This is a genomic window from Ruminiclostridium sufflavum DSM 19573 (genome assembly GCF_003208175.1).
In the GTDB taxonomy this organism is placed as follows: Bacteria; Bacillota; Clostridia; order Acetivibrionales; family DSM-1351; genus Ruminiclostridium; species Ruminiclostridium sufflavum.
Window position 1 is genome coordinate 115,344 of record NZ_QKMR01000003.1, and the last position, 169,196, is coordinate 284,539.

Annotated in this window: 135 protein-coding genes, 1 other RNA gene and 1 pseudogene (1 of these 137 only partly in view); 14 read left to right on the top strand and 123 right to left on the bottom strand. The window is 39.3% G+C overall.

Going from position 1 to position 169,196, the window contains the following annotated elements:
- The 13 genes from LY28_RS03255 to LY28_RS03310 all read right to left on the bottom strand — a co-directional run.
- A protein-coding gene (locus tag LY28_RS03255) for a cation-translocating P-type ATPase (RefSeq protein ID WP_110460741.1) crosses the window boundary here: on the bottom strand, window positions 1-89 show its beginning. Its footprint begins 2,641 nt before the window's first position; only the first 89 of its 2,730 coding nucleotides appear in the window; the start codon lies at window positions 87-89; its stop codon lies off the left edge, out of view.
- Window positions 90-232: 143 nt separating this feature from the next.
- Entirely contained in the window at window positions 233-925 is a 693-nt protein-coding gene (locus LY28_RS03260; RefSeq protein ID WP_110460742.1) for an MgtC/SapB family protein, read from the bottom strand.
- 214 nt (window positions 926-1,139) lie between these two features.
- Window positions 1,140-1,856 (bottom strand): stage II sporulation protein R, encoded by a 717-nt coding sequence (gene spoIIR, locus LY28_RS03265; protein WP_110460743.1) that lies wholly within the window; start codon window positions 1,854-1,856, stop codon window positions 1,140-1,142.
- Between the two features lie 217 nt (window positions 1,857-2,073).
- On the bottom strand, window positions 2,074-3,261 hold the full coding sequence (locus LY28_RS03270) for a pyridoxal phosphate-dependent aminotransferase (RefSeq protein WP_110460744.1): 1,188 nt from the start codon (window positions 3,259-3,261) through the stop codon (window positions 2,074-2,076).
- A gap of 12 nt (window positions 3,262-3,273) precedes the next feature.
- Window positions 3,274-4,605, bottom strand: coding sequence for a phenylacetate--CoA ligase family protein (locus LY28_RS03275; protein ID WP_110460745.1), 1,332 nt, complete (start codon window positions 4,603-4,605; stop codon window positions 3,274-3,276).
- A gap of 12 nt (window positions 4,606-4,617) precedes the next feature.
- Complete coding sequence (locus tag LY28_RS03280) at window positions 4,618-5,511, bottom strand: thiamine pyrophosphate-dependent enzyme (protein ID WP_110460746.1); 894 nt, start codon at window positions 5,509-5,511, stop codon at window positions 4,618-4,620.
- Window positions 5,487-6,674, bottom strand: coding sequence for a pyruvate ferredoxin oxidoreductase (gene porA, locus LY28_RS03285; protein ID WP_110460747.1), 1,188 nt, complete (start codon window positions 6,672-6,674; stop codon window positions 5,487-5,489). Before porA ends, LY28_RS03280 begins: the two co-directional genes overlap by 25 nt.
- Complete coding sequence (locus LY28_RS19030; RefSeq protein ID WP_165835476.1) at window positions 6,674-6,964, bottom strand: 4Fe-4S binding protein; 291 nt, start codon at window positions 6,962-6,964, stop codon at window positions 6,674-6,676. Before LY28_RS19030 ends, porA begins: the two co-directional genes overlap by 1 nt.
- The gene (locus tag LY28_RS03290) at window positions 6,961-7,494 is read right to left on the bottom strand and encodes a 2-oxoacid:acceptor oxidoreductase family protein (RefSeq protein WP_165835477.1); all 534 of its coding nucleotides are present in this window, start codon (window positions 7,492-7,494) and stop codon (window positions 6,961-6,963) included. The genes LY28_RS19030 and LY28_RS03290 overlap by 4 nt, the downstream gene beginning before the upstream one ends.
- A gap of 34 nt (window positions 7,495-7,528) precedes the next feature.
- A complete protein-coding gene (locus LY28_RS03295; RefSeq protein WP_110460873.1) occupies window positions 7,529-8,128 on the bottom strand; it encodes a methionine ABC transporter permease in 600 nt (199 codons plus the stop codon).
- Window positions 8,129-8,171: 43 nt separating this feature from the next.
- The gene (locus LY28_RS03300; RefSeq protein WP_110460748.1) at window positions 8,172-9,188 is read right to left on the bottom strand and encodes a methionine ABC transporter ATP-binding protein; all 1,017 of its coding nucleotides are present in this window, start codon (window positions 9,186-9,188) and stop codon (window positions 8,172-8,174) included.
- 201 nt (window positions 9,189-9,389) lie between these two features.
- The gene (locus tag LY28_RS03305; RefSeq protein WP_110460749.1) at window positions 9,390-10,232 is read right to left on the bottom strand and encodes a MetQ/NlpA family ABC transporter substrate-binding protein; all 843 of its coding nucleotides are present in this window, start codon (window positions 10,230-10,232) and stop codon (window positions 9,390-9,392) included.
- Window positions 10,233-10,555: 323 nt separating this feature from the next.
- Window positions 10,556-11,500 (bottom strand): LysR family transcriptional regulator, encoded by a 945-nt coding sequence (locus LY28_RS03310; protein ID WP_110460750.1) that lies wholly within the window; start codon window positions 11,498-11,500, stop codon window positions 10,556-10,558.
- Between the two features lie 300 nt (window positions 11,501-11,800).
- Here LY28_RS03310 and LY28_RS03315 point away from each other — a divergent pair, with 300 nt between their 5' ends.
- Complete coding sequence (locus LY28_RS03315) at window positions 11,801-12,238, top strand: RrF2 family transcriptional regulator (protein WP_110460751.1); 438 nt, start codon at window positions 11,801-11,803, stop codon at window positions 12,236-12,238.
- Window positions 12,239-12,303: 65 nt separating this feature from the next.
- Here the strand turns inward: LY28_RS03315 and LY28_RS03320 are convergent, their stop codons facing one another.
- The 4 genes from LY28_RS03320 to cysK all read right to left on the bottom strand — a co-directional run bounded on the left by LY28_RS03320 (window position 12,304) and on the right by cysK (window position 16,499).
- Window positions 12,304-13,215: a PLP-dependent cysteine synthase family protein gene (locus LY28_RS03320; protein ID WP_110460752.1), complete on the bottom strand. Its 912-nt coding sequence runs from the start codon at window positions 13,213-13,215 to the stop codon at window positions 12,304-12,306.
- The gene (locus LY28_RS03325; protein WP_110460753.1) at window positions 13,212-14,375 is read right to left on the bottom strand and encodes a trans-sulfuration enzyme family protein; all 1,164 of its coding nucleotides are present in this window, start codon (window positions 14,373-14,375) and stop codon (window positions 13,212-13,214) included. Before LY28_RS03325 ends, LY28_RS03320 begins: the two co-directional genes overlap by 4 nt.
- A 2-nt stretch (window positions 14,376-14,377) precedes the next feature.
- Window positions 14,378-15,277 carry a class I SAM-dependent methyltransferase gene (locus LY28_RS03330; protein ID WP_242981142.1) on the bottom strand — a complete coding sequence of 300 codons (900 nt, stop codon included), beginning with the start codon at window positions 15,275-15,277 and terminating at the stop codon, window positions 14,378-14,380.
- 292 nt (window positions 15,278-15,569) lie between these two features.
- Window positions 15,570-16,499, bottom strand: coding sequence for a cysteine synthase A (gene cysK, locus LY28_RS03335; protein ID WP_110460755.1), 930 nt, complete (start codon window positions 16,497-16,499; stop codon window positions 15,570-15,572).
- A 382-nt stretch (window positions 16,500-16,881) separates the two neighbouring features.
- Here cysK and LY28_RS03340 point away from each other — a divergent pair, with 382 nt between their 5' ends.
- Together LY28_RS03340 and LY28_RS03345 are read left to right on the top strand one after the other, a co-directional pair.
- Window positions 16,882-18,078 (top strand): MalY/PatB family protein, encoded by a 1,197-nt coding sequence (locus tag LY28_RS03340; RefSeq protein WP_242981135.1) that lies wholly within the window; start codon window positions 16,882-16,884, stop codon window positions 18,076-18,078.
- Between the two features lie 167 nt (window positions 18,079-18,245).
- A complete protein-coding gene (locus LY28_RS03345; protein ID WP_110460756.1) occupies window positions 18,246-18,812 on the top strand; it encodes a hydrolase in 567 nt (188 codons plus the stop codon).
- Window positions 18,813-18,976: 164 nt separating this feature from the next.
- Here the strand turns inward: LY28_RS03345 and LY28_RS03350 are convergent, their stop codons facing one another.
- From LY28_RS03350 to LY28_RS03520, 38 genes are all read right to left on the bottom strand, one after another.
- A complete protein-coding gene (locus LY28_RS03350) occupies window positions 18,977-20,584 on the bottom strand; it encodes a CTP synthase (RefSeq protein WP_110460757.1) in 1,608 nt (535 codons plus the stop codon).
- A gap of 165 nt (window positions 20,585-20,749) precedes the next feature.
- On the bottom strand, window positions 20,750-21,250 hold the full coding sequence (locus LY28_RS03355) for a VanZ family protein (protein ID WP_110460758.1): 501 nt from the start codon (window positions 21,248-21,250) through the stop codon (window positions 20,750-20,752).
- 103 nt (window positions 21,251-21,353) lie between these two features.
- A complete protein-coding gene (locus LY28_RS03360; protein WP_165835478.1) occupies window positions 21,354-22,754 on the bottom strand; it encodes an undecaprenyl-phosphate glucose phosphotransferase in 1,401 nt (466 codons plus the stop codon).
- 153 nt (window positions 22,755-22,907) lie between these two features.
- Window positions 22,908-24,326: a lipopolysaccharide biosynthesis protein gene (locus tag LY28_RS03365; RefSeq protein WP_110460760.1), complete on the bottom strand. Its 1,419-nt coding sequence runs from the start codon at window positions 24,324-24,326 to the stop codon at window positions 22,908-22,910.
- Window positions 24,301-26,679, bottom strand: a complete 2,379-nt coding sequence (locus LY28_RS03370; RefSeq protein WP_110460761.1) for a polysaccharide pyruvyl transferase family protein — start codon at window positions 26,677-26,679, stop codon at window positions 24,301-24,303. Before LY28_RS03370 ends, LY28_RS03365 begins: the two co-directional genes overlap by 26 nt.
- A gap of 39 nt (window positions 26,680-26,718) precedes the next feature.
- On the bottom strand, window positions 26,719-27,462 hold the full coding sequence (locus tag LY28_RS03375; RefSeq protein WP_110460762.1) for a glycosyltransferase family 32 protein: 744 nt from the start codon (window positions 27,460-27,462) through the stop codon (window positions 26,719-26,721).
- A 27-nt stretch (window positions 27,463-27,489) separates the two neighbouring features.
- On the bottom strand, window positions 27,490-28,578 hold the full coding sequence (locus tag LY28_RS03380) for an EpsG family protein (RefSeq protein WP_110460763.1): 1,089 nt from the start codon (window positions 28,576-28,578) through the stop codon (window positions 27,490-27,492).
- Window positions 28,579-28,661: 83 nt separating this feature from the next.
- Window positions 28,662-29,636, bottom strand: coding sequence for a glycosyltransferase family 2 protein (locus LY28_RS03385; RefSeq protein ID WP_110460764.1), 975 nt, complete (start codon window positions 29,634-29,636; stop codon window positions 28,662-28,664).
- 72 nt (window positions 29,637-29,708) lie between these two features.
- Window positions 29,709-30,842, bottom strand: coding sequence for a glycosyltransferase family 1 protein (locus LY28_RS03390; protein WP_110460765.1), 1,134 nt, complete (start codon window positions 30,840-30,842; stop codon window positions 29,709-29,711).
- Between the two features lie 44 nt (window positions 30,843-30,886).
- A complete protein-coding gene (locus LY28_RS03395) occupies window positions 30,887-32,359 on the bottom strand; it encodes a GumC domain-containing protein (RefSeq protein WP_110460766.1) in 1,473 nt (490 codons plus the stop codon).
- Between the two features lie 340 nt (window positions 32,360-32,699).
- Window positions 32,700-33,368 (bottom strand): sugar transferase, encoded by a 669-nt coding sequence (locus tag LY28_RS03400; RefSeq protein ID WP_110460767.1) that lies wholly within the window; start codon window positions 33,366-33,368, stop codon window positions 32,700-32,702.
- Window positions 33,365-34,123, bottom strand: coding sequence for a tyrosine-protein phosphatase (locus tag LY28_RS03405; RefSeq protein ID WP_110460768.1), 759 nt, complete (start codon window positions 34,121-34,123; stop codon window positions 33,365-33,367). The genes LY28_RS03400 and LY28_RS03405 overlap by 4 nt, the downstream gene beginning before the upstream one ends.
- 107 nt (window positions 34,124-34,230) lie before the next feature.
- Complete coding sequence (locus LY28_RS03410) at window positions 34,231-35,952, bottom strand: ABC transporter ATP-binding protein (protein WP_110460769.1); 1,722 nt, start codon at window positions 35,950-35,952, stop codon at window positions 34,231-34,233.
- 28 nt (window positions 35,953-35,980) lie between these two features.
- Complete coding sequence (locus tag LY28_RS03415; RefSeq protein WP_110460770.1) at window positions 35,981-36,460, bottom strand: S24/S26 family peptidase; 480 nt, start codon at window positions 36,458-36,460, stop codon at window positions 35,981-35,983.
- Window positions 36,448-37,392 (bottom strand): hypothetical protein, encoded by a 945-nt coding sequence (locus LY28_RS03420; RefSeq protein WP_110460771.1) that lies wholly within the window; start codon window positions 37,390-37,392, stop codon window positions 36,448-36,450. The genes LY28_RS03415 and LY28_RS03420 overlap by 13 nt, the downstream gene beginning before the upstream one ends.
- Before the next feature lie 31 nt (window positions 37,393-37,423).
- Window positions 37,424-37,555 carry a hypothetical protein gene (locus tag LY28_RS19655; RefSeq protein ID WP_278302557.1) on the bottom strand — a complete coding sequence of 44 codons (132 nt, stop codon included), beginning with the start codon at window positions 37,553-37,555 and terminating at the stop codon, window positions 37,424-37,426.
- 41 nt (window positions 37,556-37,596) lie between these two features.
- The gene (locus LY28_RS19035; protein WP_165835479.1) at window positions 37,597-37,743 is read right to left on the bottom strand and encodes a hypothetical protein; all 147 of its coding nucleotides are present in this window, start codon (window positions 37,741-37,743) and stop codon (window positions 37,597-37,599) included.
- Window positions 37,744-37,877: 134 nt separating this feature from the next.
- A complete protein-coding gene (locus LY28_RS03425; RefSeq protein WP_110460772.1) occupies window positions 37,878-39,020 on the bottom strand; it encodes a radical SAM protein in 1,143 nt (380 codons plus the stop codon).
- Window positions 39,021-39,069: 49 nt separating this feature from the next.
- Window positions 39,070-39,339, bottom strand: a complete 270-nt coding sequence (locus tag LY28_RS03430) for a PqqD family protein (RefSeq protein WP_110460773.1) — start codon at window positions 39,337-39,339, stop codon at window positions 39,070-39,072.
- 50 nt (window positions 39,340-39,389) lie between these two features.
- On the bottom strand, window positions 39,390-39,539 hold the full coding sequence (locus LY28_RS19040; protein ID WP_165835480.1) for a hypothetical protein: 150 nt from the start codon (window positions 39,537-39,539) through the stop codon (window positions 39,390-39,392).
- Window positions 39,540-39,594: 55 nt separating this feature from the next.
- A complete protein-coding gene (locus LY28_RS03435) occupies window positions 39,595-40,842 on the bottom strand; it encodes a nucleotidyltransferase domain-containing protein (RefSeq protein WP_110460774.1) in 1,248 nt (415 codons plus the stop codon).
- A complete protein-coding gene (locus LY28_RS03440; RefSeq protein ID WP_110460775.1) occupies window positions 40,814-41,986 on the bottom strand; it encodes a glycosyltransferase family 4 protein in 1,173 nt (390 codons plus the stop codon). Before LY28_RS03440 ends, LY28_RS03435 begins: the two co-directional genes overlap by 29 nt.
- Window positions 41,946-42,995 (bottom strand): radical SAM protein, encoded by a 1,050-nt coding sequence (locus tag LY28_RS03445; protein ID WP_110460776.1) that lies wholly within the window; start codon window positions 42,993-42,995, stop codon window positions 41,946-41,948. Before LY28_RS03445 ends, LY28_RS03440 begins: the two co-directional genes overlap by 41 nt.
- A gap of 49 nt (window positions 42,996-43,044) precedes the next feature.
- The gene (locus LY28_RS03450) at window positions 43,045-44,286 is read right to left on the bottom strand and encodes a glycosyltransferase family 4 protein (RefSeq protein ID WP_165835481.1); all 1,242 of its coding nucleotides are present in this window, start codon (window positions 44,284-44,286) and stop codon (window positions 43,045-43,047) included.
- A gap of 69 nt (window positions 44,287-44,355) precedes the next feature.
- Window positions 44,356-45,516: a polysaccharide pyruvyl transferase family protein gene (locus LY28_RS03455; RefSeq protein WP_165835482.1), complete on the bottom strand. Its 1,161-nt coding sequence runs from the start codon at window positions 45,514-45,516 to the stop codon at window positions 44,356-44,358.
- 149 nt (window positions 45,517-45,665) lie between these two features.
- The gene (locus LY28_RS03460) at window positions 45,666-46,949 is read right to left on the bottom strand and encodes an oligosaccharide flippase family protein (protein ID WP_165835483.1); all 1,284 of its coding nucleotides are present in this window, start codon (window positions 46,947-46,949) and stop codon (window positions 45,666-45,668) included.
- Window positions 46,946-47,959 carry an NAD-dependent epimerase gene (locus LY28_RS03465; RefSeq protein WP_110460780.1) on the bottom strand — a complete coding sequence of 338 codons (1,014 nt, stop codon included), beginning with the start codon at window positions 47,957-47,959 and terminating at the stop codon, window positions 46,946-46,948. Before LY28_RS03465 ends, LY28_RS03460 begins: the two co-directional genes overlap by 4 nt.
- A gap of 13 nt (window positions 47,960-47,972) precedes the next feature.
- Entirely contained in the window at window positions 47,973-49,229 is a 1,257-nt protein-coding gene (locus tag LY28_RS03470; RefSeq protein ID WP_110460781.1) for a glycosyltransferase family 4 protein, read from the bottom strand.
- The gene (locus tag LY28_RS03475; protein ID WP_110460782.1) at window positions 49,226-50,626 is read right to left on the bottom strand and encodes an O-antigen ligase family protein; all 1,401 of its coding nucleotides are present in this window, start codon (window positions 50,624-50,626) and stop codon (window positions 49,226-49,228) included. The genes LY28_RS03470 and LY28_RS03475 overlap by 4 nt, the downstream gene beginning before the upstream one ends.
- Window positions 50,627-50,628: 2 nt before the next feature.
- Window positions 50,629-51,639, bottom strand: coding sequence for an acyltransferase family protein (locus LY28_RS03480; RefSeq protein WP_110460783.1), 1,011 nt, complete (start codon window positions 51,637-51,639; stop codon window positions 50,629-50,631).
- A 120-nt stretch (window positions 51,640-51,759) separates the two neighbouring features.
- Window positions 51,760-53,277, bottom strand: coding sequence for a glycoside hydrolase family protein (locus tag LY28_RS03485; protein ID WP_133250174.1), 1,518 nt, complete (start codon window positions 53,275-53,277; stop codon window positions 51,760-51,762).
- Window positions 53,278-53,390: 113 nt separating this feature from the next.
- Window positions 53,391-54,734, bottom strand: a complete 1,344-nt coding sequence (locus LY28_RS03490) for a UDP-glucose dehydrogenase family protein (protein ID WP_110460785.1) — start codon at window positions 54,732-54,734, stop codon at window positions 53,391-53,393.
- Window positions 54,735-54,818: 84 nt separating this feature from the next.
- Window positions 54,819-55,550 carry a CpsD/CapB family tyrosine-protein kinase gene (locus LY28_RS03495; RefSeq protein ID WP_110460786.1) on the bottom strand — a complete coding sequence of 244 codons (732 nt, stop codon included), beginning with the start codon at window positions 55,548-55,550 and terminating at the stop codon, window positions 54,819-54,821.
- A 12-nt stretch (window positions 55,551-55,562) separates the two neighbouring features.
- Entirely contained in the window at window positions 55,563-56,345 is a 783-nt protein-coding gene (locus LY28_RS03500; RefSeq protein ID WP_110460787.1) for a YveK family protein, read from the bottom strand.
- Between the two features lie 85 nt (window positions 56,346-56,430).
- A complete protein-coding gene (gene loaP / locus LY28_RS03505; protein ID WP_110460788.1) occupies window positions 56,431-56,946 on the bottom strand; it encodes an antiterminator LoaP in 516 nt (171 codons plus the stop codon).
- Between the two features lie 451 nt (window positions 56,947-57,397).
- Window positions 57,398-58,882: a S41 family peptidase gene (locus LY28_RS03510; protein ID WP_110460875.1), complete on the bottom strand. Its 1,485-nt coding sequence runs from the start codon at window positions 58,880-58,882 to the stop codon at window positions 57,398-57,400.
- A 149-nt stretch (window positions 58,883-59,031) separates the two neighbouring features.
- Window positions 59,032-60,615, bottom strand: coding sequence for an S-layer homology domain-containing protein (locus LY28_RS03515; protein WP_242981136.1), 1,584 nt, complete (start codon window positions 60,613-60,615; stop codon window positions 59,032-59,034).
- Window positions 60,616-60,768: 153 nt separating this feature from the next.
- A complete protein-coding gene (locus LY28_RS03520; RefSeq protein WP_110460790.1) occupies window positions 60,769-63,828 on the bottom strand; it encodes an S-layer homology domain-containing protein in 3,060 nt (1,019 codons plus the stop codon).
- A gap of 282 nt (window positions 63,829-64,110) precedes the next feature.
- Between LY28_RS03520 and LY28_RS03525 the strand changes: the two genes are divergently transcribed.
- Window positions 64,111-65,814: a glycosyl hydrolase family 28-related protein gene (locus LY28_RS03525; RefSeq protein WP_110460791.1), complete on the top strand. Its 1,704-nt coding sequence runs from the start codon at window positions 64,111-64,113 to the stop codon at window positions 65,812-65,814.
- Between the two features lie 117 nt (window positions 65,815-65,931).
- On the opposite strand, the gene argS is transcribed toward LY28_RS03525, so the two are convergent.
- The 9 genes from argS to LY28_RS03570 all read right to left on the bottom strand — a co-directional run bounded on the left by argS (window position 65,932) and on the right by LY28_RS03570 (window position 76,536).
- Window positions 65,932-67,629 carry an arginine--tRNA ligase gene (gene argS, locus LY28_RS03530; protein WP_110460792.1) on the bottom strand — a complete coding sequence of 566 codons (1,698 nt, stop codon included), beginning with the start codon at window positions 67,627-67,629 and terminating at the stop codon, window positions 65,932-65,934.
- Window positions 67,592-68,059, bottom strand: coding sequence for a YwiB family protein (locus tag LY28_RS03535; RefSeq protein ID WP_110460793.1), 468 nt, complete (start codon window positions 68,057-68,059; stop codon window positions 67,592-67,594). Before LY28_RS03535 ends, argS begins: the two co-directional genes overlap by 38 nt.
- Window positions 68,060-68,347: 288 nt before the next feature.
- The gene (locus LY28_RS03540; protein ID WP_110460794.1) at window positions 68,348-69,814 is read right to left on the bottom strand and encodes an aspartate ammonia-lyase; all 1,467 of its coding nucleotides are present in this window, start codon (window positions 69,812-69,814) and stop codon (window positions 68,348-68,350) included.
- A gap of 188 nt (window positions 69,815-70,002) precedes the next feature.
- Window positions 70,003-70,776 carry an amino acid ABC transporter ATP-binding protein gene (locus LY28_RS03545; protein ID WP_110460795.1) on the bottom strand — a complete coding sequence of 258 codons (774 nt, stop codon included), beginning with the start codon at window positions 70,774-70,776 and terminating at the stop codon, window positions 70,003-70,005.
- 18 nt (window positions 70,777-70,794) lie between these two features.
- On the bottom strand, window positions 70,795-71,958 hold the full coding sequence (locus LY28_RS03550; RefSeq protein ID WP_110460796.1) for an amino acid ABC transporter permease: 1,164 nt from the start codon (window positions 71,956-71,958) through the stop codon (window positions 70,795-70,797).
- Window positions 71,959-71,979: 21 nt separating this feature from the next.
- On the bottom strand, window positions 71,980-73,149 hold the full coding sequence (locus tag LY28_RS03555; RefSeq protein WP_110460797.1) for an amino acid ABC transporter permease: 1,170 nt from the start codon (window positions 73,147-73,149) through the stop codon (window positions 71,980-71,982).
- A gap of 123 nt (window positions 73,150-73,272) precedes the next feature.
- The gene (locus tag LY28_RS03560) at window positions 73,273-74,364 is read right to left on the bottom strand and encodes an amino acid ABC transporter substrate-binding protein (RefSeq protein ID WP_110460798.1); all 1,092 of its coding nucleotides are present in this window, start codon (window positions 74,362-74,364) and stop codon (window positions 73,273-73,275) included.
- Window positions 74,365-74,432: 68 nt separating this feature from the next.
- A complete protein-coding gene (locus tag LY28_RS03565; protein WP_110460799.1) occupies window positions 74,433-75,587 on the bottom strand; it encodes a pyridoxal phosphate-dependent aminotransferase in 1,155 nt (384 codons plus the stop codon).
- A 55-nt stretch (window positions 75,588-75,642) separates the two neighbouring features.
- Window positions 75,643-76,536 carry a dihydrodipicolinate synthase family protein gene (locus LY28_RS03570; protein ID WP_110460800.1) on the bottom strand — a complete coding sequence of 298 codons (894 nt, stop codon included), beginning with the start codon at window positions 76,534-76,536 and terminating at the stop codon, window positions 75,643-75,645.
- A 567-nt stretch (window positions 76,537-77,103) separates the two neighbouring features.
- Here LY28_RS03570 and LY28_RS03575 point away from each other — a divergent pair.
- Window positions 77,104-78,123: a LacI family DNA-binding transcriptional regulator gene (locus tag LY28_RS03575; protein WP_110460801.1), complete on the top strand. Its 1,020-nt coding sequence runs from the start codon at window positions 77,104-77,106 to the stop codon at window positions 78,121-78,123.
- A gap of 223 nt (window positions 78,124-78,346) precedes the next feature.
- Here LY28_RS03575 and LY28_RS03580 read toward each other — a convergent pair whose 3' ends face one another.
- The 20 genes from LY28_RS03580 to LY28_RS03675 form a co-directional block, all read right to left on the bottom strand.
- Window positions 78,347-79,315 (bottom strand): ribokinase, encoded by a 969-nt coding sequence (locus LY28_RS03580; protein ID WP_110460802.1) that lies wholly within the window; start codon window positions 79,313-79,315, stop codon window positions 78,347-78,349.
- A 251-nt stretch (window positions 79,316-79,566) separates the two neighbouring features.
- On the bottom strand, window positions 79,567-80,688 hold the full coding sequence (locus LY28_RS03585; RefSeq protein ID WP_110460803.1) for a D-alanine--D-alanine ligase family protein: 1,122 nt from the start codon (window positions 80,686-80,688) through the stop codon (window positions 79,567-79,569).
- 174 nt (window positions 80,689-80,862) lie between these two features.
- Window positions 80,863-81,705 carry a M23 family metallopeptidase gene (locus tag LY28_RS03590; protein WP_110460804.1) on the bottom strand — a complete coding sequence of 281 codons (843 nt, stop codon included), beginning with the start codon at window positions 81,703-81,705 and terminating at the stop codon, window positions 80,863-80,865.
- 81 nt (window positions 81,706-81,786) lie between these two features.
- Entirely contained in the window at window positions 81,787-82,785 is a 999-nt protein-coding gene (gene spoIID, locus LY28_RS03595) for a stage II sporulation protein D (protein ID WP_110460805.1), read from the bottom strand.
- A 162-nt stretch (window positions 82,786-82,947) separates the two neighbouring features.
- Entirely contained in the window at window positions 82,948-84,219 is a 1,272-nt protein-coding gene (gene murA / locus LY28_RS03600; protein ID WP_110460806.1) for a UDP-N-acetylglucosamine 1-carboxyvinyltransferase, read from the bottom strand.
- Between the two features lie 35 nt (window positions 84,220-84,254).
- Window positions 84,255-85,007 carry a YwmB family TATA-box binding protein gene (locus LY28_RS03605; protein WP_110460807.1) on the bottom strand — a complete coding sequence of 251 codons (753 nt, stop codon included), beginning with the start codon at window positions 85,005-85,007 and terminating at the stop codon, window positions 84,255-84,257.
- A 293-nt stretch (window positions 85,008-85,300) separates the two neighbouring features.
- Window positions 85,301-86,155: an S-layer homology domain-containing protein gene (locus tag LY28_RS03610; RefSeq protein ID WP_110460808.1), complete on the bottom strand. Its 855-nt coding sequence runs from the start codon at window positions 86,153-86,155 to the stop codon at window positions 85,301-85,303.
- Between the two features lie 26 nt (window positions 86,156-86,181).
- Window positions 86,182-90,153 carry a fibronectin type III domain-containing protein gene (locus tag LY28_RS03615; RefSeq protein WP_110460809.1) on the bottom strand — a complete coding sequence of 1,324 codons (3,972 nt, stop codon included), beginning with the start codon at window positions 90,151-90,153 and terminating at the stop codon, window positions 86,182-86,184.
- A 66-nt stretch (window positions 90,154-90,219) separates the two neighbouring features.
- The gene (locus LY28_RS03620; protein ID WP_110460810.1) at window positions 90,220-95,148 is read right to left on the bottom strand and encodes an S-layer homology domain-containing protein; all 4,929 of its coding nucleotides are present in this window, start codon (window positions 95,146-95,148) and stop codon (window positions 90,220-90,222) included.
- Between the two features lie 424 nt (window positions 95,149-95,572).
- The gene (locus LY28_RS03625) at window positions 95,573-106,417 is read right to left on the bottom strand and encodes a BslA/BslB family hydrophobin (protein WP_110460811.1); all 10,845 of its coding nucleotides are present in this window, start codon (window positions 106,415-106,417) and stop codon (window positions 95,573-95,575) included.
- Between the two features lie 20 nt (window positions 106,418-106,437).
- The gene (locus LY28_RS03630; protein ID WP_110460812.1) at window positions 106,438-108,807 is read right to left on the bottom strand and encodes an S-layer homology domain-containing protein; all 2,370 of its coding nucleotides are present in this window, start codon (window positions 108,805-108,807) and stop codon (window positions 106,438-106,440) included.
- Between the two features lie 262 nt (window positions 108,808-109,069).
- Entirely contained in the window at window positions 109,070-109,471 is a 402-nt protein-coding gene (locus tag LY28_RS03635; RefSeq protein WP_110460813.1) for a F0F1 ATP synthase subunit epsilon, read from the bottom strand.
- Between the two features lie 32 nt (window positions 109,472-109,503).
- The gene (atpD, locus tag LY28_RS03640; protein ID WP_110460814.1) at window positions 109,504-110,901 is read right to left on the bottom strand and encodes a F0F1 ATP synthase subunit beta; all 1,398 of its coding nucleotides are present in this window, start codon (window positions 110,899-110,901) and stop codon (window positions 109,504-109,506) included.
- A gap of 79 nt (window positions 110,902-110,980) precedes the next feature.
- Window positions 110,981-111,865: an ATP synthase F1 subunit gamma gene (atpG, locus tag LY28_RS03645; RefSeq protein ID WP_110460815.1), complete on the bottom strand. Its 885-nt coding sequence runs from the start codon at window positions 111,863-111,865 to the stop codon at window positions 110,981-110,983.
- A gap of 305 nt (window positions 111,866-112,170) precedes the next feature.
- A complete protein-coding gene (atpA, locus tag LY28_RS03650) occupies window positions 112,171-113,679 on the bottom strand; it encodes a F0F1 ATP synthase subunit alpha (protein WP_165835484.1) in 1,509 nt (502 codons plus the stop codon).
- A 30-nt stretch (window positions 113,680-113,709) separates the two neighbouring features.
- Window positions 113,710-114,237: a F0F1 ATP synthase subunit delta gene (locus LY28_RS03655; RefSeq protein WP_110460817.1), complete on the bottom strand. Its 528-nt coding sequence runs from the start codon at window positions 114,235-114,237 to the stop codon at window positions 113,710-113,712.
- Window positions 114,237-114,722 carry a F0F1 ATP synthase subunit B gene (gene atpF / locus LY28_RS03660; protein ID WP_110460818.1) on the bottom strand — a complete coding sequence of 162 codons (486 nt, stop codon included), beginning with the start codon at window positions 114,720-114,722 and terminating at the stop codon, window positions 114,237-114,239. Before atpF ends, LY28_RS03655 begins: the two co-directional genes overlap by 1 nt.
- Window positions 114,723-115,084: 362 nt before the next feature.
- The gene (gene atpE, locus LY28_RS03665; protein ID WP_110460819.1) at window positions 115,085-115,318 is read right to left on the bottom strand and encodes an ATP synthase F0 subunit C; all 234 of its coding nucleotides are present in this window, start codon (window positions 115,316-115,318) and stop codon (window positions 115,085-115,087) included.
- A gap of 12 nt (window positions 115,319-115,330) precedes the next feature.
- A complete protein-coding gene (locus tag LY28_RS03670; RefSeq protein ID WP_110460820.1) occupies window positions 115,331-116,041 on the bottom strand; it encodes a F0F1 ATP synthase subunit A in 711 nt (236 codons plus the stop codon).
- Window positions 116,041-116,322, bottom strand: a complete 282-nt coding sequence (locus LY28_RS03675; RefSeq protein ID WP_242981137.1) for a hypothetical protein — start codon at window positions 116,320-116,322, stop codon at window positions 116,041-116,043. The genes LY28_RS03670 and LY28_RS03675 overlap by 1 nt, the downstream gene beginning before the upstream one ends.
- A 448-nt stretch (window positions 116,323-116,770) precedes the next feature.
- On the opposite strand from LY28_RS03675, the gene LY28_RS03680 reads away from it, so the two are divergent.
- Window positions 116,771-117,583 carry a flagellar motor protein gene (locus LY28_RS03680; RefSeq protein ID WP_110460821.1) on the top strand — a complete coding sequence of 271 codons (813 nt, stop codon included), beginning with the start codon at window positions 116,771-116,773 and terminating at the stop codon, window positions 117,581-117,583.
- 2 nt (window positions 117,584-117,585) lie between these two features.
- The gene (locus LY28_RS03685) at window positions 117,586-118,371 is read left to right on the top strand and encodes an OmpA/MotB family protein (RefSeq protein WP_110460822.1); all 786 of its coding nucleotides are present in this window, start codon (window positions 117,586-117,588) and stop codon (window positions 118,369-118,371) included.
- A gap of 158 nt (window positions 118,372-118,529) precedes the next feature.
- Here the strand turns inward: LY28_RS03685 and LY28_RS03690 are convergent, their stop codons facing one another.
- The 23 genes and pseudogenes from LY28_RS03690 to LY28_RS03795 all read right to left on the bottom strand — a co-directional run bounded on the left by LY28_RS03690 (window position 118,530) and on the right by LY28_RS03795 (window position 144,493).
- Window positions 118,530-120,122 (bottom strand): BtrH N-terminal domain-containing protein, encoded by a 1,593-nt coding sequence (locus tag LY28_RS03690; RefSeq protein ID WP_110460823.1) that lies wholly within the window; start codon window positions 120,120-120,122, stop codon window positions 118,530-118,532.
- A 419-nt stretch (window positions 120,123-120,541) separates the two neighbouring features.
- Complete coding sequence (gene wecB, locus LY28_RS19480; protein ID WP_278302608.1) at window positions 120,542-121,693, bottom strand: non-hydrolyzing UDP-N-acetylglucosamine 2-epimerase; 1,152 nt, start codon at window positions 121,691-121,693, stop codon at window positions 120,542-120,544.
- 408 nt (window positions 121,694-122,101) lie between these two features.
- Window positions 122,102-122,830: pseudogene (locus tag LY28_RS19725) on the bottom strand (glycosyltransferase family 4 protein); the annotation flags it as partial.
- A 174-nt stretch (window positions 122,831-123,004) separates the two neighbouring features.
- Window positions 123,005-123,445, bottom strand: coding sequence for a deoxycytidylate deaminase (locus tag LY28_RS03700; RefSeq protein ID WP_110460825.1), 441 nt, complete (start codon window positions 123,443-123,445; stop codon window positions 123,005-123,007).
- 95 nt (window positions 123,446-123,540) lie between these two features.
- The gene (gene upp, locus LY28_RS03705) at window positions 123,541-124,170 is read right to left on the bottom strand and encodes a uracil phosphoribosyltransferase (protein ID WP_110460826.1); all 630 of its coding nucleotides are present in this window, start codon (window positions 124,168-124,170) and stop codon (window positions 123,541-123,543) included.
- 10 nt (window positions 124,171-124,180) lie between these two features.
- Entirely contained in the window at window positions 124,181-124,630 is a 450-nt protein-coding gene (rpiB, locus tag LY28_RS03710; RefSeq protein ID WP_110460827.1) for a ribose 5-phosphate isomerase B, read from the bottom strand.
- 121 nt (window positions 124,631-124,751) lie between these two features.
- Complete coding sequence (locus LY28_RS03715) at window positions 124,752-125,255, bottom strand: low molecular weight protein arginine phosphatase (protein ID WP_242981138.1); 504 nt, start codon at window positions 125,253-125,255, stop codon at window positions 124,752-124,754.
- 77 nt (window positions 125,256-125,332) lie between these two features.
- Window positions 125,333-126,391, bottom strand: coding sequence for an L-threonylcarbamoyladenylate synthase (locus LY28_RS03720; protein WP_110460828.1), 1,059 nt, complete (start codon window positions 126,389-126,391; stop codon window positions 125,333-125,335).
- A 46-nt stretch (window positions 126,392-126,437) separates the two neighbouring features.
- Window positions 126,438-127,181 (bottom strand): ZIP family metal transporter, encoded by a 744-nt coding sequence (locus LY28_RS03725; protein WP_207658052.1) that lies wholly within the window; start codon window positions 127,179-127,181, stop codon window positions 126,438-126,440.
- 113 nt (window positions 127,182-127,294) lie between these two features.
- Window positions 127,295-128,374, bottom strand: coding sequence for a peptide chain release factor 1 (gene prfA / locus LY28_RS03730; protein ID WP_110460830.1), 1,080 nt, complete (start codon window positions 128,372-128,374; stop codon window positions 127,295-127,297).
- A gap of 392 nt (window positions 128,375-128,766) precedes the next feature.
- Entirely contained in the window at window positions 128,767-129,975 is a 1,209-nt protein-coding gene (locus LY28_RS03735) for a DUF4097 family beta strand repeat-containing protein (protein WP_110460831.1), read from the bottom strand.
- A gap of 43 nt (window positions 129,976-130,018) precedes the next feature.
- A complete protein-coding gene (locus LY28_RS03740; RefSeq protein WP_110460832.1) occupies window positions 130,019-130,384 on the bottom strand; it encodes a DUF2089 domain-containing protein in 366 nt (121 codons plus the stop codon).
- Window positions 130,385-130,871: 487 nt separating this feature from the next.
- Window positions 130,872-131,831: a YitT family protein gene (locus tag LY28_RS03745; RefSeq protein WP_110460833.1), complete on the bottom strand. Its 960-nt coding sequence runs from the start codon at window positions 131,829-131,831 to the stop codon at window positions 130,872-130,874.
- 176 nt (window positions 131,832-132,007) lie between these two features.
- Window positions 132,008-133,318 (bottom strand): hemolysin family protein, encoded by a 1,311-nt coding sequence (locus tag LY28_RS03750; protein ID WP_110460834.1) that lies wholly within the window; start codon window positions 133,316-133,318, stop codon window positions 132,008-132,010.
- Between the two features lie 390 nt (window positions 133,319-133,708).
- Window positions 133,709-135,982, bottom strand: a complete 2,274-nt coding sequence (locus LY28_RS03755) for a CotH kinase family protein (RefSeq protein WP_110460835.1) — start codon at window positions 135,980-135,982, stop codon at window positions 133,709-133,711.
- A gap of 262 nt (window positions 135,983-136,244) precedes the next feature.
- Window positions 136,245-136,916: a DUF4956 domain-containing protein gene (locus LY28_RS03760; RefSeq protein WP_110460836.1), complete on the bottom strand. Its 672-nt coding sequence runs from the start codon at window positions 136,914-136,916 to the stop codon at window positions 136,245-136,247.
- Window positions 136,917-136,991: 75 nt separating this feature from the next.
- Window positions 136,992-137,678 carry a polyphosphate polymerase domain-containing protein gene (locus LY28_RS03765; RefSeq protein WP_110460837.1) on the bottom strand — a complete coding sequence of 229 codons (687 nt, stop codon included), beginning with the start codon at window positions 137,676-137,678 and terminating at the stop codon, window positions 136,992-136,994.
- Between the two features lie 284 nt (window positions 137,679-137,962).
- Window positions 137,963-139,606, bottom strand: a complete 1,644-nt coding sequence (locus tag LY28_RS03770; protein ID WP_110460838.1) for a putative manganese-dependent inorganic diphosphatase — start codon at window positions 139,604-139,606, stop codon at window positions 137,963-137,965.
- A 132-nt stretch (window positions 139,607-139,738) separates the two neighbouring features.
- On the bottom strand, window positions 139,739-141,196 hold the full coding sequence (locus tag LY28_RS03775) for a HAMP domain-containing sensor histidine kinase (RefSeq protein WP_110460839.1): 1,458 nt from the start codon (window positions 141,194-141,196) through the stop codon (window positions 139,739-139,741).
- Complete coding sequence (locus LY28_RS03780) at window positions 141,186-141,863, bottom strand: response regulator transcription factor (RefSeq protein WP_110460840.1); 678 nt, start codon at window positions 141,861-141,863, stop codon at window positions 141,186-141,188. The genes LY28_RS03775 and LY28_RS03780 overlap by 11 nt, the downstream gene beginning before the upstream one ends.
- A 163-nt stretch (window positions 141,864-142,026) precedes the next feature.
- A complete protein-coding gene (locus LY28_RS03785) occupies window positions 142,027-143,220 on the bottom strand; it encodes a GGDEF domain-containing protein (protein ID WP_165835485.1) in 1,194 nt (397 codons plus the stop codon).
- 388 nt (window positions 143,221-143,608) lie between these two features.
- The gene (locus LY28_RS19045) at window positions 143,609-143,752 is read right to left on the bottom strand and encodes a hypothetical protein (protein WP_165835486.1); all 144 of its coding nucleotides are present in this window, start codon (window positions 143,750-143,752) and stop codon (window positions 143,609-143,611) included.
- Window positions 143,753-143,866: 114 nt separating this feature from the next.
- Window positions 143,867-144,493 carry a helix-turn-helix domain-containing protein gene (locus LY28_RS03795; RefSeq protein WP_165835487.1) on the bottom strand — a complete coding sequence of 209 codons (627 nt, stop codon included), beginning with the start codon at window positions 144,491-144,493 and terminating at the stop codon, window positions 143,867-143,869.
- 332 nt (window positions 144,494-144,825) lie between these two features.
- Between LY28_RS03795 and LY28_RS03800 the strand changes: the two genes are divergently transcribed.
- On the top strand, window positions 144,826-145,272 hold the full coding sequence (locus LY28_RS03800; protein ID WP_110460844.1) for a chemotaxis protein CheW: 447 nt from the start codon (window positions 144,826-144,828) through the stop codon (window positions 145,270-145,272).
- A 12-nt stretch (window positions 145,273-145,284) separates the two neighbouring features.
- Complete coding sequence (locus tag LY28_RS03805; RefSeq protein ID WP_110460845.1) at window positions 145,285-146,436, top strand: methyl-accepting chemotaxis protein; 1,152 nt, start codon at window positions 145,285-145,287, stop codon at window positions 146,434-146,436.
- A 111-nt stretch (window positions 146,437-146,547) separates the two neighbouring features.
- On the opposite strand, the gene recR is transcribed toward LY28_RS03805, so the two are convergent.
- The 5 genes from recR to LY28_RS03830 form a co-directional block, all read right to left on the bottom strand.
- Entirely contained in the window at window positions 146,548-147,147 is a 600-nt protein-coding gene (gene recR, locus LY28_RS03810) for a recombination mediator RecR (RefSeq protein WP_110460846.1), read from the bottom strand.
- Between the two features lie 101 nt (window positions 147,148-147,248).
- Window positions 147,249-147,605, bottom strand: coding sequence for a YbaB/EbfC family nucleoid-associated protein (locus LY28_RS03815; RefSeq protein ID WP_110460847.1), 357 nt, complete (start codon window positions 147,603-147,605; stop codon window positions 147,249-147,251).
- 125 nt (window positions 147,606-147,730) lie between these two features.
- Window positions 147,731-149,404 carry a DNA polymerase III subunit gamma/tau gene (dnaX, locus tag LY28_RS03820; protein ID WP_110460848.1) on the bottom strand — a complete coding sequence of 558 codons (1,674 nt, stop codon included), beginning with the start codon at window positions 149,402-149,404 and terminating at the stop codon, window positions 147,731-147,733.
- 124 nt (window positions 149,405-149,528) lie between these two features.
- Window positions 149,529-149,792: signal recognition particle sRNA large type (gene ffs, locus LY28_RS03825), an RNA gene on the bottom strand.
- Window positions 149,793-150,434: 642 nt separating this feature from the next.
- The gene (locus LY28_RS03830; protein WP_110460849.1) at window positions 150,435-151,244 is read right to left on the bottom strand and encodes a sporulation peptidase YabG; all 810 of its coding nucleotides are present in this window, start codon (window positions 151,242-151,244) and stop codon (window positions 150,435-150,437) included.
- A gap of 415 nt (window positions 151,245-151,659) precedes the next feature.
- Here LY28_RS03830 and LY28_RS03835 point away from each other — a divergent pair, with 415 nt between their 5' ends.
- The 3 genes from LY28_RS03835 to LY28_RS03845 all read left to right on the top strand — a co-directional run bounded on the left by LY28_RS03835 (window position 151,660) and on the right by LY28_RS03845 (window position 154,226).
- Window positions 151,660-152,022 (top strand): ArsR/SmtB family transcription factor, encoded by a 363-nt coding sequence (locus LY28_RS03835; protein WP_110460850.1) that lies wholly within the window; start codon window positions 151,660-151,662, stop codon window positions 152,020-152,022.
- Window positions 152,023-152,050: 28 nt separating this feature from the next.
- The gene (locus tag LY28_RS03840; RefSeq protein WP_110460851.1) at window positions 152,051-152,272 is read left to right on the top strand and encodes a heavy-metal-associated domain-containing protein; all 222 of its coding nucleotides are present in this window, start codon (window positions 152,051-152,053) and stop codon (window positions 152,270-152,272) included.
- 103 nt (window positions 152,273-152,375) lie between these two features.
- Window positions 152,376-154,226: a heavy metal translocating P-type ATPase gene (locus LY28_RS03845; protein WP_110460852.1), complete on the top strand. Its 1,851-nt coding sequence runs from the start codon at window positions 152,376-152,378 to the stop codon at window positions 154,224-154,226.
- Window positions 154,227-154,292: 66 nt separating this feature from the next.
- On the opposite strand, the gene nagZ is transcribed toward LY28_RS03845, so the two are convergent.
- From nagZ to LY28_RS03890, 8 genes are all read right to left on the bottom strand, one after another.
- Window positions 154,293-155,627 (bottom strand): beta-N-acetylhexosaminidase, encoded by a 1,335-nt coding sequence (nagZ, locus tag LY28_RS03850; RefSeq protein WP_110460853.1) that lies wholly within the window; start codon window positions 155,625-155,627, stop codon window positions 154,293-154,295.
- A gap of 174 nt (window positions 155,628-155,801) precedes the next feature.
- Window positions 155,802-157,049 carry a preATP grasp domain-containing protein gene (locus tag LY28_RS03855; protein WP_242981139.1) on the bottom strand — a complete coding sequence of 416 codons (1,248 nt, stop codon included), beginning with the start codon at window positions 157,047-157,049 and terminating at the stop codon, window positions 155,802-155,804.
- 236 nt (window positions 157,050-157,285) lie between these two features.
- The gene (locus LY28_RS03860) at window positions 157,286-158,620 is read right to left on the bottom strand and encodes a glycosyltransferase (RefSeq protein WP_110460855.1); all 1,335 of its coding nucleotides are present in this window, start codon (window positions 158,618-158,620) and stop codon (window positions 157,286-157,288) included.
- A gap of 453 nt (window positions 158,621-159,073) precedes the next feature.
- Window positions 159,074-159,802 (bottom strand): dTMP kinase, encoded by a 729-nt coding sequence (locus tag LY28_RS03870; protein WP_165835488.1) that lies wholly within the window; start codon window positions 159,800-159,802, stop codon window positions 159,074-159,076.
- Between the two features lie 41 nt (window positions 159,803-159,843).
- Entirely contained in the window at window positions 159,844-161,418 is a 1,575-nt protein-coding gene (locus LY28_RS03875) for a bifunctional metallophosphatase/5'-nucleotidase (RefSeq protein WP_110460858.1), read from the bottom strand.
- A 105-nt stretch (window positions 161,419-161,523) separates the two neighbouring features.
- On the bottom strand, window positions 161,524-162,354 hold the full coding sequence (locus tag LY28_RS03880; protein ID WP_110460859.1) for an ABC transporter permease: 831 nt from the start codon (window positions 162,352-162,354) through the stop codon (window positions 161,524-161,526).
- A gap of 6 nt (window positions 162,355-162,360) precedes the next feature.
- On the bottom strand, window positions 162,361-163,152 hold the full coding sequence (locus tag LY28_RS03885) for an ABC transporter permease (protein WP_242981140.1): 792 nt from the start codon (window positions 163,150-163,152) through the stop codon (window positions 162,361-162,363).
- The gene (locus tag LY28_RS03890; RefSeq protein ID WP_110460860.1) at window positions 163,088-164,137 is read right to left on the bottom strand and encodes an ABC transporter ATP-binding protein; all 1,050 of its coding nucleotides are present in this window, start codon (window positions 164,135-164,137) and stop codon (window positions 163,088-163,090) included. The genes LY28_RS03885 and LY28_RS03890 overlap by 65 nt, the downstream gene beginning before the upstream one ends.
- A gap of 716 nt (window positions 164,138-164,853) precedes the next feature.
- Here LY28_RS03890 and LY28_RS03895 point away from each other — a divergent pair.
- Complete coding sequence (locus LY28_RS03895; RefSeq protein ID WP_207658053.1) at window positions 164,854-165,621, top strand: helix-turn-helix domain-containing protein; 768 nt, start codon at window positions 164,854-164,856, stop codon at window positions 165,619-165,621.
- A 647-nt stretch (window positions 165,622-166,268) separates the two neighbouring features.
- Here LY28_RS03895 and LY28_RS03905 read toward each other — a convergent pair.
- The gene (locus LY28_RS03905) at window positions 166,269-167,354 is read right to left on the bottom strand and encodes a hypothetical protein (RefSeq protein WP_110460862.1); all 1,086 of its coding nucleotides are present in this window, start codon (window positions 167,352-167,354) and stop codon (window positions 166,269-166,271) included.
- A 34-nt stretch (window positions 167,355-167,388) separates the two neighbouring features.
- Window positions 167,389-167,589, bottom strand: coding sequence for a hypothetical protein (locus LY28_RS03910; protein WP_110460863.1), 201 nt, complete (start codon window positions 167,587-167,589; stop codon window positions 167,389-167,391).
- A 578-nt stretch (window positions 167,590-168,167) separates the two neighbouring features.
- Here LY28_RS03910 and LY28_RS03920 point away from each other — a divergent pair.
- Complete coding sequence (locus tag LY28_RS03920) at window positions 168,168-168,788, top strand: transposase (protein ID WP_165835489.1); 621 nt, start codon at window positions 168,168-168,170, stop codon at window positions 168,786-168,788.
- Between the two features lie 201 nt (window positions 168,789-168,989).
- On the opposite strand, the gene LY28_RS03925 is transcribed toward LY28_RS03920, so the two are convergent.
- Window positions 168,990-169,196 (bottom strand): ATP-binding protein (locus LY28_RS03925; protein ID WP_165835490.1); only part of this gene is annotated, 207 nt, incomplete at its 5' end.

Sequence of the window (169,196 nt, forward strand, 5' to 3'; positions counted from 1 at the left end):
AGCTTTTTTTTCGCCTCATTATCCGTAAGTCCGATAGTCAGCATGTTATCCGGCTTTGCAAAGTTCAATTCAGATTCCGCTATGCTCATCTTGTCACCTTTAAAAATCTTTTTGAAAATGAAAAGATTTTTACCTTTCGTGTGTTCTAAAAGTATTTCTATTCATGAGAACACAGAAATAGTACAAGATAATTGTATTTAAAATAATATGAATATTACCCGTAATTCCTCAATTACTCCTCATACACACGCCTGACAGTATTATGGCAAAGCACTGCCTCAATCAGCTCTATCAGCGGAACTTCGTTCGGCATCTGTATTTTGTAGCGTAAAATGATTTCTCCGTCACGCTCACTGCTTACAAATTCAGTGTCCAGCACTGTTGCTCCGAATTCTTCAATAATGCTTGAAAGCTGTCTCGCTTCTCCTCTTTTTATCAGCGTATGAATGCACAATCTTACATCTCTTTGGGAAGATCTTCTTCTCTGGACTTTTCTTATCACCACCAAAGTTAAAAAGATGATAATTGTTGTTATAAAGGCACCTGAATAAAACCCGATGCCTACTGCTATTCCTATACAGGAGACAGCCCATAGACTGGCTGCTGTTGTTAATCCCTTTACATTTATACCCTCTTTTATTATTGTTCCCGCTCCCAGAAAGCCTATTCCGCTGATAACCTGAGCTCCCAGTCTTGCAGGGTCAACATTAACATTCGGAGAAAATTTTTTATATATAAATTCTGAAGTAATCATGACTAATGCCGAGCCCACGCATACAAGTATATGCGTCCGGAATCCCGCAGGCCTGTGCAGATGCTCTCTTTCAAAGCCTATAATTCCGCCCAGCAGACAAGCTTCAAGCAGTCTGATTATAATTGAGAAATAGAATTCCGCTTGACCCCAAAATGCATTAAACAGCCACATTATAAAAACCTCCACGCCAAATTCAGGCAAAAATTTAAGAGTCTAAAGAACCCCTGTATGTGTTATTTATATTATTATATCAATATTTGCCCGGATATGCTACATTAACGGCAAAGAACCGTATAGTATTATAACCATACAGCTCTTTGCGCGTTTTATAAAAAAGTATTTTTTTATTAATGCTATTGCCTGACAAGCTCCGCAATATTCAGACTTATCCGAACATTCTGCTGATTGCACCTGTGAACTTTATCCTTGAGCCCTGCAGGAATTCAACAACTTTAAATCTTATTTTAATAGGTATATCTTCATCATTGTCCACGGAAGTAATAAGCCTGTATTCTTCAGCAGAAAGCGAATTTTTCAGACTGCCCTTCACAGAGTCCGGTATTGCCCCATGTGTAGCATCAAAGAAGCATAGCGGCGGAAACAACACACACCACCAATTTGCACCTGCTCCCTCTCCTATGACAACTCTTAGAGCCTCATAATTACCTGCCGGTAAAGCCACATCCCCGTATACCTTTGTAGGGAAATCATAATTGCCCATCATAGCCTTAGCGGTATATTTTCTGTTATTCTGTATTATTACTTCGTTTGATATTTTTTCTATATCTTTTAAATTATTATTTATGATAGTCCTTGTTTCGTTTATATCATTTGAAGCTGCAAGCTTACCCTTCATGTACTCAATTATGGCATCACGAACCTTGAGCTTTAATGCCTGATCCTCTTTTGAATCGCTGTTTGCAATTACATGAAGCCTTACAAGATTCTGCGACAATCCTGCATTTACATTCTCTGCATAGCTGCTTGATATCACCCATGCAGCAAGTACCGATAAAATTAATGCGGCAATTAATATCTTCGCTATGTTTTCCCATATTTTACTTGATGTGTCAGTCTTTAAAAATAAAACACCCTTGCTCATAAAATATCCCCTCCAAATTCCCCGCTTTAAAAAATTGACAAATAAGGTTTCACATTTAATTATTGTCAATTATGCAAGCAATTATACAAAACAAGAAAAATTTTTATGAGCCCGAAGTGCATAATATCAGCATAAAGCCGAACACCTGCCTTTATGCATGTTTCAATTAAAAATCCGCTTGAAATGCAGCTTGAGCGGATTTTTAACTGAAATATCTTTATTTATAGAACCGACTGGCTTTGCGTGGCGGAATTTTTTTGCGCAAACCGGATAAACGGTTTAATGCTTCAAATAATGTGTCGTCCCTTTTTGCGAAATGCAGCCGTATCAGATGATTCACATTTTCACGAAAAAAGCTTGAGCCCGGAACAGCTCCAACACCGACATCACGGGCAAGCGTTTCGCAGAATTCCAGATCGCTGTCAAAACCAAATTCCGAAATATCAATCAAAATGTAATATGCTCCTTGCGGTACAGTATAATTAATATTCAAATCCTCCAGCCCTTTGAGGAACAAATCGCGTTTAGCTGTATATTTATCCAGAAGCTGTTCATAATAGCCATCACTGAATTTAAGACCTGTGACAGCCGCCTCCTGCAAAGGAGCAGCTGCGCCGACTGTCAGAAAATCATGCACCTTTTTTGCCGCAGCCGCGATATAAGGCGGCGCAATAATATACCCCAACCGCCAGCCCGTAATGGAATAGGTTTTAGAAAGCGAGCTGCAGGATACAGTACGCTCCCACATACCGGGAAGGGACGCGAAATAAATGTGCTTGTTAGGCTTGTAAACAATATGTTCATAAACCTCGTCAGTGATGACAAAGGTATCATATTTCTCGGCCAGCTCCGCAATTAACCTCAGTTCCTCATAAGAGAAAACCTTACCGCAGGGATTTGACGGATTACAGAGGATTAATGCCTTCGGCTTCTGCTTAAAAGCCTTCTCCAGCTCATCCCGGCTGAATTCAAATTCCGGAGGATAAAGAGGCACATAAATAGGTTCGGCACCGGAAAGTATAGCGTCCGCACCATAATTTTCATAAAACGGCGAAAAAACGATTACCTTGTCTCCCGGGTTAGTTACTGTCAGCATTGCAGCCATCATGGCTTCTGTACTGCCGCAAGTGACCACAATTTCACCGTTAGGGTCAATCTTCCGGCCCATAAGACGTGATTGCTTGACTGCCAATGCCTCACGGAAATTCTGGGAACCCCAGGTTATGGAATACTGATGGTAATCCTCGTTTGATACCTCCGACAAGCGGTCAAGAATCTCCTTCGGAGGCTCAAAATCCGGAAACCCCTGAGAGAGGTTGACCGCACCATATTTTAAGGATACTCTGGTCATACGGCGGATTACCGAATCGGTAAAGGCTTCTGTTCTTTTTGAAAGCTCAGGCATAGTCCCACCTCCTTAAATATTGTAAGTCTGCCCGCGCTCGTCGATAATTCTTCTCGACTTGTGCTCGGAACGGGTATTCAGTCCTCCGTCCGGATGCACTATAACAGCCGAAGGCTTCACACCGATTCTTGCCTTCAGTGCGGCAGATACCTTTGCGGATATTTCCTCATCCGTTTCTGGATTATCATTATTTCTCTCAATTTCCACCGCATATTTGCAGGTATAGTCCTTCTCAAAAATGCGGATGAGGTATTCACCGGTTATTCCTCCCAGCTCGCGAACAACAGCTTCAATATCGCTTGGGAATACATTTACAGCTGATACAATAAACATATCGTCCTTTCTTCCGCTGATATGGATTCTGCCGTGAGTACGTCCGCAGGAGCAGGGAGTATTGTCAATCCAGCCTATATCCCCTGTACGGAAACGGATAAGAGGCCTTGCATGCTTACGCAGGGTTGTAAACACAAGCTCTCCTATCTCTCCCGGCTTCAATATCTCGCCGGTATGAATATCTACTGTTTCTACAAGAATATGGTTTTCAGCAATATGCAAGCCATCCTTTGCCTCGCACATTGCCGCACAGGCACCGAATATATCAGAAAGTCCGTAAAAATCGTATACCTCCGCTCCCCACAGCTCTTCAATTGCCTTGCGGGTAGAATCAATAGAGCCTCCCAGCTCACCGGCCACAATTATTTTTTTTATGGATAAATCCTTTTTCGGATCAATTCCGTTCTTGATTGCAGTTTCTCCCAGATACCATGCATAGGATGGACTGGTCCAGATAATAGTGGGCTGGTAGGTCTTAAGAACAAACAGCAATCTCTCACTTGGAAGTGTACCGCCCCATATGCACAAGGCTCCGAGATTCTGTGCCCCGATTACATCAGGACCGCCTACATACAAAGAAAAATTCAATGCATGGACATATCTATCCTTCGGCCTCATGCCAACTTGCCAGAACCAGCGGCTTTCTGTATCCTGAAACTCATCAAAATCTTTTTTTGTAAAGGGACTCATTGTAGGAACACCGGTAGAGCCGGAGGAGGTAGAAATAAAAATTACATCTTCCTCGGGCACGGCACACAGCTCACCTAAAAACGAACCTACTCCCTGAGTGTCACGCTGGGTTTTTTTATCAATATAAGGAAGCTTCTGAATATCTGAAAGCTCATGAATATCCTCCGGTCTCACTCCGGCTTCATCAAATGACCTCTTATAGTACGGTGCATTCTCATAAGCAAAATTTATAATTTCCTTGAGGTCTTCAAGCTGGCATTTTTCCAGCTCTTCTCTCGGCATGGTTTCAAGTTCTTCGTTCCAATATTTTTTCTCACTCATTATCGTATCCTCCTAAATGATTTTAAAATTCCTATAAATCGCTTCCCACTTTGCATCACGGGAGTACCGGACAGTTTGAATATCTTCCTCTGTCAGATGCTTAAAACGGCTCTGTTTTTTCAGATATGCTGCTACATCAGTAAATTCCTTTGGCCTATAATTTAGTGTGAATCCTCCGTTTTCATATTCTGCCAGATACCACAGTCCGCATTCTACAACTTCCTTTGCAATTTCAACCGTTTCATCTGTGGCAGTGCCCCAACCTGTAGGACACGGCGCGAGGATATGAATGTATTTTGTACCCTTGATTTTTGAAGCCTTCTCCACCTTGCGCATAAAGTCATTCAAATAGCCTATGCTGGCAGTGGCCGCATAGGGAATGCCATGAGCGGCAACAATCTCAAACATGTTTTTTTTAGGCCTGAGATTTCCCCTGATATTTGAGCCGGCAGGTGTTGTCGTTGTCTTTGCTCCGAACGGCGTAAGGGAGCTTTTTTGTATACCGGTATTCATATATGCCTCGTTGTCATAGCATATATATATGATATCGTCGTTACGGTCAATAGCTCCGGAAAGAGCTTGTATCCCTATATCCGCAGTTCCTCCGTCACCGGCGAAGCCTACCGCATGAAAATTATCAATTCCCTGAGCGCGAAGTCCTGCCTCAACACCGGTCAGCATTGAGGCTGTACCTGCAAATGTGGAAATTATTGCATTATTTCCGAAGCATAACTGCGGAAAATTGAAGCCCACCGCCGACATACAGCCTGCGGGAAGTACCGCTACAGAGCGTTCTCCCAAAACCTTCAGGGCAATTCTGACTGCCAAGCTGCCGCCGCAGCCTGCACAAGCCTTATGACCGTAAAAAAATTCTTCCTCGTTTAAAGTCCTTGCGGATAAACCCATTTCTCTGCACCTCCCAACCCTAAAAACTGAATAGTCGTTTTTTCCTCTTTCAGCTCTTCAAAAATTTTCTCAATATCTGCTTCTGAAATATTTTTCCCTCCAAGCCCTCCGATATAATTTGAGGAGGCAATGGATATTCCTGCCTTATGCAAGGCAGAATTTACATTGGTAAAAACCGTACCTTCATTCCCGAAGGAAACATCCTTTTCCAGAACAGCTATAGCCTTTGCGTTTTTTAAAGCCCCTGCAAGCTCTTCATTCGGAAACGGACGTATGTAGCGCAAACGTATAAGCCCTACCCGCTTTCCCTCGGCACGCAGTTTGTCAACCTTTTCTTTTACAAGTCCCGCTATGCTCCCAAGTGTAATGAGAATATAATCTGCATCTTCCGTACGATAGCTTTCGATAAGCCCCGTATACTGTCTGCCGAAAATCCGGGCAAATTTTTCTTCCGCCTCTGCAATTACCTTTTTAGCATTAAGAAGTCCTATATGCTCTTTGTATTTAAAGGCCGTATTATGCTCAGGGCCAGCCGAAAAAGCAAGGTTTCTGGGATGTCCGAAATCCATTTTGTTCTCTGTCACAAACGGAGGCAGAAAGCTGTCCGCCTGTTCCTTTGCCGGAACCTCTACCACCTCATAGGTATGTGTTAAAACAAAGCCGTCCAGATTTGCCATAAAAGGCGCAGACACCTCCCTGTGCTCAGCTACGTAATAACTCATAAGTGCTAAGTCCAGGCTTTCCTGTGCATTTTCCGCATAAGCCTGTATCCAGCCGCAGTCCAGCTGGGACAGAGAATCGCGCTGATCACCGTAAATATTCCACGGCAAGGCAGTAGAACGGTTAGCATTCATCATAACAATGGGAAATCTTCCGCCGGAGGCATAGGTAAGACATTCCGCCATATATAAAAGCCCCTGTGACGAGGTAGCGGTAAATGTCCTCGCACCAACCGCCGAGGCTCCAATCGCACACGAAAGTGCCGAATGCTCCGATTCCACATGAATAAACTCTGCTTTCAAGCTGCCGTCCTCTACCAGCTCAGACAGCTTTTCCACAACAATGGTCTGCGGCGTAATGGGATAAGCGGAAATGACCTGCGGGCGCGCAAGGCATATTCCATAAGCAAAGGCTTCATTACCCGATAAAAAACATTTTCCCATTATTTTTCCGCCTCCATTCTTATTGCCGCGTATTTGCATATCTTTTTACAAATACCGCAGCCCTTGCAAAAGTCATAGTCAACAGCAACCTTTCCCTTATCCTTAAAAATTACGCCATCGGGACAATGGAGATAACACTGCAGACATCCCGTGCATTTATCAAGCTCAATTACCGGCCTTACATTCCGCCATCCTGCATTTTTTGTCACCAGATATCCTGCTTCGTAGGCAGTTGCATCAGGGAGCTCCGACAGTGCTGCCGGTATTTCCTTTCTTAAAAACGGTTTCATAGGGCAGCCTCCGTTCCTAAAGCTTCCGCAGCAGCCTTAACAGCGGCAATATTCTTCTTATGAAGCTTTTCAGGCATATTCCCCCTTATGGCTTCCTCAATGCTGTCAAGCGTGATTCCTCCGTAGACTGCGGCAAAGGCGCCAAGCATAATGGTATTGGTTATGGGCAGCTTCAGAATTTCAGCAGCAATGGCATCTCCGTCCAGAGTTATAATACGTTCATTATTAATCGCCTGCTTAGTGTTAAGCAGAATCTTACCTTCCGGTTTAAGTTCAGAAAATACGGCATCAAAAAATAATGTGTCATCAAGAAATATGCTATAATCCGCTTTTTCACTTTCGCTTCTATCTCCAATAGGCTTGCTGTCCAGCTTTGTAAAAGCCTGAACCGGCGCACCCCGTCTTTCCGGCCCAAAGGAAGGGAAAGCAAGCGCATACCTGTTATCTCCCGAGGAATATGCGGCTCCAAGCAGCCTCGCAGCTGTAAATGCGCCCTGCCCTCCTCTGCCGTGCCATCTTATTATTTTCATTAGCAAAACCCCCATTTTTTTCACCAGCCATCAGCTATCTTTTGTCAGCTCTTCTTGCGGCAGAGTCTCCTGCAAGCTGGATAAGCTGCACAATTACAACAAGTATTATTACACAGGCAAACATGACTTCCGTTTCATAACGCTGATAGCCATATCTGACTGCAAGATCCCCTATTCCGCCTCCTCCGACGATTCCCGCCATTGCAGAATACCCGATAAGAGAGATGGTTGTTACCGTAATCCCATTTATAAGCCCCACTCTCGCTTCCGGCAGTAAAATACCGAAAATAATCTTCAGCGGATGTGCACCGCATGCGCTGGCTGCCTCCAGAACCCCTTTATCAACCTCAGAGAACGCAGCCTGTGAAAGTCTGGCATAAAAGGCCACTGCCGTTACTGACAAAGGTACGACAACTGCTTCCGGACCAATCGTAGTTCCTGCAATCACCTTTGTTACCGGAAGTAATAAAACCAGCAGGATAATAAAGGGAATAGACCTGAGTATGTTAACAACGGCTCCGAAAATCTGATTGACAACCATATTTTTAAAAAACAGCTTTGTTGTAGTCACATATAAAAACAAGCCTATCAGACCTCCAAATAATATGGATATTACCAGTGAATATGAAACCATATACAAGGTTTCTCTAAGTGCTGAAATAAGTGCCTTCTGTATGTCAAAATTCACTTGCTCCCACCTCCGTCCGCAATGTTTTGCTTTTTATATACTCAATCGCATTCCGCACATCCGAGTCTTCGCCCTTGACACTTACAATCAGCGTTCCGACCGGAGTATAATCAATGTAGTCAATTTTACCGTGAAGAATACTTATATCAACATTATTTTCCTTTATTGCATTGGAGAGGATTGGCTCTGTTGCCTCACTTCCCAGATAAGTAATTTTTACAATGCTTTCCTTGCCAAATATATTTATTATTTCTGCAGGCAGCTCAAAATTTTCCGCATAAGAAATAAGCTTTTTTGTAAAATTATTATTCGGCTTAGATATAATATCAATTACATCTCCATATTCCACAACACTGCCTGAATTCATAACAGCCATTTTTGTGCAGATGGCTTTCACAACATCAATTTCATGCGTTATGATAATGATTGTAATGCCATACCGTTTATTGATATCCTCAAGCAATTTTAATATAGATACTGTTGTTTCAGGATCAAGAGCACTGGTGGCCTCGTCACACAGCAATATGCTCGCATTGTTTGCCAAAGCACGTGCTATTCCTACACGCTGTTTCTGCCCGCCGCTCAGCTTTGCAGGATAGGCATCATGCTTATCACTCAGGCCCACAAGCTTTAACAATTCGTCAACCCTTTGTTTAATCTGGGGCTTCGGCATATTAGCCGCCTTTAACGGAAATTCTATATTTTGGCGGACTGTTTTGTTCGCGGCAAGATTAAAATGCTGAAAGATAATGCCTATATTCCGGCGATATTGCCGGAGTGCTTTGCCGCGAAGACCATTTATAAGCTCTCCGTTTACATATACCCTGCCTGCTGTCGGACGTTCAAGAAGGTTGACCGTACGCAGCAGTGTGCTTTTGCCTGCACCGCTGGCCCCTATCAGTCCGTATATCTGACCCTTGCCAATACTTAGGCTTACATTATTTACCGCGTGCAGCTGACCGTTTTTTTGCGGAAAGCTCACACTTACATTTTCAAATCGAATCATAACTAACCTCCACGCCAAGCATCGGCATAAAAATTTGATAAGGCATCTGTGGCGATACGCTTCTTTAAAGCTGTCCTTTCAAATCATGTTATATATAATTTTACTATAACAGCTTATAACGAAGGATACCTTAACAGGAAGCAATGTATCCTTGCCATTCCTGCTACGGTATCCTTGTATCTTTATATTCTTATTTCTTTATTACCAGCCCTTAGGCTTCTGGAATGTATAGAACTGTCCTTCCTTATCCTCAATTACGGACTTAAAGGTGTCATTTGTAGCCGCTTCTTTTATGTCGGCAGCAAATTTGCCATCAATATCCTCTGTTCTCACTGCAATCACATTAACATAGCCCTCGGCCAGAACCTCATTATATAAGGCGTCTGCAAAGTCAAGCCCGGCACTGATTGCAAAATTTCCGTTAATAACGGCAAGATCGGCACTGTCCAATGTACGGGGAAGCTGTGCGGCTTCTGTGGGAACAATTTTCAGATTATGCGGATTCTTGTCAATGTCCTCCGGCGTAGCCTTGGATTTGTCAATATCAGCTTTAAGCGTAATAAGTCCGGCTGCTTCCAGCACACGAAGACCGCGGGCTTGATTTGTCTCATCATTTGGAATAGTAACAGTCGCATTATCCGCTGTCTTGTCAAGGCTGTCAGCTTTATTCGACCATATGCCCATGCCTGCTGTCGGAACCTCTGTCAAAAGGCTTAATTCAAGCTTATGCTCATCGGAAAAATTTTTGAGGTATACTGAATGCTGAAACAAATTAACGTCAATCTCTTTGTTTGCCAAGGCATTATTAGGCTGGACATAATCGCTGAATTCCACATAGTCAAACTTATATCCCTTTTTTTCTAATTGAGGTGCAATGGCTGTTTTCCACATATCACCGTAAGGTCCGGGGCAAAATCCAACTTTCAGTGTTGTTGTGTTTTCTGAACCGGAGGCTTTAGAAGCTGTTTCTATATTCTCAGAGCAAGCAGTAAATGGCAGTATCAATGTTAATGCGAGTAAACCGGCTATAATTTTCTTTTTCATTATAAATCACCATGCGATCTGATTTTTAACCGCAGTTCCTTTCTTCATTTTTAATATTATACAAATACAGAAGCCTTTTTATTTCGGCTTCCAAAGACTGTAGCCTTCAATTCACATTCGGAACATACGGCACCGCATGCTGCAGCTGCCCTTATATCTCATCGCACATGTGCTTTGTTTTTCAATAGCGAAATTTGTCATATCCTTACCCCCTTGAATTTCTTATCAAGAGATTAACATGTGAAAATCGTTTTGTCTAATACCCTATAGGTATTATAGGTTATAGATTTATCCTATAGAGAACCCAAGTCCATATAACACCTTCAGGCATCCTGTCCAATGCTTTCGCTTCCTGGCTGCAGATAATGCTTAATTTCTTCAATATAAAGCCTGCCCATTTCACTGAGCAGCATATTCTTTTTCACAATATATCCGATTTCCATTGTACTGTTTTCATGCTCAACATCCGCCTCAAACGGAATGGTGATGAAATCCGTTCCGTTCAATTCCTCGCAGATTATCCCTGAGCAAAGAGTATAGCCGTTTAATCCAATCATCAGATTAAGCATGGTGGCGCGGTCATTTGCCTTGATTGTCCGCGGATATTCATTCGTGCTGAGTATTTCCTCCGCAAAATAGAAGGAGCTGTTGTCTCCCTGCTCAAAAGACAGGCATGGATAATTTTCCAGCTGGGAAAAACAAATAGACTTATATTCGGCAAGAGGATGCCCTCTCCACAAATAAACATACGCATTGCACTCTATCAGCTTGTGAAATTCAAGATTGTTTGTATTCAGAAGCTTTGTAATAATTTTACGGTTGAAGTCGCTTAAATACAGGATACCAATCTCACTTTTCAAGGTGTTGACATCCTCAATAATTTCCCTCGTTCTCGTCTCTCTGATAGCGAATTCATATTCTGCCGTATTATAGGCCTTTACCATTTCGACAAAGGCTTTAACAACAAAGGAATAGTGCTGCGTGGAAACACCGAATTTCTTTTTTAAGGTACCGGACCTCCCGTATTTCTCCAAAAGCGTCTCATACTGATAATAAAGCTGCTTTGCATGTAAAATAAATTCAGCCCCGTCATTTGTAAGAGATACTCCTTTTCCGCTGCGGTGAAATATAACGATACCTAATTCTTTTTCCAACTCCTTAATTGCACTCGACAGTGACGGTTGTGCGATATATAGTACCTCTGCCGCTTTATTCAGCGAGCCGGTTTCAGATATTATTACTACGTAATATAATTGCTGCAGCGTCATTCCATCGCCTCCTTTTATTATTTTCAGTGTTGTGTGCATTGTTATAGGTAGTTTAGTGAGGTTTCATAAGCTGCAAAAATATTTCAAAAGCCTATCATTCATATGTGTATTATAGATTATAAGGTACTACAAAATTGGGAATATGTCAAATGGCTTTTTATATATTTATAATGCATATGTATAGTCAGAAGTGCCTGAATCAATTCTCCGGCAGTGCAAATGAAGTGCCTTAAAATAGACCTCTCTTGAAAGCCTACTAATTATATGGTATTATAGGACAATGAAATGAGGTGTCTTAAAATGAAAATATCAACCAAAGGACGTTATGCTCTTCGTATGCTTCTTGATTTAGCCCAGCACAACAATACCGGATTTATTTCGCTGAAGGATATTTCTAAGCGTCAAAACATATCTAAGAAATATCTTGAGCAGATTGTTCCTATACTGAATAAATCTGATATTCTTCAAACAAACCGTGGCTTTCAGGGAGGTTACAAGCTTGCGAAAGCACCTGACAAATATACTGTGGGCGAAATACTGCGTATGACTGAAGGCGGCCTGTCTCCGGTTGCCTGTATGGATCAGATGCCGAATCAATGCGAGCGCAGCGGAGAATGCCCTACACTTCCCATATGGCAGGGTCTTTCCAAGGTAATTAATGAATATCTTGACGGTATTACCTTACAGGATATCCTTGATCAGCAGAATGAACGATATACCAATGACTATATAATATAACAGAAGAAAATTTTATATCCGCAGAAAACCGGCTTTACAAGAACCGGCTTTCTGCTTTTCCTTTATCAGATATACAGGTGCTTGCTGAAATAGCGGTCGCCGCGGTCTGGCAAAACAACAACTATGTTCCCCCGCGCTCCCGATTCAATCAGCTTTTTTGCCGCACTGACTGCCGCGCCGGAGGAAGAACCCGCAAAAATACCTTCCCTTTCCGCCAGCTGCCTTGAATATGTAAAGGCTTCATTGTCGGTGACCTTGATAACTCTATCCACTAAAGCCATATCCATGGTATCGGCGACAAAATCATTACCTATTCCCTCGATATCATAGTCACCATGTTCGCCGCCGCCCATGGTTGAACCCTCCGGATCTGCAAGCACACCTACAATATCCGGCTTCTGCTCCTTTAAGTACCGGACAATACCGGTATAAGTGCCTCCGCTTCCTGCACCCGCAACAAGATAATCTATCTGTCCGCCTAAATCCCGGTAAATCTCAGGCCCTGTTGTTTCATAATGCGCCTGCGGATTGCTCTGATTTTTGAACTGCTCCAGAGATATCGCTCCTGGAACGGAGGCACGAAGCTGCTCCGCTTTTTCAGCTGCTCCAAGCATACCCTGTTCTCTCGGTGTATTGATAATTTCCGCTCCAAGTGCACGCATAAGGATTTGCTTTTCCTCAGAAAATTTTGTGGGAACAACAAATATGATTTTGTAGCCCCGGTTCAGTGCTGCAAAGGCTATTCCGAGTCCGGTATTTCCGGCTGTTGCCTCAACGATTGTTCCATTCCGTTTTAAAAGCCCCCTTTTCTCCGCATCGGTAATCATATATTTGCCAATGCGATCCTTTACACTTCCCGAAGGATTATAAAGCTCCAGCTTGGCAAACAGCTGTACACCCTCTGGCAAATCAATATGTATCAGCTTCACCAGAGGCGTTTGCCCAATCAGCTCCTGCATGGATTCATAATAGCTCATAGCTGCACCTCGCTTTTGCTGATAGCCTGCTCTATGTCAAAAATAAGATCCCCTATGTTTTCAATACCTGCTGAAAGACGAATCAAGCTGTCTGTTATTCCGACCTTTTGCCTTGTTTCCTTAGGGATAGAGGCATGTGTCATACTGGCAGGATGGCATACAAGGCTTTCCACACCTCCAAGGCTTTCCGCAAGGGCAATCAGCTTTAAGGATGAGAAAAATTTTGAAATATCGTAATTCTCATGCAGCTCAAAGGATATCATCGCACCGCCGTTCCTGGCCTGATTTTTATTGACATGGTAACCCTGTGCATCAGGTAATCCGGGATAATAAACCTTTTTTACCCCTTTATGCTTCTCCAAATAAGCCGCTGTCTTCTCAGCGTTTTCAACATGGCGATCCATCCGTACTCCCAAGGTTTTAATTCCGCGGATAAGCAGGAAGGAATCAAAAGGAGAAAGCACACTGCCTGTGGCATTTTGGATAAATGCCAGCTTTTCAGCCAGTTTTCCGGAATTCACGACAACAAGACCCGCAATAAGATCACTGTGCCCGCCAAGATACTTTGTGGCACTGTGAATAACAATGTCCGCACCAAGCTCTATAGGTCTCTGAATGTATGGAGTCATAAAAGTATTGTCAACAATTGAAATAATACCATGTTTTTTCGCTATTCCGGCAACAGCGGCAATATCTGTAACTGTCAGCAGAGGATTAGCCGGACTTTCCACAAGAATAGCCCTTACCTGCGGAGTGATTTTTTTATCCAGAGAAGCAATATCCGTTGTATCTTCAATAGAATACCCAATATCAAAATTACTGAAAATTTTATCCAAAACGCGGAAGGTTCCTCCGTATACATTACTTGAAATAATAACGCTGTCTCCTGACTTGAAAAGGCTTAGTACCGCAGTAATCGCCGCCATGCCGGAGGCAAAGGCAAACCCGGCTTCCCCATGCTCAAGTTCTGCTATCAGTGCCTCAAGTGCCGCTCTTGTGGGATTTCCTGTACGGGAGTATTCCCAGCCCTTGTTCTGTCCCAAGCCTTCCTGCTGATAGGTGGATGTCTGATAAATCGGTACATTGACAGCTCCCGTATGCTTATCTCCGTATATTCCGCCATGTACAAGGGCAGACTCTATATTTTTATAGTTTGACATAATTATTTACCTTCTTTCTCTGCTAATATCAGATGTATGTTTTCAAAAGCCCTAAGCCCGTCTTTTCTGTCCTGAAAAAAGACTGTCTGAATCCTTTCGGGAGCAAGATGCTCCTCAACTGAAAAAGAGTTGCGTTCAAGCACCGTTTTTATATCCTCATATAAAAGTCCTTGTTCCATAGGTTCTCCAAGCCTTGCGGTAATTTGCGCCAAAAGGCGGACCCTCTCAGCCGCATCTTCATAAAAGGTCGTTTCATCCGGATAATCAAATACAATTCTATTACCCTCTCCAGACAAATCTGCAATTTTGGTTATGGTTTGCTCAAACACAGGAAGCGTTAGATAATAGGTTACGCCAAGGATTGCAAAAAACGACGGAATATCGGGATTAAAGCCTGCTTCCCTCAAGGTTTCTTCTAAATCCTCCTGTGAAAAATCAATTGAAACATAGCGGACATTTTCAGGAATCGACCACTCAAGCCTTTCAATTCTTTCCAGCTTATAACGCTGAGTATCAGGATGATCCAGCTCAAATATACATATGTCCGGATTGTCATTGCGGAAGGCAAAGGTATCCATGCCCGCACCGCAGATAACATACTGGCAGGCTCCATGCAGCTTTGCAAAGCTTTCAAGCTTCCTTTCCGCATATGCTATACGTGAAAGAGGTATAGGAGCGACATATTGGTCAATAAGCGGAGATAAATCCTTTCCGCAGAAGCCTGTATCCGGGTCTGAACGGTTAATACCCAATTCATTTTGAATCAGCTGTCCTATTTCTTCGTATTCTTCCTTGCCCATCATGTCATAGGCAAGATAATCATCAAATATTTTCTGCTTAGATAAATTGGAATGGAATGCACGGACAAACGAACAAATCTTTGCCGTCATACTTTCTCTCATATCTATCAAATAAATCACCTCATTATCCCTGAAATATAAAAAACTCCGCAATACCCTTCACACTCTCACAGGAGAGTCTCAAAGGCAGGCGGAGTTTTTAAACTTATACCTTTACAGCTTATGCCCGTAATACAGTCCGCCTCCTGAAATGCTACAGCAGACTATACAACAGGACCCTAAATACATCGGGAGGCCGGTTAAAGTTCGAAACATCATTCCGGTTTTCATAACATTTTTAATGTAATTACGCATTCGAATCTTCATCACACATACCTCCGTTTCGGTTTATTTTTTATTCGGAAAACATAGGAGTTGACAGGTAACGTTCTCCCGTATCCGGAAGAATAGCCACAATAATTTTCCCTTTATTTTCAGGACGCTTAGCCAACTCTGTGGCAGCAAACACAGCGGCTCCGGAAGAAATTCCCACAAGCAGGCCTTCTTTCTTTGCAAGCACTCTGCCGGTCTCAAAAGCATCCTCATTTTCAACGGTAATTATTTCATCATAAATTGACGTATTCAATGTATCAGGTACAAAGCCAGCACCTATACCCTGAATCTTATGCGGTCCGGGTGTCCCCTCGGACAGTACCGGAGAACCGGCAGGTTCAACTGCAACCACCTTAATTCCCGGATTCTGCGCTTTCAGATATTCACCTGTTCCTGAAACCGTTCCTCCTGTGCCTACACCCGCAACCAGAATATCAACCTTACCATCTGTATCCTGCCAGATTTCAGGACCTGTTGTATTGCGGTGCACTGTAGGATTAGCCTCATTTGTAAACTGGCTTGGAATAAAGCTGTTCGGATTTTCAGCGGCAAGCTCCTGTGCCTTGGCTATAGCACCCTTCATTCCCTTTGCTCCCTCAGTTAATACAAGCTGGGCACCGTAAGCCTTGAGAAGATTACGGCGTTCAATGCTCATAGTCTCCGGCATTGTCAGAATAATTTTATACCCTCTGGAGGCCGCAACCGCCGCAAGACCAATGCCTGTATTTCCGCTGGTCGGTTCAATAATAATAGAATCAGGCTTTAGTATACCCTTTTCTTCTGCATCGTCAATCATCGCTTTTGCAATTCTATCCTTCACGCTGCCTGCGGGATTAAAATATTCCAGCTTTGCAAATATAGCAGCACCCAAGTCTCTTTGTTTACCATAATTTGTTAATTTCAGTATAGGCGTTCCGCCGATAAGGTCTGTAATCCTGTCAAATACTTTCATGCTCATTCGCTCCTTCTTTATTAAATATAATATTCAGATAGTTAATTATGTTCCGTTGGTTTATAGGTTAAAAGCATCAACATCGTTTAATAAAATATTTTCTTAACATAGTGTTCCTCTTTTCTCAAAACTTAGGCCAAGGTTATTTCCTATATAACCTACATGTTTTATAGGTATTATGATAACACCTTGTTGCCTTCCTGTCAACTACAGTTAAAAAAAACTTTGTATATTTATTTTTCTTGACAAAAGATATCTAGGTTACATACAATAATATCATACTAAACTTATATGTTTTGTGTGCTTTAAAATTTGGTTAAATTTCATTATTTTAATTAAGACTTGCCTTACGGACAAGAAATTATTGAAAGGAAGTCTGCCATTGATTAATTTTAATTTTAAAGAAAACTTTTTTGATACCCTGCACAGCAGGGAAAATACAGGCTCTGTCAAATACAATCTGCGCGGGAAAATCCTTTCGGAGGAATTGATCCCAATGTGGATTGCGGATATGGACTTTCAGTCTCCCCCGGCAGTTATTCATGCTATGACAGCCGTATCAGAGCATGGCATTTTCGGTTATACAGATACCGACGAGAGCTATGATGCAGCATTGTGCAATTGGTATTATCGCCGCATGGGCTGGAAGATAAACCCCTCATGGAACATTAAGACTCCGGGCATAATGTTTGGGATTGCAGCCTCCTTACGGGCATTAACCGAGCAGTCGGACAGTGTGCTGATTTGTCAGCCGGTCTATTATCCTTTTGCAAAAATCATTTTATCAAACAAGCGTCAGCCGGTGGTTTCAGAGCTGCGTTTAATAGACGGCAGGTATGAATTTGACTTCGAGGATATTGAAAGAAAAATCGTTTCAAACTCAATAAAGCTCTTTCTCCTTTGTTCCCCTCATAACCCGGTAGGACGTGTCTGGACAAGGAAGGAGCTTCAGGAAATCGGACGTATATGCGTGAAGCATGGTGTGTACATTGTTTCGGATGAAATTCATTCCGATTTTATATACGATGGTAATAACCATATCCCGATTGCCTCCGTTTCAGATGAAGTTTCCGAGCGTACGATAACCTGTACTTCTCCGACAAAAACCTTCAACTTGGCTGGCTTGCAGGCGGCTAATATTCTTGTGGCAAATGAGGCCCTTCGTAATAAAATACAGGAAGCCTGCCTTGCAACAGGTTACAGCTATCTGAATACCATGGCAATCGCTGCAACAAAAGCCGCATATCAGCACGGAGAGGTATGGCTGAACGAACTGCTTGCCTACCTGCAGGGAAATATCACTATCTTGCGCAACGCGCTTTTAAAGCTTAGCGGTATATCCTTGATTCAACCTGAAGGAACTTATTTGATATGGCTGGACTGCCGGAAATTAGGGCTTACAGCAGCTGAGCTTGAAACTCTGTTTTTGGAAAAAGCGGGAGTTTGGCTGCATAACGGGAGCACCTTTGGCTCAGGCGGCAGCGGATTTATGAGGATGAATATAGCATGTCCAAGCTCCGTATTAATTACGGCAACTCGCAGAATATTTCAAGCATTGAAGTCAATTACTATCGGCTAAAAACCGATTCCATCGGCCTATAGTTTGAGTTTGAGGCTAAAGCCTCCTAAAGTACAACCCCTAAAACCCAAACCGTTGAAACCTTCAAATAAATGCTTGAAAGCATATGTTCGCCTGGAAGGCGAAGGTTTCAACCGTAATTGACTTTATGAAAGGAGCCAATAACAATGAATAAGGAATTATCAAGAGACGATGCATGGAAGCTTCTGAATGATTACAATCAGGAACCCTTTCATATTAAGCATGCCTTGACTGTAGAAGGAGTTATGAGATATTTTTCAGAGAAACTGGGTTATGCTGAGGACGTTGACTTTTGGGGAATTGTCGGTCTTCTTCATGATCTGGATTTTGAGCAATTTCCCGAGCAGCACTGTATAAAGCAGCAGGAAATCATGCGGGAGCTGGGACTGGAGGAACGGTTGATTCATGCTGCGGCCAGCCACGGTTATGCCCTGACAGTGGATATTAAGCCCGAGCATCAGATGGAAAAGGTATTGTATGCGGTGGACGAGCTGACAGGTTTAATAGGTGCTGCCGCATTATTACGTCCGTCAAAAAGCGTTTCCGATTTGGAGCTGAAATCTGTAAAAAAGAAATACAAAAGTGCGAACTTTGCTGCCGGCTGCTCCCGTGAGGTTATCGAACGCGGTGCCGGTATGCTGGAATGGACACTTGACTATTTAATAGAGCAAACTATTCTTGCCATGCGTCAAATAGAAGACAAAATACACTGATATTCAGCAGGAGTGTCCTACAGCCCTTGATACCTGCATTAAGACAGAAGCTGTTATAACGGGTAAGAACCGGATAACCAAAAGCCATGTATTTGAAAATAAATTTCTATACATGGCTTTATTAATGAAAAACTTGTAAATATACATTTTAGAAAGGGTTTAAACTAGCTATTCTGCTTTTTATCAAATGCAGCCCTTATGAAATCCTTAAATAAGGGATGCGGCTTGTTGGGCCTTGATTTAAATTCAGGATGGAACTGAACTCCCACAAACCATGGATGCTCAAGAAGTTCAATAGTTTCAACAAGCTTCCCGCTGGGTGAAAGTCCCGATAAGACCATTCCGTGCCTCATAAAGGTGTCACGATACTCGTTATTGAACTCATACCTGTGTCTGTGCCTCTCATAAATAAGCTCATCGTTGTAAATTTTATATATCTCGGATTCCTCATTAAGCTTGCACGGATAAACCCCTAGTCTCATTGTGCCTCCCAATTCGTCAATATCACGCTGCTCCGGCATCAAGTCTATTACAGGATAAGGAGTCTCCCCAAACTCAGAGCTGTTTGCATCGTGAAGTCCGGCAACATTTCTTGCAAACTCCACAACAGCCATTTGCATACCGAGACATATTCCGAAGAATGGAATTTTATGCTCTCTTGCATAGGTAACCGCATTAATTTTCCCTTCTATTCCCCTGTCACCGAACCCTCCGGGAACAATTATCCCGTCCGCATCCTTAAGATACTCACCGATATCTGTATTCTCAACTTCCTCAGAATTTACCCATTTGATATCCACCTCAACATCATTGCCTATTCCGCCGTGACGCAATGACTCCGCAACACTTAAATATGCATCATGCAGCTCAACATATTTGCCTACCAAGGCAATTGTAACAGAGCTTTTCGGATTTTTCTGCCTTCTTACCATTTCCTCCCATTCGGCTAAATCAGGCTCCTTGCATTCTAAACCCAATCTCTTGCATACAATCTTTGCGAGGCCTTCCTTTTCAAGCATAAGCGGAACCTCATAAAGCACCTCAGCATCAAGATTCTGAATAACCGCTCCCTCAGGTACATTACAGAATAAGCTAAGCTTGTCCTTCATATCCTGAGATATATATTTTTCAGTTCTACAGACAATAACATCAGGCTGGATGCCTATGCTTCTCAGCTCCTTGACACTATGCTGAGTAGGCTTGGTCTTCAGCTCCTCCGACTTTGACAGATATGGAACAAGTGTTACATGAATATACATAACATTTTCCCTCCCCACATCCGTGGATACCTGTCTGATTGCTTCAAGAAAAGGAAGACTTTCTATGTCTCCTACCGTTCCCCCTATTTCTGTTATAACAACATCAGTTCTTTCAGACTTTCCAACCCTGTATACTCTGTCTTTGATCTCATTTGTAATATGAGGAATTACCTGAACGGTACCTCCGAGAAAATCGCCTTTTCTCTCCTTGTTAATAATGGACCAATATACCTTTCCTGTTGTAATATTGCTGTTTTTACTGAGGTTTTCATCAATAAACCTCTCATAGTGGCCTAAATCAAGGTCTGTCTCTGCTCCATCCTCAGTCACATAAACCTCTCCATGCTGGTATGGACTCATAGTACCCGGGTCTACATTTATATATGGATCAAATTTTTGAATAGTTACATGTACTCCTCTTGCTTTTAAAAGCCTTCCCAATGATGCCGCCGTAATTCCCTTTCCCAAACCTGAAACCACACCACCGGTTACGAAGATATACTTTACTGACATTGTTATGCTCCTCTCGACACTTTCCTACTTAAATACGATATATAGAAACGTTTTTTAAAAATTTAAAATTATATGATAACTCTATCCGTTTAACTCATACTTTTAATATTTTATATTTTGCTATGGCAAAGGTCAATATCTTTATCATGAAATAGAAAAGTTTTATTATACTTTTCTGTTTTTTATCTCTTTAACAGCTCTCAATACTAATAAAATAACCAACGCAATGCCTATACCGGAGGCATCCCTGTAAATATCGGCAATTCCCTCGCTTACTACCCCTGAATTCCGGCCTGTAAAGCTCATCTGGTTTATTTCATCAATTACCGCTATACAAATACTTGCAAAAAAGCTAATTACAGCTGATATGTTTTTATTTGCTCCCAGTTCCCACAAGGCGGCAAATATTACGCTTGCAAGCAAAAAATACATAATGACATGTGCCATTTTCCGTGTATCAGGGTCATATTTGCTTATAAGCTCATTTGAGGTGCTCGCTCCCTCCTCTACAATTCCTGCCTTCTCACCAACCGCAAGAAAAGTTCTTGTGATTGTCTTGCTCATTTGTGTGGAATCCGCAGCAGTTTGTGATGACATGAAAAAAATGACTCCCAGCCAAATCCCCGCTAAAGCAATAACAACTATACTTATTTTTCGCTTTTTCATATTCCTTTTCCTTCGTTATGTTTAGACATAAAATTAAAGGCATATATTATTACATGCCTTTATAGAGTCAATTACTATAGGCTAAAGCTGCCTATGGACAGCCTTAATATGCATTTCTCCTGACAAGAGTCTCAATAACTGTCAGAAACATTATCTTTATATCCATCCTCATACTCCAATTGTGGATATAGAAATTATCGCAATTAATTCTTTCCTCTATAGAAGTATCTCCTCTATATCCGTTTACCTGCGCCCATCCCGTAATACCGGTTTTTATATAATGCCTGAGCATATAGTTCGGGACTTCATCCTTGAATTTTTCCACCCAGTAAGGTCTTTCAGGTCTTGGGCCTATTATGCTCATATCTCCTTTTAATACATTGAAAAACTGAGGCAGCTCGTCCAAGCTTGTCTTTCTGATAAACGCGCCAAATTTCGTAACTCTTGTATCATTGGGCGTAGTCCACTTTGTCTTTTCATCATCTTCCTTTTGAATACACATTGAGCGGAACTTCAGCATCATAAAAGGCTTATTGCCCGCACCGACCCGTTCCTGCTTGAAAAGCATGGGGCCGGGAGAAGTCAGCTTAACACCAAGTGCTATCATTACATAGACAGGTGACAATATTATTATTGCCAGAAACGACACAATAATATCAAAGATTCTCTTCAGAATCCTGTTTTCAATGGAGTCAAGAGGAACCTCCCTGACATTTATAATAGGGACACCCGACATATTTTCAACCCTCATATTGACCTTAAGATACTCAATATAAGAGGGTATAATGCTTACCCTCAAGCCTTCCCTGTCACATACCGAAAGTACGTTTTGCAGTTCACCGTACTCCTGCGCGGAAAGGGCAACTACAGCTTCACTGGCATTATAACGTTTTGCTATGCTCCCCAAATCACTTATTGTGCCGATGACCTTTATACCGTTTTCTTCATCGCTGCCGGAAGCCTTCAGAGCTATGAAGCCTATTACATTCAAATCCAGCCTGTTATGCTCCTTTACTCTTTCATAGTATATTTTACCGGTATTCCCGCATCCCACTATCAGGATGTTTTTTTTATGTATATTGTTTTTGGAATAGAAAATTATCAGAGCCTTCAGAATTATTCTTTCTAAAAGTATTGCGAAAACCTCCGTACATCCGAATATCCCTAAAAACAGCCTGCTCAAGGACTGGTCTCCCGCCAGAAACAGAATTGCCGACATGCATATTATGCCTGTAAATACAGACACCACCGTTCTTAAAACTATCATTCTGCATTTATCTTCCAAAATTCTTTCATAGGATTTAAAAATTGACATAAATATCGGAATAATAATTGCCGCCATCACTACTATCCATGTGTACCTACTAAACTGGGATAAAAATCCATAAACCTTTCCGAAGAATACATTTCTAATGAAATAAGCTATAAAAAAAGAATTTACTGTTAGTAAAATATCCACGAATAAAATAGATTTACTGAAAAACTTAAATCTATTACTATTCAAAACCAGCACCGCCTTAAGATAATTATTGAAAGTATGATAAAATAATACAAAACTTATCATACTTTCAAAGTATACAATTATATTTTTGGAAATACAATGGTTTTAAGTGAAAAATTTCAATCAAATATTAATTTTGTGTATTTTACCGAAATATTAAGTGTGTGCGGATATATTTCCTATCTTTTTTTTCAGCAGGCCCATTATCAAGTTCATCTCATTTTTATATTTTACAAGAATAAAAGCAATTATTATCAGCAGAGGTATTGCCTGCAGATAAATATTAAACAAATAATATCCTGCAAAGGTTATCGCAAGAAGGATAATCGCAGGGCATATCTCAAGTAAATTTAACCTGACCGGCATTATCTTTTTAACCGTTGATATCCTGACTGCCAGAAGCACTACGGAAGAGATTAAGTTTGCCATACACACACCGTATATCCCCAGTCCGGGAATCAGCAATACCCCGAAAACCACATTTGCAGCTGCGGATACAAGCGTAGTAGTAAACGCATAAACTGTTTTCATTGACGCGGTGTATATGCTTCCAATCATAGAAGCAAGTGCGCTGAACAGGGAGCTTATATATAATATGGGTATATATGCTGCGGCCGCACTGTAAGCCGGTGATATCGTCAAAGTATTATATACCTTTGTTATAGGCAGAAGCATTGCAACAAGTATTATCTGCAAAATCAAAAACAGCTTGAACCATTTTGAAAAAAACTGATTGCAGCCGGGGGACTTGTATTCCAGTATAAGATTTTCCACAAAAGCCAGAATAATTATCGAATTAACCGCAACTATAAAATTAGGAAATTTATTTGCAAAAGCAAAGACACCTGTATTGCCAGATCCCCAGAAGTACAGAAGAACGTATTTGCAGAACGCACTGTTTGCCCACCAGCATATCTGGTTTGGAATCAAAGGTATTCCGTATCTCAGCTGACTTTTTATTTCTACTTTATTTATCAGCTTAATATCTATGTATCTCCATATCTTTGACTTAAAGACAAGAAAAACAGTAATCGCCAATGAGGCCGCACCTGCCGAAATCAAAAGAGATTCAGCCTGCATTTTAAAGTATACTATTAAGATTATATTTAAGGCAGCCTGAATTATAGTTGTAAGAACTCCTGCAACCGCATATTCCTTATGCTTTTTAACACCTCTCGCAACCTGCTGGAAAAAAATGCCGATGTATGTCAGGACAAAATACATATATAATAGAAATGAATAACTATATTTAACTGTCCTTGCTATCGGAATATATAAAACCGTAAAGGCGGCGATTCCGAAAACAAATATACCTAATGCATTTGTGATGCCTTTTTTTATCTCCGCTTCGTCTTCCTCACCGCAAATAAACCTGAATACGCTTTCTGTTGACTGCAAAGTGAAAACCGGTGCTATTAATGGAAGAGTACTGATTATCAAATCCACCGTACCGAAGGAATCAGTATTTAAATAAGCGGCATACACCGGCAGCAGAAAGAACATCAGCAGCTTTGATGCGAAATTGCCGGCAAAGTATACCGCAGTTGTTTTAATCATTCTTTTTCCGCTGCTCATTTGTATTTTCCCTCCTGTTCTTTAAATTAAAGTACTTGACCTTTGTAAGCCTTTCAGCTATTTTCCCGCACCTGCCGGCTGCCTTATAAATCAGCCGGGCTTGCTCATATTGCCTGCAATATTCGTCAGCCAGTGCTTTTAAAGAATTATTGCCGCTTTTCATATCAGACAGCATACGATAATAAAAAAGTGGTTTTTTTTCATTTTGCGGGTGCTGTATTTCCCAATAGTCGGTTATGCTGTTTTCCTCCAAAGCCACAGCCTTAGCATTATATAAGCTTTCAAGAAGCTTTTCTCCCTTTTGTGTAAGCGCCAGCACCATTGAAGCACCTGTCTTTTCCCTTTTATATTTTTCACCCCAGTAATCACCAAGCCGGATGTCCGCGCAGCCGGATGTCCTGTAATTGCATTCGTAGCAGGACTCCGCAAGGCAATTCCCCGCTTTATAAAACCTATAGAACAAATCCTTGGTATCTTTTTCCGTATAAACCTTTTCTCCGCTTTCAATTCTTATGTACCTCTTTTGCCATCCCATGGGCTTATACCTGAAATCAGCCTTGTGCAGGGTTCCTCTTCCGGACCGGAGATTCAGCTCTTCAAGATATCTTTTCCATAGGATATCCGATGGCACCCCATGACAAATAAGGTCTACAAGCACATAATTATCTCTTATTCCTTTTGAACTCAACAAATTGGCAAGTCCTGCAATCTGGCAGGGTGTACCGAATACTGCCGCTTTTTCCGAGGCTATCGTGTCTTTTATGCTTTGGCCGAAATGGCTCTGCAGGTACTTCGAGCCTTGAAGAGCTTTCAGCCCGGATAACGCTCCGGCTGCAATCCGCATATGCCTTGCAAGTCTTTTGTCATTGTCATAAATACAGCCTGTGACAGCATAGCCGTTTTCGCAGCAAAAGCTTGCTATTTCATGTGCAACACCTCCCGATGAGGATTTGTTCAGTACCTCCGCGGACTTTGAGCGGCCCATAAACAGCTTGTCCCCCTCCTTGCCGATTTGCGGCACAGACTTGCCGTTAAAAGGGCACACAGATATGCAGACCCTGCATTTTATGCAGCTGTCCTTGTCAACCTTAGCCTTTAAAAATCCAAGTCCATCCAGCTCCATAGAAACAGCTGCCTGAGGACAAGCAGCCTCACAAGCCCCGCAGCCGCAGCATGTATTTGTAATCTTGAATTCTGAAGACGTCCGGGCTTTTAAGCTGTCAGCTATCGAGTCCTTCAAAAATTTTATGGATTCTTTACGCTTTTCTTCTATTATTATTTTAACGTTCTTATAGTCTATATCCTTCGCACCCGCAGCAGACTCCCTGTCGTTTCCCGAGTATAGCAGGCCTTCAAGCCCAAGCAGGCGAAGGAGGCTGTATATCCTTGAATTCTGTGATTTCTTGCTTTTATCGGAAAATCTTTTATAAACTACAAACGGCTTTTCATTGATTATCGAAAAAATAGTCCCATGATAGGAATCTGTACACACAAACTCAGCTCCTGAGAAAAGCTCCAAGAACTCCTTCGGACCTGCTCCCTTTATAACTTCAAACCCTCTTTTATAGTCATTCGGATGAACAGGGATGACTACTGCCTCCAAATCCAGCAGCTTTGCTATTCTGCTTACGCTATGCCAATACCTTTCACACCTGCCTAAAAAATAGCATAACAAATATGGCCTTTTAAGGATATTCAAATACTCCTTTGAAGATACCAGCCTATCCCACATGCTTTTATCCCTCAGCAAGGTAGGGTCCAATACAACTCTTGCCTCCTGTCCCGTAAGCTTTTGAATTAAGCTGCTTCCTTCACCCTCACGCACAGATAAGTGCTTAAACCTCTGTATCTCCTTTTTCATGTGCTCCATGACATCATTATTTTCAATTGCAGCCACGCCCATACTTGGAGCATAAGCAATCCTTCCGGAAGTATTGCTTACAAAATCAAGAAAATATTTAGGATTGAAGGTATCGGGAGACCATATCTGGTCACTTCCGCAAATAAATACGTCAAACTGCCTGTTTAGCGCATACAGCTCCGAGGCAGTCTTACAGCTGCTTGTCATAGCGATATGCTCCTTTCGGAAGCATTCAAAGGCTTCATCCCTTTTATTGTCATCAGTCCCATAGACTTTCAGGCTTCTCTTGATTTTCGTTAATAGCTTATTTGTAAAAAGCAGAGGCTCCTCAAATATATTACTTATTGTCCAAATACGCTTGTCGTCAGGTATATAATTTATAACTCCGGGAGTATGCCCTAATTCCTTTAATATTTCATTTAATGCATACACCTGTAATACAGTACCGAAATTATTATAGTGGTACCAGGTCATTACCGCAATCTTATTCAAAATAACCTCCACACCGGATTTTTCCGGCACAAAAACTTATTAAAGTACTCTCTTTATTTTCAAGCAATTCTTGAATCTGGCCACTCGCTCTTGCCCCATCAGTATTTTCAGCTTGCTTGTACAAAAATGCTTTATTTTTTTTCCGGTTGAAAGCCATGATGCATCATAATGATGAATGCAATATGTATTATGAGTAATTTTAATTTCTCCCGTTTCAAAATTCTTAGGTGAGAAGTATTCACTGGGATAAAACACTGTGTTATCCTCTGAAGCCTGCATGGAATTATCCGGCCTGATATTGTAAGCTTCCTTTGCTAAGCTTGTAATTGTGACTACATTTGTTGTTAAATCACAGCTTCCGTCCTCCTTTATAAAGCTCCGGTTTTCATAATAGCCCAGCAGCATTTTTATCCAGCTGTTATTTTCAGACGCGCCCATTACAGCCGTTTGGACAGAATCGTTATTTTCAAAGCCTGAAAATGCATTGCAGCTTAAAAGAGGCTCTAAATTCTTCAGCAGCTCAACATCAGTATCCATATAAATTCCGCCGTACTCATTAAGAGCATGAAGCCTTGCGTAATCTGAAACAAATGCCCACTTTTTTGCCTGATATGCCTCGGAAACATATTGATTGCAATTATAATCAAAGTTTTTATCATTCCACTCAATAATTTTATAATCAGGACAGTATTTTCTCCAGCTGGCAATGCATTTTTCTGCGGAAATTGGCAGCGGGCTGCCTCCGAACCAGCAATAATGAATTATTTTAGGTATATTCGTCACATTATTTTCTCCTGTTTCAACAATTTCTTATCTGCTTAAAAAGGTTTTGTACGGCAAAACATCATACCACCCAAGTACCACCGTACCGTACACCAATATAAAGGTAAACATCGAATATATTACGGCTTTGATAAGGGTTCTTATCAAAAGGTTCTCCTCCGAATGCAGTATTTCAGGAACAAACAATATTTGTACCGTTTCAAAGCACAAAATTATTCTTTCGGCTATTATAATAGAACCTGAAAAAATGGTAAAAACTGCAGCCATTAATTGTATATTCATATATATTCTATAGTTTGAATTTCCTTCATTTTTATTATAGTACACATAGCCAATAATTGTAATTACGGTATTTATCAGGATATGTACATACGGCGTATCCTGAACATCATACAGGCTGCCGAAATAAGATACATATCTGGTCTGTGAAACAACAAATTTAAATATCACACCTGCAAACGGGGCACTGATCATTGACACTGAAATGACTGCAAGCCCGGCCTTAGGAGAAATTTTCAAATTGCAGATGATATACAGAGGTAAAAAAATCAGCGATATAGTATGGAAGGCTGCGGCTACTCCAATCATCAAAACATATTTCACAGGTTTTTTCTCTTTTATAAACTTAACCGAATACAAAAAAATTGCTAATGCAATCCCCTGCCTTATACCATTCAATGCAAAAAAATACAGGCTTGTAAGTACAAGAAGCAATATACTTTGACAGGCATTTTTTGAGCTGTTAAATACAGCCCTGTATACAAAGAAGCAAAAAACAAATGCCGTTCCCGCAAACATCCACTGGCATTCATCGGTAAACAAGGCTATAATCCTTATAAGCAGTGTAAAGCCTCTTTCCCACCTGAGATGATCTCCATTGGCGATTATGTAGTTAAAGCCATATGCATATACATTTATAAAATCGGAGCCCACATCCCATCTTATTGCAGCCGTAATAAACAGCGGAATAAAAGACAGGCCTGTAAAAATTGAATTATATAAATTTTTTTGATATTGCACACTTATCCTTCCATCATAGATGTCGAAGTATTCAGAATCCTTGATTAAGTGAGCAAACCCAACGGACAGCATTGCTGCAATTATGTACACTATCATTTTCAAATCACCCTGTTACACATTAACCTATACGCCCCGTCTGGGCGCAAAATTTCGTTGTACAAACTCTGTTTTCGAGCCTCTCAAGCTATTTTGCCGCTGCAAAATCTGTCCCATCCGAATCTAAGTAATGCCATACCTCCATACGAAAAAATTACTGCAAGCTTATTCTTCCTTCTGGTTTTGCTGTCAAACAAAACAGTTTTTCTGTATTTTTTTATATTGTCAATAATCCTTGCCTTCTCCTCTACAAACAATTTCTTGTCTCTGGGAGTCTGCAAATAAATTTGAAAATTTGCACTTATAAATCTTGATATAGCAGCCCGCCTGATATCAGGGTATTCAGCAGATATAAAATCCAGCATTTGCTGCGATATATCAATCAGCTCCATCCTCTTCTGAGAAAATTGAGAGGTTGTTATGCTGTTTTCCCTTATTAAGTAGTTATATTTTGGCAATGCACCGTAAGCAATTTTTGCACACTTGTCAAACAGCAAATAAGTAGTGGCAAAGTCCTCGTAATATTTGCCCTTAGGATACCTTATTCCGGCAAACAGTTCCGCTTTGTACAGCTTCGCACAGGCTGAAACATCAAACAGCTTTTGGTAAAGCATTTGTTCGAGCGCTTCCTGCGGAGAATACTCAGACTGGATATCTGAAATAATATTTTCCTCCCTAAACCCGCCTTCAAATATTCTGTTAATGTTACATACAGAGATATCGGCAGAATACCTTTCAATGAGATTATACAAATATTCAATATAATCGTATTCCAGAGAATCATCACTGTCCACAAAGGTTATATATTCTCCCCCGGCTCTGTCAATAGCAGTATTCCGGGCATCTGACAGCCCTCCGTTGCTTTTATGTATAACTGTTATTCTGCGGTCTTTTTTTGCATACTCCTCGCAAATTTGTCCGCAGCTGTCCTCAGACCCGTCATCCACCAAAATAATCTCAAGATTTTTATATGTCTGCCCTGCAATGCTTTCAATACATGTTCTTATATACTTTTCCACATTAAACACAGGCACTATTACACTAATCATAGGTTTCATATTTATCACCACTCCATTACACCAGATACACCCTACAGGACTATACAATGTCAATCAGCTTTGAGCCGGACCTTACTGCAATTTAGTATAGTCAGCATAATAATTCAGAAGCTTTCCGGCTTCCCTCCTTATATCATATCCTGCCCTTCCCACCTGTTCCATATAGCCGGAACGTCTGGCATTTCTGCCTGCTTGTAGGATTCTCTCCGCCCAGTATAAGGCTGGCTTTTGTAAGGAGATAAATTCAACCAGGTCTGTTACCTTAACCTTGTCAGTAATTTCAGAAGAATAGAAGCAGCTTACTCCAGATGCCTGCGACTCAAGACCCACAACAGGCAAGCCCTCATAACGCGAAGGAAGTACAAAAGCATCAAAGCCCTGATAAAATCTATAGGAATCCATTCTGTTTCCTAAAAACCTCACCGCATGCTTCAGCCTCATATGCTCAACCTTTTTAACGGCTTCCTCTTTTAAATCACCGTCACCCACCAGAACCAGCACCGCATTATTGTTGAGCTTATACACCTCGCTGAAAATATCTATCAAAAGCTCATGATTTTTCGGATAGACAAATCTCCCAACATGACCTATAACAAATTTATCCTCAATGCCCAGCTCATGTCTGACTTCATTTCTTACGCCCTCATCAAACTTAAAGTTATCCGTATTTATTGCATTATTAATGATAGCTACGTTTCCTTTTTCAACACTCCTGTCTCCGAAGAGCCATCTTCCCGCATACTCCGAGCAGGCAAAATAATGTGTGGCAAATATCCTTGCGAAAGGCTTAAATACGTTTTTCAGTACAGTTTTAGGCTCACCTCTGACAGCGGTGCTGTGATTATGGGCTATCCGAATATCAGCCCCTGCCAGAAATGCAGCAAAAAGCGGAAAAACGCTTACAGTATTTAAATGTGAATGCACTATTTTATATTTGTTTTCTTTGATTATTTTAAATACGCAGAACAGATACCTCAGCATGCTTTTGTAAGGCGGAACAATATATGCCCTTCCGCCCAAGCTTTCTATTTCCTCAACAGGAGGATTCTTTGAGTCACTGTCAATGATAAAATCAAACAAAACCCTGCCTCTGTCAATATTGCGGAAGTAATTCATAACCACTGTTTCTACTCCCGCATTATTCATCTTGCCTACAACCTGCAATACCCTTATCGCCTCATGACCGTTCATATCTCTGCCAACCACTATACTCACTCCGAAAATTAAAATAACATCCTTGAAAATCTCTTCTATTCCGACAGCAGCTCATAATCCCGCCTTTTCCCCGACCTTTTCCAATATTCCTTAAGAAATGCTGCAATTGCTCCAAGCATCAAGCCCGCCAGTATACCTATTGCCAGATATAATTTCATTTTTGATACTGAATTTAAATACTCAGGCGGTGAAATTACAGTCATGGCCCTTTCAAACAGCTCGGAATTGTAATATTCCCGAACGGTATCATTTGAAACGGTTATATAGTCCACGAACTTCTTTCTGATAGCCTCAAGCATAGAAAGCACCTTCTTTTCGGCTTCTTTCTTGCTGGATATGTCAACCGTATCCTTTTTCAATTTATCTATCTGGCTTCTGTAATAAGCAGCATCATGTCCTGCCGTTTTGGCATCTGCCTCGGCTGAAATGGACTTCTCTATCAATTCATCATAATACTTGCTGGTCTCATTTGTCTCTATAGAATTCTCGGAGATTTTACTTCCGTTACCGGGCATAACAATAATATTTTTATCTTTTTGGTACTTGTCTATAGAACTTGAATATATGTTTGCCTCGTCAGTTTTTTTCCTTGAAGTAATCTCACATTCCTGTATCCGGTACTCATAGAGCTTAACAAGAGCATCCTTATCCTTCGTAAGATTATATGAATCTATTAAAGCTCCTATATTCTGCAAGTCAACCTTTTCCAGCACCGTTATTGATTCAATTATATCATTGAAGGTAAATCCATTCTTTTTAGCCCTGAAGCTGCTTGCACCTGCTTCTTTATTTTTTATTTTAAGGAAATTTTGTATTATCGCAAATTGATTTTTAAGTACCTCGACCTGCTGGGGATAATCATAGCTGCTGTAGTCAACAGGGCCTAAATCATCTGTCAGTGCCGCTCCGCTGAAATAGCTGCTGTAGAAATACTTTTTATACTGCTTGAAAAGCTCATCCAGCACTTCTCTGGCCTCAACAGAACTGATAGAAAACGACCGCGGCAAATTTAGTGTTATCAGATATGTATTCGGATAATATGTATAATCCTGACTATCTGCAACATTCTGCATTTTTGCTTCCTCAAGGGACTTAATCTTCTCTGTGATATTCCCCGGAATTATAGGTATGAACTTAAGATTTGTTCTTATTTTATCTTCAGACATGCCATATGAGGATAAGTTCAAATTCTCAACCACCTTGCTTAAAACCTCCGGAGACTTTGCCTTGCTGATATCGAAATCATTTCCGTATGGGTCCAGACCTTTTTCAATGCCGTTAAAATTAAATGTAACTATCATACTTACCGACCCTTTATAGGGCTGTAAATACTGTATATACGTACCAACTGCAACAGCTGAAAGCATACCTATTACAACCGCAGCAACCACAAGCCACTTACCCTTTAATATGATTTCAATAATATCTCTCAGACTTATATCTATGCCCTTGCTGATTCTGTCCTGACTGAGAACCACCTCAACCTTTTTATTCTTTAAAACTTCCATCGAATTTCACCCCATAAACAACACATACAACAACAGTTACTTCTTTTGTACTTCCCCTGAATAATCTTACAGGCATAAATATAATTTTTTAGAATAACTTTCTATAAATATATTAACTATACATTTTTGTTTAAAACACCAACGTAACTTTAACATAAAATAATAGAAACTTCAATTATAATATGGCACATTTAATCTTTTTTGTATTAATTATTAAAAATTTATCATAAAAAGCCTTAACTTTTTTTGACATAAAAAAATGCACCTGCAGAAAATTTTCCTCTGCGGCACACTTTATTTTTGAACTGCTGCCTTGCAGGCCAACTACTGTCGGCTTTAGTCAGGACGCCCTTTTGTCTCCCAAAAGCACCGGAATTGTTTTTATTATTATTTTCATATCATACAGGAAGCCTCTTTCGCGTATATACTTTAAATCCAGCCTGCACATATCCTCAAACCCAAGCTCATTCCTCCCGCTGACTTGCCACAGTCCCGTAATACCAGGCTTCACAGACAACCTCAAATTGTGCCAGGCATCATATTTCCGCACCTCTCTGCCTATGGGCGGTCTAGGTCCCACAATACTCATGTCGCCCTTTATAACATTGAATAGTTGAGGTAATTCGTCAATACTGGTTTTTCTCAATATTTTACCAAAGCCTGTTACTCTGGGGTCATTCCTTATTTTGAACATATTTCCGCTTATCTCATTTTTATCCTCCAGCTCTTTAAACCTATCCTCTGCATCATTAACCATAGACCTGAATTTATACATATTAAAGGCCTTCCCTTTGAATCCGCTCCTTTTCTGATTGAAGAAGGCCGGCCCCGGCGAGTCTGCTTTTATAAGAATAATTACTATCAGAAATAGCGGCAGCAGCAGTATTACAGCTATAAAAGAAGCCGTTACGTCAAAAGCTCTTTTGCAGAATAAGTACAGTAAGGATACATTTCCGAACATTGCCCTCTGCTCAACTATATAATCCGCAGTATATTCTATGTCTTTCATACAAGACGCTCCCATCTTAATATATTCCCATATGCCAAATCATCACTGTTTCCGCTTTCTATAATATTCTTGGCATTGTCATGAAAAAGCACGCTTGCCTCTTCCTTGCCAATCCAGTTCGACACATTTTTAAAGGCCTGTGCATACCAATTTACATAATCATCAGAGCAATGTGCATTTGATGCCACTATATCAACAAACTTCATTTGCAGCAGCTTTTTTGAAAATTCCTTTATTTTAGAGCCGTATATCCCTACTATACTGGCTGCATCAAGCTGTATATAACAGCCTGCCTTTATAAATGCGACATAGTATTCCAATTTGTTAATAAATACCCTGTTTCTTTCTATATGAGCTATAACGGGAATAATTTTCTGCAATCTGAATTTGCATACCATTTCAATACAATTCTGAGGACTGGCATTATACGGAAATTCAAAAAGTATAATTCCTGATTTGCTCATACTTAGCTTTCTGCGGTTTTTAACCAGAGACTGATTCTTAGGGTTAGCAAAAACCTCGTATCCCATGTTTATTTTTACATCATAATCACCGGCGCGGTATAATAACTCATGGTAGTTTTCCTCAACACGCTCCGCATCATAAACTGCCTCCTGATAATGCGGAGAGGCGACTATCAAGCTTATTCCCAATCTCTCAGCCTCTTTAATCATATTCAGTGACTGCGCTATATTTGACGGCCCGTCATCAACTCCGAATATAACATGACTGTGTATGTCAATCATATATACCATATCCTTCCTGCCCGAAACTTTTGAAAACTTGTATTTCGTATCTTGTGCGCCGGCGCCGCATCTCTAAAAGTCAATTGCTGTCGTCTCAATTCTATCGGACGAATTTTTCAACCGTAATTGACCTTACGCTCCCCGTAATCCTCCGTCTCATCAATGCTCTTCTTAATCAGGCATCCATTTTTTAATTCAAAAATTCTGGAGCATATTCTAAGGGCAGTCAGCCTATGCGTAATTATTATACAGGTCCTTGGCGGGCTCAGCTCGTGTATGCTTTTTAAAACCTGCATTTCCGAGTCGGTATCCAAAGCTGAGGTAGCCTCATCCAGAATCAGTACGGGAGCCTTTCTGAGTATGGCTCTCGCAATAGATATTCTTTGAGCCTGCCCCTCGGAAAGGCCTATTCCCCTTTCCCCTATTTTAGACTGTATCCCTTCGGCTAATTCTTCTATAAAGCCCATAGCACATGCAGCTCTTGCCGCCGCTTCTACTTCTTCGCCGGATGCCCCGGGACAGCCTGCTCTTATATTTTCCTCTATAGTTCCGCTGAATAGTGTATTCCCTTGAGGTATATAAGATATCCAATCTCTTGTCCGGGCAGAAGCCGATATTTCTTGTCCGCTCTGTTCAACAAATGATATTTTCCCGTTTTCAGGCTTAACAAGTGCCAATAAAAGCCTGATTAAGGTAGTCTTGCCTTCTCCGGAGGCTCCAATCAGCCCGACTGTTTCCCCCGGCTGTATATATGCCGTTAATTTTCTCAATATTGGTTTATCTCTTTCGTAAGAAAAGGCTATATCATTTAAGCATATTCCTGTTGCTGCTCTGGCAGGCAATTCCTCAGGCAAACATTCTAAAGGAAGAGCTTCCAACTCCATCAGCCTTTCCGATGATGCCATCGCGGAAATCAATTGGGGTATGGTGCTTGCTAATCCCATAAAAGGGGCCTGCACCTGTGAAACAAGCTGTAAAAATGCTGTAAGCGTTCCAAATGTGGTTGCCTGCCTGCTGAGCTTTACAGCTCCCCAGCAAAAGGCCAGCAAATATCCCGTCCAGTATCCGAGGCCTAGCGCCGTACCGGCGATAATCCCTGTAATACTTTTTTTCATCACCCATTTCAGTCTTATGCCATGGAGCTGTGAGATAGCCGTCACATTTTTCTTTTCCAGCTGAAAGGTTTTTACAATAAGCATATTTTCTAAAGCTTCCTGAATAAATGCCCTGTATGCCCCTTCCGATTCCTGTACCTTAACGTTCAATGCTTTAAGCTTTCTTCCCCATATTCTGCTCAATAACACAGTAAAAGGGCCAATTACAAATGCTGATACAGCAAGCATCGGTTCATAGTATAAAAGTGTTCCGAAGGCTGCCGCCAGCTGGACACACAGGCATATAATACCGGGCAGCGTGTTGACAGCACCGGTCGTTACGTTTCCAACATCGCTGGTGAGTCTTGTCAGTATATCTCCGCTGTGGTATTTGGTGACATGAAGCCATTCTGACATGCTGATACGCGAAAACATCCGTTTTCTGATGCTGTTAGACATTAATTCATAGGTCCTTACCGATAAAACCGAGGTTAAAGCCTTAATGCCCAAATTGAGAAGAATAAGTGCTCCGAATATTCCCGCATAAATTACGGCTCTGCTGATATTTCCCTTATCCGCACTGTCAATCAGATTTTTTGAAAGAATTGCAACTGCCACTCCTGCCAATGCGGCAGCAGCATCAAGAAGTATTATTGCTGCAATATTTTTTTTAAAGCCCCGGGCATTTCCAAAAATCCAGCTTGAGTACTCACGCATTCTTTTAAGTTCAGTTACAATTCTCATTTTCCCTCCTGCGAAAAAAACATATCCATTAAGCCGGCTTCACCACAGCTCTCCTAATCCTTGCAGCAAATCTGAGGCCCTTTATAATCACCCGCCTAAGTGGAATAATATTCATCCATACTGCCACCAGCAGCTTCCACAGCTTATTCCGGCATGCAAACCGGCAGTTACTTCTCTTTACAGCAGTCACCGCAGCAATAAGCTGTCCTGCTCTTAACGGTCCTTCAATCCGCCGCTGTGCATCACCAATAATATAAAAGCAGTCCTTTTCCTTTCTTAGAACTCTGTGTAATATGTATTCTCCGGTTACTCTTTGTATGAGAACAATATCACCCCTTTTTATCGTGTCAATTCTTGCCGGTGAGAGCTCGACACAGTCCTCATCCTCACGCAGAAACGGATACATGCTCATACCTGTTACAGTTATCCACACTCTGCCTCCGTCTCCTAAAATTTCTTTAACTGCTGGAAACATCTCGGCAGCTTTTATTTTCTTTACCTCACACATTGATACACCAACTCCATTGCCTCTTTATCAGGTCTGCATTTCAAATGATAAATAGGTATTTTTTTTATTATGTTTTCCAGCACATCATAAGCCTTCCTCATTAATTTTTCATCAAAATACGGTAAAAAGCATCTGGGCATTACCAGCGGAAGCGCTTCAAAGGCATTCAGCCTCAGAATACTGTTGTCTGAAGCCTGACTCAATACAACTATTGCCCTTACAGGCACCTCGGTATTTATAAATTTATCCGAGGAACCGCTCCAGGGTGTACCGCACAGAACAGGCTCTTCCCCTATAAACCTGACAGCGGGAGTATCATCATTGACAACCTTAACAGCCGCACCCATATACCTTTCCCACAGCCTTACATGTGTTGACTTGCCTGTCCCGGAAGGTGCAGTAAACAATATTCCCTTTCCGTTCCATGCTATTGAGGATGCATGCATCACTATCCCGTTTTTATACAGAAGATTATTTCTGAAAACTATTCCCATGAGCATAAAGGTATGCATATCAGGCCATATTTTCACTAACTCCGGAGCCTCATCATCTGTTTCCTGTCTTAAACATTCTATATTTGCATTGCTCCACTCCATATTTGTGTCCATATGAAACAACACCTCCTTTTCCTTTCTGTCAGTGCAGTATATATGAAATCCGTCACTTTCCCTTTCCTTTTTCAGCCATTTTAAGTTTTCCGAAAACAGCAAACGGCCTTTAGGCCTTCTTATATATGAGCGCTGAGCAATTTCTGCCGATATATCCGGATTGTTATGTTTATTACATTCAAAGTCCTTCATTCTGCCGGTCAAATAATTATTGCAGGTTTCAATATGTATATTTGTACCAGCCACATTATAAGCAAACATTTTTTCACTCCCTGCATCAGTCTTATAAAGCCTTATGGCATGTTTGAGGCTGCCGTATGACATCCCTCAACTGCAGCCTCATTTTTGATTTTAATTAAACAGCATTTGTGGTTAATAACTGACCGTTTGCTCCGGGGCAGCACCCCACAACAATACAGCTTCCTGAAATTCTTTCCTCAGCTCTTAAATTAATTATTCTCATATCAGGTTTTACATATGTTCTCATTTTTTCACCTCTCTTATATAATTTATTTTCCTGTTTTTGTATCACTTTGCCGGACCTGCCAAAGCATAATAAGTAATACCATTGTAAACAACATTTTCAGGGCATGCTCCTGTACATATGCTTCCTGCCATTCTTTCCTCAGTCCTCAGATGTACCAATTCAATCCTTGGAGAAACGTATTTTTTCATTCTGTTCACCTCCGGTTAAAAGTCTTGCACTTAATTAATTTATTTTATCAGCAGCAATGCTGCTGTTCGACCCCCTGCTCAGGCAGCTGCCTTCTAAGCCCAGACTATCAGCCCATATTCCCCCTGTTCTTCAGCTAATAGTAACCTGCCCTTGCGATTGCCTGAATATCCTGTCCTTTTAATTCCGCTCTGTACCGAGCTGCCTCACAAAGATATTGTGCCGGCCTTGTAAAGCATCCTGTCTCTGACATCAGCCTTCCGGGACACGCCATACATTCACTGCGGACATCACACTTACTGCAGGCCTTACATTTCGGCACCAGCGTACAGCCTTCTCTCAATTTCTGCCAGGCATTTGAGAACCCAACTTGAAGCGGCACGGCAGCAGGCTCATTCAGAAGTCCGCAAGGCACCATCCTTCCGTCCCAGGTTATCCAAAAAGCAGTTTTACCCGCCTGACAGCTAAAGGCAGAGCCTTCCCCAGCTTTATCTTCCGTATCGGCAAGCCCGGCTTGCTCTTCCATCTCATCCTGTCCTATTTTTAATTCCAGCTTCTTATTAACTGTTCTCATCTTTTGCCCGTATTCACTTATGTACCTTTCATAATTCACTATATCAACAGGAGAAAGCCTGTTTCCCGTTGGATCGGAGCCGCAGCCCTCTCTTCTGGGAGATATATAATTGACAATACCCAGATTATCAGAATATGTATGTGCAATTTTATATATCCCTTCATAGTCCCTGAAGTTTCCTTCAACTACTGTTGTTTTTATTTCAAGACTGATATTTTCGCTTTTTAGATGCTCCAGAGCTCTCATGGTTTTTTTAAAACCGTCTGTGCTTCCCGTAACTCTTTTATAGGTCTCAGGAGACGCTCCATATACTGTCACACTAAGTCTGGAAGGAGGCAGCTTTCCCAGCCAGCGGGCCTTTTCAGGAGTTATAAGGCTTGCATTTGAGTATATGGTCAGGCTTAGGCCCATATTACACAAGGCCTCGTAAATCTCCGGGAAGTCCTGTCTTACAAAAACTTCTCCTCCTGTTAAAATTAAATTAAATAATCCGGCATCACGCGCCTGCTTTCCCAGCTCAATCCATTCACCCGCGGACAGCTCCCGGGATAATGCCCTTTTGTCCCTTGCGGGACATGCCACATAACACATTTTACATTTAAAATTGCACCTTGAAGTCAGCTCAAAGGCTCCCGAAAGGGGAATTCCGTTTGCCCTTGCATTTTCTGATAATTTTTTACTGAAGTCTATCCAATTCAGGCTCATCACAACCTCCACGCCGGGTTTCCGGCATACAATTTATTTACGGAGCTCGTTAGACATTCTCAATAAGACTGCTGTCCAGCATGCTTTGAACAAATTGCTCAACATCATTTCTGGCAGTTTCCCTGTCTATGCTATACTCGGTCAATAATAACTCCACCATTTCCTCCATTGTTGAATTTTTTTCAAGCTCTCTCCACAGCAGTGCACCGCTTTCACTCAATGTCATTATTCCGTTGAACTCCACTACTCTTGCCCCTAACGGTACAACCACAGACTGACCTGCTATTTCACGCAGCATAAAACCACTTTTGATTTTCATACCCTTTCCCTCCGAAAATATTTCTTGTGTATTTTTAAAAAGCACTGCTTTTACTTATACCTGTCGCATAAGAACCAGAAGGATATACGTATGCTTCCCACGTCTATCTCCTCACCGCCGCTATCAGAGCCGAAATGTGCAATACCTTCCTCCGGGCGGAGTCTAATCACTTCCATACTTGGCTTTACATATTCCTTCATGTATACATCCTCCTTAATTTATTTTGTCAGCTCTTGTTTCCGAGGCCTTAAAGCGCTATCTCAGGCCTAACCATTCCAATAAATTGTTTCGCTCCTCTGCCATCAAATTAAGCTCGCTATTCCTGAAAATTTCTTTCTTGTCATGAAAACTGAAATCCTTTCTTTTAACGCCATAAGCTATCCTGTGCATCCACGCTAAGGGCAAAAATAACGGAGTCCTTCTCACGTACATGTACTTTTTCCTTTTTACCAGTTTATTTCTGTCAGGGAAAAGCAAATGCACAGCCTTTGAGAATTTGCTTCTATATTTAAGCTCACCACCTGTGCTTGAATTATTCAAAAGCACATTGGCCGAGGTTCTGTAAATATCCTTTCTGCCCATGTTGCCTCCTGCAAGAATATCCTCTATGAGCTTATCTATTTTCCCATGTTCTCTTATACTCCTGAAAGCTATTTCAGGCGGAACCTCCATTTCAAATATTCTGTTGCAGGCTAAAAATATTGCATATACAAAGTTATCAATGCCATATTTTATTGACCTGTCTCTGACAATATTCCAATTAATCTCATTTCTCTTTGCTTCTGTAACTATGACAAGGTCGCATAATTGTCTGAGTCCGAAGCCTCCGTGTGAAATATGTGAAGCCATATGTATGCATATATGCAAAATCTGCATTTCCCATGACAGAATATTTGCTTTTATTGTTCCAAGATTTACGGACACTCTGTTCTTCCATATTTCATCGTGAAAGCTTTCTTTATACCGCATGAAGTCATAATCAATCAAAAGCCTGTGCAATTCAATGGTTATGGAATTCTTCTTAAAGAATTCTATATGCTTTGTCTTAGTATCCCTCTGTCCAAAGTATCCCAGCCTCTCCAGCACCTCGGCAGCTCTCACCATATCCTCTTCGTGCACCAATATATCCGCATCCCCCATCGTACGAAGTTCCGGATAAGGATAGCATTTGTTTATTGCCATTCCTTTAAGCACTATCGAGTCAATTCCGGCTGCGGCAAGATTTTCAATAACCTCTCCGAGCCATATCTCATCACATATCATTTGAATTCCGCAGGACATTACAGATATATTCCAGACTGCCATCAATTTATCGTCAGGTCCCATTGACGGGTCAACTTGCTTTATCACAGGGTAAATCAACGTATGAACCTGATGAGCACGTGCTTCCTTGTAGATTTCCTCCCAGTTAATTGAATCTGCGACGGATTTATCTATATAGAATTCCTTGCTGTAAATTGCTGTTCTTAATATTTCAGTTAAGAGTCTGTCTTTTGCCGTCATCTTTCATCCTCCATTTTTTACTTGTTTTTTTCCCGGATTCCGCAACAGCTGTGTAAACGTGCTTCGTACTAACAGCTATTTGATCCCAGTTATATTTATTTAATATATATTGCCCGGCAAGTCCTTTCACTTTTAAAACCCTGCTCTTATTTTCAAGCAGCATGCCAAGCTTTTGCTCCAAGTCCCTTACATTTGATTTTTTAAAGCTATAGCCGATACTTCCTATAACATCAGTATTTTCGGTTATGTCACTGACTAAGCAGCAGTTTCCATAGCTCATTGCCTCCAGCAGACTGATCGGAAGTCCCTCGACATCTGATGGAAGAACATAAAAATAAGCGTTGCTGTAAAGCTCCGCCAATTCCAAATCTCTTACAAAACCCGTAAAAATAATATTTTCATTGCTCCCTGCCAGCAGCCTCAATTCATTTTCGTATTTTTCACTATGGCTTGCTCCTCCTGCTATTATCAATTTTTTATCCGTTCTTATTCTTCCGAAAGCATCAATCAGGTAATGTACTCCTTTTTCAGGCACAAGCCTTGCCAGAAACAATATGTAGTCATCCTTATCCAAACCGTATTTTTCCTTTATAAGCATTGGTTTCATCAAATCAGGCCGTTCAACGCCATTTGGAATATACCCTGTTTCTAAGCCATACTTTTCTCTGTAATAATTAACAAGGTTTTTAGAAACATTGATTGTTTTATGAGAAAATCTGGCTGTGGCATATTCTCCGAGCTTAAGATATAATGAAGCAAGCTTGCCCCATTTACCGCGCTGCCAGTCAAGTCCGTGAACCGTACACACTACCCTTTTCCCGAAGAGTCTGGGTATAAAGGCCAGAGTTGAGGGTCCCAGTGCATGATAATGAAATATATCGCAGTGCGAAAGAAGCGCACTTATTGTGGAAGTAAAGGTGTGGGTGATAGTATCAAGATGCTTTGACCTTATATAAGGCGTATACTTAATTATTATTCCTTTATAGCTTTCTCCGTCAAACCTCCTGTCACAGTAATCCCTTCTGCAATACACTTCCACATCGCAGCCCAGAAAGGCAAGCCTTTCCGAAATCTCCCCGACATGTATTTCTATTCCTCCGGCTCTAGACGGAATACCTTTCTGCCCTATCATTGCGATTTTCATAATTGCCATACTCCTTAGTGTCTATAAATTTATTTTCACACAAGCTGTAGCCTCCCTTCAGCTTATGCCTGATAACCCAAAGCATTGGAACCCATATTCTCTGTTTCATGGCAGGTGCCGCACTGCCTATCATCCAGCAATTTTTTGTACAGGATTTCACTTTTTTTCTGACTTCGTCAGCCTTTTTTGACTTCCAGATTTCATCCCAGCTTTTATCCTTTAAATTTCCCATGGACATTTTTGAAGAGCTGCCGTTGCAAGGCAGGACATACCCGTAAGGGTCTACAAAAAAACCGTTGCTTCCCATTTCGCAAGGCAGATATCTCTTATTTCCATATATATAGTTCACCAGTCCATGATTAAAATATGCCCTGAACCACTTCTTGGGGGAGTTTGATTTGAGTAGCTTATTTATAAGCTCTTCAAAGGCTTTTGAAACCTTCAGCCTGTCTTTGATTTTATTTGTGGTTTTCCTGAAATAAAAGGAATTATGCAGAGCCGCAGTTGCAAATTCCATTCCCAGCTCTTCGGAAAGCTTGTATAAAGGAATAAGATCCTCAGTATTCATTTCCTGAACCGTACAGCCGAAGCCTACATCCTTATGCCCGGAGGCCGCCAGCTTCCTCAAGGTGCCATATCCTCTGTCAAAGCCGTTGGGAAGCCCTCTTATCCTGTCATTGGCTGCCTGCAAGCCTTCAATACTTATCCGTATCCCCACCTCAGGGAACTCCTCGCATAACGCAAGTATCCTGTCTGTAAAATAACCGTTTGTTGATATCACAATTCTATTTGTTTTTTTGTACAGTTCTTTTACAATATCTCCTATATCTGTGCGTATAAACGGCTCACCACCTGTTATATTTGTAAAAGCCATCTCCGGAAGCTTTTTAATCAAATCCAAGGACAGCTCCTCCTCAGGCTTGCTTGGATCACGAAAGCAATTGCACATGTTGCACCTCGCATTGCAGCGGTATGTAATAATTACAGAGCCATATAACGTCCTTTTCATACTTATTCTCCTCACCTGTTATTCTCTCTTATAAAAATTTCCGACTGAATTAAAGTAGAATTTGGCTTAGCTTCTCATAATGCAATTCACTGCTGTAATATTTTTCAGCTTTTTCCCTTGCATTTTTACCTAATTTTATAATCAATTCCTTATCTGAATTCAAAAGATTAATCTTATTTGCCAAATCCGAAATATTTTTCGGCTCGAAAAGCAGCCCGTTAACACCATCGTCAACAACCTCCGGCAAGCTGCCGAAATTTGATGCAACGGCGGGCTTCCCATGCGCAAAGGCCTCAAGCAGCACATTCGGTATGTTATCATACCAGATTGACGGAACAACTGTAAATTTTGCCTTGCTGATGAGCTCCTCCAATTCCTCACCCGCCTTAAAGCCAAGCAGCTCGACATTTTTTATGCCGCAGGAAGAAATAATATCTTGTATCTTTCTCATTTCGCCGTCACTTGCATTTCCGGCAATCTTTAAAACAAGGGTTTTATCTTCCGCGTATCCCATAGCCCTTATTGCATACTCAACGCCCTTTTCCTTATTAAGCCTTCCAAAATATAGAATATAGTTATCATGTGTATATTTTGCCTCAATTTTTGATATATCAATAAACGTGGGAATATGAACGACTTTTTTTTCATCAAAGCCGAATTCAATGAGCTTCGAACGTAAAAATGCCGAAGGGGTTACAAAATAGTCTACTGAATCATATATTTTAATTAACCTGTGAAACTTCATCGACATTACTCTGACTATTGAAGCAAATTTGGAATTCTGAACACAATTGTAATGAACGGCATTTATCAGAGAGCCATGCAAGCAGCTTTCGCAGATGCGGCCTTCTCTTAAAAAATCAAACCGGGGACACATAAGGAAAAAATCCGACAGCCGTACTACTGTCTTTTTACCGGAAGCCTTCGCAGCTCTTATTACACTTGGGGACAATTTATTTACATGATGCAAGATATAGACTGCATCCGGCTTCTCAAGCTCAATCTCATGCTCCAAAGCCCTTCTCACCTCAGGAGAATAAAAGCTTCTGCTAATCATTTGAAGTATCACCCTAGGAGTTTTCTTATACTCGTTAAAATAAACCGCCTTCTCCCCGTCAATAGGCTCAACAAAATATTTCTTATATTCCGTTTCGACATTTTTACTGCTCTTGACTGAAAAAGGCACCACCTTGTGCCCTCTTTGTTCAAGCTCCCTTTTAATGCTGAACATATACTTTTCCGGCCCGCCGGAAATAAAATATCTGTAGTTTACCAATAAAATTTTACCCATCAAAGCCTCCATGCTATGCTCCGTATTTTATACAAAAGTACAGGCATGGCTTCTCCCCCCCCTCCTTATTTATATATCCACTGTCAGCTTATTATCAAATAAGCCGTTCAGCTCACTGACAAATTGGTAAAAATACTTTTTTTCAGAAGCTGCAAAGAGCTCCATTCTGTTATCAACAGGTGCTTTTATGCAGTTTTCGATTTGATAAAAAACTCTTTCCCATGTAAAGGATTTGTCCTTAAAATTAAAATATTTTTCAATAAGACCGGCTCTTCTCATCAAATCCTTGATTTTACTCTCATAGAGCACCGAGGAATCTTCCGCGTCAATAGAAATAAAGGGCGTATTATTAATAATTGAAAAAACCGAGCAATGAAAAAAATTTGTAATGCTAAGCTTGATAAAGCTAAATACATGTGCCCATTCGAGCGGACTTAAATCATACAAATATGTGTGGGCGTATTTTACATTTGCATACAGGGAAACTATCTGAAAACGGTTCTTATACTCATCATAAATTCTCCTGCATATGGTATCATTGCTGCACATTATTCCCATAATCGGCTTATTCAGCTCTAACTTATACTTTTTTTTAAGCTTAATTTCAAGAGCAGCCCTGATATTTTTTGTCATTTCCAAATCAAAAAGAAATGCCGGATCACAGTTTCTTTTTATTACTAATTTTTTATCTATTTTCTTTAAATTATTAAGGGTATTTTGATCCCTTACACCAATATAGGAAAAATTTTTTAAAGAATCCTTTATATATTGCTTCTGGACGCAATCCAATTTATCAAAGTGAGTCCTGTTTGCAGATGCGGCATAGCTTAACTTTATACAATTTAATTCTTCCCTCAGCCAGTATATGTTCGGAAAGCCTCTTAATCTGTTAATTTTCCAAACCTCATCGCTGCCGACAATCACTGCGTCATATTTGTTTTTTATAAATTGATTGGCTTTTGAAATTTTATTTGATATTAATTTGTCCTTTGATACAGGCAATTCAGTATACACAGCTCTTCTGAATCTGAAATATCTGACCATTTCATTGACTGCCTGCGTAAACGGTCTTGGTATAATATTTACAAGCTCTACGGTAGTCATATTATAATCTATTATTTCAATCTCAAAATCAGTATGTTTTTTTAAAGTGGCAGCCAAGCTGTAGCTCTGAAGAAAAGACCCGTAATTTATACTCCTGTGAAACGTAAGTATTCCTATTTTAATCATAAAAGCTAACCTCCACATTTAATTTGGACAAAATTTCACAGTGAAGCATTGTGGCGGTACGCAAGGGTTTTCACTTATCCCTTCATAATTTTTTCAAGCTAACCTCCACACTTAATCTGAGCAAAATTTCATGGTGAAGCCTACTTGCTTCAATAATTAAATTCATGTTCATTTTTCCCAAGCCTGACAGCTATTTTGCGTTTAATATTTTTCAAATCCTTTATTGAAGGCAAAATGGTGTCCATCAGCTTTAAGTTATATTTTCTGCAAAAAATTGAAATAAAGAATATTCCGCAGATATTATAGGAAATAACGGACGAAGCTGCCGAGCCCTGTATTCCAAAGGGGGGGATCAAGAGAAAATTAAATATTACATTCGCCGCAGTTGAAGCAGACAGCACCGCAAGGCTTATTCCCTGCCTTCCGGTTGCTATAAACAGAGGATATACCATTTTGTATAAAACCATACCCAGAATTCCTGAAAATAATATAATTGTAACCGGATATGCCTCCGTAAACTCCCTGCCAAACAGTATAAAAAGAACAGGCTTCCCTAAAACAGCTATACCTGCAAACATTAATACGGTTATAACCACATTGATTTTTATGCACATGCAAATATCCTCTATATCGTCCTTCCTTGCATTCTTCGAAAAAAGAACCTCCTTAAAGGCATCCGAAATCAGCCACCCCTGCTCGGCAAGAGCCGCTCCCACACTGTATAGCCCAATCTGCTTATAGTCAGTAAACAGTTTAAGTATTATTACATCCACCCTGTAATTCAGCGTAATCATTAAAAGGGAAAGCATCGAAACAAAGCCTACGCCGATTGACTGAACAAGCAGCTTCAAATCAATCAATCTGAAATTAATTTTTATTTTGAAAAGAATAATTACAAACAGCAGCTGCAATACAGACTTAAGATACATCAGGCTTAATATTATATATATGTTTTGCCATGCGGTACAAAATATAATAAACAGGCACAAGGAATAAATTGCTTCCATATATATGTTTATACGGTTCCTCAGATTTATGTCTTCTACCATTACAATAAAATTAACCTGTTTATTTATAATCATAAACGGAATCAGCGTAAAAATTATAATAAGCTGCCATTTATTTTTGAATATGCCGCAAAGTATACCTGATACTATCAGATACACTATAAGCTGTAAAAAAACATTATTAATATATTTTGTTTGAAGCTCAGGGATATCTCTTCTCTTAAAAAGAGGATATGACTGGTATATTCCAAGATTTAAGAACATGGTGACAAGATTGGCAATGTTTAATATATAGATATATTCTCCTCTTAATGCAGGACCGAGCAGCCGGTTTATAAAAACCATATTTAAAACACCGAGAAATGCCGTCATAAGCTTTGTGAAAACGGAATATAAATACTGATTCCTTAATATTCTCCTTATCATAGCCTCCCGTACTCCCTGAACCATTCGGCAAAGCTCAGCAGCCCTTCCTCTATGGATATTCTTGGCTTAAATCCTATATATCCCGTCAAATCATCCAGCTCGGCATATGTAACCGGAACATCCCCCTGCTGCATAGGCAGATATTCCCTCTCCGCTTTCCTATCCATATACTTTTCAAGCAATAAAATCATATATTCCAGCTCAACCGGTCTGTTATTTCCGATATTGAAAAGCCTGTAGGGAGCATAGCTTGCGGCAGGGTCAGCATCATGCCTGTTCCAGCCTTCATTTGGCTTTGGCGCTCCCTTCCTTATCAGCCTGACTATACCCTCGACTATGTCATCTATATATGTAAAATCCCTTTGCATTTTCCCGAAATTAAATATTTTAATGGGTTTTCCGCTTTTTATTGCATCTGCGAAAAGAAAATATGCCATATCCGGTCTTCCGAAAGGTCCGTATACCGTAAAAAATCTCAAGCCCGTAACAGGCAAGCCATATAGGCTTGAATATGCGTGAGCCATTAACTCATTTGATTTTTTTGTCGCCGCATACAGGCTCATAGGGTGGTCAGCATTATCATGTATACTGAACGGTACTTTCTCATTTGCCCCGTATACCGAGCTTGAGGATGCATAAATCAAGTGCGGAATTTTGTGATGTCTGCAGCCCTCCAGTATGTTGAGAAAGCCTGTAATATTGGAATCTATATATGCTCTGGGATTTTTGATGCTATACCTCACTCCTGCCTGTGCTGCAAGGTTTATAACACAATCAAGCTCATTGTCCTTAAAGACTGAATTTATTGAATTGCAGTCTTCAAGGCTGCAAACAATCTGTGAAAAATTTTTATACGGTTTTAACAGGCTGATTCTTTGTTTTTTCAGGTCTACAGAATAGTAATCGTTTAGATTGTCTATGCCTAGAACATGATAGCCTTCCGTCAGCAATTTCTTTGACAGGTGCATTCCGATGAACCCTGCATTCCCTGTGACAAGTATCTTTTTCATGAGGCTCCCCCTGCTATATAATATTGTATAGCTTGCATTTATCCAGCTTCTTAAAAGTATTTTCATATAAAAGTACAACTTTCTCTTCAAGACTGGAATAAGAATATTCGGCAATCACTCTGATCCTTCCGTTTCTGCCCATACGCCTTCTCTCCTCCGGATTGTCTATCAGGTATTTTAATGCTTCTTTCAGGCTTAAAATATATTGATTATTATTGACTGCATCTATTTTTATGCCGCATTCGGCTGTAACGCTGATTGAAGGGCCCCCATAATTTGTCGTAACCACCGGCAGCTCACATGACATGGCTTCAAGTATTGATGTTCCGCCGTGTTCAATTAAGGTAGGCAGGCAAAAAATATCCGCTGCCTGGAGTATTTCCCTTACAGTGCTGTTTGTTACTCTTCCGGGCATATAAATATAGTTTTCAAGCTTTTCCTCCCGTATAAATTTACATATTTTCCCGTATTGACTGCCATCTCCCAGCATAATTAACCGGCTCTGAGCATACCCTTCCATTAAAAGCAATTTATATGCCTTAATTAGAAGCATACAGCCCTTTGACAGCTCCAAGCGGCCCGAGTATACGATATTCACCGTTTCCAAGCTTTTTTCTGAACAAGGTGCAAACTTATCTGTATCAACAACCGTGTCAAATAACTCAACAGTTTTATAGTGAATAGCCTCCGGTAAATTCTCCAGTAAATATTTGGTTCCGATAAGTATCAAATCGCAGTTGTTATAGTACCTGTTCCATTTTTCATTTTTGCGGATACGGCTATAGTAATTATTTCGTAAAATATATTTTAAGGTTTTGTAATTTTCAAACCCTTCGGGAAGCTTCAAGCCTCCCCCAAGAGGGCCTGCTATTATGGGCTTTCCATAAATATATAAATCATTGCAGGAATAATGGCCTGAAGGCGTGAGACAGTGAATCAAATCAAATTTATCCGCATTATTTTTATCTATTATTTTTTTTACTTTTTTTATAAACAGACTGTACTGTATATTATGTGCATGCAATTTACACAGGATATCACTCAACCTTTCAGGCATATACTTGCAGCACAATAAATCAATCCCATGAATACTGCTTTCCAAGCCCTTTTTGTGTCTTATGTCTGTTATCAAAGTTACCTTGTAGTATTTTGACAATATATTTACCCAGTTAAATGCAAACATTGCTTCAGAGCCCCTTGTTGGATTGCAGTCATAAGCGACTATCAATATTTGATACATACTAACTATTATTCCTTTCGCTGTGCTCAAAGCATAGAACTCGCCTGCTTAGTCACAAAAAATGATGAACTGCCCTTACTGCCGGAAAATGCACTATACTTGCGGTTCATGTCACCGCCCTTTTCTGCTTCATAAAAATAGTCCCTTGCCGAATATATCATCCCTGCCAGAACCCAAAATATCTCAATATAAAAGTTATTATTCGTAAGATTATGTGTAAGAGTTGCTATAAATGCTAAAAAAGCAAAATCATATATTTTTCTTTCTGCTGAAAGAAGCTTAAATATTTTACATCTGAGGCAGCTTATAATAGGACCGAATATAAGCATAAAATTTGCCGCAACCCCAAACAACCCCTGCTCTGCCCATATTTGAAGCAAAAAATTGTGTACATTTACACTGTCTGTTTGAGCAAGCCCGAATCTATAAAATTCATATCTGAAGGCATCATAGCTAAAGGCCATATTACCCAGCCCAATTCCTGTAAAAATATTGGTATAACCTGTCTTTAATGCAATCAGCCAAATTGCGAAATGATACCTTGACGACTGCTCCTGTGTGTTGAAGGTCTCCAGTATTCTTTCCTGCACATTTGAAAATAAGCTAAAAAATATACCGCAGGCTAAAACCGCCGCTATAACTATAGCAATATTCTTAACATGATCACCGCTCATAACAGAAAGCAGATGGACAACAAGCAATACCAGCAGGCCTGCCCTGGAATATGTAAATATCATCGTAAGAAAATTTGCTGAAAGCAATATGTAAAAGAATACCTTCCTCTTGCCGGAGGTTACCCTTATCATATAGTTAACAAATAATGACTGAATTAATACCTGATTTGCAATCGCAGTCGCACCAAGGCCTAGAACTCCATTCAGCCTCAATACCTCTGTTCCCGATTCCATCAGAGTGTTAGTACTGAATAAATTTGTATTTGCATATATCCGTCCATCCGGCAAAAGATAAAAAGACGGAATAATAACCCTTCCCGAAATATAGCTTGCAATACATATAGCTACCAGCAAAATATTTGAAAGTAAAAACATCCTGACTGTCTTTTTGAAAAAAGCAGGCTCTTTTGCCTTATTATATACTGTGTACATTATTAAGAATAAATATATATACTGCAATATCTCCTTTATGGATCGGTTAATATTCACAGAAAACAGGCAGGTAATAAAAATCACCGCTATGTATAGTATAAAAACAGCATGTGCCTGCTTATCAATTCTCAAGCTGCTTTTGGAAAGCAGCAGCTTCTTGTTGCAGGCTGCTTTTATAAATACAGCAATAAATATAAATACCCATAGCAGCTCCACAATTCTGATATCTGCTAAATTATTCATATATGTAAACATATATGAAAAGGGAGACAAAAAAATTGCAAATAAAATTATATTGTCAAAATTTATTGCAGGTCTCATTTTTATCCTCCTAAAAAGATTGTTTTTGTAAATCTGTTTTTTGACAATATCAAGCTGCCTGCTGTCAAAGGTATCAGCATTCCCAGAATAAATGCCGCGGCTATTGAGGCAATTGCGTTTACTCCCGCAGCTTCCGTCAAAAAGGTTACCGTAACAAGCACTATATAAGGATTATGCAAGTAGTAAATAAATACCGTCCTTTTCCCTATATAGCTGAAAGCAGAGTAAATCCACGAATTATTCCGGCTTGATAAGCTATATAATATAAAAACAGCTAATAATGCACAAATAACCTTTAAGCTGTAATTAATTACTCCCTCAGACCTTGTGTACAGCACATAGGCAATCACGTAGAGCACTGACAGAATTATGCTCAATAAAGCATTTGCTTTAAAACTTATATCTTTTATATATATCCCCGTAAACACGCCTGTCTCGTAATAAATCCACATTACAAGAAATCTTTTTAATACAAACATTTCATCTTTAATAAACATATTAGCCATGAAACCCAAGCTGAGCACCAGCAAAAGGAATAAGGCATTTATCTTCCTATTGCGGATAACATTATGAAGCAGATATGAGACAACAGAAATAATACATAATATATATGCAAACCACAGCACATTGCCTGTGCGAACATCATATGCCAGTATTCCCTGCATCAGGCGTACAGGCTTCAGACTTATATTTTCCTGAATCTTGTATACATCAATAACCTTCAGCAAATAATAGAATATGTATAAAACAAGTGACCAAGCTGTATATGGTATAAATAACCTTCTGATTTGACGGCCGATATACAGCTTGCACCTGTCAGCGCTGTATGGCCTTAGCCCTTGTATGTAGCCTGATACTATAAAAAACAGGGGCATATGAAAAGTATAAATAATATCCTTAAGCACTCCCACAACATAATATCTGCCTGCAAGTGCCGTTGTGAAGCAATGTCCCAGAACAACCAATGCAATGCCGATTCCTTTCAAAAAGTCTATATCTTCGTTATGCTGCATATGCTCCCCCCCGGAATACTATTTTAAAATCAGCCTAAAAGCATAATCGGTCCGGAATAGCTACAGATATCTTAATGGCGCGGAGGCTTAAAGCCGCCGGTTAAAATTAAGCTTAAAATATTATGCAATATCAGTAACCTTGGCCATACCGCTTTCATATTTTCTTGTTCCCGGTCCGTATAATATATTAGCTACCAGCCTTACATCTCCGTTATGAATTGCAAAGCCATATTGCTTTTCATTACTTGTTACAACTTTATTATTGCTGCATTCAAATTTGTATCCTGACAAGGAATTGTTATCCTTCACTTCAATTCCGCATATGCCCTTTTGAGGATCAAGGGAAATAACATTACCGGCTATTCTGCTTTCCTGTATATCACAGGAAATGCCAATTCCGCACCTATAAATAATATTATTTTCAGCAGTCTCGGGAGATGCTATTGCAGTTCTTGAACCATTTATAATATTTCTGTATGCTTTTCCATAACAAATTCCGGTGGCTAATTCTCCTGTTACTGTATTGTCATTTATACAGGTGGCATTATATACTGCCGTAGTGTTCACAAGCTGTCCCTCAGCGGTGATAATATTATCCCTTACAAATACATTTTCAATATTTGTGTCATTATCATTTATGTATATTATTTTACAGCTGTCCTTTGTACTTTTATCTATGGTAATTTCATTGCCTGAGATTACTACATTTGAAACTGCATTTGCTCTATTAGAGCCGCCTACGGTAATTGTATAGTTACTGATTTTTTCCGAATAAATTTTATTATTAAAAAATTTAATATTATCAACTGTTCCACAATAGCTATTCTCACTTGGATAGGTTGAAAGGACCTTGGCATTATTGTCTGAATAATCCTTGAACTCACATTTTTCCACCTCAATATTTCTAATATTGCCTCTGCTTGAATACACAGCCATAATTTCGTCATCGGAATCCTGTTTAAAATTGCAGTTACTGATTGATATGCTTTCGGTAGCATTTCTGTTATCCTTATCTGAATTGGTTAAATTTCTTACCCATATACAGCTGCCTTTGTCAGCACCTGTCATATTTTCAAACGAGCAAGCTTTTATTTTTATATTCTTGCAGCAGCAAAACAAATCTACCAGTGTAATCATGCCGTCACTTGCCTTGTCTGAAACAAAGCGGCAATTCAGAATATTGCCTCCATTTACATTAGCCAACACCAGAATAAATTTAAAGGCATTATTTTTACCTTGCTTCAGCTCAAATGAAATACCGTCCACAGTAATATTCTGAGCCGAATTTTCGTCAAAAATCCTTTTATGGCTGTCATTAACTATACAAGCCGCCACATTATATTCATAAGCGGAATTTGCCGTATTGCCTGCAAAGGAAATTTTTGTCCTGCCCTTAACTCCTGATATTTTTATATTCTTTCCCTTAATACAAAGCTGCTCCTTACAAAAAAAATTACCTTCCGGGATGCTTATTTTTTTTTCATTACTGAATAATTCCTGTAAATATTTAGTATTATTATTTGCTTCAACAGTAAAGCCTTCATCCTCATAATACTTCCCGTCAGCTTCATTGTAATAGTTTGCATTTCCGATATTGCTTTGCTTCTGAGCTTCGTTCAAAGCAGAAGAATTTATCATAAGGCCTTTTAATATATTGGGATATACGCTTTCACTTTTTGCATGTAAATAAATTACGGAAATGAAAAGGATGCATATTAATATTAGAACCTTTTTACGCATAAATTTTAAATCTACACCGCCCTCTCACCTCTGAGCAAATGCTCCCCGGCTATGGAGCCCTGTCCGATTATCCTTCTGCCTATTGACTCATAAATAAAGCCATTTCCTTCTGCCTCCTCAAGCTTAAAACAATTTCTGCCGTCAAGGACAATGGGCTTTCTCATAAGCAATTGAAACCTTGACACATCCATCAGGACTATTTCAGGCCATTCTGTTAATATGAAGCAAATGTCCGCATCCTTGAGAGCTTCCTCAATTGAGCCGCAGTAGCTTATTTCCTCCGGGTATGCTTTTTTGAAGTTATCCATCCCTACCGGATCCCATGCCTTAATCTTTGCTCCGTCCTCTAAAAGAATAGGAATATTTTGAAGTGACGGCGCTTCACGAAAATCATCGGTTCCGGGTTTGAAAGTAAGGCCCAGTATTGCGACTGTCAGATCACGAAAGCTGTCATAGTATTTTCTGGCTTTTTTAATAAGCTTTATTTTCTGATTTTCATTTACATCAATGGCAGCCTTAATAGTCTTTAACTCACAATCATTGAAATTAGCAAGCCAATGCAACGCCTTTGTATCCTTTGGAAAGCACGAGCCTCCGTACCCTATGCCTGCCTTCAGAAAGCGGTTCCCTATTCTCGGGTCAAGCCCCATGCCCAATGCGACATCCTCCACATCCGCACCGATAAAATCACATAGGTTTGCAATCTCATTTATGTAGGAGATTTTTAAAGCAAGAAAATCATTGGAGGCATACTTAATCATTTCGGCGCTTCTTCTGTCTGTGACGACATATTCCTGACCAAGCCTGTCATATATATCCTTGAGCACCTTTTCCGCTTCCGGTGAGTTTACTCCAATAACAATCCGTGAAGCTTTCATTGTATCCCTGACAGCCGTTCCCTGCGAAAGAAATTCAGGATTATTTGCAATTTCAAAATGCCTGCCGGTATTTTTAAGCCGTACAGCCTTATCCAGATTGTCACCTGTTCCTACAGGCACCGTAGACTTTATAACTATAATACAATCTCTTTGCGCACACTCAACCGCCTGCTGAACAGCTGCATATACGCATTTCAGATTTGCCGAGCCATCCCTTTTTTCGGGTGTTCCCACACAAATAATCACAGCCTCACTATCCCTGTATGCCTCTTTATAATCAGTTGTAAAGCTGATTCGCTCTCTGTTTCTGATTAGCATTTCTTCGAGTCCCGGCTCGAAAATTGGCATTATGCAGTCCTGCAGCTTCTTTATTCTTATACTGTCAATATCATAACAGGTTACGGCATGCCCCGTTTCAGCCATGCAAGCTCCTGTGACTATGCCAACATAACCTGTTCCGGCGATTGTTATCTTCATTTTTTATTTCCTCCCCGAAAAACACTTTTAAAGCCTCAAGACGATAAATTATCAGAAATATGCTAGCGTTGACGGCTGCATCGTTTATTTAGCAGCCATCGGTAATTGCCTTTCAAGCAATCCCTTCTTAACCTTTGCGCTATGGAAATATCCGTATGAATTTAAATATTTTCTGTAATCTCTTTTATTGATTTCGTTAATAACTACCCCTAACAAATTTACATTTGCTTTTTCCAGTTTTTCTTTTGACCTGCCAATCGCTGTAATATCTGTTTTCCCCATTTTTGCAACCAGAATGGCAGAGTCAGCCTTTGCAGAAATTAGAACAGCGTCTGATATTGAATCAAGGGGAGGAGCATCAAATATGGCATATTCGAATTCTTCCTCCAAGCTCTCAAGCAAACGGTCAAATCTTTCCGAGCAGATAAGTCCTATAGGGTTTAATGCTATACCTCCATTTGGTATATATCTGAAGCCTTCAACATCCGTACAGCATATTATTTCCTCATACCCGGCATTATTGCATAAATATTGAGAAAGCCCCCGGTTGCTTACCTCCCTTGGTATTGATGCCAGAGCGGCTTCCTTTCTCATATCGGCATCGACCAGTACGGTGCTTTTCCCCCAGCCTGCCAATGTCACAGCAAGGCTTATTGCAACAGAGGTCTTGCCCGCCTTAGGTTCAGAGCTTGTAATTACAATGCTGCTTATTTTTTTATTTTCCGATTCCATATAAAGGTTTCCTGAAAGCATTGAATATGCATCCCTGACTGCCTGATTCTCCTGTATACATGCTTTAAATGCAATATTAGGCATTGGCTTCCTCCTCTACCTGACACTATATTTAGGGATAGCTCCTATAACCCTGATCTTCAATGTTTTTTCAACATCATCAGCATATCTGATTTTAATGTCAAACAATTCCCTGAAATATATGAGAGAAAATGCAATTGCAACTCCAGCGGCAAAGCCAATCATGATTTTCTTTGATGCTTCATTATTTATTGGATATTCAGGTATCTTAGCCTTATTCAATACTCCGATTATATTATTGTTGGTCAGATTCCTCAGCTCAGAAATAAATGCCTCGGTAACTGCATTTGAGATATCGGCGGCTGTTTCTGCATCATTAGCCACCGCACTTATGGCAATAACACTGGATTCATTTTTTTGAATTATGTTAACCATACTAATAAGCCTCTCCTGAGAAAGATTATATTTCCCCAGAAGCTTATTTGCAGAAGCTATTACCCTTTCACTTGTCAGAACATATTGATAATCCATAACCAGCTGTCTGCTTAAGGATACATCCTGATAATTTATGCCCTTACCGCCATTCTCAGTATTATTTTTATTCATTGCATATATTGTTGTCTCAGCTTTATATACAGGGGTATTCCCGATAATATTCAAATATGCGGAACCGCCTCCCCCTAGCACTCCTAACAGAATAACCAGCCAAGTCATTCTTTTTATTGAATTTAAAAATCTATTCAGTTCCATTTTGGTTTCGCTCCCATCCAATTTATGTAAAAGCAATGCTTCGCCCTTCGGAATCCTTTTCATATTCCAACAGCCTTCTGCCTTCAAGCCGGTAATAATTATCGCCAAAAAAGGATTCCTTCCGGCTTTGAGCTCTATATGTTCTTCCTCTCCTCACCTAACGCCGAAACAGCAAGGCTAAGATACAGAATTATTATGCAGGTTGTATCATTGTCACGCAAAGCTCTACGGTTCTGGGCTGCCCCATGAGGTCAACCAATACCTTTACTCTTCCTTTTCTCCTGTCAACTGATTGTATTAAGCCCTCTAAGCCATATAAAGGGCCATCTGTGACCTCAATCTTTCCGCCTTTTATATAAATATTTGAATATCCGACAATATCACCCTCAGATAACAACTTACTGATAAACCATATTTCATGCTTGTAGATTTCCTGCGGACCGGCACTGTCCTTAAGGAATCTGATAACTCCCGGTATTCCTGTTATTAAATTATATGCCCTGCTGCTTATCTGTCCGTTTAACAGGACATATCCGGGGAAAAGCGGTCTAATCCGCTCTTTCCATATACCTTCTTTTCTTTCTTTCATTTTTCGCTTTGGAACCAGTGCTTTAATTTCAGCCTTCATTATAAAATGAATTCTTTCCTTAACCCTGTCCTCTTCTCCGGTAGCTACAAATAATGCATACCATTTCAAATCTTCATTCATCCTTCTGCTCCAATAATATTCTATGTATTATTGTTAAATGCAGCTTTTTTTATTAATCCTGCAATTTGAAATTATACTCGGAAAAATTTATTTGTAAATTTAATGCTTTCGCCATTTCCCATGTAATATGTGACTTCTTCAACATTAAATTTTTAAATAATTTAAAATTGTGTTATAAATTTGGTAAATAGCCGTAATTATTTGATGTAAAGAAACCAAGATTCAAAACATGTTTTTTACTATTAAGACGGAAATAATATATTAACTCAAACTACGCTGAAAGCCGGCTTGAAAGCAATATTTGCCTGAAAGAGAGTATAAATGCTGTCGCGGTATTCCCGCCGGTAAGGCTTCAGCTGTAATTGCCTTTGATTAAAAAAGCAAGGTACGGATAATTCACAGAATTTATCCGTACCTTGCTTTTTTATAATACCCGTATGATTTTCAATATTTATTCAAGCACATCCACAGCCTTTAAATATACTGTATCTTCCGACTCAGACAAAGCCTCCAGCTTATCATTAAGAAGACGCTGGGTGCAAAAATCCAATACACCATAGCCGTAAACCTTATTGTCCTTCTGAAACCTTGTAAGAGCCTCAGTCGTCTTTTTGTCCAATATATTATCCGGCTCATCAACATCATAATTGAGCAGCTTCAAAATACATTCCGCATTGTAGACATCACTGCAGGCAGTTCCAAGTGACGGCTTGACCGCAATATAAAGCTGACGGATTTCGTTTACCTTTATTCCGCCTGCCTCCTTGCTGCCCTCACTGACATTTATATCAGGCTCAATGCCTTTAAGATCAATGCACTCGCCATTAGGCGTGTAATACATTCCCATGGTCATTTTTGCCCAGCCTAACAAATCACTTTCATATGCATCTTCAAACATTGAGGCATTTACCGTTTTATTCTCACTATCCTTGTTAAGCCGCTCATATGCTTCCGGTGACAATATCGGAATAAAGCTCTGCACCTTTGCCTTTCCGAAGGTTTTGTTTCCGATTATAACTCCCGCACCGGTATCTTTTATAGCTCCTGTCAATATTTCGGACGCACTTGCTGAATTTTCGTTTACCAAGACAGCAAGCTTATATTTTATGCTCTTCAGCGATGAATAATACTCCTCATCCTCCATTGCTTCATCCTTAAAATCAAGCTTTGTAATCAGTCCCTTGGGCACAAATAACCTGCCCACAGAAACCGCCTGATCCAGAAGTCCTCCCGGGTTATTTCTCAAATCCAGAACAATATTTGCAATACTCTTGCTGTCAAATTCATTCAGAGCCTCTTTCACTCCGCTGTAAGTATTCGCAGAAAACATATCAATCAGAATATATCCTATATTCCCCCGTATTTCATAGCTGACACTGGGAACATCAACCCTTGCCCTGGCAACCTCAACCTCATCCTTTATACTCTCTTTCAGTATTCCAAGCTTTACCTTTGTTCCGGCGGTTCCTTTAATATTTGAAATAACTTCATCAATCTCCTTCTTGGCTGCTGATATTCCATTAACCTCAGAAATCTTGTCACCCTTCTGAATTCCTGCTTTTTGCGCCGGCAAACCTTCAAATACCTTTACAACAGTAACATAGTCGCCAATCTTCTCCACAACAATGCCGACTCCCTCTATTTCACCGCCCAGTGAATCCATAAAGGAATTAAATTCACTCTGCTTATAAAATACAGAATATATATCAAGGGCCTCAAACATCCCCTCAACAGTAGGCTTATTCAAAGCCGCGTCTGTTATGCTCCCGCTGTATTTCTGCTTTATCAGCTTTCTGACACTATCCAGATAATCATCACTGAACCCAGTCTCCTGCTGCTGTATCTGAGCTTGGGCAGCAAATACATCCGTTCCCCAAACCATAAAAATTATCATTATCGACAGTACTGCCGCTGTAATCCTCTTAAAATTTTTCATTATAGTGTCCATGTTCAATACCATAAATAAAGTCAATTACTGTCACTGCTGCGTCTTGAACCGTAATTGACAATAGTCAGAATATACAAGTTGAAATGGACTAACACCTCCCATATAAATATTTTATAACAATTTTTGTATATATTTTATTAATAGCTGATAAGCTTATCCATGTATTCACTTCTGATTCCGCTGTTCATATATTCTATGTATGCCCTCATCATATCAGCGGCTTTTGCCTTAGTAACCTTGGACGCAGGATAAATATACCCTTTTGCATCCTCTTCAATCAGTCCTATCTTCTCCGCAACGTACATCGAAGGTCTTGCAAAGGAGGATATGCTGTCATTATCCACAAAGCTTGTCACCGGTGCAGGATTTGGTGCCAGCCCGTTTAAGCCCAAGGAATTTATCATCATTGTAACTGCCTCCTGCATTGTTATCAAATTGCCTGGTCTGAACTGGCTCTTTCCGTTGCCCCACACGATGCCCCTTGTTGCCGCCTCATTAATAGATGCAAAAAATGTATGATTTACCGAAACATCTGTAAATAAAGAAGTAACCTCGGTATTCTTTGTATTGGAGCTCTTCTTCTTTGTTACAAAAACCGGATCAATCGGAACTGCTTTCGCGACATTTACAAAGGCATCGACAAATTCGGCTCTGCTCATATATTCCTGAGGGTCGAAAGTTGCTGCATCCTCATTCTTAAATGCCTCCAGCCCAAACAAAAGAGTAATGCTTTCCTCCGAGGGATGCCCGCTTATCTGGTTCAGATTCGGAGAAATCAAGCTTATCTGCGTTGGAAAGCTTTCAAGCTTCAAGCTGTTGGTGTATGTATTAACCTTGGTGGTAGGAGCCTTATTTTTATCCAGCTCACTCAACTTTGCGGTATATTTTAGAATATTCTCATTTTTTTGTGTTTGCACATAACCGCCTTCAACACTTGTCTGTTCCGCAATGCTCTCATCATATTTCAGCTCCTTTTTTGTGGTGGAGGAAATGTCCAAGGTCACCTTTCCTATATTCCCGACCGTCTTGCCCGGCTTGCGCTGTGAAATAGTCTGCTCTATTTTTTGCGCCTCCGCCGAGCTCCAGTATTCATCATAGCCCGAATAGCTGCCTGAGGACTCCACTACAACGGTATCTGTATTTTTAGCGGTATCAATATGATATGTCTTCTTGCTTCTCAAGGTTCCGTTATAGTAATTGACCGCAGGCTTCATGTCAATAAGATTCGACTTTGAAAGTACATAATCATTTGTACCGGCTATAATATATTTAGTACCGCCCACTGTTGCTGTTTCCGTGGCTTTTGTCAATTTTGTGGATTCTGTCTTCTGCCCGTTATCCTTGGGTGTAATCGTTGTAACATAGGTAAGGGAACGAACCAGCTTATTATCTCCGTTAGCCAGTGAATATGCGTATGTTGATGTCAATGTCTGGGTACTGTTTTTTGTATCCTCCTTGTATTTTTTTGATATAGTAACCGTTCCGCTTAAAATAATTGGAACACCGCTCAAAAAGCAAGGCTCCTGATACTCATACTCAAATTTGCTTGATGCTGTGGCAGCGGCGGCTGGAGCCTCTCCTGATGAGATACCGCCGTCATATCCGCTGTCACCCTTCCCTGCAAACGTTATACCCGGTACCGCAAGAGTGATAATCAACGAAAATACCAAGCCTAAGCAGGTATATCCTTTTACCCTAAATTTTTTTGATAAGCTACGCAAAATATTCAGCCTCCATTAAATTTATTTACTCAAACCCCACCGCAGGATATACTGTTTAAAACTCCGCCATATAAAAATTGCAGCAATTTTATATTTATCCGGGCATTACAAACAAGCAGTATAAGCTTGAGTTATTCGTCTGTATAATTCCGATTATTCTTCAACTATAACTATATATGCATCACCTGTTACAGTATTATCTTTTTTAAGGACTTTTATCTTATCTCCCTTTTTAAGCTCTGACGGATTTATTCTTTTATTGTTCTTTATAACCAAAGAATTTGTCAGAAGAACAAATTTACTGTCTTTGATGCTTACCCACAAATGCTTGGCTGCATCATAGTATTTGCAATTGCGCAGTGCTATCCCATCAGGCTGCTTGAGAATATTCCCGTCATCACCTGTTGTTCCTCCTGTCATTTCTGTAACCTCACCTGTAATGCTGTAGCTTCCATAAGGTGCAGTACTGATTTCAACTGCATTTGTGCCGTCGCTCAATATATATATCGTTCTGTCATAGAAGGTGCTTGCTCCGCTGTAGCTGCTAAAGTCCCCCTGACCGGCTATGCCATCTGTATCGGTGATTCTTGTATCTGCTGTTAAGTTAAATGTCATAGGTGTGTTTGCATAATTCCAGTTCACACCGTCCAACTTTGCATATGATTGAAGAGTAACGCTCTTGTATTCATCAATACTGCTGATTCTTCCCCTGTACAATTGAACAGCCTCTGTCCCCGGCCTGTTCTCTATTGAAACAACACCGGCCACAAGCTTACCCGTTTCAGAATCCCTGTTGGCCATAACATAAGCGTAGTCATCGGCTGTGACACTGCTTCCCTGTACAAGCCTTCCGTCCTTTACCACAATTGTACCGTTATCAAAGGAAATTCGCTCCAATGCTTTTCCCAGCGTAAAATTATTTGAGCTTGCGGTATTATATACCTTGTCATTGTATGCAACCTCTTTATCCAAGTCATCTATAAAGCTGGCTACCACACCATTTTCACCATTGCCGTAATCCTTTTCACTGGCAATATATACCGTAGTTCCGCTCAATAATGTATTCAAGGTTTTTGCAGCTCTTTCATTCCCGCCAAAGAACGCCTTAAAATTGTTTCCTACGGCAATTGTCATAAAAGGATCCGTAGTATTCTTCATCCACTGTCCCTTTGTCAAAACCCACGGATTACTGATCATAATCTTATTTGACAAATCATCATAGCTTTCAAATATTCCCTTGTATACATTTGCAACCAGCCTGTCTCCGCCCTCTATAACTATCTCTTTCAGCACTGAAATATTTGGAGCGTTATTCACTATAAGCTTTACCTTGTCACCATTTTTCAGCTGGCTTATCTTTGTGAGCTTTCCATCCTTGATTACATCAACTCCGTTTGTATTGAATATCAGCTGCTTTCCTTTTTCTGTTTCAACTGTAACAGAGCTTATTTTCATATTAACTATTTTACCATAGTATATGGAGTAATTGGGAACTCCGCTGATAGAAGATACTGCTCCCTCATCATCTATTCTGACAAATACTGTGTCACCCGGCTCAATATCGCTTAATTCCGCAGGCACATGGTTCTTGTAAACCTTAACATCATTGGGGTCTGCATAATTAAAGGTTCTGAGCGTTGATGCCTCCAGCGGTGTCTTGCCTGTTCCGTCTTCATTATAAAGAGTTAAATATCCGAGCTGAGGATTATTTTCCTCAACTATACCCGCAACCAATCCCTGTTCCCTTTCCTTTTTCACAGTTACAGGAGTTATCTCAACAATCATATCCTGATTTATTCCGATAATGACAACACTTCCGGGCTTAATAGACGAAACATCTACCTTGGACTTGGTCAGAGCATTTATAACACCGTTTGAATAGGATTTATTTTCATAGACAATACTTCCGTCAGAGTAGGTCTGCGGCTTCGGTTCTGATACCTCTTGATTCGGGTATTCGATTTCCTGCTTCAGAGGAGTGATATTAATTGACCGGGCTGCAGTATTTACACTGTTTATAATAGCAGCCTTATAGCCTATTTCCTTATTGCTTGAGAGTACACGGGCATAATATACCGTTTTGTCTTCTAAGCCTGCAATATATTCAATCCTGTCTCCTGTTGAAAGGCTGGAGGAATTAGTAATATTTCCGTTTTTGCATACCGGTATTTCCGTACGGGATGCCACCTGAGCATTTCCGGTAATTTCATTTGTAGTGGTTGTAGGCTTCTGATACTGCGCTTCTACTGATATTGAATCAAGAAGCCCGTCAGAATTACGGACGTAATATGTATTATAATCTATCTGATATCCCTTTGAGGTATCCTTCGTTGAGCGCTTTTCTTCTATTGTTGCAGTTCTTTTTTCCATACCCCGGAGGGGCAGAATAACATTTTCAGCATTTTTAAGAATCCTTGCAGCCTGTGAACGTGTAATAGCCTGATTCGGATTAAAATTGCCCTTCCCGTCACCGCTCATAATATTATTCTCAAGTATAGCTTCTATGTACGGCACATTTTCCGCCTTTGCACTTTTCCAATCAGAATAGCTGTTGAAAAGCTCCTGCTGATTATATACAGGAGGCAGCATCAATGCCTTTGCAAGCCATGTTGCAAACTCCTGTCTCGTTACGGAAGTGCTTCTTTTAAAAGCAGCCGCATCCAAGCCTGACTGGTCGGTTTGCAATGCATCGGCCAGATTCTGCAAGGTAATCAACCCGTCATTGGCTGCCAGCTGAAGGCTGCCATCATATAGAACGGCCTGAAGGCCTGTCTTTTTCTGTGCCGCAGTTCGCGCGTCATTTAGTGTCTGTCCCTGAGACGCAATGTCCTGTGCTCTGTTTGCCGCCATATAAACCAGATATAATGCCATTTCTTTTGAAATAGAACCGTTTGGATTAAATTTTGTACTTCCCGGAGATGGGAATATCCCCAGCGCACCATTTTGATAAACAGCATCCTTCAAATCATATTCAGCCTTACTTATATCCGTATACTTCAAATTATTTATCACTGCCTGTCCGTTTTTTGCGGAAGTATATACACCGGAAACCTGCTCATCCGATACGGCGGCATTAACAAAACCAATCTGAGAAATTAACGCCGTACAAAGAACTGCCGAGATAGTCTTAATAATTCCCTCTGATAATTTTTTGCCGGTATTGCTCAGGTCTGTATGCTTATTTTTTTGATTAGTCAGTTTTAAAAAAATCATATCCTAGGCCCCTATATAAAAATAATTATTTTGTACGATAATAGTATCGGCTGTTTTACAAGAATTTTGTATTAAAGTTTCATTACAAAATTTGCAGTGCACATATTCATCCATAACCGCATAGAATACATCAGTACTTTTGTCAGATAAACCTGCTTATGTCTATGTACGTTCCTGTATCAAAATCCTATTCATAAAAGAAAACAGCGGCTAAGAAATAGAATACCTTTATGTCCAAGCAAAGTTTTATTCTTTGTGAGCATCGAAAGGAAGGGTAATTTTATGCCTATAAATATATTTTCCAAGGCATCCAGAACACTTGATACTGTAACTAATGCCAAGAGCTATGGTGCGACAGGCAGCGGAACAACCGATGATTCAGCCGCAATTCAAAGTGCGGTAGATTATGTTTCTTCTATAGGCGGAGGAACAGTATTTATCCCAAGCGGAATATTTCTGGTAAGAAACTGCATCAGGTTAAGAAATAAGGTTAATCTATCAGGGCTTAAAGGAAGCAGTATTATAAAGATTGATGATACCTTCAAAGGGAACGGCTCACCTAATTCAATCTCCGTCTTTCCTAATGTCCTATGGAATGAACACAGCCAGAACACCTTTGACAGTGCCACCGCAGACAGCTTCACAATAAAAGACCTGACATTTATCCACTCTTCCAGCCTGTCAAGCCTGAATTCGATAATATTACTCAGAAATACCAATGGGGTGACCATAGACAGCTGTGAATTCAGCATGTCAGGAAAAGCTTCGGCACTTGCCGTATACGCTTATAGCTGTAATTATTATATGAGAATATGCAATAATAAAATTATAAATATGACCGGCGCTGATACCGGAGGTGGCATCTGGGTCAGCAATCTTACAAATATACCAGATGAAACCAACATGACATGCGATGTTTCTATTGAAGGCAACAGTTTCACAAGCAATAGCAGCGCAGAGAGCCTGGCAATATACGGACGGGATGGAATAATAAAAAATACGGCAGTATCCGGAAATAAGTTTCTGACATTAAAAAATAAAAGCAAACCTCAATCCAAAGTTTTCTCTATTTACGGAAGAACCTACTATACCGCATCCACAGGCACAGGAGTTGAGAATATTATCGTAGCAAATAATCTTTTTAATGTTGAAGAATTTGGAGCGGCCGTAATTGCGGTAGGAAGCTCAGTTTCATTAACAGATAAAATAAAGAATGTATTGATTGATTCAAATATTATAAATTTTAAAACAGAAATTCCCGATACCAATGCTACATGCATATTGGGATATGATACAGGCACTGCAGAGAATATCAAGGTGTCCAATAATATTATATCAAACACAGGAAATATACCTTGCAAATACGGCATCTACAAAATGTGGAACGTTGAGAGGAATCATGTTAAGGGTGCCTATGCAAAGGCATGCATCAGTGACTGTATAAATGCTGTTAATAATTATTTGTATGATAATATGCAGCCCAACAGTGCCGCAATTAAAAACTCATCCTATATATGCGGCAACGTTGTACAAAACTGCCTGAGAGGCATTTTGATTGATTATGAGGGAACGTATAATATACTTAATAATATAATTACCCTGTCAGATGCTGCTTCTGCAACCGGTATTTATATTGTGACCGCCCCATCCTCCTCAGTAATAAACGGAAACACCATATACACCGTTAATTCAGTTTCCTCTGCCTTTAACTTTACCATAGGGAAAATAACGATGCTTAACAATATGAAGTTCGGCACCGGTAAATATATATACAGCAACATAGTATTGGCCTATGCCAGCGGGAACAGGATAGATGACTCCGGCTTTGACACCTTTTACCCGGGGCAGATTCTTGATAATGAAATACAGGATGCCCTGCCTGTAGGACATGTATGCATGGACACCTCAACGGTGTCTCCCGCAATTGGCCGAAGAAAAATTTTGCCCGGAAACGGAGCAAATAAATGGCAGGTAATCAAAATGTAAATTGCGGCATAAAAGACTGAAATAAAAAAACTCCTTTCAGGTATTGCCGGACTTTGCGGACAGACTTCTGCAAATGCATTCCGATTTTACCAAAAAGGAGTTCTGTATATTTTCATTCTATTCCATTCTCTCAGGTGCGCTGATACTTAATAAATCCAATACATTTCTGATAACTGTTCTCGTGCAGTCAACAAGCATAAGTCTGGATTTCATCAGCTCCTCTTCCTCGCCCCTTACCTTGCAGGCATTATAGAAGCTGTGGAAGCAGGCAGCCACATCCTGAACATATCTTGTCAATCTGCTCGGTTCAAGAGTTTCAGCCGATATCCTCACCTCGTCAGGATATTCCGACAGCTTCTTGATCAGAACAAGCTCTTCATCAGCCTTGAGCAGTTCAAGCCTTACATCCTTTATATCCGGAACAGTCACACCCTCACTGGCTATAAGCTTCAGCATGCTGCAAATTCTTGCATGGGCATACTGCACATAGTAAACCGGATTTTCATTAGATTGCTTAGCCGCCAAATCAAGATCAAAATCCAAATGGCTTCCGGATGCTTTTGCATTAAAGAAAAATCTTACCGCATCGCGGCCTACTTCATCAACCAAATCCATAAGTGAAATAGACTTGCCTGTCCTTTTTGACATTCTTGCAACTTCACCGTTTCTATACAGTCGAACCAACTGGAACAGCACTACATCAAGCTTGTCCGGATTTATTCCGAGAGCCGCCATTGAGGCCTTCATTCTAGCCACATGTCCATGATGGTCAGCTCCCCAGAGATTTATTACCCAGTCAAAGCCTCTCGTTTCAAACTTATTTCTGTGGTAAGCTATATCTGCCGCAAAATACGTAGGTATTCCGTTATTTCTGACCAACACCTCATCCTTTTCACTGCCTATTACCGAGCCCTTTAACCATAATGCGCCGTCATGCTCTGCTGTACATCCCCTGTCCGTAAGAACCTTTAAGGTTTCAGCCACCTCGTTGCTCCTATGCAAGGTCTGCTCTGAAAACCACACATCAAATTCCACTCCGTAGCTGGCAAGGCCTTCTCTTATTGCTTTTAAATTTCTGGGAAGCGCATAGTCAACAAATACCTTCTTCCTTTGCTCGGAATCAGCATCTATATACTTATCTCCATAGGCTTTTACAAATTCTCTCATATGCTCGGTTATGTCCTCACCCTGATAACCGTCTTCAGGAAAAACGATTGCAGCTTCACCCTTAATCAGCTGAATATACCTTGCCTCAAGAGACTTTCCGAATTTTTCTATCTGATTTCCTGCATCATTAATCAAATATTCTCTCGTAACAGCATAACCTGCGGCATCAAGTACGCTGGCTATACAGTCTCCGAGTGCTCCTCCTCTTGCATTGCCCATATGCAGAGGCCCTGTAGGATTTGCGCTTACATACTCTACCATAACCTTTCTGCCGTTTCCTATATTTATGTGCCCGTAATCTCCCTTTTCCTCAGCGATGATATTCATGGTATCATACAAATACTGCCTGCTTAATGAAAAATTGATAAAGCCCGGTCCTGCACAATCCACCTCTTCAATGTAGGTTTCCCTTGTATCAATATTTTTTATTATTATCTCCGCTATTTGTCTTGGTGCTTTTCTTGCAATTTTGGTGATTTGCATTGCAACATTTGTTGAAAAATCGCCATATCCCTTTTCTCTTGGCACCTCAATTGAAACATCCTTAATCTCAAGCAAAGGCAATTCTTGATTTTTTATAGCCTTGGTAATAGAATTCAGCACAACCTCTTTAATTTGCTGGCGTATTTTCTCTGACATGTTTTTCATTTACAGCTCCTGCCTCTCTTATTTGCATATAAAAATTATTTTTCCCTGCCATCCTGTTATCAACCTCAATTTGATAACCCACACATACTTCTCCGCCTGCATCATTTATATCTATATTTATATTTTCTGTATAAACCCCTATGGTAAAGATTCCATACTCTGTTTCATATGAAGATACATGCTTCTGACCCTTTTGGAAAACAAACTGGGAATTGACCTTACCGAATCTCATAAGTGTAACAACACCTTCTCCTACCTTCAAGGTGGTAGTAGTACCAAGCATTCCTGTTACTTCACTTTCTTTATAGGTAATATAATAATTGCCGCCTTTTTGATAATACTTCCCCTCTGTTATAAGCTCGAGAGTATTTGTATCATTGCTAATGTCAATCTGAGTACCCTTTACGTTAATTATTACATCCTTGCTCATCGGGTTCCTCCTAAAATTCTACGTATTTAACATCTTCCTTCTCTGTGAATTAGTACTATAATAACATTTGATACCGATTAAAGTCAATTGCTCAACTTTCCCGCCTGAAAAGTGAAATCAACCCTTAACGGTTCTGATAACACCGGGGAAAAAGGAATATATATCTTTTAACGCCAAAACAAATAGAGCTGCTGCAACTCCAACTAACAGTTGAGTTTGCAGCAGCCCTGCAATATAAGAACTGCAATTTCTAAGCGAAAAACAGAGGATATTTCTTAGAAAGGCTTTTTATGCAGTTCTGGTATTGTCTTCGGCAAATCCGTTCATTCTTTCATCCGACAGCTTGTCCTTTCCCGATATTCCGGGCTCAGTCATAGACATAGTATCCAAAATAATTTTTAAACTCTCTTCATCCAATAAGCCTTCTTCAATAATAAGCTTTCTGACTGATTCTCCTGTATTAATAGCCTTTTTGGCAATTTCAGCCGCCTTGGCATATCCGACATAAGGACAAATAGCTGTTATTATTCCCACGCTATTGTCTACTAAAGCCTTGCAGTGCTCCCTGTTTGCAGTAATTCCTACTATACAGTTATCCACCAAAGTCTCAACAGCGTATGCTGTTGTTTCAATAGACTCGAAAAGCTTATAAAAAATAATAGGTTCAAAAGCATTCAACTCCAATTGCCCTGCTTCCGCTGCCATTGTTATAGTCATATCATTTCCAATGGCATTAAAGGCCACTTGATTTACAACCTCGGGTATTACAGGATTTACCTTTCCCGGCATGATTGAAGAACCGTTCTGCTTGGGAGGAAGATTTATTTCACCAAAGCCTGTCCTTGGCCCCGAAGACATAAGTCTTAAATCGTTTGCCATTTTAGACAGATTTACGCTGCAGCTTTTTATAATACCTGACGTAGCCACATATCCGTCTAAATTCTGCGTTGCATCAACCAAATCAAAGGCCTGCATCAAATCAAGTCCCGAGACCTTAACCAGATTCTGGACTACAAACTGCAAATACTGCTCGTCTGCATTCAGCCCGGTTCCTATGGCTGTACCTCCCAGATTAACATATTTCATCTCATCCTTTGCCCTTTGCATACGGGTTAAATCTCTTTTAATCGCTTCGCTGTATGCCCTGAACTCCTGACCAAGCCGAATGGGGACTGCATCCTGAAGCTGCGTCCTTCCCATCTTAATCACGTCATCAAATTCTATCGCCTTCTCGATTAACGCACCATGCAGACGCTTCAGCTGAACCTCCAGCTTTATCAGCAATTTATATGCTGTCATTTTCCCGCATGTGGGAAACACATCATTGGTAGATTGTCCATAGTTTACATGGTCATTAGGATTTACAATAGAATAATCGCCCTTTTTCCCGCCTAAAAGCTCAATTGCGCGATTGGCAATTACCTCGTTTGCATTCATATTGATAGAAGTACCGGCTCCGCCCTGTATCTGGTCTACGATAAATTGGTCCCTTAACTTTCCTGAAACTATTTCATCACAAGCCTTAACAATGGCATCCGTAACTTTTTTACTTATTAAACCCGCTTCACAGTTTGTGATAGCAGATGCTTTTTTGATTTCTACTATACTGACAATCATATCCTGATGCATCCTCAATCCTGTAATAGGAAAATTCTCCAATGCACGCAGGGACTGTACTCCGTAATAGGCATCTTCGGGTACTTGCTTTTCACCGATAGAATCTCTTTCTATCCGGTATTTAATAGTATCTGCCATATTAACCTCCCACGCCGAATTTTCGGCACAAAATTTTTGTAAAGACTTCGTGGAGGTACGCCGGTATTTTAGTAGCCGTACCTGAAGTCTTTCAAAGCTAACCTCCCACGCCGAGCTTCCGGCCAAAAATATCTTTTATCAAAGCTTTAAATATATTCCTATCGGAAAGCACTTAGCCGCTGTTCCCTCTACTTCAATATTTGTGAAAGGAAAAGCTTTGTACGGTCATGCTCAGGATTTTCAAAAATTTGTGCCGGCGGTCCCGACTCCACAATATTTCCCCCGTCAAAGAAAAGAACCCTGTCGGCAACCTCCTGTGCAAATTTCATCTCATGTGTTACAACAACCAAGGTTTTGTCAGAGCCTGCCAAGGTCTTCATAACATCAAGAACCTCTTTGATCATTTCAGGGTCAAGTGCCGATGTCGGCTCATCAAAAAGTATAATTTCCGGCTGCATCGCCAAGGTTCTTGCTATAGCCACACGCTGCTGCTGCCCTCCCGATAACTGTCCCGGATATTTTTTTGCCTGGTCATGAATTCCCACACGTTCCAACAGCTCCAACGCAATTTTCTCCGCCTTGCTCTTAGGCCACTTTCTGACCCATATAGGCGCAAGCGTTAAATTATCCAATATCGTCATATGAGGGAAAAGGTTGAACTGCTGAAATACCATACCGGTTTCTTTTCTTATCGCTTCTATATCAGAAACATTATCGGACAATCTTATACCGTTAACTGTAATTTCACCCTTCTGTATTTCCTCCAACGCATTAATTGTACGGATAAATGTTGATTTTCCCGATCCTGACGGCCCTATAATAACTATTACCTCTCCGCGCTTAACCTCCAATGAAACACCACGTAATACATGATGACTTCCAAACCACTTATTAACATCTTTGCATACTATAATAGATTCCTCATTGCCAGCACTTATAATTGCTTCTTTTTCAGTTGCCATTTGAATCTCCTTCCCGCACTAATTCTTACCATAGCTAGATGATATCTCCATGTGCTTGCTTATTTTAGACATTACTGTACATATAACAAAAAATATTGCCGCAACAAACAAGAACACTTCCATCTGCCTGCCTAAAAATTGAGGATTTGCGACAACCCTTTTAGCAATACCCAGTAAGTCCATCAAACTTACAATAGCTACAAGCGAAGTGTCCTTAAATACTTCTATCACACTGCCTACCAAAGCCGGCACCACACTTCTCAATGCCTGAGGCATGATAACAAAGGTCATTCTCTGCACATAATTCAGGCCAAGTGCCTGAGCTGCCTCATATTGTCCCTGCGGTATTATTTGCATGCCGCCTCGGACTGTTTCCGCAACATATGCGGCATTAAACAAGGTAAAGCCAATCATTACTCTTAGAACATTATTCAATTCCAAACCATTGCCAAGAAATAAAGGGAGCAGTAATTGTGCCGCAAACAGCACAGTTATCAATGGAACTCCGCGGATTACTTCAATATATATAATACTGAACCAGCGTACTACCACAAGCTTGCTCCGGCGGCCCAGTGCCAATAAAATACCGAGAGGAAATGAAAACACGATATCTACCACTGCAATAAGGACTGTCAGCAGGAATCCTCCCCAAAGGTTTGAATTAACATCCTTCATATTTCCCACACCGTTCAGGAGAATTAATATAACGGGAACAGATATAAGCCAGCCTGCAAGATGATATCTCTTTACAAAGCTAAATTTGTTTCCCATCCAAAAGCCTGCGAAAGTAAGCAAGATTTGAACAGCTGCCCATATCTTTGTTGCAATTGATGTAAACGGCAATAAAAGTATAATCGCAAATATGGCAACTATAGTAAAAGAAACTGTTTTAATAACCCCTCTTTTAACTCCCCACAGAACACCAAGTAAAAATACTGCTACAGACAATGACAGCCAGACCCTCCATACCTCAGAGGCCGTATATTGTCCAACCATTAAAATTTTCAGATTTGCAGGAATTACATCCCATTTTGCCGTAACAAATATAAATTTCAAAACAGCTTTAGCAATAAAAATTATTATTATTGCAAATAAGCAGGTTATTATTGCATTTATCCAACTTCCGAATAAATTTTTCTTCATCCAATCTATAATTTTCGATTTCTGCTGTAAAAAAGACATTTTAACCTCCATATCCTCTATTTACCTTTCCACCAGCTTGTAATAATTATTGAAGCAATTCATTAAGAATGATATTACCAAGCTGACTATCAAATAGATTGATGCCATCAAAATCATAATTTGTATAGACTGACCTGTTTGATTTATAATGGTATTTCCTATTGAAAATAAATCGGTATACCCAACTGCTATCGCCAATGTACTGTTTTTGAACAAATTTAAAAACTGGCTTGTCACCGAGGGTATTATTACACGGAAAGCTTGAGGAAGAATAACCAGACGCATAGTAGCTCCCTTTTTCATACCGAGTGCCTTTGTCGCTTCTATTTGTCCTTTAGGTACTGCCATTATACCTGCTCTTACTATTTCAGCTATAAAAGCGGAATGGTATATAAACAGTCCGCACAAAATGGAAGCAAACTCAGAGCTGAGAACATATCCGCCTTTAAATGCCAGCTTGTTTATCTCAGGGAGACTTAGCTGTACAGGCGGGCTGGATGTAACCGCATATGCCGCAATAACGGCAATTAAAACAACTCCTAAACTCCAAAGCATAGGATGCATGCTTTTTCCGGACTCAACCTGTTTTTTCAGCATCACCTTCCAGAATACTACCGCCGCTGCCAGACCAATCAAGAGGAAGATCAGCCATATACCCGAAGACTGGTTTGCTGTAAACCATGGTATTGCGGTTCCGCGATTGCTGAAAAAAATTATATTTTTAAAGTTTATATTTCTTTCAATGTGAGGAAATGGTAAAAATACTGCAAAATAAAGAATAAAAATTTGTATTAATAACGGAGTATTACGAATTATCTCCACATATCCGCCGGTAATTTTTTTAACCAGCCAGTTGCTTGACAGCCGTCCTATGCCTATAAACAATCCCAGAATTCCTGATATTACAATGCCAACCAAGCCTACCTTCAATGTATTAAACAAGCCTACCAGTAAAGCTCTTCCAAAATTATCAGACGGAGTATAATCAATCAATCTGTCATCAATTGAGAACCCTGCCGTTGAATTTAAAAAATCAAATCCCAGCTTTATACCAATTTTTTGAAGACCCCGGCTGGCATTTGAAATGAAGAACACAGCCAGCAGGATGAGAACAACTAAAAATGCCGCCTGAAGAATAATCGGAATTACCTTTTTATTCTTCCATAATGGGGTCGTAGTCTTTCTATTCATGCAAAGCATCACCTCCGAATACATTCAACCGGCTTCCGGTATGGCGGAATATGAGCAATAAGCTTAAGTGCTGCATATCGGATGCCGGCTGACTTGTTCGTTTTTATTTTTTCCCTCAAATTATCAGTTAAAAGGCGGTGAATACATCAAGCCTCCATCTGTCCATAATGCATTCAGACCACGGTCAAGTTTAAATGCAGAGCCTTTTCCCAAAGTTCTTTCATAAATTTCCCCGTAGTTTCCAACGCCCTTTATCAGGTTTACAACCCAATCATTGCTGAGGCCTAGATTCTTGCCCAAGTCTCCTTCTGCTCCAAGGAAGCTGCGAATTGAAGGATCATCCGACTTAAGCATTTCTTCAACATTAGCCTGTGTTATTCCCAATTCCTCTGCCTGCATCAGTGCATACACTGTCCATCGTGTCACATTGAACCATTCGTCATCCCCTGCCTTTATTGCAGGTGTCAAAGGCTCCTTTGACAAGGTTTCTTCAAGAATAACGTGATCGTCCTGCTTACTCATACCCGCAAGTCTTGAAACAAGTCCGGATTTATCTGATGTCCATGCATCTATGCTTCCTGCTTCATATGCGGATACAATTGAATCCTGATTTTCAAAAACTACTATATTTGCTTTTGCTCCTACCGCTGCCAGCTTTGTTGTCACATTTTTTTCGGTAGTTGTACCCTGTTCCACACCTATACGCATTCCGTCAAGATCCTTAAAGGTCTTAACGTTCTTGCTTTTCTGAACCATGATACCTTGTCCGTCATAAAAATCAGTCGGTAAGAATCTTATTCCCAGAGTTGTGTCTCTGGTAATACTCATTGTAGTTGCACGGCTTAAAATATCAATTTCTCCGGTTTGAAGAGCGGTAAATCTGGTTTGTCCTGTAACCGGCTTCATTTCAGCAGCATCTGGATCACCTAGAATTGCAGCGGCAAAGGCCTTACCGATTTCAATGTCAAAACCGCTGTAGCTTCCGTCTGTCTCCAAGAAGCCAAAACCTGGAAGAACAGTGTCACAACCGATATAAACCTTACCTCTGGCTTTTACCTTCTGAAGTATTGATTCACTGCTCTGTGTCTTTCCGCCGGATGCGTTACTCGTATCGCCCTGCTCTGTCGAACTGGAGCAGCCGGTAACTACCAATACACTTGCAACCAGCAGCATTGCTACCTTGCCTAAAGCTTTCGCCTTCAAGTATTTCCCCATTTTCTTTCCTCCTCAATTTTTTAAAAATAGTATAGTTATACATATACAAATGTATCCGCTATTCGTGTCTACTTGCTGTTCCTGCTGATAAAGCCGCAAAGTCTTTTTACACCTTCAAGCAGCTTGCCTTCCTCAGTCGCATAGGAAATGCGTATCATCCTTGCGGTTGTTTTTCCGAAAGTAGCTCCCGGAGCAACCGATACCTTCTCTTCATTAAGAAGCTTCACCGAAAAATCATCAGAGTCCATTCCTGTGCCCGAGATATCCACCATCATATAAAATGCACCCTTAGGATAATAAGCCTTAATACCTGCCTCTTGGAACAGGGCATATACCTTGTCCCTGCGCCCCTTATAGCTTAGCCTTGCCTTTTCAACAAAGTCCTGCGGTCCCAGTATCGCTTCCTCGTATGCTTTTTGTGCTACTGATGTTGCATTTCCTACCAACGTAATCATTATCTGGGACATTGATGCGGTAATATCCTTATTTGCTATGGCATATCCTATTCTCCAGCCTGTCATTGCATACTTCTTGGATGCAGCCATAATAGTAATTACTCTGCCGTCTGTGTCATATGTTTTTAATGACACATGCTTGCCGTCGAAAATTATAGAATCATAAACCTCGTCTGAAATAACATATAAATCATGCTTCTGAGCAAATTCAAGTATCCTTTTGACGGTTGCTTCATCATAGACAGCCCCGGTAGGATTTGAAGGAGAATTAACCATAATTGCCTTTGTCTTATCGGTTATCCTGCTCTCAAGCATGCTCCAGTTAGGAACAAACCCTGCTTCAGGCTCAAGCTCATAGCTGACCGGAGTAAGACCTTGTGCAATCAATATCATTTCATATACAGGCCATGCAGGATCAGGCATAAGAATTTCATCACCGTAATCTGCTATAGCCATAAGAGCTGCTGTTATTGCACACACTGCACCGGAAGTTACAATTATCTCGTTTATATCTACAGAAGTGTTATAATCCTTATTGAAATCTTCCTGAATAGCCTTTCTCAGCGTAATATAGCCTGGAACGGGCGTATATTTTGTAAAGCCCCCAAGTGCTGCTTTTGCTGCCGCCTCACTGATATTGGACGGTGTAATAAAATCCGGTTCTCCTGTTTCCAGACGAATTGCTTCAGGAATTGCAGAAGCTAAAGTTTGCAGCTTACGTATTCCCGACTCCGGCATTCTGTTTCTTTCAATAGATAGTTTCTTCAATTTGATCTCCTCCCTCTAAACACACATAATTTAAAAAAATATTTTTTAGCAAGTATTATTTTTTGTAGCCTATCTTGCTCAATTGCTCATTCATCAGCTCAATCTCGTCCTTAGTTATGTCCAGCTGAGGTGCTCTCATATATCCTGCATCTATTCCTCTGAGCTTCAGAGCCTCTTTGAAAAATGACATATTGCTTCCGCCCTTTAATGTTTCAACATACCTTACCGCAATTTTTTGGATTCTCGCCGCCTCTTCAATGTTTCCATCCATAAAGGCTTTATAAATGTCAACAAACGGTTCGGGATAAACGCACGATATTCCCGATACCACACCGGAGCATCCCATTGCAAGCGCAACATTAAACAGTCTGTCAGCTCCTACAAGCACTGAAAAATCACCGTCATTTATACCCAGATATTCCTGAGTCCTGACAAAATCAGGATAGCTGTATTTTATACCGACAACATTGCTGCATCTGTCAGCTATTCTCTTAGCAACATCTGCTTTGAGATCATTTGCGGAACACTGGGGAATATTATAAAGATAAATCGGGAAATCCTCAGGTACGCTTTTAGCAACAGCCACATAATATTCTTCTATTTCTCTGTCATTGACACCGAAAAATGATGGCGTTACAACGCCGATTCCGTCAGCACCTATTTCACTCGCATGCTTTGCAAGCTCAATCGTGTCATTTTGACACATCGCACCAACATGGATATATACCGTTACTCTTCCATTTGCACTTTTAACAACTGTTTCCGCAACAGCCTTTCTTTCCTCAACCGACATATGATACATTTCTCCGGTTGTCCCTAAAGGATACAAGCAGTTCACACCTTTTGAAATTAAAAATTCTACGATTCCGCTGACTGCCTTAATATCAACATTTCCATTTCTTTCAAAGGGCGTCACCATTGCTGTTGTAACACCATACAATTTTTTCATCACATGACCTCCATTTTTAATATGCACATTACGTTTACATAACCTGTCTGTTTTTGCGATAATCCTGCAGAAGCAGCGCAAATAACTTTCTTTTTTACTAAAGCCTTTCTGCAAAATCATCTTCTGCAAAAAAACATGCAGTAATATATATTGTTTACATATTGCATATTATTTATAAATCTCAATATTTGCAATATAATATACATGTAAACGTTTTCATGAAATGATAATATCACACGCCTATAAATAAATCAATAAAAATATACAAAAAATATTTTTATTCGACATGGATTTTGTTAGATATGCTTAAAATACAAGCCTTTTCATATCCATTTTTTACTTTCAGATTAAAAACCGTTGAATCTTTACGCTTATTATGATATCGTATACATAAGGTCAATTACCACGGCTGTACAGGCAATGAGTCCTCTTGATTTTTTAGGCCAGCCTCCTGAAGAATAAAAAATCACGCAGATTCAAGTTACACAAAACATCCGGCTTGAAAATCGCCGCAAAAGCTTTCAACCGTAATTGACCTCGTAAAATAACCAGACAGGTGATTATAAGATGAAAAACCCAACTATAAGAGATGTCGCTACTAAAGCAGGTGTTTCAACAGCCACAGTATCACGTTACTTGAATAACAGCAGCTATGTAAGCGAAGAAGTACAGAATAAAATAAGCAAGGTTATCCACGAACTGGATTTCGTTCCCAACTGTGTTGCCAGAAGCCTTAAAAGAACAGAAACCAACACAATAGGAGTAGTTGTTCCCGATTTGTCAAATGTGTCCTTTATGGATACAGTTAAAGCTATCAGCGATGTTGTTACTGCGAATAATTACCAGCCGATTATATTAAGTACCGAAGAAAGCATTGAAAAAGAAGAAAAGGTTCTTGATGTCTTAGTTTCTAAAAGAGTTGACGGTATTATAATAGCTTCTGCCGGAAAAAACGAGAGGCTGCTGAGGATAAACCGCACCAAGCTGCCTGTTGTCCTGTTTGACAGGGACTTTTGCAACTCAGATGACAACACAATTATAGACTCTGTAATTAACAATAACTTTATCGGCTCCTACCAGATGATAAACTACCTTATATCTCTTGGTCATAAAAAAATAGCAATATTGTGCAGCGAAAGCAACCCAATACTTAAAAACGACAGACTAAGAGGATATATTAAAGCCCTTGAGCACAATAACATAGCAATTGACGAAAACTATATATTATACGGAAACTATGCCTTTGAATCCGGTTATGAGCTTACCAAGAAGCTCATTATGCAGCCTTTGCAGCCGACAGCTATTTTTTCCGTAAATAATCTTATGGCCTTGGGCGCGGTTGCGGCCTTGAATGAAATGAATATCAGCATACCTGATAAAATGTCCGTATGCGCATTTGGTGTGTTTAAATACCACGCTATCCTAAGACCGGATTTAACAGTTGTAAATCAGCAGCCCTCCGAATTAGGAAGGATAGCTGCAAAATTGCTGATCAACAGGATGAAGGACCCTGATAATTGGAAGCCGAAAAAGGTGGTGCTTGAAGCCGATATCATTATGAAGAGTTCCTGTGCAAAGCCCCGTTAAAATGAAAAAGAGATGCAGTATAATATATTCCGGTATATTTGTTATGAAACCTCTTTGTTTCTGAATTTTATATCATTGAGAATTGATTTTTTCTCATCACCTCTCAATTGCTCCAATGTCCTCCAATTGCAAGCATTTCTTTCATAGAAATGCTTGCAAATTCTTTTTAGTATATTTTTTAATGACTGTTATTACATATTGCAGCCAATATATGGCTTCCCTGTCAGCTGTAATTATTCCTCTTCATCAATGCATGTACTTCCTCCATGGTAGGCAGCGAAGTAATCGCACCCATTTTCGAAACAGTCACGGTAGCAGTGTAATTAGAAAAGTCAAGCGCTTTGACAGGCTCCATACCCATACATACAGCTGTACTGAAGGCACCTGTAAAGGAATCTCCCGCAGCAGTCGGGTCAACCACATCAACAATATCTATACACGGCTTTATCACAAACATATCCTTATTCATGAATGCCACACCGTTACTTCCCAATGTAATAATTACATTTTTCACGCCTTTCGCCAGCAAAGCTTTTGCCGCCATTTCGACCTTTTCCTTGTCAATGCTGCCATCGTCCTTAGTTGTCTTTATCCCTGTCAAGCCGTATGCCTCATGCTCATTCGGAGAAATGTAAGTAAGCTTTGAAAGCAAGTCATCATCCAATTTCTGATATGGAGCTGAATTGAGCATAACAGGAACCCCCTTTGCATACGCAAAGTCTATTACCCTCCTGTTAACCTCCAGTGGAATCTCCAATTGCAAAATAACAAGATCATACTCTGCTATTTTTTCTCTTAAAAATTCCACATCATCAACAGTCAGTTTCATATTTGCACCCGGTACTACAATTATTCTGTTCTTTGTCTTTTTCCCGGGTACCACTTCTAAAATAATATTACTGACAGCAGTTGAGCAGGTTTCATCCCTCAATATATTATCAGCGTTTATCCCGGCATCCTTGATTGTTTTTAATAATTCATCGCCAAACATATCTGTTCCGAGCTTACCAACCATGGTAACGTTTACATCAAGTCTAGCAGCCTGTACTGCCTGATTTGCTCCTTTTCCACCTGCTGCGGATGTGAATGACAAGCCATCGTTCACTGTTTCACCTTCATTTGGAACCTTTGAAGTACTGTAAATCAAATCCATCACAAGACTGCCTACTACTAATATTTTAGGTATTTTCATAGTAAATTACCGCCTTTAGTATAAATATTTTATATTTCAATTCTTATAACATAGCCTAAAATTATAAAGATTCCTTATTTTTTACTCACACTATTATTTATATACATATTTCATGTCGTTCCGTATGGTAGAACAGTGTTCTGTTTTTATTATATTGCAATTGTATCACATTATTTTGTCTCATTCAACATTTTAATATTAATTTCTGTATTGTTTTTTTGTTGATAGTCTTTTTATGCGAAACACCGGGTTTAATTAGTATACTCTCGCTTGCTGTCATCAAACCTTTCAAAGGCCAGCTCTATCAGTCTGTCTATAAGCTCGGTATAAGGAATGCCGCTTTTATCCCAAAGCTTTGGATACATGCTTATTTGTGTAAATCCAGGCAGTGTATTAATTTCATTTATATATATCTGCCCTGTTTGCTTGTGAACAAAAAAATCAACTCTCGAAAGTCCGGCACAATCAAGGCACTTGAAAGCTTTGACCGCATATTCCCTGATTTTTTCAACTGTTTCAGCTTCCAGCTCTTCTGCAGGTATTATCACTCTCGAGCTATCTCCCGCCTGATACTTAGCTTCATAATCATAAAAATTGTTGCATGGTACAACCTCTCCGACAACAGAAGCAACCGGATTATCATTTCCCAATACGGCACACTCAATTTCCCTGCCGTCTATGAATTCCTCAACAAGAATTCTTCTATCATTCTTTGCCGCAATATCAAGCGCCTTAATCAGCTCTTCCCTGTTCCCGGCCTTGCTGACGCCTACGGAAGAGCCCGCATTTGACGGTTTTACAAAACAAGGATAAGTCAGTTTAGCTTCCACCTTATTTATTACATCCTCCTGCTCATAGTATATCTGTTTTCTGCTGAATACCAGATACTCTCCCTGAGGCAGGCCTTCCTTTTCAAATATTACCTTAGAATATGCCTTATCCATTCCCAATGCAGAGCCTAATACCCCGCATCCCACATATGGAACCTGTGCAAGCTCAAAAAGCCCCTGGATCGTACCATCCTCTCCGTTACATCCATGTAATACTGGGAAAACAACATCAATCGGTGCTTTTGTTTTCTTATCGAATATGCTCCTTGCAGAATTATCTGCCGCTATCTCAGAAGCTGCCTCCTTAACTTCCGTTTTTTCTTCCATAAGCTTTTGCTGCGCAACAGACTGCCATTCCCCGCTTCCTATTTTTTCAACCGGTCCCTCATATGTAAGCCACTGTCCAGCCTTCGTAATCCCAATCATAGCAACATCATACTTATCTTTATCTATATTTTCTATAACTGACTGAGCAGATACTCTGGATACCTCATGCTCAGATGATTGGCCTCCAAATATAACAGCCACTCTTATTTTTGACATAGTATAATACCCCCACTCCCAATTTGTTGCTTCTCATAAAATTTAAATTCCTTTAAATTATATTTTATATTCTACTATTTAAGTACCAATTATACAAGAATACCAGAGCATTTATCCAAATTAAGTGCTCTGGTATCACGTTTGAATCTATTTAAAATTATCCTATCCGATTTATCATTTTCCCTGTTCTGTAGTTGTTGAAGTCGATCTTAAGTATGGCACAGGGTCAACTGATTTACCATTTTTCAGAACCTCAAAATGTAGATGAGCACCATCCTCACATTCACTCTGAATAGGATCTCCTACAAGTCCGATTATTTCATTTGCCTTAACCTTTAATCCGCAGCAGATATCTTCCAAGCCCTGTTTTGACAAGCCTGCATACTTTGTAACCAAGCCGTCGCTTCCATGTGCAATTTCAACTGTAATTCCATTTTCATTGTCTTCCACCAGACATACTGTACCATCTGCGACAGCTCTTACCTTAGTAAGCTTGTCCACCTTGAAATCAAGTCCTTTATGAGCTCTTATGTCTCCTAATGTCTTTGATTCAGAGAAAGTATTTATGTCTCTGGTAAAGTCCTTCATAATCGGCCCGTCAACCGGCCGGTCAAATTTGAATACAGTCGCAGCAGCGGTAGTCTTTGCTTTGGTATCTGTCTTAGTATCCGACTTAGTCTTACCGGAGTCAGTAGAATCTTTTGCAGGTGTATTAGCTGCTGCTGTTGATTGATTTGCAGCTGCCGATTGATTTGCTGTCTCAGTTTTGCTGACACTTCCGGCAACGGCCTTCGTTTGCTCTTCCTGAACCTCTTGATTATTTGCTTCACCGGGAACAATCTTCGCAGTATCATTCATACTGGTATCAGGAGAATTCATGTTTTGGGTTGCTACATATATTGCTGTTGCTGCCACAATTAATATACAAACTGCTAAAATTACGTAGAATCCCTTATTATTAAAGAATCTAGACAGTTTGTTTTTCCAATTTTTTTCGTCCGGAATAAGTTTCTTCATAATATATATTCCACCTCCATTAAATATTGTTTCCTATAATTCCAACAATATACATGGAAGTTATAATAGCGTTATTCTTTTTTAATCAATCTTTATTGGATTTTTAATCTCCACACCCCTGTAATAGTACTTCAATATTTCCTCGCAGCTGCTGCCTTTCTGAGCCATATAATTGGCTCCGCACTGACTCATGCCCACCCCGTGTCCATATCCCAGAGTCGTTATGGATATCCTGCTGTCCGGCAGCTTAGTCAATTTAAAATTTGCAGACTTCAGCTGTAAAATTTTTCTGAAATCTGTACCCTTCATAGTAATATTTCCAATTTTCATATCCATTACTCTATCTCCGGAGGAATATTTTTTAATTTCTATATCTGACATTATATCCTTTTCATCTATTTTTATCTTCGGATTGAACTCCTTAAGCGCTTTAATTATATCCTTCTGCTCCCATATAACCTCATTTTTATACTCTTTGGAATTCTCCTCTCCGAAGCTTTCCACTCCCTTTAAATACGGTTCAGGAGTTCCGGCCCAGACATCCTCCGCATTTTCGGTATGTCCTCCGCTGTTTGAATGAAATAATGGATTTATTAATACATTATCATATTCTAAAACCTGACCGGAGGTTTCTTTAACCGCTTTGCAAATCTTATTCCAATATCTGAACGAGGACAGAAACCCCCACCTTTTCATAGCGGTATCCTTACTTATCCATGCCTGGCAATGTCCCGGGTCCGTGCATACATCAGCCCCATTATGAACATCGTCCTTACCGGAGCCATAAAGCTTAGTTGCTCGTCCTAATGCATAGGTTCTGGCTGCAATTGCTTGTGCTTTTAAAGCCTCCGTTTCAAATGATGCCGGCATTTCTGCGGCAACCACCCCCAATAAATAGTCCTCCAGCTGCATATTAACCACTTTCTTCTGTTCTGAAACATACACATTAATAGTAATGCTGTCCTTTTTATCTGCAGTATTCTCCGGAACTGTACCTATATCAAAATTATGTACTATAATCAAAGGTATCACTACAACAATTATGAGCATCAAAACAATATAGCCGATGACCTTCTTCATCCCTGCCTCCCTTTAATGTGTAATAGCGGTTTTGAATTTAACAAGACTATTTTTATATAAAATAGGTATTTAAAAGGCAGCATATAAAAACCCTTCTAATGAATATATATTTTATATATATTCATTAGAAGGGTTTTTATGAATTATGATGTTCAATATCATTTAATATTGTTCTTCTTCTATTCTTTCTATTTTGGCTCCCAGTGCCTGCAATTTTTTGTCCAGAGCACAGTAGCCCCTGTCTATATGCTGTATTTCACTGATCTCTGTTGAGCCTTCCGCAGCCAAGCCCGCAAGGACAAGAGCAGCACCCGCGCGTAAATCTGTTGCTTTTACACTGGCCCCCGTCAATTTCCCTTTGCCCTCAATTACAGCTGTTCGTCCTTCTATCTTTATATTAGCTCCCATTCTTTTAAGCTCACTGACATGCATAAATCTATTTTCAAAAATAGTTTCCGTTACAATACTTGTACCGGCAGTACAACTGAGCAGAGATGTCATCTGTGCCTGCATATCTGTGGGAAACCCCGGATACGGAAGTGTTTTAAGATCTATAGGCTTCAAATCCCCACTGCCCTTTACGGTAATGGAGGATGTGTCTTCCTCAATCTCGGTTCCTATTTCCTTCAATTTCGCTATGATAGGCTTTAAATGATCAGGAACAACATTATCAATTTTTACATTTCCATGAGTTATAGCGGCTGCCACCATATACGTTCCCGCCTCAATTCTGTCAGGGATTACGGCATGGTTACAGCCTTTAAGCCTCTCAACGCCTTCAATTCTTATTGTATCTGTTCCCGCACCTCTCACACAAGCTCCCATCTCATTCAAATAGCTTGCCAAATCAACTATTTCAGGCTCAATAGCTGCATTTTCAATACTGGTCTGTCCATCAGCCAAGACAGCCGCCATCATTATATTTTCTGTTGCTCCCACACTTGGAAAATCCAAATATATTTTATTACCTATAAGCTTCCTTGTCCTTCGAGCCTCAACATATCCATGGCCTTGGGCAATTTCTGCTCCCAGAGTTGCAAAGCCCTTTAAATGCAAGTCAACAGGCCTTGAACCTATGGGACATCCTCCCGGCAGAGCAACCCTTACAAAACCTTCTCTAGCCAACATGGGGCCCATTACCAGAAATGATGCTCTCAATTTATTTACCAGCTCATACGGTGCCGTTGAATTTGTTGTGTTTCTTAAATGAAAAGCAATGGCGGATTTATCTGCCTGTGGTTCCACAACTGCTCCCAAGGATCTTAACAAGTTGCACATTATTTTAACATCATTTAAATCAGGCACCTCTTCTATAATGCTTCTTGACTCACCTAGCAGAGTAGCCGCTATTATTGGAAGAACTGAATTTTTTGCACCATCTACTTTAATTGTGCCCTTTAAAGGTACACCTTCGCTGATAATATATTTAGCCAAATGAGCTCTTCCTTTCCTTTTTAGATTTTTTAACCTTAATACTCAGTGTTCACTATAGGCGTAGCCACCCATAAATATGTCTTGTTTTCCTGTTTATTGTATCTGATTGCTATACTTAAATTTACACTTTCCCCATTAATATTTAACTTATCTTTAATCATGGGCGAAAAGGCTGAAACACTTATTACATTTTCCTGCCTAGTACTATCCACCTTTTTTGCATCGCTTTCATTTAATATGTTCTTGCAGATTTTTTCCAGCTGGGTGTCCTCCACGTTTCCTTCATAGGTTCCGGTAATACATGAATTTACGACCACCTCCATACCATGCTTTTTAAACACGTTTTCTACTTTATCCCTGAGCAGCAAAGCTAATCCATCCTCTGCTCCGATTGCATCTATAGTTATATATTTATCTCCCGAACCGGATTTATTCCCTACAATACTTGCCACTGCTGATACTTTTACCCCATCTTTGGTAGCTCCTAATATTTCTTTTTTAATTAAATTGTCCGTACTTGCTGAATTTCTTGAATAGTTAGTTATCCCTATGGTATTAAATACCTCTTCGCAAAGACCTGACATGCTGTCAAGGTCTTTATAATCATTTGCAGCTCTCACAAAAAAATACATTTCATTTACTATCATATTTGCACCGGAAGCATTAAAAACATCAACAATTGACACGTCCTTACCGCTCTCCATGCTTTGTGTCCTTATGTAGTAAGTTGTTGCTGAAATACCGGCTACAAGTATGACAGCTATTAAAACAAAATTAAACTTTTTCATAATAAATCATTCCTTTCACTGATTACTAAAACAAATTTTTTTCCCTAAATATAATTTTTGGTATAAATTTGAATGCTATAACAAAAGTTATTCAGATACTATGATTATTGCCTTATTAAAAAGGTAGTATACATGATAAAGCTTATGAAAAAATTCACAAAAAAAACACAAAATATAAGCGCAGGCGGAAAGCTGCAGCTCTTATATTTGGAGCACAAAAAAACAGCTTCATGAAATGCGAAGCTGCCTTGATGTTATTGTTTTATAAAATTATAAATCCATCAGGAATATCCTTAATAGGTTGAAAGTGCTCTGCTGAGCATTATTGCAAAATTCCCCCTTGAAATATTTGAGCCTTCATTAAAGGACTTGTAGATGCTGTCTGAAGGTGTTAAAATCTGCAAATCAAAAATATTCTGGACATACTCTGAATACCACTGATTTTTTTTGAGCTTTGTAAATACACCCTTGGATTTAGTTTTAAATTCAAAAGATTTACTTATAATTGTACAAACCTCTGCAACAGTTATTTTATTATCAGGTCTGAAGGTTTTATCTGCAAACCCGGTCATTATACCCTTTTCAGCTACAGCAGCTATGTGTTTCCCCGCCCAGTGCTTGCCGGTATCCTTATACTTGCCGCCAATATCGGAAGTACTGTCCAATTGCAGCTTTAAGGCCTGTGAAAGCATTACCGCCGCTTCTGCACGTGTAAGTGTATTTTCCGGCCTGAAGGTTCCGTCTGAAAAGCCATCTGTCACTCCTATATCATGAAGATGCCGTATATAGTTATCAGCTTCGGTATTCAATATATCCTTGAACGGTCTGTAATTTAAATCATCAGTATTTGTGGTGATAACCCTGAAAGGTGCAATTACCATTGCTTCCTCAAGCTCAAGGGATGCTGAAGCCGATGCCTTTTTGTCGAAGGCATACGTAACATTTATATTTTTCCCGTTAGCCGTGCTAAAAGCAACTATTTTGATTCCCTTACCGGCTTCCCGGCTGGTAAGGGTAACCTTGTATTTTGCATTATCATATTCGGTTGTCACCCTTACACCGTTAGCCGAGACCCTTTGAACCGAAAAAGCTGACAGCATCAGTAAAATTATTAAAATTACAATATATCTTTTTGAATATTTCTTCATCTGTTCCTCCATTTGATGCCTGTCTCTCAGATTTCACCCGCAAGCACCAGCGCCTTTTCTATCATATACATGAGCTCTCCTCTTGTTACTGCCCCGGTAGGATCAAGTCTGCCTGATGATGAATTCGGCACAAAACCGTTTTCTACCGCAAAGGTAACCTTATTAAGCAAGTCCTTATCTATTCTGTTATAATCACTGTAATCAGAAGCTGTATCATACTCAGCCCGTACCTTTGTGCCGGATTTTAATTCATACAGAACAGTTGCCATCCATGCCGCTTCCTGCCTCGTACAAACAGCACCCGAATATTTATTTCCTTTTACAAGCCCGGCTTTAGCGGCAGATTCCATATATTCACTTCCGTATTGATAATCAAGGGTGTCAAAAATCAGCTTTACCGCATCCCCCAAGGCTGCCTTTTCATCGGGTTCAAACAACCTTCCCGAAACACTTTTCAGCTTGTGTATATAAGCTACATTTATTATAGAATCCTCGTATTTATGTCCGTAAATGTCATCAAATATACTGCTCGTCTTGTCTGCCACCGCAAAAACACCTGATGTCTGCGAACTAAAGCTTATAACTCCGGAGATATTATCAACATCGTATCTGTTCCAGGAATTCTGTTTTTCCCAATCGCGTGTCTTTGGATTAAAAATATATCCTGCTGTCTTTCCATCTGCATAATCAGTCTGCACAGAGTACGGGTAATTGACCACTAATGGTGTATTGAAGTCAGATATTTCAACTACGCTATCCCCTGTATCAAGAGTCACCTCAATTTCTGCCAGCTGCTTTCTGAGAAGCAGGTCATTTGCCTTTGCTGCGGGCTTATCAGGCGATAATGTGATATTAAATATATAAATCTGCTCAGCCTGCGTATCGGCACTTACAACATTTGCAAATATACCTGCCTTCAAATCATAGGTAACTGTTGAAGTCTTGAAGGAAAGGTTCTCTTTCAGCTGTTCAAGCTTATCAAATACCTTTTTGGATACATAAACAGAAATATAATCCGCTTTTGAAGGCGGCTCTGATACATCCACGGTATAATCCAGCTTATTGTCGGTATTCATAACCTCAACCAGCCTGTCTGCATTAACACCAACTATTTTAACAATCCATGTTCCGCTGACAACCTTTGTTGCTTTATCAATAAAGTCACCTGTTATAACATTGTCCACATCCTGATCCGAATCATAATCATCACTGCTTCTGAGAGTCCTTACGCTTATACTCTGAGTCGGCTGAGAAGTCAAAGCCTTAGCAGGATCATAAGCATATAATCTTGCAAAATATCTGAAATTTGATTTAAGTCCGTCTACCTTGTACTCGGATACAGCTCCAACCTTGTATTGCTTTACGTCCTTATAGTCCACTCCGCCTGCAACCTCAAGAATGTATTCAAGATTATCCTCCTTTATCCATTCAAAGGTAATACTGTTTTTTGTTTTTTCTTTTGTTCCAAACCCCCTCGGTGTCGTAGGAGGAATATCCTTTAAGGTTTTTAACGGCAGGGAATCACTCCACTCCGACTTTTTGCTTTCTGTCAGGTCTTTGCTGAAGGCTTCGGCTTGAATCCAGAAATAATATAATGTATCTGGTTTAAGTCCCGGAATTCGAATATAATCAACACCCGAGCTTTTTATTTGCTCGGCAGTAACTGTTATTGCAGCTCCTGCTTTCTCCGGATCATCCACCGTCCCGTACTTAACATAATACGTATTCCCGTCTGTCAGCTCCCAGCCTAAATCTATAAAGGTATCAGAAGCATATGTATAGTTAAAGGACGGTACTACCGGCTTCTCAACGATTTGTGAGGAAGAAGGCAGGGTAGTAAATATTATAGGATTTGATACATCCGAAAGCAAATCCGGCTCTCCTTCTCTTACGGCTCTCACCCATAGTATATAAGTGGTATTTGGTTTAAGATTGCTAACGGGGATTACTACGTTATGCTTGGCATAGATTGCAGCTGTGGTCTGAGAAGGAATATTTTCAGGTGCGTTCAGGGTAGGATCTTCTCTCTCGTCATTTGCCGCAGTAGAAATACCTTCAAGTATGTAGCTGTCAATTGTCGTAATGTCAATTCCTTCATAATATTCCTGACAGCCAACTGACAAGGTAATTCCTTTATCGTAGGCAACCTTTCTGTATGTAATATTATCAGGCGGCGTAGTAACCGGATTATATGGAGGTGTATCATTTAATGAGACTTTATCTGCTCTTGATTTCTGGTCATCATAAGACCATTCACCCTTTATTGAATCAAATATTTCATACCATCTGTTTTTCAACTGAATAGTTACACTTTTATCCGTAATCATATTGCTGACTCCATCAGTTTTCTTCCTAATCTGAAGAGGAGGATCTGACGGAATCAAAGGTGTATCAATAGCTCCTCCTGACAAAGTAATAATAACCTTAAGAGCAGGAGCTGATGCATGCTCCACATTCTGAATAACATCTTCCACTTTTTCGGCAAAGAACTTCTTCGCCACTATCTTAAAATAATAGGTATGGTTTGCCGTAAGCCCCTCAAGCTTATACTTATAACCGATAACCTTGTTATTATCCGCAGTATCTACTACATAATTCACTTCTCCGGGAGTAAAAGAGGACTGAATCAAGGTATCAGTCGCAGGTTTATCTATTTTATTCGGATCCTCTATCAGCCAGATATCATAAAGCACATCCTTGTCAATAGTTCCATCCGCATTTTTGGGTACTCTCCAAAGTACTGCGGCTGTATCTGTTCCAAGCTCTCCTTTAGTTTTAACACTGTTATCTGAATTAAGAATATCAGAATATGTAATTATAACATTTCCGGCTGAATCCTTAAATTCTTGAACAATTTCTGGCATAGCAGGTGTGGAAGAAACCTTTTCATCCTGAAGGGTTATTTTATCCGATACTATATTAACACTGTCAGGGTACAGATTCTGACCATCCTTGGTAACAGTTGCCCTTATCAGATAATAGCTGATATCCTCGCCAAGAGGCACAGTTATAAAGGTCGTGGTGCTCTCTTCAACAAGCATAGGTATAGGTACATTGCCTATATATTTGTCAATCTGATATGAAACCTTGATGTCTGAAGAGGAAATCCCTGTGACAACCGGACTCCAATCCAGCTTCCATATTGTACCTGCATCAGTTACAGCCATTTTTGTCGTTTTTGCCAAAATATATGTACTTACCAAAACAGTAGTGGGCTCTTTGGTTCTTACTATTTCTGAATCGGAAATATCCGGTATTATTTTGACATAATAAACTCTTCCGGCGTCATTAACAGTATGTTCATATGTAAGAGTTCCATCTGCCTCATTGACAAAAACGGGACCATTTATACCAATCTCATCTTTAGTTATATGAATGGGGAGAGTATTTGTAAAATCGGCGTTTTCCGATACATACAGCTTGTAGCTTATTCTCTTGCCATCATTCCAAACATCATCCCATGTTATCTTAAATTTATTTGTACCCGTAGTTTCACACTGAACATCAATATCAGTAAGAAATTTAACCGTATTTGAGCTGGCTGACTCATCTGACTTATATGTATTATTGGTAAGTGCATCGGTATATTCATAGTACGCTTTTGCATTTGCAGTATAAACAGTACCTGAATTTAAATTTTTCATTCGTATAGGTGTAGTTCCTGCAGGCACGTCCTTTTCTTTTATAAATACAGGCTTAGCTGTCCTGTAGCCCTTTGGTGACTCCTGAAGATATACGTTTACATATTTCCCTGTAATTGATACTCCCTGAGGATTATCAACTCCTGCCCAGCCGATATCTGCATAGAATCCGGATGCGCCTCCGTCAGAAGAGCTATACCCAATAGGCTTCTCAACATTGGGATATAACGCTGTAATAGCCAATCCACCGGGCGCAGGCTGAATTGGCATCTCAGCTCCAAAAGCCAAATCAGCCCCATATGTTGTTACAAGAAATATTATTAATACTAATGTTGCCAGTATTCTGTTTGTTTTCATTCTACATACTCTCCTTAGGAAGATAGCTTTATAATATTTTATTGCTTCAATGATAAAATGACCCTTTTATATATCCAGCATTTTCTGGATTACCATTATGAACTGAGCTCTGGTAATTGCTTCTGTCGGATAAAATCTGCTGCTTGAATCAAGTGTCATTATTTCTGTTTTTAAGCTCATATACACAGGCATTGCATATTTTTTGGTTATTTCTTTGTCATCCTTTATTACTTTATTGAATGCAGCCTTTAATTTATTATAATCTGCGCCCGTCCTTTGACAATACAGCTTAATTGCAATAGCCGCAGCCTCTTGCCTAGTAATATTTCTATTAACATTTGTAATGTTTATAATTTTATCAATACCATAGGTCTTTGCCTTTGCTTTTATATCTGTCTGTTCATCAATTCCTGACACTGAAATCAGCTCATACAACAAAATACTTTCTTTCACAGTTATATTTAAATCAGAATTAAACGAGCTATCTACCCCAGGGAATACCGCAGTCAAGTCATAGTTTGCAGAAAATTTTGATATATAAGGCTTTGCAGTATTATCATCCGAAACGGTAGCGGAAACATCCTTTGATGAAAGAATAACATATTTACCTGTGCCGTTAACAAAATAGCTCAAATATCCGTTGTCCTTTTTCAAATTTTGTGTCAGCTTCTGCCAGCTTGCGGCACTTCCATAAACCACATATGGATTTACTATTGTATCTGCCTTATATGCCATCCTAATGCCTAATGGAGAACTGAATTTGGAGATATCATAAGTATCAGTCAGCACACCTTCTTTATAGCCTACTCCTTCCAGTGTATCCTCCAAATAATATGACAGTTCGCTTTTAACTTCTTCATAAAGCTTGTTAAGATATTCAATTACTTCGGATTCTTTAACCTCTCCCTGAGTTTTAGTGTTATTTGGATTTTTAATAACCGCTACCTTTTTCTGAACCAAGCCTGTTTTTTCATTGTACAGCTCATTCTTCACCAGTTCCTTTATAGCGGTATTTGTCTTTGTGCTTGCAACTACCTGAGCAGAAAATATATTCATTTTTGACACAATTTCTGTATTTGACGGTATCACAGGCTGAGTACCGGTACTCTGAGTGTTATCCAGCTTCAGAAATACATCTTTTGTATCCTCCTCTTCAAGAGCGCTTTTAAACTCTTTTATATTCTCTGCATCAAAGGTGTCCGGACGTATTGTATATTCAATATCCTTACATTTTAGTATAACATTTTTATCACTGCTTTTTATAGCTTCAAGAATATCCCTCGCCAGATAAATCTCATCCTTGTATACGTAGCTCGCACTATCAGATATATCTATTGTACATGAGAACTTTCCTGCCTGATCAAGTAAATCCTTTACTTTATCATCCCTTACATATATTTTATTAACCACACCATTGTCAGCACCAATTCCCCAATACGACTCCTGTTCAAGCTTCTCAATCAAATCCAGAAATTTAGCTGATATATTTGTATTATTGTCTTCATCGTCATAATCGTCCTGACTGAATTCAGTTCTGGTTTCAACTGGTCCCACATACTTTGAAGGAGTAACAGCCGTTAAGTTTGAAGAATCAGTTTTAACTGCCCTCACCTTTATAAAATACTTCGTATTCGGCTTTAAAGGCAGGTGCTCTGTCGATCCGTCCGATAAAATAGTCGGTACCAGCTTTATTCTTGCATTATATGTATAATAATTAGTGTTTAGCTGGCTGTTCTGCTTTTCAATATAATAAGGATAAGTATGGGTTGATATATCTACATACTGTTCTAAATCCACATCATTGTTAAGTACGGCATAGTTGCTGTCATCCGCCGTTTTTACCGCAATCTCAAAGCCTGAGTATGCATCTATGGCATTGCCCTGCCACTTCAGATCTATCTGATAATAATCGTTTCTGGTAGCCATTCTCAGAGTACTCAGAGCCTCACTGTTTGTCATTCTTACAACCTTAATATCATAGGTCGTATTTGCTTCAAGCTCAAATAGCCTGCCATAATACACACTTTCATCCTTTACTATTTTGTAGCTTGATTTTGCAAGTTCAGCATATTTACTTTCGGTCGATTTCTTAAGCAATATTGAGTAATTATCCGTTGTCATTGCAGGAGTCGTGTCAAACCAGTAAAAAGCCAGTTCACAGTCATTAATCACCTGTAAATTTGAAGGGCTTTCTATCAATGATGTGGTTACCGGTATGGAGACCCATACGCTTGTTTTAGTACCCGATGTATTTACAATTTCGGCTCTGAGACTGAAGTAATAAATTTTGTTGGGATACAGCCATGTATTAATTGTATATCTGCATTTTCTTGTTGCACTGTTATACTCAAAATTTGATGGCAGCGGGTTAACATTAGGGTTTAACGTCAACTTTGCTTCATTATTGTCAATATTATTGTCCTTGTTTCCGAAGGAATTGATAAAGCTCTTATATATGGTATCAAGCAAAATACTGTTATCTGTATCAGAGGTATCAGCCTCTACCTTATCTGCCGTTGATATAAGATTGTACTGTGCTTCATTTTCATTTACAGTCCATTCAAATGTAACAGTTTGCCCTGTGATCATGGGGTTGCCGTCAGCATCCACAGCTATTGAAAAGTCTGTCGGAGCCAGAGGCCTTTCGGCAGACTCATCCGGGTTAAGCTCTCCTGCCCTCGGAGTGGTAACAGGCAGCAACACAGTTTCTATTGACTGCTTTTCCTCCTCTTCATTTATCATTCTCAGTCTGACTTTAACCATGAAATAGTAAGTAGTATTAGGAGACAGCGAATACCCGAAGGAAGCCACACTATTACTTGCTGTAAATTTGTTGATTGAAGCATACACCCATATTGTGCTTCCTAAAGTTTGCTTTGTGAAAACAACATCTTCGAGTGTACTCTTAGTATCCGTTGTCCCGATTAATTTAAATGAACTTGCATCAGTTCTGTTACTCATATATAAATCATAGATGACCTCATCATTATCACTGTGCTTGGTAGTATAATTGCTCCAGTCAATATCAAGGTCACTAAATCTGATTTTAACCGCTGCTTCTGCAGGATCAGTTGCACTCCCGGGTTTCACAGTTGTATCAACCCATTCGAGGCTGCTTGGAATAGGAACATCCCTGCCTGAAGTTGTGAGTGTTGTAAAGCTGGTTACAAGTGACTTCTCAGACATTATTGTACTATCGTAACCGGCTCCTCTGTTTGCCGCTTTGGTTGTATACATCTGCAAATAATATGTTTTGTTAGGTAAAAAATATGTAGGGTAGCTTTCAACATTAGAGATATTCAACGGATTACCATTTTCGTCTTCTCCTTTAAAAAGCTCAAAGCCATTAAATTTATAAACCAGCTTATCGCCCGAATCATCAATGTTCGGAGAATTTGCACTCACATATTTAACGAGCCGGTACTTAACAGGAAACATACCGTAGCTTTTGCCATTAGCCTCCAAATACGGAGACGGCTCTAAGGAAAGGTCTTCAGCATCAATATTCAGTAGAAAGTGAAAATATATGTCATTTGTGAGGCTTCCTTTTATCTGGTCCCAATTGCTTGGCTTATCCCATGATATTGTAATATCGGAAGAATTATCGGTAATTCCGCTGGCAGCATCAGGTAAAGCCAGATCTACACCTATTACATCTATATCCTTAGGTACGGGAGGTCTTGCAGTATCATCCTCCATTTTATACGCAAGATTCAACGACTGTACTCTGTCTGCCACACTGTCAGATTTTACAACCACCCTGTAATAAAGAATGTTTTTTGAATTTATTCCGTCTATACCTGTTATTGCATACTCTCCTTTAAAATATGAGTCATCAAGCTTCTTCCTTCTTGTCCAGCTTGTATCCTGAGATGAAGGAACATTACTGGTCTGAACCTCATAATACAATTTTGGCATGTTGACACCGCCCTGATTAATACGGTATATACGCACATATACCGTATCAAAGGTATCCTTTGTCAACTGGAAACGTACAGGAGTATATGTATAGTTTGTCGAGCCCAGCAGAGGATTTTCTGTCAAACCATCTGCAACAGCTCCTACATAATTCTTATCGCTGTCAACAAATAATGTGTTCATACTCATTGTGTATATTGTACCGGGCAGTATTTCCTGATGTGCCAGAACATACTGATTATCACCTGATAAGGCTATCGCCTGAGGCAAAGTAGACAAACCTGTCTCTGCATTTACTGCGTTAACCAGAATACTATCTCTGGAGGGAATCAATGTTGACGCATCCTTGACGCCAAGCAAGTAAAATGAGCATTGGCCGGTCGAGCTATCCCACTTTACATCGGAATAATTTGCATTGCTTATCTCACCCGATATGGCAGCAGTGTACGAACCGTTGTCACTCATTGTTAATAGTACATTGGATAAGGATTTCTCTCCCAATATATTAATACTGAAATTCAGATACTTAATGCTTCCATCTATCTGAGACAGTACCGCGCTTTCATTTGCATACTGTATAGTATTCGTGGCATTATTAAAAACCCGCGGCATATTCCATTTTAGCTTTATTGAGGGATAATCACCTGTTTCAACGCCGCCCCCGGATATTGTTACAGACTGCTGCTCTACCTGCTCAGCATAAAATGATATCTGCGGAAGGAAGTACTGCCTTCCCACATAGGTCTGTGCGCTGCTATTTATAAGAGAAACTTTAAAATCATATATAATATCTGCCTGTATCCCTGATATCACCGCCGAATTCTTTGCCGCATCAACAGGCAGTGAAACAGTGTCAAAGCCTGTGGAGCTGGGCACATGATATTCAATAGTTCCGTTAACCACATTTGGTACTGCATCCCAGTGAATATTTACGACACCAGTACTCTTGCTATAGCTGTCTATATAAACCTTAACCGAAATGTCAGCCGCAAATGCAGGCTGAATTATTCCCGAACAAATTGGAAAAAGCATACTCAAAATCAAAATTGCAGACATTAGCCTTAATTTAGTCTTCATAAAATACCCCCGAAAGTATAATTGCTAAAATCAATTACAGTTCGAAACCTTCGCCTGAAAGGGTATCAAACGATATATTCAAACCCAGACTATCGACAAATAGCAATTGATTTTCCCTAATTTTATATCGTCATTATAGCATTTTTTACTTACAGTTGTGAGAAAGTTGTAAAGAAAACGTAAAGAAAGGTCTGTTTTCACTTGTATCTGGTACACCTGAGACACAGCTGCCAAAGCTTAAAGCTGACAATGTAAGCATGCAGGTACCTTAAAAGATGATGTCTATCTGTAAGCTGATGATATCCTTTTTTTAATATAAATGCCCAACTTCATTTATGAAATCAGGCATTTATATGTGTATCTATTCAATTAGCAGCTCTAACTCTTATCACTTTTAACACTAACCAATGTGTAATGATATCCTTTAATAACTGCCTCCTATTGTAATACCGCTGGCTTCACAAGAAGCAGTACCACCGTCAGCTGATTTAATTCCGGCAGCAGCTAATATTGAAAGCTTGTCACCGGCTTTTACCGTAACACCTGTCATACTGGTAAGCTTGACAGTTAATGTCTTATGGTCGGCACTCCATGTAATATTAGCCGCCGGCTGAACTCCCCAGCTGTGAACAGTTTTTCCGTCTGATGCAAGCAGCATGAAGTTCTTAATAAGATTACTTGCTAATATATCAGGAATATTTGTTGCCTGATCAAATGTAATTTTTATTATATCTCCGGAATCAACTGTGCCTGCAGTACCCCCATTTGCCATGGCAACACCTGTTACCTTCGGAACTGAGGTGAAGCTTCCGCCGATTATTGCACTGGAACTGCAAACATCAGTGGTGCCATCCTCATCCGTTAATCCCCATGCAGGGTTTACGGCAATTTTATCACCTACTGCAAGTGCTGTTTGTGTGACATCATTAAAGGTTATCGTTAATATCTTGTTACTTGCCGTTTTGTTAAGAGGGTCACTGCAGTCTGCCCATTCAACCGTTATATTCGTTCCCCATGCTTTAGAGGTTTTCCCTGATGAATCAGTAAGCATCAGGTAAGTTGAAATATTAGCAGCAGTAACCGCTTCCTGACTTGTTGCCTGATCAAAGGTTACGACTAATTGTTCACCATTTGAAAAACCGATATCATTGTTTTTATTCACAGCTTTTATACTTTCTATTACAGGCACAGTATGGAAACTGCCTGTCAGCTTTCCTGCAGAAGTGTAGCTTCCGGAAGTACCGGCGGCGTTCTGAATTCCCGCAGCAGCCAGAAGTCTTACCTCGTCTCCAATCTTTACGGTCAAGCCTGTCATTGAATCAAACGTAACAGTAAGTTCATTCCCTGCCGTATTCCAATACACAGCATCAATACCCGTACCCCAATCATTGGTTGTAAGTCTGTTACCATTAACATCCCATGTGCCTGCCTGGAAGTAATTCCTAAAAGCATCCGCCGACAAGGCCTGTTTATTGGTATCTTCCTCAAAGGTTAAGGTAACAAAATTCTTATTTAGTATTTCATCGGCAGCAGCCGGTGAAGCAACTACTCTCAGCGCACATGCCGTAAACTGGATTGTCTGTACAGCACTTGCAAGCTTCAGCTTGGTGGCCTTCTCTCTTATCAGCACTTTCTTGCTTCCCCCGAAGTCGCCCTCAACAAGACCATTTATCCATGATTTCCCAGAATCAACACTATATTCATGAGTACTCAGCAAGCCGTTGACCTTATTTGTATTGTCATTATAAGCCAATCCCGGTGAAGGCATAGGCACAGGTATATTTACAACAGTCTTAGCTGCTGACGGAAGCTTTGATTCAGTGACCTCGTCAGGAGAAGATGCAGCAATTCTGACCTCCAGATTTCCCTGTTCAAATATAACATTTGTCACAGCTGAAGAAGCATTGAGCGTCTTCCAATCACCTCCATTAACCCTATACTGTAAATTAATTATTGAATTATTTATTATCTTACCGGCTGCAATATCATAGTCTATCAATGATGTATCAATAATGCTGTCGTCTGCCCTTGTCAATATAAAAGGCGTTCTGACATTTGATGTATTTGCTGCTTCACGTATATAGACAGTAACCATAAGTGCATTATCATCGTATGTTATACTTGTCTTTGTTGCGGTACATGCCTTCCACACTATTGAGTCAAAGCTGTACTCCATTTGTATTGTAGTATTTGTAATAATATTCTTTGCTAAATCAACGCCCACATTATCCATGTTAAGTTTTGATGTTTCCGCTGTAACAATTGCCGGAGTATCAATAATATTTCCTGAGCTGTCGACACACACTGCGTAAATATCATAATGGGTTGATACAGTAAGTCCTGTAACAGGTAATGTTACTTCTGAATTTTTAGCTATTACCGCTGTCGCTCTGAGGTTTGTTGCCACCATTGCATCGCCCGCATTCTTGAAGGCTTTTACCTGTGCGCTTGTCGGTGCATTTGAGCCTGCCGGCAAGGCTACCATATATACGTTTCCATCCTCATTTGCCTTGAATAGAATATTAATCAGGTTATCAGAGGTTGGAAGTACCTGCTGAGGATATCCTTCAATAAACTCAGGTGCTGTTGTATCGGCAGTCTTAAAGTTAAATGCTGTTACTGCACCTATGTTGCCTACACTGTCAACCGCAACCGTATAAACAGTATAGTCTGTATACGCCGTCAAATTTGTTATTGCCAATGTGCCCTCTATATTTTCCACAACACTAACTGTCCCCAGCATTCCTGCCTCAACAGGTGTACTTGCTACATTCAGTCCAGCTGTTACCTGTCCGGCTGTTGGTACGGAATTGCTGATATCATTCAGCACTGTCACAAAATATACACTTGAAGCTTTATCCAGCTTCACAGTAATGTTTGCTGTCTGCTCTGTCTTTGTACCTGCTTTAGGATAGCCTGTGGCAAACTTTGGTGCCACCGCATCAACCAGCATGTTTGATGTATAACTTAAGGATCCTGTATTTGTACTGCCCGGTTTAGGCAATGTTGTAACTGCATTTACATTCGTACCGCTGTTTACTATTGAGGCCCCCAGAACTGAAAGTGACGTTGCAGCTACATAGTCAAGGTCCTTATTTGCATCTCCTGTCTTTACAGTGTACTCAAACAACAATTCCTTTGAACCAGAACCGCTCTTGTAGGAAGCAACCCCATCAACAGCTCCTGTCTCAAGTGTGAGTGTCGGAGTTCCCGATACATCTACCTCCGTATCATAAATAACTTTAACCTGAACTATATCTCCCAGCTTGTAAGTTTTTGACTCTCCACGCACCTCAACTATTTTTGCGGCTGTCGGTGCTGTATAGTTAATGCTTATAGTATTTGTTGACTGTACTTCAAATATTGTTCCAATAACTGCGGAGATAGGTATCTTAACATTTATAACCTGCTTTAGTGCAGTTATATTATAATCTGTTACCGCCGGCATAGTTATTGTTATCACATTCGCAGAAGTTTTGGTTATACTGCTGCCCTTAAGCACTGACACCACCTTAGCCCACTCATCTTCCTCAATATCCGCCTTAAATCCGCCAAATAGGGCATCCTTTACTGTTGTGTCATTTATGCCGTTTGCCCAAGTGGCACCGCTCAGCGTTATAATAATTGTCTTTCCTCCGGTTCTCACAGCTGATTCATCCAATGTTGATGCTATTGCTGTACCTGACAATGTAGCTGTTGCAACAACTCCAATAGAAATTGTATCACTCAGGGTCAAGTTTGCAATCCCTCCTATCATACAAGAAGCTGGTATAGTCAGAGTAATATATTGGTCAGCTGATATATTATACCCTGAAACAGCAGGTAAAGTCACAGATACAGTGTAGTTGTCAGTTCTTTCGATTGCAGACTGTCCCGCTGTTTTGAGTGCAGAAACAACCTTAGCCCACATCGTAGCCTCCATTGATGCTGCAAGTCCTGAGAACAATGCGTTTCGTTTTGTTTCATTAGTCTTTATATCTGTTACCCATTGTCCGTCCGATAATGTTATATTCAGCGTCCTTCCTCCCGAAACAATATCTGTTTCAGGCAAAGGCACAGAAATCAAAGTACCGGATAAAACAGCCGTTGAATTTGATGCTACGGTTATTTTTGTGGCAACTGCTACATCCTTGATTGCATCAACTAATATCTCACCGCTTGATGCCTTGTATGGCACAGTTATACTTATCGTTTCATTCATACTGATATCATAATCTAAAACAGCAGGTAATGTTATAGTTATCTTGCTGCTTGAATTTCTTGTTATCGCTGTATCTCCTGCAGCCTTCAAAGCGGCAGTAACCTTACTCCACATGGCTGTGTCACTGCTTGAGGTTTTTAAGCCGTCAAATATTGCATTCCTCTTATCAGTATCAGCTGCCGCATCCAAAGCAAATTTTCCGTTTGTTAGCGAAATTATTATCTGTTTTTGTCCTGCAACAATATCACCCTCACCTATACTCGGTACTGCCGACCCGCTAAGCTGTACTATCACGTCCGCAGCTATTTTTACAGAATTCACTGATGTTGCGGCTTTAACAGCGTTCTTTATCAAGCCTGCTTCAGGTTTTACAGTAAGCGAAATAAACTGAGTATCCGTTATATTATACGCTGCTGTTTCACTCAGTGTAATTGTTATGGTATCCTTTGCTGCATTCATTACGGCTGCGGCTGTACCTTCATTCTTTAGGATAGTTAATACCTTGCCCCATTGAACCTGTTCACTTCCCGAAGCCGTTAATCCGTCAAACAAAGCGTTTCTCTTAGTAGCATTCGAAAGCGCATCATCCTGCCATACTCCGTAAGCAAGCTTAACTGCTATTGTCCGTCCTCCGTTTACAATATTTTCTTCTCCGGTAGGCATGGACACAGCTGTTCCTGCCAATGTTACCTCAACATTTCTTATGTTGTCCGCTATAAGCAGCAAATCCGCATAAGCCTTAACATGACCGCTGCCATCAACTGCAGCGAGTATCAAATGCTGCCCTTCGGCTGCCGCTATATCCGAGCCCTGAGTATAGCTACTCATTCCCGATAATAATTGATCCTTTAAAATCAGTGCCGGAGCACTGTCCTGTACTGCATACTTCCATTCGGTTGCACCTGTAGGCAGGCTTAAGGATGATATTTTTGTCTTATTGAGCAATGAACCTGCCTCCGGTACCGAATAATTTGCATTTAAAATCAGCAGAGGAGCAACTCCTCTTACATTATCAGCTAATACCTGTAAGCATACATATCCTTTTATTCTTCCAGTTTCATCAACTGCATAGAGAGTAACATACTGTCCCTCTTTTACCGTAATATCCTTATTGACATCGTAACCGACCGCACCCTCCACTGATGTATTTATTAACGGTACATCTATATTATTATCTGTTACCTTAACTATCCAATCTGAAGCACCTGATATTCCTACAGAGGTCAGTTCGGTAAATTTAGTGGTTCCGACACCTGAGCCGGGCTGCAGTGCAGTATAGTTCTGAGGTGTCTTAAGCAGTGCGGCATTTCCCGGCCTCACACTTCCTTCGGTTATTTTAATGTTTTCATAAGCCAATACCTTTTTGCTGGAATCAACAGCAATCAAAGACACGTATTGCCCTGCACTTACGGCTATATTCGAGCCGGATACATAACTCCGGTAATCACCGTATGTACTGCCGGTTCCTGAAACAGTGCTAATTACCTGTTCTGCAATTATATCAGAAGCTGTATCAGAAACCTTTACAACAAAGTCTGTGCAGCCGTTAATCCCCTCAGGTGATACATATATCGAAGTCGTTCCCGTATCAGTTCCATATTTGGGAGTTGTATAATTAAGCCCTGATACTAATTTGTTTGCCAAAGGCGGATTTATTTCCGCAGAGGTAACAAGTATGTTCTTGTATGCCTTTACCTTTCCGTTAGCATCCACAGCTGCAAGAACAACATATTGATTTGCCTTTACCGCAATATCATCCCCGCTGGTATAGTTTACAGGAGTAGTAAATACACTGTCTAATGTCAGTACTGCAATCTGAGACGCATCAACAACCTTTATCTGCCATTTTGTCGCACCTGCTATACCAATAAACTTTAAGTCACTGAGCTTTGTGGTTCCGGGCTTGCTTCCTTCCGCAGGGCCTGTATAGTTGCCGCTGCCAAGTAATGGAGCATCCACCGGCTTAATCTGTGAAGCCGACATGGTAAACTGCTTATATGCCACTACCTTGTCATTAATTGTAGCAACTATCAACAGGTAGCTTCCCGTACTTACCGGAATATTTCCTCCGCTTGCATAAGTTGTCCACTCTACACCCGAGGCATCCTGTTCAAGCAGAAGAATGCTCATTGCCTGAGTATTTGTCTTATACTTCCATACGACAGTATCACCTGTTTCTTTCTGAATACCTGTATCACTCAGCATAAGCTTTGTGGTTCCGGCATCGCTGCCAGGCTCCGGAATAGTATAATTAGTGTTTTCAGTTAATAATGCTGCATAAGGCGACTGAATCTGATCCTTCGTAACAGTTATGTCAGCATATGCTTTTACTCTGTTCAGTGTATCCGTTGCCAACAACAATACATGCCAGCCTGTCTTGATATTTATGTCACTCTTAAGAGAGTACATCGATGACCCTGAAAGTGCCGTATCCTTTGCCGGAATATCAAAGCTTCCTTCCTGAACCTTTATCATCCAGTTCCTTGCATCTACTATACCTATTAAATCAAGCTTATCAAAGCATGTTGTGCCTTCATTTTTACCCTTGGCCAGATTGTAGCTGGTGGCAGGAATAACATCCGCGTTGTAAGGGCGAACGTTTGATGAATAAATATACACATTCGCATAAGCCTTTACCTTCTTTTCGGCACTTCCGTCAACCGCAAGCAGCAGTATGTATTGCCCTGCCTTCACCTGAATTTGTGTAGCAGCAGTCAATACGTTGATACCGCTTATACTGTCAGAACTTGAATCTTTAGCCGGAGCAGCGAATATCGTATCGCCAACCGCATATCTCCAGCTCCAGCTTGCATCTGATCCTATCAGACCTGCAAATGATAATGACGATATAACCGTCGTACCCTCACTGCTTCCCGGTACAGGGGTTGAGTAGTTTGTATTCGATACAAGCAACGCTGCAGCTGGTGTTCTTATTTGTGCCGAAGTAATTGCTATATCCTTATACGCTTTAATTCTGCTTGCACTGTCCGTTGCATACAGTATTATCCTCTGTCCTTCCGAAATGCTGATACTGTCTCCTACTATATAAGGAAGCAAGCCTGATATTACACTGTTATAATCAGGGACAGCAATTACAGCACTGCTGTCAGCGACCTTATAAAGCCACTTTGCAGCACCTTGGATTCCCAAGGTATTCAAGATTGTTATTCTTGTCGTGCCGCCGGTCTGTCCGGGTTCAGGATCTGAGTAGTTGTAGCTTTCATTAACTGCAACCTCACTGCTGGCCTTAAGTGTTCCTGCCTGCGGCTGTTTAATCTGTGCTGCGCTTATTATTTCGTCTGTATATGCCAATGTTTTCCCGTCGGTATCAACAGCAACTATTAAAACATGCTTTCCTACAGAAACTGCTATGTTATTCCCTGAGGTATAGTCTGTACCTGTTAAGACACTTCCTTTATATGGCGTTGCAAAGGCTGAATCTCCTATAATATATATCCACTTTACGAAACCCGGAATACCGTTTGCGGATAGTACAATCTTTGTAGTACCTACTGAGTCTCCCGGTGCAGGGAGGCTATAGTCATTTGGCGTCAGAAGCTTCAGAGCATCAGCCGGCCTGATTTGTGACTCGCTGATAACTATATCCTTATATGCCTTTATCCTGCCGTTTGCATCTGTTGCAAGCAATATCAGATGCTGCCCGGCAGCAATGGCAATATCCTGATTCTCTGCACAGTTTATTGCTCCCGAAAGTACACTGTTGCTTTGAGGAACTGCTGAAAGAGCATCATTCTGAACCCTTATCATATACTTGACCGCATCTGTAGGAATTGATGCTCCTACAGCGGAAGTATTGAAGTTCAGGTCAGGGAACATTGTAGTTCCTGCTTTTGAACCCATTTCAGGTGCCGCAAAGTTTATATCTGGTATCTCTATTACGTCTGCCTGACGTACCTGTGTGGCATCTATTGTCAAATCAACATATGCCAGAATCTTATTTAATAAGCCATCTGCCTGTACTCCCACGAGCAACAAATGATTCCCCGCTGAAACGGTTATATCGCTTCCCGCTGTATATTGATTAAATACCCTGCCTTCAGTATATCTTTCAAAGTCGGCTGTCGAAGCCCCCCTCGCAGGTACAACCGGTTCATTCTCAAGAGTCACATACATCCACCTGTCAATATTTGCAAAGTCCGGCGTATCTCCCTTGCTCAGGCTCTCAATCTTTATAGTATTTACCATTGCTCCGTATGTCGGTACAGAGAAGTTATTATCCTGTTCAAGGCTTCCGGCAGGCAAGCTTACCATATCCGAAGTAACCTTTATATCAGTATAAGCCTTTACATTTCCGCTGCCGTCAACTGCAGCAAGCAATATATGCTTGTTAACAGTTACAGGAATATCATCACCTGCTGTATATTCCAATGCAGCCTCAAGCTTGGAATCTACATATACATTTGATGTTGCAGTATCCTGAACCTTGTACATCCACTTAACGGCACCCGCTATATCAGCTAGTTCCAAAGAAGTAAATCTTGCCGCTCCTGCTCTTATTCCACTTACAGGGCTGCTGTAATTGGTTCCCTGTACAAGCTTGTCTGCACTGTATGGTGTAATCATCGAGCTTGTAATGGTTATATCCTTGTATGCCTTAACCTCATTTGAACCTGAAACTGCAGCAAGCATCAGATGCTGTCCTTCAGCCACATTTATATCCTGGCCTTCAGTGTATTCGGTATACTCTGATGCCGGTAATATGTCTTCAAAGCCCGGAGCAGTAAAAGCACTATCCTGTACTTTAATTAACCACTTGGCAGCTCCGGTAAATCCTGCAAATGACAGCTTGGCTATCTTTGTAGTACCGCCTTGAGTACCGTATACAGGAGTCGAATAATTTGTATTCTCTACCAGAATCCTTAAGCTGTCCGATACAAACGTTGCAGTCTCCTGTCCGGAAACAGGAAGCCTCGGCCCGGTAGCATCGGCATCAGAAACAGTTGTAAATTCATAGTGACCTCCTGCCGGAACAACTCTGTTTCTCAGGTAAACAATAATCTTGTCTCCCGCTGATAAATTCAGATTTGTAAAGGACAAGGTCTGTATATTCGGTATCTGTGATGACAGCAGGTTTGTCTCTGCTCCGCCGTCTATGCTTACAGTATCACTTACATATGCCGAGAATCCATTAGGCAGCTTGATAACAACTGTTCCGTTAGACATATTGTCACCTGCCGTATATGTAAGCTCAAAGTCTGCTTTTGTTCCTGCCTCTCCGCTTGACGGATTAATTTCAAGAGTTCCGGGAGCGGTAACATTATCAGATGTGACTGTCACATCAATAGCAGAAGATTTTGCATTATAGTTTATATACTGTCCTGTTATGTATATCTTGGTTTTACCTACGCTGACCCCTGTAATAATTCCGGTGTCACTTACGGTTGCGATATTATTATCAGAGGATATATATGCAAGCTTAGCTTCTGACGGTGATAAGCCGCTTACATTTATTTGCGCTGTACCCTTCACCTGAACGCTTAATTGATTTGAAACACTGAAACTAACCGTAGGCTTTATAGGATCAATAATTGTTCCGTTAATATCGGAAACAACACCGTTGGCAATATATAAGCTGTCAGGCGTTATGTCGGCACTGACATTATCGGCATAAACATATAGATTGTCTATATGTCCCGTACCCGATATAGTTGCGGAGCCGCTGGCAACTATAGTTTTTATATAAGCACTTTCCTTCATCCCCAGATATGAAGCTCCCGAGGTTGGTTCAAAAGTAAGAGTGTCTACGTTACCTTTGTCAAAATTGATTGAAGTAGTATCGGCAATTCTTATTTTGCTGACCTTTGCTACTCCGTTCAAATCAATTCTGTTGCCCGTTGCATTTTCTTCAATAGCCAAGGTATCAACAGTACCGCCAAAAAGCCGAATTGTGCTCTTGGCAGCTTTAGTTGAAATAGTGCCGGCACTTCCACTCGTCAAGGTGAAGCTTGCTACCGTACCTTCAAGAATGTTAACCTTATCGGTCTTACCTGCCAGATTCACATTTATATTACTTTTGTCAAACTGAACTTCACTGAAATTCCCTTCGAGATTTACTGTCTGATTTGCGGCAACTGCCTGCTCGGCGATTACATTTACAAACCCCTTCCCGGTAGTCAGATTTGTTTCAAGCAGCTTTCCGCCCGATCTTAAATATGTATTTTCAATTGTAGTAGTACCCTGAGCAACGACACGTACGTTACCTGCATACTTCTCTACAATTACATCTCCTGCTATTGCAGAGCTTTTAATAATAACACTGTCTGGTCCTCCGCCTCTTATAACCATTTTCCCTTTTACAGTTATATTTTCAAGGCTTACATTTCCGTCGGCAACACCTTCACCGATTATGAGATCACCGGAAATCTCCATGTTTTTCAGTGTAACTAAATTTGTATTAATAATCATGTTACCTGTAACATTTTTAGTTACTGTCCCTGCTTTTGTTATAACAAGTCCTATGCATTTGTCCAGCATCTTTATTGCGTCAATCAGCTTTAAAACACCCAAAGGCGCATATCTTCCGCTGGATATTTCTGATAAATAGCCTTTTTCTATAACAGCTCCAAAAGCCTGTAATTGTTCTGAATCAAGCTTTTCAGCATCTGTAATCTTTTTAAGAAACCTCTGATCGCTAAGCTCTAAGCCAAATACCTTTGCAACCATAGCTGCGGCTTCTACCCTTGTTATACTGGAAAAAGGATAGAAGCTGGTTTTTGCCTTGTCTGTTACATACCCTGCTGCGACAGCCTTGGATATTTCTATACCGTACCATGAATCCCTCGGAACATCAATAAAGCTTATATCTGCCTGCTTGGAAGGTTTGAGGACATCATTTACAAACCCGATAAAGTCAATCTTTTGCATAGGCTTATACAAATCTTCGGTACTCACTCCCTTGTCCAGCATTCCCGTTTGTTTCCATTTATTTAATAATGCACTATCCTCTGCAGATGCACCTGTTCCTGATGCTGCAAAGGCAGAAAAAGGAGTAAACAGCATATTTGCTATTATTAGCACAATGGCTAACGGCCTTAATAACTTTCTCATTAAATCTCTCTCCTTCTCAACTACATATTTTTGTCATAAAGATTAATAGCCTTATAAGCAATAACCGCAGCCTCAGCCCTTGTCACCTTGCCGCTAAGCTGCAAATATACTTCCCCGTTTATAATTCTGCCCGATAAAATACCAGCGGCACACACATCCGCAATCTTGTCGGCTGTATTAGCAGATATTGTCCTGTAGTCTGCAAACTGTTTTAGCAGACCTCCGTCTTCATCGGGAAACGGCGTCCCCTTTGCCTTCATAGCCAATAAAAGCATTAATCCTGCTTGTTCCCTGCTGGCAGCCTTGTCAGGATACAGCCTGTTATCCTTGTCAGGAGATATAATTCCCAGCTTAGCGGCTGACATTATTTCCTTATAGTACTTATGCTTCGATGTGACATCCGCATATCTTCCTGCCGGAACCATTCCTAAATCCAAGCTTCTTATTATGATAGCGCAATACTCGCCCATAGTTATATTTTGTGAAGGATAGAATTTTGAACCGGCCTTAGTATCAAATATGCCTCTGCTTGCCAAATTGCTGATAGCGGTTTCAGCCCATTTGACACTCGATACGTCGGAATAAGTTATATATTTTTTTGCGGAAGCAACAACCTCATTTGAGGTGCTGCTCCTGTTCGAACCTGTTACTGCACTTACACGGTATGTAACCGTTACATCCGAAACAAGATTCTGTTGTGTAAAGGTTGTTGTATTTGCAGAAACCCTGCCAATTTCTCTAAATGAATAAAACTGCATGGCCTCTATTACAAATTCAGTTTCGTTAAAGGAATTATCCTCCCAGGTAAGCTTTATTTCACTTGAGGAAATAGGATTAGCCTGCAAATTTGTAGGCGCTTCTGGTGTCTTAAGAGAAACTGCTATTTCATTACTATAGTTAATTGAATTTGATTTGTCATACACTTTAATCCTATAAAAATAAACATCAGTGGTATTAACCCATTTATCAATATAAGAAACCACATCCTCTTCAAGGTAACCGATTGTATACCACTTGCCCGATAAGCCCTGCTTTCTCTCTACATTGTACCCGGCTTCGGACATACTGGAGTCTTTCCAATGCAAATTAACCTGTGCAGCTCCGACAACCTCATAAGTCAGATCTGAGGGAGCTGCAATAGTAACAGACCATACTGTTGTTACATTTGTAAAGTCAGAGTATACACTATTGTCGTTTATCTTTGCTCTGACCTTGTATGTATATGTGTCCTGCAATGAAATATTCTGGTCTGTAAACGAGGTGGCATTCCTGCCCATTGTCTCATAAAGCTCCCAAACGGTATTTGAACCGGTTTTGCGCCATACTTCAAAACCCGTTTCATTGTCTGTCAGATCCTCCCATGCCAGCTGTATGTTTTTGCCGTCTGTGCATGAGGAGGATAATATGCCCGGGGCCTTTAAATATGTATTTGTCACACTGATTGTATCAGAATACTCAGAATTTGTTGTACCTGAAACAGCCCTAATACGGTATTGATATGTAACACCCGCTTCAAGCTCTGCATCAGAATCTATGTAAGAATTATTATTCTGCGGCACAACGGCAATTTCTTCAAACTCGCCCGATTTTGGCGACTTTCGCTCAATAATAAATGCTGTTTCCGAAGAATTGTCTGTCCAGTTTAATTTAATGCTGTATCCTGAAAGAGCTATTCCATAAAAATCTGTCGGCTTATACAGGTATGAATATGCTGTTTTGCCTTCTTCGGGATAGGCCGCAGATTTCACACTCTCAGTGGAGCCTGAGCAGGCTCTGACTCTATAATAGTACTTTGTACCGGAGGAAATGGATTTATCACTGTAGGTATTCTGACCGATTCCTATACTGGCTAGCTTAATCCATTCGGTTCCGCTTTCTGTTCTTCTCTCAATTATTGTATTGTAGGCTTTATTGTCGGCATATCCCCATGATATGTCAATTTGATTATATGAAACCGGTGTTAATGTCAAAGAAGTCGGTTTTGCAACTTCGTCCGTTCTGAAGGACAACTCGGGAGTATAAAGATACCTTCTGCCTTCAGAATTCATGACCCATACCCTGTATGTATATGTATGGCCTGCCGACACAGCCGAATCATATGCGGTCTTGCTGTTTGGAGGCGGAGAACTGTATGTTTGAAATGTGCCTGAATCCACCTTCTTTTCAACTACATAATATTTCTCTCCTGTCAGGTTATCCTCCCAGTTGAGAGATATTGACGCTGAGCTGTAGATAATTACTGTCAGATTTGATGTATCGGCCCCATTAGCCTTTTCAGGCAAAACTAAAGCCTGTATTAAAACAGCAATTGCCAATACAAACGCCACCCGAGAAATATTATCATAAAATTTTTTTATCCTGTTAGTCCCTGTATGTATTTTCAAAACCATATACCCCCAATAATTACTATATATAAGATTATATCGGCAAAAACAGAAGCATATTTAAGTCAGTAATCAATTTGTAATGTTATTGTTATATATGGGATGTAAAAAAATACAATCAAATTGATTGATAGTATGCGGGTTTTATCTGCATAAAGCAAAAAAGACCCTGCAAAATGGGTTATCTCTCTAAGCATTCTGTACTGAATACAAACAAATACATAATCTTTGAGTAACTTTTGCAAAAGCCTTTTTAATGAAGAATATCTTATTTCGGATTTGTAATCTTTAAACGAGCCATAGCTCTGGCAAGTGCCGTCTTTGAGCGGGCATACTCCAGCTGGCTGAGCTGTTTCTGCAGTCTTTCCTCTGCTCTGTCCTTTGCGGCCTTTGCTCTGTTAATATCTATTTCCTCCGGATACTCGGCAGTATCAGTTAGTATTATTACCTTGTCAGGCATAATCTCCGCAAAGCCCTCTGTAACAAGAGCCTCTGACCATTTACCGTCTGCTTTGATCTTAAGAGGCCCTACATCCACCGCTACAACCGTGGGTGCATGCATAGCCAAAATTCCAATTTCGCCATCAACAGATCTGAATATAACTTCCTCTGCTTCGCCGGAAAAAAATTTTCTTTCAGGTGTTAAAACCTCTAAAAAAAATGTTGGCATACCTTAATTACCTCCATGAGCTGCAAAGTAGCTTATTCTTCGGTCTCTTTTGCCGCTTCATATACTTCATCAATAGAGCCCTTCATATAGAAGGCGGCTTCAGGAATATCATCCATCTTGCCGTCTAATATTTCCTTGAATCCGCGGATAGTTTCCTTGATTGGAACATACTTGCCCTTATAACCCGTAAATTGTTCTGCGACAAAGAACGGCTGTGATAAATATCTTTGTATTTTTCTTGCTCTGTATACTGTCAATTTATCTTCTTCAGGCAATTCATCCATACCAAGTATAGCTATGATATCCTGAAGCTCCTTATTTCTTTGTAAAACCTCCTGCACTCTTCTGGCAACATTATAGTGCTCTTCCCCGATAACCTTGGGATCAAGCAGTCTTGAGGTTGATTCAAGAGGGTCAACAGCGGGATAAATACCCATTGCAACAATATCTCTGCTCAAAACCGTTGTGGCATCCAAATGTGCAAAGGTAGTTGCAGGTGCGGGGTCCGTCAAGTCATCGGCAGGTACATAAACTGCCTGTACCGATGTGATAGAACCATTTTTTGTCGATGCAATCCTCTCTTGAAGCGCTCCGACATCTGTAGCAAGAGTGGGCTGATAACCAACGGCAGAAGGAATTCTTCCCAGAAGTGCCGAAACCTCGGAGCCCGCTTGAATAAACCTGAATATATTATCAATAAATAAAAGAACATCCTGTCCCATTGCATCTCTAAAATACTCCGCCATAGTAAGCCCGCTCAGACCAACTCTCATTCTCGCTCCGGGCGGTTCATTCATCTGTCCGAACACCATGGCAGTCTTTGAAATAACACCGGATTCAGTCATATCAGTCCATAAATCATTACCCTCTCTTGTCCGCTCGCCAACTCCTGTAAATACAGAATAACCTCCATGCTCATTTGCAACATTTCGAATTAGTTCCATAATCAATACGGTTTTTCCAACTCCGGCCCCTCCAAACAGGCCTATTTTCCCGCCCTTTGCATATGGAGCAAGCAAGTCAACAACCTTTATACCGGTTTCAAGAATTTCTGTTGAAGGCTTCTGATCCTCAAACGAAGGTGCAGACCTATGTATCGGAAGATACTCAGCAGCTTCAACAGGTGCACCTTTATCAACAGGCTCCCCTAAAACATTAAAAACCCTGCCCAATACCTCTTTTCCAACAGGAACTTTTATTGCATCTCCCGTGTCAAGAGCATCCATTCCTCTTACTAAACCATCGGTAGAAGACATAGCAACGCACCTGACAGTATTATTCCCAAGATGCTGTACTGCTTCCGCTGTTATAGTCTTTGAATCCATAGGTATTTTAATAGCATTATATATATTTGGCAAATTTCCGTCTTCAAATCGTATATCCAGTACAGGTCCTATTACTGTCACAATTTTTCCAGTACTTCCGGCCATTTTTTTACCACTCCTTCCTGAATGTATAAACATATTAAGAAGACTATCTCAAATAGAAATTCTATCCGACTCAAGTCACTTATTTTAGTGCAGAGGCGCCACCGACTATTTCAGATATCTCCTGTGTAATAGCAGCCTGTCTTGCTCTGTTGTAAAACAAATTTAATTTCTGCAGCATGTCATCTGCATTTGTAGTCGCGTTATCCATAGCCGTCATTCGTGCACTCTGCTCACTTGTAAAAGCTTCAACAAAAACACCGTACATAATACCTTTTATATACTTTGGTATCAAAACATCCAGAACAGCAGACGCTGACGGTTCATACTTAACCTTCTCATCTATTTTAATTTCAATGTCCCTGACCTCTTCACGCAAAGCACCTATTTCAATAGGAAGCAGCTTTAATGTTCTAGGCTGAAGCGAAATTGCAGAAACCATCTCGGTATATATTATATGGACCTCATCTACCTCATGCTTGTTGTACATATCCAGTATAATGTCAGCAATCTTTCTTGCCCTGTACACTGTAGGGTTCTGTACCGCATAATCAAATTCGGTATGGACATTATAATTTTTTCTGATAAAATACGCCCTGCCTGAAATACCAGCCACCAGAAGCAATACATTTTCTTTATCATCACCGATAGTTCTCTCGGCAAGCTTGATAATGTTGCTGTTATAGCCCCCTGCCAAGCCCTTGTCACCTGTCAAGACAATATATGCCTTTCTCTGCCCTTCTTTTTTTTCTTTCAAGTCAAAGAATTTACTTTCAACGTCTCCACTATGTTCAAGAATATCTGCAATGGTTTCTTTGACCTTATTGAAATACGGAAGCGTAACCTCCAATTGAGCTCTTGCCTTTTTCAGTTTTGACGTTGATATCAGCTTCATGGCTTTCGTAATTTGTCGCATCTGATTTATACTTTTTATGTGCGATTTTATCTCACGCATATTGTTTGCCATATGATAGCCCGCCGTTTCCGTCGCACAGCAGCGACAATATTTTGTAATCAAACGCCTATTTGCCCGCCCGGAGAACTGCCGGTACCGGGTGAAAATTCTGTCTTGAGGCTAAAGCCCTAACTGGCCTTAGTCAGCCCGCTTGCACCAAAATAACAAATAAGCGCTATATATTCTTACTTCTCAAAAGGTTAATACCCGCCTGAAAGCACAATTTGCTAAAAGCAATATAATGCCGTACCGCAATTTTATCATGCGAAGGCATAAAGCTCCAAATTACTTCAGCCGGCAAGCCAATAGCCTTTCAGTTAAACAAACTGAGCCTTAAATTCCTCAACCGCAGTCTTTAACATTTTTATAGCTTCATCATCAATGTTACCTGTTTGAGCAACTACTGAAAGTATTTTTGGATATTTATCCTTAACATAGCTTACCAGCTCCTTATTAAACTTGCTAACCTTATTAACCGGCAAATCCATAAGATATTTGTTTGTCGCACTGTATAGAATCACTATCTGTTCCTCTACCGGTAATGTTGAATACTGCGGCTGCTTTAAGGTTTCAAATAATCTTTCGCCTTGGAACAACTTATCTCTTGTCTGCTTATCCAAATCCGAGCCAAACTGTGCAAAAGCTTCCAATTCCCTGTATTGCGCCAAATTTATTCTCAGTGGGCCGGCAATTTTTTTCATAGCCTTTATTTGTGCAGCTCCTCCGACTCTTGATACTGATAATCCAACATTAACAGCAGGTCTTTGTCCTGCAAAGAACAGCTCTGATTCCAGATAAATCTGACCATCGGTAATTGAGATTACATTTGTAGGAATATATGCCGAAACATCTCCTGCCAAGGTTTCAATTATCGGTAATGCAGTAATTGAACCTCCGCCCATTTCGTCACTGATCTTTGCCGCTCTCTCCAGTAACCTTGAATGCAAATAGAAAACATCTCCCGGATAAGCTTCTCTTCCAGGCGGCCTTTTAAGCAGCAAGGACATTGAGCGGTATGCAACCGCATGCTTTGACAAATCGTCGTAAATAATCAAAACATCCTTATGATACCTGTACATAAAATCCTCGGCAATAGCACAGCCTGAATATGGTGCAAGGTATTGCACAGATGCCATGTCACTTGCAGTTGAGGATACAACAATTGAATATTCCATTGCTCCGTATTTTTCAAGCTTGTCAACAATCCCTGTAACTGTAGATGCCTTTTGTCCTATTGCAACATAGATGCAAATAACATCCTTGCCCTTCTGGTTAATAATAGTATCAATCGCTATTGCAGTCTTCCCTGTCTGCCTGTCACCTATTATAAGCTCTCTCTGCCCTCTTCCGATAGGAATCAGTGCATCAATAGCCATTATACCTGTCTGCAGCGGTGTATTTACACCCTTTCTGTCAATAACGCCCGGTGCCAGAAATTCTACCGGACGATACGCATCGGTAGCTATTTCCCCCTTGCCATCCAAAGGCTTTCCCAAAGGATTTACAACCCTGCCTATCATACTGTTTCCAACCGGTATCTGAACTGTTTTCCCAGTCCTTTTAACAGAAGAGCCTTCTCTTATCTGCCTGTCGTCACCTAAAATAACACAGCCTACGCTATCCTCATTAAGATTCTGAGCCATACCGTATACATTGTTTTCGAACTGCAGGAGCTCTCCCGACATACATGATTGAAGCCCATAAATAGTTGCTATTCCGTCTCCTGTCTGAAGTACGTATCCTACATCATCAGTTTTAACAACAGCACCATAATTTTCTATCTGCTGCTTTATAATCGAACTAATTTCATCTGGTCTAAGACTCATGTTTCTCACCCCATACTCTGCCGCTGATTGTCATATGCTAACCAGCTCAGTTAATGATTCTATTCTGCCTTTTATACTTCCATCATAAACCTTGTCTCCAATAATCACCTTTACACCGCCGATTATAGAAGCATCAATGACTTCTTCAGCTTTTACCGCTATCGCATCATACTTATTTCTGAACTTTTCTTTAATGCTCAAAAGCTGCTGCTCTGTTAACGGTTCAGCTGTAATAATCTTTATATCCAAAACATTAAATTTTTCATTTATAAGCCGCACCAGCTGCTGATAAATTTCTGATATGTTATTTATACGCTTTTTATCAATAAGCAGCAAAATAAAATTAAGCATATTTTTGCTAAGCTTATCTGTAAAAACATTTCTGATAACAGTTTGCTTTTTGTCATCCTTTATGGTCGGATTGGCCAAAAAGTCTCTGAATTCCATATCAGAATCATAAACAGCAACAAAGCCTTCAAATTCCTCTCGGACACTTTCAATACTGTTTTGTGACAATTCCATCAATGCCTGGGCATATCTTTTTTCAACAAGCGGCATCAAACAGCACCTGCCTCGTCTATAAATTTGTCAACCATTGCTTTGTTTGCTTCTGTATCCATATTGGCCTGAACCAGCTTTGTAGCTGCTGCTATTGCAAGAATAGCAATCTGCTGCTTCGTCTGCTTAAGCATCTCGTCTCTCTCTCGTTCCACATCTTCATGCCCCTTTTGAATAATTGCAAGAGCATCCTTTTTGGCATTCGCCACAATTCCATCATATTCACGTGCGGCCTTTGCCCTTAATTCGTTTAATAACTTGTCTCCATCCAATTTTATGTTCTTCATCTGCTCATCATATTTTTTGTGTGCTTCAGCTGCTTCTGTCCTGGCATTTTCTGCATCCTTCAATCCCTGCTCTATGGAACTTTTTCTTTCCTCCATAAGATTTGTAATAGGTTTGAAAAGGAATTTTCTCATTAACAAAAATAAAATAATCAGGTTTAAAGCAACAAAAATAAATGTATACCTATCAGGTTCCAACATATACTCACATCCCCTTTATTGCCCGTTTTTTATCTCTCAGTCCGTTTAAAAACAAATATATATAATATGCTCAGTATATACCAAGCCTTATTATCGCCCTTACGGCTTACTGCCACATATCTGTGAAAGATATAATATCTTGAATATCCTTCACAGATATGTCTAAGTGCCAAAACATTTACTGCTGTTCTTAAAGTCAAAAAAGCGAATCCAAACCTAAATTGCGTTCAGCCTCAGCTTAAAAGCTTACTTTGCCTGAAAAGCGACGCATATTGTCCCGGCATTTTATCGTGCGAGGGCCTGAACCGTGATTGACCATAGTCATACATTGACCATAGTCATACATTGACTATAGTCATATATTAACCCATTTTTAAGAAAACCAGTACCAATGCTACTACCAAACCATAAATAGCGGTTGCTTCTGCAAGAGCCGCACCTAGAAGCAGAGATGTTCTAATTGAACCTGCTGCCTCAGGCTGTCTAGCTATTCCTTCAACAGCTTTGCCTGTTGCCAGACTGATGCCTATTCCAGCACCGATACCTGTAAATGCTGAAATAGCTGCTGCTATTGCTATTATACCTGTTCCTGTCATAATTTCACCCCCTTATTCTAATGCCTCTGAAATATATATAGAAGTTAAAAACATAAACACATATGCTTGAAGAATTCCGTCAAACAAATCAAAATAAAGACTCAGAAACGCCGGTGCGAATACCGGCAGTGCCATATAAATAAGCTCCATAACTATAAATGCGCCTAAAATATTTCCAAATAAACGTAATGCCAAGGATGCAGGTTTTATCAAGTAGTCAAGTATATTAAAAGGAAGCATTACCGGTGTCGGCTTGGCAAAGCTCTTTAACCAGCCGCCCACTCCCTTGTATCGAATTCCGGCATAAATCACCACGCAAATTGACATTACTGCCAGACATAAGGTAACATTTATATTTCTTGTGGGAGGCCTCAGCTTAAAGCCCTCTTCTCCTCCTGGAATAATATTGAATATTGAAACCGTATTTGCAAAGATCAGGAAAAGGATAACAGTACCTAGGTATGGAGCAAATGCCTTCCAATAATGAGGCCCTATTGCATCCTTTACCATGTTGTTAATAAACTCTACTACTATTTCTGCAATATTCTGTCTTTTATTCGGGATCAAAGTAAGCTTACGAGTAAGAAAAACAGCAAGAATAATCATTACCGCCATTATAACCCACATTGTCACCACAAGATCAGAAACAGGAATCTTCAGTCCAAAAAGATTCATAGTAAACACATTATGCGGTTCCATCGCATGTGTAAGTTTTTCACCCATTATATCACCTCTCCAAATCGATTTTTTGTGATTCCCAGCGCCTCTGTTACAGCATTTATAACAGTAACTATAACGATTGAAAGCGATCCAGCCAGTGCGGCAATAAATGTATAGACGCCAAAATTCAACGCAAATACAGTTGTAATTCCAATTACCAGTAAACCAAATACATATATCATAAGACTTGCTACAATTGTCAGTGTTTTATTCCCGCTTCTGCACATATAATTTATCATCGTCTCAAGCAGTCCAAATCTTAACAGCGAAAAAAACGTACCCAAACTTAGTGCCACAATCATAGGTATTTTTTGACCCTTAGTCAAAAAACATACGCATATAAGCACAAAGTACAAAATACACACTCTTTTAATAAAAAATTTCAAAATATTACTCATAATCAAATTTAATGCACTTTTCCCTTTAAAAAGTAGTTAAGTTTTCTGCCCAATATTACGATATCTATTTAGACCATTTTTATATGCTTATTAGGCTGGCATTAAGTGGATATCATTAAATTATTTTTAATAATAGCACACAGAATTTACTAAAGCAATATTATTTATGAAAACAAGAGTAAATTCTAATATTTGTCATAAATCTCTTGTTGTTTAGCTATATTTTGATTTTTGTATGTATTCCGACAAATTTCATCATATTTTGAATACAGCTTTAGTATTGTTATTTAATAATTTTGCACAAAAGAATCTTAACTTTCAGGAGTGGTAACTTATGGATATTACAAGTATTATTGGTTTAATTGTCGGCTTTGGAGGTGTTCTATTAGGTTATCTGGAAGAAGGACATTTCCAGCTGTCCTCTCTGGGCAGCTTAGTAAATCCGGCAGCTTTTTTCATAGTTTTCGGAGGAGGGTTCGGTGCAACTCTGGTAGCCTTCCCGTTAGGCGAATGGAAGAAGATGTTATCTACGGCAAGTATGATATTTACACAAAAGGAATATAACGAAATAGACATCATCAATGAGCTGGCCGACCTCTCCGAAAAAGCAAGGAAGGACGGATTACTCAGTCTTGAGCAGGATGCACAGACAAATAAAAACGATTTAATAAGAAAAGGTCTTGCATTAGTTGTTGACGGTATAGAAACTGAGGTTATAAAAGATATTCTTGCCCGGGAAACCGCATTGCAGGAGGAAATATACGAATCAGGAGCTAAAATTTTCGAATCAATGGGCGGTACCTGGCCTGCCATGGGTGTTTGCGGTACTGTTATGGGTATGCTGAATATATTGAAGGACCTTAGTGACCCGCTGGCTCTGGGTCCTAAAATAGCAGGTGCCTTTATCGCAACCTTTTATGGCATTTCCTTTGCCAATCTCGCTTGGCTGCCATTCGGCAATAAAATCAAGGTTAAGGCGCAGCGTGAGACAATGATAAATGAAATAATCATTGAGGGGCTTCTGTCAATACAAGCCGGGGAAAATCCACGTATTATCAAGGAAAAATTAAACCTGAACCTTATGGAAAAATTAAACGGCGGAAATAAGAAAGGCGAAGCTACTGCTGAAGAAGGAGTTGAAGCATAGACATGGCAAAATCTAAGGTAATCAAGGATAACGCCGAGCGATATCTTTTGACATATGCCGACTTGATGAATCTGTTACTTATTCTGTTTATTATACTATTTGCCTATAGTCAGGTGGATACCCAGAAGTTCCAGCAGCTTTCCCAATCCTTAGGCGCCGCCTTCGGCAACGGCAGTACACCATCTGTCGTATCAGGAGGTGCATCCGGAAACTCACTTATAAACTTTCCCGCAACCATGCCTTCTCCGGTAATACCTTCAAATATGGAGGATGCACAGTATGAGGCCGCAGAAGATGCCATATCAGGTTTGATTGAGGCAGGCGGAATGGGCGGCGATGTCAGTGTACAAATGACAGAAAGAGGTATCCTCATGTCTATTGACGCAACACTGGCTTTCAAATCAGGAAGCGCCGAGCTGGAAAGGGAAGGCAGAGACAGAGTTCTGGCTATCGGCAAAACTATTCTGAGCAAAATGCCTGATAAGCATATACGTATTGAAGGCCACACTGACAATGTACCTATAAACAGCGCCAGGTTTCCTTCAAACTGGGAGCTCTCAGGCAGCAGATCGACAAATGTCTTAAGACTGCTTGTAGATCAGGCAGGGCTTAATTCAAAGCTTGTATCCGCCGTTGCATATGGTGACAGCATGTCACTGGTGCCTAACAATTCAGATGCCAACAGAGCAAAAAACAGAAGAGTTGATATTGTCATATTAAGGGATTCCTCAAGCATAGGTGAAGCAAGCACAGATTATACCAATAATACAAATACTAACAGCAAATAATAATACCTTTCGCTTTCAGCCAAAAACAACCTGCTATCGGCTTGATAGCTTGGATTTTTGGCTGAAGCCTTCTAAATCATATACCGGCACATGCGAATACAGCCGGAAAATATACAGGCGTAGAAGGATTAAGGTTTTTCACTTTATATTTGCGAACCTTAATTGTCTTCAGCAGAGATTGCTTTTCTTAAGGATATAGCGAATATATGTATATTAGGGCAATAGGGCAATCTTATAGCTTCAACAATTCCCTTTTTTCTGATAAGCTCTTCTCTTGCAAATATTCTCTGTTCATTTGAATGTACTTCGAACCTATTTTCCGTCCATTTACCGCCAGTGCCTGTCCATGCTATTGATTCCTTGAACAGAGGCAATCGCCAGCTGTCGGCGAAGGAAATTGGGATTTTCAGTTCTTCTCCATTCTCATACATAAGGCTTATTTCATCGATAAAGTCTCCGTTATCAGAACATCCAAGAAACATAATACTATGGTATACCGACTTATCAACAGAAATCTCCTGCCCCGTACATGCTATATTATCATATTTTTTTGTAACGAGTTCGGGTAACCTGAAATGCATACTTCCTGCCTGAATAAAGTGTTCCTTTTCTAATCCGCTGCTAATAAAAAAATGTCCTGCTCCGGACAGGTCAGCCTTATAGGTGTCTGCTTCGGTCACTGCAAAAGCCTTATTATTCATGATATCTTCAAGCTTCAATACAATAGTCTCTGTCTCTGAAAAATAATTTATGTCCTTTTCCTCAAGTAATATGTTCTCATTTTTGTCAGATAAACTACTGACATCTATCTGAGAAAGCCTTTTAATCAATTCCTCTTCAAAATTGGAAATTTCATTTAATAAGCTGTATACTTTCCCCTTGACATTATCATTACTTCCCTTGCGGTAGCCTTTAGTAAGTATCCCCCTTATCTTGTTCCAATTTGAAGCTATTTTCTGCAATTCATATTTTATATCCAAAAGCTTATCCGAATGAAGCTTATCAGATATCAGCTCAATGAATTGGGCATAAAGTGTCCTTCCCGAGGCTATCAGACGCAAATTCCTATCTATCAGCACATACCATACATCCAGATTAAAGCTACGGTATTCAGCTGAAAAATCAAACTTATCTTTAAATTCATCAGCAAATATTTTTATATCCTTATAAAATTTCTTTTTATTCAGATTTTTAATGCTTTCATTCAATATTCCCAAATAATCAGGCTTTATATCACTTTTGACAAACTCATATTTTACACAATTCTTACAGCCATTTATATAGTCATTATACGGTAAAGTTGATATATTTAAATTTAAAGCTGTATCTAAACAGTTAAAATTATTTTGTTCATCCATCCCAATTATCAGACAATGGTGTGCATCATGTACTCTTTGGTATCTTCCTTGAAGCCATGGACACCAAAAAGCATCTATAAAAAGCCCTAAAGGTATTTCCTGTGCCAAATACTCTTTGATAACCCCGAGTAATTCTGTTGGGTTTTCGGTGTCGATTCTTACTACATTTATATTACTGTATTTATATAGTAATCCGGTAATATTTCTTACATCATTTCCGATTCTCTCTCCTAATAAACTACTGTCTGAAACATTTGACGGTTTAAATTCAAATCCCCAAGCATCAGAAAATGCCAGCCTGTATTCTGCTTTGTAATGACTTGCCATTGTAACAAGGATATCTTCAAAGCAATTTAAGCCTTCACAATGAACAGGATTAATATCAATATTCATTATTCTCAACCCCATAACTCATGTAAATTAATTATATTTGTTTTTATTTTGTCATTATACTTGAAAGTCTGCGATTGTTTGTGAATGACCATGATTTTTTAAGAGTCAATTTCTGTCGGCTTTCAGACGTAATTGACCTTGGTAAATTACATTTGCTGTTACTTTATTCACTTAATTGTAAAACACCTATTATAATACCACAAATAGATAAAAAAACAAATATCTTTAGATTCCATAAATATTTATGGCTTGATACTGATACAAATAAAATTACAGTATTTACCAAGCATGTATTTAATACGTATTTTTATTTTTTATATAAAAAGTCAATTCCCGTCGGCCTATTATATATTTAGTACCAACAGCAATTGACTTTATTTTTGAAAACAATAAATTAACCGGTAATAAAAGTAGTAGTTTTACACCCTGAACTCCTTAGGCTTTTCATCAGTCAGTCCAAAATGGAATAGAAGCACCTGTACTATCCTTTCCGAGGCATGTCCGTCTCCGTATGGATTTACAGCCTTCGCCATTTTTTCGTAATCATCCTTATCATTCAGCAGCTTTGCAGCATGCTCTACGATATCATGCTCTACGGTTCCGGCAAGCCTTACTGTGCCTGCCTTGACAGCCTCCGGCCTCTCTGTTTCCTTTCTGAGCACCAGTACAGGCTTTCCAAGCGTAGGCGCCTCTTCCTGGATTCCTCCAGAGTCTGTCATTATCATATAAGCCCTTGCCATTAAATTATGCATATCCTGTACATCCAACGGAGGTATCAAGTGCACTCTGTCTTTACCGCCAAGTATTTCACGTGCAGTCTCTTGAACTGCCGGATTAAGATGAACTGCATATACTATTTCCACATCCTCATAATTATTAACCAATGTTGACAAAGCACGGCAAATATTACGCAGCGGCTCCCCCAAGTTTTCTCTTCTGTGGGCTGTAACCGCTATGACTCTCTTATTTTTAAAGTCTATGCCTCTAAGAGCTTCACAATCAAAGATGTAATCATCCTTTACCGTTGTTTTCAAGGCATCATTTACTGTATTACCTGTTACATATATTGAATCCTCGTTTACTCCTTCTCTCAGGAGATTTGATTTATTTGTATCAGTAGGCGACAAATGAATATCTGCCATGGAACCGGTAAGCTTTCTGTTCATTTCCTCAGGGTAAGGGGAATATTTATCAAATGTCCGGAGACCTGCCTCAACATGTCCTACTGCAATCTGCTTGTAAAATGCCGCAAGGCTTCCCACAAAGCATGTGGTGGTATCACCGTGAACCAGCACTATATCCGGTTTTTCCGTATCCAGCACTTCATCCAAGCCCTCAAGCGCTCTGGTAGTAATTCCTGTTAAGGTTTGTCTGCTCTTCATTATGTTTAAATCGTGCTCCGGTGTAATTTCAAATATTTTAAGTACCTGATCAAGCATTTCTCTATGCTGACCTGTCACACAAACCACGGAATCAATCCTTTCACACTTCTCCAGCTCCTTGACAAGGGGAGCCATCTTTACAGCATCCGGTCTTGTTCCGAATATTGTCATCACCTTTAGTCTATCCAATCTTCTACCTCCAATTAAAGCCATTCTGCATGGGTTTCGCAAGCTATGGCACTCTTTGCTTTTATTGGCATTATTCATCTCGGTCATATACATTGAACCGCCGATTACAAATATAGATACCGCCACAACTAATATTATTGCACTGACAGGCCCTTTGTAATCAAGAACCACCGCACACAATCCCAATGCTGCACTCGCCACATATATAACGGCTACTGACTGCTTCTGCGTAAGTCCGATATCAATAAGCCTGTGATGTATATGCCCTCTGTCGGCAGCCATAGGTGACTTGCCGCTGGCAATTCTTCGTAATATTGCAAAAACCGTATCAAATAACGGTAACGCAAGTACAAGCAATGGTACTGCTACCGCTATTGCGGTATATTGCTTATAGGTTCCCTGAATTGAAATTGTCCCCAGCAAAAACCCTAAAAATGTGGAACCTGTGTCGCCCATAAAAATTTTTGCAGGATTAAAATTATAAGGCAAAAAGCCCAGAGTGGCTCCGGCAAGCATTGCGGCTAATACGGCTGTCGCAATATCAGGATCCGGCCTCATGACAGAAACAAAGAAAAGAGACATCAGTGCTATTGAAGAAACACCGGCCGCTAAACCGTCCAATCCGTCAATAAAGTTTATTGCATTTGTAATACCTACTATCCATATTATAGTTATTAAATATGAGCTCCATGTCTGCAAATCGGAACGCCCTACAACCGAAAAAGGATTAGTAATAAATTCGATTCTGGTACCGGTTAATGCAATTATCAGCGCAGCAATTATCTGTATAGGAAATTTGAGCTTTGCACTAAGTGTTTTTATATCATCTATCACGCCCATTACAACTATAATGACGCTGCCTATTATCATCCCGATAAACCGCTTATCAAAATTTATTGAAGTTCCCATATGAAACAAATTTGAACTGACAACACTGAAAAGCATGGAAATAAAAAATCCTGTAATAATTGCCAAACCACCTAATCTTGCAATTGGCTGCTTATGCATTCTGCGGTTATCCTTTGGAATATCCACAGCTCCCAACCTAAAAGCCAAGCTTTTTACAATTGGCGTCGCGGAGAATGCAACAATAAATGCGAGAATAAAAGAAATAAAATATTCATATACACTGGTCATTTAATTTTTACACCTTCTCGTTCTTGAAAAATCAACTGCCATTACAATAACCTAAACATCAAAATAGAGGGAGGCATACATCTCCCTCTGCTTAAAATTCAACTTACATAGACCCCAAGATTTATAACACATTAATCAATAAGTATAATTATTTACAAAGCAAAATCTGTTATATTATTGAAAGCCTACAACCTCTATGCCTGCTTCTTCCAGCAGGGTCATCGCCAACTCGTCCGGATATTCCCCGCTGAATACTATCCTGGCTATACCTGCATTAATAGCTAATTTTGCGCACAGCACACAAGGCTGGTTTGTCACATAAAGGGTGGCACCGTTTACGCTTGTTCCGCTATATGCCGCCTGAACGATTGCATTCTGTTCTGCATGTATTGCTCTGCAAAGCTCATGCCTTTGTCCTGACGGAACATTCAGCCTGTCTCTCAGACATCCTATCTCCGAACAATGCTTGCAGCCTACAGGGGCACCGTTATATCCGGTAGCAAGAATTCTCTTGTCCTTAACAATTACAGCCCCTACCTGCCTTCTAAGGCAAGTAGATCTGGTCTTTATCAATTCAACTATCTGCATAAAATACTCATCCCAAGACGGTCTCATATAGTCCCCCCACATATGCTTACAAAATACAAGCCCAAATTGCGTTAAACCGCCACTCAAAAAGGCCCTGAAATGTTAATCGTACCAAGCTCTCCTTATTTTGTTCCGAATAATCTGTCTCCGGCATCTCCAAGCCCGGGCACGATATAAGCATGGTCATTTAACTTTTCATCTACAGCCGCACAATATATTGAAACATCCGGATGATCCTTCTGCAACCTTTCAATACCGGATTTTGCGGCAATAAGGCACATTAATTTTATATTTTTTACGCCTCTGTTTTTTATAAACTGAATAGCAGCCGATGCTGAACCTCCTGTTGCAAGCATAGGGTCAAGAACAACTATTTCTCTCTCCTCGACATCAACCGGAAGCTTGCAATAATATTCTACAGGCTGTAATGTTTCCGGGTCTCTGTACAAGCCTATATGTCCGACTTTCACCATAGGCAATAAGTTCAGCATCCCGTCAACCATTCCCAGTCCGGCTCTCAATATAGGTACTATACCCAGCTTCTTGCCAGATATTATTTTTGTTTTTGCTATTCCTATCGGAGTCTCAATTTCAACCTCCTTAAGAGGCATATTTCTGGTAACCTCATAGCCCATAAGCATCGCTATCTCAGAAACCAGCTCCCTGAATTCTTTTGTGTCAGTGTTTTTATCCCTTAATAGTGATATTTTGTGCTGAATCAATGGGTGATCAAAAACAAATACATTTTCCATTTTAAATTCCTCACTTTACAGTATATTTTTTTTCAATATTCGAAATTTTATTGACTCTGTTCTGGTGCCTTCCGCCCAAAAACTCAGTGTCCAACCATGTTTCAATAATATCAAAAGCAACTCCGGGGCCTACAACTCTTTCGCCTATTGCCAATACATTTGCATCATTATGCTGTCTGCTCATTCTTGCCATATAGCTGTCTGTACAGATAGCGGCTCTAATTCCCGGTACCTTATTCGCTGAAATAGATATTCCTATTCCGGTGCCGCATATAATTATACCTTTTTCGCACTCTTTGCTGCTGACTGCCTCAGCTACCGCCTGTCCAAAGTCGGGATAATCAACCGATTCACATGAATTTGTACCAAAGTCCTTAACCTGCAGTCCCTTACTCTCCAAAAACTTTATGATGTCTGCTTTTAATAAATATCCTGCATGGTCACTTCCTATTGCAATCATAATTCCTCCAAAAATATAGATATAATGACTTCGTTTAAATTACTAAATTGTTGCTGATATATCTTTATTTATTTTATAGTATAAAACATCACATGTCAAAAAAATATAGGATATTATATACCTATTTAAATTTTTCTATTACAATTTTTATACACTCAAATATTTCTTTTGCACAGCTTTCATATCTGTGATACGGCATGCCGTAGGGATCACTGATATCCAGCATATTGCTGCCTTGCTCAATTTCAGGATAAGCATACTCCTTCAAAGTATAGATGCAATAATATTTATCTGGAAATCTGGCTTTCAAAATATCCCTGTGCGCTCTTGTCATAGTAAACGTAAAATCAGCCTTTAAAACATCTTCGTAATCCAGCCTTTTCGCTTTATGAAGTGAAATATCGATATCCCACAAGGCCTTGAGCGCATTTATTGAGTGTTCCGAAGCAGAATCACCGTCAAAGGCATGGATACCTCTTGATACCGCCGAAAACCCTGACTTGCAGACCTCCACATACGATGCATACCTGAAAATCCCTTCTGCCATACAGCTTCGGCAGGTATTGCCTGTGCAAACAAATAAAATGCTTAAATTATTTTTTCTGGTTATATCCTTGTTTTCCATATACAATTATCCACCGCCAAATTTTTTGCCCAGAGTTCCGGCAAAACTGTTTTTCATAATTACAAATGCTCAATAGCCTAATCAGCCTGAATAATATCATATCCTGCTGCTTTTATCATCCTATTCATTATAGCCAATCCAACTCCGTTTTCATCAACAGCCTCGGCAAGTATTACATCAACCCCCATATCATCAAATTCACGCAGCAGCGAAAATATACTTGATGCTATGGTCTCAGGCCTGTTTCTGTCCCCCATTGACTTTGACTCATAATCCTTATAATAACTTATCGTCTGGTCGGTAGCACATATGCCTACCCTTTTGCCCTTACTTCTTCTATCTACAGCCAGCTCACATATTTTTTCGACCTGTCTGATAATATCCTTGCCCTTAACAAGAGTTACCTGTGCTTTCGGGGCATAGTGCTTATACTTCATTCCGGGACATTTTGGTATATTATCCATGCTCACCTTGCCCAAAATAGTTTTATCAATTTCAATATGTCCTATAATATCCTCAATCTGAGCGGGAGTCACTCCACCCGGTCTAAGCAGTACTGGAGGGTCTACAGTTATATCCAGAACCGTTGACTCAAGTCCAACCCTTGAACTTCCCGCATCAACAACTATTTCTATCTTTCCGTCCAAATCCTGCAATACATGCCTTGCCGTTGTCGTGCTCGGTCTCCCGGATACATTCGCACTCGGAGCCGCAACAGGAACGGCAGCCAATCTGATAAGCTCACGTGCAACCGGATGCTCCGGCATCCGTACAGCTACCGTATCAAGTCCGGCTGTTATTATCCGGGGTATTATTGAGCTTTTTTTAAATACTAATGTCAGAGGACCCGGCCAAAGCCTGTCCATCAAAACAGCAGCCTTCTCAGGTATGCTCTCTGCAAGCTCACAAACCTTTTCCTTGTCGGCAATATGTACTATTAGAGGATTATCAGACGGACGTCCCTTAGCTTTAAATATTTGCTCCACAGCAGATGAATCAAGTGCATTCGCCCCCAAGCCGTATACTGTCTCTGTGGGAAATGCAACTATTTTGCCTTCCTTAAGCGCTTCTGCAGCAGATAGCAATTTTTTTTCATCTATATTATTCAAATCAATTTTAATGACCTTTGTTACCATTCTATTTGCCTCCGGTTTCGAAAATCAGTTACGATCGGCTGAAGATTCAATTCAGCATCGTTACTATTATACCACATACTATTCCCAATATATTACCCATAGAGGACATTCTTCCCGGATAAATTCTTTTAGATTCAGGTATCAGCTCGGCAAATATAACATAAAGCATAGCCCCGCCTGCGAATCCAAGGCAAACCGCGATAAACTGCTGAGAAATATGTCCTAAAACCGCACCTATTAAGGCTCCCAATCCCATCGGAACACCGGACAATATTGTAAGCAGAAACGCCTTTACAGCGGAAAATCCGCCTAGCTTCATCGGTAACGCCATTGCAATCCCTTCAGGAACATCGTGTATAAATATTACTATAGTAAGAGTAACCCCCAGTGACACCGACGCCTCAAAGCCCGAACCCACCGCAAAGCCCTCAGGCAAATTGTGAAGTGCCAATCCTATCGAAACCAGTATCCCTGCCCGTAATAAATTTGAATTCCCTTTAGTATTCTTTACAATATCAAGTTGTTTTATAAAGTCCTCAATAAATATAATAATCAATATTCCAGAAATTACACCTATAATGGTCAAATTCAGCCCCGCAATTTTGACGGCCTCCGGAATCAGCTCAAAGCAAACGACAGAAGTCATGAGTCCTGCTGAAAATTCCAAAATAGTGCTCAGCAATCTGTTACTTATATTTTTGTCCACAAAAAAGGCTATCAATCCACCAATACCTGTTCCGGTAATGCCTGATATCAAGCCTATCGCTGCTATTTTCAATATATACCCCAAAGCAAAATCCTCTTTTATGGAATGTCCTATAGAAATATTATTCCCGTTTGCCTTGAAATATTAGTATTTAGTACAGCTTTTTTTATAATATTATTTTGTCTACCATATAAGCCTTAATCCTCATCGTCACTGCCGCTGCCCAGCTTTTCAGACTGCTCGGTGGTTATCAAAGCATCAATCAGCTCGTCAAGATCTCCGTCCAGAACCTGCTCAAGCTTATAGAGTGTCAGGTTTATTCTGTGGTCTGTTACCCTACCCTGAGGATAATTATAAGTTCTGATTCGTTCACTTCTGTCTCCGCTGCCAACCTGATTTTTTCTGTCCTGAGCATATTCAGAGGTCTTCTGCTGCTGAGCAATGTCATAAAGCTTGGATCTGAGTATCTTCATAGCCTTGTCTTTATTTTTATGCTGAGAGCGTTCGTCCTGACAGGTAACAACAAGTCCGCTCGGTATGTGCGTTATTCTTATTGCAGAGCTTGTTTTGTTTATGTGCTGTCCGCCCGCTCCGCTTGCCCTGTAGGTATCAATTCTCAAATCATTAGGATTTACATCAATATCTACCTCCTCAACCTCCGGCAAAACCGCAACCGTAATTGTGGATGTATGAATACGGCCGCTTGACTCGGTAGACGGAACTCTCTGAACTCTGTGAACTCCGCTTTCAAATTTCAGCCTACTGTATGCACCCCTGCCTTCGATAGAAAAAACGACCTCTTTGAAGCCTCCCAATTCAGTAGGATTTGAATCCAGTATTTCAGTTTTCCAATACTGTCTCTCTGCATATCTGGTCAACGCTCTGTAAAGTACACCAGCAAACAATGCCGCTTCTTCTCCTCCGGCACCTCCGCGTATTTCAACTATAACGTTTTTATCGTCATTGGGATCTTTCGGAACAAGCATAATCTTTAATTGCTTTTTTGTAATTTCAAGCTTTTCCTGCGCTTCCTGATACTCAAGCTGCACCATCTCGTGAAATTCCTTCTCAAAATTTTCATCCAGAAGTGCTCTGGCTTCCTCAACATCCTTAGTAATTTTCTTGTACTCTCTATATTTTTGTACAATTTCCTCTAAATCAGAAAATTCCTTCATTAATCTTTTATATTCATCCTGATTATTAATAATATCAGGATCACTGAGCTTATGACTTAATTCATCATACCTGTCCTCTGCCACCTGCAGTTTATCAAACATAACATCCTCCAAACTTCAAAATTACTCTTATAATAATCAAATACTATCAGTTTTTAAGCTAGATATTTACTTTTAAAAGGGTAAAAAAGATATTAAATAACATGCATACGCAATTAGATATTATACCACGAACATAATTGCTGTGCAATTATTGTTTTTGTCAGACAGCAAGGACTCTTCCCGAGCCGTATCCTCCCGATATTTTATCGCACAAAGACTTGAACCGTTACTCAATTTTAGTCAAAATAAGGGTATGAAAGCCGGCTTGTGGCTTCATACCCTTTAATCATGAAGGAAAAGTTTTTATAGAATTTTTGGTTTCATACTTAATTATATATCAGGAGGTCTGAGATTCAGAGCAGGGGTATCACTCTGAATCCCAGATTGGTGGTTTACTTAACTATTTCTATCTGACCGTTCACAGTCTCACCGGTTATTACAACCTTGTTAAGTCCTGTTTCAAAATCCCTGCTTTCAGCCTCAACGAAGCTGCCTGCTTCTCCCTTGCGGTTTACATTATGATAAACTATTTCAGGAATAAGTAGATTTATCGCTCCATTGCTAGCATGTGCCTTCACCTTGTAGGTTCTTCCGTCAAGATCATTCATATTAACTTTTATACCCCCATTTGAGGTTTTCAGATACATACTCATATCTGTATCTTCGTCAATATTCTGAGCATTTTCAATTAGAATCCTGCCATTTATAGTTACTGCACTGATATCCTGCACCTTTATATGTTTTATATCAATAACGGCATTAGAAGTATTAATCTCAATCTTATTGCCAATAATATAGTTCATTTGAACTCTTCCGTTTCTGGTATTTACGGATATTTTGTCACTGTTGACTCCCATCAGCTCAATGTGCGCATTTTTTGTAGCTGCCGTAATTTCTTCTGAGAGTGAGTCTTCGATATAAATCTTTCCGTTGGAGTTTTCTATTTTTATTGCCTTAAATTTTTTTTCAGGTATGAATATCTCATGTGAAACGCTGACATTCATTGCCGTACTGTTTACCTTCAGCGCTATGGCATTGGGGTCATCAATAAATGTAACTACGCCTTCTCCATTGGGAACGGAGCTTTTTATCCTTGAAATAACCTTTATATTGGAATCAAGATGCTTTTTTATAGTAACAGAGCCATTTATACCCGATATCTCAAATGTAGCGGCTTCTGCAGGAATAACCTCAAAATTCTTTTGTACCGTTTGCAGACTTCCGAATATATTAAACGAATTTGTATCAACAAAGCTTCCGACATAATCTATAACCTTGTCAACCAAGCCAAAGGTCGTTGCAGCAACATTTTTACCTACTTTTTCAGCTTTATTTGTAAAATCATCAATCATATTGTCAAAATCAGCCTGATTATAATTATTCTTAAATTCTCTCTTCCAATTGTTTACTCTATCTCTTACTTTCGCAGCCTCATCGGCAAATCCGTTCTGCCTTTGGCTCTGATTTCTTCTGAAAGTCTCGGCAGTATCCTGCTTTGGCTCCTGCTCTAATGCAGCCAGCAGCTTTGCTGCCTCTTCACTCGTTATTTTCTTTTCTTCAAGCATCTTTAAAATTAATATTCTTTCTTCACTAATTGACATCGCTATATTCCCTCCCAAAAAATATCTATAATAGATCTCGTTATCATTTCATCAGTTCAACTGCTTCTTCAACTGTAATCTCGCCTGAATTCAGCTTATCAAGTATTTCCTTATTTTTACCCGGTACATATGGTTCAGGCTCCCCTTTGTGTCCCAGTGCCGCTGCCACATCCTCAAGCTTATTTCTGACTGTCGGATATGAAATCCCAAGTTCCTTCTCAACTTCTTTTATATTTCCTCTGCATTTAATAAATACATCTAAAAATGCCTTTTGGTCATTTGTAAGCTTACAAAACTTACATAAGGAAAAGTGTCCTTCAATAACAGTATCACAGCTGTTACACGTTATTTTTGTTACCTCTGTTTCGCCGCCGCACACCGGGCATCTACCCATTGCTTCTCTTGCCATAATATCACCTCAAAAATAATAAAATTTGCCTAGCCGATTATTAAGTTCTTAAATACCTTTATGAAATTTCTTAATTTTTTTAAGTTCCGAATTAATATTTTTAACTTATATTAATATATTATTCCCTAAGCAAAAAAATGTCAACACATTTTTGAAATATTTTTTAATTTTATTAACTGATTTATTAATTTTTATCAATTTGCAATTGATTTTATTAATTTATCTCTAAAGGTTCTATTAATCTTATAAAATCAAATCAGCTAAAGAAGCCAATTGCGATTTAAAGCCTTTATCCACCTGTTATTCAGACACACTTATAAGGTATAAAAGCAAAAAAACACAAATTCCTTTTAAAGAATTTGCATTTTTTACCGTTCCAAATACACTATGTTTGCACAAACTCTGTTTTCGAGCTTTTCAAGACATCTCCCCAGTCTGATGACAGCTGCAAAATGAGCTTGTCCTTGCTAAGCCTATGTCTATGATATCAGTGTATTTGCCGCTTCTTATGCTTTCCGCCCATCATATCGGATACATCCGAAACAGTTACGAAAGCACTTGGATCCTTATCAAATATGATAGCTTTCAGCTTTGCTATTTCAAGCCTTGTTATTACACAATACAATATTTTCTTCTTTTTCTTTGAATAGCCTCCTGCACCGCCAATATAGGTCACTCCTCTGCCAAGCCTGTAGGTGATTGCATCTGCAATATCATCGGAATAATCCGAAATAATAACTGCCGCCTTTGCCTCATCAAGACCTTCAATAACTATATCTATAACCTTAAAGGCAATAAAGTAAGCAATCAGTGAATACATCGCTTTATCCCATCCAAACACAAGCCCTGCACTGCTCAATATAAAAATATTAAAAAACATTACAATTTGTCCTACAGAAAACATAGATCTTCTATTCAATACAATAGCCACCATTTCAGTACCATCAAGCGAACCACCGTAACGAATTATTAAGCCTACTCCCACCCCCACTGTCACTCCTCCGAAAACAGTAGCTAAAAGCACGTCTCCAGTAAATTTTTGTATGGGATGAAATATAGTAACCCAGAAGGATAATGACAATATTGAAAAGATTGACGAAAAAACAAAGGACTTCCCTATGTTTTTGTATCCCATAAAAAGAAACGGAATATTAAAAAGTGTGGTGAAAATACCCAAGGGTAAATTCGATAAATAACTGGTTATAATTGAAATACCAACAACGCCGCCATCAATAATATTATTGGGAACAAAAAATTCTTCCAGACCTATTGCCGCCAGCAAGGCACCAATAAACAAAAAAAGGTATTTAATTATCACTCTTTTCAGCACATCCTTTTTATGCTCACTTTTTTTATGGTATTGTCTCTGTACCTCTTTATGCTCGCTTTTTTTGTAGTATTGTCTCCGTACCTCTACATTTGTTTCTGAATTCAATTCTTCAGACATCGTAAGCCTCCTTCGCTAATTAGCTTGAAAGGACTAAATATAGTTGTAAATTATTCACATACCCATGCTAAGCAAAGGCTCTCCACAGGCTGCCTCCATCACCCTTACGGCATGATTCCTGAATGGAGGTTAAATAATGCGGCAACTAAACAAATACTACTCCATTGGAATACCTGTTAATCGTTCAACTTTCTTGCTGCCTTTATTTTTACTATACGTTTTCCTTCCAGCTTGATTACTTTAAATATGATATTTTCAGCTTCTACTGTCGGATTTTCATCCTTTTTTGGTATTCTTCCAAGCAAATCCATAACAAATCCGCTCAGTGTATCAAAATCATCTGACGGCAGCTGCTCGCCAAGCACCTCTTCTACCTTATCCAGACTTATTGAGCCGTTAAAAATATATGTATTGTTATCCAGACACTCATACTCGGCATCCTTTTCTTCAATATCGTATTCGTCAAATATATTCCCCACTATTTCTTCAACCAAATCCTCCATAGTTACAATTCCCGCAGTTCCGCCATACTCATCAATTACAACTGCCATCTGTACCTTGTGCTTTTTAAGCTCGGCAAATAAATCATCTGTCTTTTTAGATTCAGGAACGAAATACGGAGTTCTTACAATTTTCTCCAAGCTAAAATCTTTTTTATCCTTTTCTATAAAAGGTATCAGATCCTTGACATGCAAAATACCCACAATGTTGTCTATATTATCATTATATACAGGAATTCTGGTGTACTTTTCCTCATCAATTACCCTTACAATCAAATCCAGCTCTGAATCAGCCGGAATACTGACAATATCCGGCCTTGGAGTCATTATCTCCGAAACACGCTTATCATCAAACTCAAAAACATTATCTATCATTTCTTTTTTTGTATCCTGAATAACACCCTTTTCTTCTCCTACCTCCATCATCATCCTGATTTCTTCTTCTGTAACCCTTTCGTCATCTTCAGCAGATGGATTTCCGCCTAATAGCTTAATGAAAAAATTTGTTGAGGCTGTAAGAAATTTTACAAAAGGACTGGTAAGATGTGAAATAGCAGTTAATGGCCCAACTGCAATTTTTGAAAAAAAATCAGCCTTTTGCATAGCTATTCTTTTTGGAACAAGCTCTCCAAAAACCAGTGTAAAATAAGAAAGTATTATTGTAATCACTATCATGCTTATGCTTCTTATTATTGATTCATCCACAGGCAAATTTAATTTCATTACTGCGGCTACCAGATCATCTGCAAAGCTTTCCGTAGCAAATGCACTCGCCAAAAAACCCGCCAAGGTTATTCCTATCTGGATTGTAGATAAAAACCTGCCTGGCTCACTCAAAAAAGCATGTAGCTGCTTGGCCTTCTTATCTCCTTCATCTGCCTGCTTTTTAATTAATTTATCATTTAAAGAAATAAGAGCTATTTCAGCTCCGGAAAAAAAAGCATTCAAAAGAACCAATACAATTAATAAAATAATTCTAGTTATCAAGCAATTCAGCCTCCAAATTTAGCCGTTGGTGTAAATATTATCCGAAGCAATTGTTATTCCGTCATTTTTACTATACTAAAAAGATTTTTCTATGTCAACCTGACTATAAATGATGATGATTTCAATATACCCATTTTATAATTTTAGCCTTCTGTCACCAATTTATTACTTTGTTCCCTGTATGCTCTAATTATTATATTATACAAATACAGCAAGATATTCAAAAAGAGCAGCTTCGGCTTAGCTGCCGTCACATCTGCAGAAGCTATTATTTCAAGTATTCTCATGCTTGAGCCTTTGTAAGCTCCTTAATATCAAAGAGCCGGTGGTAAGGCAATTAATTGCGTTTACTACCGGCTCTTAATATTTCAGCGTTTTATACGTTAACTCTTAATATTTAACTCTTTTGAATTTAATAACAAACAACAGTCCAGCCAGAAGGCAAACGGCAGAAGCCGCAATCAAATATATGCTCTCGCTGCTTGCAGTTGATTCTTGATTTTTCATATCTCCCGGTCTGCCGCCACGCTCTCCGCGCTGCTGCATATTTCCCTGACTGAACATATCCTTCATTGACGATATCTGAGTATCGGTCAATCCTAATTCTTTGAGCTGCGTTATCTGCTCCTCGGTTAAATCACCGTCGTTTGCAGCCTGTATTATTTGCATAGCCTTCATTGCAGTTTCTCTGTCAGGCATATCTCCATTTCCTGACTGCTCTGCTCCATCCGGCGGCTGCATATTACCGCTGTCCGGCTGCTGGGTTCCGTCCGGCTGCTGCATATTACCGTTGTCTAACTGCTCTGATCCGCCCGGCGGCTGTATATTACCGCTGTCCGGCTGCTGCATATTACCGTTGTCTGACTGCTCTGATCCGCCCGGCGGCTGCATTCCTCCCTGACGTCCCATTCCTCCGCCTCCTTGGGAGCCCATTGTCGAAAGGTTTATAGCTGCTGCATCAATCAGCTTGCCGCTTTCAGAAGCTTGCCCATCGGTAGTTGACGGTATGGTTCCGTCAAGCTGCCCTTGTATGCTCTGGGCTCTCAGCTTCCCAAATTCCTTAATAACCTCTACTGCAGCAGTATACTTGTCATAGCTGTAAAAAGCTGTTGCATCATTTTTTACATATTCTGAAATTAGTCCATCCAACTCAGTAATAGTATTTTCAAAGGTACCGCTGTTAAAATATCCGTCTACAATATCCTGAAGATACTGATGATATTTTTCTTTATACTCATCTACCTCAAGGAGCTTTGCCAAAATCGGCCTTTCAGACATATCAACACCTGAAACCGGAGTATCTATTGGAAAATTGACTGCTGAAGTGGCAGATTCGGACTGGAAGCCTCCAAAAGAGAGGTTATAATCCCACGGCAGCATCGTAAGCTGTCCGTCTTTTTCATAGAGATAATAATTATGCTTTAAGCTTCCGAAATAGCTGTCTAAATTCACCAATACCGTATTTGCAGCAAAATATCTCAGGGTTGCATCCACATTTATATATTTTTCAAGCTCCGTCCCTGCATTCAAGTTCTTCAAAGCCTCTATAACCTTATTGTAATCCGCATCACCGCCCTCGAATACTTCATAATCGAAGATATTTGAATAGCTGCTTATTGAATCATCACTATATTTGAGATCTGCTCCTCCTCCTGAACCACCTCCCGGTCCGCCTCCAAAGCCTCCGCCCAGAAAGCCGCCTTTATCGAAGCCTCCTCCTCTCTCAAAATTACCCGATCCTTCCGTATTCTCTGTATCTCCGGTTTTTTCGCCGACTGTTCCCTGAGACTCAGCTTTATTTACAGCTTCGCCGGTTTCCCCGGTTTTAGTACCTGCTTTCATGCTGTTTGTTTTATTATTATTTTGCGTAGTCTCGTCATTTATCTTACCTGCATCAATATTTTTGTCTTCATTCTCTGATTTATTTGTTTTATCAGCTTGAGTCTCCTCCTTTTGCTTACCTATATTCCCTTCTCCATTATTCCACGGAGCAGCCCTCTCATCACCAAGGCCATTTTCATTGCCGTTTCCACGCATTCCCATACTTTCAGGCTTATACAGCTTCCCATAGCTTTCTCCGTAATTACGCTGCGCAAAGGATTCCTCCAATGCCTCTACTGCCAGATAAAATCCCCAATCCTTACCGTTAACGGTAACATTTGTATATGAGTATAAAGGTGTGGTGACCCCCATATATGACATTAAGTCATATGATAAATATTCCTTCATATATGTGGCATCTGCCTGAATATTATTTATTACCAGTTTATCCAGCCCAAAACAGGTTTGACCGTCTATGTAATGGTCAAATTCAAATTTAAAGCTGAACCTGTCAGAATCGGAACCAGCTACCATTGATAAGCTGGAATTACCTTTCGGCCTGATTCCAACCGATTCAAAGGTTGTTCCGTTTATAGTCACATCACATGGAATATATTCTTCTTGTGTGGCATTTTCCAGCATATTTTCCCATTCACTCTCATCCGCCTTGATATCTATAGAAATTATTTTATTTTCATCAAACAGCTTTGTTGTATACTCCTGCTGTAAGCCTTCGCTTTCAATATTAAGAGCACCGGCAAGAAAGGTCATCATTCCGGCAAAGATGATTGCTGCAATCAGGAGACCTATTATTGTTTTGTTTATATATTTATTAGTTATCATACTGCCTCCACGTTTCTAATGCACCAATTAAGCTGCCTTAATTGAAACATTTTAAAATATACATACCAAGTCAATTACTATCGGCTAAAAAACCTATTTAATCGTTCGATAGTTTTGGTTTGAGGCTGAAGCCTCCTAAAGTCAAAACAAATTCAATCAAACTGCGTTCAAAATTAGCTTAAAAGCTTAATTCGCATGAGAAACGATACATATCGTTCCGATATTTTATCGTGCGAATAATTGACTTTAGTCAACTCTCCGCCTATGACATGTATTCCCCGTTATAGCTTACAAGTACTGTGTTTGAAACGCCCTCGATATCTGATATTTTATTTACAAATTGTGTTGTCATATCCTTTAGCCTTACTTCAATCGTAAGCTCAATTCCGTTTTTAGATACAGTTTTTGACTTAACCATGTGTTTTTTGACACTTTCATCCACAGCCTTGCTTACAAGCTCCTCAGAATTATCATCAGCACAATTGACAACTAATATATATGGATTGTCCGCACTTTTTTTATTTACAAATAAAACCATTACGATTCCAATGAATACTGAGCCGAATACCGCGAGTGGTATAAGTCCCGCACCGGTGACAATTCCTACTGAAATTGACCAAAACAGAAAAGCAATATCAAGAGGTTCCTTTATAGCCGATCTGAAACGGACAATTGACAAAGCACCCACCATACCAAGTGACAGTATTATATTTGAGGTAACAGCCAGTATAATCAATGTAGTAATCAGTGACATTGCCACAAGTGAAATGCCAAATCCGGCAGAATACATTACTCCGTTAAAGGTTTTTTTATAAACGAAAAAAATGAAAAGTCCCAATACAAATGAAAGTCCTAGTGCTATTATCATATCCAGAGGAGAAAACTGTGCTGCCTTCTCTATAAAGCTTGATTTAAAAATATCGTTAAAAGTCATTTAAATAACCCTCCTGTTGTGTTTTATAATTGTCCGCCAAACAAATTGCCAATGGTAAAACAGCCGCCCTTAAAATCATCCAAACATTCTGCATACCGCATATTTTGAAAACGCCAAGCTCTGCCTGTTGTTCACTTGTATAATATCTCGTATTACACTTGGCAGGAACTCATCAAATTTTACCTCTAAAATTATAGTGGAGTTACCATGGGTTCTCATTGTAGCAACCTCCTGATTGAACAGCTCCTTTGAATTCATACCGGTTCTGATGTTTGAATCTATTGTGATTCTCACATTGCCGGGCTCGTAGATAAAAGCTTCTCTTGTATAATCCACCAAAGTTTTAGGTCTTAGCTGCTGAAATTTCATTTTTGTATACAATTCAACAAGCAGCGGATTATCGGAATATTTCATCCAATCGATTTCTCCGGAAATAATTTTTTCGCACTGTTCCTTTGTGAGCCTGGCTGATATTTTAGAGCAGAGTCCGTTTATTTTACTTTTCTTCTCAAGCCTGATATAATCAAAATTATCATTATAATAACGAATCCTGAATTTTTCACGGTTATTTACACCGTTAATCTTTTCAAGTAACGCCTTGTCATCAATGTTATCAAAATATAAGCTTCTTATTTTATAGTTTCCTTCACTTCCTGCATGAGGGTCTCTCTTTACTATTGCTCTAAGCCTCTGCCTGACGGCAATGCAGTCGGAAATGTTTATATTATGCTTCAATTCATGCCTTAGCTTCTGTTTTTGCATTTCTCTTCACCACCTTTATTTTTGGACTTTTTAATTTTTCTTAAAATTATATATAAAATAATACTGGGTTAATGTGATAGTTTCTTGAACATATTGTGAACTGCTAGTAAATTTTATTTAGAATATAGATTTATTGGTAATATTTGAAAATATGCTTAAAAGAAAGCCCCTCAACTTTATGATGTTGAGAGGCACATATTTTGTCATAAGCTTTGATTTAAGATAATAATCCACGTACTAAAAATTAAGCCGCATCCAAATAAGCTGAAAAAAAGCACAATTCACTATAGCATTTCCCTCTGTATTGTACTTGATAGTATGGGTATAACCTGTTTTTTTCTTGAAACCACGCCTTTAAGGAAAGCACAGCCTTCACTGCCCTTTATGTTGAATGCCTTTTCTATAAGAGCACCGTCATCACCGACAAATAATACCTCCGAGCCTTCATTTATAATATCGGTAACCATTAAAATAACAAGCCTGTATCCCTTATTTTCCTTAACAGCCTTCATGTATGTCATAAGACTGTCCTTAACCTTCTTAAAGGCTTCTGAATCGCTGGAATTTATCTGTCCTATTCCTATTTTATATTTGTTAAATATATAATCTTTAAAATCGTATTCAAGTATTGTCTGAGGGCTCATTCCTTCCAATGATGCACTTGCCTTATATAAAGCCGCCGCAAACTCTTCCAGATGAATGTCTGCAATTTTGGCAAGCCTGCTAGCCGCCAATTCATCCGCATACGTACTGGTCGGCGACTTAAACTGCAAGGTATCTGATATTATTGCAGCACACAAAATCCCTGCAATACTTCTGGATGGATTGAGTCCGTTTTCAAAATACATATTGGCTATCAATGTGGCTGTGCTTCCGACCGCATCATTTTTAAAATATATGGGATAGCCGGTCTGAATATCTCCAATCCTGTGATGGTCAATTATTTCCAGAATATCAGCCTGATCTATTCCATCTATTGTCTGTGATTTTTCGTTATGATCCAAAAGGATAACTTTTTTCCGCCGCTGTGATATTAAATGATATCGTGAAACAAAGCCCTTTATTATTCCATTGTCATCAACAACCGGATAGCTGCGGTATCTGGTTTTCAGCATCTTATCCTTAATATTCTCCGTAAAGTCATGCAAATTAAAGCAAACCAACTGCTTTTTAGTCATTATATGACTGACAGGAATACTTTGGTTTATAAACCTTGCCGCCATCAAGGTATCATAACCTGTTCCAAGCACAATACATTCTTTTTCCTCTGCAAAGAGGAGAACATCATCATCAACCTGACCGCCGCAGGTTAGAATAATGCAGCTTGCGCCAATATCTATAGCCTTTAACTGGTTATCCTTCCTGTTTCCCAATATTACAATGTCTCCCTTTTCTATAAAGGGTTCCATTTCATCTGCAGTCATAGCTGCAACTACAACCTTTCCGTTAGCCCTAAACCGGTCTTCATTGCCGCAAATAAGCCTTGCATTGAGTGTGTCGATAATATTTCCCAGAGGGGTGTTGCTTGCAGTCAGAATACTGTTATCCATGGCATCCAGATAGCTGGTGGTAATATCCGTTAAGGTTATAACTCCTAAGAGCTTTCCTTCAATATCTGCCACCGGCAATACCTTTATATTGTTCTTCTGCATTATACTCCATGCAGCTTTTACGGAAATATCCTCAGACACCGGATTGATAATATCCATATTTAAGTCTGAAACCTGAGTTCTCACTGTTTCTTTATATTCTGGCACATCAACTCCAAAAAATTTCAGAACAAATTCTGTTTCCTTATTTATATCCCCTATTCTAATTGGAACCGCATCTATTGAATGACGCTTTTTTAATTCTGCATATGCAATAGCAGAGCAGATAGAATCTGTATCAGGATTCTTGTGACCTGTGATGTAAATTAGTTCGTTCACTGTTGAGGCCTCCGATATGTGTATCATGTATATTATATTGTCAGCTTTCTTAATAGTATTATATTACACCACCTGCACCAAATCCGCAACCGAACAATTTATAAACGGCTTTTCCCAATATCTGCCGCCATGCTATGCCGTCATAAGCTCAAACCAGAATATGCTTCCTTGTCCTATGGTGCTTAACACCCCATATCTCGAGCCTTCGTGAAGGTCTAAAATAGTTTTTACTATTGACAGTCCCAGTCCGGTACCGATGGCTGCTCTTTTGTGAGCCTTGTCAACCTTGTAGTACCTGTCCCAAATCAACGGAAGCATATCCTGTGCAATGCCCTCTCCTGTATCGACAATTTCTATCTTTACTCTGTCATTGCTGATGCTTTGTATAATAGTAACAGATTTATCTTCTCCGGTATATGTTATTGCATTGTTTATTAAATTGTAAATAACCTGAGACATCTTAACAGTGTCTGCGTTTACCCATGCATCTTCATTACTTATAAACTTAAGCCTGTACCCATCCTGTTCTGTAAGCTTCGTATACCTGAGCATGATCTCTCTTATGCTTTGAGTCAGATTAAACCTTTCAAACGCCATTTTCTGCGTTCCTGACTGAAGCTTTGAAATATCAAGGATATCATTTACCAATGTAGTGAGTCTCTTGGATTCATCTATTATAATCTGCACGTTCTCAGGAGTATTTTCTCCGGGAATGTCACGCATTACCTCACCATATCCTGTAATCATGGTTAGCGGGGTACGTAAATCATGGGAGATGTTAGCTATTAATTCACGCCTCAACTCTTCTACCATTGAAAGCTCTTTTGCCGCATAATTCAGGGTGTCATTCAGCTCAGAAATTTCAAGATATCCCTGACCGTTAAACGTTGTGTCATAGTTTCCCTTTGCCAATTCCTTCGCAGATTTGTTTATTTTTATAATCGGTTTTGATATTCTTTTTGAAATCAGCAAGGCAAACCCAAGTGCAAGCAGCAGGGTTATCCCTGTCACATATATGAGCTGAACCCGTAAGGTGTCAACAGTTGCGTCTACCGGAGTTATCATTGAATTCAGGATTGCAACCGCCTTTGAACCATCAGCTTTTTCTACAATATTGACATATATCATACTCTGCGCAAAATCTCTTCTTGGTTCTTTGATATTTCCGACAAAGGGATTTTCTCCACCCGGGCCGCCTTTAAAAATCTCCCTGTTGGATATTTCGAAATAGGTTCCGCCATTATCCAATGCCTTTTGATAAAGCTTATAAAAGTCATCATATCTCATTCCATGCTCGGTGCTGTCACTGTACAAATCGGATGAATACACCTCACTGCCGTCTTCATTAAAAATTTTTATAGATGTCTCTCTTTGCTGAGATAATGAATCCAACAGTGTATCAAGTTCCTCATTATCAATATTGTCAGAAATATTTTCCGCAGATGCTTTTATATCATTAGTTTTTATCTGCTTATAAAAGTCATCGAGAAACACAATCTGAAACATCCACAGCATTATCAGCATTAATGCGACTAATACCGTCATATACAAAAAAAGCTTATATTTTATACTCATTTTATTAAGTTTCAAATCGATATCCCACCCCTCTGAGGGTAACTATATAGCTGCTATAATCGCCCAGACTTTTCCTCAGAAGCTTTATGTGGGTATCCAGAGTCCGGTCATCTCCGAAGAAATCATATCCCCAGACATCCGAAATAAGCTTATCTCTGGTAAGTGCGATACCTCGGTTCTTCACGAGGTAAAACAGCAGGTCGTATTCCTTAGGTGACATATCAACTTTTACATCATCAACATAAACAAGCCTGCCTGTAAAATCAATTGTAAGTCCTTCAATATTTAATATTTCTTTTTTATTTTCATCCGAGTATGCACCGGAGCTGCGCTTAATTATTGCACTGACTCTCATCATCAGCTCTTTGGGCGAAAAAGGCTTGACCACATAATCATCAATGCCTATCTCAAAGCCATGAATTTTATCGTATTCCTCTCCTCTGGCAGACAGCATTAAGACAGGTGTGCTTTTATACTTTCTTATTTCCTTGCATGCCGAAAAACCATCCAGCTCCGGCATCATAATGTCCATAATAATAATATCGAAATCCTTTTCCTTGCATATTGCAATGGCTTCCATTCCATCGGCAGCCTCACTGACCTCGTAGCCTTCAAATAGTGCATACTTTTTTATAAGCTCCCGTATTCTTGCTTCATCGTCAACAACAAGTATTTTATTCATATAGACACCTTCCATATTTAGTGATTAATTTAATTATACAACATATATAGTGTAATTTTGTGAAGGGCAGGTGAAATTATACTGAATTTTATGATTTACCGCATATTGATATACCTTATCTGCTTGCAGAAATTTTTATAACTTCCCGCAATGTTCTGTATATTTAAATCAACGTCTTAACAGCTCTCTTATTTAAATACATTTGATGATCAGCCTGTTCAAGCAATTCATCAACTGTGGCATCTCCGGAGCCCTCAAATTCTGAAAACCCGTAACTGAAGCTGACATCAAAAGAATGTGCCTTGAACAGCTTTAATTTTTTTACCTTTTCATAAATCCTTTTCATTACCTTTTCACTGTACTCTATATTACACCCAGGAAAGACGATGGCAAATTCATCTCCTCCCAATCTGCATATTATGTCAGTTTCTCTTATACTCCCCTTAATGGTACCTGCAACAGCTTTAATTAATTGGTCTCCTTCCCTGTGTCCAAGCCTGTCATTTACCAATTTCAAGTCATTTACATCAACATAGCAAAGTGTCAGACAGCTATTTACCTCCTTACATGTATTAAGCTGGCTTTCAATAACCCTGAGCCCCGACTCACGATTCAAAGTATCTGTCATTTCATCCATAACATACATCATTTTGAGCCTGTCATATTTAAAACTGAATAAAACACAATTATTAACCAGATAGAGATTTCCTATAATTGACGCCGCCGCTGCCGCAGTAACAAGCAGTATATCATAATAAGCCTTGTTTCCTGAATATCCTGCCAGTCTGAAATCTGCATAAAAATACAAGGTAATATAAACAAACAATAAAATTGTACCCACAGCTATAAGATTTACTGACAATAATACTGTCAGCCTCCTATGCTTCATGTGTATTCTTTTTCTTGCCCTGACAAATTTATCACCTATAAGGCTTAGGAAAACATATATGAACAAAAACAGGAGAGCATTCCCTGCCAGAATATGTATAATACTTGTACGATATTCATAAATAGTTATTTTAAGCGGCAGCACATACACAAAGGTAACCAGTATTTCCGCAAACTCAATTAGAATTATTCCGAAAAGTGCGGTTAATATGGAATAATAACCGTTATATTTATAAAAGCCTATTATTACAAAATTAATAACTAAAGTATTCAGCAAAAACATTACTATTTTATCCCTGTCTGAGAACATGTATTTTGACAAAAATGTTCCAAGGGCAATAACCAAGCTGCTTAAAATATAGTTTATTGCCGGAGTCCTTTTTAAATCCTTATTCAGCCTGTAAATAATATAGCAAATAGCAATCGAAGTTAAGAGTTCACTAAACAAATTCGGTATTTCAATACTCACCCTCATCACTCCCAAGGTTTTGTTATAGGTTGTAAAAGTCAATTCCGGTAAAACCCTTGCTTCCCAAGCGGATATATACTTTTGAGTATTTTTTGAAGGTTTTAAATCTTAGGAAATCAATTACTATCGTAGTCAGGAAGTTTTTGCCGATAATAATTTACCTTTAATAATATGATACATTATATATTATATACTATATGCCAAAAATAAACTGTATATTTTTAACATAAATTCTATTTTTTATATACCTGCTTTCATCAAAAAAAATCATATTCTGAAATGAACATCTTAATCACTCAGGACATGACTTTTTCTGATTTCTACTAAAAAATTAAGGCAGTTGCTACTAAATAAAACAAGTGCTGCCGCTTTGTCATATACAGCTTCATTATTTCCTCCCACCCATTTTGTTAACGATATTCATTATAAATGAACTAAAATAAGGTATTGTCTTAATCATAGCCAGCCACAACGACGGTTTCGTCATACAGTCTTTTATAGCCTCTTCGGCTGTAATATAATTTAAGCCCAATATCTCGTGCCTCCTTAACTGACTATGCCATAAATTCAGTTCACCTGAATTTTTTTACACTCATATAATAAGTAAATATTGATAAAGAACAACAACCACTTTGAAAAATATTTTTTATTTCTTTTTACCAGACATCCTGATACTGTTTTTAAAATTAAGAAAAGAAAGCACCTCGCCTCTATCTTCAGAATTAAGGCTTCTATACAGAATTAATATTTTGCCCTCTTCATCTGTAAGAGTAACCCCGGTTATGCTTTCCTCTATGGCTTTTTCTACATCAATATCCGGCAAATATATTTTAAGGTATTTTACAAGTTCATTTTTAAGAAGAGTAATATATTTATTAATATCAGTATCCGGTTCCCACGTAAAGACCATGCAAAGCTTGTCCAGAACACTGACTAAATCTTCTTGCTCTGATGCTTTTAATAACTTTATTTTTTCTATTATATAATCAATATTCATATTTATAAAAGGAGTACTCAAGGATATATATTCTAGAATTTCCTTTTTCCTCAACAGTTCCTTATTATACTTTTCTCCTTCTCCCTCTTTTAGCCAAAGCTCATTAACACAGAATTGCGTTATTATGTTTTTTATCACGGATTCGGTAAGGCGGCGGTCATTTTTTTCAAGCATTGATACCGCAGAATCCTTCAAACCTATTTTTTGCCCAAATTGTGCTTGAGTCAATTTATTATCTTTTCGTATTTCCTTAAGCCTGTTTCCGGTACTGCTCATACAAATATACCTCCTTAAATTCCACAAAATGAAATATATTGTTACATTTTTCGTCAAAAATATACACAAAAGAGAACATAAAGCGTTGACAATTCCACTTAGTGAGATTATAATTATAGATAAATAATCAATCATGATAGTAATCAATATAGCACACCGGCATAATAATCTTCACTACAAAACTAATGTTCGGTTTATTAATTATACCCAAAAGTATATTGATTAAATACTGCTTAGTGTGTATTTCTCTATAAACAGCAAGTAATTTATATATATATGAGCTTTGAACGGTACTTTTGTTATGTCAACCTGACAAGAATGGAGGTGAGAATATGTGTACTGGCAGATATGTAGTTTTTATGCTGGGTACTGAGGAATTCGGCCTTGAAATAACCTGCGCCAAGGAGATTATACGTATACCAGAGCAAATAACCAAAATGCCTAACATGCCTTCTTTTTTTGAAGGTGTAATCAACTTGAGAGATAATATTATCCCGGTAATTGACTTAAAAAAAAGATTCGGCTATGCCGAAACCCACAGATATGCTGATAATAGATTGCTTATACTGGATTTGGAGAATACCTTGCTGGGAGTTATTGTGGATGATGTTGAAGAAGTTCTTATGCTTGACAGCCGGTCTATAGAAAAAATCAAATTTGATATACCCGGTATGTCCGAAAACAGCATACATGGAATTGCAAAGCATGATGACAGATTAATTGTACTATTAAACGCACTAAAAATTAAAGATGAGATATTTCAATATATGGAGCATTAAGGAGAGAAAAAAATGATTTCATTATCAGCAGTTGAATCTTGTAAAACAATGGCCGAAATTATGGCAGATTTCATACCTGGAGGAGTTATTTTCGGCGTTGTGGAAAATGATACCATCGTATGGACAAAGGAAACTGACGACTTCAAAATTGATTTATTAGCAGTTGGACAAAAGCTAAAAAACGAAAGTACAACAATGCAGTCTATCAAGGAAAAGAAAGTTCTGACACAGAATATTTCAAGAAGCGTATACGGAATACGGGTTACAATAATAGCAATCCCTGTCATTGATAACAGCGGAGATGCTACGGGAGCCATAACTATGGCCTTTCCAAAACTGCACCCGGTTGCCGCCGCATTTAATGATTTTGCTCCCCTTATGGCCGAGATGTTTCATGAGGGAGCTTTTATATATATGACCGATCTGGAAAAAATCGCTTACAGGCAGGCCTCAACAAAATTTGATATGCCTTCAATCCCATTAGGTTACATACTGAACGAAAGCGATATCCCATATAAAGTCATTCAATCAAAAAAGCCCCTGTTTGCTGAAGTAGATGCAGCAAAGTACGGAATACCCGTCTCAGTTGCAAATTTTCCGCTGTTTGATGAAGAAGAAAGTGATAAGGTGGTTGCTTCCTTAGGTATAGTTATGCCCAAGAAAACTGCCGCAGCTCTCAGAGGCATGTCAAGTCATCTTGAAAGCGGCTTGTCAGGTATTTCAGCTGCAATTGAAGAGCTCGCTGCCTCAGCGACTGATATACACACTAACGAGCAAAATTTAAATCGAAATATAACAGAAATAATCAGCATTTCTGATGAAATAAACGAAATATCCGGCTTTATAAAAGAAATAGCAGACGAAACTAAAATGCTGGGCTTAAATGCCGCTATCGAAGCCGCAAGAGCAGGTGAGGCAGGCCGGGGCTTCGGTGTTGTAGCTGAAGAAATAAGAAAGCTATCCGCACAATCAAAAAGCACTGTGCCAAAAATCCAAAAGCTTACAGAAGATATAAAATCAAAAGTTGACGAAGCCTGTGAAAAGAGCACCAATTCATTGCATTCAAGTCAGGAACAGGCCGCTGCTACAGAAGAAGTAACCGCCAGCGTAGAAGAAATTATGTCTGTGGCTGAAGAACTGAACAAAATTTCTAAGGAGCTGTAGTTTTTTACAGGTGCGGCGGTAAGCTATTTATTTTACAGCCGCATTTGTTTCCTTCAATCTAAACCTTAAAATAAAGCTGTGTTGTTGGGATGATCCCAAAGGGAGATATTTTCAGATCTCCCGTCTTCCCTCAAAGGCCTTGGCCAGTGTAACCTCGTCAGCATACTCCAAATCGCCTCCCACAGGTATTCCATGTGCAATTCTAGTTGTCTTGACCCCCAGCGGCTTTATAAGCTTGGAAATATACATTGCCGTTGCTTCACCCTCAACATTTGGATTTGTAGCAAGAATAACCTCTTTGACCTCTCCGTTTCCAAGCCTTTGAAGCAATTCCTTGATTCTTATATCTCCAGGCCCGATACCCTGCATAGGAGAAATAGCTCCGTGCAATACATGGTAAAGCCCTTTAAATTCACGCGTGCGTTCCATTGCAACAACATCTCTGGCCTCCTGAACAACACATATTGCAGACTTATCCCTTGAAGCACTGCTGCAAATTAAGCATGGATCGACATCTGTAAGGTTACTGCATACAGAACAGTACTTTGTCTTTTGCTTTGCCTCCAATATTGAATTTGCAAGCCTCTGTACCTTTTCATTCGGCATATTTATAATATGAAAAGCCAGCCTCTGAGCAGACTTGTGACCAATACCTGGCAGCTTCTGAAACTCATCCACAAGCTTTGCAATAGGAACCGCATAATAGTCCATTTTTTATCTCCATATTCCATAGTGTCCAATGCAAGATATAAAACAGATAAATCCATAATAGAACTTATCTGTTTATAAAATAAAAATTTGCTTCTTATAGATTAAAACAATCCCGGCATTCCCAGTCCGCCGGTTATTTTCCCCATTTCAGAATTTGCAAGCTCATCAGCCTTTCTTAATGCCTCATTAACAGCACTCAATATTAAATCCTGCAGCATCTCAACATCATCGGGATCAACAACCTCGGGCTTTATAGTTATTTCTTTTATCTCCTTTTTACCGGTTGCAACAATATTTATTGCCCCTCCGCCGACAGAAACCTCTATTGTTTTGTTTTCCAATTCCTGCTGAGTTTTTTCCATATCCTTCTGCATCTTCTGAGCCTGTTTCATCAGGTTGTTCATATTTCCCATGCCTCCGCCTCCGAAGCCTCCTCCTGGAAATCCACCTCTTGCCATCTTTTCTTCCTCCTATTTTTAAATAATATATATTTTAAATTTAATCCTCTCTATTATCAACAATCTAAATGCACATATATCAGAGAGCCTTACTGTCTTCCGGCACATCACTATAATATTATATCCTATTCGTCTATTATATCAAGATGAACATTCAGCTTACTGCTGATTTCCTGTGAAAACTCCTGCAATTCCTTTTCCTGCGGCTCCTGCTTTATGGAAGCCTTAAACGGAACCATACTCTCCAATGTTTCTTCATCAACAATTTTTACACGAATATTCCGAGTTAGTTTCTTACTAATTATATTTTCCAGAATTTCAATATCCTCCGGCTTTGTTACACAGCTTTTAAGTGAACAGAAATCCTTGGGAAATACCACCATAACAGTAGACCCATCCACAGCTACTGCCTTAGTTGATGCCAGATATGCGACAAGTCTCATCCTTCCGAGAGCCTTCAGCTCAGATATTACATTATCCCATATCTCCAGCTGCTCATACTCTGCCTTTTTGCTGCTTGTATTTTTTTTATCGATATCTTTGCTGGCTTCAGAATTATTTGAGATTGCTTCATCCCAAGGACTTCCTTCGGGAATATACTTCGCACCGGTCTTTATCCCTGAATTTTGTGAAACAAAAGCGGTATTTTTGATTTTATCTTCCAAATCGGATATCCTATCAATCAAATCACCATTATCCGCACTCTGCCCATAATTTCCCATACTTATGGAAATAAGCATTACCTCCAGAAAAACTCTCTGATTCAGTGCATACTTCAGCTGCGGCTCAAAAGATGACAGCTCCTTTATTATTGCAATAATGCTTTCTCTTGAAAAGGCCTCTGCCTGAACCATCATTTTTTCTATATACTGCTTACTGACATCTACAATTTCACTTGGATTCCGGCTTAGCTTGCACATCAGCAGATTCCTGAAATACATTACCAAATCTGACGCAAACCTCAGAATGTCTCTGCCTCCTGAAGAAAGCTTTTCAACACCGCCAACCAGTCCCTCTGTATTTTTATCTCTTATATGGTCCACTATCTCTGCAATAAAATCATCACTAACAATTCCTATGACATCAAGCACATTCTGATGAGTTATGGTTTTATCTCCCACAGCAATACACTGATCCAAAATGCTCAGCGCATCTCTCATGGCTCCGTCGGCCAATCTGGCAATCAGTAATGCCGCATCCTCTTCAATTTGAATATCCGTAGCAGCAGCAACCATTTGAACTCTTTGGGCTATACTGCCAAGAGTTATCTTTTTGAAATCAAACCTCTGACACCTTGACAATATCGTAGCCGGCAGCTTGTGAGGGTCAGTAGTCGCCAAAATAAATACAACGTGTGCAGGAGGCTCCTCCAATGTTTTAAGAAGTGCATTAAATGCCCCTGCCGAAAGCATATGCACTTCATCTATTATGTATACCTTATATTTTGCCTGTGACGGTGCATAAACAACTTCATCACGAATTTCTCTCACATTGTCGACACTGTTATTCGAAGCAGCATCAATTTCAATTACGTCAAGAACAGAATCACTGAGTATTCCTTTGCATATCTCACACTCATTGCACGGATCCCCCTCCTTCGGATTCAGACAATTTATAGCACGGGCAAAGATTTTTGCCATAGTGGTCTTTCCGGTACCCCTTGTTCCGCAGAAAAGGTATGCATGTCCGATACGCCCTGACATTACAGTATTTTTAATTGTTTTTACCACGTGCTCCTGTTCAACAACATCTTCAAATACAAGAGGTCTCCATTTTCTGTACAGTGCTGTATAAGACATATTCTCCATCCCTTCCGTTTTTTATATGCAAAACCGGATGCATGTTTACACATTTTTAATTTATACTTCAATATAATTCAAGCCTGTTCAATTGAACAGGCTCAATTACTTAATATTTGAATGGCCGCACACCTATCGTCGATGTAAATATATAGCTGTTACCTTTACAGTTAACTCTAACCAGGTAACCCAGCGGCACACAGAAATTACCGCTTACCGCTGCTTCCTTCCGGACCTGACGGGGTTCACAGACTTCTATTGCGCAAGACCCAATTTTCATTGCCACTTGTAAAGGGCAAACACTACACACTTAAACCTAGGACAGGAATTCAACCCTGCTATAGCGGATTGCAGGTACAGGGCACCGCTACCTCCCCGCCTAGTACGGCCAAAACTTGGCTATAAAAAAGCTGAATTTCTCCAGCACTTACACATTATAACCCAAATCAAACCTCATATCAATACTAATTGCAATGTTATTTTTTACCAAAAACTCATTATCCCCTCTTTACCTCCTATAAGGCAAAGCTTTGAACCGCAATATTCTCCCCACCTCATCCCAAGGCATTCAGACAGAAAAAAAGCACCTCAGTTTATAAAATATAATAATTCCTGATAAATAGGTGCTCAATAAAAAAAATAATAAAATCATAATATGTTTAAAGGAGGAACAAAATGAAAAAGCGTATAATGGCTTTACAAATATATTATACCACTTTTTTCTAAAGTTTGTGTTAAGATTATATAACAATTATTAATAATAAATTAATAAATTAATAAATTATTAGCATTCTGTGAATAGAATAATATTCCGCAGCTCACTCCTTCCTATATATAGGTGTTGCAAAATAAAGCTTACAATAATTCCAGCCATGCCCTGAATATAGAAATAATTTTTAAATCCTCTGAAAAAAGTGTATAAGAAGATATAAACAGGTCAAAACTATAACTGACCCCACAAAATACATTTTAACCCCCTAAAAGTGCTCGGCTTTTTGCCGAGCATTTTTTATTTTGCTTTATATGTTCTTCATTTCATCTGTCCTTTTGTATCCTTTCCTCCTATCCCACTGCTTCCGGTTATGGTTAATGAAATTACAGACCTTGGTGTCAGTATATGAGAACTATCTGTAATAGAAATCTTTTGTGCTACAATTGCAGGGTCCAATGCATTTATCAGTACTCTCTTAGGTGAACTGGCAAAATTCGCGCCTGCATCCATTATGGCCTCATAATAGGATTGGCATGCTCCTGCAAATATGCACAGCTTATCAGGATTAGGCTGGAAACTCCGTGCTATTTTAACCGACTCAATATAATAAGCTGAATTTGCATAATTTTCCAGAGAATATATGTTTTTTGCCCCCTTTTTCAGACCGTCATGCCCGGTAATTACTAATATATCAGGCTTGTAGTTATATAAAAAGTGTTTTATCAATGAGGGCTGCTTGCTTTCACTTGCCAGTTTACCGTAGCATTTGATACCGCTTTGCCTGTAAAAATCCATACATTGAATCATAAAATCCTCTGCAGAGTCTATATGCAAAATCCTTCCCGGTCTTCTCCTAATTCTTCTAAGAAGGTTTTTAAATACCGGAATAGTGCCTTCTATAGTGATTTTTGCCATACGAAGCTCACTATACGCTCTGGAATAAGCAGTTCCCGCATCTTGCCTTTCTAAATCATCAGCACTTGAATCAGCCTCTATTCGTGAAGATAATCCCCTTAGCACATAACAATCGGAACCATCACAATCATGCTTTATGTTTACAACCTTAAATAAAAGGTCTCCGCCGTACGACTTCCTAATTACAATATCTCCAACATTAAATTTAGTCACTGATATCACTCCAAAATTTCCTTTTTAGTGCATAATATGCAACCGAATTTCATTTGGGGATTGTTTTATTAGCTACGGTAAATTTATTATGTAATCCAATATTTATTTTGTGACAAACCTGATTGGAACGCTTTTCAATATAAAAAAATAGATTGAAAACATACGTATCAAAATATAAATAAATTTATTGACAAATACAATTCTTGGAGTATAATATTAACATATGAATAATTGTTCATATGTTAATAGGTTGTTATTAAACAACTAAAGGAAATAAAAACTACTATAACCAATTACTCTAGCTTAAAAAACGAGCACCTCATCGCAAATACGGATTAAGCTTCCAAGCTGATTTTGAACTTTAGGAGGCTTTAGGCGGCAGTAATTGACTTGGTATTTTAGGGAGACAAATATTATGAGTATGGAAAATGATATTGAAAAATGTGACTTTCTATGTGTACACAATAACATAGTAAGCAAAGTACTTCACCACATGCCTGAAGAAACCCAGCTGTATGATTTGGCTGAATTATTCAAGGTCTTTGGCGATTCTACAAGAATTAAAATATTATACGTGCTGTTTCAGTCCGAAATGTGCGTCTGTGATATCGCACAGCTTCTGAATATGGGACAGTCGGCCATTTCCCACCAATTACGGGTTCTGAAGCAGGCAAAACTGGTTAAGGGCAGACGTGAAGGTAAAACAATGTTTTATTCCCTGTCTGATTCACATGTAAGGACAATTATTGATCAAGGCTTCGAGCACATCGAAGAATAATACAGCTAACAAATAAGGAGGAGTCAAAATGAAAAAAGTATTCAAACTAAAAAATTTGGGATGCGCAAATTGTGCTTCAAAAATGGAAAGAGAAATAAATAAATTAAACGGTGTTAAAAATGCAACCATCAATTTTATTACGCAGAAGCTGACCTTTGATTCAGAGGAGCAGAACCTTGACGAAACAACAGAAGCCATTAAAAAAATCGTAAAAAAGATTGAGCCGAATTGTTCCTTGCAGGTGACTTAAAAACCTCCGTTAAATTGATATTAATAAGACTTTAATATTTATAATGCTTTATGCAAATATTATTATATAGCAGCCGTTATATTACGGCAAAAGGAGGTATAATTTGTCTGAGTTCAAAAAAACAATTATTAGACTGGCAATAGGCTTGTTAGTCCTCATAGCAGCCTTATCCCTACCATTATCAGCTTATTTTAAGCTTGCGATATTTCTTGCGGCTTATTTAATCTCCGGAGGTGATGTACTTCTCAGAGCCGTTAAAAATATTTCGCACGGTCAAATATTTGATGAAAACTTTTTAATGTGTATTGCAACAATAGGCGCTTTTTTTGTAGGAGAATATCCCGAAGCCGTTGCGGTAATGCTCTTTTATCAGACAGGTGAGCTTTTTCAGGATTACGCCGTTAACCGCTCCAGAAAATCAATTACAGAGCTGATGGATATACGTCCGGATTATGCAAACGTTAAAAGAAATAATGAGCTAATAACCGTTGACCCTGAAGAAGTTGCCATTGATGAAATAATTGTGGTCAAAGCCGGTGAAAAAATTCCTCTTGACGGGAAAGTTATAGAAGGCTATTCAATGGTGGACACATCCGCATTAACAGGTGAATCTGTCCCAAGAGAGCTGTCTGTTGGTGATGATGCCCTAAGCGGGTGCATAAATATAAACGGCCTTCTTACTATTAAGGTTTCAAAGGAATTTGGCGAATCTACAGTAGCAAAAATTTTGGATTTGGTTGAAAATGCAAGCAGTAAAAAGGCAAAAGCAGAAAATTTTATTACAAAGTTTGCAAGATACTATACTCCTATTGTGGTTATAGCTGCCGCCCTCCTTGCTGTTATACCTCCTTTGGTTTTACGTGATGCAGCCTTTCAGGATTGGATATACCGCGCATTACTGTTTCTTGTTGTTTCCTGTCCATGCGCTTTGGTTATTTCAATACCGCTGGGCTTTTTCGGAGGTATCGGCGGTGCATCTAAATCCGGTATCCTTATTAAGGGAAGCAATTATCTTGAAGCTCTTGCAGAAGCGGAAATTATTGTATTTGATAAAACAGGCACACTAACAAAGGGAACCTTTAAGGTATCAGAAATTCATCCTGTTGACATCAGTGAAAGCGAGCTGCTGGAGATGACCGCCTATGCCGAAAGCTACTCAAACCATCCTATTTCTTTATCCTTAAAAAAGGCTTATGCATCAGATATTGATAATACAAGAATAACTGATGTTGAAGAGATTCCCGGACATGGTGTCAAAGCAGTCGTTGACAGCAAAACCGTTTTTGCGGGAAATATCAAGCTAATGAAAAGTATAGGTATTGACTGCCGCAATAATGATGCTGCCGGTACAATTGTACATGTTGCTATTGGAGGTAAATATGCAGGCTGTGTCATCATATCCGACGAAATAAAAGAGGATGCCGCCGCAGCTGTAAATAAACTGAAGGCTGAAGGCATAAATAAGACGGTGATGCTTACCGGGGACTCAAAAGCCGTAGGTTTTAAGGTATCTTCACAGCTGGGGCTTGATGAAGTTTATGCCGAGCTTCTTCCATCTGATAAGGTATCTGAGGTAGAAAAGCTTCTGGCCCAGAAATCCGGTAAAGGAAAGCTGGTCTTTGTGGGAGACGGTATAAACGATGCTCCTGTGCTTTCCAGATCCGATATTGGTATTGCTATGGGAGGCCTTGGCTCAGATGCGGCAATTGAAGCTGCCGATGTGGTTATAATGAATGATGAGCTTACCAAAATCGCCACTTCGATTTCAATTTCCAAAAAGACCCTTCGCATTGTAAAGCAAAATATTATTTTCGCACTCGGTATCAAAGGAATCGTGCTTGCAATGAGCGCCTTCGGTTTGGCAAATATGTGGGAAGCTGTTTTTTCAGATGTTGGAGTTTCTGTAATTGCCATTTTAAATTCAGCCAGAGCACTGAATGTAAAAAAGCTCTAGCTGGAGCTTGCAGAATAAACCTTACCTTGCAAGCTCACACTTGGCTGCTGTATTGCTGTTAAAAAGCTAATTAAAAAGGTTTTTAATTTTTTCATTTATAACTTTGGAATCTGCTTTTTTAACAGCGTCAGCGGAAAGTGAATATTTATTCTTTAATTTAATAATTCTATATACGCTCTCATCTATTCTCTCCATTGATATTTCATTTGCTGAAACAGCGCTTTTAATGGCCCTTATAACTGTCTCCTGCTTTGCAAAAGTATGGCAGACAAGAACAATATCACTTCCCGCTTGAATTGATTTTACTGCTGCTCTGCCTATATCATAATTCTTTTCAATAGCACCCATTGTAAAGTCATCAGTTATAACAACACCGTCAAAATGCATACTTGAACGCAGTACATCAGAGATAATTGTCTTGGAGAGAGATGCCGGATTCTCGGCATCTATTTCAGGCAGCAGGATATGGGCAATCATAACCGCATCCGCCCGATTTTCTATGGCAGCGGAAAAAGGTACAAGTTCAAAGTTATATAATCTTTCTAAGTCATTGTTAACCCTTGGGAGTCCTACATGTGAATCTTCTGAGGTATCACCATGCCCTGGAAAATGTTTTACAACAGAAATAATATTTTGTGCCTGTATTCCCTTCATTGTTTGTATTCCAAGCTCTGTAACAATGCCGGCTTCACTGCCAAATGCCCTGTCACCGATAACCGGATTTTGGGGATTACTGTTAATATCCAGAACAGGAGCAAAATCCATGTTAAATCCAAACATTTTTAATTCCTCACCAATTATATTTCCTATCCGGTAAGACAAGGAGCTGTCGTTTTTTTCTCCAATTATCCGGTTTGACGGAATTTTGAGAAATTCATCAGGCATTCTGGATATGCGTCCGCCTTCTTCATCAATAGAAAGGAATAACGGCAGCTTATTAGCCTTATTGGTTTCTTTTAAAGAATTCAGGAGTGAAAGCATCTGATTTGAATCTTTTATATTCCTTTTAAACAGAATAAATCCTCCCACATGATAGTTTTCTATCAATCGTCGGGAATGTTCATTGTTTTCATATCCATCTGCACCTACTATAACTAATTGACCGATTTTCTCTTCCATACTCATATTCCTAAGCTGTTCTTCAATAGTCCTGTCAGAGTCGGAATCAAGAGAATTACTGCTGTCTGACTGTCCCTCACCGGTTTCAGATGGCAGACTGATATCAGGGCACGAATTGTTTCCTGCCGGTACACCGCTTTCTGTAGCTTTCTGCGGTACAGCAGCTTTCCCGCCGTCACTAAAAATACCGGCTCCTACATAGCACACGGCTAAGTATGCAAGTATTATAATTCCAGCCGCAGTTAAAATTAAAGGCAAAGATCTTTTCCCTCTTTTTCTCATTGCTCCTCCAGAACCTTAATGCAGAATTTTGATTAACAGGTTTATAAACCGTATTAACTCTATGCTATACATTAAGTTTCCAAAAGTCAATTACTATAGGCTAAATAACCGCTCCGGCAAAAAGGCCTCGTCATCTATGAATATATCATATTCCGGCTCAGCCTCAGACTCAGGCTACCTGGACAAGCTCTGAATAACCTTATCCAGCCTTGAGCTGTATTCATCAATTCTATTCCAGCTATCTGATATAATAAGTGCAAATACTCTTCCCATATACTTGTCCTGTCCATCGTGCAGTACTTCTGGAAGAGTCCCCGAGGTATAAACAAATACTCCTTCTCTTTCTCCCGGCTTAAGCAAGGCACCTTCCTTATCTATTTCCCTCGATATGTTTTCATAGCTGACAGCACTATCTGAAATTAATCTATAATACCGCGATAATATATTAATATCCTTTATTTGATTATTAATGAAGGATATATAAGTAGACAATGTAAATCTTCCGTTTATTTCTATTATAGGAATAATCACATCCTCCGTTGTAATAATAGAATCTATTCCGGCTACTCCCGTATATCCTTCTTCAAACAGGTATTTTCCTATTTTTTCGCCATACTGTCTGTATGATTTCAATACTTCCTCATCTAAATCCGGAGGAATTTTGGAACCAATATAAACGGTATCATTCAGCAGCTGCTGTTTTATTGAAAACACATCTACAGCTCCGCTAGGAGATATGTATATCTGATAATTCAAGTCTGCCTTTTTATCATACCAGCCTTCAACAAGCCACATTGCATCAGTCTTCTTCCTTGCAAAACGAGCTATTATGCGCAAGTTTGATTCCAGCTTTTCTTTATCGGATATTACATACAAGCCCTTGCCTGATGCACCGTTAGGCTCCTTTATTATAATTCTGCGGAAGTATGGAGGGCTGTTTGTTAATCTGTCGTATTCCTCACGTATTTCATCAACAGAGCGGCACACTTTGCCCTGACAGACCGCAAAGCCCAGTTTTTCGGATATTTCTCTGTTAAATATCTTGTCATTTACCTTTGCTCCAATGTAAGAAGGAGCACCGAGTATTGTAAGCCCTGCCATCTCGGCTATCCTTTCTTCCATATATGTAACTGCATATGGTGAAAAATACACCTCTTCATTCTGGGCTGATATCTCCCTTAGCTCCTCTAAAAGCTCCTCATCCTTTTGTACAAGCTCGGATACAGGTGTCAATAAATCTGCATTTTTAGGTGTCAGTATACGGGGTATCGAAAATCCCATTTCTTTGAGAACATTTAAATATTTTTCGTCAGGCCTTTTTCTTAAAATAATATAGTCCTGCTCCCTGCATATAAGAAGGTTCATTTCTTCAATCCTGTTGACAATAGCATCCTCATTCCGGTCAACTACTCCGGTATTCATATTGCTCCAATATCTCTCAGCCCCGATATTACACAGCCATATTAAAATTCCTGAGTCCCGCCTTGTTGTCAGATATTGAACTAAATTAAAATCCTTGTCCATAACTATATAGGAATCTTATCAGATTATTTACACACCCGACAATATCCTTTCCCCTTCCTTGATTATATTATTAATTACTTATAAAATCCCCTGACAGGGTTTTGTTTATTATATCCGCTACGCCTTCCGCATGGTTAAATTTTTTTACCTATCAGGCATAATGAAACTCCATTTCCCATATCCCTTATTTTTGAATACTCATATTCCGTAACATCTGTTCCATTATCTGTTTTTAACCAATAAACCTTTTGTGAAGCTCTGATAGCCTCAAATACTAATTTATTAAGAAAGTGCTCAGTCAATATTATTCCTGCTCCCGCAATCAGACTTGCCCTATAGGTCTTTGTACGGAAAGGCGTACAAAGACCCAAGCATCTGTAAAGCTCGATATCCGGATAGCTTTTTTTTGCCTTTAATATCAATCCCTCATCAGACTCAGTTGCAGACACACTATGGCATACCCCCAGCAAAAACCCGTCCTGACATCCATATATAATATTTTCTTTCCGGGGTATTTCTTCCGAAAGAAATTTTAAGTCAGCTTCTGTAAGTAAAGCTGAGTATAGAGGCATTTCCCCCAGCCTCTCCCTGTATTCTGAATAATTCATATAATAATTAATGAAGGAAAAAGTACTGCACGTCGTGTAAAGTTCTACAACAGCATCCTGATGCTTGCTATAGAACAGCCTCATGTTCATTTTTCCTCTCACATGCTTGCCTTCTATATGCCTTTCATGCGGACAATTAACCCCGCACGCTTCTCTGGACAGCTTAAATTTCAACTTGTTTTTAAACAGCCTGTATGCACATTCTACATCCTCAGCTCCCCATCTGACAAAATCCTCATCAAAGCACCCTGCTTTAATCAATTCCTCCTTCATGACAGAAACATTATTTGTATAGAAAAGCATCCACGGTACAGATATACTATTCAGATCATCCTTAATTTCAAAATATACCTTTTCCCTTATGTCACTATAATAGTCGGACTGCTTAAGATTCTGTATCATTTGATTCGGCCGGTTGAAATCAATAAATTTTGGAGTTTCGCCATACTCTTCACTTTCATAGCTGAATCCATAAACATATCCTATAACAGCATACTTTTCATTTGAAGCAGTATTTTTCTCATATGAATTTTCGCAATGGGCATCGTAATGCGCTCTTACAAAGGTATTTCCCACAACAATACCTGTGTCAATGAATATCAGCACATCTCCCTTTGCCCTCTTTATTCCTTCATTTCTGGCAAGAGCAACCCGAAACCCTTTATCTTCCTGAAAATAATATATAATATTAAGCTTATCCTTATATGAATAAACAACCTCTTTCGTGTCATCACTTGAACCATCGTCAATTACAATAACCTCATACTCCCTGCTGGGGAAATCCTGATTTACCAGTGATGACAGTGTATACTTCAATATGTTGCTGCGGTTATACGTCGGTATAATTACAGATACTTTCATACTAACCTCCACGCCCAATTCGGGCACAAAAACTTGGTAAAAGCTTCGTGGAGGTACGCAGTTAATTCACTACCATATCTTAATTCCTTCAAGCTAACCTCCACGCCCAATCCGGGCACAAAAACCTTAGCAAGCAACATGATTTTTTACAGCTCTCCATTTTCGAGCTTTCCAAACGCTCAATTAGCATAGAGCCTCTGAATCTCGGTCCACAATTCATACCCGGAAATTCCATACCGGATTCCATGCACAAAAAGTCAATTACTTCCGGCCAAAAAACCGATTCCATCGGCTGATAGTTTGGGTTTGAGGCTGAAGCCTCCTAAAGTTAAAACAAATTCAAACCCAAACTGTGTTCAAAATAGCTTAAAAGCTTAATTCGCCTGAAAAAACGATATACCGTCGCAAAGGCTTGAACCGTAATTGACCTTAGTTATATAAGCAACCGGAGTGTTACCGGCTCATTTTGCTTACAGCCTTATCATCTGTTAAAAAATTGTCACCTGATTTTAATTTTATATATTCCTCAACAGTATTTCTTATTATCGTCCTAGTTCCATCGCTGCTTACCAGCGGAATATCAATTATGTTTGTTTCCCTCTTCAGTTCAGGATCCCTGAACAAGTTAAGGTACTCGCACTGCATTGCTTCCAAGTACCGCAGGTTTTCCTTTTTCAGTACCTCATTGCATTGAACCTTTCTGTTAGGATGGAACAGAACCTTTCCTCTTCTTTCAATCCGTTCATAGCACACCTGCACATCAACATCATAAAATAAGATTAAATCCGGTTTTCGTACCCACTTGCTTATTCTTTTTCCAATATCCTGTCTTGCACCATTTGCAGTGTCCCTCGTACGTCCCGTATATATATAACGGTCGGCAATCAGTATATAATCCTGCTTTAAGGATGGCCTAACCAGTGAAAAGTAGTGTATCAGGAAACTAATCCATTGCAAAATGCTATATATCCATGAAGTAAGTAAATTCATAGAATGGAGTCTCTTAACTATTTTTCTGATTACACAGTTTGAATTCCATTCAATGACTTTGGTTTTGAATCCCATACCAAGCAACTCTCTGTATAGACCTTCTACACCCTTGCTTTTACCGCAGCCGCTTATTCCTTCAAATACGATTAAAATACCTTTTTGCTTGTTAATAAAATAGTTTTCCTTCCCCAAGACCTCACATCCACTAATATATTTTCTGCCCTTTTGCGGCTTTACTTATATCTTTCATTTACAACGCTGATACGTCCCTCTTCTTTCGGTGAAACAGTTCCCTTTTCTTTTATATATTTAGCAAGAACATCCTTAAGCAGCTCTCCTTTATATAAAAGCTTTGCATCCACCATTTCTTCATAGCCGTCTCCGCCATTGTACAAGTAATCGTTTGTTGCCACCTTATATGTTTTATCTTTATCCAATTCCTTGCCATCTAAGGTCTTAACACTTACAACACGCTCACCGGCAGGTTTTGACGCATCAAACGAAAACTTGATTCCGGAAACCTGCATAAATCCTCCGTTAGCACCTGAATTCGGGTATTGCATAATACCTCTTTCAAGGCATTTATAAATAGCCTCCCCTTTGAGCTCTATAGTTACAAGCGCATTAGTGAAGGGCAGTACCTTACCGATTTTATAAAGGCTTATATCTCCCTCGGGAATACTCTCCCTTATACCTCCTCCATTCATCAGCGCAATTTCTGCTTTGCCTGTTTCCTTCATTGCATCTGCAAGTAAATCTGCCAGATTTGTTTCCTTAAATCTTAAATCCGATCTCATACCGTTCAGTTTCACTTCAGCCTTACCTACCACCTCTTTGCCTGCTTCCATTGCCATCGCCTGATACTTGTCAGAAACCTTCTTCATTTCCGGATCTGCTTTTGAACCATCTCTGGAATTAAATAATTTCCAAGTGCATTTCTTAACCTTTCCGTCTTTAAGATAAAGCTCTGCCAGTCCAACATGCGTAGTGTATCCTCCTGCCTCAACAAGATATGTGTTATTTACCTTGTCAGGCTTTTCATAAAGGAAGTGATGATGTCCGCACAGGAATAAATCTATGCCATCTACCTTTTCAATAATCTGCTTGTCAATTTCATCTCCGTTATGGGAAATGTATATAATAACATCAGCCTGCTTTTTTATAATCGGAATAAGCCTCTGAGCTGTTATAATAGGATCTTCTACAGCCATTCCCTGATGGTCTCTGCTATTTGTATCAATAAGGGCATCCTTCTCAACTGTCCCGAATAAGCCTACTTTGAGCCCGTCAATCTCAACAATTTTATATTCCTCGTAAATAGGCTTTCCGTCCTTTAATACATTTGCACAAATAATCGGATAATTTAATTGTGTTTTAAACTCTATCGCCCTGTCTATTCCAAAATCGAAATCATGGTTTCCCATTGTCATAGCGTCATAGCCCAATAAATTTGCAACTTCAACTACACCCTTTGCCTTTTCTATATTTGCTTCATTAGTCCCGTGGAATAAATCACCGCTGTCAAGCACCAATGCATCGGGATCTCCCTTTTTTATTTCATCTACAAAATGCTTTACCATCGGCAGACCCATCATTACGTCTACCTGATCCAATGTGTAATATCCGCCGGACTCGTCATCAAAGCATATGTGTCCATGAACATCAGCTGTATTTACAACGCTTATTTTTTGGTCATAGTACCCCAGACTCATTAATACATCATTAAAATTAACGTTCTTATAAATTAAAAAACCTGCAATTCCAACTAAAATAACTCCTATTACAATTAAATTGGTATATTTTTTCATACTTTTTGTCCATACCCATCATCACTCGGGCACAGCACACATTTAAGCACCGGTATGGACTCAGCACCTCCCTGATTATTATTTTTTACTTATAAATTTTTCAGATTAATTTCCTGCACTTGAATATCTTTTCAGGCCCGCTCTCCAGAATATATATACCAGAACGAACATTGCAGCTCCAACCAAAGGAGTAAGATATAAATATCCGTTCCAGAACATATCTAAATCCGGTTTTCTTATAAAGTATTGTGCCGGAAAATAACTGACAAACGCAAAAGGAACAACAAATATCAACAGCTTTTGAACTAAGCCCGGATAAAAGCTGATTGGATATCCGGCAAATCGTCGGCAGTTGAAGAAAATTAAATTACGCAGGTTTACTGTCCTGATAGTCCAGAAGCTGAAGCAGGAGGAGATCATAAACAAGGCCGCCTGAATTATAGCACCTCCTATTAATGCTGAGATGTAATATGTAACACTTTTAAAGTCCCATACAATCCCTACTGCTTTGCATGAATATGTAAATAGAAGTATCCCTACTGTTCCATGCCCCAGAATTGCCGCAAAATCCACTCTGGCTGCCACCACCTGAAACATCAGCCCTAGCGGTCTGATTAAATACCTGTCCAATGTCCCTTGATAAACCATGTCATCAAAGTCTCTGATTCCTGTAAAGAAAAATACAAATATGCTATAGGACAGAAACAGAAAACTATACAGAAAAAACATTTCATGCATGGTCCAGCCGCCTATAGTAACAAATCTGGTAAGTATCAAAAACATAACTACAATGCTTACCATTTCTCTTACGAATATGGCTAATGCTATAAAAAACCTATCAAACTTATATTCCAGCATTGATTTTAAATTCATTTTAAAAAACACAAACAATATTTTCAGCAGTTCAATTTTTTTATATGCTTTTATTTGTTCCATATCAAGCTAACCTCCCTGTACAACGAGTTTTTTGGTGGCGGCCTTCCAGATAAAATGACCTATCACAGTCAGAAGAACTATCCAAAGTACCTGTTTAAGCAGACAGGTCATTATTTCGTTAGAAGGAGTCTGACCAAGATATATGGTTATTGGTATATAATAAATCGAATCAAACGGTGTCAGCTTTATGAAGTTATACAGCCAGGTAGGCATAAACCATAAGGGAATAAGTGCGCCTGACAAAACAGCAATCAGGGCATCCTTAATAGTAACAAGGCTGAAGGTCTGATAAAACCAAAAAGCAGTCAGCCATACGATAAAGTTTAGGCAATACAGCACAAGATATCCCAGGCACAAGCTCAATATAAATAAGATAAACATCGACACCGAGAATGGAGGCAAAAATTCAAAAAATAACAGGGATATAATTATTGCAGGAACAAGATTCATTATTATTTTAAATCCGGAAGCTCCTATACTGTATGAAAAAACAAGCAGCCTGAAGCTTATAGGCTTCAATAAATCTGTGGATATCAGCCCGTTTGTTATTTTATTTTGTATAAAGTAGTCATCCATTATAAAAAAGCTCTGCATTAAAAAACCTAATACTATGTATGTCAAAACTATTTTCAGCTGTACGCCGTCATATGAGCCGTCTTCTCCATATATGGCCTTCCATATGGCTATATTTACAAAAATTAATATCAGTGTATTAATTAATCCCGCATAATAATCAGCGCGATACGCCAAGTTGTTCTGAAATGACTTCTTCGCTATCGCCAGATACGGTTTTATCATAATCAATTCCTCCCTCATATATTTCTCTGATTATTGATTCTATTTCCGGCTCTTTAATAGTCAAATCCAGAATATTATACTTTGAGGTAAGATAGGAAATAACCTCTGAAACCTGAACCTCATCCCTGTTAAACTGCATGTGCTTTTTATTGTCAGCCTCTTCGGTTATTTCTACGCCTTCCGGTAAAATGATATTATTGATATTCTGGGCGAACTCAGCAACTATGGTTCTCTTTTTTCCATGCTTTTCTTTAATTTCATTGACTGTTCCATCATAAATAATAGTTCCGTGATCAATAATAATCATTCTCTTGCAGGTCTTTTCTATATCCATCATGTCATGGGTAGTAAATAACATTGTTGTATTTTTTTCTTTGTTAACTACCTTTATAAACTCACGAATTTTTTCCTTGGCTATTACATCAAGTCCTATTGTAGGTTCATCAAAAAGTATGATATCGGGATTATGAACCAAGGATGCCGCAATATCAGCTCTCATTCTCTGTCCAAGACTAAGCTGTCTGACCGGTTGCGTAATAAACTCCTTCAAGCCAAGAAGCTCATTGAACATTTCCATATTTTTTTTATAAGCGCTATCCGAAATTCTATAGATGCTCTTCAGCAAATCAAACGTATCCGATACAGGAAGATCCCACCAAAGCTGCGTTCTTTGTCCGAATACAACTCCTATCTTTGTGGCAATCTTTTTTCTCTGCTTGCTTGGTGACATACCAAGAATGTTAATTTCACCATCTGTCGGAGTTAAAATACCGGTTAACATTTTTACCGTAGTAGACTTTCCGGCACCATTAGGTCCTATGAAACCTACCATATCTCCTTTTTCAATGGTAAAGCTAATTTTTTCAACTGCCCGCTTCATTTTGTATTCCGGGATAATTAAGCTTTGAATTGAGCCTAGCAAGCCTTTTTTTCTTACATTAAGCTTGTAGTCCTTTGTTAGATTACTAACCTCGATAATTGGCATATCAACCTTCCTCTCACTTATTAACTTGAATTTATATTTGAAATTAAGAAACCATACAAGCCATTATGACCATAGTCAATTGCGGTTCAAGCCTGCTTGCGATAAAATATCGGTGCGATATGTATCGTTTCCAGGTGAATTAAGCTTTTAAGCTGGTCTTGAACGCAATTTGGGTTTGAATTTGTTTTTTCCTATAGGAGGCTTCAGACCCAAACCCAAACTATCAGCCGATGGAATCGGTTTTTTGGCCGATAGTAATTGACTTTTAGCAGCATACCTCTGTTAACTTTTTTCTATCATGTTGAATAATATCCAAATATTAGAGTTTACTTAATATTTTTTATTATATTGAACAAAACATTTATTTTATACATTATTTTTAGTGATTCTAAAAAGTATTTTTATGTTAAACATTGCTTTTTATTGTTATTTTTTATAATATATTAATACATTAAGTCTTTATTTGTAAAATGAACAAGTAAATTTCATATTTTCAGATTATATAAAAAATATACTTTGTATTAGCATAATTTTATTACCATTTTACATTGTAATATTTTACATTTTAATTGATAATTAACACAAATGGTATTTTTTATATTCGGAAAATTATTTTTTAACATAAAAGCTTGATTTACAGCTAATGACGCTTCTCCTGCATCAAAGCACATTCGTTATAATTACTGATTAAATTATTTAAAAAGGGGTTACAATATATGGGAAATTTTAGTACTGCAAGTTACTTGGAACCAACCAATAAATTTTGGCCTTCCTATAAAGTTATTCATCCAATAATGGATTCAAGTTTAATTACTATTAAGCTTTTTCTTTCATCGGCATATTACAGTCTTTTTGACTCAAGTCTCTTTTATAATTTTGTAATGCTTTTAGATACGGATTTATCTGTTGTATCCTATCACATTAATAAGGAATTAATGATAAGTAACATAAAGTTATGCCAAGGGTTGAATTTCAGAGCAGAAAATATGGGAAAAACTTCCGTATCAGAATGCCTGCAAAAGAAAGCTCTTAGTGTTATGTACTATTACCAAAACGATAATATAGCTTTTCAAAGCTTAACAAACTGTACTATACCTATAATAATTAATGATAAGATAGTTGCATACCTTTCAACCTTCTTTATGCACTCCAAATACGATGAAATTTCAGTCAATTATTTTAAATTATTTGAGAAATCTCTTGATTGTACTTTACAGTTTCATACTCTGAAAATTAACATAACGGAGCTTGCATGTAAAACAATGCTTCCTACCTTCAGCACTGCATCATTAACCGACTGTGAACTTGAGGTTCTGGAGCAGATAAACAAGGGATATACAAATAAAGAAATTGCAAACCGTCTATTTATATCGGAAAACACAGTAAAATCCTATATACAAATTATATCTCAGAAGCTTTCCTGCGAAAACAGAACTCAAATCGCAGTAAATTCCGTATTGTATACTATACTCAGGTATATTTAGAAGTCTGGCATACAGGAGGCCATAAATATGCGGCATGAGTGCAGCCGGAAAAGTGCTGATAAAATCAATTCAAATATTGGCTTGCTTTGAGACAGGCTGCCTTAGCCCGTTGAAATGTTGAAACGGGTCAAAATCAAGGATTTTACCCATAATATGTTATCCGGCTAAAATAAATGTCTTTAAGCTTATGCTCATTTTGTTCTATTCCCGAGTTTAGAGACAGTCACTCTGATAAAATCTAGGATTCCGCCATAAACAATAAAAGAAAGTATACTTGCTATGTACCAATAAACTGAAATCGATCCCATAATAGTTCTACAGGGTAATTCCATACCCGAATTCATAAAAGCCAAAAGACTATCATTATTCGAAATTACAGATAGAATGGGATTTAATCCTATTAGAACAATGCTTTTCGAGTCTTGCCCAATTTGATGCATATAGAGCTCAAATAATGCGATAAAAAGAAACCAAAAGGTAAAAGATTTAATGACTTTTTTTATTGGGACATCTCCTCTCTTCAGTATCAGTACAGCATAAAAATCAGGACAAACCTAATGCACATGCATCAACCTTGTCCTAATCTCTTGGAAAGTTAGGTCAAAAAAGATGCACTTCACCATAAAACCAAAAACTGAATCAAAGAGTTATTTTAGCACCCATTTTAATGAATATCTTTTTGTTCTTTGTAAAGAATCGAATGTATATTTGATCCGATTATCAATAATTTCCAAATTGCCTGTCTCAACAGGGGACCTGCCTGATATTCCATCAAATATTTCATATGCTGTTTTACGTACATTACTTACATTGGAAGGATAAAATTCCGTATGTAATGTTAATGATTTGATTGGTATGTTAGGAGAATATGATAAATAACACGGATCTACTTTTTGAGTATTATCAAGTCTTATTTTAACAGTAATTTTAGTGACTTCATTTTTGCTTAACGGTCTGTCAAATTTAACAGTATAAACTTTATATGGATTATTTTCAGAATCAATATCAACTATATCTGCCCCATCGACCGATAATATCTCACTATCACCTTTCCAACCATATCTATCAGATAGGAATTGATAATCATTGATAAGAGCTTTAATTATAAATGTTTTGGTACATATAATAGATGTATGTTTTTCATCCATATATTTAAATTGAATCTCGTAATCTTCAATAATATGATCCCAATCTCTATCTAACTCAGCTTTAATATTGTCTTGTTGTGTATCAAAAAAATTTGATACACTACTTAGCAGTCTTTCTTTAAAATTATTAATATTATCTTCTACCTCACTATATATCCCTTTTTGTGCATATTCTCTCTTAAAGGTTTCTATGCATTGTAGTTGATTAAGATCTGTATCTTCGGGATATGCTTTACTATGTATGAAATATAGAAACACATTTTTCTTCTCATTAATCATTTTTCTGATTTCTTCTTCTGTAGCAGATCCATAATTTTCTGTTGGTTGGCCCCATCTATTACAAAATACAGCAACATTTAAATCTGAAGAATTAACAATTTGTTTATTTATAATATTTTGCGGAGTATCACCATACTCTGGAAAAACATCATCTTTCCAATAAATGCTTTTAAGGTATACAAAATAATGTTTACCATATGACTTGTTAAACTTTTCTAATGTTTCCTTAATGGCTTTAACGTATTTCTTCTTTTCAACATCTTGTGGACAGGAAATCAAAACATTATATTGCAATATATTTATCATCAAAATATATCTCCTATATTTTTTATAGTCAGAGTTATTGTTTAATCCCATTATATGGACGATGTGAAACTCGTATATGTATATTATTAAAAGAATTAATAAGTTTGCACAACCATATAATATCTTTTCTTAAGTTCAAGTCAAGTTCTTTTTCCTGTACTCTGTCAAAGTCGATTTTCCATATGCCGTCATTTCCGACTCCGTATTCCCTGCAATCGGTATATTCGATCGCCATAGCTTCAATCCACTACTTAGGCATGTTCATTTTTTTGATAGTTTATCAACGATACTGCACAAGCCTCATACCCCCATTTTGTGTTCAAAATTTTATGCATTCCTATATGCTATTGAACTAGTTTCATCATTACCATCCATGATTTCAATTCCCAATTCTAACTTTATACATAATTGGAATTTAAATGAATTTGTTATGCTACCCGTTTATCTTCAATAACCTCTTTGCATTTTTGCTGGTTACAACTTTATCTTGAAATAATCCAATCGCATTCTCCTTATGCATAATGTGACTCCCATTATAAGATCTCATCTTCTTAGCACCTATATCAAGCCTAAGCATATCAGTTATTTCTTCATTTATAAATATACTATTCGATAAATAATCCCATTTTCCTCCATTAATAAAGAAGTTTTTCGATAACTTGATGATTTTACTCCCCAACTATATAATTTTTTAGACATGGTTTGCTCTTTGTTTAGAATGATTACATCACCCCTTCATTCTAACTGCAACCTCAGACTATGTCTTTTTTCTGCTTCAAAATTGCAGGAGTACAAAATATAGGAGGTCGTTTAATGAACAAGAAATTCAGTAAGGAAGAAAAACATCAATTGGTTGCAAAATATCACAATGGCGAATCCGCAACGGATATTTGCACAGAAACAGGCGTCTCCAGAAGTACATTCTACACTTGGTTAAAACCTTATAAAACTACATATACCGATACAGGTTATGCGGTCAGTGCTGCTGAATTTATAAAGATGAAACAGCGGCTGGAAAAGCTTGAGCAAAAAATCGAAGTATTACAAAAAGTGAACTGTACGGTATCTTCCCCGCTCAAAGAAAAGCTGCGAGAGCTTTCAGTACTTCATGGACAACATAGCGTACATGTTCTATGTGAAGCTCTTGAAGTTCCAAGGGGCACATTTTACAATCACATCTTTCGCAATAAGGGAGAAAACAACAGCTATCAGATCCGCAGAACTCAACTGAGTGAACGGATCAAGCAAATATATGAAGAAAGCAATCAGATTTTTGGCGCAAAAAAAATCAGAGCTGTGTTAGCAAGTCAAGGAGAGGCTGTCAGTGATAAAATGGTTTCCGAGTTAATGCAGGAGATGAATTTATACAGCATCCGAACGGAGGCAAAAAGAGCTATGCCCACATTAACTATGAAAAGAAACAAGACTCACTGAAAATGAATTTTTCGGTAAATGCTCCTAACCAAGTATGGGTCAGCGATGTAACATGCTTCAAGATTGATAACAAAATTCAATACATCTGTGCAATCCTCGATCTATATTCCAGATGCATATTCCGGCACATCCGGACGGCGATTCCGGTTTTATCCGGACAGTAAACCGGAGCATCCGGACACCTTGTCGTGTAAGTTGATTTTATTCCAGTGCTTCATTTTTTTCAATATTTTTAATTGTTTTTTCTGCCATGACTTCTCTCATGGATTTTTTTGAGTCAAGGGTTAGGATATAGGAGTTATGTATTATTCTATCCATGATTGCATCTGCTATTGTTGGATCGGGGAATAATTCATACCACTTTGTATGTGATACTTGCCCGGATAAAACTGTTGATGCCCTGTTATA

Excerpts from the sequence above, each read along its gene's own strand:
- LY28_RS03260 (WP_110460742.1), bottom strand. The coding sequence starts at position 925 with ATGTGGCTGTTTAATGCATTTTGGGGTCAAGCGGAATTCTATTTCTCA.
- spoIIR (WP_110460743.1), bottom strand. The coding sequence starts at position 1,856 with ATGAGCAAGGGTGTTTTATTTTTAAAGACTGACACATCAAGTAAAATA.
- LY28_RS03270 (WP_110460744.1), bottom strand. The coding sequence starts at position 3,261 with ATGCCTGAGCTTTCAAAAAGAACAGAAGCCTTTACCGATTCGGTAATC.
- LY28_RS03275 (WP_110460745.1), bottom strand. The coding sequence starts at position 4,605 with ATGAGTGAGAAAAAATATTGGAACGAAGAACTTGAAACCATGCCGAGA.
- LY28_RS03280 (WP_110460746.1), bottom strand. The coding sequence starts at position 5,511 with ATGGGTTTATCCGCAAGGACTTTAAACGAGGAAGAATTTTTTTACGGT.
- porA (WP_110460747.1), bottom strand. The coding sequence starts at position 6,674 with ATGGGAAAATGTTTTTTATCGGGTAATGAAGCCTTTGCTTATGGAATA.
- LY28_RS19030 (WP_165835476.1), bottom strand. The coding sequence starts at position 6,964 with ATGAAACCGTTTTTAAGAAAGGAAATACCGGCAGCACTGTCGGAGCTC.
- LY28_RS03290 (WP_165835477.1), bottom strand. The coding sequence starts at position 7,494 with ATGAAAATAATAAGATGGCACGGCAGAGGAGGGCAGGGCGCATTTACA.
- LY28_RS03295 (WP_110460873.1), bottom strand. The coding sequence starts at position 8,128 with ATGGTTTCATATTCACTGGTAATATCCATATTATTTGGAGGTCTGATA.
- LY28_RS03300 (WP_110460748.1), bottom strand. The coding sequence starts at position 9,188 with ATGATTCGATTTGAAAATGTAAGTGTGAGCTTTCCGCAAAAAAACGGT.
- LY28_RS03305 (WP_110460749.1), bottom strand. The coding sequence starts at position 10,232 with ATGAAAAAGAAAATTATAGCCGGTTTACTCGCATTAACATTGATACTG.
- LY28_RS03310 (WP_110460750.1), bottom strand. The coding sequence starts at position 11,500 with ATGACGCTGCAGCAATTATATTACGTAGTAATAATATCTGAAACCGGC.
- LY28_RS03315 (WP_110460751.1), top strand. The coding sequence starts at position 11,801 with ATGAAAATATCAACCAAAGGACGTTATGCTCTTCGTATGCTTCTTGAT.
- LY28_RS03320 (WP_110460752.1), bottom strand. The coding sequence starts at position 13,215 with ATGAGCTATTATGAATCCATGCAGGAGCTGATTGGGCAAACGCCTCTG.
- LY28_RS03325 (WP_110460753.1), bottom strand. The coding sequence starts at position 14,375 with ATGTCAAACTATAAAAATATAGAGTCTGCCCTTGTACATGGCGGAATA.
- LY28_RS03330 (WP_242981142.1), bottom strand. The coding sequence starts at position 15,277 with ATGAGAGAAAGTATGACGGCAAAGATTTGTTCGTTTGTCCGTGCATTC.
- cysK (WP_110460755.1), bottom strand. The coding sequence starts at position 16,499 with ATGAAAGTATTTGACAGGATTACAGACCTTATCGGCGGAACGCCTATA.
- LY28_RS03345 (WP_110460756.1), top strand. The coding sequence starts at position 18,246 with ATGAATAAGGAATTATCAAGAGACGATGCATGGAAGCTTCTGAATGAT.
- LY28_RS03350 (WP_110460757.1), bottom strand. The coding sequence starts at position 20,584 with ATGTCAGTAAAGTATATCTTCGTAACCGGTGGTGTGGTTTCAGGTTTG.
- LY28_RS03355 (WP_110460758.1), bottom strand. The coding sequence starts at position 21,250 with ATGAAAAAGCGAAAAATAAGTATAGTTGTTATTGCTTTAGCGGGGATT.
- LY28_RS03365 (WP_110460760.1), bottom strand. The coding sequence starts at position 24,326 with ATGAGCAGCGGAAAAAGAATGATTAAAACAACTGCGGTATACTTTGCC.
- LY28_RS03380 (WP_110460763.1), bottom strand. The coding sequence starts at position 28,578 with ATGATAGTGTACATAATTGCAGCAATGCTGTCCGTTGGGTTTGCTCAC.
- LY28_RS03385 (WP_110460764.1), bottom strand. The coding sequence starts at position 29,636 with ATGAAACCTATGATTAGTGTAATAGTGCCTGTGTTTAATGTGGAAAAG.
- LY28_RS03395 (WP_110460766.1), bottom strand. The coding sequence starts at position 32,359 with ATGGAAGTTTTAAAGAATAAAAAGGTTGAGGTGGTTCTCAGTCAGGAC.
- LY28_RS03400 (WP_110460767.1), bottom strand. The coding sequence starts at position 33,368 with ATGAAAGACATAGAATATACTGCGGATTATATAGTTGAGCAGAGGGCA.
- LY28_RS03405 (WP_110460768.1), bottom strand. The coding sequence starts at position 34,123 with ATGGTATATATGATTGACATACACAGTCATGTTATATTCGGAGTTGAT.
- LY28_RS03410 (WP_110460769.1), bottom strand. The coding sequence starts at position 35,952 with ATGAGAATTGTAACTGAACTTAAAAGAATGCGTGAGTACTCAAGCTGG.
- LY28_RS03415 (WP_110460770.1), bottom strand. The coding sequence starts at position 36,460 with ATGTGTGAGGTAAAGAAAATAAAAGCTGCCGAGATGTTTCCAGCAGTT.
- LY28_RS03420 (WP_110460771.1), bottom strand. The coding sequence starts at position 37,392 with ATGTCATACGGCAGCCTCAAACATGCCATAAGGCTTTATAAGACTGAT.
- LY28_RS19655 (WP_278302557.1), bottom strand. The coding sequence starts at position 37,555 with ATGAGAACATATGTAAAACCTGATATGAGAATAATTAATTTAAGAGCT.
- LY28_RS19035 (WP_165835479.1), bottom strand. The coding sequence starts at position 37,743 with ATGAAAAAATACGTTTCTCCAAGGATTGAATTGGTACATCTGAGGACT.
- LY28_RS03425 (WP_110460772.1), bottom strand. The coding sequence starts at position 39,020 with ATGAGCCTGAATTGGATAGACTTCAGTAAAAAATTATCAGAAAATGCA.
- LY28_RS03430 (WP_110460773.1), bottom strand. The coding sequence starts at position 39,339 with ATGAAAATCAAAAGTGGTTTTATGCTGCGTGAAATAGCAGGTCAGTCT.
- LY28_RS19040 (WP_165835480.1), bottom strand. The coding sequence starts at position 39,539 with ATGAAGGAATATGTAAAGCCAAGTATGGAAGTGATTAGACTCCGCCCG.
- LY28_RS03435 (WP_110460774.1), bottom strand. The coding sequence starts at position 40,842 with ATGACGGCAAAAGACAGACTCTTAACTGAAATATTAAGAACAGCAATT.
- LY28_RS03440 (WP_110460775.1), bottom strand. The coding sequence starts at position 41,986 with ATGAAAATCGCAATGATAGGGCAGAAAGGTATTCCGTCTAGAGCCGGA.
- LY28_RS03445 (WP_110460776.1), bottom strand. The coding sequence starts at position 42,995 with ATGAAAAGGACGTTATATGGCTCTGTAATTATTACATACCGCTGCAAT.
- LY28_RS03450 (WP_165835481.1), bottom strand. The coding sequence starts at position 44,286 with ATGGGTAAAATTTTATTGGTAAACTACAGATATTTTATTTCCGGCGGG.
- LY28_RS03455 (WP_165835482.1), bottom strand. The coding sequence starts at position 45,516 with ATGATTAAAATAGGAATACTTACGTTTCACAGGAGTATAAATTACGGG.
- LY28_RS03460 (WP_165835483.1), bottom strand. The coding sequence starts at position 46,949 with ATGATAAGGAGAATATTAAGGAATCAGTATTTATATTCCGTTTTCACA.
- LY28_RS03465 (WP_110460780.1), bottom strand. The coding sequence starts at position 47,959 with ATGAAAAAGATACTTGTCACAGGGAATGCAGGGTTCATCGGAATGCAC.
- LY28_RS03475 (WP_110460782.1), bottom strand. The coding sequence starts at position 50,626 with ATGAGACCTGCAATAAATTTTGACAATATAATTTTATTTGCAATTTTT.
- LY28_RS03480 (WP_110460783.1), bottom strand. The coding sequence starts at position 51,639 with ATGCAGCATAACGAAGATATAGACTTTTTGAAAGGAATCGGCATTGCA.
- LY28_RS03485 (WP_133250174.1), bottom strand. The coding sequence starts at position 53,277 with ATGATAAATTCTTCTGCTTTGAACGAAGCTCAGAAGCAAAGCAATATC.
- LY28_RS03490 (WP_110460785.1), bottom strand. The coding sequence starts at position 54,734 with ATGAAGATAACAATCGCCGGAACAGGTTATGTTGGCATAGTCACAGGA.
- LY28_RS03495 (WP_110460786.1), bottom strand. The coding sequence starts at position 55,550 with ATGCCTAATATTGCATTTAAAGCATGTATACAGGAGAATCAGGCAGTC.
- loaP (WP_110460788.1), bottom strand. The coding sequence starts at position 56,946 with ATGAATGAAGATTTGAAATGGTATGCATTATTTGTAGCTACCGGAGAA.
- LY28_RS03510 (WP_110460875.1), bottom strand. The coding sequence starts at position 58,882 with ATGAAAAATTTTAAGAGGATTACAGCGGCAGTACTGTCGATAATGATA.
- LY28_RS03520 (WP_110460790.1), bottom strand. The coding sequence starts at position 63,828 with ATGATTTTTTTAAAACTGACTAATCAAAAAAATAAGCATACAGACCTG.
- LY28_RS03525 (WP_110460791.1), top strand. The coding sequence starts at position 64,111 with ATGCCTATAAATATATTTTCCAAGGCATCCAGAACACTTGATACTGTA.
- argS (WP_110460792.1), bottom strand. The coding sequence starts at position 67,629 with ATGAAAAACATGTCAGAGAAAATACGCCAGCAAATTAAAGAGGTTGTG.
- LY28_RS03535 (WP_110460793.1), bottom strand. The coding sequence starts at position 68,059 with ATGAGCAAGGATGTAATAATTAACGTAAAGGGTACTCAGATTGACATT.
- LY28_RS03540 (WP_110460794.1), bottom strand. The coding sequence starts at position 69,814 with ATGGCAGATACTATTAAATACCGGATAGAAAGAGATTCTATCGGTGAA.
- LY28_RS03545 (WP_110460795.1), bottom strand. The coding sequence starts at position 70,776 with ATGGCAACTGAAAAAGAAGCAATTATAAGTGCTGGCAATGAGGAATCT.
- LY28_RS03550 (WP_110460796.1), bottom strand. The coding sequence starts at position 71,958 with ATGTCTTTTTTACAGCAGAAATCGAAAATTATAGATTGGATGAAGAAA.
- LY28_RS03555 (WP_110460797.1), bottom strand. The coding sequence starts at position 73,149 with ATGAATAGAAAGACTACGACCCCATTATGGAAGAATAAAAAGGTAATT.
- LY28_RS03560 (WP_110460798.1), bottom strand. The coding sequence starts at position 74,364 with ATGGGGAAATACTTGAAGGCGAAAGCTTTAGGCAAGGTAGCAATGCTG.
- LY28_RS03570 (WP_110460800.1), bottom strand. The coding sequence starts at position 76,536 with ATGAAAAAATTGTATGGTGTTACAACAGCAATGGTGACGCCCTTTGAA.
- LY28_RS03575 (WP_110460801.1), top strand. The coding sequence starts at position 77,104 with ATGAAAAACCCAACTATAAGAGATGTCGCTACTAAAGCAGGTGTTTCA.
- LY28_RS03580 (WP_110460802.1), bottom strand. The coding sequence starts at position 79,315 with ATGAAAATACCTAAAATATTAGTAGTAGGCAGTCTTGTGATGGATTTG.
- LY28_RS03585 (WP_110460803.1), bottom strand. The coding sequence starts at position 80,688 with ATGTCAAAAATAAGAGTGGCTGTTATATTTGGAGGCCAATCATCTGAG.
- LY28_RS03590 (WP_110460804.1), bottom strand. The coding sequence starts at position 81,705 with ATGAAGAAACTTATTCCGGACGAAAAAAATTGGAAAAACAAACTGTCT.
- spoIID (WP_110460805.1), bottom strand. The coding sequence starts at position 82,785 with ATGAAGAAGGTCATCGGCTATATTGTTTTGATGCTCATAATTGTTGTA.
- LY28_RS03605 (WP_110460807.1), bottom strand. The coding sequence starts at position 85,007 with ATGAAAAAGTTTAATTTTGTTTTAATAGCTGTCATACTTGTAGCCGGT.
- LY28_RS03610 (WP_110460808.1), bottom strand. The coding sequence starts at position 86,155 with ATGAAGAAATATTCAAAAAGATATATTGTAATTTTAATAATTTTACTG.
- LY28_RS03615 (WP_110460809.1), bottom strand. The coding sequence starts at position 90,153 with ATGAAAACAAACAGAATACTGGCAACATTAGTATTAATAATATTTCTT.
- LY28_RS03620 (WP_110460810.1), bottom strand. The coding sequence starts at position 95,148 with ATGAAGACTAAATTAAGGCTAATGTCTGCAATTTTGATTTTGAGTATG.
- LY28_RS03625 (WP_110460811.1), bottom strand. The coding sequence starts at position 106,417 with ATGAGAAAGTTATTAAGGCCGTTAGCCATTGTGCTAATAATAGCAAAT.
- LY28_RS03630 (WP_110460812.1), bottom strand. The coding sequence starts at position 108,807 with ATGGTTTTGAAAATACATACAGGGACTAACAGGATAAAAAAATTTTAT.
- LY28_RS03635 (WP_110460813.1), bottom strand. The coding sequence starts at position 109,471 with ATGCCAACATTTTTTTTAGAGGTTTTAACACCTGAAAGAAAATTTTTT.
- atpD (WP_110460814.1), bottom strand. The coding sequence starts at position 110,901 with ATGGCCGGAAGTACTGGAAAAATTGTGACAGTAATAGGACCTGTACTG.
- atpG (WP_110460815.1), bottom strand. The coding sequence starts at position 111,865 with ATGGCAAACAATATGCGTGAGATAAAATCGCACATAAAAAGTATAAAT.
- atpA (WP_165835484.1), bottom strand. The coding sequence starts at position 113,679 with ATGAGTCTTAGACCAGATGAAATTAGTTCGATTATAAAGCAGCAGATA.
- LY28_RS03655 (WP_110460817.1), bottom strand. The coding sequence starts at position 114,237 with ATGCCGCTTGTTGAAAAAAGATATGCCCAGGCATTGATGGAATTGTCA.
- atpF (WP_110460818.1), bottom strand. The coding sequence starts at position 114,722 with ATGTTGGAACCTGATAGGTATACATTTATTTTTGTTGCTTTAAACCTG.
- atpE (WP_110460819.1), bottom strand. The coding sequence starts at position 115,318 with ATGACAGGAACAGGTATAATAGCAATAGCAGCAGCTATTTCAGCATTT.
- LY28_RS03670 (WP_110460820.1), bottom strand. The coding sequence starts at position 116,041 with ATGGGTGAAAAACTTACACATGCGATGGAACCGCATAATGTGTTTACT.
- LY28_RS03680 (WP_110460821.1), top strand. The coding sequence starts at position 116,771 with ATGGATATTACAAGTATTATTGGTTTAATTGTCGGCTTTGGAGGTGTT.
- LY28_RS03685 (WP_110460822.1), top strand. The coding sequence starts at position 117,586 with ATGGCAAAATCTAAGGTAATCAAGGATAACGCCGAGCGATATCTTTTG.
- LY28_RS03690 (WP_110460823.1), bottom strand. The coding sequence starts at position 120,122 with ATGAATATTGATATTAATCCTGTTCATTGTGAAGGCTTAAATTGCTTT.
- LY28_RS03700 (WP_110460825.1), bottom strand. The coding sequence starts at position 123,445 with ATGAGACCGTCTTGGGATGAGTATTTTATGCAGATAGTTGAATTGATA.
- upp (WP_110460826.1), bottom strand. The coding sequence starts at position 124,170 with ATGGAAAATGTATTTGTTTTTGATCACCCATTGATTCAGCACAAAATA.
- rpiB (WP_110460827.1), bottom strand. The coding sequence starts at position 124,630 with ATGATTGCAATAGGAAGTGACCATGCAGGATATTTATTAAAAGCAGAC.
- LY28_RS03715 (WP_242981138.1), bottom strand. The coding sequence starts at position 125,255 with ATGGAAAACAAGGATATAACCAGAAAAAATAATTTAAGCATTTTATTT.
- LY28_RS03720 (WP_110460828.1), bottom strand. The coding sequence starts at position 126,391 with ATGGTAACAAAGGTCATTAAAATTGATTTGAATAATATAGATGAAAAA.
- prfA (WP_110460830.1), bottom strand. The coding sequence starts at position 128,374 with ATGTTTGATAAACTGCAGGTGGCAGAGGACAGGTATGATGAATTAAGT.
- LY28_RS03735 (WP_110460831.1), bottom strand. The coding sequence starts at position 129,975 with ATGTCAATTAGTGAAGAAAGAATATTAATTTTAAAGATGCTTGAAGAA.
- LY28_RS03740 (WP_110460832.1), bottom strand. The coding sequence starts at position 130,384 with ATGGCAAGAGAAGCAATGGGTAGATGCCCGGTGTGCGGCGGCGAAACA.
- LY28_RS03745 (WP_110460833.1), bottom strand. The coding sequence starts at position 131,831 with ATGTCTGAAGAATTGAATTCAGAAACAAATGTAGAGGTACGGAGACAA.
- LY28_RS03755 (WP_110460835.1), bottom strand. The coding sequence starts at position 135,982 with ATGATAACTAATAAATATATAAACAAAACAATAATAGGTCTCCTGATT.
- LY28_RS03760 (WP_110460836.1), bottom strand. The coding sequence starts at position 136,916 with ATGACTTTTAACGATATTTTTAAATCAAGCTTTATAGAGAAGGCAGCA.
- LY28_RS03765 (WP_110460837.1), bottom strand. The coding sequence starts at position 137,678 with ATGCAAAAACAGAAGCTAAGGCATGAATTGAAGCATAATATAAACATT.
- LY28_RS03780 (WP_110460840.1), bottom strand. The coding sequence starts at position 141,863 with ATGAATAAAATACTTGTTGTTGACGATGAAGCAAGAATACGGGAGCTT.
- LY28_RS03795 (WP_165835487.1), bottom strand. The coding sequence starts at position 144,493 with ATGAGCAGTACCGGAAACAGGCTTAAGGAAATACGAAAAGATAATAAA.
- LY28_RS03800 (WP_110460844.1), top strand. The coding sequence starts at position 144,826 with ATGTGTACTGGCAGATATGTAGTTTTTATGCTGGGTACTGAGGAATTC.
- LY28_RS03805 (WP_110460845.1), top strand. The coding sequence starts at position 145,285 with ATGATTTCATTATCAGCAGTTGAATCTTGTAAAACAATGGCCGAAATT.
- recR (WP_110460846.1), bottom strand. The coding sequence starts at position 147,147 with ATGGACTATTATGCGGTTCCTATTGCAAAGCTTGTGGATGAGTTTCAG.
- LY28_RS03815 (WP_110460847.1), bottom strand. The coding sequence starts at position 147,605 with ATGGCAAGAGGTGGATTTCCAGGAGGAGGCTTCGGAGGCGGAGGCATG.
- dnaX (WP_110460848.1), bottom strand. The coding sequence starts at position 149,404 with ATGTCTTATACAGCACTGTACAGAAAATGGAGACCTCTTGTATTTGAA.
- LY28_RS03835 (WP_110460850.1), top strand. The coding sequence starts at position 151,660 with ATGAGTATGGAAAATGATATTGAAAAATGTGACTTTCTATGTGTACAC.
- LY28_RS03840 (WP_110460851.1), top strand. The coding sequence starts at position 152,051 with ATGAAAAAAGTATTCAAACTAAAAAATTTGGGATGCGCAAATTGTGCT.
- nagZ (WP_110460853.1), bottom strand. The coding sequence starts at position 155,627 with ATGAGAAAAAGAGGGAAAAGATCTTTGCCTTTAATTTTAACTGCGGCT.
- LY28_RS03855 (WP_242981139.1), bottom strand. The coding sequence starts at position 157,049 with ATGAATACCGGAGTAGTTGACCGGAATGAGGATGCTATTGTCAACAGG.
- LY28_RS03860 (WP_110460855.1), bottom strand. The coding sequence starts at position 158,620 with ATGAAAGTATCTGTAATTATACCGACGTATAACCGCAGCAACATATTG.
- LY28_RS03875 (WP_110460858.1), bottom strand. The coding sequence starts at position 161,418 with ATGAAAAAATATACCAATTTAATTGTAATAGGAGTTATTTTAGTTGGA.
- LY28_RS03880 (WP_110460859.1), bottom strand. The coding sequence starts at position 162,354 with ATGGAACAAATAAAAGCATATAAAAAAATTGAACTGCTGAAAATATTG.
- LY28_RS03885 (WP_242981140.1), bottom strand. The coding sequence starts at position 163,152 with ATGATAAAACCGTATCTGGCGATAGCGAAGAAGTCATTTCAGAACAAC.
- LY28_RS03890 (WP_110460860.1), bottom strand. The coding sequence starts at position 164,137 with ATGCCAATTATCGAGGTTAGTAATCTAACAAAGGACTACAAGCTTAAT.
- LY28_RS03895 (WP_207658053.1), top strand. The coding sequence starts at position 164,854 with ATGGGAAATTTTAGTACTGCAAGTTACTTGGAACCAACCAATAAATTT.
- LY28_RS03905 (WP_110460862.1), bottom strand. The coding sequence starts at position 167,354 with ATGATAAATATATTGCAATATAATGTTTTGATTTCCTGTCCACAAGAT.
- LY28_RS03910 (WP_110460863.1), bottom strand. The coding sequence starts at position 167,589 with ATGGCGATCGAATATACCGATTGCAGGGAATACGGAGTCGGAAATGAC.
- LY28_RS03920 (WP_165835489.1), top strand. The coding sequence starts at position 168,168 with ATGAACAAGAAATTCAGTAAGGAAGAAAAACATCAATTGGTTGCAAAA.